Origin of the sequence: Polaribacter sp. R2A056_3_33 (genome assembly GCF_019278485.1) — a bacterium.
Classification (GTDB): Bacteria; Bacteroidota; Bacteroidia; order Flavobacteriales; family Flavobacteriaceae; genus Polaribacter.
Genome location: NZ_CP058984.1, coordinates 346,028 through 576,713 on the forward strand (window position 1 = coordinate 346,028; position 230,686 = coordinate 576,713).

A 230,686-nucleotide genomic window follows, 5' to 3' on the forward strand; every position below is an offset into this window, starting at 1 on the left:
GCTAATAATTGAACTCCTCCAAGTTCTTTTTCCTTAATCATAGTTCTCCACTTATCATAATTCTTTTTTTGATCTATGGAAATACTTAAAAATTCGATGTTTTTATTATGATATTTTTTTTCTAATTTTTTTAAATATGGTATTTGTCCTAAACACGGACCACACCAAGTTGCCCAAATATCTATATAAACATATTTCCCTTTAAAATCATCTAAAGAACTAGTTCCTCCAGCATAATTTTCATAATCAATAAATTTTGGAGAAAACTTGTATTCAGAAACCTTTTTAAGGCTATGATAGATTTCAGAAATTTTGGCATTGTTTTTTTCGTCTGTAGAAGCACTCATGTATGTTTCATAAAATACATCTAAACTTTCCGTCTGTGCAATAGACATACGTGCTTGAATATATATCAACTCATTTTTAATGGTTTGATTTGAAATTTTAGAATACGTTTTTATTGAAGCTAAGCCACGATCTATAGAATCTGTTTTAACTAATTCTTTAACTTGACCTGTGTAATAATCACCAATTAATGTATAGTAAGCCCCTGAAAACCTATAATCTTCTTCACTATTAAAATCTATTTTTTGTAACTCTTTTTTCAGTTCTTGTGAAACTTCATCATTAATTTTATTAAATTTTTTAAAATGTGATAATTGATATACATAAGAGTAATTAATATTTCTATTTTCTAAAGCCTTGAAGTTTTCTGACACCCCTTGCATGGTATCTAAAACCTGATGGAGCGTTGTTTTAATTTTCTTTGCAGTAGTTAAAAATTTCGTCTCTTTTAGTTTAAAAAAAGAAGTTTCTCCTGTTCTTAAATTTGAAGAAATATCTCCCTTAATAGCTAGATATTTTGTAGCGCCAGCACCTTTTCCTGAAACATTAAGAGATGATTTAAAATTATCTGCATCTGCTTTAATATTAAGGTCATACCCATTTTCTAAATAAAAAACTACTTTATTTTTACCAGAAATTAATCTATAAAAACCTGACTTTATTTTCATCGTATCTTTAAAAGTACCATCAGAAGTTACAACTATCTTTTTGGTGTAGGAACGATTCGTTTTTAATAGGGTTATTTCTTTATCTTTAAGATTGTCTATTTTACCCGTTAATAAAACATAATCTAATTTAGTTTTTTTTGAGCAAGACGTAAGGCCAAAAGCCATTATCAATATAAATAATACTTTATTCATGTGCGTTTTTATTATAAGTTTTTTTATTGCTATTTGTAGAAAATTATTTGAAAACATTGAAAAACAAATAGGTGTAAAAAGCTATACCTATAATATTTTTATAGATATACTTTTAATGTTATTACTTAAAAAGAATCAACAGAATTTTAGTCTTTAACAACGTACTACACTGCTGTTTTATTAATATCATTAGGTGTTATAAAAAAAGGGCTGATAGTAACACAACCCTTTTTAAAACTTATTAACGTTCTCTGTATGCAACACTTTTAATTTTGCCAAATCCAGAGTATGACGTTTTTAATTCTATTTGACCATTTACAGGTGGTACATCATATAATTCCATAGTCCCTTCTGAGCCATCATAACTACAAACAATTAATTGAAATCCTAATTCATCATAATCGCTATTAGAATAGAAAAAATCATTAAATTTTATCATTGTGATTTCATCGGAACCTTTATCTACCATTAATTTTGTAGTTTTTAAAGAATAATCATACTGATATACTTTTCCTCCTACAGCATAAAATAAATACCCATAGTTTGGACTCACAGCATAGCTTGTTGCTTGGTCAAAATCTGGCGCTACCACTTCAGCATAATAAGACTGAGAACTATTAGTTGCATTAAATAAAGCTAAATATTTTTTGCTGTCAATAGGGTCTTTTAACACTGCAAAAATTTGAGCACCAGCACTACTATTAAAATTATTACCTACCATATATTCCAAATCTTTACCGGTAGTATAATTAAAACGTGTACCCGTTGGCATGACTCTTGAGCTACCAAAGTTTGTTCTAATAAAACGCTTGTTGGTGTTATCGTATAAAATTGAATTTCCAAAATAAGTTCCTTTTCCTATAAAAGGTGAAGCTTCAAATAAAACACCATTAATAGAGTTTATAGGCGCACTATATTTATAACTAAAGACACTAAAATAGTAATATACATTACCATCCTTAACGGCATATGACATTTGACTTGCTTTAGCAACTATATTATCAACTTCTAAATCTTCTGGTTGATTTGTTACAAACTCTTCGGAGATATTAAAAGAGCTATTCCATGTAAATGTATTAGGCTCTAATTTAACAGTACCATTACCTGTAGTTGAAACATAAATACCATAAAAATTAGATTCAAACGGGTAGGTATAAACAAATTTTGGAGTACCTGTCAATGTTAATTCAGAACCAACAACATTAAGAATATCATACGCTGTTCTATACTCGTTTTCAATTAAAGACACCATATCTAATCTACCAACGCCATTTACATCACTTAAAACTAACCAGCCTTCGTAAATATTATTTACTACGTTTAGTTGAAAACTATGTTGAAATTCTACCTCTGTATTTAGATCTTTAACAGTATAATAAATAGTATAATCTCCTGGTATTAGATTAATAGTGGTTTTTAAATCTTTTTCAAAAGATAAATCTACTAGTCTATTTTCTCCTGTATCTGCAGGCTGATATGCCTGCCATTTATAACTATATGTATTCTCTTCATTTTGATCTTGAGAGCTCACTAATTCAGGAACAATATTAAATTCATCAAACCTAACTACAGAATATATTTCTTCTAAACCTGCGACTTCTATTTGATTTATTCCTGTATAATTGTAATTACCCTGATCTTCAAGACAAGAACATATCAACGTGCAAGTGAAAAGCACTAAAACAAGTTGTATTTTTATTTTTTTAAACATTTTATATGTATTTAAATTAAATAATAATTAATTAGGCATTAGGTCCTAAAACCATTTCTGTACCATCCTCTTCTAAAACAGGAGTCCCTGCATTTTTTTGAGCTTCTAAATAAGCTTTTAATACAGCTACATGACCATAAAAGTCTGGCCAAAAGCTCGACGTTAAAACATTATAATTTGGTAATGGAATTTCGTTAACTTCTGCAATCAAATAATATTTTTTCACAGAAAATGCACCTAAATATTTTTCTAATACAGACCATCTATCTGGCTCCGTTAACATATCTGAAATTGTTATTTCAAATTCTGAATAGCTTAAAATTCGATTAGGATTATTATCACTTAATTCTTCTCCCCACAAGTTCACTTTAAAACTCTCATTTTCTAACAATTGAATTTTTAAAGACACCTCTTCTACTTTCATATCTTCAGTTCTATTAAAAGAGACAGGTATGTAGCCAATATATTCATTTGCAGGTATCATAATATTATCTGAAATTGTATAATGAATATCTTTTTGAGCGGTAGACTCATCTAAAACTTTCACCGTTACAGACCTATCTTTAGAACTAACATATCCTTGAATTTTTACAGGAACTAATATTAAAGAATCGGTTACTTCTGTTGGCAACTCTAAAGCAAAACTAATAGCCGTACTATCTATTTTTTGGGATGCAAATTCTTTTCCATCTATGGCCCACTGAAAATAAATAACATCTTTACCATTAAAGGTTGCAATTTCTTCTTTTTCACAAGCTGAAAAAGCGAACGCTATAACACATAGCGTAATTATTGTTTTTATATATTTTTTCATAAAAAATAAAATTTTATTATTAACGATAATCTGTTTCTGATTCTGGTAACGGAACCACATATTTATTTGTATCCATAATTACATCTCCTGTAGTAGAAGAACCATCAGGAATACTTAAAGCATTCTTTCTTTTATAATAAAAGAATAATTGCCCCTCTCCGTAAAATTCTTTTTGATATTCTTTTAGAATTTCACTTTGGATATCTGCGCTTAAAGGTAAGTCTACTAAACCTCTATTATAGCGTACCGTATTTAAATAATCTATAGCAACTGCTGGATCTTCTTCTGTTTCGGCTGCGATATAATACATTTCACTAATTCTAATTAATGGTTGTCTATAACGAAACGCTTTACTATTGCTATCTACATCTGCATATTTAAAAAACGTTCTAAAAGAATGATCACCAACATCAGGTATCATCCATGTATAAATATAACGGTAGTCATTTTGATTCCCCTCAAAAACAGTGTTTAAACGAGAGTCTTCGCTTGCTAGAATTGCATAACCATTTAAATAACTATCAAATAAATTAGCATGTTGATTATATAGGTTATTATTGTGAATGGCAAATAGTACTTCTGATGAAAATGTACGATCTGGATTTTCACCTGCCGAAATTATTTCTGAAGGACTTGTCCACTCAAACCATGTTGAAGCCTCATCAATGACTACTTTAGACGCTATTAAGGCCGCTTCTTTATTTCCTGCATATAAATGCACCCTCGCTTGTAAAGCTTTGATAGCATAATAGTTTAATCTTAGATTTCTGAATCTATAAAAATCTTCACCATTATAACCTGTAGCATCATCGTACTCTTGATTTACTGCTACTTTTCCATAGGTTCTTACAGGATCATTTTCCAATAATTGTTCGGCCACATCCAAATCTGCTAAAATTTTAGCAATTACATCTGTTGCTGGCAATAAAGCATTTAAATTAGCTTTAGCTTCTGTATTATAAGGAATCGCTTCTGCAGATGCATTAGCACTATATACAGGACCGTACAGTCTTAATAAATCAAAATGATGCATGGCTCTTAACCCCATAGCTTCTCCTTTTAAAATATCCTCTTTTTCTTGAGAAATTATAGCGCCATATGTTTCTAAACTTCCTATAAAATTATTAATGTTTAATATATTGCTATATAAGCTGGTCCATATATTATCAAAGGTATTTTTAACACCTGCATTTTCATAGTTGTAATTTCCATAATAGTGATATCTATGGCTAACATTATTAACATTATAGCGTTGCGCTAAAAGATCTACAGTACCTAATGTTAAATTGCCACCATAAGTATTACTACTTGTCATATTAGAGTAAATACCGTTTAGAGCAGTTTGTATACCATTTTCTGAGGTAAAAACATTTTCTTCTAAGTATTCATCAACAGGTTGAACATCTAAATAATCGTTACAAGAAACCATTAAAATAAAAGCAGAGATTCCTATGATATTTTTTAAGTATTTTTTCATTATCATCATTTTTATATTAAAAAGAGGCGTTTAAACTAAACGAAATAGCACGTGCAAAAGGGTAATTAATTCCTCTTTCAGTTTTCACAGAAGAAACACGAAATATTTCATTCATATAAGCATTTAATCTTAATCTGCTTAAGCCCATTTGGCTTACCCATGGTTGGTCTTTAAATTCGTATCCAAAGTTTATAGATTCTCCTACAATTACATTTTCTTCTTGAATAAAACGTGAAGAAAGTTGTGTTGAACTAAAATCTGCAATGGATTTAAATCTAGAAACATCACCTGGATTAATCCATCTATCGGTTAAAGCCCTAACGTCTTGGTTGTATATTCTACTAGATTCTGAAATGTTTTCTACTTTATTAAATAAAGCCGTATTCATTACATCGCCTCCAAAACGGTAACGTAGATTTACACCAAAAGTGAAGTTTTTTATTCTCAGGTTGCTACTAATAACACCCTCCATAGTTGGTCTTGCATTACCCATTACTTTTTCATCATCAGAATTGTATTCATAAGTAGGCATACCATCTTTAGTTAAAAACACTTCTAAACCATTTGTAGGATCTATTCCTAAAGATTGTACAGTCCATAAATCATCAGGACTATAACCATCACGATACCTAAGTAAAGACTTACTTACTAACGCCTCATCATTTAAAGATTCTAAGGTTGAATTAAAACCATTATATTCACTTTTAACAGCACTTGCAGTAGCTCCCAGTGTCCAAATTATTTGCTCGTCAATTTTATAAATTGGAGAAAATCTTACAATAGCTTCAAGTCCCTTTGTATTCATATATCCTGTATTTATAGGATATTTAACGATACCTGTTGAAGAAGGAAGATCTATACGTACAATTAATGGATCTGTTTTCTTATTATATACATTTAAAGTAGTAAACAATCTATTATTAAAGAAAGCGCCATCTACTCCAATACTTGTTTGTAAAGTATTTTGCCATTGTAAATTAGGGTTCGCTAAAGTTGATAAATATGTTCCTTGTCCAAAAACATTTACGTCTTGTGTAAATCCGTAAATAGAAACTGAAGATAAATTTCCAAAACCTTGATTTCCTGTAGATCCAATATTTCCTCTTAACTTAAGTTGTGAAACTTTATTTGAATCCATATTAAATGCGTTATTTAAATTAACACCTGCACCAACAGCCCAGAAAGGAGAATATCTTTCATTAGAGCCAAAAATGGTTGATCCATCTAAACGATAAGTTCCATCAAAAAGTAATATTCTATCAAAGTCGTAATTAACACTCCCTAATACATTAACTCTTCTATAGTTACTATATACCGCATTGGGTTTAGAATCTGGGTAACTATAAGCAAAAGAAGGATTTCCATTGGTTCCAGAAGGATAACCAATTGCTGAGAAACTAATTCTTTTGTTATCAGTTTCCTCAATCTCCCCCCTTAAGTTAGCTGTAAAACTATGCTTATCTTTAAATAAATTAGCATAAGATATCATTGTATTCACTTTATAACTGAACATATCTGTTCGTTGATTGCTGTATGATCCTCTCTCTAAAATAGTCGTATTTCTAAAATTAGTATGTTCCGGTTGTAAAAAAGTTTCTAACGTGGTAATACCTTTATTTAACTGTAAATTTGACTGTATTCTAAATTTGCTATTTAAAGTCCAAACAGCACGTAGATTATTAGTAATCTGCAAATTACTTGTATTATCTAAAGAATTTAAAGATGCATTGTATAAAGGGTTTACATAAGCAGTTCCATAATAATCATTAATATCTAAATATTTTGTAATATTTCCATCTTCATCTGTTTTTTTAAAATAAGGATTTGCTTTTGCAAAATTTGAAAACGATCCGTAAGGAGAGTCATTAGCATCATATCCATTTATATATAAATTATTAGATATATTTATTTTACCCTTTCTATATCTTAGGTTAAAACTAGCTCCCCAGTTTTCTCTATCTGAGCCTTTCATTACACCCTCTAATTTCTTATAGTTTAAACCGACTCCAAATGTTACTGCTTCACCACCTCCACTTGCATATAAAGAATGGCCTAAAGTGGTTCCTACTCTTACTGGTTCATTTAACCAATAAGTATCTACACCTCTTTTAATTTCAGCTAAAGCTGCATTATATTGTTTGTCTAATTTAAATTGACCAGTAACATTATAAGAATCTGTATCCCAAAGTCCTGATAGTTTTTCATACTCTAACTTTTGAGTAGAATTCATTAAATTATAATCATTTAAATCTGGCATTTCTACTCTAAAATCAGCATTATAAGTTACTTGCAATTTTCCTCCAGTAGCTCTTAATGTTTCAACAACAATAACACCATTGGCTGCTTTTGCCCCATATAATGCTGTAGAAGAAGCATCTTTTAAGATTGTAATAGATGCCACTCTATTCATATCTAAATCGGTGATAACTCTTAATGTTGTTTCAAAACCATCTAAAATAAATAAAGGTTGATTTGGGTTAGCCCCAAACTCATCCCCTAAATCACTAGTAGATAAACTGGTTTTTCCACGAACCTCGATGTCTGAAAGCATATTAGGATCGGAACCTAAAAGGTTGTTTTCAACAATTATAAAAGAAGGATCTAACACTTTTAAACTTTGTAAAACGTTTGAGTTTCCAATAACTTTTAACCGCTCTCTACTTACAGTAGTTGTGGCTCCTGTAAAACTTCTTTTATCTCTTTTTACTATACCGGTGATTACCACCTCATCTAGTTCACTAATAGCTGGAGTTAATTGTACGTTTATTTCCTTATTTCCGTCAACTTTTACCTCTTTCTTTTCATAGCCTATATAATTAAAAATAAGCGTAAACCCATCCGTTGTTTTAATAGAATATTTTCCATTAAAATCTGTGGTAACTCCTTTTTTGGTTTCTTTAATTATTACTGTTACACCAGGTAAAGGCATCTTATTTTCGTCCGTTACATGCCCACTAATTATATACTCTTGTCCTTTTTTTAATATAGTATCTGCATCATTATTTTTTACTATAATAGTATTATTTTTAGCAAACTCATATATAAACTCTCCACTAGACAAGGTCAACTTTAAAAGTTCACCTACATTAATATCTCCTTTATTTAAAGATATTTTTGAGTAGTTTTCAAACAAATCTGCTCTATAAATAAAAGTATAATCTGTTTGATTTTTAATAAGTTTGAATACTTGATCAACAGAAATAACTTGATTATTTTTTATGTTGATTTTGGCGTCTTGAGAAAATCCGTTACTAGAGGAAAAACTAAAAAGTGACAACGAAAAAAGAAAAATAAATATTTTCATAATTTGTACTAAGAACCTTATTTTAAAAAATAAAGGAGGTTTGTTAATGTTTCTTTTCATAAATTTGTGTGTGTGTTGGTTAATGAATCAATATAAAGGGATATTACTGGCTTGAGACGTTATGTTTTATCCCTTGTTTTTTTTATTTAATTACGATAGTATTTTTATCGATTGTATAAGTCATATTGTTTGTGTTTTTAATAATTTCTAATATATAATCTATAGGCTGGTTCTTACTTATAACACCAGTAAATCCTATCTTTTTCATTTTTTCGTTAGAGATAAGAATATCTACATTATACCATCTTTCGAGCACTTTCATTATTTCTTCTAGTGATTTATCTGTAAAACTAAACTCTCCATTACGCCAAGAAACTTGATCTTCAATTTCTACTTGGTAAATTTCGAAATCACTATCACTCTGAGGTAATTTAGATTGCTCACCAGGCTTTAGTATACTTTTATTAATACTATTACTAACAGAAACACTACCTTCTATTAAGGTGGTTAAAATCTCTGTTTCATTTCTGTATGCCTTTACATTAAACTCAGTACCTAATACTGCAATTTGTTGTTCATTGGTTTTTAAACAAAAACCATCGCCATTATGTAGAATGCTTTTAGAAACCTCAAAATATGCTTCACCATATACCAATTCTACCGCTCTCGGTTTTCCTTTGGTAAAACTTACAGGGTATTTTAATTTAGATTCTGAATTTAGCCAGACTTTTGTACCATCTGATAATTCAACAAAAAACTGACCTCCTCTAGGAATTGTTAAATAATTATAAACAACCTTCTCATCACTTATTTTTGTTTTATTATATAATAACGATTGACCATTAGTAGAAAGCTTGTTTGAATGATAATTGGTTTTCTCGTCAAGAATAATATTTGTACCATCTTCTAGTGTCAACTTCGCTTTATTTGTACCAATCTGTATATTGTTTTGAGTAACATTAATACTATTATCTCCAAACAAAATATGTTTATACAAACTTCCCAAACTGATACATGTAATTAATGATGCTGCAACTGCATATCTAAAAATATTTTTTCTATAAAAAGGAACAACTTTTATAGGTGTTTCTATTGATTCTAAAATATTGATAAGCATTTTATTCTTTATCCTACTTTCAGAACCTAATTCTTCAACCCAATCATGTGACTTTTGAAAACTTTCATAATAGTTGACAAGTTTTTTTACTTCATCAATCGAAATTTTAGAATCAAGATATTTCTCAATAAGTTCCTTAAATTCTTCATTGTATTTTTGACTGTTTTCCATAAAATATGATTAAAAAAAATAACTATGTATATCTAGTAAGTGTGTAAAAAGACACCTACCCCCTAAAAAAAAATCAATTATTTATATATTTTTATAAAAAAATATCAAGATTTACTAAAAAAGAAGAATTATTCCCACTAAAACAAGGGAATTAATGATTAAAATGCAAAAAAATAAAATCCGGATTTAGATTTAAATTTTAACGATTTAGAAAAATAGCTATAAATAAAGTGTGCCCTAAAGAAGTACGAAGAACACGAAGTGCGTTTGTTATATGGTTTTCAACAGTTTTAATAGAAATACCTAATTCCCCTGCTATTTCTTTATGACTTAAATGCTCATTTCTACTCAGTTCGTATACTCTTTTACATTTATCTGGTAAACTTCCAACAATAAATTTAACTTGTAGCTCGAGCTCATCATGCATCATTTTAGTTTCTGGAGTTGTATATTGAAAACGCTTATCTAATTCTTCAAACAATTCAACTCTTATAATTTTATTCTTTCTAAATTCAGCAAAAACCTTATATCTTACACAAGCATAGAGATAACTTTTTAAAGAAACCTTAATCTCTATATTTTTTTGTTTATTCCATACTTCTATAAATACATCTTGAATAATTTCTTCACAAACTTCTTTATCTTTCAATAAATTATATGAAGAAATATAAAGAACCTTCCAATAAGTATTATACAATACAGTTAAAGCTCTTTTATCTCCAGCTTTAATACCTTGTATTATATCTTCGTCAGAATTATACATGAATTTATAGTTGATTTAATGCAAAAATACATCAAATAAGCAGCCCTAAGAGGCTAAAAAAGAAAAGAAGTATCAAAACATTTAATTTTTCACAAATCAACAATTAGCAGTCCTCTTTTTCATTAAAGAGCAAAAAATAAAGTTATTTTTTATCGCTTTAGTGGAATCTAAAATTTTGCAAGAGTTTATCAAAATTAATTTACAGTTAAGAAAAAAGCAAGTTTTTTACCTTATTGTAAAAATAACATACTATTAGGTTAAAAACAAACTAATAATTACACAATAATTATTGTAATATTGTCTTTAAGAAATTATGGTATGGCTTGAGACTATCTATAATCAGTTGTTTATTTCTTAAAACAACTACCTTAACTATACTTAATTATGCAAAAAAAACTATGGGTTAAACAACTCTTAATATTGCATGTCTTTGCAATAGCAACATCATCAATTTTCGCTCAAGACTTATTTTTCGAAAAATCAAATGGTACTTCTAATACATTTGGTGAAATTGATGCCTACCAACAATTAACCAATACTTTAAAAGAAAACATTACCATCAATGCTACTTTTAATAAAACAGAAGGTTGGGAACTTTTGGCTCTTGATGGCTCAAACTTTTATTATCAAATTACCGATGTAGCTTCTAGTAATTACGGACAAATAGATATTTGGAACAACACTTCTAAAACCAGAACAACTTACGGTACATTAAGTTCTATTTTTACAGACCCTAATAATTGGGTTTTAGGTGGAGCTGATAAAGGCACATTATACTTTAGTTCTTCTGCAGTTAATAGTGAAATTGTGTCTTGGGATGGTGTTACAAAAAACACCTTTGCACATTTACGAGATGTCGTGACGATCCCTAAATACTGGAAATTTGCTGGTTTTCATGATGGCGTCATGTATATTGAATGGAAATATGCCAGTAATTTTAACCCCTCAATAAAAACATGGGACGGCACAAGTTCTCGAGGTACTTATGATAATACCAATTATTACAGCAATTATGATGATGCTTTTCTAATTGGTGTCACCGATTTTATTTCTTCTGATAATCCTGAGATATTAACTCAATTTCACAAAGTTAAAACCCACATTTTAGGTACATCAACATTAGCCACTACAGGATTTCAATCCATAAGCAATACCATTAAAACGGATTACGCTTTATTTACAGATAATTTTGATGTTATAAAAACAGCATTAGAAATCATTGAATTGTATGAAACTAACAAAGGAGCGCTATTTACAACAGGTACAACAACTTTAGGAGGATTCTCTAGAACAGCATCTGGTTTTGATCTAGAAAATACAATTCTCTTAATTATGCAATCTGTTTTAGATTACTCATATACAGAAGCAAATATTACAGCTTATCCAGATCTATTTAACAACAAGCTTTTTTTAACATCTTCTTTTTTCCCTGGGGCAGCAGCACAACCAACCGATGCTTCAGTAAATTACACGGTTAAAATTAATGGAGAACATGTAAGAAAACCAGGTACACAAGCTAATTATGAAACAGAAGATGCTAGAAGACCTACAGGCTGTTATTTAGCTCCAGGAAGTATTGCTAAAATAACTGTTCCTTCATCATTAGTTGGTACAGGTGCTTCTATACTCGTAGGAGCTCAAACTTGGGATTTATCTAATAAATCAACCATTAAAAGGATGGATCGTGTAACAAAAAAATACGAAATAAACAGCACAACAACTACAATAGCAAACCCTTTGGGAGGGGGTATATATATTAACATCCCCTATCACAGTAGTTTTGGCATTGTTAATATAACACTAGAAAATGTAATTCGTTCTCCTTATTATGCAAATACAGTAGCTAACAAAACAAGTTTAAGCGAATGGCAAAATACAGAAAGATTACATGCTGCTCCTTGGACCGATTTTGAAACTGATAAAATAATGATTCAAGTGCCAACATCTTGGATATATGCCTTTGATGATCCTGAAACACCTTTAAACGATTGGGATATGTCTATGGATGCTATTTCTGAACTTTTAGGACGACCACTTATTAGATCTAAAACAGTAGTCTATGCACAAGTAGATGTTACACCAAGAGGAAGCGCAAATTACCCAGGCTACCCGCAGTCTAACGTTGCCTACAATCCATACACAAATTATGAGGGAAATCATGACAATTACTTAATAAACGGACCAAGAGACGAAAGAGGTTATCTTATTAATGTATTTTTCCACGAACAAGGTCACGCAGAAAAAATATACAAATTTAGAGGAGAAATAGAATCTTTTGTAAATTTCTTATGGGTTCCTATTTATAACAAAAAATTTGGTATTGAATTAAATCAAGCTTTCGAAGATTCTTTTGCAGCTTATGGTCTATCTCATTCTATTGAAGAAGCCGCCATTAGTTGGATGATTACAGAAAACTTTAGAGTAGGAAATCAAATGAGTTCAGTAACAACTGAAAATCAACAAGAATTCTCATACCAACCAAGAGGTCATGCAAAATACGCCGATTTAGTAAGACTTTTTGATTGGGAAACGATAGAGACATTTTATGCTAATACAAGTAAAAGTCATGAAAATGGAACGATAGACTATTCTAGCAATGTAAATAATGTACCTGCTGATGATAGATTACTAAGAATGTCTGAAGCTGCTGGTTATGACTTACGCCCTCTCATTCATTTTTGGGGAATTCAACCAGATGACTTCAATAGTCTGGCAATTGAAATTGGAAATAGGGATTTAAAAAAATCTACCGCAATTTATGATCAATTATCTTTTTATAAAACCATAGTTCCTATAGATAATGAAACTTTCAGAAGCTTTGGTTTAGAAGATTACTCTGAATCTAAAATTGAAAACAGTACTTATTATGATCATGTCTCACAATCATATTCTGCTGGATTCTTTAAAAAATGGTGGGATTATTACGGACCTACACAGGGACAATCTGCTATAGATGAAATACAGAATATTATAAATTTATACTTCCCTGGAGGTAGACCTGAAGAAGACAATAGTTCTTGTCTTGAAATCACAGCAACCTCAATAGAAGCAAGTAATTTTACAGAAAACGCACAAAACACCTTAGATAACCTTTCTGAAACAGCATGGATATCTAAAGGAGATGGAGAATATTTATTATATGATTTAGGAGCTATCTATGATATTTGTGATTTAGAAATAAAATTCCAGAATAAACTTACAAAATTCAATTATTTCGATGTGGAAGTTTCTAGAGACAATCAAACATATTTAGCAGTAAAACAAAATTTATCCAGTACTAAAACAGATGAAAATTATGATGCCTATTCTATTTCTAGAAAAGCGCGTTATATTAAAATTATTTGTAGGGGAAATGAATTTGATGACTGGAATGCAATTAGTGATGTAAAAATTTACTCTAAAGAAAACAACCTTTCTATCGATAATAATAATTTAGAGAATACAAACACAATGTCTTTATTCCCCGTTCCTACTAAAAATATTTTAAAAATTAGTGGGATACCTTTAGAAAATACTAAAGTGGAAATTTATGATATAAAAGGCGCATTAATTCAAACTGAATATATGAATCCAGATTCCTTTATCGATACATCAAAATTGATTTCAGGTATGTATTTTATTAAGGTAAAATTATCTAACACTCGTATTATAAAAAAGTTTATAATTCAATAACTATACAATCATCAAAAAAATGGGATCTGAAAAAACATCATGGGGATTGCTGTAATTGAGAGTGCTTCTCAAAACTTAAAAAAGATGATGCGTATAAATTGACTTTTCATTTTATTTTAAGGCCAAATATGTACTCACAATCCAGTCCCCACTAAACATTACAACTATTTATAAAAATATTTGTAAATAAAGAATGAAGTGACTCCCCTACTGTGAGAACTTTATCTGATTTTTTAATTTATCAAGTAGCAATAATTGCTCTTCTAACAGAAGGGCATTTACTGCTTGATAACTATTTATGAATCCATATCTAAAAACAAATATTAATTAGCTGTACTTTCCTGAAATAGTCGTATTTATTTTGTTTGCAAAGCAATTCTTACTTATTTAATTCCATCAAATAAAATTACTTTTGTTTTTTCTGTTTTAAGATAAGAGCAACACTATCTAAGGTTAATTAAAAAATGGAGTTGATTAATTGCAATAATTAATTAACTCCATTTTCTTAAAATTTTAAAGCTAGTTATATTAAATTTTCGATAAAGACACCTTTTTTAAATGAATTTATAAAAACAAACGACTTCTAAACATAGAACCTATTCATTCATAAACACCTCTAACTTGTCTACCATTTTTGGACTTCCGCAGAAAAAAGGAACTCTTTCGTGAATGTCTGTTGGTTTTAATTCTAAAATTCTTGTACCATTAAAATCTATAGCTCTACCACCTGCCTGTTCCGCAATAAAAGCAATAGGATTACACTCATACAATAATCTTAATTTTCCGTCTTCATTTATAGTACTATTTGGATACATATAAATACCTCCTTTAATCATATTTCTATGAAAATCTGAAACCATAGAACCAATATACCTAGCAGAATATACTTTTCCATTTTCATGACTCTGGCAAAATTTTATGTAGTTTTTTACCGCTTGCGGAAAATGGATATAACTACCTTCATTTACAGAATACACATTTCCGTCTTCAGGAAATTTCATGTTAGGATGCGAAAGATAAAAAGAACCAATTGCCGGGTTTAATGTAAAACCATCTACTCCATTACCTGTTGTTAAAACTAACATTGTAGAGGTACCATAAATTATATAACCTGCAGCAACCTGGTTAATTCCTGGTTGTAAAAAATCTTCTTTTTTAACAGCTGTTCCTATTGGTGTAATTCTTCTATAAATAGAGAAAATTGTACCTACAGATACATTTACGTCTATATTAGATGAACCGTCTAAAGGATCCATTAAAACCACATATTTGCTATTATTTTGTGCATCTAAACCTTCTACGGGTATAAACTCATCATCTTCTTCAGAAACAATTCCACAAACAATGTCTCTATTCTTTAAAGCTTGTATAAAAATATTATTGGCATAGACATCTAATTTTTGTTGCTGCTCACCTTGTATATTTACGTCTCCAGAATTACCAAATAAATCAACTAAACCCGCTTGGTTTACTTTATGATTAACTGTTTTTGCAGCTAACCTTATTGCATTTAGCAGACTAGATAATTCTCCGCTTGAATACGCAAAAGAGGATTGATTTTCAACAATAAACTCTCCAAACGTTCTTTTTCTACTATCCATTTTAATTTTTATTTAGTTAAGTTTGATTTCATTATGAATGAAGTACCAAAAGCACTTTCATTTTTTCATTCAGATATTTTAACAACGCTATTTTTTAAAAGCATTATTTTTTTTACTTCTGATGAAAGCTTTCCTATTATTATAATATCTAATAAAATTGACTTCACAAAGATATTTATAGCTCTAACCAAATTAAATATTCAAAATCCGTATTTTTGTATCTAATATAAACATCAACACTTAATTAAAATTACAAAAGCATCATTTTAAGAGATCCCCATCTGATTATTAAATTTTATCATGTTAAAATTAAATTATAGCACTGAAGATACTATTACTATAATTGTGGAACTTACAAAATATCATTTTACTTTTGGGATAATATTTTAACAATAAAAGTAAGAAAAGTATTAATTCATTTAAATAACACTTATAAAAACAAACTAGATACTTTATATCTAATTCTACCTTTCATTTCCATTTTAAGCTACCTAAAAGAAGTAGATACTTTAAAATATTGAAAACATTTAACAGGTTATTCTTTTTTTTTATCATTAATTCATTGGAAGTTAGATGTTCTATTTTAGCATGTAAATCCTAAAATTATAGAAATAGATCATAAAGACTATAAACATTCCTTTAATATAAATACATTAGCAATTTAAAAGAAGTATAAACCTATATGACTACAACGTTTTAAGGCTATTCTAAGTTTTCACGTAAGTAGAAAAAATAAGGTTTAGAAAATGCTATTCTAAAAATAGTTGCGTCTATTCTGATGATGATGATTGGATATTGTTCTAGCACACAAGTTAAACCTTTCTTTGCTTATTGCTACTCAACGATACTCAAAAAACTATTCTATTGTTAGTCTATAAACATTTGTTTCTCTTTTGATAAAACCTAATTTCTGATATAATTTATTGGCAGCAATTCTACCTGGACTCGATGTTAAATTGATACTCTTAATACCTTTATTGGCGGTAAATTCTATAGCAAATTGAGTCAGTTTCTCTCCAACTCCTTTACCTCTTGCGGCATTATCAACCACAACATCCTCTATCCAAACTTTATTACCAGTAGGTATTTTATTAAAAACAAGTGTTAGTGTCCCTAAAACATTATTGTTTTCTTCGGCTATAAAAAGCATCGTATTACCAGAGCTAACAATATCTTCCAAATCTTTTTGATTAGGTAAAATACAACTAGTGCTAAGTTGTGGGATTAACTTTATAAATGCTTTTAAAATATGGTCATTTACTGTTTCTAGCTTATAAATTTTCATCACAATAAAATTTTATTTTAATTCCTTATTTACAAAGCCTAAATTTAGATAAAAAAAATCGTTAATGTTAGCTACTAAGTTATCTATTTAGATTTTTACAAAAGACACTATTTCTAGTCCTCTTTACTTAGCTTATAGAAATAAATTAAAGCGACAAACAGGGTAAATTACAAAAAAAAGAGTTTCTATAATTTAGTGTGTAAGAATTCTCTTCACTTTTTTAAACAAAAAAAAGGTGATGTTTTCTAATTAGAAAACATCACCTTTATACTACGCTTTTGTTTATCTAACTCATAACTCTTGTAAGATGAAAGAATTTTTTATAATCTAAAGGAATCGTACTAATATCTAGCAAACATCCTTCTTTTAAATAAGGATAAATTTCTTCGTAAGTTTTTACATTATATAAACCTACTCTTTTACTAATGTGATCTCTTGTTAACTCACTAGGATCATTTAAACCTGCAGCTGCCACCAATTCTAAAAAACTATGAATAGTAGCGTCGTGATATCTTTTTGCTCTTGGCGCTTTATCCTCTACAACTAAACCTTTAACTAAAGATTTATTTTGAGTTGCCACACCAACAGGACAGGTATTAGAATTACACTGTAGCGCTTGGATACAACCAATTGCAAGCATCATTGCACGAGCACTATTACAGCCATCTGCACCTAAAGAAATTGCTCTAGCCATGTGAAAACCTGAAATGATTTTCCCTGCTACAATTACTTTAATATCTTTTCTTAATCCAAAACCAACAAGCGTATCGTGCACAAAAATTAAACCTTCACGCAATGGCATTCCCATTGAATTAGAGAATTCTACAGGCGCAGCACCTGTTCCTCCTTCTCCACCATCAACAGTAATAAAATCTGGTTGTATTCCTGTAAAAATCATCGCTTCACAAAAATCCATAAACTCTTGTTTTCTTCCTAAACATAATTTAAAACCAATTGGTTTTCCATCAGAAAGTTCTCTTAACCTTTTAATAAAATGCATAAACTCAATTGGGTTAGAAAAAGCAGAATGAGAAGGTGGAGAATGCACCGCAATACCTGGTTTTACGTGTCTTATTTTTGCAATTTCTTCTGTATTTTTTGAAGCTGGTAAAATTCCACCATGACCAGGTTTAGCACCTTGTGATAGTTTAATTTCTATCATTTTAACCGATGGTTTAATGGCATTTTCTTTAAAAGTTGTTTCATTAAAAGTACCGTCTTCATTTCTACAACCAAAATATCCAGTACCAACTTGCCAAATTAAATCTCCTCCATGTTCTAAGTGGTATTGACTAATAGCTCCCTCACCAGTATTGTGTGCAAAATTCCCCATTTTTGCTCCTTTATTTAATGCCAAAACAGCATTTTTACTTAAAGAACCAAAACTCATCGCAGAAATATTAAGTAAACTAGAAGAATAAGGTTGTTTACAGTCTTTACCACCAATTAATAACCTTGGAAATTCTTCAATTTCTTTTGGATTATTTTTCGCATACATAGAATGCTCTAACCATTCATAACCAGAATGGTATAAATCCATCTGAGTTCCAAAAGGTTCAGTATCATTTTCTCCCTTTGCTCTTCTATAAACTAAAGATCTTAAAATTCGGTTTAATGGTCTCCCTTCAGTATCTGTTTCTACAAAATACTGCATAATTTCTGGTCTTACAGACTCCAAAATATATCTAAACCTACCTAATAATGGAAAATTACGTCTAATAGTATGCTTTGTTTGAAAAACATCAAAAAGTCCCAAAATAATTAACGGTCCAATCAATAAGAAAGCCCAAACAATTGGAAACCAAAATTGAGCGATAACAATAACAGCTGCTGTTATAAGAATAGAAATGATTATAAAATATTCACGAACTTTCATAAGATAAATTTATTTTGTTGAAAAAGTTTACTTTGAGAAATAATTTTAATTGAATCTAATTTAACCACAAGATTAATTTGTAAATCTATGAATTATATTTCTCTAAAAAAAACAGTGTTAACCGAGTATAAATCTAGTTTTTATTAAACCTGAAAAATAAGTAACATCTAATGCCTAAACAAGTATTAGTTTCTATTGATTCCACCAATAAAAATAACCTTTCTTAGAATGACAAAATTTAAAAGTTTATAAATTTAGATGCCATTTATTCTAATTCAAAAAAAACTTTAACAATACTTTACATTAATTCGGTTCGCTATTACACGAACCAAAACTATATTTATATTCTAATAAAAAGGAAAAATTATGAAAACTAAATTAATAATAGTATTTACAATGATAGCAATGATAACTATAAGTTGTAATTCTGATAAGAAAAAAAACAAGGATTCTTTAACAAATTCTATTACAGAAAAACATTGGCAACTTAAAACTCTAGAAGGACAAGAGGTTACCAAAGCAGATAACCTAGAACGTGAAATTTTTATCACTTTAAATACAGATACAAACAGTATTACGGGTTTTACAGGTTGTAATACAATTTCTGGAGAATTTATTTTAAAAGAAGGTAATAGAATTGAATTCAAAAAAATGCTAACAACTTTAAAAATGTGTCCAGATGCAGCTGTTAATGAATCTGAATTATTAAAAATATTTGAAGTAGCAGACAACTACACAATTAAGGATAACATTCTATCATTAAACGTTGGTAGAAAGGCTCCTTTGGCTGTTTTTGAAGCTATTGAATAAAATAAATATTCATACATTACTTTATTCTAAATATTATTGATATTTCACCAACTTGTTTAAACCTTGCAGGTATTGATTATCCTGAATCATTCAATCAAAAAAACATAGCTCAATTTGAAAGAGCTAGTTTAGTAATTGTATTAGAAAATAAAGACTAAAAATAAATGTGATCATTTTTTTCAACATCAACAAAGTTGCGCCATTATATCAGACCACTGGAAACTAGTTCGTGGAAAACTTTCTGATAAAGTAATTGAATTAGAACAAAAATGGAATGATTGGGCAACCGAAAACAATGTTTTCCCACTTGAAGAAAGAGAATGGACAGATAGAATAAAATATTATAAAAATTTGAATCCTGATCAAGATGGAACTAATTAATCTCTTTATTCTACCAATTAGAAAAAATTAATCTTACACATAAAAAAGAAAGGGATTGTATTGCTACAATCCCTTTTTATATTAATAGAAATAAAGAAAACCTAATGTAAAGTAATTAATCGTATTAAGTTTTAAAGCTGAAACACCTTTCTTTAAACTAATAATTTTATAATGAAAACCATTTCTTTACCAACTCTTTTTCTATAGGCAGAACATTCTTGTGTAAAAAATCATTTTTAAGAGTATCATACTTATAATCTTTAGACCATTCTTCAATGTTTTCTGACAGTTCTTTTAAAGAGTTACAAATAAAACTTAACTCTTCTGATGTTATTGTTGGATGAATTGACAAGCGAATCCAACCCGGTTTATCCGTACTGCAGCCAAGTAAAATTTCATCTTTAATTCTATTAGATGTTGCTTGATCTACATTTAATAAAAAATGTCCGTAAGTTCCTGCACAAGAACAACCTCCTCTAGTTTGAATTCCGAATCTATCATTTAAAATTTTTACAACCATATTAAAGTGATGTTTTTCAAAATAAAAAGAAAAAATACTTAATCGGTCTTTATGGTTTGGTGCTAATATTTTTACTCCTGAAAGGCTTTCTAAAGTTTCAAATACTACGGCATTAATTTCATCTTCCCTTTTCTTAATATTTACAACTCCCATTTGGTCTTTCAGCTGAATAGAAAGTGCAATTTTTATGGCCTGCATAAAACCTGGTGTTCCACCATCTTCTCTTGTTTCTACATCTACAAAATAGTCATGTTGGCCCCATGGGTTTGTATAACTTACTGTACCTCCACCGGGGTTATCTGGCACCACGTTTTTATACAATTTTTTATTAAAAACTAAAACTCCAGAAGTTCCTGGACCTCCTAAAAACTTATGCGGAGAAAAAAAGATGGCATCTAACTGTTCGTCTTCATTTTCTGGGTGCATATTTATATCTACATAAGGAGCACAACAAGCAAAATCTACAAAACAAAGTCCGTTGTATTTATGTATTAGTTTTGCAACTTCATGATACGCCGTTTTAATTCCTGTAACATTAGAGCAGGCAGTTATAGAAGCAATCTTTATTTTTCTGTGTTCGTATTTCTTAATACATTCTTCAAATTTCTTTACACATAACAAACCTTCATCATTACAAGGTACTACCTCAACATCTGCAATTGTTTCTATCCAAGAAGTATGGTTAGAGTGATGCTCCATGTGAGATACAAAAACAATAGGTCTAATTTCATCTGTAATATGAGTATGCCCTTTTAAATTTTCTGAAACTTTTAATCCTAAAATTCTTTGAAATTTGTTAACAACACCCGTCATTCCTGTACCAGAAGTAATTAAAACATCATTATCATTTGCATTAACATGACGTTTAATAATGCTTCTAGCTTCATGATATGCTAAGGTCATAGCTGCACCAGAAGTTGATGTTTCTGTATGTGTATTTGCTATAAAAGGACCAAACTCATTTATTAACTTTTCTTCAATTGGACGGTATAATCTTCCGCTTGCGGTCCAATCTGTATAAATTAATTTTTGTTCTCCATAAGGAGATTGAAAAGTCTGATTAATACCAACAATATTTACTTTAAACTGATTGAAATAATTTTCTAAATCAGATTTTACTATGTTGTTTTTATTTACTGAAATCATAATTAAAATTATTTAAATTTTTTAATACCTTCTTTCATCCAATTATAATAATCATCACTATTAGGCGTATATCCTACTGGCGCATTTAAATCTTCTTCATCATGATTCATTAAAACATAAAAAGGTTGCGTATTGGTCTTATATTTAATGGTTTGCATTTCACTCCATTTCTGGCCAATATACTTTAGTTTTTTACCTGGTCTTAATTTACTTTCTACCACTTCATCATCCTCTAACTTTCGTTTATCATCAACATATAAAGAAATTAAAATTACGTCATTTTTAAGCATTTTTAAAATATTTGGTTGCACCCAAACATTTTGCTCCATTTTTCTACAGTTTACACAAGCATGACCTGTAAAATCCATCATTACTGGCTTCCCTACCTTTTTAGCATAAGCCAAACCTTTATCATAGTCGTTAAATGATAAAATATTATGTGGGGGCATTAAATGTGCTCCATCAGGAATTTCTATTTGAGAAGCATCTCCAGAACCTAGTTTCATATATCCTACACCGTAAGGAGATTCGCTATAATGCTGTGGAGGAGGAAAAGCACTTATTAAATTTAAAGGTGCTCCCCATAAACCTGGTAACATATACAATGTAAAAGTTAATGAAAATAATCCCAAACCTAATCTACCTACAGAAATATGTTTTATCGGAGAATCATGTGGTAATTGTATTTTTCCGAAAAGATATAAAGTTAACCCTCCAAAAACTGCAATCCAAATAGCTATAAATACTTCTCTTTCTAACCAATGTAACTGAAGAACTAAATCTGCATTCGATAAGAATTTGAAAGCCAACGCAAGTTCTAAGAACCCTAAAACTACTTTTACAGTGTTTAACCAACCTCCCGATTTTGGCAAAGAATTTAACCAACCAGGAAACGCAGCAAATAATGCAAATGGTAAAGCAATTGCTAAAGAAAAACCTAACATGCCCACTATTGGACCTATTTGACTTCCACCGGCAGCAGCCTCTACTAATAAAGTACCAACAATTGGACCTGTACAAGAAAAGGATACAATAGCCAATGCCAAAGCCATAAAAAAGATACCAATTAAACCTCCTCTATCTGCTTGAGAATCTACTTTATTTGCCCAAGAATTTGGTAACATAATTTCGAAAGCACCTAAAAAAGAGGCTGCAAAAACCAATAACAAAATAAAGAAGATAACGTTAAACCACACATTTGTAGAAAGTGCATTTAATGCATCTGCTCCGAAAAGAAGACTGACTAAAACACCTAATAAAACGTAAATTACAATAATTGAAAGTCCGTAAATAATGGCATTTTTAATTCCTGCAGCCTTTGTTTTACTTTGTTTTGTAAAAAAACTCACCGTCATTGGTATCATCGGGAACACACAAGGCGTTAACAATGCAGCAAAACCAGATATAAAGGCAATTAAAAAGATTGAAATTAAACCTCTTTGATTATTGTCTTCACTTGGTGTATTAGCTGTTGTGCTTTTTAAAACACTTTCTTTTTCTGATGTTACACTTGCAACTGAAATTTCTTTTGTAGCAGCTGTATTATTAAAATTAAATTCTAAATCTATATAGGTAGGCGGAAGACACTTACTATCATCACAAACCATAAACTCTACTTCTCCTATTATTGCAGTAAGTTCTGTACTTGTAATTTTTATTTTTTGTTTAAAAGTTGCACTGTCTTCAAAAAACTTAATGACCATATTAAAAACAGGGTCATCTATCGTATGTCCCTCTTCTTCTTCAACATTACCTATTAAAGAATAACCTTCATTTTCTTCGAAACTAAATGAAGTGGGTATTGGTCCATCTTCTGGTACATTTTGAGAGTATAAATGCCAACCTCTATCTATACTTGCCTTTGCTACAAGATTGTATTCTGTTTCTGATACTTTTTCTACAGAAGTAGTCCATTTTACAGGTTCAAAAACTTGAGCGTATGATGTAAACCCAAGTGTTAATAATAAAATTAAAATTATTTTCTTCATCTGCTTCTATTTGGTATTTAGTATCAGTTTTATTTTTAAAACTTTTAAGTTAAAGGAGAATAATAATGCCTTACTAATTACGTTTATATAAATAGTAAGCACCTTTTTTTTAAAGCACCAATATTAATATTTCTAAGGATGTCTACAAAGTATTATAGGTTAATTATATTATAATTTTCCTTATAAAACACTTCTAATAAATCCATATAAAAAGATTTAAACTCGTCTGCTGCTTATATTCTTTTTAATAATTTGACTTCCTTTTTTTTTAAACCTTTTAAAGTGAATTCACGTTGTACTATTTTTCTAATATTCTTTTAGTTAAACAGCTACTAAGATATCAACTTTATCTGAATTAGAATTAAATTGTATGCAAATCTTAGCTTAATAATACCACACATATACTTGGCAAAATTAAGAATAACACCGTGTTAAACTAAAAATATATGTATCATCGTAATCAACTTCTCTCTTCAATATTAAACTTATACTAACATAAACACCTTTAAGATACTAATCTCTTTTATGCTTAATTCATTTAAATACGTTAAAAAAGTGTTCTTTTTTCAAAATTTTATAAATGCAAAAAGCATTGATACAATTAAACTATCTTTGCATAAAAAATAATCAATGCAGTTTTCTGAATTACCTTTACATAAATCCATCTTAAAAGCAGTTGCTGAAGAGCGATTTCACAGACCAACCCAAGTACAAGAAAAAGCAATCCCTTTAGTTTTAGCTAAAAAAAACGTAATTGTTTCTGCACAAACAGGTACCGGAAAAACTGCTGCTTTTGCACTGCCTATTATTCAACTTTTATTAGATAAAAAAGTAGAAGATGAAAAAGCTAAAAAGAAGATAAAATCATTAATTATAACACCAACCCGTGAGTTAGCAATACAAATTTTAGAAAATTTTGTAAGCTACAGCAAATACACCGATTTAAAAACCACTGCTGTTTTTGGAGGTGTATCTTTAGAACCTCAAAAAGAAATATTAGGCGAAGGTGTAGATGTTTTGGTTGCAACTCCTGGTAGATTAATTGATTTACAATTACAAGGAAACATCGATTTAAGTGCTATTGAAATTTTTGTTTTAGATGAAGCAGATTTAATGTTAGACATGGGCTTTATTGCCGATGTTAAAAAAATAGAAGCATTATGTCCTAAGCAAAAACAAACATTACTTTTTTCTGCAACAATTCCAGAAAAAATAGATGAATTGGCTAAAAGGATTTTAAAAAACCCTATTAAGATTGAAATAAACCCAGAAGAAACTACCGCAAAAAACATTGGTCAGTTATTGTATTATCTTCCAAAGAAAAACAAAACCGATTTGTGCTTGCATTTGTTAAGAAACACCATAAACGGGAAAATAATTATTTTTAGACGTACCAAATTTGGTGTAGACAAATTAGAAGAATCGTTACTTAAAAACGGCTACAAAGTTACAAGTATTCATGGTGATAAAACCCAAGCAATACGTAACAAAGCAATTGAAGATTTTAAAGACAAAAAAGCAAATATTTTAATTGCGACAGATGTTGCTGCACGTGGAATTGACATTACAAATGTAGATGCCATTATTAATTTTGATATTCCTAACATACCAGAAACATATATTCATAGAATTGGTAGAACTGGTAGAGCTGGTAAATCTGGAATTGCTTTTTCTTTCTGTTCTCCAGATGAAAATGCTTATATTAAATTAATTGAAACGTTAATAGAAAAGCCAATTAAAGTAATCGCAGAACATCCTTACCCTATTGCGCCACCAAAACATAGAAAAAAACAACCTAATACGGTTAGTAAACATAATAAAGGAAGAAAGTCTGAAGCTTCTAAGAAAAATAAAAAACGCTGGTATTAAACTTAGCTAACTTTTTAAAATTACAGCATAAAAAACCCCAAGTGAAAACTTGGGGTTTTTATTAAATAGAGGAAAAAGTTCAATTAATCATCTAAATCATTTCTCTTATAATACTTTTATTGAGCAACCAATTGCTCTAGTGTTTGTTTTTATAGGCTTTTTTCCAGATAATAAAGCATCTACAACATTTTCTACATATTTTTCTGTCACTGCATCTGCATCTCTAGAATTATTATCTACTGCACCAATATATTCTACTTTCATACCTGGCTTGCTTACCACAAATACATGAGGTGTTTTAGTTGCTCCAAATTTTGGATATACTTTTTGTCCTTCATCTAATAAATAAGGAAACGAAAAACCCTTCTCTTCTGCCCTAACCTTCATATCTTCTAAACTATCTCCTTTAGATGCTTTTGGATCATTCGGATTGATAGCAATTACAGGGTAACCTAATTTCTTATATTTCAAATCTAAAGCAATTATTCTATCTTCATTAGCCACAGAATACGGACACGTATTACACGTAAAAATGAGAATAAATCCTTTTACATCAGAATAATCTGATAGAGAAACCAACTTATCATCAATATTTATTAATTTAAAATCTTCTATAGTGTCCCCTACTTGGTAACCATCTGCTGTTTTTATCGTAAACGCACTTACCACAAGAACTACAAATACTAGTAAAATTGATTTTGTAAATTTCATATCTTTACTTTGTTTGTTTATAAAATAGTTTTTAACTCTGTTTCTAGTTCTTCATAATCGAAAGATTGCTCATAAAACGTTCTTCCGTTTGCATTGTAAATTAATGTAGCTGGTATGGCTCCAGACCAAGTAGAGTCTATCGCTTTTATCCAAACATCTTCATTTATATCATTTAATAAAACAACTTTAGACTGTAAATTATGTTTATTGATAAATGGAATCAATCTTTTATCTACCTGCTTCGGAAAGTCTAAACTCACTAAAATAACTTCTACGTTTTTAGCTGCGTATTCTTTGTTTAATTTTTCAAATGCCGGTAATTCTTTTACGCAAGGAGCACACCAAGTTGCCCAAAAATTAACAACGTATGTTTTACCGTCATTTTTTTCTAACAAAGGTTTCAATTCATTGTATGTATAAGACTTTACTGAGCTTACTTTTTGTGATACTTCTTTTACTTCTCCTTTTTTACAGGAAAATAAAAGGGACAAAAATAGCAAAGAATAAAAACCGTTTTTAAACATTTTATAAAATTACAAAGAAGATATATCACTAAAAAACAATTAACTAATCCTTAACAAAAAAGCCTCATAAAACTAAGTTTATGAGGCTCTATTACTAATCTATTTTTCTGTTAGAAAATTTCGTTTAAAATTTTAGCCAAACGAATTCCTCCTTTTTGCAATTGAGTTCTTACAGTTCCTAAATGATCATAAGAATACCTGTATTTTAAATTCTCGCCAACCTTTACAGATTTATAAACCTCCTTTGTAACCTCATGAACTTCATCTACCCAATCTACAACAGTTCCTTTTTCAATAGCTTTAATTTCTGCTTTTGATAAATCTTTTGCATTTTCAGCCAATTCTATATAACTCATGTTGTATTCTTCTATTATTTTAGAATCCCAAACCGAGTGTAAATTTGTACCCTTACCAAACCATTGAAGTTGTATAGTATTCCCTCCTTTGTCTTCTCTTTGACCAACATGCATTGGTTGGTGTAAATCTCCTACTAAATGCACCAACATTTTTAAATAGAAAACTTTATCTTCCTCAGAACTATTTTCATCCTTTAAAACCTCTATACATTTATAGATACCAGTAACCATATCTCCTGCCGGATTTTTTTCTGCATCTGCATACTTTTCATCTAATCCCATATTTACATAATGCCAAGAATAAAATTCATTGTATTTTTTCTCAGATTTTATTTCATCACCAAAGGTGGATACAAAAGCTAAACTTTGTCCTTTTAAGAGTTTATCAATTTTTCTTTTGGCTTTGTTTGATAAATGTTTCTCAGCAATTTTCCCTGTAGTTCTATGTCCTGTTGGTCCCCAAAAAACGGTTTCTTCTGCTGAAAAATTTGAGAATAAAAATATCGATAGTATAAAAAGTACTTTAATCTTCATTTTGTATTTTTAAAATTATGTTTCAACAAATTTATAAAATTATTCTTCACCAAATTTGTAAATCTTAAAAATAACACTATATCTTTACGATATCATTTTAATATCATTATAAAACAATTCATATGAAAGCAGAAAAAATTATTAAACCAGCAAACGGTTATTTAATGTTATTAATCGTATTACTATTATTTATTGGCGGAATTGTATTGTGTGCAATGCAAGAAACAATTGTGTATGCTCTTGTTAGTCTAATTGGCTTTATTGGTTTCTTTGGATTTATTTTAGTAAACCCAAATACTTCTAAAGTAATTTTACTATTTGGTAAATATGTAGGAACTATTAAAGCGAATGGATTGTATTGGGCAAATCCTCTTTATAAGAAAAAAACAATTTCTTTAAGAGCTAGTAATTTCGATTCTGAACGTTTAAAAGTAAATGACAAATTAGGGAATCCAGTAATGATTTCTACCATTTTGGTTTGGAGAGTTACAGATACGTATAAAGCTGCTTTTGATGTTGATAATTACGAAAACTTTGTACGAGTGCAAACAGATGCTGCCGTTAGAAAATTAGCAAGTATGTATCCGTATGATAATTTTGCAGACGAAGGTCATGACGAAGACATTACCTTACGCTCTAGTGTTAACGAAGTTTCTGAAGCTTTAGAAAAAGAAATTGATGAACGTTTAACAATTGCAGGTATTGAAGTTTTAGAAGCAAGAATTGGGTATTTAGCCTATGCTAATGAAATTGCTTCTGCAATGTTAAAAAGACAACAAGCAACTGCTATTGTAGCTGCAAGACATAAAATTGTACAAGGTGCTGTGGAAATGGTAGAAATGGCTTTAAACGAATTAAGTAGAAAACAAATTGTGGAGCTAGATGATGAACGCAAAGCTGCAATGGTAAGTAATTTATTGGTTATTTTATGTGGAGATAAAGAAGCCTCTCCTGTTGTAAATGCAGGAACCTTGAGTCATTAACACTGAGTTAGGAGTTAGAAAGAATAAAATTTCGAAAATAAAAAACCTTAATTTTTTAAAACTTTGTAACTAAATAAAAAAACATGAAAGAATATAAAATAGTAGAGCTAAAACTAGGTCTTAGAAATCGAGTTCAAAATTTTGAAGATTTATTAAATCAATATGCTAGAGAAGGTTGGATTTATAAAGAAATACCTCAAGGCTGAAACTCTGTAATCTTTGAACGAGACAAAAACAGATAAAATGAAAATTTTTAAAGAAGAGCAAAACTTTAGACAAACTTGGTTAATTTTAGTATTAATTATAGCTTCCATTGTACCTATTACAATGATGATAAAAAAACACTTAAAAACAGATACAACGTTATCTACACAAGAGTTTTTAATTACAATTGGAGTTATTGTATTATCAATTTCATTAATTTTCTTCTTTAAATTAACAACAAGAATTGATGAAAAAGGAATCCATTACCAGTTTTTTCCTTTGCATTTTAAGGTAAAAACAATTCCTTGGAGTACAATTTCTAAAGCATATGTTAGAACGTATTACCCTATAAGTGAATTTGGTGGTTGGGGATTAAGAGGTGGCTTCTTTTTTAATAAAGGAAAAGAAAAAGCCGTAAATGTTTCTGGTGATATTGGCATTCAACTTATATTTAAGAATGGTAAAAAATTATTAATTGGTACTCAAAAAAAAGAAGAAGCTAAAAGAGTTTTAGAAACTTATAATTTAAAAATAAATTAATATGATTCGTTTTATTACTTACCTCATAATCTTAACCTTAGGAACCTTAACTTCTTCTGCGCAGTTAAAAACTGAAGAAATTTTAATAAAAAATGGAGAAATAGAGCTTCCAGGAACCTTAACTTTTACAGAAGAAAAAACACCTTTAATAATTTGGATTCATGGTTCTGGCCCCATAGATAGAAACGGAAATCAGCCTGCACAAAACGTAAAAGCAAACTATATTAAACAGTTTAGAGATTCCATCAATAAAGAAAATATTGCTTTTTTTAGTTATGATAAAAGAACAGCTAACAAGAATAATAGCAAGTTATTAGCACATACAAAAATTACAGATTTCACACTAGATGCAGAAAAAGTAATTACACATTTTAAAAATGAAAAACGTTTTTCTAAAATTATTTTAATAGGTCATAGCCAAGGTTCATTAATTGCAATGATGGCTGCTAAAGAAGTCGACCAATATATATCTATTGCTGGCTCAGGAGAGCAGATAGATGAAACAATTATAAAACAAATTACAAAAAACAATGCTCCTTTAGGTCTTGCGGCCAGGAAACAATTTGACACTTTAAGAGTAAAAGGTAAGATAGAAACTGTTCATCCGTTTTTAATGAGCATATTTGGCAAACCAAATCAGGCTTTTTTATACGATTGGATGCAGTTGAACCCTAAAATCGAGATTAAAAAATTAAAGATTCCTGTTTTAATTATTAATGGAGATAAAGATTTACAAGTAACCATAGAAGATGCTAAAATATTACATGCAGCAAATACTAACTCTAAATTAGTGATTATAGAAAACATGAATCATGTTTTAAAAGACATTCAAAAAGAGGAAGATAATATAAAATCTTACTATTCTTCTGAATACCAAATCTCAAATAAATTAATAAAAACCATTAGTTTATTTATAAAAAAATAACATGGCAAAGAAAAAAGCATTCGCGTTGCGAGTTAATGAAGACATGATAAAAGCTATTGAAAAATGGGCTGCAGATGAATTTCGTTCTACAAACGGACAGATAGAATGGATGCTTATGCAAGCACTAAAGGAAGCTAAAAGAGAACCAAAGAAAAAAGAAGAATAAATTAAGCTTATTCCAAGCAATTAGAAAACAACATAAATTTTAAAAATAGACGCTCAATTTTTATTGAGCGTTTAGTATTTTGTATATTGCCTACTTGATTAAAATCTATTTTCTTAGATCTAATTAATTTATGAAAAACAAAATACAAATTATCTGTTTAATACTTTACTGTTTTCAAGTAAATGCACAATCTTCCGCTGAAAGCAAATTAGGTACTTGGTATATGTACAATGGTTCTCATAAACTTACTAAAAATATAAAACTTACAACCAGTGCCCATTTTAGATATTATGAACTAGCAACAGAATATCAACAAGAAATTTATAGAATAGGACTCAATTATGCTTTTAATGACAAAATTAACGTTACAGGCGGTAGTGTATACTCCATAACAGACAAATCTTATAAAAAGGATGCTGCAGATTTGTATGAATACCGTTTTTATCAAGATCTAAACATAAAAGATAATTGGAATAAAATTAGAGTAAAACATCGTGTACGGTTAGCCCAAAGATTTAAAAGAAGAAACGCAACAAATGAGATAGCACATAGAATACGATATGGTTTGTTTTTAAACTATCCTATTTCTAAAAATTGGGAAACCTATACTTTTAGCGAGCTTTTTATAAAATTTGCAACTAAAGCTTACAGCCAAAATAGAACGGGTGCAGGCATTCTTAAAAAAATCGATGATAATCTAAAACTAAAATTAGGTTACTTTTACACAAAATTTTCAAATAGTGACCTTTATCGGTTACAAGTAGGAATTATCTTAAAAACAGACTTTACAAAAAAAACAATTTAAATATGACAACACCCACTTTTACAAATGATGCAATCGTTTTTGGAATCTTAATGTTATCACTCGGTTTCGTTTTCTATACGGAAAATATAAAAAGTGGTTTCTGGCATAAATTTTACAAGATTGTACCAGGTTTATTTATGGCATATTTTATTCCTGCTATTTTTACTACTGCTGGCATTATATCCCCAGAATGGGAAACCTTAAATACGGCAGGTGAAATTGTAACAGGTAAATCGCAATTGTATTATATTTCTAGTCGATTTTTATTACCTGCAGCCTTAATTTTAATGACATTAAGCATCGATTTAAAGGCTATTTTTAACCTAGGTTCTAAAGCATTAATAATGTTTTTTACAGGTACTGTAGGTATTATTATTGGAGGACCCATAGCTATTTTGTTAATTTCAATCTTCTCTCCAGAAACGGTTGGTGGATCTGATTTTGATGCTGTTTGGCGTGGTTTATCTACACTTGCAGGAAGTTGGATTGGTGGTGGAGCAAACCAAACTGCCATGTTAGAAATTTATAAATATAACCCAGCCAAATATGGAGGAATGGTGTTTGTAGATATTGTAGTAGCTAATGTTTGGATGGCTATTCTATTAATAGGAATTGGTAAAAAAGACAAAATAGACAAATGGTTAGGTGCAGATACTTCTGCCATAGAAGATTTAAAAGATAAAGTTTCTTTATTTGCTAAGAAAGTAAAAAGGAATCCTTCTGTAACAGACTTTATGATAATTCTTGCCATAGCTTTCGGTACGGTAGGTTTAGGTCATTTTACAGCAGAATATTTAAGTTCTTTTTTCGGTGAATTAGTTGCTGGTATTGAATCTGAAACTTGGAGAAACATCTTTACTTTCTTAGGTTCTAGTTTCTTTTGGTTGATTAGTATTTCTACAGTTATTGCAGTTATCTTATCTTTTACAAAAGCAAAAAATTACGAAGGCGCAGGAGCTAGTAAAATTGGAAGTGTATTTATTTACATTTTGGTTGCTACAATTGGTATGAAAATGGATTTAGCAATGATTTTTGACAATGTAGGATTAATTGCCATTGGTCTTGTTTGGATGTCTATTCATGCTGGATTATTAGTATTCGTTGCCAAATTAATAAAAGCTCCTTATTTCTTTCTAGCACTTGGTAGTCAAGCAAATGTTGGAGGTGCAGCTTCTGCCCCAATTGTAGCGCAAGCATTTCACCCTTCTTTAGCTACTGTTGGTGTTTTATTAGCTGTTTTTGGATATGCCATAGGAACAATTGGTGCTATTTTATGTACCATTTTAATGGAATTATCAGCAACACTTTAAATAAAAATGAGCATATTTGCACACGAAAAATATAGATTTATGAAGAAAATTATTACGCTTTTAGTCCTATCAATTTTAATTACAGCATGTTCTTCTAAAAAAGAAGGAAATATGACTGTGCAAGGCAAAATTAAAGGTCTTAAGAAAGGGACTCTATACCTTCAAAAAATGAAAGATACACTATTAGTATCTGTAGATTCAGTAAAATTGCTAGGTAGCGATAAATTTACTTTAACGGATAATGTGGAATCTCCTGTATTATATTATTTAACATTTGACGGAAATACAAGTGATAAAAGAATTTTATTTTTTGGTGAAAAAGGAATTATTACCATTAACGATAATGTAGAAAAGTTTGGATATACTCCAGAAATAACAGGATCTAAAAATCAAGAAATTTTAGATAAGTATAATAAAATTAAAAGTAAATTTCAAGATCAGCGATTAGAATTTATTAAAAAAGATTTTGATGCTAAAAAAGCAAACAATCAAGAATTAATTACACAATTAGAAAAAGACTATCAAAATCTTACAAAAAGAAGAGTTTTATTTACTACTAATTTTGCACTTACAAATGCAGACTATGAAGTTGCACCTTATATTGGTTTAACAGAAATGTATGATGCTAGTCTAAAAATGTTAGATACAGTAAATAATTCTTTATCAGATAAAGTAAAAAGCTCTGATTATGGAAAACGTTTTCAAGAATACTTAATTTCTATCAAGGAAAAATAGTTAAAATATTTCTTCTATTAAATAAAAAAAAACGAGCAAATTGCTCGTTTTTTTTATGTATTAAAAAAGTAATATTTAATTATTGTCGACACATTTCAAACTTATATAATTAGACTTAAAGCCACAATTAGAAACAGTTACAAAGTTTTATCTTAATCTCTTATTAAAGGCAATGTAGAACATCTAAGTAACCCTTCTTGCTTCGATATTTCAGAATAAGCAACTTCCTCTACAGTAAAACCATTTTCTCTAAGCCAAGTATTTAATCTTGTAAAGTTTTTTTCAGAAATAATAACTTCTTCAGAAATTGAAAAAATATTACTATTCATGTTATACATTTCTTCTTTTGTTATTTCAAAAACATTTTCCTTTCCAAAGAAATCTACCAACCATTCATATTCTCTTTCTATTAAAAAACCGTTTTTATGAAGAATAGCCTTGTCTTTTCCTATTGGTTGAAAACAGCAATCTAAATGCAACGCATTATCCTTTGCATTGGTATTCGATTTTCTTAACTCAAAAGACTTTACTTTTTTATGAGAAAATAATTCTTGTAGCGCAATTACCGCGTCCATATTTGTACGCGCTGTAATATAATCTGCATAATCACTTCCAGAATAGGTACCAACAAAAATATATTCATTCCATGGCATTACATCACCACCTTCAACATGACACTCTTTGGGTAAAACAACCACTTTAGAAGGATCTATTTGTGAGATTACTTTATCTATTGCCTTATATTCTTTTTCTCTGTCTGGTAGAATATTGGCTTCTATAAAAGTATCTTCAATTACAAAAGCAATATCTCTAGCAAATATTTGATTATAATTTTCAATTATATCTGGTCTAAAAACTTGTACATTATACTTTTCTAAAATTTCAGCAACTGCTTCCATTTCTAAGTTCATTGTAGATTCTTTAGGATATGTTCCGGCTAGAACATGTTCTATACTTTTAGGATCATAGCAATCTTCTACCCTTGGCACTCCTCCATTACTTTTCGCAGTTCCTAAGATAACAGCTCTTAATTTAGATGTTTCGTTTTTAATATTTAATTGTAACATATATAAAGTAGATAAAAAAAGCTTCATAAAATATGAAGCTTTGATTTTGTAAATGTAATAAAATTTATCTTTTTTCTATACCTGTAAAAGGTCTGTAGTTTTCACCTGTATATATTTGACGTGGTCTACCTATTGGCTCTTTGTTAAGGCGCATTTCTTTCCACTGAGCAATCCAACCAGGTAAGCGTCCTAAAGCAAACATTACTGTAAACATTTCTGTTGGAATCCCCATAGCTCTATATATAATACCAGAATAAAAATCTACATTCGGGTATAATTTTCTTTCAACAAAATAAGGATCATTTAAAGCTTCTTGTTCTAAACTTCTTGCGATATCTAAAATAGGATCTTCAACTCCTAAATCATTTAAAACATCATCTGCTGCAGCTTTAATAATTTTAGCTCTAGGATCGAAGTTTTTATAAACTCTATGTCCAAATCCCATTAAACGGAAAGGGTCATTTTTATCTTTTGCTTTGGCCATGTACTTTTTAGTATCACCTCCATCAGCTCTAATTCCTTCTAGCATTTCTAAAACAGCCTGATTAGCTCCACCATGTAATGGTCCCCAAAGTGCAGAAATTCCTGCAGAAAGAGAAGCAAATAAACCAGCATGAGAAGAACCTACAATCCTCACTGTAGATGTAGAACAGTTTTGCTCATGATCTGCATGTAAAATTAATAATTTATCTAATGCATCTTTAACAATAGGGTTAATTACAAAATCTTCATTTGGTTGCTTAAACATCATAAACATTAAATTCTCTACGTAACCTAAAGATTTTTGTCCATAATTTAAGTGCATTCCTTTTTGCTTACGCATAGTCCAAGCCACTAATACTGGAAATTTAGCCATAATACGTACAATAGCGTTGTACATATCTTCTCTAGACTCAATATTAACTGAAGATGGATTAAATGCAGTTAAAGCACTTGTTAAAGAAGACAATACTCCCATTGGGTGTGCTGTCTTTGGAAATGCTTCTAATATTTTTCTAACATCATCATCTACTAATGAATGATCTCTAATGTCATTATGAAATTTTTCTAATTCTGCCTTTGTAGGTAAATTACCAAATATTAATGCATAAGATACTTCTAAAAAATCTGCTTTTTCAGCTAATTCTTCAATAGAATAGCCTCTATAACGTAAAATACCTTTTTCTCCATCTAAGAAAGTAATAGCACTTTCACATGAACCTGTGTTCTTATAACCTGGATCTATAGTTATAATTCCATTGGTTGCACCTCTTAAGGTTTTAATATCTATGGCTACTTCATTTTCTGTACCCTTTACAAGTGGAAACTCATAAGTTTTATCTCCAATCTGTAATTTAGCTGTATCTGACATTTACTGATGATTTTTTAGTATTGTTAAGTTTGACGAAGATACCAAATTTAATAGTATTTTAAAAGGGTGCACTAATAGATTTTAAGAATTTTAAAATAAAGGTAGCTTATGTAAGAATAATGCAAAAAAAACCTCATAATTTCTTATGAGGTTATAATCTATTTAAAAAAGTTACTCTTAAAGGTTAAAAGCATTTTCTCCTGGAAAATAAGCAGTTGCACCTAATTCTTCTTCAATACGTAATAATTGGTTGTATTTTGCCATTCTATCTGAACGAGAAGCAGAACCTGTTTTAATTTGTCCACAGTTTAATGCTACTGCTAAATCTGCAATAGTATTATCTTCTGTTTCACCAGATCTATGAGACATTACTGAAGTATAACCTGCATTTTTTGCCATATTTACAGCTGCAATAGTTTCAGTTAAACTACCAATTTGGTTTACTTTAATTAAAATAGAATTTGCTATTCCATTTTCAATTCCTTTAGCCAAACGTTCTACATTAGTTACAAATAAATCATCACCAACTAATTGAACTTTATCTCCAATTAATTCAGTAAGATATTTTGTACCATCCCAGTCATTTTCATCCATTCCATCTTCAATAGAGATGATAGGATATTTAGCAGCTAATTCAGCTAAATAATCTGCTTGTTCTTTACTTGTTCTAATTTTTCCAGTTTCACCTTCAAATTTAGTATAATCGTATTTACCATCAACATAAAACTCTGCAGAAGCACAGTCTAATGCAATTTTAATTTCTTCTCCAAAAACATAACCTGCATTTTTAACTGCTAAAGCAATAGTTTCTAAAGCATCTTCAGTACCACCTGCTAAATTAGGAGCAAATCCTCCTTCATCACCAACAGCTGTAGATAAACCTCTATCGTGTAAAACTTTCTTTAAGTTATGGAAAATTTCAGAACCCATTTTTAAAGCTTCAGTAAAAGTTTTCGCTTTAACTGGCATAATCATAAATTCTTGAAATGCAATCGGAGCATCTGAATGAGAACCACCGTTAATGATATTCATCATTGGTAATGGTAAAGTATTAGCAGAAACACCACCTACATATCTATATAAAGGCATCCCTAACTCATTAGCAGCAGCTTTAGCGGCTGCTAAAGAAACTCCTAAAATAGCATTTGCTCCTAATTTAGATTTATTTGGTGTACCGTCTAAATCAATCATTAATTGATCTATTGCATTTTGCTCAAATACAGAAGTACCTAATAATTCTGCTGCAATAATGTTATTTACATTAGATACTGCTTTTAAAACACCTTTACCCATGTAATCTTTACCACCATCACGTAATTCTACAGCCTCATGTTCTCCTGTAGAAGCTCCAGATGGAACTGCTGCTCTACCTAAAATTCCGTTTTCTGTAGTTACATCTACTTCTACTGTTGGATTACCTCTTGAATCAAAAATTTGACGTGCGTGAACGCTAATTATTATACTCATTTTATTTATTATTTAATTAATTTATGTCTTTTATTTATACTGCTAATTTACAAAAAACCACTCATAAATGAGTGGTTTTAAATAGTTACTTACGAAAACGTTTTCAGATGAAATAAATTAACAAATGTTAACTTATCACTGCTTTAGCCTTGGTAATATTTTCTATAAATTGGTCGAATAAATACTCAGAATCATGTGGTCCTGGGCTAGCTTCTGGATGATATTGCACAGAAAAAACATTCTTTTCTTTCATACGAATTCCTGCAACAGTATGATCATTTAAATGAACATGTGTAATTTCTACATTGTCATTAGATTCCGTTTCTTCTCTATTGATAGCAAAACCATGATTTTGTGAAGTGATTTCACCCTTACCTGTCAACAAGTTTTTTACAGGATGATTAATTCCTCTATGACCATTGTGCATTTTATAAGTAGAAATTCCATTAGCCAAAGCTATTACTTGATGTCCTAAACAGATACCAAATAACGGTAAATTTCTTTCTATAATTTCTTTAGCTACTTCTTGTGCTTCAATCAATGGTTCTGGATCTCCAGGTCCATTAGAAATAAAATAACCATCAGGATTAAAATCTAATAAATCTTCAAACTTAGCATTGTAAGGAAACACTTTTATGTAAGCTCCTCTTTTTGCTAAATTTCTTAAAATATTCTTTTTAATACCAATGTCTAAGGCAGATATTTTAATCTCAGCATTTTCATCACCAACAAAATAAGGTTCTTTTGTAGACACTTTAGAAGCCAACTCTAAACCTTCCATACTAGGTACTGCCGCTAATTGCTTTTTTAAGGCATCAATATTATCTACATCAGTAGAAATAATAGCATTCATAGCTCCATTATCTCTAATATACGCCACTAAAGCTCTAGTATCAACATCTGAAATAGCTACAAGATTGTGTTTAGTAAACCAATCTTTTAAATTACAATTAGAATCTACTCTAGAATGCGTAAAACTAAAATTTCTACAAATTAAACCTGATATTTTTATTCCATCAGATTCAACTTCGTTGTCATTTACCCCATAATTACCAATATGTGCATTTGTTGCAACCATTAATTGACCAAAATAAGAGGGGTCAGTAAAAATTTCTTGATAGCCAGTCATACCTGTATTAAAACAAATTTCTCCGGTAGACGTTCCTTCTATTCCTACGGATTTACCATAAAAAATTGTTCCATCTGCTAATAAAACAAGCGCTTTTTTTCGTGTTTGATATTTCATTGATAGTTGTTGTGTTTCTTAATGCAAAAATATAAAAAAAAGGGATAAACGTAAACGCTTATCCCTTTTATATAATTTAAAAAATTTTCATTTTTTATTCTTCAGATTTTTCTTCTGTTGCTGTTCCTTCTACTTGTGGAGCATCTGCTTTTTTGCTTCTTCCTCTACGTGTAGTTTTCTTAGCTTTTTTACCATTAGGATTGTAAATTTCGTTGTAATCAACTAATTCAACCATTGCCATAGGAGCATTATCACCTTGACGATTTCCTAACTTAATAATACGAAGATAACCTCCTGGTCTATCTGCTACTTTTACAGAGATTTCTTTAAATAATTCTGTAACTGCATATTTATCACGTAAGTGAGAAAATACAACACGTCTGTTGTGAGTAGTATCACTTTTAGACTTTGTTATTAATGGTTCTGCAAAAACTCTTAATGCTTTTGCTTTAGCCACTGTAGTGTTAATACGTTTATGTTCTATTAAAGAACATGTCATATTAGCTAACATTGCCTTTCTGTGTGAAGTAGTTCTTCCTAAATGATTATGCTTTTTTCCGTGTCTCATGACCCTTGTTTTATAATTTCATCTTGCATCAACTCGTTATGAGGAGCAAATTATGAAAAATTAATCTCTATCTAATTTGTATTTTGTTAAATCCATACCGAAACTTAACCCCTTAACAATCACTAATTCTTCTAGTTCTGTTAATGATTTTTTACCAAAGTTTCTAAACTTCATTAAATCACTTTTGTTAAAAGAAACTAAATCTCCTAATGTATCTACTTCTGCAGCCTTTAAACAGTTTAAAGCTCTAACAGATAAATCCATGTCGATTAATCTAGTTTTTAATAACTGACGCATGTGTAATGACTCCTCATCATACGTTTCTGTTTGTGCAATTTCATCTGCCTCTAAAGTGATACGCTCATCAGAGAATAACATAAAGTGGTGGATTAATATTTTTGCAGCCTCAGTTAATGCATCTTTAGGATTGATTGATCCATCAGTATCGATATCGAAAACTAATTTTTCATAATCCGTTTTTTGCTCTACACGAAAATTTTCGATTGCATACTTTACATTCTTAATTGGTGTGTAGATAGAATCAGTAAAGATTGTTCCTATTGGTGCTGAAGCTTTTTTATTCTCTTCTGCTGGTACAAATCCTCTACCTTTTTCTATAGTAATTTCTGCATTTAACTTTACAGATTTATCCATGTTACAGATTACTAAATCTGGATTCAATACTTGAAAACCAGAGATAAATTTCTGTAAGTCTCCTGCAGTAAACTGCTCTTGACCAGATAATGAAATAGATACAGTTTCTCTATCTGTTTCTTCTATTTGTTTCTTAAAACGAACTTGTTTTAAGTTTAAAATAATTTCTGTAACGTCTTCTACAACCCCAGATACAGTAGAAAATTCATGCTCTACACCATCAATTCTTAATGATGTAATTGCAAATCCCTCTAAAGAAGATAAAAGAACTCTTCTTAAAGCGTTTCCTATTGTTAAACCAAAACCTGGTTCTAAAGGTCTAAACTCAAATCTACCTGTAAAATCAGTAGATTCAATCATAATAACCTTATCTGGTTTTTGAAAATTTAAAATTGCCATTTTTCTTCGTTTTAATTGTTATCCGGTTGCGCGGTTTATAAATGTGAAGAAATATTTATAAACCCTTTGGCCGAATTTCAATGTGTTTAATTTATTACTTAGAATATAATTCTACGATTAATTGTTCTTTGATGTTTTCTGGAATTTGTAATCTTTCTGGTGCTTTTACAAAAGTTCCAGATTTAGTATCTGTATTCCAAGTTAACCATTCAAAAACATTGCTGTTAGATGCTAATGCATTTTCAATAGCACTTAAAGATTTAGATTTCTCTCTTACAGCTACAACATCTCCATCTTTTAAACTATAAGAAGGAATGTTAACTATTTCTCCATTAACAGTAATATGTCTGTGAGAAACTAATTGACGAGCTCCACTTCTAGAGTTAGAAACACCCATTCTGTAAACAACGTTGTCTAAACGAGATTCACATAATTGTAATAAGATTTCACCTGTAATCCCAGAAGCAGCTTGTGCTTGTTTAAACAAGTTACTGAATTGACGCTCTAAAATACCATAAGTATATTTCGCTTTTTGCTTCTCCATTAATTGAGTTGCATATTCAGATTTCTTTCCTCTTCTTCTTGCATTTCCATGCTGTCCTGGAGGAAAATTTCTTTTTTCGAAGTTTTTATCTTCTCCAAAAATTGCTTCACCAAACTTACGAGCAATTTTAGTTTTTGGTCCTGTATATCTTGCCATTTCTTTTGTTGTTATAGATAGGGATTATGAATTAAGGCTTACTCCTTCGATAATCTTGTTCCTATCAAATTAAAAAATTAAATTATACTCTTCTTCTCTTTGGAGGGCGACATCCGTTATGAGGAATAGGTGTAACATCAATAATTTCTGTTACTTCGATACCTGCATTATGGATAGATCTAATAGCAGATTCTCTACCATTACCCGGTCCTTTTACATATACCTTTACTTTACGTAAACCTGCTTCTTTTGCAACGTTTGCACAATCTTCTGCTGCTAATTGAGCTGCATATGGAGTATTCTTTTTAGAACCTCTAAAACCCATTTTACCTGCAGATGACCAAGAAATAACGTCACCTTTTTTATTTGTTAAAGAAATAATGATGTTGTTAAAAGATGCAGTTACGTGCGCCTCTCCAATAGCATCAATGATTACCTTACGCTTTTTTGAACTTGCTTTTGCCATAATTTTTCAGTTTTAGTAATTTAGTTTTCTAACCTTATAGCCTAGACTATTATTAGATCTTTATTACTTTATCTAACTTATTTTTTCTTGTTAGCTACAGTTTTTCTCTTACCTTTTCTTGTACGAGAGTTATTCTTAGTTCTCTGCCCTCTTAAAGGAAGACCAAGTCTGTGACGAATACCTCTTTGACAACCGATATCCATCAAACGTTTGATGTTAATCTGTACCTCAGAACGTAGTTCACCTTCAATTGTGAAAGATCCTACTTGTTCTCTAATTGCTGCGATTTGATCATCAGTCCAATCTTGAACTTTAATGCTCTCATCTACTTTTGCTTCTGCTAGAACTTTTTGAGCTCTGCTGCTTCCTATACCAAAGATGTAAGTTAATGCGATAACACCTCTTTTATTCTTTGGAATATCAATACCTGCTATTCTTGCCATTACCCTTGTCTTTGTTTAAATCTAGGATTTTGTTTATTAATCACGTATAATCTACCTTTCCTGCGAACTATTTTGCAGTCGGCACTTCTTTTTTTAACTGATGCTCTAACTTTCATCTGTTTTGTTTTTTTAGTATCTGTAAGTAATTCTTGCCTTTGATAAATCGTACGGACTCATTTCTAATTTTACCTTATCTCCAGGTAGTAATTTGATATAATGCATACGCATTTTACCAGAAATGTGTGCCGTAACAATATGTCCATTTTCTAATTCTACACGAAACATTGCATTAGATAATGCCTCTGTAATTGTTCCGTCCTGTTGAATTGCTGATTGTTTAGCCATATTATTTATTCGATTTTCTGTTGCTATTCCCCGCTTTCATCAAACCATCATAATGACGATTTAATAAGTACGAATTAATTTGTTGCAACGTATCAATTGCAACTCCAACCATAATTATTAATGATGTACCACCATAAAACATGGCCCAACTTTGTTGTACTCCAAACTGAACTACAATTGCTGGTAAAATAGATAATGCTGCTAAAAATAACGATCCTGGGAACGTAATTCTAGATAATACAGAATCTAATCTATCTGCTGTGTCTTTTCCTGGTCTAATACCTGGTATAAAACCACCACTTCTTTTTAAATCATCCGCCATTTTATTCGTAGGAATAGTAATAGCAGTATAGAAATAACTAAAGATGACAATTAACAATGCAAAAATAACATTGTACCATAAACCATTCATATCTTGTAAGCTAGCAATTGCTGGAAATCTCTGAGCCAAAGCAACTGGTAAAAACATAATTGCTTGAGCAAAGATAATTGGCATAACACCTGCTGCATTTAATTTCAAAGGAATATAATCTCTTGAACCTGCAACATTTTGTACATTTCCCACAACCGTTCTTCTAGCATACTGCACTGCAATCTTTCGAACAGCAGTAACTAATAGCACAGTTAATAAAATTACTACAAACCAAACAATAATTTCTATTAAAACCATCATAATACCACCTGCTCCTGCATTTGTTGTTTTAGCAACAAACTCTTGTAAAAATGCAGCAGGAAAGTTAGCGATAATACCAACAGTAATTAATAATGAAATACCATTACCAACACCTTTGTCTGTAATACGCTCACCTAACCACATTGCAAAAATAGTACCTGCAGTTAAAATGATAATTGATGATATCCAAAAAGTAGCACCACTTACTAAAAACGCTTCTGGTCCTAAACCAAATTGTGTTTTAATAGCAGTAATATACGTAGGTGCTTGCACTAACGTAATACCAATTGTTAACCATCTTGTTATTTGTGTAATTTTTTTTCTTCCACTTTCTCCATCTTTTTGTAGTTTTTGTAAATAAGGAACCGCAATTCCCATTAACTGAACTACAATAGATGCAGAAATATAAGGCATAATACCAAGAGCCATTACTGACGCCCTAGCAAATGCTCCTCCTGTAAATGCATTCAATAAACCTAAAAGACCTCCAGAAGTACTTTCTTTTAAAGCTGAAAGTTGTAATGGATCTATTCCAGGTAAAGGAACAGAAGCCATAAAACGATACACAGCAATTAATCCGATTGTAAGAAGAATTTTATTTTTCAACTCTTCAATACTGAAAATCTCTTTTAATCTATTAATAAAATTCATCATTTACGGGATGTTATAAAGTAACAGCTTCTCCTCCAGCTGCTTCGATAGCTGCTTTTGCTGTTGCTGTAAATTTATGTACAGTTATATTTAATTTAGCCTTTAACTCTCCACTACCTAATATCTTGATTAAGTCGTTTTTTCTTGCCAATCTATTAGCAATTAAAGTATCTAAAGTAACTGTATCTGTTATCTTTCCACTATCAACTAAAGATTGTAATTTATCAATATTGATACCTTGATATTCAACACGATTAATATTTGTGAAACCAAACTTTGGTACACGTCTCTGAAGTGGCATTTGCCCTCCTTCGAAACCAATCTTTTTAGAATAACCAGAACGAGATTTCTGTCCGTTGTGACCTCTTGTAGCGGTACCACCTTTTCCAGATCCTTCACCCCTTGCAATTCTTTTTCCTTTTTTAATGGAACCTTCTGCTGGTGTTAAATTATGTAAACTCATTTTTTCTAAATATCTTATTTAATTTCTTCGAAAGAAACTAAGTGTTTAACTGTATTTACCATACCAACTATAGAAGGAGTTGCCTCATGCTCTACAGTTTGGTTCATTTTACGTAAACCTAATGCCTCTAAAGTTCTTTTTTGACTTTGAAGACGTCCGATTTGACTTTTCACTTGTGTAACTTTTATTCTTGCCATCGTTCTTAGGTTTATCCGTTAAATACTTTCTCTAAAGAAATCCCTCTTTGCTTAGCAATACCTGCTGCACTACGTAATTGTAATAAAGCATTAAAAGTTGCTTTAACTACGTTATGAGGATTTGATGATCCTTGAGATTTTGATAATACATCATGAATACCAACTGACTCTAGTACGTGCCTTACAGCACCACCAGCAATAACTCCAGTACCATGAGATGCAGGCTTAAGAAAAACTTTAGCTCCACCAAATTTACCTTTTTGCTCATGAGGTAAAGTTGCATCTAAAATAGGAATTCTAACTAAATTTTTCTTTGCGTCTTCAATTGCTTTTGCAATTGCAGATGCAACATCTTTAGATTTTCCTAATCCATGACCAACAACACCATTACCATCTCCAACAACTACGATTGCAGAGAAACCAAATGCTCTACCACCTTTTGTTACTTTAGTAACACGTTGTACTCCTACTAATCTATCTACAAGATCTAACCCACTAGGTTTTACTCTTTCTACGTTTTTATATCCTTGCATAATTTCTTAAAATTTTAAACCCGCTTCTCTTGCAGCGTCTGCTAATACTTTAACTCTACCGTGATATAAATACCCGTTTCTATCGAAAGCAATTGTTTCAACTCCAGCTTTAGTAGCTTTTTCTGCTATTAATTTACCAACTGCTGTTGCTGCTTCGATTTTAGTACTTGCGTTTATTTCTTTATTTCTAGATGAAACTGAAGCTAATGTTACTCCATTTACATCGTCTACTAATTGAGCGTAGATTTCCTTGTTACTTCTGTAAACCGATAATCTTGGTTTAGTAGCAGTACCAGAAACGATCTTTCTAATTCTACGCTTAATTCTAGCTCTTCTTTGTAGCTTTGATAATGCCATAATGCTATATATTATGCAGATTTACCTGCTTTTCTTCTTAATATTTCACCAACAAACTTCACACCTTTTCCTTTATAAGGCTCTGGAGCTCTGAAAGAACGAATCTTTGCAGCAATTTGACCAACTAATTGTTTATCAAATGAAGATAATTTAATGATCGGGTTTTTCCCTTTCTCAGATATTGTCTCAATTTTAACCTCTGGAGCTAATTCTAAAACGATATTATGAGAGAAACCTAAAGCTAAATCTAATTTTTGTCCTTGATTAGATGCTCTATAACCAACACCCACCAATTCTAAATCTTTAGTCCAACCTTTACTTACACCTTCAATCATGTTATTGATTAAAGCTCTCATTAAACCATGTTGTGCTTTATGGTTTTTACTTTCTGATGCTCTATCTAAAGTGATAATACCATCTTCGATTTCTACTGTAATACCTTCAGAAATAGTTTGAGTTAACTCACCTAATTTTCCTTTTACGGTTACTACATTGTCTTTTACATTAACATCTACACCTTGTGAAATGCTAATAGGATTTTTTCCAATTCTACTCATTTCTATAGATTAATAAACGTAACATAAAACTTCTCCTCCAACATTCTCTTGACGTGCTTTTTTGTTTGTCATTACACCCTTAGATGTAGAAACAATAGCAATTCCAAGTCCGTTTAATACTCTTGGCATCTCTGTAGAGCCAACGTATTTACGTAAACCTGGTGTACTGATTCGTTGAATCTTTCTAATTACTGATTCTTTTGTTTCTCTTTCGTACTTTAAAGCTATCTTAATTGTTCCCTGAACTTTATCGTCATTGAACTGGTAGCTTAAAATATACCCTTGATCAAACAAAATTTTAGTCATTTCCTTCTTCAAGTTTGAAGCTGGAATTTCCACTACTCTGTGTCCTGCTGCGATTGCATTTCTTACTCTTGTAAGAAAATCCGCGATTGGATCTGTATACATATTTATTTAAAATTGCGATTACGGTTTTCAAATACCTCTATTTATGCTACAGATTTCTCTGTGATAAATGAACCTATAATCAGTTAAAATTCTTATACTCAAAAAAAATAGAGCGTGCAAAGATACACATTCTATTTTTATATTTGAGCTTTATTTAAAATTTTCTACCAAGATGCTTTTTTAACACCTGGTATTAACCCTTGATTGGCCATTTCTCTAAAAGTAACACGAGATAAACCAAATTGTCTCATATATCCTTTTGGACGACCAGTTAATTTACATCTGTTATGCATTCTAACTGGTGAAGCATTCTTAGGTAATTTTTGTAATGCATCATAGTCTCCAGCTTCTTTTAAAGCTTTTCTCTTTTCAGCATATTTAGCAACAGTTGCTGCTCTCTTACGCTCACGCGCTTTCATTGATTCTTTAGCCATTTCTTAATTTTTTTTGAATGGTAAACCTAATTCTCCTAATAATGATTTAGCCTCTTTATCAGTATCTGCAGATGTTACAAAAGTAATATCCATTCCACTAATTTTTTTAACTTGATCAATATTAATCTCTGGGTAGATGATTTGTTCAGTAATACCTAAATTGTAATTACCTCTTCCATCAAAACCATTAGCTTTTATACCGTTAAAGTCTCTAACACGAGGTAAAGAAGCTGTAACTAATCTATCTAAAAACTCATACATTTTATCTCCACGTAAAGTAACTTTAACACCAATTGGCATCCCTTTACGCAATTTAAATGCAGCGATATCTTTTTTAGATAATGTAGAAACTGCTTTTTGACCTGTAATTTTAGTCAACTCTTCTACAGCATAATCTATTAATTTCTTATCTGCAATTGCAGCACCTACACCTTTAGAAACAACTATTTTTTCTAATTTAGGAACTTGCATTACATTCTTGTAACTGAATTCTTCAGTAAGAGCTTTTATTACTCTTTCTTTGTATTCTGCTTTTAATCTTGGTACGTAACTCATGATTATCCTTATTTTTTAGTTTTTTTAGAGACTCTAGTCTTAGTATCTCCATCAACCTTATAACCTACTCTCACAGCTACACCATCTTCAACTAACATTAAGTTAGAAATGTGAAGTGAAGCTTCTTTCTTTACAATACCACCTTGAGGGTTTTGAGCGCTTGGCTTAGTGTGCTTAGAAACTAAGTTAACACCTTCTACCAAAACTCTATCTTTCTCCTTAATGATCTGTAAAACCTTTCCTTCAGATCCTTTATGATCTCCTGCAATTACTTTTACAGTATCTCCTGATTTTAATTTGAACTTCTTCATCTTATATAATGATTTAAAGCACTTCAGGTGCTAATGATACTATTTTCATGAATTGTTTCTCACGAAGCTCACGTGCAACAGGTCCAAATACACGAGTTCCTCTCATTTCCTCTGTAGGATTTAAAAGTACACAAGCGTTATCATCAAATCTGATGTATGATCCGTCTTTACGTCTTACTTCTTTTTTCGTTCTTACAACAACTGCTCTAGATACTTGACCTTTTTTTACAGTTCCGTTTGGAGTTGCAGATTTAACAGCTACAACAATCTTGTCTCCAATACTTGCGTAACGTTTTCTTGTTCCTCCTAAAACTCTAATCACTAAAACTTCTTTTGCTCCAGTGTTATCTGCGACTTTTAATCTTGATTCTGTCTGTAACATATTATTTAGCTCTTTCTAGGATTTCTACTAATCTCCAACGTTTAGATTTACTCATAGGTCTTGTTTCCATGATCCTAACAGTATCTCCTTCGTTGCAATCATTCTGTTCGTCGTGTGCAACATACTTCTTCGTCTTTAATACGAATTTACCGTACATTGGGTGCTTTACTCTCTTAGTTTCTGCAACAACAATAGATTTTTCCATTTTGTTACTAGAAACAACACCAATTCTCTCTTTTCTAAGATTTCTTTTTTCCATCTTTAAAACTGACTATAGAATTATTGTAATTCTCTTTTTGTTAATTCTGTTGCAATTCTTGCTACAGTTCTTCTTAAACCTCTCAACTGCAATGGGTTCTCCAATGGAGTGATTGCGTGAGCCATTTTAAGATCAGTATAATTCTTTTGCAACGCTCCAAGCTTTTCATTAAGATCAGCTATAGATAATTCTTTTACTTCAGATTGTTTCATTTTATTTAGAATTATGCGTTAATATCAAAATCTCTTGCTACTACAAACTTCGTTTTTACTGGAAGTTTCTGAGCTGCTAAACGTAAAGCTTCTTTTGCTACTTCAATCGATACTCCACCGATTTCAAACAAAATTCTACCTGGTTTAATAACTGCAACAAAATGATCTGGTGCTCCTTTTCCCTTACCCATACGTACCTCTAAAGGTTTCTTAGTGATAGGCTTGTCTGGAAATACTTTAATCCATAACTGACCTTCTCTTTTCATATGACGAGTTGCCGCGATACGAGCTGCTTCTATTTGACGAGAAGTTAATAAATTCTGGTCTAGTGATTTGATACCAAACATCCCATTAGAAAGTTGATTTCCTCTACCAGAAATACCAGTCATATTTCCTTTCGACTTCTGTACCTTACGGTATTTTACTCTTTTTGGCTGTAACATTTTTAATTTCTAATTTTAAAAATTATTTTCTTCTACGAGGTTGCTGACGTTTAGATCTATCACCACCACCTTTATTACCACCTTGTTTTTTAGACAAGCCAACTAATGGAGATAATTCTCTTTTTCCATAAACCTCACCCTTCATAATCCATACTTTAACACCTAGTCTTCCGTATTGAGTATGAGCTTCTACAAGTGCATAGTCAATATCAGCTCTAAAAGTAGAAAGTGGAATTCTTCCTTCTTTATAATGTTCAGAACGTGCCATTTCAGCTCCATTTAAACGACCTGAAATTTGAATTTTAATTCCTTCAGCGTTCATACGCATAGTAGCTTGAATAGCCATTTTAGTAGCTCTCTTGTATGAAATTCTATTTTCAATTTGACGAGCAACACTAACTGCAACTAATTTTGCATCTAATTCTGGACGTTTAATTTCAAAAATATTAATTTGAACTTCTTTTCCTGTAATTTTTTTAAGCTCTTCTTTTAACTTGTCTACCTCTTGACCTCCTTTACCAATAATGATACCTGGACGTGCCGTAGTGATAGTAACGGTTACAAGTTTTAAAGTACGCTCTATAATTACTCTAGAAACACTTGCTTTAAATAATCTAGCATTTACATACTGTCTTATTTTAAAATCTTCAGCTAATTTATCTCCGTAGTCATTACCACCGTACCAGTTAGATTCCCAACCTCTGATGATTCCTAAACGATTTCCTATTGGATTAGTTTTTTGTCCCATTTCTACTTTAATTAATTGCTTAAATTTTTACTACCTAACTCTAAAGTAACGTGATTAGAACGCTTACGAATTCTATGTGCACGACCTTGTGGAGCTGGTCTTAATCTCTTTAACATCCCTGCGCTATCAACACAAATTGTTTTTACAAATAATTTAGCGTCTTCTATAGATGCTTCTTCATTTTTAGCTTGCCAGTTTGCAATTGCAGACAATAACAATTTCTCTAAATTAATTGAAGCTTCTTTCGGGCTAAATTTTAAGATTTGTAAAGCTTTTTCAACTTCAACGCCTCTTATCTGATCTGCGACTAAACGCATTTTTCTCGGTGATGTAGGACAGTTAGTAAGCTTCGCGAAAGCACGTTGCTTTCTATCTGCTTTTAACTGATCTGCCATGTTTTTTTTACGAACTCCCATATCCTACTATTTTTTTCCTTTATTTTTTGCACCAGCGTGTCCTCTAAAAGAACGAGTTGGTGAAAATTCGCCTAATTTATGCCCTACCATGTTTTCTGTAACAAAAACTGGTACAAACTGACGTCCATTATGAACAGCAATAGTTTGTCCTACAAAATCTGGAGTAATCATACTTGCTCTAGACCAAGTTTTAATTACAGTTTTGCTACCAGCCTCTACATTAGCTAACACTTTTTTCTCTAATTTATAGTGAACGTAAGGTCCTTTCTTTAATGATCTTGCCATAACTTATTATTTCTTTCTACGTTCTAAAATGTACTTATTACTAGCTTTAGTCTTAGATCTAGTTTTAAATCCTTTAGCAGGAATACCATTTCTAGATCTTGGATGACCTCCAGAAGCACGACCTTCACCACCACCCATTGGGTGATCGACAGGGTTCATTCTTACTGCGTTAACTCTTGGTCTTCTACCTAACCATCTTCTTCTACCTGCTTTACCAGATACTAATAATTGATGATCTGAATTAGATACAACTCCAATAGTTGCCATACATGTTAACAAGATTAATCTTGTTTCACCAGAAGGTAACTTAACTGTTGCATACTTACCATCTCTTGCCATTAATTGAGCAAAAGAACCAGCAGAACGAGCCATAACAGCACCTTGACCAGGACGTAATTCTATACAAGAAATTGCAGTTCCTAAAGGAATTTCACTTAATGCCATTGCATTTCCAATTTCTGGAGCAATAGCAGAACCTGCTACAATTGTTTGACCTACTGTTAAACCGTTTTGTGCAATCACATAACGCTTTTCTCCATCAGCATAACTAAGTAAAGCAATAAATGCAGTACGATTTGGATCGTACTCTATAGTTTTTACTGTTGCGGGAATACCTGCTTTATCTCTTTTAAAATCGATAATACGATATCTTTGTTTATGACCACCACCTATATTACGTGTTGTCATTCTACCCTGACTGTTTCGACCTCCAGATCGTTTTTTCGGAGCAAGTAAACTTTTCTCCGGCTTATCAGTTGTTATGGTGTCGAACCCATTTACAACTCTAAAACGCTGACCTGGTGTTATTGGTTTTAATTTTCTAACTGACATTTTTGTCTTTTCTTAAAGATTGTTATAAAAATCAATGCTTTCTCCTTCTGCTACTTGAACGATAGCCTTTTTGTATCCACTTTTAATACCAGTAACTAAACCTTTTTTAGTAAACTTAGTATTTCTTTGTATTGGATAGTTTAAAGTCTTAACGCTTAAAATAGAAACTCCGTAAGTTGCTTCAACAGCTCCTTTGATCTCTAATTTATTAGCTTTTTTATCTACAATAAATGTAAAGCGATTATACAATTCGCTATCATTAGTTGCTTTTTCCGTGATAATAGGTTTTATTAAAATACTCATTATGAATCCCTATTTGGTTAAATTTGTATTAATTCCTTCTAAAGAACCTTCAGTAATAATAATCTTACTTGCATTTAAAATACCATAAGTATTTAAATCTGCAGCGTTTATCACTGTAGTACCTTTTAAGTTTCTAGAAGATAAATACACATTTGTATTTAATCCGTTCAAAACAAATAAAGATCTTCTAGCATCTAAAGCTAATGCACCTAATAAGTTTGTAAAGTTTTTTGTTTTTGGACTGTCAAATTCAAAATCTTCAATAACTACTAAGTTATTATCCGTTGCCTGAATACTTAAAGCAGACTTACGTGCTAAACGCTTTAAGTTCTTATTCAATTTAAAAGAATAACTTCTTGGTCTTGGACCGAACATACGACCTCCACCTCTAAAAACACCAGACTTGATAGAACCTGCTCTTGCAGTACCAGTTCCTTTTTGTTTTTTTATCTTTCTTGTAGAACCAGTAATTTCTGCTCTCTCTTTAGATTTATGCGTTCCTTGACGTTGGTTAGCCAAATACTGCTTTACATCTAAATAAATTGCGTGATCGTTAGGTTCAATTCCAAATACATCTTTAGAAAGCTCAACCTTTCTACCTGTATCTTTTCCTGTAATATCTAAAACTGCTACTTCCATTATTTCTGAATAGTTACAAAAGCATTTTTGTGTCCAGGAATAGCTCCTTTAACAACAAGTAAGTTCTTTTCAGCAACTACTTTTAATACTCTTAAGTTTTGTACTTTCACTTTATCTCCACCCATACGGCCTCCCATTCGCATTCCTTTGAATACTCTTGCAGGATATGACGCAGCACCAATAGAACCCGGAGCTCTTAAACGGTTATGCTGACCATGAGTAGCTTGACCTACACCACCGAAACCATGACGTTTTACAACACCTTGAAAACCTTTACCTTTAGATACACCTGATACATCAACGAATTCGCCTTCTTCAAAATGACTAACTGTAATAGAGTCTCCTAACTTAAATTGCTCTTCAAATCCCTGAAACTCAACAACTTTTTTCTTTGCAGTGGTACCAGCTTTTTTAAAGTGGCCATCTAACGCTTTGTTAGAACTTTTTGCTTTTTTGTCATCGAAACCAAGTTGTAACGCACTATAGCCGTCAACCTCTTCGGTTCTGACCTGAGTGACAACGCAAGGACCTGCTTCGATTACAGTACAAGGAATATTCTTCCCGTTCTCATCGAATAAGCTGGTCATCCCAATCTTTCTTCCTATTAACCCAGACATTTAGTTAAAATTTTAGACGATAGATCTATTTATCCAGCGCGTCTATATTAATAATTAATTTTTTGAAACAATTGTTTCATTTTTACCCTTTAAATTTCGACCAAAAAAAACAGCGCAAACAAATTCAACGCTGATTTTGTTTTTTCCGTTTTTCCTTCGCGAAACGCTCTGGACATGTTACTATTTCATGATTTTACTCAAAAAATAGCGTCACCCTACTCTATTTCGGGTTGCAAAAGTATAAAAAACTTTCGGTTTAACAAAATTAAACCGAAAGTTAATATAAAATTACTTTTTTTTAGAGATTCTTACTTTCGTAAGAAATACTATTAAAGTTTAATTAAACTTTAATTTCTACTTCAACACCACTTGGTAACTCAAGTTTCATTAAAGCATCAATAGTTTTCGAAGAAGAACTATAGATGTCTAATAATCTTTTGTAAGAAGCTAATTGAAATTGCTCTCTAGATTTTTTGTTTACGTGTGGAGAACGTAATACAGTAAAAATCTTTTTATGTGTTGGTAAAGGTATTGGTCCGTTTACAACAGCTCCAGTACTTTTTACCGTCTTTACAATCTTTTCAGCAGATTTATCTACTAAATTGTAATCGTAAGACTTTAATTTAATTCTAATTTTTTGACTCATCTTATATTATTTAGAGATTAACCTTTAGATTTAGCGATAACTTCTTCAGATACATTTGAAGGAGTTTCTGCATAATGTGAAAATTCCATAGTAGAAGTTGCTCTACCAGAAGACATTGTTCTTAAAGTAGTAACGTAACCAAACATTTCAGATAACGGTACTAAAGCTTTAACAACTTTAGACCCATTACGATCGCTCATGTCGTTTACTTGACCTCTTCTTCTATTTAAATCACCAACGATATCTCCCATGTTCTCCTCTGGAGTTAACACTTCTAATTTCATTAATGGTTCCATTATTTTTGCTTTTGCAGATTTTGCAGAAGCTTTATAACCCATTCTTGCAGCTAATTCAAAAGATAAAGCATCAGAATCCACAGCGTGGAAAGATCCATCTTTTAAAGTAACTTTCATTGAATCCATTTCGTATCCAGCTAAAGGTCCGTTTTTCATAGCCTCTTTGAATCCTTTCTCTACAGAAGGAACAAATTCTCTAGGTACGTTTCCACCTTTAATCACAGACTCAAACTGTAAACCTTGAACACCTTCATCTGCAGGTCCAATAGTAAATACAATATCAGCAAATTTACCACGTCCACCAGATTGTTTCTTATAAATCTCTCTATGTTCTGCTTCTGCAGTAATAGCTTCTTTATATTCAACTTGAGGTTGACCTTGATTAACTTCTACTTTAAACTCACGTTTTAAACGGTCTACAAGTACATCTAAATGCAACTCACCCATTCCAGAAATAATAGTCTGTCCTGAAGCTTCATCTGAACGTACTGTAAACGTAGGGTCTTCCTCTGCTAATTTAGCAAGTCCAACACCTAATTTATCAACATCCGCTTTTGTTTTAGGCTCAATAGCAATACCAATTACTGGGTCTGGAAAATCCATAGACTCTAATACAAGAGGGAATTTTTCAGCAGTTAAAGTATCTCCTGTTTTAATAGATTTAAAACCTACAGCAGCACCAATATCTCCAGCTTCAATATAATCAATTGCATTTTGCTTATTCGCATGCATTTGATAAATACGAGAAATACGCTCTTTTTTACCTGAACGGTTGTTTAAAACATAAGAACCCGCATCTAAACGACCAGAGTATGCTCTAAAAAATGCTAAACGACCAACAAAAGGGTCTGTAGCAATCTTAAATGCTAAAGCAGCAAAAGGCTCCTTTACACTAGGCTTACGTAATTCTTTTTCTTCTGTATCTGGGTTTACACCTACAATACCTTCCTTATCCATTGGAGAAGGTAAGTAACGACATACAGCATCTAAAAGAAACTGAACACCTTTATTTTTAAATGAAGAACCACAAACCATTGGAATGATAGCCATATCCATTACAGCAGCTCTTAATGCATTATGCACTTCGTCTTCTGTAATAGAATCTTCATCTTCCATGAATTTTTCTAATAAGTTCTCATCATAACTAGCTACTTCTTCGATTAATAAAGCACGATACTTACGTACTTCATCTTTCATATCTTCTGGAATTGCAACAACATCGAATGTAGCTCCGAAGTTATCATCATGCCATACAATAGCTCTGTTTTTAACTAAATCTACAATACCTTTAAACTCATCCTCATCACCAATATTTAAAACAATTGGCACTGCGTTAGACTTTAACATATCTTTTACCTGTTGACAAACCTTTAAGAAGTCAGACCCTTGACGGTCCATCTTGTTAACGAATCCAATTCTAGGTACTTTATAGTTATCAGCTAATCTCCAGTTAGTTTCAGATTGAGGCTCTACACCATCAACTGCTGAAAATAAGAATACTAATCCATCTAATACACGTAAAGATCTATTTACTTCTACAGTAAAATCTACGTGACCAGGAGTATCAATAATATTAAAATGGTATGCTTGAGTTTCTGGAGTAGGTTGAGCATTTTCTTTTGGAAAATCCCATTCACAAGTAGTTGCAGCAGAAGTAATTGTGATACCTCTTTCTTGCTCTTGTTCCATCCAGTCCATCGTAGCTGCTCCATCATGTACTTCTCCAATCTTATGAGAAACACCTGTATAGAACAAGATACGTTCTGTTGTTGTGGTTTTACCAGCATCAATATGAGCTGCAATACCAATATTTCTTGTTAATCTTAAATCTCTAGCCATTTCTATTAAAATCTGAAGTGAGAGAAAGCTTTATTAGCCTCTGCCATTTTGTGAGTATCAGTACGTTTTTTTACTGCTGCACCTTCTTCTTTAGCTGCTGCTAAAATTTCTGCTGCTAAACGCTGCGCCATGGTTTTCTCATTTCTCTTACGAGTATATAAAATCATCCATTTAATAGCCATAGAAACCTTACGGTCTGGTCTAATTTGCATTGGTATTTGGAACGTTGCACCACCAACACGACGAGATCTTACTTCTACGTGAGGCATAACATTAGATAAACCATCTTTCCAAATTTCTAAAGCCGACTTTTCTTCGTCTTCTCCTTTTCTTTCTTCTACTAGCTCTAAAGCGTCATAAAACACTTTAAACGCTACAGACTTCTTACCGCTCCACATTAAGTTATTCACAAAACGCGTTACTAACTGATCGTTAAATTTAGGATCCGGTAATAAGACTCTTTTTTTTGCTGCTCTTTTTCTCATGTCTTTTACATTAAAAAAGTTAATTAATTTGTTATTAGCTCTTCGCCATAAAACATTAAAAACAATAGTTAAAACTCAAGAAAACTCTCAAACAACAACTACTCTCTAAAAATCTTACAACCCTTTACTGATAACTCCTACTTCTTTGGGCGTTTTGCACCATACTTCGAACGTCTTTGGGTTCTACCCTCAACTCCCGCTGTATCTAATGCACCACGTACTACGTGATATTTAACACCTGGTAAATCTTTTACCCTTCCACCTCTAACTAATACTATCGAGTGCTCTTGTAAGTTATGTCCTTCACCTGGGATGTATGCGTTTATCTCATTACCATTTGTCAATCTAACTCTGGCAACTTTACGCATTGCTGAATTAGGTTTCTTTGGTGTTGTAGTATAAACACGAGTACACACTCCACGTCTTTGAGGACAAGACGACAAAGCAGCCGATTTACTCTTCTTAGTTATTTTGGTTCTTCCTTTACGAACTAATTGTTGAATAGTTGGCATACTAAATTATTACTGTTTTTCGTTTATAATTAAACCTTTACTCTTTTTTAAGAGTCCGCAAATGTACAATTATTTTCTAATTATTCAAGTATCAGCAAGTTATTTTTTCTTAATGTTTATTTTTATGTTAGTTATTGGGATTTTCTTTTACTTTTGATTCTTATATTTTATCCACTTTGAATAAAAAAACTACACCTTATATATATATGATACTTGCACTGCTTTCTTATACTGAAAGCTTTGCGCAAGCATTTTCTTTAAAACTCACCTCCTTAAATAAAACAGAAGTAAAGATTTTAAATAAAATTAATTATCAAATAAAAAACAAAGACACTATTCTTCTAAACTTGGAAATTAATAGAATTTCTGAATACTTAAAAAATTTAGGTTATTTTACAAATTCTATAGATAGCGTTAAAAACAAAGACAAAGAATACGTTGCTTATTTTAACCTAGGAAATAAAATAGACAATGCAATTATTAGAACAAGCAGGGAAACTGAAATTTATTTAGAAAAATTTAACACAACGGAAAGCACATTCACTATTCCAATTGAAAAACTACAAACTACACTCTTAGGAATATCTACAAATCTAGATTCGGAAGGAAAGTCTTTTTCTAAAGTAAAATTAAAAAATATTACAATTAAAAACAAAACTCTTTTTGCTGATCTAACAATTACCCCTTCTAAAAAAAGAACAATAAATAAAGTAATTATTAAAGGATATGACAATTTTCCTAAATCATACCTAAAAAATTACTTCAACATAAAACATACAGACATATTTAATCAAGAAAAAATTTTAGAAATATCTGACGCTTCTAAAAATTTAGACTTTATCAAAGAGATTAAAACTCCAGAAGTTTTATTCACAAAAGACTCTACATTATTATATGTGTATTTAAAAAAACATCAAAATAGCAGTTTTGATGGAATTATAGGTTTTGCCTCAAAAGAAGACGGAGAACTATTGTTTAACGGAAATTTAGAAATACAACTAAACAACATTCTAAATACAGGTGAAAAATTTGGCTTATTCTGGAACAGTATAGGTGAAGAAAAACAAGAATTAAAATTAAACACAGAAATACCATACATCTTTAACTCTAGATTTAGCCCAGAATTAACTTTCTCTATTTACAAACAAGACTCCACATTTCTAAACTCGAAATTTGACTCTAGAATTGGATACCACATTAATTCTAAAATTAAACTAGCCCTCACGTATAATTCTGAAAAATCTGAAAATCTAAAAGAAAATTTAACAAACAATATTGAAACCTACAGTAATTATTTTTTAGGTGTTCAATTAAAATACAGTCTCCCTAAAAATGATTTCTTCTTAAGCAATAAATTCAAACTAGACATAAACCCTAGTTTTGGTAACAGAGGAACAACTAACGAAACAACAAACCAATTTAAACTAGAAGCATCAATTTCATATTTATGGGATTTAAATTTACGAAGCAGCATTTTTATCAGAAATAAAACAGGACACTTAAACTCTGACTCCTATATTAATAATGAACTCTTTAGAATCGGAGGAGCGAACTCGATAAGAGGATTTAACGAACAAAGCATATTTACCCACAACTACACATTTGTAAATCTAGAGTACAGGTACCTGACCTCAGAAAAATCTTATCTATATACTATAACTGATTTAGGACGCATAAACTTAAACTCTAAAAAGGAAAACCTAATCGGATTAGGCTTCGGTTATTTATTTAACACCAACAACTCACAAATAAACATGAGCCTTTCAGCAGGAAAAATAAATCAACAAGAAACCGACCTTAAGAGCGTGAAACTTACGATAAACTGGAAAAACTACTTTTAATTATCCATAACAACTTAACATTACTTAACTTTATTTTAACGATTTTTATGAAAAATGATTGCACAATTGATAATTAATATTGATATTTGAGTCAAATAATTCAAATTCAAATAATAATGAAAACAAAGTTTAAAGGATTTTTTACACTACTATTAGTGTTTCTGATGCAAATATCTTTTGCTCAAGAAAAAAAGGTTTCTGGAACCGTATCAGACTCATCTGGTACATTACCCGGAGTAAGTGTAGCAATTAAAGGAACAAACAATGGAACTCAAACTGACTTTAACGGAAAGTACTCCATTAATGTTAAGCAAGGCGATGTCTTAAGCTTTAGTTATGTTGGCTACAAAACTATTCAAAAAACGGTTGGAAATTCCTTAACTATTGACATTGCAATGATTGAAGACGCTAGCGTTTTAGATGAGATTGTTGTAACTGCCTTAGGTATTAAAAGAGAAAAAAAATCTCTAGGTTATGCCTCTCAAGAAGTTAAAGGAGATGAAGTAAGCGCAATTAAAGACGTAAACTTCGCAAACTCTTTATCTGGTAAAGTTGCAGGTATAGATGTTTCTGGAAGTGGAACAATGGGTGGATCTACCAACGTTGTAATCCGTGGTTATTCTTCTTTATACGGATCTAACCAAGCATTATTTGTAGTAGACGGCGTACCAATTAGTAACAATAACTCAAACTCCGCTGACCAACGAACAGGTGGAGCTGGCTATGATTATGGAAACGCTGCCGCAGACATTAACCCTGATAACATTGAGTCTATAAACATACTAAAAGGTGGTGCCGCAACTGCTCTTTACGGGTCTCAAGCTGCAAATGGAGTTATTGTTATAACAACTAAAAAAGGTAAAGACACTGATGGATCTATTGGAGTTACCGTGAATTCATCAATAACATTTAATAAATACAATGCAGATACTTTTGCAACTTACCAAGATGAATATGGAGCAGGATATTGGATTGGTAATTATCATGACGATTTTTACGTTAAAAATGGAGAAAACTATACATTAGCTGACTGGGATGGATCTTATGGAGCTGCATTTGACTCAAATACACTAGTAAGACAATGGGATTCTTTCTACCCTTCATTAGATGGTTACGGAATAGCAACTCCTTGGGAGGCTGGTAAAAACGATCCTTCTTCTGTATTTGAAACAGGAACAACAGTATTTAACAGTGTCTTTTTAGATGGTGGTAGTGATAAAGGTACTTTTAAGCTAGGTTATTCAAAAGCAAGCATAAAAGGAATAATGCCTAATAGTGAAATAATAAGAGATAATGTTGATTTTTCTGCATCATACAAACTTACAGAAAAACTTACGGCAGCATCTAGTGTTTCTTACAACAAAACAACCGGTAAAGGACGTTATGGAACAGGATATGATTCTCAAAACTTTATGCAAACAGCTAGACAATGGTGGCAAACAAATGTAGATTTAAAAGATCAAAAAGCAGCCTACCTTGCAACTGGAGAGAACGCAACTTGGAATACAAGTTATATTGATGAAGATTTACACGCAATTTACCACGACAACGTTTATTGGATGCGTGACAACAATTATGAAACTGATGTAAGAAATAGAGTTATAGGTAATGTTAATTTAAACTATGAAATTAACGATTATTTAAATGTTTTTGCCAGAGCTTCTATTGACACTTATTCTGGAAACCAAGAAGAGCGTATTAATAATGGTAGTACTAGCCTACCTTCCTCTTACGGTATTTTTACTGAATCATATACACAAAACACCTATGATTTACAGTTACATTTTGACAAAGATCTTACAGAAGACTTAAACTTAAAAGCTATTTTAGGAACAAATATCCAAAGAAATCATTATTCTTATGTAGATGCAGAAACTAACGGTGGAATTAATATTGATGGACTTTGGTCTTTATCAAACTCTGCTAATGCTCTAGAAGCTCCAGGACAATATGAATATAAATCTGGAGTTGATGGATATTTTGCAAATGTATCTTTAGGGTATCAAAATTTCTTATTCGTTGAAGGATCTTATAGATTAGACATAGCTTCTACCCTTCCAACAGATGATAATCAATATGATTATTATGGTTTATCAGGAAGTTTCTTATTCTCTGAACTAGTAGAGTCTAACTTTATAAACTTAGGTAAATTAAGAATTGGATATGCAAAAACAGGTAATGCTGCTTCTCCATTATCACTTTACAACACATTCGGATTAAACACACCTGTACAAGGACAAGCATCTGCTTCTTTACCATCAACAAATAACAACTCTAACCTAAAGAATGAAGAGTCTACTGAGACAGAAATAGGATTAGAAATGATGTTTGCTAAAAGAAGACTAGGTTTTGACTTCTCTCTATACAATAAAACATCTAAAGATTTACTTACACCAATATCTGTTACTCCTGCTATAGGATATACCGGACAATGGTTAAATGCTGGAGAAATAGAAAACAAAGGTGTTGAATTATCTTTATACGGTTCTCCAATAAAAACAGAAGACTTTGAATGGAGAGTTGATTTAAACTGGGGGAAAAACGTAAGTAAAGTAATAGCACTTCCTGCAGGTTTAAAAAATCTTCAATTAGCTAGCTTACAAGGTGGAGTATCTATCAACGCAACAGTAGGAGACACTTACGGTATGATTAGAGGTACTAACTTTGTATTTGATGATAACGGGAATAAAATTATTGACGCAGCATCAGGTGCTTATGCAGTAAGTCAAAGTTCAGATGAAAATCTTGGGTCTTTTCAACCAGATTGGAAAGGTGGTATAAATAACTCATTTACCTATAAAAACTTCTCTTTAAGTTTTTTAATTGATATTAAAAAAGGAGGTAATGTATTTTCTTTAGATACTTGGTATGGTATGGCTACTGGATTATATCCTGAAACAGCTGGACTTAATGAATTAGGCAACCCAAAAAGAGATGCTTTAACATCTGGTAATGATAGTGGAGGTATTGTTTTACCAGGAGTTATACAAACTGGTACAGATTCAGACGGAAATGCTATCTCTGATGGAACCGTTAATACCTTAAGAACTGACATGAGTAATTTTGATAACGCATTGGGGTATAAAAGAGCACCAAATGCACTTCACGTATACGATGCAGGTTTTGTTAAATTAAGAGAATTATCTGTATCTTACTCTCTATCTCAAGAACAATTAGGTAATTCATTTTTTAAAGGAGCTACTTTTTCTTTAATTGGTAGAAACTTATGGATTATTGACAAAAGTTTACCATACGCAGACCCAGAAGCAGGTTTAAGCTCAGGTAATGTACAAGGTTATCAATCTGGTGTTTATCCAACAACAAAAGATTATGGATTTAGTGTTAAACTTCAATTTTAAAAAAACAAACGATGAAAAAAATATTTTTAATAGCATTATTGATAGGGATCACATTTTCTTCATGTGAAGATTTTGAAGGATGGAATGTCGATGATAAAAACCCAAGTGAAGTACCAGCATCATATTTGGTAACTAGTACTCAAAAAGATTTATTCTATAGGATGTCTAGTCCTAATGTAAACTATAACATATTTAAGTTTTTCGCTCAATATTGGACAGAAACACAGTATACAGACGAAGTAAACTACGATATTAGAGGAAGAGATATAGGTGGTGGTTTTTCAACTTACTTATATAGAGACGTATTAATTGACTTACAAGCAGCAAGAGACATTCTTGATGCTGATGAATTTTTAGATGCAGGAACAAAATCTGCTCAATTAGGAGTAATTGGACTTATGGAAGTTTATACCTGGAGTGTATTAGTAGACGTATATGGAGACATTCCTTACACAGAAGCTTTAATGGGAGTAAACAATATTATACCTGTATACGACAATGATGAAGATATATACACAGATTTATTCACTCGCTTAGACGCAAGTTTAACTAACTTAAACGCAGGTACAGAAACTTTTGGTGATGCCGATATCGTTTACGGAGGATCAACTGCAAAGTGGAAAAAATTTGGTAATTCTTTAAAATTAAGAATGGCACTTAGAATTGCAGATTACGATAACGCTAAAGCAAGCACAATAGCTTCTGCTGCGGTTTCAGGTGGATTATTTGCATCTAATGATGATAATTTTGCTTTTGCTTTTGAAACAACAAGCCCAAATACAAATTCAATTTGGGTTGACTTAGTACAATCTGGTCGTGATGATTTTTTAGTAGCTGACACTTTTGTAAACCTAATAAATCCATTAAACGACCCAAGAGCTTCAACTTATTTAGCAGATAACAAAACACCATATATCGGAGCCCCTTACGGTGTAGGAAGTTCTTACACAGACTTTACACATATTGGTGATGCATGGCATCAACCAGACTTAGAAGGAGTACTTTTAAGTTATGATGAAGTTCAATTTCTATTAGCAGAAGCTGTAGAAAGAGGTCTTATAACTGGTAGTGCAGAAACTTATTACAATGCAGCTATTTCCGCTTCGATTATCTATTGGGGAGGAACTCAAGCAGAGGCTGACACATATTTAGCACAAGCAACTGTTGCGTATACAACTTCTGGCTCTTCTTGGAAAGAAGTTATTGGTAATCAAAAATACATAGCACTTTACGGAAGAGGATTTGAAGCTTGGAGTTCATGGAGAATATTAGACTACCCTAATACTTTTACTCGCCCTTCAATTTCTAACGAAGCTGTACCAAGAAGGTACTTGTACGGAAACGACGATAAAGATCTTAACCCAGATAATTATGCTGCTGCAAGCAGTGCAATGGGAGGTGATGATAAATCTTCTCGCGTATTTTGGGATATTACAGGTGTAGGAAACTAAAATCAAATACACTAAAAAAAAAAGACTATCTGAAAAGGTAGTCTTTTTTTATACCATAGAAAAATCTTTAAAAAAAACAGACTTTAGCTAAAACTAATACATATTTCGTTTATCTAAATAAAAAAAGTCACTAAACCAAATTATGTTAACATATAAGATAATTACAAAGGAATACAAATTATTCTAGAACCTTAAAAAAACATCAACAGAAATAATAACGTTAAAAATCGTTTTTACTTGAACAAACACCTCTATTTAAGAGGTCTTTTTTTTATCAAAAGAATCATAACTGATAAAAAAACAACACCCATACAATACAAAAATAGAAGAATTCATTACAGATAATTTAACCATATCTATAAATGAATAAATTTTATATTGCAAAAACACTAAAATCACTCGATTATTCCTAACACTGAAAGGTTTTAAATAAAAAAAATAAATAAAATTTAAAATTATTTTTATTACAAAATACAAGAAGAGAGAAAGAGTTTTTTAGATAAAATAAAAATAGAACCCCTTAAAAAAGAACCTATTAAAAAAATAATAAAAGAATAAAAAGATTTAAAAAGCAAAAATAACAACAAAATTTAATGCTATTTTTACCACATACTAAAAAACTATTTGTGTTAAAAAATTGTTTTATTAAGATTAATTTAAGACTTTTGGATTTAATTAATTCAAATAATTATACAATGAAGACAAAGTTTAATGGATTTTTAACGCTACTCTTAGCGTTAATCGTGCAAATTTCATTTGCACAAGACAAAACTGTTTCTGGTACAGTTACAGAAAATTCGGGACCTTTACCTGGAGTTAGTATATCAGTAAAAGGAACCAACAAAGGTACAGAGACTGATTTTGATGGAAAGTACTCTATCCTAGCAAAAAGCGGAGATGTTTTAGTTTTTAGATACTTAGGTTTTACACCAGTAGAAAAAAAAATAGGAGCATCTAACACCGTTAACGCGAGTATGGTAGTTGACGATAACAACGTTTTAGACGAGGTTGTGGTTGTTGGGTATGGTACAAGTACAAAACAAGCCTTTACAGGTACTGCAACTGTAGTTAGTGCAGAAAACTTACAAGCAAAGTCTGTTTCTAACATATCACAAGCATTAGCAGGTGAGGTAGCAGGTGTAACAGTTGTAAATGGATCTGGACAACCAGGTAGTGCTGCTGAAATTAGAATTAGAGGTTTTGGTACTATTAATGGTAACAGTGATCCTTTATATGTTGTTGATGGTGTACCATACTTAAACAGTATTAGTAACATTAACCCAGCAGATATTGAGTCTACTACTATATTAAAAGATGCAACTGCAACTTCTATTTATGGTTCTAGAGGAGCAAATGGGGTAATTGTAATTACAACTAAAAAAGGTAAAGATGGTATCTCTAACATTAATGTAGAAGTAAAGTCTGGTGTAAACATGAGACTTTTACCTACTTATGATTTAATTAGCTCTCCAGATGAGTACATGGGACTTTCATGGCAAGCTTTAAGAAACACAGGAAGTAGATTAGGTGTTGCAGATGCAAATGCATATGCAAATGATGTATTATTTGATGATACAAGAGGTGGTATTAGCCAAGATTATAATATGTACAATGCAACAAATGGTGCAGATATTATAGATCCTGCCACAGGTACAGTTATACCTGGTGTTTCTAGAAAATACACTCCTGAAGACTGGTCTGATTATGGCTTTCAATCATCTACAAGAACAGAAGCTAACGTAAGTATGAGTGGAGGTAATGATACAACAACTTATTTTTCTTCTTTTGGTTACTTAAATGACAAAGGATATGTTATAAACTCTGATTATAAACGTTATTCTACTAGATTAAATGTAACTCATAAGCCTGTAGATTGGTTAGAAGCAAATGCTAATATTGATTACTCTTATGCAGAACAAACTGCAAATGGTCAATCTGAGGATTCAGGTTCAATTTTTTGGTTTACAGATAATATCCCATCAATTTACCCATTATTTTTACGTGATGCTTCTGGAGCAATAGTTGCTGACGATTACTATGGTGGTAACCAATATGATTATGGTACTAATAGAGGTTTTGGAGGTTTAACAAATGCTATTGCAGATGCTACATATGATTTAAGTCAAAATATGCGTCATTCTATAAATGGTAACTTCTCTTTTAAAGTTAATTTTACTGATGCTTTTTCATTTACAGCTAAGTATGGTGCAAACTTCTATAGTTTAGTAGACAACAGCATCAACAACCCGTTCTATGGATCTTCTGCTGGACAAGGTGGTAGTTTATTCAAAGAACAAAGACAAGCTATAACACAGAACTTTTTACAAATGTTTAACTACAATAAAACTTTTGGAGACCATAACGTTTCTGCTTTAGTAGCACATGAAACAAATAATTGGGAAAGAGAGCGTACTTACATCAGTAAGAATACAGTAGTAAACTTAATTAATGGTTTAGACAATCCTACAAACTATGTAAACTTAGGAAGTAACCCTTCTGGTTATACAGAAGAAACTGCAATAGAAAGTTTCTTTGCTCAAGTTAACTATAACTATTTAAATAAATATTTTCTTTCTGGTACAGTAAGAAGAGATGGTAGTTCTAGATTTGCTACAGAGAAATGGGGAACTTTTTGGTCTGCTGGAGCATCTTGGATTGTTAGTAAAGAAGATTTCTTTAGTAATGTAGATTTTGTAAATAACTTAAAAGTAAAAGCAAGTTACGGTATTCAGGGAGATCAAGGTGGAGTAGATTTCTATTCTGGTCAAAATGGATATGATATTGATAATTTAGACGGAGGTATTTCTCTTATTTTAAGAGCAAGAGAAAATGCTAGTTTAACTTGGGAAACAAGTAAAATGTATCAAGTAGGTACAGAGTTTAGATTGTTTAACAATGTAATTGATGGTTCTGTAGATTATTATATAAAAGATACTGATGGACTTATTTTTAGTGTACGTACGCCAATTTCTACGGGTGATGCTCTTGACACTAAAAATGATGGTGCACTTGTAAATAGAGGTTTAGAATTTGACTTGACAGGACACATTATCAACAAAGAAAACTTTAAATTAGATTTATCTATAAATGGAGAAGTTTTAGATAATGAACTTACTAAAATGCCATATGACGTTCCAGAAGGTAGAGATAAAATTATTGACATTGATGGAAACTTTGGTAGAGCTGAAGGACACAGTAGATATGATTATTATATGCCAGTATGGGTAGGTGTAAATGCAGCAAATGGAGATCCTCTTTGGGAAACTCATTATGTAGATGCTAATTCGAATGGTGCTTTTGATTCTGGAGAAGAAATTGCAGAATTATTTGAATATTCTATAAAAAACCCAACAGCAGAAATTAAAAAATCTGTTACAAACGACTATACAGAAGCAACCAATCAATTTATTGGAAAATCTGCAATACCTAAAATTAGAGGTGCTTTTAGATTATCTGCTCAAATACATAATTTTGACGTAAGTACACAGTTTGCTTATAGTTTAGGAGGTTATGGATATGATGGTAACTATGCAAATGTATTAGGTAATGGTCAAGTTGGATCTAATAACTACCATGTAGATATTAGAGATGCATGGCAAGCTCCTGGAGATATTACAAATATCCCTAGATTATACAGTAATGAAAATGTAAATGTAAACAGACAATCTACACGTTTTTTAACAAAATCTGATTACTTAGCATTAAACAATGTAAGGATTGGTTATAGTGTACCGTCTAAATCATTAACTAACACAGGTATGTCTGCTTTAAGTTTTTGGGTAGCAGGAGACAATTTGTTCTTATTAAGTTCTAGAACAGGTTTTAATCCATCTTCATCTTTAGTAGGTGCATCAGAAAGATACCAATATAGTCCTTTATCTACATTCACATTAGGTGTTAGAGTACAATTATAATTAACTTAAAAACAAAAAATAATGAAATATAATATTTTAAAAACAGTATTTACTCTTGCGGTAATTACATCATTTTTAAGTTGTGGTGATGACTTTTTAGAAAAAAGTCCAACATCATTTATAAATGCTGAAGACGCAGGTTTAACAGGGCAATTAAACCCTGTAATCTCAGATGCCAACCTTAGTGGTTTGTATTCTATGATGGTGAACACCGGAACGGGTGGTACTACGGCTCATGAAGATTTTGGTCAAAAAGGGTATGATATCTTTACAGATTTTCTTTCTGGAGATTTAGCACTTACAGCTAATAACTATAACAGATATGCTAACTTTGTAAACTTATTATCTACAGTAGATTATTCTGATAATAATAACTACATACCTTGGAGATACTACTATAGAGTAATAAGATCTGCCAACTTGGTAATTAGTTCTTTAGGAGGAAATGAAGCAATTCCTGAATCTGATGCTGCAAAGCACGCTTTAGGACAAGCTAAGACATTAAGATCATATGCTTACTTTTATTTATCTCAATTATATCAGACAGAATATAACGGTACAGAAGCAATTTTACCATTATATTCAACTCCTTTTGATCCTGTATTTCCACAATCACCAATGAGTGAAGTATATGATTTTATGATTCAAGATTTAACATCAGCAGCTTCGCTTTTAGAAGGTTTTGAAAGATCAAACAAAGCAGGTGCAAATCAAGATGTAGCTAGAGTTTTATTAGCTTATGTATATGCAGCTAAAGGAGACAGTGCTTCTAACTTATTAGCCAAAGGATTAGCAGACCAAGTTATTGCTTCTGGATACCCTTTAATGACAAGTAGTGAAGTAGTAGGCGGTTTTACTAGCGTTGCTACACCAGCTTGGATCTGGGGATTTGATGTTACTTTAGCTAATGGATTAGATTTAATTTCTTGGTGGGGACAAATTGATGTATTTACCTATAGTTACCAATGGGCTGGAGATAGAAAAGGTATTGATGATGGTTTATTTGCACAAATTAAAGATGGAGATATCAGAAAAACTCAATTTGATGTTGATAATTCATTACAACCTCGTAATAAGTTTTATAATGCAGCAAGAGTAATTGGTGGTCAAAGAAATGTTGAAGATGACTACATTTATATGAGAGTTGCTGAAATGTACTTATTATCTGCTGAAATGGCAGCAAAAGAAGGACAAGATGGTGTTGCTAAATCAAGATTAATTGAGTTATTATCTCAAAGATTTGATGATGCTGCAGATTATGCATACGTGAACGCATTATCTGGTGATGCTTTATTAAATGAAGTTATTCTACAGACTAGAATAGAATTATGGGGTGAAGGAAAAAGTTATTTATCAATGAAGAGAAATAAACAGACTATGACAAGAGGTACAAACCATGTATTTCACTCTGGTTTATCTATTCCTCATACTGATGAAAGATTAACTTATGAAATTCCTCAAGCAGAGGTTCAAAACAACCCTTACATTAACTAGATTTTTTACAATGGGCAAGCTTAAGTTTTTATAAGCTTGTCCATTTAAAACAAAAACATAAATTATGAAAAAATATATTTATTTATTTTTAGCATCTGTAGCTATTATATCTTTCTCTTCTTGTAAAGATAGTTCTCTAACAGCTTTAGATACTTCTTATGCGTCATTTGTATCTAATTCTATGGATATCGGTGTTTTAGAAGGCGCCGAAACTTCTGAAGAAGTTAGTATTTATACTACAAACATTATAAGTTCTGATAGAACTATTACTTTAAATGTAGTAGAAAGTACTACTGCAGATGAAGGTGCTTATACTGTTCCTACTTCAGTTGTTATTCCTGGAGGAACAAACGTAGGGACAATTACAATTGGAGTAAAAGATGTAGATTTAGTAGAAGATAAAGTATTAGTTTTAAGACTAGAAGCTTCTGAAGAAACTTTTACTGGTGAAGCTTTAACAATAGGATTATCTCAACTTTGCCCTGATAACGGAATAAAAGTAAAAATAAACCTTACTTTTGATAGCTATCCAGAAGAATTCGCTTGGAGAATTTTGGATGCTGACGGAACAACAGTATTAGCAAGTGCAGATCCATTTGGATATGGAGCTTACACGGGTTTAGCTGGAACATCTTTAACAATTAGCGAATGTTTACCTTCTGGAGATTATACCGTACAGGTATACGACAGTTATGGAGACGGAGGTAATGAAGTTAGCATTACTGCTAATGGTGTATCCATTTTTAGCATATCAGGTGATTATGGAGATGGAACAGAGGAAGTAATTTCTATTTAATTTCTTTTATAAAATTTAAACCACCTCTTAATGAGGTGGTTTTTTTTTGTCTAATAATTTCAATAATTAACATACCTTTGCACTATGACAACAGAAAGTACACCAACAACCAATATTTTTGGTATTAGAGCTATAATTGAAGCCATAGAAAGTGGTTCATCAATTAATAAAATATACTTACAAAAAGGATTAAGAGGAGAATTGTTTTATGAACTGAACAAGTTAATTAAAACAAACAACCTAACTACAAGTATGGTTCCTGTAGAAAAATTAGATAGGTTATCTAAAAACAGTAATCATCAAGGTGCTGTTGCTCAAATATCTCCAGTAGAATTTTACGATTTAGAAGAATTGATAGAAAAAACAGTAGAGAGTGATAAAACACCTTTATTTTTATTGTTAGATCAAGTATCTGATGTACGTAATTTTGGTGCCATCATTAGAACAGCAGAATGTTCTGGAGTTAACGGAATTATCATTCAGAAAAACGGAAGTGCTCCTGTTAATGCTGAAACTATAAAAACATCTGCGGGTGCAGCTTTTAAAATTCCTATTTGTAAAGTAGACCATATTAAAGATGCCATGTTTTTATTACAAGCATCAGACATTAAAACGGTTGCAGCAACTGAAAAAACAGAAGATTCTGTATATGATATTGACTTTAAACAACCAATTGCCATAATTATGGGGTCTGAGCATAGAGGGGTAAATCCTTCTATATTAAAAATGGTAGACTACAAAGCAAAATTACCTTTATTAGGTGAAATAGCTTCTTTAAACGTATCTGTTGCTTGTGGTGTTTTACTATATGAAGCCGTTAGACAAAGAATTGTTGTGGGGAGTTAGAAAGAATTAAAAATACATTTAAAACAAAGCTGTATCTAAGGAATTAGGTACAGCTTTATTTATTTACCATTTATATAAGAAGTTTCCAATTTCTATTCAACTTTTTCATCACCTACCTCCTGCTTTATTTCTGGTGGAGTAAAATTACCATGTTCATCAAACAAAGCATCAAATTCTGTTTCTATAAATTGATGTTCTTCTCTTACAATTCCTCTATTTCTAAAAACAATTGCAAAAAGAAGTCCCACTATAAAACCAGATAAATGACCTTCCCAAGAAACGCCTTCTTTTATAGGCAAAACATACCATATCATACCTCCGTATAGAAAGATGATGATTAAAGACAATGCGACTAACCGAAAGTGTCTTTTTATAATTCCGCTAAAAAAAACAAAACTAAAAAGCAAATACACAATTCCGCTTGCACCTATGTGGTAAGACTCTCTAGCAATGCACCAAGTTATTAAACCTGTAAAGAAACCACCAAGAAGCAAAACTTTATATGCTACATCTCTATAAAAATAAAAAAGACTGCTTAAAAGCACAAATAAGGGAACCGAATTATTAAAAAGGTGACTAACATTACTATGTATAAAATGAGTTAAGAAAACACCTCTAAAACCAACAAAATTTCTTGGAAAAACACCATATTTATTAAAAATGAAGTCAAATTGTATTTCAATCCAATAAATAAGCCATATTGTAACAACATATACAATTGGAATTAAGAAAATTGATTTCGAACTTTTTAAATTATTTTCCTCTTTCATCATTATAAAAATAACAAAAATAGAACCAATCCCGATTTTTACAATTTCTGTCAGAAATCTTTATTATTTTTACGGAATGAATGAACCTTTGGCAGAAAGAATTAGACCTAAAACTTTAGAAGACTATATCAGTCAACAACATTTAGTGGGTAAAACGGGTGTTTTAACCAATTTAATCAAAAAAGGAATCATTCCTTCATTAATTTTATGGGGACCTCCAGGAATTGGAAAAACAACGCTTGCCAATATTATTGCAACAGAATCTAAACGTCCTTTCTATACATTGAGCGCTATTAGTTCTGGGGTAAAAGATGTAAGAGAGGTTATAGAAAAAGCTAAAAAAAGTGGAGGATTGTTTACTGTTAAAAATCCTATTTTATTTATTGATGAAATTCATCGATTTAGTAAATCTCAGCAAGATTCACTTTTAGGAGCAGTAGAAAAAGGATGGGTAACGTTAATTGGTGCAACTACAGAAAACCCAAGTTTCGAAGTTATTCCTGCCCTACTCTCACGTTGCCAAGTCTATATTTTAAATTCTTTTGATAAAACTGATCTCGTGGCACTTTTACATAGAGCCATGGAGAAAGACGAACTTTTATCAACCAAAAAAATTACTTTAACAGAAACGGATGCATTATTACAAGTATCTGGAGGGGACGCTAGAAAGCTTCTTAATATTTTTGAATTATTAGTATCTGAAGAGGATGAAATTGAAATCACCAATGATTTAGTACTCACTAAAATTCAGAAAAATACTGTTAGATATGATAAAACAGGGGAACAACATTATGACATTATATCTGCTTTTATAAAATCGATTAGAGGTAGTGATCCTAATGGCGCTGTTTATTGGTTGGCTAGAATGATTGAAGGTGGTGAAGACGTAAAATTTATAGCAAGAAGGCTACTTATTTCTGCTTCAGAAGATATTGGAAACGCAAACCCTACTGCTTTAATACTAGCAAATAACACGTTTCAAGCTGTTTCTGTTGTTGGATACCCAGAATCTAGAATTATATTAAGTCAATGTGCTATTTATTTGGCTAACTCCGCCAAAAGTAATGCTTCATATATGGCTATTAATGATGCTCAAAATTTAGTACAGAAAACGGAAGACTTATCTATCCCTATTCATTTAAGAAATGCACCAACTAAGTTAATGAAAGACTTGGACTATGGTAAAAACTATAAATACTCGCACAATTATCCGAATAACTTTGTAGAACAAGAGTTTTTACCTGATGAAATATCTGGAACAAAATTGTATGAACCTGGTAATAATGCTAGAGAAAATCAGTTTAGAGAAATCTTAAAGAATAGATGGAAAAACAACTATGAATATTAATTTATATCTAAAACTTTTATCAAAAAAATGTCACTCAGAAATTATTTCTAAGTGACATTTTTTATTCAAAATAAAACTAAGAATAGTAAGTTTTATTTTTTTTATAGAAAATTAATTAAAATTTTATTTGATATTCTTCTTTTACTAATTGGTCATTTTTATAATATTCTGCAATCCAAATTTCTCCATTTTTATAAAGCGTTCCGTCTTTTCCTTTAATTACATAAACATCTTTCTTGTTTGTATTTAAAATTATAAAAACAACTTCTGGTGTTAAATTTACCAGTTGAAATCCGTTATTTTTTTTCTGTGCATATAAAACATTAGTAGCATTAGAATTAGTATTAATTTCTTTTACACTTGTTTTAACGGTAACAACAGATTCTTTTTCCTTAACTATTTCTGGTTTTATCTTTTCTTTAGCAGCAATAGAAGTATTATAATTATACTCTAAATCTTCCATTGTTTCATAAGCTTTTCTTATAGCCTCTTGATAACCTTTCTTATATTCTTTAAGTTTACTCTTACCAACCTCTGAAGTGTATAATACATTATTATTACAGTCTTGTAATTTAATTACACTTTTAATGGTAAACATACTAGAATCATCTACAACTATTGCTGTTAACGCTTTACATCTATTTAGCATTAAATCTTCTGGTAATTTTTCATTGCTTAGAAAAACTTCAAATCCTTTTTTTTCTAAAAGAAACTTAGTTAAAGAACTCGTTTGGTATTGATCTGAACTCTTTAAAAAATCGAATCGATCTGGTACAATTACATATTTGTAGTTATTAATATCTCGTTCTTGACTAAATGCTGATATTGCTATTAAAAACAAAAAACTAAATGCTATTTTTTTAATCATTTTAATTAAATATTTAATGAATTTCTAATTTTACAGTACTATTATTTGCAGATGCAATATCGCAAAATTGTGCGATACCATCTAGAATTCTAGATAAATTAACTTTTATTTATTTAAATATAAAACGCTCAATCAGTTATAAATATTGCTTTATTTCTAGTAGAGAACTTACAGATACCAAATTACTTTTATTATGTGAAACATTGTAAAAATTACAATGAATAGCTTGCATACCAACGCTCAAAGCTCCTTCTATATCCGCCTCAATATTATCACCAATCATAATAGAATTGTCTTTGTGTGCGTTTGCAACTTCTAAAGCATAAGTAAACACTTTAGGGTTTGGCTTTTTAACACCAACAGATTCTGAGGTAATAATTTTATCAAAATAATGATAAATATTAGAACTAATCATTTTCTTATTCTGCACTTCTTCAAAACCATTGGTAATGATGTGCAATTGATACTTATCATTTAAGTAATCTAAAAGCTCAAAAGTTCCATCAAACAAATAATTAAAATCAGGTAAAAACATTAAATAATCTACAGACATTTTAACTATAACCTCATCTGAAACAGTATGATTTAAAGCGTCAAAACTATTTTTTAATCGACCGTATCTTAATGCTTCTTTAGTTACTTTTTCTTCTCTAAACAATTTCCAAAATTCAAAATTTATGGGTTTGTAAACTTCTAAAAAAGCATTTAAATCAACTTTTAAATTATTGACTCTAAAAACCTTTTCGAAGGTTAAATCAGAATTTTTATCGAAATCCCATAAAGTGTGATCTAAATCAAAAAAGACGTGTTGTATCTTTGTCATTTACATTATATTTGAATACATTATTTTAAGTAAGTAATATGCAACTATTTTCTTTTCTAAAAAAAGAGTTTGTTAAAAATGTTTTAACATTAATAACAGGATCTGCTTTAAGTCAAGTTGTTATTTATGCTTCAATTTTAATACTTACGCGCCTTTTTTCTACAGAACTTTTTGGTATTTACACCTTGTTTTCATCCGTAACTTTAATCTTAAAGCCTTTGGCAACTCTGCAATATGAATTTGCTATCGTTTTACCAAAAAAGGATAAGGATGCTATTAATTTAGTGGGTTTTTCATTTATTATTTTAACAATATATTGCTTATTATTACTTGTAATTATCTTCTTTTTTAATGAAAACATTACTACCTTTTTTAATATAACAAAACTTCTAAATTTAATTTATTTACTACCATTAAGTGTCTTCCTTTTTGGTAGTGTTTCAATTTTTGATTTTTGGAACAACAGAACTAATATGTTTAAAAATATTTCTAAAGGATTGATAACAAAATCTGCGGTAATGAGTTCATCTCAACTTGCTACCGGTTTTAGCTCTTTTAATTCTTTGGGATTAATTCCAGGAATGCTTTTAGGGCAATCTATGCAACTTCTTTTTTTAATAAAAGCGTCTACCAAATTAATGCAAAAACTTACCAAGGAACTATCCTTAAAAAGGATGTTTTTTTTGGCAAAAAAATATAAAGATATTCCCGTTTTTAATACCATTATTAACTTGACTAATAATCTTTCTAATGAATTACCCGTGCTTTTAATTACTAAATATTTTGGTTTGGCAAACTCGGGAATTTATGGTCTAGCAGTTAAATTTACAAGAGCTCCTATTGGCATTTTTCAACAATCAATAAACCAAGTCTTTTTTAATAAAGCAAGTAAAACTTACAATGAACAAGGCAATTTGCATGATTTAGTTATAAAAACAGTAAAACATTTATTATTCATAAGTTCTTTTCTTTTTATTCCTTTATTTGCAATTTCTTTTTTCTTAGATATTATTTTTGGTGAAAATTGGTCTGACGTAGGTTTGTACTCAAGAATTATAATTCCGTGGTTATTTTTTGCTTTTTTAAGCAATCCTATATCACCATTAATTTTAATTCTAAACAAACAAAAAACCATGGTTATTTATGATACTTTTTTACTACTTTTTAGATTTTTGGCATTATTCTTAGGATACTATTTTTACGATAATATTGTTATTTCTTTGATACTTTTTTCTGGAGTAGGAATGCTTTTTAATATTCTTATATTTATCTATCTTTTAAAAACATCAAAAGAAAAGAAAATTGCATACAGCTAATATGAACATTACTTTAAAACATAATAAAGGCTTTAAATGGTATAAAAATGATTCTTTTTATTTAAAAGGTTATTTTTATATTGATGCTGTTTTTTATGAAAAAGAAAATGCTTTAAATTTTCTTTTAACAATAAAAGATACAACTGATTTTAAAGAACTTTTAAAGAACATAAATGGTGTTTTTACAATCGTTTTTTCTGATAAAAAAACTGTTTGTATTGCTTCTGACATAACAAGATCTTTCCCCATTTTCTATACTTTTCATAATGAAAAATTATTTTTGAGCGATGATATTATCTATTTGAAAAACACTTTTAATATTCTTGATTTTAATGCTGTTTCAGAAATCGAATTAAAAGCTTCTTGTCATACCCATGGTAATAAAACATTATTACAAAATGTAAATCAAATACAAGCAAGTGAATATTTAATCATTCAAAATCATAAAATTATTGAGAGTAACTTTTTCTTTTCTTATGCTATAGAAAAAGCATATCTAGACTCCTATTCTATTTTAAAAAACAAGATAGTAATTGCTTTTGAAAATTCTTTTAAACGGTTTATAGACTCACTAAATAATAGGACGGCAGTAATTCCTTTAAGTGGCGGTTTTGATTCGCGTTTAATTGCCGTAATGCTTAAAAAGCATAACTATAAAAACGTAGTTTGTTATACCTATGGCAGAAAAGATAGTTTTGAAATTGAAAATTCTAAAAAAACGGCAGAAACTTTAAATTTTGACTGGTATTTTATTGAATATAAAAATGAGTTAATTTCTAATTTTTTATCAACTGAAGAATTTAAAAATTACGCACATTTTGCTGGCAAACTTTCTTCTATGCCTTATCTTCAAGAATACTTTGCTATTAAATTTTTAAAAGACAAAAAAATCATTACTCAAGATGCTATTTTTGTTCCGGGTTTTGCCGGCGATATTTTAGGAGGAAGTGAATATTCTAAAACAATTTCTAAAAACTTAAAACACTCTAATTTACCAGAAGTTATCTTAGAAAAAAAAATGATTAATTATTGTTTTTCTAATGATGAAAAGAAACAAATTGAAGCAGAAATAAAAAAGAATTTATTTCTATTTGATAAAAATTATACGAAAAAAATACCTGAAACTGTCTTAGAAGATTACAACTTAAAAGAACGAATTGCTAAATATATTTTTAATTCTGCAAGTTATTATACTTTTTTTGGTCATCAATTTAGATTTCCTTTTTGGGATACAGAATTGTTAAGTTTATTTAAAAAAATTCCAATTAAATACAAAAAAGCAAAACTTCTTTTTGATGATATATTAATTAATGATTATTTTAAACCTTTTGATGTCTACTTTGAAAAAGAAATTCAGCCTACAAAAAAACAAATTAAATTACAAAAACTAAAAGACAAAATAAAGCCACATTTACCTAATCACCTAAAAAAAAGAATATTAAAAAAACATGATTGGAATAATTACAAACCAATAACCGATCAAATGGTTAATGAATTAAATAAAAAAAATATCAAGGTAAAAAAATTATATAAAGATTATAATGAAATAATATCTCAGTGGTATATTCATTTTTCTAAAAAAAACATTTAACTCATTTTTCTTAACAACTTAATAAACCAAGGTAAATTATTATACTTTATTTGTTTATAATTATTTGATGTAGCACCAAAACTCAAAAAATATTTGGCTATAGATTCCATTGATGAACCTCCAAAATTAAAAATACTAAAATTCTTTTCAAACTTATAAATTGCACGATCAATTAAAAAAGTATTTGCGCCATTTTTTCTATGCTTAAAATCTGTGGATGACACTAAAATTGTAACAGCTTTTTTATGTTTTAAGAAAAAACCAGAAGCGACTAACCTATCTTCTTTGTTGTAAACCGAAAGTATTTCTCCTACTTTTTTCTCTATACAAATTTTTATCAATTCTTCTAAAACTAAATAATCTTTATCTGTAATATTGGGTGTTCTTTTACCTACGTTATTTTTAAATAACTGAATTAATTTTTCAGGATTATCATTCCATTTTTCTGTTAAATCGACTTTCTTCGCCTTGTTTAAGTCCTTTCTTCTATCTTTTCTGTAACCATTACAAATAGTATTATAATCATCAGAAATTAACAAAATTTGCATTTGTTTCCCTACAAAACAAGAGGTGTTTTCTTGTATATTAATAGCACTATTTAATCGGCTTTCTACAGATTTAAATTTCTGAAACAGAAGTTTAAAAAAAGGATTGTAATCTATGTTTTCACTTAAAGAAAAAACACCTAATTCTAACAACCAAAGTGGCGGGTAAACATATTTAATCCCAGCCTTTTTACGACAAGGAATTGGCATCACTGCTTTATAATCATCCAAGACAAAAACATCCCAATTATCTGCAACAATATCTAAATACCAAGAAAAAGCATAAATTCTAGATTGAATAGAATTTTCTATACAAGCATCATATTTCTCTACCTCTAAATCTTTTCTCTCAACATATTGAATCATTATGAAGTAGCAATTTTAATCATAGATTCATACAGCCTTTTCCAGCCTTTCCAACGTAAATAATCACTTAGGCTCTCATTATGAAATAAGGTAATAAAAGTTCCGTTAACCGCTTTTACTTCATTTTTTATATCTCTTATTCTTCCTAGAGATTGTTTAGGTGTAAGCTTCATATAATCATTTAAAGTAGTGTCCATTAATGCAAATGGAAACACCTTTAACGGAGTTTGAATTTCGAAATCTAAATCGTAAAAATAAAAAGGCGTACAAGTACTTGCTCTAAAACCTACATTACTTGCATAACCCATAGAGTAATCTTCTTCTACTTCTAAATCTATTAAATGTTGGTACGTTTCGGGCAAGCTAAATCGTAAATAATGTTGTCTAGACCTCTGAATTGGAGAATTAATAATATTTTCTAACCTCAGTTTTTCCTTTTTTAATAAAGAAGTATTGTGCATCGTAAAATAAGAAGGGTGCAACCCCACTTTAGCATAATCTACCATTTCTTTAATAAGTAGTTTGTACTTGCTTTTTGAAGCAGAAACATTGGTATCAAAAGTAGTATAATCGCCTATTAAAAAGAAAAAGATTGTTTTAATTTTATACTCCTTTTTAATCTCTAAAATTTTCTGAAAAGTATCAAAAGGATCTTTCTTTAAATTGAAAGTAACTGCAAATCGATTCCAAACATCTAACACTCTAAAATGAAGTAAATCATTTATAAAACCACCTACACTTCTTATCAAGCTTTTATACTTATAAGCATACGCATTATCAATATCAACCGTAGAAATAAACTCATACTTACGATTTTTGTAATCATAATCTGGAAACTTTTCTTTTAAAGCTTCTAATAATTTATAGGCCCAAATATCAACTACTGGTTTTTCTAAAAAACGTTTTTTATAAGCCAGACTCTGGTCTGCAGTATAACGACCATGAATATCTTTTACGTGCGGTAAGTATTCTTCATATCTCGTAATAAGATAAAAGCTTGCCGCAAAAACATCAAAAGGAATAGAAGATTTTGGTCCGGTTTTAAAGAAACATGGAGTTTCATCCCATTTCTGCATAGAAATCTCCATATCATTAACACCTTGCTCAAACAATAAATTGTTACTTTTCACAAAAAACTCATTCCCTAAAGGTGTTTTTGTGTAGGTCATTTTAGGACCATTAAAAGCCACAAATTCTTCTACCTTAGAAGTGAAATCTACCGGAATTAATAAAGTTCTTGTAAGAATATGTTTAAAAATATAACGAACTCTTGGTGTAATTTTATGTGTGTAAACTAGTATCATGTATTCAGTTTTCAGTCTCAATTTGCGGTCTCAGTAATCAGTTATAATTTCAAGTAACTTTTTTACTGATTACTATAACTGCAAACTAAAGCAATCCTTCATCTGCAAAGCTAAAATACGCTTTTTCGGTAATAATTAAATGATCTAGCAGCTTTATATCTAAAGTGTTTCCTGCTTCTTTAATTTTTTGAGTAAGTTGTTTATCTGCATTACTAGGTTGTAATTTACCTGAAGGATGATTATGGCAAACAATCATTGCTACAGATGCCAATTCTAACGCTCTTTTAAACAACAACCTAACATCTACAACCGTGGCCGTTAAACCGCCTTTACTAATCTGACTTTTTGCCAAAACTTTGTTAGAATTATTTAAAAATAACACCCAAAATTCTTCGTGCTCTAAATCTCCAATAACAGGTTGCATTAAGTTAAAACCATCTTTACTACTGGTAATTTTAGGTTTTTCTAAAGCTATTTCTAATTGACGTCTTTTACCAATTTCTAAAGCAGTAATAATAGCAATTGCCTTTGCTTCTCCTATTCCTTTAAAAGTGGTTAATTTTGCTACGGATAGTTTTGCTAGCTCATTTATGTTACCACCTACCTCTTGCAAAATTCGTTTAGATAACGCTACAGCACTTTCTTGTCTATTGCCAGATCCAATAAGAATTGCAATTAATTCTGCATCAGAAAGTGCCGTTTTCCCTTTTGCTAACAGCTTTTCTCTTGGCCTATCATCTAAAGCCCAAGTCTTAATCGTTAACTTTTCCATTTTCTTTTTTTATAAAAATACAAAAATGAAAATTAACTATTTTACCTTTTTTAATCTGTTAAACGAAACCTTTTATTAAAATAATCTACTACAAAGTGATTATAATTGATTTAAAAAATTTCTATATTGTTGGTTATTTGGATACAAATCAACCAATCTTTGTAAAATATTTTTTGCTTTTGGTTTTTGATCAGATTTAGAATATAAATAAGCCAACGCATACAGTAAACCTTCATTTTGTGCATCAACTTTTAGACCAGTAACCAATGCTTTTTCACTATTTTTAAAATCTTGTTTTTTATCATACAACAACCCTAAATTATAATAAACACGAATATTGTCTGGCATTTTTGTCATCGCTATTTTAAGTTGCTCAATTGCCTCATCTTCTCTATTTAATTCTGCATACATTAAAGCAAGAGAATAATAAACAGGGCCATATTCAGGCTCTTGTTTAATTACTGTTTTAAAAGCTGCTTCAGCCTTTTCATATTCTTTAATATTATAATATAACGTTGCTAAATTTATTCGTATTTGATTGTTGATAACATCAATAGATTGTGCACTTTCAAAATTTTCTATTGCTTTTTCTATGTTCCCTTGTTTTAAAAAGTAATCTCCTTTTTTCATTCTTACCCCTACAAAATCTGAATTTGTATCGATATGTAACCAAAATTCTTTCTTTACCTTTTGATAACTTTCTTTATAAACTTCAGGCACATCTGTTTCAGCCAAACCTCCTAAACCATAGAAAGCCTTTACCCTAACACTTCTTTTTGGATCTTCTAATAAAGGTAAAAAATAGGCATTATAATCCATGGTATTTATGCCACCTAAAACATCTACACTTGCTCCTCTTACCAAAGCAGAATCATCATTTAAAAGTGAAATATAATCTTCCACAAAATTCTGTGCATTATAGTTAGCCAACACTTTTGTTGCAGAAGCTCTTACTATTTCTGGTTGATGCGTATCGTGCATCAAATCAATTAAACCTATATGTCCTTCAGGTTGCATAGTTATTCCTGGTGCTAATTTTTCTGAATAATGAATAGAATCTACCTCTCCAAATAATTTTGTAAAATTTTCTGCCGCCCAAGCATCATCTTTATCTGTATGACAACCAGAACAAGCGTTTGGATTTCCATATTTTACACTTAAATCTGGTCTTGGTACTCTAAAACTATGATCTCTTCTAAAGTCATTTCCCATATAAAATCTTCCTGTCATGTGACAGTTAATACATTTTGCTCCATCGGTATTTTGTTCGTGAAAATGATGTGTAGGAGTATCATATTTTTCTGGAACATGACATTGGGCACACAGTTTATTACCATCAAACTTTAGTTTTAAAGAATGTGCATCATGGCAGTCTGTACAAGTTACATCATTTTGATACATTTTACTTTGCGTAAACGAACCATAGACATAATCTTCATCTAAAATTTGTCCGTCTGCTTGATATAAAGGAGCTTCTAATAATTGTGGATAATAATGATCTAACATTGTACCTTCAAAATTAAAGACTCCAGAGAACTGCTCTCTTCTCATGTGGCAACGTGCACATTGATCTACTAATTCTTTAGGCCCTGTTTCTATTGTCATTTGAAAAGTACCGCTATCCATATAATCTTCACCAAGTTTATCTACATCGGCAACATGTTCTTTTCCAGGGCCATGACACGCTTCACAATTCACGTTAATAATTGCAAATTCGGTATTATAACTATGTGTTTCTACATCGTAATTTTTACGAACATTTGTAGAGTGACAATCGGAACACATATTATTCCAATTTAAAGCACCTCTAGACCAATGCAACCATTCGGAATGTACAACTTTAAAATCTGGATATAAATCGAACCATTTATTCTCTACAGAATCCCAAGCAGTTCTTAAACATTGATAATGTCCGTCAGGAAACTGAACAATGTATTGCTGTAAAGGAGTAACACCAAAAGTGTATATTATTTTATAATCGTGATTTTCACCATCTGGTCCTTCTGTATTTACATAAAAATCATTGTCTTTTTTATAAAAATGAGAAGTCACACCCTGACTTGTAAATTTCTGATTGTTAAAATCACCTAAAATAGAAACACTATCGGCAATTTCCATCGCTTTATCATGATGAGAACCTTCCCAACTTTTAAATTGATCTTGATGACATTCTTTACATTTCTGATCTCCTAAAAAATGATCATCAGGAATAATTTTTCCCGAAAGAAAAACGCTACTATCAGCTACAACTGTTTTATAATCTTCTTTTTTATCACAAGAGAAAAAAGAAATTATAAACAAAGAAAAGATTAAAAATGAGTTTATTTTTAAAAAGACGGATGAGCGTAGGTTGGTTAATTTCACGAATACTATTGTTTATAAATTGTAGCAGTAAATCTAAAATTTATATTTAATAGAAAATAAGATATTTATCATTTTTCATAGAAAAAACATATTTTTATTGAAACAAAAAAATAGTAGTAATTGTTTATACTCTACGTTAAGCAGAAAAATATTTCTGATTATTTTATTTATATGCTGATAATATTCTACACTGATTACCTTGATATCGCTATTACCTTTACAAATACGCAAAATACCCGATACATACTTAAATTTGAAAAAATCTATTTATTACCCTTTTCCATGAAAACTCTTTATATCTTTGCCAACACATACTACTTTTAAATTATGAAAATTATAATAGCTGGTGCTGGAGACGTTGGTTTTCACTTGGCTAAACTTCTTTCTTACGAATCTCAAGACACCTATATCATAGACTTTGATGGTGAAAAGTTAGAGTATCTAAACAGCCATTTAGATGTAATTACTAAAAAAGGAGATGCTACATCCATAAAATTATTAAAAGAAATTGGAATTGAATCTGCAGATTTGTTAATTGCGGTTACCGATAGCCAGAATACTAACTTTACTATTTCTGTAATTGGAAAATCTTTAGGAGCAAAAAAAACAATTGCTAGAATAGACAATCCTGAGTTTCTAAATAATTGTGAAGTAGATTTTAAACAATTTGGTTTAGACTTTATGATTTCGCCTCAAGAATTAGCGGCTAATGAAATAAAAATGCTCTTAAATCAATCTTCATTTAATGATACTGTAGCATTTGAAAGCGGTATTTTTAATGTGTTGGGTACACCATTAACCTATAAATCTCCCATTGTAGATTTAACCGTTAAAGATGCAAAACAAAAGTTTGCTGATGTAGATTTTATTACAATTGCAATTAAAAGACAAGGTGAATCTCAAACAATTATTCCTAGAGGAGATGTTGTTTACGAGATAGGAGACCAAGTTTATTTTTGTGTTCCTAATTATAGTATGAATGATCTTTACCCTATTACAGGTAGAAAACGACTAAAGATTAAAAATGTAATGATTCTTGGTGGTGGTAGTATTGGAGAAAAAACGGCAAGAAAACTTTGTAAAGATAATTTTAGAGTAAAACTTATAGAAAAGAAAAAAGATAAAGCAGAGTTTCTTGCAGAAGAACTAAGTGACACTTTGGTTATTAATGGTGATGGTAGAGATTTAGAACTACTAGAAGAAGAAAATATTAGAGAAACAGACGCTTTTATTGCAGTTACAGGAAACTCTGAAACCAATATTATGTCTTGTTTAGTAGCAAAATCTAAAGGAGTTAAAAAAACGGTTGCCTTGGTTGAAAATATGGATTATATCGATATTTCTCAAACTATTGGAATTCAATCTTTAATTAATAAAAAACTACTTGCAGCAAGTAATATTTTTAGACACATAAGAAAAGGTGAAATTTTAGATCTCGCCAATTTACATAACGTAGATGCAGAAATTTTTGAATTTGAAGTTCAAGAAGGTGCTAAAGTATCAGAATATCCTATTAAAGATATACGCATTCCTAGAGAAGCTATTTTTGGTGGTATTATTAGAGATAAAAAAGCAATTATGCCTCACGGAAACGTGCAAATTATAACTGGTGATAAAGTAATTGTATTCTGTTTACCAGAAGCTATAAGTGCTGTAGAACGCCTATTTAAATAAATATGACGAGTACTTTAAACACCAAAATAATATTTCGCTTTTTAGGTATTACAGCAATCTTAAACGGATTCTTTATGTTTATTGCATATCCGTTTAGCGTATACCACGAAGAAAATGCTAAATGGGGTATTTTAAATGCAGGAATTGTAACTGTAATTACAGGATTGCTACTTTACTTTCTTAACAAGCCTAAAAGCACCAATATAAAGAAGAAAGACGGTTACTTAATTGTTACCTTAGGTTGGTTAATTCTCTCCTTAACAGGAATGCTCCCCTATTTGTTTTCTGGTGCAATACCAAGCGTTGCAGATGCTTTCTTTGAAACTATATCTGGCTATTCTACCACAGGTTCATCCATTTTAACCGACATAGAATCCATGCCAAAAGGAATTCTATTTTGGAGAAGCGCAACCCACTGGATTGGAGGAATGGGAATAATTGTTCTTACAATTGCTATTTTGCCTCTTTTAGGTATTGGAGGAATGCAACTTTTTATGGCAGAAGCTCCAGGACCATCTGCAGATAAATTACATCCTAGAATTACAGATACTGCAAAACGCTTGTATTTAATTTATATATCGCTAACGTTTGCTCAATTCTTTTTATTAAAAATTGCTGGTATGACTTGGTTTGATGCCATTAATCACGCAATGGCAACAATGAGTACAGGTGGTTTTTCTACAAAGAATAGTAGTGTCGCTTTTTATAACAACTTACCTCTTGTACAGTATATTATTATCTTTTTTATGTTTGTTGCAGGTACTAACTTTGTAATTACTTATTTTGCTTTAAAAGGGAAGATTCGTAAAATTTTTGAAAGCGAAGAGTTTAAATATTACTTTGTTGGAATTATAAGTGTTTCTGCATTAATTGCTATTTTAATCATCTTTTTTCAAGACCATAATTTACAAACAACCATTCAGCACCCTATGATTTTCGGTGAAGTAGAAAGCGCTATTAGACATTCTCTTTTTATGGTGATTTCTGTGGTAACTACAACTGGTTTTGTTAGTGCAGATTTTACCATGTGGAATTTCTTTGCAACAGGTATTTTCTTTGCATTGTTTTTTACAGGTGGTTCCGCAGGTTCTACAAGTGGTGGAATTAAAATAGTTAGGCATATTGTAATGCTTAAAAATAGCTTTCTAGAATTTAAAAAAGCCTTACATCCAAACGCAATTATTCCGGTACGATTAGACGGAAAATCGATACCTCCAACTATTGTATTTAATATACTATCGTTTTTTATTATTTACATGCTTATTTTTATATTAGCTTCTGTAATACTAACGCTTTTAGGCTTAGACTTTATGTCTGCTTTAGGTGCTGCAGCTTCTTCTTTAGGAAACATTGGACCTGCAATTGGTAGTGTAAGTCCGGTAGATAGTTATGCACATTTATCTGATGCCGCTAAATGGTTTTGTTCTTTTTTAATGCTTATTGGTCGTTTAGAACTTTTTACAGTCCTTATTTTATTTACTCCATTTTTTTGGCGAAAAAATTAAATATATCATTCATTATTAAATAGTATACCTCTTAAGTTTTAAGCGTTTTTTGTTTTTTATAAATAATAAAAAAGTTACTTTTATTCTTTATGAAAAAACAATCGAATTTCTTGTATAAAACTGTTGAAGACAAAACTATTGTTTGGTTTGAGAATAGTAATGAATATTTAGTTTTAGAAAACAACACTGCAGATATTTTAAAAAGATTAAGCAAAGGGATTTCTGTTAAAGAAATTGCTGAAGCTTTATCTAAAAAGTTAGCAGTTCCTTTAGATAGAACTATCGATTTTATAATAGATTTAGAAAAAAAGATTTACGTACCAAAAAGCAATAAAGAACCTGAAATAGTTAATGATTATAGAGATATTGAAAAGCCAAAATCTTATGAGTTTATAAAGTTCTACAAAGTAAACAATGTTGTTTTTAAAGTTTCTTATTTAAGTGAAAAAGAATTATCTCATGTGCATCCAAAATTTGCGCATTTGGTAATTGACAACACTACCAATTTTGACTATGAATTTGATGTTTTTATCAATAATAAATTTATCTTTCTTATTGTTGATAAAAAACTGATAGGTGCTTGGAGTAGTAAAAACATTCATTACTTTCAAGGAAAGTTTTCGATGCAATTTATTCAAAAAATTCATCAGAAAGAAGAAGACGAATGGATGGGAGTTTTTCATGCATCTGCAGTAAGTAATGAAAAAAAATCCATTCTTTTTTTAGGTGATTCTGGCAATGGAAAAAGTACTTCTTTAGCACTTTTACAAGCAAACGGTTTTACTTGTTTAGCGGATGATTTTGTACCTATGGATGTAGAAAAAAGAGAAGTATATAGTTTTCCTGCATCTATATCTATCAAAAAAAGTAGCTTAGAAACCTTACTTCCCATTTATCCCGAATTAGAAACCACAGCTGAATATAATTTTACCAGATTAAATAAAATTGTACGTTATTTAAAGCCAAATAACACAAATTATTTTAATCACTTACCGTGTAATGACTTGGTTTTTATTAAATATGAAAAAGACGCTGAATTAGCTTGTGAAAAAATTTCTAAAATTGAGGCGTTTCAGCAATTAATTCCAGATTCTTGGATTTCTCCAAAATTAGAAAATGCACAAGTATTTTTAGATTGGTTTAGTTCTTTAAATTGCTATCGCTTAACGTATTCTAAGAATGAAGAAATGATAGAAACTGTTACTAAGATTTTTAGTGATGAATTATAAAGAAACACTCTTTTTTGTCGCGAAATGTTTAACAATTTCTTTGAATAAAGGAAACAAAGAAGAAATTGAAAATCAATTAAAAACTACAGAAATAGATTGGGAAGCTGTTGTAAAAGTAAGTACCGGTCATTTTGTATTTCCTGCTTTGTATTGCAACCTTAAAAGAGTCAATTTCTTGCATTATTTACCAGAAGAATTGGTGAATTATATGATTCATATTACTGATTTAAATAGAGAAAGAAATAAGCAAATTATTAATCAGGCTATAGAAGTAAATACCCTTTTATTGGCAAATCATATTACTCCTATTTTCTTAAAAGGAACAGGCAACTTACTTGAAGGATTATACGAAGATATTGCAGAGAGAATGGTTGGCGATATAGATATAATTGTTTCGAACACTGATTTTAAAAAAGCCATTCAACTTTTAAAAAGCGAAAAATATTCCGCTAAAAATGAGGTTTACATGAACTTTCATTGGCACTATCCAAAAATGGTAAAAGAGAACCGTATTGCTGCCATAGAAGTGCATAATAAGGTTTTAAAGAAACCATACACCCAATATTTAGATTACCAAACTCTAAAAAAAGACTCTTTTTCTGTAAATAAAATTACAGTTGCTTCTTTTGAAAATCAATCTTTAATTACAGTTTTACAAAAACAGATTAATGATAATCTTTATTTTTCTAAAACAATTACTTTAAGAAATGCTTATGACAGCTATTTATTAGCTAACAAAACAACCTTAAAAAAGAGAGTTTTAAATAATAAAAAGTTAGAGAAATATCTTAATAATTATGCAATTGTTGCATCAGAAATATTGAATCACCCAAAAAGTTTATCTTTTATTAAAAATGAAGAAGCTTCTAAATATTTAAAATCTTACCTTTTAATTTTAGAAAACTCCCAAGCGGAAATCAAAAAAATTAATCGAATTAATTCTTATATAAAATTAAAAGATAAGCTAAAAATTCTACAATATTCTTTTACTGATAAAGAGTATCGTACATATACATTTAGGCGTTTTAAAAGTGTTCCATTTTATTTAAAACAACTTGGTTTAAAAAAAACTAAACCAAATTCTTAACCTCTTCAAAATCTAAACCTCCATAATTACCCGAACTCATTAAAACCACTGCTGATTTTTCTAAATTCTGACTGAATAAAAAAGCTTTAAATTCATCTGGATTTGTATAAATAGTTAAATCGTCTCTTTCAAAAGCGTTTGCAATTTGTTCCGCCGTAACTGCAGATAATTGTTTTATTTTTACAGCATGCGGAGAATAAAACACCACCGCTTTATCGGCCGCATCTAATGCTCCTTTATATTCTGCTAAAAATTCTGCATTTAAACTAGAATATGTATGTAACTCTAAACAAGCCAAAACAGTTCTCTCAGAATACTGTTCTTTAACCGCTTTTGTTGTTGCAGCCACTTTACTTGGCGAATGTGCAAAATCTTTAAAAATTACTGTTGATGGAGTTTCAATAATCTTTTCTAATCGTTTACTTGCACCTGCAAAACTAGCAATGGCTTCATAAAAATCATCTTCATCAACTCCCATATGTTGACAAATCCACTTTGCCCCGGCTAAATTCTGAAGATTGTGCTTTCCAAAAATCTCTAATGGTAAGTTTCCTTCTGCTGTTTCTAAATAGGTAATTCCGTTTTCAATAAAATGTTCTGGTGTTGTGTAAGGATATTTTTTAATATGATTTTCTGATGATTCCACAACGTCTTTTACAATGGCATCTTCTTCATTATACACCATACTTCCTCCATTTACCATAGAATCTGTAAAGATTTTAAACTGATCAACATAACCTTCAAATGTTGGAAAAACATTAATATGATCCCAAGCAATTCCGCTTAATAAAGCAATGTTTGGTTTGTATAAATGAAACTTTGGTCTCATATCAATTGGCGAACTCAAATATTCATCACCTTCTAAAACAATAAAATCGTTTTCTTCAGTTAAATGCACCATGGTTTCAAAACCCTCTAATTGTGCACCAACCATATAGTCTACTTCTTTTTCATGATAATTTAACACATGTAAAATCATAGAAGTGATGGTAGTTTTTCCGTGAGAACCACCAATAACAACGCGCGTTTTATCTTTAGATTGCTCATATAAAAACTCAGGGTAAGAATAAATTTTTAAACCTAATTCTTGGGCTTTTAATAATTCTGGATTATCTTTTTTAGCATGCATACCTAAAATAATCACCTCTAATTCGGTTGTTATTTTCTCTGGAAACCAGCCAAATACTTCTGGCAATAGCCCGAATTTTTCTAATCGAGATTTAGAAGGATTATGAATTGTATCATCAGATCCAGAAACTTGGTATCCTTTTTGGTATAAAGCAATTGCAAGGTTGTGCATGGCACTTCCGCCAATAGCAATAAAATGAATTTTCATCGAACAAAATTTAAAAAAGTAAAAATACAAAAGCTTACTACAATATAAAGTATCTTTAGACGTAAACTCTAATAAATTTTTGATTTACAAGCTAATTTGTAGGTGCTTTAAAAGCATAAAATAAATTGATTATGAAAAAACTGACAACAACACTAATAATGATTATAGCTTTCTCTTCTTTTTCTAACGCTCAAGACTCTTTTAAAGACCTTTGGTTACAAGTAGATAGATTTGAAAAAGACAACTTACCAAAATCGGCTTTAAAAATTGTAGAAGATATTTACGCTAAAGCGGATACACAAAACAATGCACCTCAGTTAATAAAAACGCTGTTTTATAAAAGTAAATATTCTTTAACCTTAGAAGAAGATGCGCAATTAATCATCATTGATAATTTTAAAAAACACATTGCTAAAAGCGAATTTCCAACAAGAAACGTATTAGAAAACATACTAGGAAATTTATATTGGCAATATTTTACTGAAAATAGATACAAGTTTTACAACAGGACAAAAACGGAAACTAAAGTAGATGAAAACGATTTTAGAACTTGGGATTTAGAAACTCTTTTTAAAGAAATTCACTGTCATTTAGAAGCTTCCTTAGAAAATGCAGCAGAATTACAGAAAACAGATATTTATGACTATTCAGATATCTTACAAATCACCAAAGATTCTAAAACATACAGACCTACTTTATATGATTTTTTAGCAAATAATGCTTTAGATTTCTATAAGTCATCAGAAACTAGTATCACAAGACCGTCTTATAAATTTGTGTTAGATCATTCAGATTTTTTATCTGATTACAAAACTTTTTCGGACATAAAAATAGAAACTGAAGATCACTTATCATTACAATTTAATGCGTTAAAAATATATCAGAATTTAATTCAGTTTCATACTAAAGAAAACAATTTAAATGCTTTAGTAGATATTGATATTCAACGTATAAACTTCATTTACGAACACGCTACTTTTAGCGACAAGCAGAAAATTTATCTAAGTACATTAAATAAAACGAAACAATATTTTAACAAAAATAAAGTAAGTGCTTTATATACTTTTCAAATTGCAAAACATCATAGAGAGCTAGCCAATAACACACTTGCTTTCTCAATTTGTAATGAGGTAATTAATGAGTTTCCCAAAAGTATGGGAGCACAAAAATGTACAGTTCTTAAAAATAAAATTTTAGAGAAATCACTTTCAATAACAGCAGAACAATTTGTGCCTATAAACACCAATTCTAGAGCATTGATCAATTATAAAAATATTGACAACCTCTATTTTACAGCGTACAAAATAACAAGTACAGAACTAGAAAAATTCAATAAAACGTATAATACAGCTGATAAAATAAAGTTTATAAACACTTTAGAGAAGAACAAAAACTGGAATTCAAAACTAAGAAATGAGCAGGATTACTTGCAACATACTACAGAGGTAATTCTTCCAAAATTTGACAACGGAAACTATTTAATTGTTTCTTCTGAAGATGAAATTATTGCAGAAAACTCCATTTTTGGTACAGCTACAATTCAAGCTACCGATTTAACTTTAATTGAAAACAATTTTGATGACAAATACAATTATCAAATTGTAGATAGAAATACAGGTAAACCTGTTAAAAATGCAGAGGTATCTCTATCTAACAACCAACCTAGAAGAGGTGCTACTATCAATAAAAAATTAACGACAGATAAAAACGGATTTACTTCTTTTAAAAGTGACGATTATTACCAAGATGTAATTATTACAGTAAAAACTAAAAATGATGTTGCCACTTTTGGAAATCATTATTTATATAAAACCAATAGAAGACAAACGAATAAAGCGAACGAAAGCTTGCAATCTTTTATTTTTACAGATAGAAGTATTTACAGACCAGGACAAACCGTTTATTTTAAATCAATCGTTATCAAAAAACAAGGAGAAGAATCGACTGTTTTTACGGATGATTTTATAGAAATTAATTTAAAAGATGTAAACAATCAAACGGTAAGTACACTCGAATTAAAATTGAATGAATTTGGTTCTGTTGCCGGTGAATTTATCCTACCAAACAACGGTTTAACGGGTCAGTATGCAATTGAAATAAAACAAAGTTCGAAAAGTAAAAGTAATATCAGTTTATATTCTAATCGTTCTTTTATTTCTGTTGAAGAATATAAAAGACCAAAATTTGAAACAGCATTTAAACCAATTACAGAAAGTTATAAAATTAACGATGCTATTACCATAAACGGATTTGCAAAAGCATTTTCTGGTGCAAATATTACAGATGCAAAAGTGGTGTATCGTGTACACAGAAAAGTGCAATACCCAAATTGGTATTATTGGAGAAAACCAAATCCTGCTTCTAGTTCACAAGAAATTATAAGCGGAGAAACTATTACTGATGAAAATGGCGCGTTTAAAATAGTTTTTAATGCCATTCCTGATGAAAGTGTTGATAAAGAAAGTCTGCCTATTTTTAATTATGAAATCACTGCAGATGTTACTGACATCAACGGAGAAACTCGCAGTGCAACTAGCATTGTAAATGTTGGGTATCATGCTTTAGTTGCAACTATTTTATCAGAAAACAACATCGATAAAAATAGTGATGACAATATTTTAAATATTGACACAAAAAACTTGAATGGCGAGTTTGTTCCTGCAAAAGGAAATATTAAAATATATAAATTAGAAGCACCAAAAACCCCATTAAGAAAAAAACCTTGGGCAGCGCCAGATTATCAAGATATTTCAGAAAATAAATTTAGAAAGCTATTTCCTCATGACGCGTATTCAGATAACGAAATGGACGCCAATAATTGGAAAAAAGGAACACTTGTTTTTAACGAAAATTTCAACACAGAAACTAGTAAAAAGCTCCTTCTAAAAAATACCGGAAATTGGCTTTCTGGTAAATATAAAATAGTATTAGAAAGTAAGGATAAGTACAATCAAAAAGTAAAAGACGAAAAAATAGTTACGCTTTTTGCTACCAAAGAAAAACAAGTTGCAGATAATAATTTATTTGTAATTCATGCAGATAAACCTTCTTATCAAATTGATGATATCGTTGAAATCCAATTAGGTTCTGCATCAAAAGATATTACTGCAATTGTACAGATTGAAAAAAATCATATAATTATAGAAACTCGTTTAATTAAATTAAACAACGACACAAAAACGATAAAAATACCGGTAAACAGAGAAGATCTTGATGGTTTTGCTGTAAAGTATCACTTTGTAAATTATAATTATTTTAAAAGTGGAAGCTTATTAATTAATGTAACTGAAGAAAAAGAAAGCATAGAAATTGAAACCAATATATTTAGAGATAAGTTATTACCAGGACAAGATGAAACTTGGAGTTTTACTATTAAAAATGATAAAAACGACCAGCTTGCAGCTGAAGTTTTAGCTTCTATGTATGATGCTTCTTTAGACCAGTTTACACCTCATCAATGGAGTTTTAACCCGATAGCTTCAAAGCCAAAATATTATTCTTACACACATAGTAATGCGAATAATAGTTTTAGCAACACTTATTTTAACGTTGTAAATACCCAAAGAAATCTATCAGGTTACCCAACAATTTCTTATGATACTTATAATTGGTTTGGGTTTCGTTTTGGAACGAATAGAAATCTTTATTTAAGACATTCTATGGCTAAGAGAAGTGCTCCAAGCCCAGAAATGATAATGGTTGTTGAAGATGAAGCTGAAGTCTCAGAAATCATTATTGAATCTACAGAATCCGATGAAAGTGAAATGGTTGATGATGTTTCATTCGTTAAAGAGGAAGAAGAAAAAATCGATTTAGAAGGAATACAAATCAGAAAAAACTTTAATGAAACTGCTTTCTTTTTACCTCAATTAAGAACTGATAAAAACGGACAAGTAAGTTTTTCTTTTACAATGCCAGAAGCATTAACTAAATGGAAATTGCAATTATTAGCGCATACAAAATCGTTAAAATCAGCAACAAAAACATTAGAAACGGTTACTCAAAAAGAATTGATGATTGTACCAAATGCACCAAGATTTTTACGAGAAGGAGATAAAATTACAGTTTCAGCAAAAGTAACCAACTTAACAAATAATCAATTAAGTGGTTTTGCTAAACTAATTTTAACCGATGCCATTACAGGAAAAGAAATTGATATAGCATTAGAAAACTTAAACTCCACCAAAAACTTTACCGTTGATAAAGATGGAAATACCAATGTTTCTTGGAATTTATCAATTCCGGAAACGGTACAAGCTGTTCAGTATAAAATTGTAGCTAAAGCAGGTGATTTCTCTGATGGTGAACAAAATGTTTTACCTGTTTTATCCAACAGAATGTTGGTTACAGAAACTTTACCAATGTGGGTAAAATCTAACGAAACTAAAACTTTTACCTTAGATAAGTTAAAGAATAATACTTCTTCTACTTTAAAAAACCATAAGTTGACTTTAGAAATGACATCAAACCCAGTTTGGTATGCTATACAATCTTTACCATATTTAATGGAATATCCATATGAGTGTGCAGAACAAGTTTTCTCTAGATATTATGCAAATACCTTAGCTAGTTTCGTTGCAAATTCTAACCCAAAAATTCAAGAAGTATTCAATGCTTGGAAATCTTCTGATGCGCTTTTATCAAACCTAGAAAAAAATGAGGAATTAAAATCATTAATTATTCAAGAAACTCCTTGGTTAAGAGATGCACAATCTGAAACCGAGCAAAAAAAGAGAATTGCTTTATTATTCGACTTGAATAAGATGAAAAATGAGCAAGAAAAAGCTATCCATAAATTACAAGACATTCAGATGAATTCTGGTGGTTTTCCTTGGTTTAAAGGTAGTAGAAATGAAAGCAATTTTATTACACAACATATTGCAACAAGTTTTGGTCATTTACAAAAATTGGGCGTTACAGATTTAGATGCTTCAACAAAAAAAATGATTGAGAAAGCTGTACAGTTCTTAGATGAAGAAATAGATGATCAATACAAGAAGTTATTAGACAACGCAGAGCAAATAAAACAGAAAGCAAAAACAGAAAAGAAAGGTAAAAAAGCATATGATAATTATTTAGCTAAAAATAATTTGAACTATTTTACCATTCAGTATTTGTATATGCGTAGTTTTTACAACAACATTTCTATGGATAACAACTTGCAAAAAGCGGTTGATTATTACAGAAATCAAACTGTTACCTATTGGAATGATTATAATTTATACGCAAAAGGACAAATTGCTTTATCACTTTTTAGAAGCGATAAAAAAACAACTGCTAATCAGATTTTAAAATCGTTAAAAGAAAATTCAATTACTTCAGATGAATTAGGAATGTATTGGAAAGAAAACGCTGCTGGTTACTATTATTATCAAGCTCCTATAGAAACTCAGGCATTAATGATTGAAACATTTTCTGAAATAGAAAACAATACAGAAACCATTGATAACCTAAAAATTTGGTTACTTAAAAATAAGCAAACTAATAGTTGGAAAACGACCAAAGCAACCTCCGAAGCCGTGTATGCATTATTGTTAAATGGAACTAATTGGATTTCAGTTACAGAAATGGTAGATATAAAGGTTGGTGACAAAGAAATTAACCCAACAAAGTTGGAAGAAGTAAAAGTAGAAGCCGGAACTGGTTATTTTAAAACTTCTTGGAATGGAAATGAAATCACACCAAAAATGGCAACAATTACCATCAATAAAAAAGGAGAAGGAATTGCTTGGGGAGGTTTGTATTGGCAATATTTTGAAGATCTAGACAAAATTACTTCCGCAGACACACCTTTAAAACTGGATAAGAAATTATTCTTAAAAGTAAATTCAGACACAGGAAAAGAGTTACAGGAAGTAACAAAAAATACACAGTTAAAGGTTGGCGATTTAATTACAGTTAGAATAGAACTAAGGAGCGATAGAGATATGGAATTTATTCACATGAAAGACATGAGAGCTTCTGGGGTAGAGCCTATAAATGTTTTATCTAGCTATAAATGGCAAGACAATTTAGGATATTACGAAAGCACTAAAGATGCTGCAACAAACTTCTTTTTTGATCGATTACCAAAAGGAATCTATGTTTTTGAATATGATGTGAGAGTTAATAATGCTGGAAATTTCAGCAACGGAATTACTACCGTACAAAGCATGTATGCTCCAGAGTTTAGCAGTCATTCTAAAGGTGTAAGAATTAATGTGTTATAAATTTAAGCATATTACCTAGCAAAATAATACCTCTTATATTTTGAAACAAGAGTTGAAAGGTTGTAATTTGGGGCAACCCCCAATTTGATATAAAATGCAGAAAATATTATTAGCCCTCAGTTTAATATTTGTAGTAAACTTAACAGTAAAATCCCAAAATATATCAGACCATGCAATTGGTGTACGTATAGCCGGTGGAAATGGAACCGGAGGAGAAATCTCCTACCAAAAACATTTAGACAATAACAACCGTTTAGAAGTTGATTTAGGAATAGCCAGCGAAATTAACGACTTTAAATTAACAGGTACATACCAATGGCTATGGAGCATCGAAAAACAATTTAACTGGTACGCCGGAGTTGGTGGTGGAGTTGTTTCTGCTAGTAAATTTGGTGTTTATGGAGCCGGAGTTGTAGGACTTGAGTATAACTTTGACGCTCCAATAGTAGCTTCCTTAGATTACAGGCCAGAACTTGGTTTCTCTGGTTCTTTTGGTTTTATTTCCAATATAGGTTTAGCTGTAAGGTATCAATTTTAAAAAAAAAGAACCTTTTAAAAGCCCTTCTACTTTAAAACTAGAAGTTTTTTATGTGATTATCTTTGCTTTAAAATTTAATGACAAAGTTCATTTAGATTAAATTATAAATATAACTTTGTCCTTTAATAAAAAACACACTTAATTATGAAAAAAACACTTTTAATTATCGGTCTATTAGTAGCAGGAGCATTTTCTGTAAATGCACAAAGTATTTCTGAAAATGCAATAGGTCTACGATTTAGTGGAGGAAATGGAGTTGGAGGAGAAATCTCTTACCAAAGAGGATTAGGAGATAACAACCGTTTAGAAGTAGATTTAGGTTTAGCAAACGAGTTTTCTGATTTTAAAGCAACAGGTTTATACCAATGGGTTTGGAATTTAGAAGATAGATTTAATTGGTATGCAGGTGTTGGTGGTGGTCTTGTTTCTGCTAGCGGAGCAAGTATCTTTGGAGCTGGTGTTGTAGGTATTGAATATGATTTTAATGCACCTATTTTACTTTCTTTAGATTACAGACCAGAAGTTGGTATTTCTGGCAATTTAAATGGTATAAATTCAGATATATCTTTAGCTGTAAGATATCAATTCTAAATAGAATACTTAACATAATGAAAGATCCTCTAAATTAATTTTTAGAGGATTTTATTTTTCACTCACTTTATCTAAAGTATTAAAAGCTAATTACATTCAATAATTTAAACCTAATGCTCCAAATTAGAAATTTACTTTTAAATAACTCAGGTAGTTTAGTTTATGCTATAGGTTTTAAAATTATTCTACTTTTTTAAACCTTATACTGTAGACTAAAGTTTCTATCAAAAAACCTTTTGAATCAATAATTCAATGGATAAAGGTCATTTAAACGCAGTAATACATCTAAATTTGAACTATAATAAAAAACACACTTAATTATGAAAAAAACACTTTTAATTATCGGTCTATTAGTAGCAGGAGTATTTTCTGTAAACGCACAAAGTATTTCTGAAAATGCAATAGGTTTACGTTTAGGCGATAATGATGGATTTGGAGCAGAAGTATCTTACCAAAGAGCTTTAGGAGATAATAACAGATTAGAAATTGATTTAGGCTTAAGAAACAACACAAACTACGACGGTTTTAAGGCTGCAGGTATTTACCAATGGGTCTGGAATATTGAAGGTGGTTTTAACTGGTACGCAGGTGTTGGTGGTGGTTTAGGAAACTATAGTGGAAAAGACAACAACGATGATTTTTCTGAAACATTTGCTTTTGCAGCTGGAGATATTGGAATTGAGTATAATTTTACAGACGCACCAATATTACTTTCTTTAGATTTAAGACCAGAATTTGGTTTTGGAAATACATATAATGATTTTGATAACGACATAGCATTTGGTATCAGATACCAATTCTAGATAATAAAAGATTATATAAAAAAATCCTCTAAATTAATTTTTAGAGGATTTTCTTTTTTTACTCGCTTTTGCTAGTGGATTAAAATCTAAGGCCAACTGCAACCAATAGTTTAGGTCTTCCTCTAAATCTACCGCTTCTTCAGAGAGAAATACAAAACCTTTCATCGGTTTTCCTGTAAAATTCATTTTATTACAACCATCCTTTACTAAAGATTCTTCATAAACATCAGGATTAATACGTGCCATAATTTCCTCTTTTATTACAGCAACATACATTTTATCATCTACCATAAATAATAAGCCTCCCATCATTTTTTTAGTGATAAAGAAAACACTTTTCTCTTTTAAAAATTGAGAAACTCTATCTGCTAAATATTCACTATAAGCCATTATTATTTTTATTTAAGCGGATAACTTTGTAATATTTTGTTAAAAATTTCTTTAAAATAAAGTATTCTTTTTTCTGGACTTCTTTTCTCTTTTATAGTTGATGTTAAAATTCCTTCCCAAAAAAGTTCATTGGTTTTAGCATCTACAAATTCCACCATTATTTCTTCATCGAGTTTTTTCCCTCCAATTGGTATTCCGCCAGAAACTCCAATTCCACCATTTCTTCCTCCACTTCCTAAACCAATTGCAATAGTATTAGTAACTTTAGGTGCTGATGTTTTTGCCTTAAAATTGATATAAAAATCTGGTTTTTCTACCTCATTGAATCCTAATTCTCCCATTTCTTCAAATAGAGCATCTGCTGCCCTATCTACATCAAATTCATTTAAACCTGCACCAATATCATCAAAAAAAGCATAGGTTTTATATTTCTTAAAGTTGGTATTCTCATCATAATCTGTAATTACTTTAGATGTTGAGCAACTCATTAATAAGAGTAAAATGAAGTATTGGACTTTTTTCATCAGAAATATTATTTATTTTCTTTAATCACAACTCTTGTAGGCGTATCTTTTCCACTAATAATACTCTCTGTTCCTTTAGCAACCGCCTTTATAGTTTCTGTAATAACCGTCATATTTAAAGTTTCTACTTCATCTGATACTTGGTGATAATCTTTATCAACATCAATTGGAGTTGTAGAAAAAGTATGAGAAGGCACCCCCAATCTTGCCAAAGAGGCATTGTCTGATCTAAAAAATAAATTAAACTTTTTATACGGATCTGCAAATAACTGATAACCAGTCCCTTCTAAATTATTCTGAATAATTTTACCAAAATCAGATCTTTCAAAACCTGTTAACCAAGCAGTATTTGGACCAAAACTTGGCACTTTACCAATCATTTCTAAATTAATACCTGCAACAAACTTATCTGCATCAATACCTTTTCCAAAATGCGTAGAACCAATTAATCCCATTTCTTCAGCCGTAAAGGCCACAAAAAGAATGGTTCTTTCATTGTTTGCTTTCACTTTAAAGTATTCGGCCAATGCTAAAATTCCTGTTACTCCAGAAGCATCATCATTTGCACCATTATAAATACTATCTAATTGCCCTTCTTTTTTACTAATTCCTAAATGATCATAATGGGCAGAAATAACTACAATTTCATTTTTCTTAGATTTCCCTTCTAAAATTCCGATAATATTACTGGTTGTAATTTCTTTTTTAGACCTTTTATCGCTAAACGTAAACGTTTGTCTATAATTTTTTAAAGTATCATAGGTAGTTAACCCAATTCTTTCAAATTCATTTTCTATGTATTTAGCCGCTTTTTCAATTCCTGGTGTTCCAGACTTTCTACCTTCCATATCATCCGAAGCTAGTGTATAAAGGTGTTTTTTTACAGTAATAGAATCTATCGTTGCTACCTTTTTTTTCGTTTTAACTACTTTGGAACTTTCTTTACAAGAAATAATAACTGCAAACAAAAGGACATAAACTAAATTCAATTTCTTCATTCTAATAGATTTTTAAAAGGCTAAATATAGCTAATTTTATTTCGTATTTTTGCTGAAAATATATAAAATGGATTTATCTCTTATACCAAACATAAAACACTTAAACTCAAATAACTTTTTTTTACTTGCAGGTCCTTGTGCCATAGAAAGTGAAGAAATGGCTATGAGAATTGCTGAAAAAGTAATTACAATTACAGACAAATTAGAAATTCCTTATATTTTTAAGGGGAGTTTTAAAAAAGCAAATAGAAGTAGAATTGATAGCTTTACAGGAATTGGAGATGAAAAAGCATTGAAAATTTTACGTAAAGTTTCAGAAACTTTTAATGTACCAACTGTTACCGATATTCATGAAGTCTCAGATGCTATAAAAGCCGCAGAATATGTAGATGTTTTACAGATTCCTGCTTTTTTAGTGCGCCAAACAGATTTAGTTGTAGCTGCTGCACAAACGGGTAAGGTTGTCAACCTAAAAAAAGGGCAATTTATGAGCCCTGGTGCTATGAAACACGCAGTACAAAAAGTAAAAGATGCAGGATCTGAAAAAGCTTGGATTACAGATAGAGGTACTATGTTTGGTTACCAAGACATGATTGTAGATTTTAGAGGAATCCCAGAAATGAGAAAATTTGCTCCTACAATTTTAGACGTTACGCATTCTTTACAACAACCAAATCAAGAAGCTGGTGTTACTGGTGGAAGACCAGATATGATTGAAACTATTGCCAGAGCCGGAATTGTAAATAATGTTGATGGTTTATTTATTGAAACTCATTTTGACCCTGCAAATGCAAAATCTGACGGAGCAAATATGTTACATTTAGACAATTTAGAAAGTTTATTAACCAACTTAGTTGCCATTAGAAAAACAATTAATAGTTTATAAAATATACATTTTTTGGGCGTTTTAACAGGCTTTCACTACTCGCTTTTTTTCTAAAAAAGAAAAAAGAGTTCAAACAAGCCGTTCAATCCTTAACGCGCTTACCCAGTTCACATAAAAAAAATAATTTCACAATTCCTGTAAGGTCTTTTTCTTGATATTGCAGGAATTATTTTCTTTTATAAAATCCTTTTTCTTTAAGTTGATGTGCTTCGGCTAAAACAGATAGTAAAATTTCTTCATTAATAGCATCAATAGACGTATAACGAAGTGATTTTATAACCTTTCTATTTTCTGAAATTAAATGCTCATTGTATTTTGTTAAATGAGCAGAAACCCAAAAACCAACATCTACATATCCTTTTTTCTTTGAAGGATTTAAATAACAAAATGGCTTTTCATCTAAATAATAAAAAGGCATTTTCCATTTAAATTGTAAATCAACTTCAGGGAAATTAGTTTCAATTAGAATCTGCAAATGCATTAAAATGGATTTGAAAGGTTCTGGTTGGTTTAAAATGTATTCTTCTGCAGGTTTCATTGTTGTATATTCGCGAAAGTTAAAAAATAACAGTTACATGAACGATAATTATCAAATTAATTTCTCTTTAAAAGGATTTACAAGTATTTTAATTGGTGCTTACTTTTTTATTGGAGGCTTTTTTATAGAAACCATATTAAAAGGTTCTCTAACTAAAGAAACTCCTTTAAAATTATCTTATAAAACTACAGAAATATTAATTATTACAACTGTTCTACTCGTTTTTCTTTTTTCTTCTTTGACTTTATTTTTTAATGGAAAAAGAAATGCTAAAAAATTACAATACCAACTTTGGAATGATAATAGCAAAGTAGTTTTAAAAAAATATATACTTGCATTTGTAGTCATTTTTACCTCAGTACTAATTTTAATGAATCTTGGTTTTATAACCTACCTTACTCCTACTTTCCTTATTTTATACGGACTTTTACTTTTTTCCGTTAAACATAAAGACCGAAAAAACCTATTAATTTTAGCGGGCTTAAGTATTTTTTTAGCAGTAATCTGTTTCTTAATACCTACTTACTGGTCTGCATCTCTTTCTATTTTAGGAATTGCCCATGTAGCGTATGGTGTTGCTGTAAAAGAGTAATTTTACAAGTCATCTTACAGCAGTTCATCAATAAAAACTAAAAATAATAAACTTTTGTTGCCCAATTGATATTTTTACTTTTACTTTGTAATTCAAAGTTCTTTAAGAAATGAGTCAAGAAGATTATTTAAGAGACATATCAGAAATTAAAAACTTAATGAGTAAATCATCAAAATTTATTTCATTGAGTGGTCTGTCTGGTATTTTAGCAGGAATTTATGCTTTAATAGGTTCTGGGTATGCATATTGGTTGGTAACCCAAAAAGGAGGTGGAATTCTTACTTTAGACGGCGAAGTATTCCGTTTGGCACTAATAGATTTACTTTTAGTAGGAACTCTTAGTGTGGCAACAGCTATCTTTTTAACCACCAGAAAAGCCAAGAAAAACAATGAAAAAATATGGGATCCTTTAACTAGAAGAATATTATTAAATTTTATAATACCTTTGGTCGCTGGTGGAATTTATATCATCATAATTTTAAACCAACAACGTTACGGACAAACAGGTGCATTAATGTTATTGTTTTATGGTTTGGCGCTATTTAATGCCTCTAAATATACTTTGGGTGACGTAAAATATTTAGGACTTACTCAGATAGTCTTAGGTTTATTATCTGCTATTTTACCTGGTTATGGTTTTTGGTTTTGGGTACTTGGTTTTGGAGTAATGCACATTTTATATGGAGCTGTTATGTATTTTAAATACGATAGAAAATAACCTCTTTTAATAATAAATAGACCTTAGTTGAAAAATATAATTCTAAATATAAATAAAGCTTTTGATCATCGAATACGACTTGGCATTATGTCTGTTTTGATGGTGAATGAATATGCAGATTTTAATACTTTAAAAGAATTATTAGGTGCCACAGATGGTAATTTAGCAAGTCATACAAAGGCTTTAGAAAAAGTAGATTTTATAAAAGTAGAAAAACAATTTATTGGCAGAAAACCAAACACAAAATACTTAGCAACCGAATTAGGTAAAATGGAATTTAAAAAACACATTGAAGCACTCGAAAAATTAATTAAAAACAAGTAAACTATTTTTTTACACACTTACTTTGAATTACAAAGTACTTTAAATAAAACGAATCAATTTAAAAAAATATAAATAAATTAATAACTATGGAAACAAATAATCAACAACAAGGAAAATTTGGTAGATGGGTAAAAACATCAATTACTGCAAGAATGCTAATGGTAGGCGTTTTAATTGTGGTTTTAATGATTCCGCTCTCTTATATTAAAAATTTAATCTACGAAAGAATGATACGTCAACAAGAAGTTGTTAGTGAAATCAATCAAAAATGGGGAGAAGAAGTTCTAATTTATGGTCCTATTTTAAAAGTACCTTATAAAACATATTCAGAAAAAACGATAACAAATCCAATTACTAAAGAGGTACAAAAAGAAACAATTACCAAAATAAAATATGCTTACTTTTTCCCTAAAAAGTTGGTCATAAATTCAACCATAAATCCAGAAGAAAAAACGAGAGGAATCTATAAAACCGCCGTTTATAAAAGTAGCATAGCTATTAATGGAAGTTTCTCTAAACCCGATTTTTCTGAAATAGAAATTAACGACGAAGATATTCTTTGGGATAAAACAAGAGTAATTATACAATCTTCAAATTTAAAAGGAGCTGCTAGTTTGTTTGAAATTCAGTTTCATAAAAACAAGTATCAATTAACTTCTAAGAACTTTAAAAACACAGATTCTAATATAGCGTACAACACAGATTATGTAGATTTAAACGAATTAGAAAGCAATAACTTACAACTTTTAGATGTACCAAACGGAAAGGAAACTTCGTTTGCGATAACCAAAAAAATGAAAGGTAGTAAACAGATTCGTTTTATACCAGTAGGCCAAGAAACTGATGTTAATATTAATTCTGACTGGAAAACGGCTAATTTTATTGGAGAATATTTACCTCATAATTCAGATAAAATTACAGAAGAAGGTTTTAATGCAAAATGGAAAATTTTAGATATCAACCGACCTTTTTCTCAGCAATATTTTAACGGAATTCCTAATTTAAATAACTATGCTTTTGGAGTTAATTTTTTAATCCCTGTTGATGAATATCAAAAAAATGAGCGATCTGCTAAATATGGATTTTTAGTAATTGGACTTACGTTCTTAATTTTCTTTTTAATACAATCTATGAGTAAAATAAACATCCATCCGTTTCAATATTTAATGATTGGTATTGCATTAACCATGTTTTACACCTTATTAATATCTATTTCTGAACATAGTAGTTACTTAAAAGCATATTTAATTGCAGGAGCTTCCGTTGTTACTTTAATCACTTTATATTCTAAATCGATCTTAAAAAACATCAAGTTTCCAGTTTTTATTGGAGTATCCTTAACAGCATTATACACCTTTATTTTTGTAATTATTCAGTTAGAAAATTATGCTTTATTAGTGGGAAGTATTGGTCTATTTGTAATTCTAGCAGCAGTTATGTTTGCTTCAAGAAAAATAGATTGGGAAAATAATTAGTAATCAGCTTTAATTAAGCAAAGCCTCTAGCCTACTCGAGGTTTTGCTTTTTAATAAAAACAAATGATCTTATTTACATTATTAGCACTCTTATTCTTAACATCAATATCTTTTATAAGCTACTTAACTTCAAAATTGATAATATCAACTTTTAATATAAAAAAAGGTGAGAAGAAAACGGTATTTACCATTCTAACAACCTTATTAATTATATGTGCTATAATGCAAATAATATTTAACTACAAACCATGAAAATATACTTAAACTATTTTATCCCTTTTATTTTACTTTTGATAATAGAAGTACTTATCGAAAGATTTGCTACAGGTTTTATTAGATTTACAATAGGTGATTATTTAGCTGTTATGTTGGTCTATACTTTGATAAAAAGTATCCTTAGAATATCTATAGAAAAAGCAATATTAATAACCTTTATTATCGCTTTTAGTATTGAATTTCTTCAATTATCTGATTTACAAAATAACTTTCCAGCAGCTTATTCTAAAACATTAAAAATAATATTAGGTACCTCTTTTAGTTTTGGAGATCTAGTTGCTTATTCACTAGGAATCATATCAATAATTTTAGTAGAGAAATATTTAAAAAAGCTTAAAATTGCCTTCTAATCTTTCTAATAATATCTTCTAATCCATTTAATTGCAGTTCATACACCAACTCCATTTGTTTCCCTAATTTTCCGTTAGGGAAACCTTTGTTTTTATACCAAACAATATAATGTTCTGGTAAATCTATAAGATATTTGCCTTTGTATTTACCAAACGGCATTTTCATGTTTGCTAAATCTATTAGAAATTGTCTGTCTTGTTCCAATATTTTGTATTGATTTTTTTTACTTTTTACTTAAAACGTATTATTATCCTTAAAAACTGCAACTAATCACTGAATACGGACTTACTCTTTTCCGTCTATATAATCTTGTAAATAAGAAAAACGTGGAGTTAATTTTCCGTTTTCTGTCATTTTTGCACGTTCTAAAACGCCATCTTTATCATTATTAAAAAAAGCAGGAATTACGTTTTCTAAAAACATTTCTCCAAAACCTTCGCTCGCATCTTTTGGCAATTCACAAGGTAAATTGTCCACCGCCATAACAACAATAGCATTTTTGTCTTTAAAATTAACTTCTGATGCTGTTTGTGGATTATACCCATAAATAGGATCTGCAATTGTTGATGCTTTTATTGTAGATGCCACTGGACCATCTACATCGCAAGAAATATCTGCCACAAATTTTATATTAAAATCTTGGACTTTTGCATCTTCTCTTGTAAATAAATAAGGTGCACCATTTCCATAAAAATGACCAGCAATAAAGAAGTCTGATACTTTTGCAAAACGCATAAAATCTGACTCATATTTTTCTGGATAATCATAAAAATCGAAATTATCAATAACTTGCCCGTCTTTACGCTTGTTATAATCTAACACATCTGCCAAACAATAAACAGGCTCGTTAAACGAATTATTTAAATATTCATCTACAGAAACTTCTTTAATAGACATTGCATCTAACATTTCTTTTGCTCCGTAAGCAACCTTTCCGTTTCCGGTTAAAAGAATTTTGATGTTTGGTAATTTTATTTTCTTTAATTCAGAAATTAATTCTTGTTGGCTATCTAACGTTTCTGCTTTTGGCAAATTGAATGTTTCGTTTGTTAAACCAATTGCTCTAAAACCATTATAAGCACCAACAATACCTGCATAACGACCAAAACCAATTAAACGCATTCCGTTTTCACCTACAATAGTTTCGTGATCGTATAATTCTATATTTTTTTCTAGAATAGCTAATAACAATTTTCTATTATAAGGTTGCTTTTTAATCGTGTGGCTAAAGAAAAAATATTTTTTATTGCTGATTAAAGCCTCAATTGGCACTTCTTTGACACCAAATAAAACATCACAGTCTGACACATTTTCAGTTACCTCTAATCCTGCAGCTTTATAAGCTTCGTTAGAAAACACTCTAATATCTGAAGACTCTACTTTAATAACTGCTTCCGGATAGCTTTTCTTGAATTCTTGTAGCTTTCCTGGTGAAAAAACAACTCTTCTATCTGGTGGGTTTTTACGTTCTTTGATAATGCCAAACTTCATAATTTTAGTGTTTTTAGAGACCTTGAAACAAGTTCTGTAGGATTGGTATAATATTTGCTCGAAGATATTAGAATTTATGGTGATAAGCAACTGTATTTTTTATACTTTTGCAGACCGCGTTAAGGATTGAAGTGACATCCTTTTTAATTTTTCATTAAAAAGATATAACGGAAAGCCTGACCACGATTTTTTTTCGTGGTAACGCCCAAACTATTAAAACGGGGACGACTGGTTTTGACAGCGAGGACAGTGGATTTGTAAGCATACCGAGTTATGAAATAACACTCGTTAAACCTAATTTCAACTTTTTAAACGGCGAAGATAACTACGCTTTAGCTGCTTAATCCGAATCACAGTAGGATTGGCCTCGGCACACTAGGTGTGCAAGCTTTATGTCCACGAATAGCCTTGATTTACGGCGATTCACTTTTGGGCATCGTAAAAGTAAATATAGAAAACCTGGTACTTTGACGGGTTTTTGAAACTAAAGAAGTTAAGCTAAAAGCAGATTGTTCTTAATCAGCTTTTAGTCGAAAACTAAGAAAGAACTAAGTATGTAGAAAGCTTTTTGGCTGCTCGTTTGGACCCGAGTTCGATTCTCGGCGTCTCCACAAAACACCCTTATAAACCCAGTGTTTGTGAGGGTTTTTTATTTCCGTTGATAATAACATTGAATTTTGTAGAATAATAAAATAATTAAAAAATGAAGAAGTTAAGTAAAATCTTATGTGTAATTTTTGCCATAACATGTATAGCCGGATGTAGTAGTAATGAAAATAACATTATGGAAACACCAGTAAACACAACTATTAATGCGAAATGGAAGGTTAGTAATTCTACCGAATATAAATCATTCGAATTTAATGATAGCGGTAATTATATTATAACAAAAAATGCTGCTGACGCAAAAACAAACACCGCTACTACTGAAACTAAAACCATCTTTTTTGGAACCTATATTTTTATTGATGATAATACTTTAGAGCTTTCAGATTTTGGAACACTAACCATAGATAATATGGATGAAAACGCTATATATTTTACACTAAAATTAAACAACAATACAAATACGGAAACTTTTATTGAAGCCGATAGAGAAGAAGAAATAACAAACTCTACAAATACTGAGTTACTATGTAGAACTTGGCAATTAATAAGTATTGACGGACAAAATGTACTTGGAACAGATGAAGAGCTTACTGTTTTATTTTCTAAAGCTGGTACATATTTTGTTACCAATAATAACCCTTTAGAAGAAGGTGGTTTAGCTGAATGGAATTGGACAGACAGCACACAAACATTTCTTGAATATTCTTGGAATAAAGGCCTAAGTAGTGATGGTATTGTAGAAGTTAGTAATTTAACTTCTACCTCTCTAACAATTACTGAAGATGGAGAAATATTTATTTTAGAACCTATTTCTAATAAGAAAACAAGTAAAACTGATACAAAAAAATATAGTGGAGTTGTAAAATCTGGTATCTTTAAAAGATAAAAAATATAGGAAATAATACTTTACCATAAACCTCAAAAAATTAATTTTATTTTTTGAGGTTTATTTTTAGCCAACTATTAGTCAACATCTTTTACAAAACATCAAAATTAGCCTTTTACTTTTTTAACAAAGTTCTGTTTAAAGCATTTCATTAATTCCTTCCAGAACCTCTTCTAGATCCTCCACCACCTCTTTTTTTTCCCTTAACATTCATTTTCTGACCAGCAAAACTACCAAACTTATACACGAAGTTGAGCATAAAATATTGCTCTAAAATTTTATTTTCTATATCTTGAATATAGGTTTCTGTTACAGTTCTTCTATACCCATTATTCTTACCAAGAATATCATAAGCCACCAAAGAAAGTGTTGCTTGATTATCCCAAAGCTCGACTCCTAAACCTGCATTCCAAAAAACGGCATCACCATCAAACTCATCTCCCACTCTACTATTGTAGCGATATGAAACTCTATTAGATAAAAAAGCATTTTTAAAAAAGAACACATTAGAATTGACATCAACATTCTGAACAAAATAATTATTATCATTAAATGCATCTGTAGTATAAACATTTTTATTTTTAGAATAACTGTAAGCTGTAGTTATATCAATTTTGCTATCATAAGAATAACTAACAGAAAATGAAGGTTTTAAGACAGTAGTTTTTGCAGTAAACTCTACAGCATTCTGTAAAGATAAACTGTTCTTATAACTCGCATTAAAACGGGCATTTAAATTAATATTTGTTTTTCTGTTAAAGTAAGATTTAGAAACCGCAACATTTCCGGTATATGAATAATCTCCGTCTATATTACTATACGTAGTGTACCTGTTTAAATCTGCATCTGTAATGGTAGAGTTTATAATTTTATCTTGAACAAATTGTGCTCTCACATTTCCAGAAATGTTGATATTATTATACGCTAAATTATTTTGATATTGAAAACGTGCATTATGACTTATTCCTGGTTTTAAAAGCGGATTACCAACAATTACATGCGTAATATTACTAACATCTTCTACCGGTTGTAATTGTCCTACGGATGGTAAATCTACATTCTGATCATACTCTAAAGAGATATTTTTATATCCATTTTCATCTCTATAGCGTATTCTTCCCGAATAGGTTAGATAATCAAATTCTGCCTTAAAATCTCGCTCCGCTACCAACTCATCTTTATAATCTCTATAGGTATTTGTATATGCGCCTTCTATATCAAAACGAAATTCTTTATATTGATATCTTAATTTTAATGCAGGTCTTAATGTTGTGGTAACATACTTACTCTCTGAACTTAGCAACTCATTAAAATCACTATATTCTTCTGATGTTTCATCGAAATCATAGATATATTTTTCGCTGTTTTTTGTATTAACTGTAGCGCTATATCTTGGCATCAACCTAAAATTTGTAAATAATTCCTTACTCCAAAAGGCATTAAAATTGATATCACTACTATTACTATCTGTTGTATTAATTTGATCTTGAATAACCGTTTGCCCCCTATTAACTAAAACGTTTTTAGAATATTTTTGACTATCGGAATCTGATTTGTTAAAATCTGTACCTAAGCTTACATTTAAATAATCTGCTTTATTATTTAAAACAGGTGTTACTGAAAATTCATTTTTAAATTCATTGCTAGAAGAGCTAGACTCGCTATTAGAAGTATAATCACTTACTAAATCGCCATTATCATAATAAGATTCACTTTTAACTGTTCCACCAGATTCTTGACTAGAACTTTTAAAATCTGTTTTATTAGATAAACGGACTTTCTTATTGGAAGAAGTACTTTTTGGTTTTAGAATAAATTTTAAATCTACTCCGGCTGTATGACTGTCTGAATCTGAAAAGCTATTACTTTTAGAGTCAGTAATATAATTTAAATCGGGTAAAAAAGTTTCTTTATGACTTATGTTATCAAAATCTCTATTCTGTGCACTATACCTATAATTACCATTTACACTTGTTTCATTCCATTTCCCTTTTGTATAATTTGCTCCTACAAAATCAGACTTAATATCTCCATTACTAGTATCTGTATCTGGTAAAGAATTAAACCCTTTAGATAAATTTATATTATTAGTACCACCAATAATTCCTAATTGTTTGCCATCAATTAATTTAAAAACATTGGCATTTGCCTGATATTTTTCATCTGTACCATAACCGAGTTTAACATCTCCAAAAGTAGCTCTGTTTTTCCCTTTTTTAATTTTAAAATTGATTTCCTTTGTACCTGAATCAGATTCTTCTCCTGTAAATTTTTGATTATCCGTTTTATAATCTGTAACCTGTACTTTACTTATAACGTTACTTGGCAGGTTTTTTAACGCGATATCTCCTTTTTGCTCACCAAAAAATCGCATTCCATCAACATTTATAGCCGTTACTTCTATTCCGTTTACCGTAATAACACCATCTATATCGATATCTACTCCTGGTAATTTTTTTAATAAATCTTCGGCTTTGTCATTTGGTAAGGTTTTAAAACTATCTGCATTATATTCTACAGTATCTTTTTTTATTAAAACAGGAGGAGCTCTCGCAATAATTGTAATAACATCTAACTCTTCTATTTCATTATTTAAAACTAAATACCCCATATTTAATGTCCCGTTATCTGGAACATTAACAACTTTTATATATGGTTCATACCCCAAGGACGCTATGTTAAAAATCACTTTAGAATCCTCTCCAGCATTTACTCGCAAAGAATATTCACCATTTTTATTTGTAATACCATAAGCAATCGGAACACTATCTTTTGCACTCTGCACATACACTGTTGCTCCATTTAAAAAAATAGAATCTTGATCTTTAAGCACACCTTCTAACGTGAATTTTTGTGAGAATAATGTAGAAGAAATAAGTAGCAAAAATAATAGTAGTGTTGTTTTCAATGTATGCAGCTTTAGATTTAAATCTTTGACACAGAAAAAGGTATAAGGTTTAAATGAAAAGCAACAAAAAATATCCTAACTTAAATTACCATATTAATAGAGATCAGCAGTTTTAACATTATAAATCAAAGCATCTTCTAACTTTTAAAGGATACTGTAAAAATTTTCTTTTCATTTAAACCTTTTTAACACGATGGCTTTATAAAAATAAGGAACTTTTAAAAATCTAGTTTTACAATTATGACAACTATAAAACTTTGAATTGGGAATTAATCTTAAAACGAAACTCCTAGCGAGTCTTTTTCTAAAACTAGAGTTACATGATGGACATTTAGGCATTTGGGGGGGAAGGGATTAGTAATAGTTAGCTTACTGATAATCTACACATTAGTTAAACAAAACTACAGTTAATTTTCTAAAAATAAAATTGATAAAAAAGGAATTCATATAACGATGTGCATTTTTATGATTTTGATAATTAAAACCATATTTTTGCTTGATACTGTAAAAAAATTGAAAAAAATAATTGTTTCTGTCACAAATGACTTATCAACAGACCAACGTGTTGATAAAGTTTGCTGTACGTTACATAAAAATGGTTTTGAAATTGTTTTAATAGGTCGGAAACTAAAGAATAGCCAACCTTTAAATAGAAATTATTCCACAAAAAGAATCCGATTATTTTTTAACAAGGGTTTTTTGTTTTATGCAGAATATAATTTTCGTTTATTTTTTATCTTATTTTTTTCTAAAAAAGACATCTTACTTTCTAATGATTTAGATACATTATTACCTAATTTTTTAGTGAGTTGGTTACAAGGGAAAAAAATAGTTTATGACAGTCATGAGTTATTTCCAGAAATTCCTGAATTGGTACACAAACCTTTGGTTAAAAAATGTTGGTCTAATTTAGAAGCTTGGATACTTCCAAAACTAAAAAACAGCTACACAGTTTGTAAAAGTATTGCAGCGTTTTATCATAAAGAACACCAAACGGACTTTAAAACAATTATGAACTTACCTAGAGAAAAAGAAATTCAGTTAGGTATGTTTCCTTTTAATACTAAAGACAAAAAAATTATTCTATATCAAGGTGCAGTAAATTTAGGAAGAGGCCTAGAATTAATGATTGATACCATGCCTTATTTAAAGAATACACTTTTAGTAATTATTGGTGATGGTGATATTATTGACGACCTAAAACAATGCGTACACGAAAAAAAGTTAAACAACTACATTTATTTTTTAGGTAAAATTTCTCCGATAGAACTACACAAACTAACACCTTTAGCAGATTTAGGGATAAGTGTAGAAGAAGATTTAGGCTTAAATTACAGATATGCTTTACCAAACAAAATATTCGATTACATACAAGCCGAAGTCCCTATTTTAGTTTCTAATTTACCAGAAATGAAACAAATTGTACTAAATTATAAAGTAGGTGAAATCGTTAAAAGTAGAAATCCAAAAGAACTTGCTACACAAATAAAAAGGTTACTAGAAAAAAGTTTTTCTACAGAATTAAAGAAAGCAAAAAAAGAATTGGTTTGGGAGAAGCAAGAAGAAAAACTATTGTCAATCTTCAATAATTTAAAATAGCTATTTTTTGTATTGATGTGGGTTTTCTCTAATGCCTTTTTTAAATAATTTGCGTACACTAGATCGCAGAGTATTATCTATTCTTAAGAAAATATCTTTTACTTTTTCTGAAGATCTTCCTCTAAATGTTGTTACATGAAAAGTATCTGAAACTAAAATAGGTGTGTTAGAAAAATAGTAATTAGATACACAGCATCTAACAGCATCCTTTTCTACTTTACTTACAGAATGCCATGAGTTTTGATGCGTTGTCATAACAACCAACCTGTTAAATTTACTTACTACGGTAGTTGCTGTTTTTTGTAATCCTTCTGGCCAAATCTCTAAATTACCTCCATTATCGGCAGTCCAATTAGGACTTACATAATACAAAAGATTTAAAACCCGCCATCTATTTCTATCCTTATCATGAGAATTATCTAAATGCGGATTTAAAAAATTATCTTTTTCCATTAAAGATAATCCACCAGCATACAAGTTTTCATCACTATAAACTTCTTCTAATTCACAAATTTCGGAAACCAAATCGACCACTCTTTTGTCTTGAAATGCATAAATAACTTCTTCTAAAAGAGTATTATAGTTATCCATTTGGTAGGCTGTAAATTTAAACTCTCTTAAATTCTTTTTCCGAACAGCTTCCTTTGTTGTAGGAAATTTATTATAAATCTCTGTAGCCAGTTCTTTAGGCAACAAGTCATCTATAAAAAAATAACCAATCGTATCTTTAGATTCTAAAAACTGAATTTTTAAAGCTTCTTTATTTGTAATTAATTTAGAGCAAATTAAACCGGCGATTTCAGATCTATTCATGTTTTAATTTTAAATGACACATATAGCTTACTTTCATACAATTTAAGAAAAAAACTGAAGATTTTTTGATAGCTAATTTTTCGAAGAAAAGATGAAACACACCAACTATTCTTGTCATTCTTAAGATTGATATTTTTCTTACCAACGCTAACAAAGGCATTTCTTTTGTATCAATTAAACTTTGTTTATCAATAAAAATAAGGTTTTCCATTGCTTCTTTAGTTTTAGCAACAAACAAATCATTTTTATCTAAACCTAAATGATACACCTCATTATTTATATGTTCAATTTTATATCTTTTCTTTATCAACTCTAAAGAAAACAACAAATCTTCTCGCCCATATTGCATTAATTTTTCTTCAAATTTCACACTATTAAAGACCTCTTTCTTAACTAAAAAATTTGAAGTGAAAAAATATTTATCTGGATGTTCAATACGTTTATCTACAGAAATTTCTTCGTGCCTTTTCCCATATTTATAACGTAATAATCTAAAATTCTCTTTTTTATTTTGGTATAATAATCCTCCACAAAAAACAGTTTTATCTTTTTTAAAACAATGTATATAGTTTTTTATAAAATTAGAATTTACAGGAATAACATCAGCATCTAAAAACAACAACCAATTATATATTGCTTTTTTTGCTAATAAGTTTCTAATTGCACTTCTACCAATGTTATTTTCTAGACTTTTAAAACTAGAGAAAGAAAGTTTATTTATGTCCTTATTTTTTTCATTTAAAGGTGACTTAGAGCCATCATCCAAACAAATAATTTCAAATTGTATGTCTTCTAAAATTAATTGTTGATGTATCTCTTTCACCAAAAAAAAAGTATTGTAATTATATGTCGGTATAAGAACAGATAGCATTAAGTAGTTGCTTTTTGGGCTACTTCAAATAATTCTCCCCCCTCACACTTTAATGTTTTTTGCTTAAACTTTACAATTAACTGATAATCGTGCGTTGCCATTAAAATGGTTTTTCCACTTTTATGAATTTCATTTAAAAGCTCCATCACTCCTAAAGAAGTTTTTGGATCTAAATTACCTGTTGGCTCATCTGCTAAAATTAATTCTGGATCATTTAACAACGCTCTTGCAATAGCAATTCTTTGTTGTTCTCCTCCAGAAAGCTCGTACGTTTTTTTGTAAGCTTGAGATTTCATCCCTACTTTATCTAAAACCTCGTCAATTTTTTCTTTAATCTTAACTTTATCTTTCCAACCAGTAGCTTTTAAAACAAACTCTAAATTCCCAAAAATAGTTCTATCGCTTAATAATTTAAAGTCTTGAAAAACAATTCCTATTTTTCGTCTTAAAAAAGGAATCTCTTTTTCTTTTATTTTTTTTAAATCGAAGTCTACAATACTCCCCGCTCCTTTTTGTAATTTTAAATCCCCGTATAGGGTTTTCATTAAACTACTTTTTCCACTTCCTGTTTTACCAATTAAATAATAAAACTCTCCTTTTTGTATTGATAAATTTACGTTAGACAATACCAAATTTTCTCTTTGATAAATCTCTGCGTTCTCTAAAAATAAGACTGGTTTTTCCATAAAAAACTTGTTTTTACAAACTTAAAATTTTTGAACGATTTTATACCATGAATTATAAACAATTCTTATTTTTGAATTAAAATATTTTTTCATATTTTTTTCTTCTAACATCAAACAAAATTAAAATAAGTTCGTTATTCATTCTAGGTATCAAAAATAATTATATGAAGTTTATTTTTATAAAAAAACGTTTTATTACATGTTTCTTATTATTAATTGTTTTTGCAGGTTATAGTCAGCAAACAATTGTAGAAACTAATAATTTCACAAAATATAACAATGCTATAAAATTGTTTAATAATAAAGCCTATGCTGCTGCACAAAAAAGTTTTACAGCAATAAACGAGACGGCTACTCTTGGATCTAATTTAAAAGCAGATGCTGCTTATTATGATGCCATGTGTGCTGTACGTTTAAAACAGTCAGACGCAGATAAAAAAGTGCTTACTTTTATTGAAGAAAACCCTAATAGTAGTAAAAAAAACACCGCAGTTTTTACAGTTGCAAATTATTACTTTGCGAATAAAAAAGCGGCTTATGCACTTAAATGGTACCAAAAAGTAGATGCTGCTTATCTTTCTAAAGAAGATAAAAAAGAACTCGATTTTAAAATGGGGTATTCTTATGTAATTAGCAATAATTTACCTTTAGCCAAAGAAAAATTTCTTCCTTTAATTAATGATGCTAAGTACGGAAATGATGCAAGGTATTATTATGGTTACATTGCATATAAATTAGAAGATTATGGCATTGCAGAATCTACCTTTAAAGAAATTGCAGACAACGAAACCTACCGTGTAGAAATTTCTTATTACCTGTTAGACATTAGTTTTCAAGCAGGTAAGTTTGAACGCTGTATTAAAGTTGGTAAAGAATTAATTAACACCTTTCCTCGAAAAGACAGGTCTGAAATTTCTAAAATAATTGGAGAGAGCTATTTTAATTTAGAAAAATACAGTGAAGCAATTCCGTATTTAAAAGCTTATACCGGTAAAAAAGGAAAATGGAACAACACCGATTTCTATCAATTAGGATATGCATATTACAAACAAAACGATTTTGAAAACGCGATTAGTAATTTTAATAAAATTATAGATGAGAAAAACTTTATTTCTCAAAATGCATATTATCACTTAGGTGAATGTTACCTTAATTTAGAGAAAAAGACAGAGGCTTTAAATGCGTTTAAAACTGCTTCTGAAATGGATTTTGACAGAAAAATTAAAGAAGATGCTGCTTTAAATTATGCGAAATTGAGTTATGAAGCAGGAAACCCTTTTAAAAGTGTTGCTGAAGTTTTACAAGAGTATTTAAAAGAATATCCAAAATCTACAGCTTATGAAGAAATTAACGATTTAGTAGTTTCTTCTTTCTTACACCAACAGGATTTTAAAGGTGCTTTGGTCTTTTTAAACGAAAAGAAAACTGAAAAAAATAATTCATTAATTTCTGAAGTTTCTCTATACAGAGGTATTCAATTATTTAATGATCAAAAATTACAAGAAGCATTGCCTTTGTTTGTTGCAGGTAAAAAAGCAACAGAAGTATCTATTAGAGAAAAATCTAAATATTGGGAAGCAGAAACTTTGTATCAATTAGATAACCCGAAAGAAGCACTTTCTAAATTTACTGCTTTAAAAAAGGATTTAAAATCAAAAGATGAAGATTTTAAACTAATTGATTACAATATAGGCTACAGTAATTTTACACTAAAAAATTATGCAGATGCAGCCGTATCTTTCGAGAACTTCTTAAAAGATGGTTCTCTAGAAAAAGACATTAAAGACGATGCATACATTCGTTTAGGTGATAGTTACTTTGCTATTAGAAATTACAGAAGCGCCATTAATGCTTACACTACGGTTGTTAATACCTATGGTGCAGAAGCAGATTATGCGCAGTATCAAATTGGAATGAGTTATGGCTTTATAGAAGACAATCAAGCTAAAATTACAGCGCTTACCAATGTGGTAAATAAATACCAGATTTCTAACTTAAAAGATGATGCTTTATTTCAACTAGCAAATACATACACCGTAATAAAAGAGAATAACAATGCGCATAATGCCTACAACAGATTAATAGAAAAACATCCAAATAGTATTTTTCTCCCAAAGGCATTAGTCCGTCAGGGTCTATTGTATTACAGTGAAAATGATAGTAAAAAAGCTTTAGAAAAGTTTAAACAAACTACCAATCAATTCCCAAATTCTCCAGATGCTTTTGAGGCAGTTGCAAATGCTAGAAATATTTATATTGACAATGGCAATTTAAACGAGTATGTAGATTGGATATCTGGTTTAAAATTCATCAATGTTACAGATTCAGATTTAGACAATACGACCTTTGCTGTGGCAGAGAAAAAATACTTTGAAGCAAAAGATGGTAGTGAAATTATTAGAGCACTTTCTAAATACACCATTTCTTTTCCTGAAGGAATTCACAAGCTAAAAGCTAATTATTATTTGGCAGACATCCTTTTTAAGGAAAAAGAATTTAACAAGGCTATTGCCTATTATCAAAATGTTCTAGAAGAAGGACAAAATGAATATAGTGAAGACTCTCTAGCCAAATTAGCGCAAATATTTCTTGAAAGAGATGAATTTGAAAATGCCATACAAATATTAGATCGATTAGAATTGGAAGCTTATTCTACCGAGAATGTATTATTTGCACAGAGTAATCTAATGAAAGGTTATTATGAAACAGAAGCTTACGACCAAGCTATTACATACGCTAAAAAAATTCTTGCAAAAGAGAAGTTAAATATCCAATTGGAAAATGATGCTAAAATAATTATTGCACGTGCTTCTTTTAAAACCGAAGATTTTTACACTGCAGAAGAATATTATACAGAAGTAGAACGTAAAGCTACAGGAGAATTAAAAGCAGAAACATTGTTTTATAATGCTTTCTTTAAAAATCAAAAAGAAGAATACTTAGACTCTAATAAAACGGTTCAGAATTTAATAGCAAATTACTCTTCTTACAAATATTGGGCTGTAAAAAGTTATATTATAATGGGTAAAAATTATTATGGTTTGCAAGATGTGTATCAGGCTACTTTTGTGCTAGAAAACATCATTAAAAACTTTACACAATTTGAAGACATTGTAGAAGAAGCTAAAAAAGAGCTAAAAAAAATAAAAGAAAACGAAGCCAAAACGAATAACTCTGTAACTCCTATTAAAGAGGACAACACAATTAAAAACAATAAAAAATAATGAAAAAAGGTTTCACATTATTTCTAGTCTATTTTTCATTTTTAAGTTTAAACGCTCAAAAAAAGGATCAGGCTAAAGACACCGTAAAAACAGAAGTTGTAAATATTGTAACAAAATACAATCCTAAAATTTCTGATGCCAAAAAAATTAATAAAAACCCTAAAATAGAATTGCTTAAAAACAGCGAAAAGAAAAAACTAGAATATACTATTTTTTCTGCTCCAGTTGCCTCTACTTTTATTCCTAAAAGTGGTGTTGTAAAAGGCATTGATGTTGGCGTTAAAGAAAGGGTCTACAAGAACTATTTAGCCGCAGGTATCGGAAATTATACAACTCCATATTTAGAAACGTATCTAACCCATAGTACTAATTATGAAAACGAGTTTGGTTTTAATGCTAAGTATTTAGCATCTCTAGATAATGTTAAAAACTCGGTACTTAACAGTAATTTTTCTAACTTTAATATTGGGGCATTTTACAAACAACAGGAACGTTATTTCGACTGGAAAGTAACTTTAAATTCTGAAAGAAATCTTTATAATTGGTACGGTTTACCAGATATTACTTTTACAGAACCAACTGTAGCTGCAATAAATGAAGAGCAAGTATTTAATTATTTTGACTTAATTGGGGAATTAAATTTTGAAGATTCTTATATTCAATCTGGAAAAGTAAACTTTGCAAACTATACAGATAGCCATGAAAGTAGCGAAATCTTAGCAAAATTTCAAGCAAAATTAAATTTGCCTTTAGATTATTTACTACCTAATTTAAATGATATCTCTATAGCAACAAGTATCGAATTTTTAAAGGGAGAATTTAAAAACGATTACAGCAATTCTAACCCTCTAAAATATGGTACCTCTACCATCAACATAAACCCTCAATATAAAATGGAATATCAAGGTTTTTCTATAAAACCGGGTCTTAAATTAATTGCTTCTTTTGATTCAGAAAACAGCGCTAATAACTTTTTTATACTGCCAGATATTTTTGTTGAAGGACCAATTATAGAAGAATATTTAAATGTGTATGCAGGTATTACGGGTGATTTACATACCAATACTTACAAAAACTTTACAGAAGAAAATCCTTATGTATCTCCAACACTTTTTATAACACAAACTTTAGAAAAATCGAACCTCTTTTTAGGATTTAAAGGTCTAATTATAGATGATTTAAGTTTTAACGTAAAAGCAAGTTTTAAATCTGAAGAAGACAAACCAATGTTTATAAGAAACAATTCTAAGTCCGACGGAACCAATACTACTTATAATAGCATGGATTTAAAAGGTTATGAATACGGCAACTCTTTTGATGTTCGTTATGATGATGTAAAAACCAACACCTTCTTTACAGAATTAGAGTATGAATATTCTAAAAACTTATCATTCGGTATGCAAGGAATATACAATAGTTACACATTAGAAAATGAAGTAGAGGCTTGGAACCTACCTTCTGTAGAAGGAAATATTTCTGCGAAATACAAAACAAATAAATGGTTTGCAGGTGCCAATATTTTTTATGTTAGCGAAAGGAAAGATGCACTTTATAGCAGTCAATATCCAACTGCCTCAACTGGTTCAGAAAACGTAGCTTCATTTACCGATGTAAACCTAAACGGAGGGTATCATTTTAACGATAAGTTTTCGGCTTTTCTAAAGTTAAACAATGTATTTAATACAAAATACCAACGTTTTGCAAATTTTGATATACAAGGAGCTCAAATACTTGGTGGTTTAACCTATAAGTTCGATTTTTAAAAACCTGTTTAAAAGCAACTTTTTTACCAAATTAATTTTATGTTATATTACTTAGTTATTGGACTTCAAATTTATTGTGCATACCACGCCTATAAGAATAGAAACAATATGTATTGGTATTTTATCATATTCTTTATTCCGGTAATTGGTTGCATTATTTATCTTTTAACACAGGTAATCAGCAAAGGAGACGTTACTCATATTACAGAAGAAATAACGACTATAATTAATCCTACAAAAAAGATTAAGGAGTTAGAAACAGCTTTAAAATTTTCTAACACATTTCAAAACAAGATTAATTTAGCCGATGCGTATGCACAAAACAAAGAGTACCACAACGCAATTGAACACTATGAAAATGCGCTAGAAAGCAACTTTAAAGACGACCCTCACACCATAAACAAACTTATTATTTGTTATTATAATATTCAAGAATACGACAAGGTTATTGCATATGCTCCCAAAATAGACCTTCAAAAAAACTTTAAAGAAACGCTCTTTTTTTACGGTTTAGCTTTAGAACAAAAAGGAGAACTAGAATTGGCAGAAATTCAATTGAGAAAAATTGATATCCGTTACTCTCATTACGATGAAAGACTTGAACTCTCTAAATTCTTAATTAGGAATAACAAAAAAGAGGCAGCTAAAGAGATTTTAACTGAAGTTATTACAGAAATAAACGCAATGACCAACGCAAATGCAAAAAAACATAGAAGCATACTTTCTGAGGCTCATAAAATTCTAAATGAGAAGTAACTATTTTTTTAAAGGAATTCTACATTTATTAATTTTCATATTTCTAACTGTAGCAACTCAAATTGGAGGCTTTTTATATATAATTCCATTTTTACTGATTTCTAATAAAGTATCAAAATATAAATTGAAAAGAACATTCTTTTTCATCACTTTATATTTAACAGCATCCTTTTTAATTGTTCCAAAAGTTGCACCATTATTTGGACGCATTAAAATTGAAAACAACAAAAACTTAGAAGCACATAATTTTCTAACTAAACTCTTTAATAGAAATTATGTAACGCCTAAAATGCAAAAAGTATTGACAAATATTTCTTTAAAAATAAAAAAAGAATCGCCTTCTCTAAAAGTTATTTATTTAGATGCAAATTTCCCTTTTTTTAATGGCTTTCCACTGCTCCCACATTTAAGTCATAATGATGGTAAAAAGATTGACATATCATTTATATATCAAACCGAGAAAGGTATAAATACAAATGCGAAACCGTCTAATAGTGGCTACGGAATCTTTGTAGCTCCAAAAAATAATGAAAATAATCAAACCAATATTTGTAAGAAAAAAGGGTTTTGGCAATATGACTTTACTAAGTATTTTACGTTTGGCAGCTTCCACTCAGATTTAAAAATATCAGAAAAAGCAACCAAAAACCTTATTATACAAATATTAAAAGAAGATGCGATTAGTAAAATTTTTATAGAACCTCATCTTAAAAACAGGTTAAACCTCCGTAATTCTAAAATTAGATTTCATGGTTGTGGTGCCATTAGACATGATGATCATATTCATTTTCAAATTAAATAAATAGTCATTTCATTTTTGTAGCTTTATAGAATCAAATAAACTACCCAACATGAAAAAATCACTACTACTATTTTTATCATCAATCTTACTAATTTCTTGTAATCAAAAACAAGAAAAACCAATAGACAATACCCAATTTTCTGCAGAAGAAAAAATTGATTCCACTAAAATAAAAACACTATTCAACACTGCTTTAACAGAAGGTAAATCTTATGAATGGTTACGAGATTTAACTCAGAATATTGGTGGTCGTTTGTCCGGTTCTCCAGAAGCTGAAAAGGCCGTTATTTGGGGAGAAAAATTAATGAAAGAAGTTGGTTTAGATTCTGTTTGGCTACAACCTGTTATGGTGCCTCATTGGGTTCGTGGCGAAAAGGAAGTTGCTAATTATGCAATAAACGGCGTTCAAAAAAATGTACCTATTTGTGCTTTAGGCTTTTCTATTGCAACTTCTAAAGAAGGTGTTTTAGCAGAAGTTATAGAAGTAAAAAGTTTAGAAGAAGCAACAGCTTTAGGCGATAAAATGAAAGGTAAAATCATTTTTTTTAATCGTCCGTTTGATAATACTTTAATAAAAACCTTTGAAGCATATGGAGGTTGTGTAGACCAACGTGTTAAAGGAGCTGCTGTTTGTGGAAACTTTGGTGCAAAAGGTGTAATTGTGCGTTCTATGACCAATTCTGTTGATGACTATCCGCATACAGGAACCATGAGTTATGGAGATTTACCTAAAGAAAAACACATACCTACTGCTGCAATAAGCTCTAGAGCTGCAAATATTTTAAGTGATGATTTAAAAGCAAATCCTAATTTAAAATTCTACTTTAAACAAAATTGTGAAACTTTACCAGACGCTCCTTCTTTTAATGTTGTTGGAGAAATTAAAGGTTCTGAAACTCCAGAAAATGTTTTTGTTGTTGGTGGGCATTTAGATTCTTGGGATTTAGCAGAAGGCGCACATGATGATGGTACAGGAATTGTACAATCTTTAGAAGTTGCTTACTTATTTAAAAAAAATAACATTAAGCCTAAAAACACCTTACGAGTTGTCTTTTTTATGAATGAAGAAAACGGAACAAAAGGTGCTAAAAAATATGCTGAATTAGCAAAACTAAACAAAGAAAACCATATTGGAGCCTTAGAATCTGATGGTGGCGGACATACACCTAGAGGTTTTTCTATTGATGCTAATACTGTTAACACAAAATTATTACAAAGCTGGAAAAAACTATTATCACCTTATGGTTTACACGATTTAGACAAAGGCGGTTCTGGTGCAGATATTAGTCCGCTTAAAGCAGAAAATGTAACCTTGGTTGGTTACAGACCCGATTCTCAACGTTATTTTGATTATCACCATACAAGTACAGATACTTTTGACAAAGTAAACAAACGCGAGTTAGAATTAGGTAGTGCCTCAATGGCAAGCATTATTTATCTAATGGATAAATATTTATATAACAATACTCCGGTAAAACCGTAATTCCATGGACATTTTCATTCTAATTTTAAAAATATTTTTCGGTATTTTATTCTGCTTCGCAGGAATTATGCACGTTATAAAACCGGATATTTTTAAACACTTTATCCCCGATTTTTTACCGAAACGATTGGTAAATTATATTGCAGGGATTATTGAATTCTGTTTAGGCTTAGGCTTATTTTTTCCATCAACCGTAAAATATGCTGCAATAGGTATTTTTATGCTGATGGTTCTTTTTCTTCCCATTCATATTTGGGACGTTACTAAAGAAAGACCTGCTATTGGATCTAAAAAAATAGCTATTATTAGAATTCCGTTACAATTTTTATTGATGTATTTATCATACCTTATTTATCTAAATTCATAAACCTAGAATAAACCAAAATGAAACAACTTCTTTTCTTTTTTACCATATCAATTGCACTGTTTTCTTGTAATAACAAACAGCAAGCAGATTTAATTGTTATCAATTCAAATGCTTATACTGTTAATAATAATTTTGACAAAGCAGAAGCTTTTGCTATAAAGGGTGGAAAGTTTATTGCTGTAGGAACTTCGAAAGAAATTCAAGAAAAATATCAATCCAAAAATATAGTTGATGCAAAAAATCAAACAATTGTACCTGGTTTAATAGATGCTCATTGTCATTTTTTCAGAATGGGATTACAGCAACAAAAAGTATCTCTAGAAGGCACTAAAAGTTACGATGAAGTTTTAGAGAAGATTGTCGATTTTCAAAAAGAAAAAAACGTCACTTTTATTACGGGTCGTGGATGGGATCAAAACGATTGGGAAGTAAAAGAGTTTCCTACTAAAAAAAAATTAGATCAATTATTTCCAACAACTCCTGTTGCCGTTGGTAGGGTTGATGGACATGCCTTGCTAGTAAATCAAGCTGCATTAAACTTCTCTGAGATAACAAAAGACACCAAAGTTTCTGGTGGAGAAATTATTTTGAAAGATGGCGAATTAACTGGAGTCTTAATTGATGCTGCCATGGATTTTATTAAGTTTCCAGAAACGACAAATCAAGAAGCAATTCAAGGGTTATTAGATGCTCAAAAAATTTCTTTTTCTTATGGATTAACCACAGTGGATGAGGCAGGAATCAACAAAAAAACAATTGAACTAATTGATAGTTTACAACAAGTTGGAAATTTAAAAATGCGTATTTATGCAATGGTTTCTGGCGATAATCAACAAGAAATAGACTATTATATTAACAACGGCATTGTAAAAACTGACAGATTAAACGTTCGTTCTTTTAAAGTGTATGGAGACGGCGCTTTAGGTTCTAGAGGAGCTGCAATGCGCATACAATATTCTGATAGAGAAAACCATTTTGGTGCTTTAATTTATAGCCCAGAGAGATATCAAGAAATTGCAAGACAAATTGCTGCATCCAATTTTCAAATGAATACGCACGCTATTGGAGATTCTGCAAATACTTGGCTTTTAAAAACCTATAAAGAAGTTTTAAAAGATGAAAAAGACAGACGTTGGAGAATAGAACATGCACAAATTATTGCTCCTGATGATTTTAAAAACTTTGATAATATATTACCTTCTGTACAACCAACGCATGCAACTTCAGATATGTATTGGGCAAAAGATAGAATCGGAAAAGAGCGAATAAAAGGTGCTTATGCTTTTAAAGACTTATTAAATACATATGGAAAAATTGCTTTGGGTACCGATTTTCCAGTAGAGCAAGTAAATCCATTTTTAACGTTTTACGCTGCTACTATCAGAAAAGACCTCAACAATTATCCTGAAAATGGTTTTCAGATGGAAAATGCCTTAACCAGAGAAGAAACTTTAAAAGGAATGACCATTTGGGCAGCTTATTCTAATTTTGAAGAAGACGAAAAAGGCTCTATTGAAGTTGGTAAATTTGCAGATTTTGTAATTATAAATCAAGATATTATGAAAGTTAAAGGCAATAATATACCGAATACAAAGGCCGTTTCTACTTTCTTAAATGGTGAAAAAGTTTATTAAAAACACTTTCTAAATTGAATATAAGTTTGATAAAAAACTAAACTTTCTTGATGTTTTTTATCAAACTTTCAGACAAGCTTAACAACCACCTAACCTGTTCAGAGACCATTTGTGTTTCGTGTAATTGAGATCTCATTTCTTTTGTAATAGGCAATCCCTTTGCTATTTCTTTGTCTCTTTGGTTTGATAAACTTTGAAAATAATCATCATAGTTCTTGGCAGCAAAACCTAACTCTTCTGTATCTAAACAAATGGTAGACTCCGAATTATTTAAGAGTTCCATCGCCTTTTCTAAATTGGATAAAATGTGCTTAACATAAACTTCAAATTGTTCGGGCACCTTACCTGTTTCATTCGTTCTAATATACATCCCTAAAGAAGAAAGAGAAGACAAATACGTATTAATTATGGTTATAAGCTCATAAAATACTGCAATATTTTCTTGTCTAGATTTTGGTTCTTGTGCTAATCTTTGATACGCCGCATTTAAGTTTCCTACTTGTAAAAAGGCTTCTTTTCTGGCCAAAGCATATACAGTAGGCACTTCTCCTTTCTCGTGATAAAAAACAGCTATTTGTTTTAAAAAATCTGAAAAACCTTCAATTGATTTCGATAAAACCTCCTTAATATTTTTAGCTTCCCAAGCAGGCCAAAAAAGATAATTTGCAACGTATGCTAGCATAGAACCAATAAGAGTATCAATCACCCTAAACTGAATAACCGTTAAAATATTAGGGTGAATTAAAGCATACATAAAAATGACATATAGCGTAATAAAAGCTGCTGCATTTCTATAATTTTCCTTCACTAAAGAAAAACCTATTATTAAAGAAACGGCAGCTATTACAGCATAAATTACTGGATTTTGAGTTAAAAAAATAATTCCAACTCCTACAGCTGCTCCTATTAACGTACCTACTACCCTGTTCTTTGTTCTTTCTTTAGTTAAACCATAACTAGGTCTCATTATAACGACTATCGTTAACAAAATCCAATAAGATTGCTGCATTTCTATAACAAAACCAATAGCAAAACCAATAAGCATGGTTAGCGTTAATCGTAAAGAATGTCTAAAGATAGGTGATTTAAAAGTGAAATTTGCTTTTAGTTTTTTAACATCATAATCTTGAGGCGTTAAAAACTGTTCCGCGTCTTTAATAGCTCTAATTTTATCGTTTTTAGAATAGTTATCTAAAATTCTAACGATATCCATTAAATTACTAATTTGTTTTTCTTGATACGCTTTATAATTTAATAGAAAAATTACTCCTTCTCTAGATTCTGGCAAGCCAATATCTACTTTATAAATTTGAATATGATTTTCTATTTTTTTTATTAAAACCTTAAAATTATTTTTATACGTAAGTTTTTCTTCCTTTAGAATAACTTTTGAAATGTGATTTAGTTTATCTGAAACTTCAAAAATTAAAAGTTTAAACTCATCTACTTTCTCGTGGTGCTCTTTAAATAAAGTATCGAATTTGTCATAATCAATGGCATTTGAAATAGCAAGCTCATAGATTTCAATAATTTTAGAAAAAATTAATTGCTGACGCCTTGTTCTATTACTAAACCCGGAATTGAATCTTTTTTCTAAAACAACTTCCCGAATATTCTCTTGAAGTTCATTAATAGCTGTTTGCAATTTAAAGTTTTCCTCTAAGAGACTTGTTCTATCATTTTCTTCCGCTAACAGTTTTCCTCTTATTTTTATAAATTCTGCTGTTTTCTCCAACAATTCAACAAATAAAAAGTCCGCCTGAACTCTGGGTAATAACAATTGTGTTGAAATTGCTAAAACTAAATACCAAACACCTCCTAAGACAATAAATAATGAATGTTCTAAAATACTAATTTCTGTGCTTTGATGTCCAAAAGCCAAAACCAAAGCAATTAAACCGGATAAGGAAATTAAAGAAGCCCTAAAACCAAATACAGAAATATAAGAAATTAAAAAGACTAAAATGATTAGTAAAGGAACTAAAACAGGAAGGTAATTGTTAAAATAACCAATTAAAAATGTGATAGAGAAAGCTAAAATTAGAGATGCTAACATTCCATAAAACTTATGTTTCACACTACCTGAGACATCTGATGGTGCACATAAAATAGCGCCTAAAGCAACACTAAACCCTACATCAAAACTATCGAAAAAATATACAGAGACAATTACAGCAATTACCATGGCTAAAGCAACTAAAAATGCTTTAATAAAATAAATGCCCTTAAAATATCTAATTAAATTTTTAACCATAATCAAATTAATATTCAAATTTAAGAAGTTTTCTTTCTAACACTAATAATTAAAGGGAATTAAAACAAAAAAATAAGTCAAGTAAAAATACTTGAGAACTTAACATCAATATAAAAAAGGTTTGTAAAACATAAAATAATTGTCGATCCTAATTATTTAAGAGTAACATTATTATTTATGAAAACCATCACATAAAGGTTTATTTTCAGACAAACCACAAGTACACCATGCATAGTTCCCTCCTTCTAATTCTACTGATAGAGACCTATTTCCAGCTCTTTTGGTAATTCCTTATTTATTTTAGTGAATAATATAACAAAATTTCAGGAATAGTTTATAAAGTTTTAATTTATAATGATTTTTAATTATTTTATATTAGCCCGAAATTTTAAAACTATAAAATGAAATCCTACTTAACACTTTTTTTATCAGTAATTCTTTTTACCTCTTGTATTAGCGATGATGAAACTACTTGTACACCTCAAACAGATGAAGACATTGTTGAATATATTGAGAGTAAAGACTTAATAACTACAAAGACTGAATCTGGCTTATATTATACTGTAAACAATGAAGGTACAGGAGAAACTCCAACTGAAAATTCTATTGTAGATGTTAAATATAAAACATATTTTTTAGACGGAACTGGTAATGCTGAAAGTGAATCTATCGCTCTAAATTTAAGCACATTAATCCCAGGATTAAGTGAAGGAATTCAACTATTTAAAGAAGGAGGAAGTGGAACTTTAATTATTCCTTCTGAATTAGCTTTTGGAGAATCTGGAAACTCTACTGGATCTATTCCTTGTGGAACTGTTTTAGTTTTTGAAATAGAAGTTTTAGCTGTTCATGATAGTTATGAGGCACAAAATGAGGTTGCTATTTTAAAATATATTGATGACAACGATTTAGATGCTATAAAAACAGAGTCTGGTTTATATTACGTTATAAATACAGAAGGAACAGGAGCACAACCAACAAGTACTTCTAACGTAACTGTTTCTTACAAAGGAACTTTTTTAAACGGAGAGACTTTTGATGAAAGCACTGTGTCTGGAATAGACTTTAATTTAAGTCAAGTAATTGCTGGTTGGACAGAAGGCATTACATACTTTAAAGAAGGTGGAGAAGGTATTCTTTTAGTCCCTTATACTTTAGCTTATGGACAGTACGGAAGTGGTGCTATTCCTGGTTATACTCCTTTAGCCTTTGATGTAAAATTAATTAGCGTTAATAACTAGACTAGTTTTTAAACTACAAAAAAAAGCGAAACTTATTAAGTTTCGCTTTTTTTATGCATATTATTTATTCACTAATTTAAATCTTGCAATAAAACCTCTACAGCTTTCTTTAACTGATCATCTTCTCCCCTTGCTTTCCATCCCGGTTTATTTTGTACTAAAATATCTGGTACTGCAGGTCCGTTTTCCATATTCATACCAGATTCTTTAACATACCAAGCTCTATAAGGCATTCTAATAGAACCATCTTGCAATCTTTGAGAACCTGTAGAAATTACAGCTCCAAAGGTTGGTTGCCCTACTACTTTACCTAACTTAAAACTTTTAAATGCGTGTGCAAAAATTTCTGCATTAGAATAACTGCTTTCATTTGTTAAAGCAACTAAAGGCTTTGTATTTACAGCCAATAAAGCTCTTTCATTAAAAGGATAATTACCAGAGAATTTTTTGTTATCTCTTTGTAAATTATCAGTTGCTCCTCTTGGTACAGTGTAAGAATGTTGTTGCACTGTTAAAACAGCCATTAAACGGTCTGTAGTCCAACCTCCACCATTATTTCTAACATCTATTACAATTCCTTTTTTACCATAACCACTTGCTTTTAACTCTCTTTCAAAACGCTCAAAACTTGGTAAATTCATTCCTTGTATATGAATATATCCTAATTGTCCGTTAGAATATTCATCTACTAACTTTTTTCTAGAGTTTATCCATTCTTCATAACGTAAATTACTAATCGTTCTCGTAGATTCTGTTCTTACCACAATTTCTCTTTTATCAGCTAGATTTAATAAGATTTCATTTTCGGAAGTATTTTTTAACAAACTATAAAAGTTAGTATTTTCTTTAATTTCTACTCCATTTACAGCGGTAATAACATCTCCTTTTTGCAAAGAAACATTGTTTTTTGTTGCTGTAGAGTTTGGTAAGATAAAGTTTATTTTCACTCCTTTTTTTACATTAGAAACATCCAAACCTAATAAACCAATATTATCATTAGAAACTTTTTCTGGCGTTTTACCTCTATATCCCATATGACTTGCATTTAACTGCCCTAACATATTGTTAAACATAAAAGAATAGTCATGTTTACTTTCGGCTGCTAAAACCATTGGTCGGTATCTTTCTACAATTTTATCCCAATTATATCCATGAAACTTAGGATCATAAAAACCTGCAGTAATTGCCCTAACACCTTCTTCAAAAACTTGTTCATTTAGTTTACTAAAGTTTGTTGTATAGGTAGCTGAATGAGAGAATGATAAAACTTTATCAGATTTTAAGTTTAAAGATTTTAACTTTCCTTCCGCAGCATAATACAAGTTATCCTTATGTAAACTATAACCGCGTAAACCACCAACACCTTTAACTAATTTTGGTTTGCCTCCTTTTAAGTCTAATTTATACAAACCGCTTTCACCTGTTGTTGCATCTAAAGCTGCAATATAAATACTCTTACTATCTGCACTAAAAAATCTTCCGCTTTCATTACCTGCCCAATTTGTTAACTGTACAAGTCTGTCGTAAATTTTATCTTCATCAATTTTTACATCAACAACTTTCTTTTCATCCTTGCTTTTAACATCTTCTTTAGAACTGTAATAATCTCCTTCTTCAAAATCTGTTTTGGTTTTTTCCCAATCAGATTTTTGTAACCAAATCATCCAAGTATCATAATTAATACCTCCTCTATCTCCTGCTCTATTAGAAACAAAAGAAAGTTTTTTTCCGTCTGGACTCCAAGCCGGAGAAGAATCTGACCTAGGATGCATAGAAACATTTATCTTTTTAGATGGATTTTCTATAGATTGAATATAGATTTCACTATCAAAATTTAAATCATCCTGAGAATATGCAATGTACTTGCTATCCGGACTCCAAGCTACACCCTCTGCAGCTGCCCAAGTATCAGAATAACTTTTAACGTTAACTATTTTACCCTCTTTTAAATCTGCAATTACCAATTGTCCTCTACCAATTCTATAAGAAATTTTCTTTCCGTTTGGCGAAACTAATGGTTCAAAAACATCAATTTTACTTTTTGTTAGTTTTGTAACTTTCGTTTTTAGGCTTCTACTTAAGTTTACTTTATCATCTGTAGAAACAACTTTATATAGCTCATTTTGACCGTTTCTATCTGATAAAAAACCTAATGTATTATCGTCTATCCAAAAAGGATTATCATCTTTAAAAGGATTATTACTAACATTATTTGTTTTCTTTTTATCCTTATTATTTTCTTTCACAAAAATTTCTCCGTTAATACTTAACGCTATTAATTTTCCGTTTGGCGAAACATTTAAATCTTTAATTCCGCTAGAAACCGTTTCTGTTTCTTCTAACTCAAATCTATTATCTGTTGCTAAGTTTAGGTTTATTTTTGATGTTGATCCATTTTCTATTTTAAAAACATCTAATCCGCTGTTGTAAATAATAGTACCATTGTTACTTACAGAGTAAGATAAAACACCATTAACTTTTAAATCTGTTAACTTATTTTCTGTACCATTTTTGCTACCGTTTGTATTTAATAAAGTTTTATAAATATTATATCTACCGCTTTCTGCACCTATATAAAACAAATTGCTTTGCGCATCCCAAAACGGAGAATGATCGTTTTTGTTACTTGTAGTAATTTGATGATATTTTTGGGTATTTATATTATAAATCCAAATATCTCTTTGTGCAGGACCGTTATAATCTTCTCTAGAAATTCTACAAGTTCCTTTTACAAAAGCAACTAAATTACCGTTAGGCGATATAGAAGCCTGACTACCTAAAGCAGTCATAAAACGATTAGGAGTTTCTCCGTTTTCGTTAATTTTATAAATTGATGTTTCTCTTTCTGTTCCTTTATAAATTCTATTACTTGAAAATATAATTTCTCCATCAGCATTCCACTGACTCGGTGTATCTGTTGTAGGATAGTAGGTTAACTGTTTAGGGATTCCTCCGTTTAAACCTGTTTTAAAAATGTTTGTATTTCCTCTTCTATTAGAAGTAAAAACTAACTGATTACTTTCTGAATTCCATGTAGGACTGGTCTCATAAGCTTGATGAATTGTTAGCCTTTTAGGCTGATTTGTTTTTAAATCGAGAACCCAAATATCACCATCAAAACTAAATGCCATCTTAGAAGCGTCTGGGCTTATAGATGGCATTCTTATTAAGGTGCTTTGAGCAATTAAAACAGTTGTACTAAATAGAACTGCATAAAAAAATAAAGTCTTTTTAATCATTATTACTGAGGTTTTAATGACCAAATTAAACTTTATTAAGTTTATAACGTTTTTTTAAACACTCTTTAAGAAATATTTAAGAGTTTCTTAACTTATTATAGGTTTAATAAAATCATCAATTTTATCAATACCATTTTCTCCTAAGTTCTTTATAAATGCAGAACCAATAATGGTTCCATTTGCATATTTACAAGCAGTTGTAAAAGTTTGTTTATCAGAAATACCAAAACCAACAATTAAATTACTTTGCAAGTTCATGTTTTTAATTCTTTCGAAATATTCAATTTGTTGATTAGATATATCGCCTTTTGCACCGGTAATAGAAGCAGAAGCAACTACATAAATAAACGCTTTAGAATACGCATCTATTTTTCTAATTCTTTCTTCGGATGTATGCGGAGTAATTAAAAATACACTTGTAATTCCGTATTTTTCAAACAATGCTTTATAATGATTTTCAAACTCTACCATTGGTAAATCTGGAAGAATAACCGTTTCTATACCACAATCTACTACTTTCTGACAAAACTTATCCTCACCATATTTAATCATCTGATTTAAATACCCCATTAAAACTAAAGGTGTTTTATTAGTGTCTTTAATCGTCATTAATTGATCGAATATAATGTCTAAATTAATTCCGTTTTCTAATGCTTTTTGGCTACTATCTTGTATCGTAGGACCATCTGCTAAAGGATCTGAATATGGTAAACCAACTTCTATAAAATCTACACCACTTTTTTCTAATGCAGTAATTACCTTAGTAGTATCATCTAATTTAGGATAACCACAAGTAAAATAAATCGATAATAAATTTTTCTTTTCCTGAAAGATTGTTTCTAATTTTTTCATGCTAAAATTGGTTCGTTTTTACTTTTTAATTCTTCTTCTACAGCACTCCACAAATTGATTCTTACTTGCAAAGATTCTTTAGCAACCTCTAAAACTTCTTGCCATTTCTTTTCATCATTACCACATAATTCCTCAATCATTTGTAATGATAAAGGTCCATGTTCATCTCCATCTAACTCAATATGTCTTTCTAAATAATAGATAAAATTATCAAACTTTTTATTACTTTTTAAAGTTGTTTCACCAACAATTTTTAAAAACATATCTGGTATAATATCTTCTCTACCAAATGTAAAAGCTGCTGCAATTTTATGATCTTCTTTAGTATCGATTATTTTAAAAGTATACGCAACAAAGTCTTTTATACTCTTATGAATCGATAATTTTTCAAGCGATTTTACAACGTCTTCACCTTTAGAAATTTCATCAATAAAACCTGCTATTTTAGCGCAATCTGCATTCATTTCTTGCATTGCATCTAAATACATTTCATAATGACTTTTTAAAACGCCATCTTTATTAACGTCACTTTCTTCTGCCAACGTAATTTCATTGATAAAACGAACTAAGTTGGTGTTCTTCTTCGGAATCCAAGGAATTGAAACCGTTGTTAAGTTGATTTGCAATGCTTTTAAAAGCGACATAAAATCCCAAACGGCAAAAACATGTGCTTCCATAAAAGTTTTTATATCTTCTATAGAATTTAACTTTTTATAAAGTTGATGGTCCTTTAAATCTTCTCTTAAAGACACCAACTCACTTTCAATATGTGCTATTTTAGAACTCATTATCCTTCTAAATGATTGATAAACGTTTCTAAATCTTTATCTCCTCTACCCGATAAATTAACCACCACAACTTGGTCCTTTTTAAATTTAATTTTTGATAAAACAGCCAAAGCATGCGCACTTTCTAAGGCAGGAATAATTCCCTCAATTCTAGTTAATTCATATGCTGCTGCCAATGCTTCTTTATCTGTAGCATCCATAAACTTAGCTCTTTTACTTTCGTATAAAAACGCATGTAAAGGGCCAACTCCCGGATAATCTAAACCTGCTGAAATAGAATAAGGTTCAACAATTTGTCCGTATTCATCTTGCATTAAAATGGTTTTAGAACCATGAATAATTCCTACTTGTCCTAATTGAGAAGTGGCAGCACTTTCGCCAGAATTAACTCCTAAACCAGAAGCCTCTACTGCTATTAATTCTACCTCTTCATCATCCATATAGTGATAAAAAGCACCAGCAGCATTAGATCCTCCACCAACACAAGCTATAATTGTATCCGGATTTTCTTTACCTGTTTTCTCTTTTAGCTGCCATTTCATTTCTTCTGAAATTACTGCTTGCAAACGCGCAACCATATCTGGGTAAGGATGCGGACCAACTACAGAACCAATTAAGTAAAACGTTTCTGGATGCTGAATCCAATACCTTATCGCTTCATTTGTTGCGTCTTTTAAAGTTCTACTTCCGCTTAAAGCAGGAATTACTTTTGCACCCAACATTTTCATACGTGCAACATTTGGCGCTTGACGCTCAATGTCTTTTTCGCCCATAAAAACAGTACACTCTAAGCCCATTAAAGCACAAACTGTAGCGGTAGCGACACCATGTTGCCCTGCACCTGTTTCTGCTATAATCTTAGTTTTTCCTAATTTCTTAGCAACCAAAATCTGACCAATCGTATTGTTTACTTTATGTGCTCCTGTATGGTTTAAATCTTCTCGTTTTAAATAAATAAAAGCACCGTATTTTTCTGACAAACGTTTTGCCAAATACAACGGACTTGGGCGACCAACGTAATCTTTTAATAAGGATTTATATTCTTCTTGAAACTCTTCCGATTCTAAAATTTGAAGGTAATTATCTTCTAACTCCTTTACATTCGGATATAACAATTCTGGGATAAAAGCACCTCCAAATTGTCCGTAATAACCATTTTTGTCTGGGTGAAATTTTGATTTCATATCTTAAATTGTGTAATTGTTTATTTGTTTAATCGTGTAATTGTTGATGTGCTTTTTTAGACAATTCAACTTTTACACAATTACACAGATATTTTATTTTTAAATTTTTCTAACTCTTCTATTTTCTTAACTCCTGGTTTACTTTCAAATTTACTATTTACATCTAAAGCGTAAATTGGTAAATTAGATTTTAATATTTTTTGTACTTCTTTTACATCTTCTAAACCGATTCCTCCACTTAAAAAGAAAGGTTTTTCAAAAGGATATTTTTCTAAAACAGACCAATCAAATTTTGTTCCGTTTCCGCCTCTTTCTTTACCTTTTGTATCAAACAGAAAGAAATCTACCACTTCTAAATAGGGTTTTAAAACATTAAAATCGAATTCGTCTTTAATTCCGAATACTTTAATAACCTCAACTTCATTTTTAGAAATGTAGTGTTTGTTTTTTTGCTTTTTTATCGTCTTGTTTTCTTCAATAAACAAAGCTCTATTTTCTGCTAATTGCTTTTTTAAATTGATAACATATTCAACAGATTCATCTCCGTGTAACTGAATAGCTTCTAATCTATATTCTTCAACTAAAGAAATAACAATCTCAACATATTCATTTACAAAAACACCCGTTTTTTTTATCGAATTAGAAAATTCTGGAATAATTCCTTCAAAATTTCTTTTTGATTTTTCATAGAAAATAAAGCCCAAATAATCAGGTTGCAACGCTGCAACTTGTTGGATATTTTCTGTGAATTTCATTCCGCAAACTTTCAGTTTCATATTTATCTAATTTGATTGATAAATTCTAAACAAGCTTCTCCCGGGTTGTCTGTTTTCATAAAGTTTTCTCCTATTAAAAAACCTTGAAAACCAAATTCTTTCAATCCTGTAATTATCTTTGGGTCAGAAATTCCGCTTTCTGAAACCTTTAAACAAGTATCAGGAATTTGACCAGCCAATTTAATCGAATGTTCTAAATCTACTTCAAAAGTATTTAGATTTCTATTATTAATACCGATAATCTTATTATCTAAATCGTTAATTTTATCTAAATCTTCTTGGGTATGAATTTCATACAAAACCTCTAACCCTAAATCTGCCGCTAGATTTCCGTAGTTTTTTAGTTCTGTAGCAGTCAAACAAGAAGCAATTAATAAAATAACATCGGCGCCAATGGCTTTTGCTTCTACAATTTGAAATCCATCAACAATAAAATCTTTTCTAAGAATAGGTTTTTGTTGATTAATGATTCTTGCTTCCATTAAATCTGCCATCGTTCCTCCAAAAAATGAAGTATCTGTTAAGATTGATTGTGCAGCTACATTGGCATCTAAATACCCATTGGTAACATCAGCAATAGTTGCTTGGTCGTTAATGATTCCTTTTGATGGAGATTGACGTTTAAACTCTGCAATAATTCCGGTAGAACCAACTTCTAACAAAGATTTTTTTAATGAAAAAGTTGTTCTTCCAAAACTAGGACTTTTTACTAAATTCTGAACAGGAACTTCTGCTTTTATCTTAGCAATTTCCTTCTTTTTAAATGCTATTATTTTATCTAAAATTGTCATTTCTTATATATTCTGTCATTGCGAGGTACGAAGCAATCTGTTAATTCAAATTACAAGATTCCTTCAGTCACAAACTTCGTTTGAGTATCTTCAATTAAAAAATATTTTAATTTCAATAATCTTCGGAATGACGTTTTATTTATTACTATTTATTTTACTTCTGTCATTGCGAGGTACGAAGCAATCTCTTTTTATAAACAGAGTACTTCACTCGTAACCTCATTAGTAATGACGTTCTAATTATAAACTCACTAACTTCTCTAATGTTTGTTTCGCTTTCAATCCAAATAACGAATCTTTACCTTCTGCAAAAGCAGTTTCAAAAGACTTGGTGTCATCTACAATAGTTAAAGCAAAAGCAGCATTTGTTAAAACCACATTATTTTGTGCTTCTGTTCCTTTTCCTTCTAAAATAGATTTGAAAATTTTTGCTGCATCTGCTACAGAGTTTCCTCCAAAAATTTCTGATTGCTGAATTTTTTTCTGCCCTAAATCTTCTGGATTTATAATTTGTTCTCCATTCTTCGTGAAGAACTTAAATCCGCTTGTTAACGAAATTTCATCATAACCATCTAAAGCATGAATAATTCCGTAATTGATATCTTCTTCTTGTAAAATGTAATTATACAAACGTGCAACTTCCATATTAAAAGTACCTAACATATGGTTCTTAGGCGAACTTGGATTTACCAAAGGACCTAACATATTAAAAAACGTTTTTAACGCTAATGCTTTTCTTGTTGGCCCAACCGCTTTCATTGCCGGATGAAATTTTGGAGCATGTAAAAAACAAATATTTGCTTTTTCTAGCTGCTCTTTTAAAACGTTTTGGTCATTTGTAAAATTGTACCCAAAACTCTCTAACATATCTGAAGAACCAGATTGAGAAGACACCGAATAATTACCGTGTTTTGCTACTTTTTGTCCGGTTCCGGCAACTATAAAAGAGGTTAAGGTTGATATGTTAAACGTATCTTTTCCATCGCCACCAGTTCCAACAATATCGATGGTATTATACTCTGATAAATCTACTTTTATAGACAATTCTTTTAAGGCATTTCTAAAACCAGCAAGTTCATCAGCTGTAATAGGACGCATCATAAAAACAGTCATAAAAGACGCTAAATGTGCATCATTGTATTTTTCTGCAGCAATATCTTTTAATATTTGTGTTGCTTCAGATTTAGACAATCTTTCGTAATTATATAATTTGTTTAAAATTGCTTTCATAATTCTTACTTGTCATTGCGAATCAAATGATAATTTGATGTGGCAATCTTTTAATTAAAAATGAGATTACTTCGTTTCTCTCGTAATGACATTACTTTTTTACACTATTGATAAAATTAGTAACCAACTGCTCACCAACATCTGTTAAAATAGATTCTGGGTGAAACTGTACCGCAGAAATAGGAAATATTTTATGCTCAATTGCCTGAATTAATCCATCTTCATCTCTTGCTGTTACTTGTATTTCTTCAGGAAAACCTTCGTCTGTTGCTGCCCAAGAATGATAACGTGCCGCCATAAATGTTTCTGGAACATCTTTAAAAATAGTCGCGTTTTTATCTGTTACTTGCATTTCTGTAGCAACTCCGTGAAAAACATCGTCTAAATTGATGATTTTGCCACCAAAAACTTCTGTTATTGCCTGTAAACCTAAACAAACTCCGAATATTGGTTTTACACCGGCGTATGTTTTAATTACTTCCTTTAAGATTCCTGCTTCATCTGGAATTCCTGGACCTGGAGATAACATAATGATATCATACGTGCCTACATCTGCAATACTGATTTCGTCATTTCTAAAAACCGTAGGAAATTTTCCTGTAATTTTCTCTACCATATGAACTAAGTTATAGGTAAACGAATCGTAATTATCTAAAATTAATATTTTCATGTTTTTTCTAATTGTCATTGCGAAGCAAATTTTTCATTTGCTGTGGCAATCTGTTTATTAATTAAGAGATTACTTCGTCGGAAAAACTCCTCGTAATGACTTAATACTCACTTTCGCGTTAGGGATTTACACCGTTCGAATATCTACTGATATTCTTAACCTTTTTTCTTTTTCGGAAAAAAGATATAAAGGAAAGCCTGTTAAAACGCCCTAAATATTTTCTGCTAAAATTAACGCTTTATTTAACGCTGCTAATTTATTATTTACTTCTTGTAATTCTTTTTCTTCGTCGGAATGAATAACGATTCCTGCTCCGGCTTGCGAGTACAAAACATTATTTTTACTCACAAACGAACGAATAGCAATCGCTAAATTTACAGAACCATCTAAACCGATAATTCCGACTGCTCCTCCATAAAAACCACGGGTTTGATTCTCATATTTATCGATCAACTCCATTGCTTTGTACTTTGGCGCTCCACTTAAAGTTCCGGCAGGAAAAGTGTCTCCAACAATTTCTATTGGGTTTCCTTTAATCTTTCCTCTAACCGTAGAAACCAAGTGAATTACATGGCTAAAATACTGTACTTCTTTAAACACCTCAACCGTAACTTTATCTGCATGTTTGCTTAAATCGTTACGCGCTAAATCTACCAACATTACGTGTTCTGCCGTTTCCTTTTTATCTTCGGATAATTTTTTCCCCAGCTTTATGTCTTCTGCCATATCGCCAGTTCTTCTAAACGTACCTGCAATAGGATTGATAGTAGCTTTACCTTCAGAAATTTTAATTTGTGCTTCTGGTGAAGACCCCATTAACTTGAAGGATCCGTAATCGAAATAAAATAAATATGGCGACGGATTTATAGAACGCAATGCTCTATACACATTGAATTCGTCTCCTTTAAATTTTTGTTGAAATTGGCGTGATAATACTAGTTGAAAAACATCGCCTCTTTTACAATGCGATTTTGCTTTTCTTACATAGTCTTTAAATTCTTCGCCTGTAACATTGGAAGTTTCTTCGCCTACAATTTCGAATTTCTGCGTATTAAATGCTTGTGCATCGATAATAGTTTGAACTTCTTTAATACGAGATTCTGTACCTTCTTCTATATTTTCTATCAATGTCATTTCATCATTAAAATGATTGATGGCAATAATAAAACGGTAAAAACTGTACTGCATTTCTGGAATTGCAGAAGGTGCTTTTTTGTTAGTAAATTGAATATTCTCAAAATACTGAACAGAATCAAAAGTAGTATACCCGTACAATCCGTTGAATGATTTTAATTCGTCAAGACACTCTAATTCTATAGAATTGGTGAATTTATCGAATAACTCATAAAAGTTTTTATTGATAGGTTGTTCATCTAGTTGTGTTCCTTTGTGAGAAACAGAAAACTGATAATTATCTACTTTCATAGAAACAATTGGCTCCACGGCAATAAAAGAGAAACTTTCTTCTTTACTATGATAATCTGAACTTTCTAACAACAAAGTGTTAGCGTATTTGTCTCTAAAACGCAGGTACAAACCTACCGGCGTAACGGTATCTGCAATCTTTGTTTTGTGAATTGTTTTAAACTGTAATTTTTTCATTTTACTTTTTATCTGGTCGAGCGCAGTCGAGACTTATTTTGGAACCTCTCGACTGCACTCGAGGGGACATTTGTCTATTCTTTTTAACTTTGGATGATTTAAAAAATCATCATAAAAAAAAGGCTTATCGTGAGATAAGCCTTTTTAAATTTTATGTTGTATACATATAGGTTTTTTCTCACTTATTATATAAGAGAGTTCCACCAACCTGTATTTATTGTATTATTTTTCATTGTTTAACAAAAGTAAGATAGATTTTTTAAACAAGCAACCTTTAGTTTGATTTATTTTGGATTTAACCAAAAAGAGCGGATTTCTTTTGTAAAAAATTCTTTCTAGCTTACCTTCTTTTTTCAATAGGATTTCGATAAGAATCGAATACTTCTACCAGCTTTTTGATTCTTTTTCTAAATATTCTACAGTGGTAAAGTTTCCGTTTTTTACAGATTTCAAAGTACTCTGCACCTTCTCTACATACATTTCTTTGGTTAAAGCTTCTCCTTGAACTGTATAAGCCACATTTTTTTTATTAGATAGTTGCAACTCTAAAAACTCTTCAAAACGCTGAATTAAATCGATGTCTTTTATTTGATCGAAACGTTCTTTAAATATATTTTTTCTTGCAGCTAAATCCATAACGTGAAGGTTTAAGTATTACAAATATATGGAATTTTAAAATAAATACGGAATTCAGTCTCTTACAGCTTTCTTATCGAGAGTTTAAAATAATGGTTGTGGTACTTGTTGAAAATGAGCAATAACAAATATTTTTAAACTATTCTCATAAAAAAATGGTTAACAAACACTTAATACCCCATCATTCTTAATTAAATAATAATAACAAAAAAAATCTCGCTTTCGCGAGATTTTTTTGTTTTAAAGAATTCTTAAAAATTTACTTCCTTATAATTCTAACATTCATCTCCTCTACTTTTTTATCCGATAAAATTGAAGGTGCATTAAACAATAAATCTTCTGATGAACCTGTTTTAGGAAAAGCCATTACTTCTCTAATAGAAGCTTTCTTTTCTAAAATCATCATTAATCTATCTACTCCCCAAGCAATTCCTCCGTGAGGTGGCGCTCCATACTGAAAAGCTTTATACATCGTGCCCACACTTTTCATCATTTCTTCTTTATTGTAACCCATATTTTTATAGGTTGCTTCTAAAATTTCTGATTTATGTGCACGAACAGAACCTCCACCAATCTCGTAACCGTTTAAGATTAAATCGTATTGTTGCGCTATAATGGTTCCTATTTCTTCTCCTTCTCCAGTCATGTGCTTTTCTAAGTCATAGATTGCTGGCATAGAAAAAGGATTGTGTGTAAATGTCCATCTTCCTTCATCTGTTTTTTCAAACATTGGAAAATCTACAACCCACGCTGGTCTTAATTCTTTAGGATTTATCAACTTTAAAATACGTCCCATTTCTTGACGAACAGCATCTAATGCTTTGTTAGCGGTTGCATAATCTGCTGCTGAGAAAAATACAATATCTCCAACTTGTGCATCTGTAGCTTTAATAATATTGGCTGCAATTTCTTCACCTAAAAACTTAATAATTGGCGATTGTAAATCATTTTCATTTACAATAATATATGCCAAACCACCTAAACCATTTTGTTGTGCAATGGCCGTTAAGTTTTCTATTTGTCCTTTAGACATACGTTTGTTTCCTTGCTCTGCTGCAGAAACTTTAATACATTTTACAATTCCGCCGTCTTCAATTGGTTTGCTAAAAACTTGGAATGTGGTATCTTTTACAATATCCGTAATATCTTGCATTTGTAAGCCATAACGTAAATCTGGTCTATCACAACCATATTTATCCATCGCGTTTTTATACGTAATTACTTCAAACGGACGTAAAGTCCATTTTTTACCGTAGATTTTCTTCACAATTTCATTAAACATTTTGGTGTTTAAATCGATTATTTGCTGCATACTTGCGTACGCCATTTCTATATCTAATTGTGTAAATTCTGGTTGTCTATCTCCACGAGAATCTTCATCTCTAAAACAACGTGCTATTTGAAAATATTTTTCAAAACCACCTACCATCAACATTTGCTTAAATTGTTGTGGCGCTTGTGGTAACGTATAAAAAGAACCTGCTTGTTTTCTTGTTGGTACAATAAACTCTCTTGCTCCTTCGTCTGTACCTGCAGTTAAAATAGGCGTTTCAATTTCTAAAAACTCTTCTTCGTCTAAAATATCACGCATTAGCTTGATTACTCTATGACGGTTTACAATTGCTTTACGAACCTCATCGTTTCTATGATCTAAAAACTTATATTGAAAACGAACATTCTCGTTCGATTTCATTGCTCTTTTTATTTCAAAAGGAAGCGTTTTAGATAAGTTTAAAATATCTAAAGCAGCTGTTTCTAATTCTATTTTACCAGTTCTTAAACCTGCATTATAATCATCTTCTTTACGCTGCACCACAATTCCGGTTACAGAAATAACAGATTCTGATTTTAACTTTACAAGCTCATCTAAATTAGGAAATGTCTCTTTACTTAAACGCACTTGAAAAACTTGATTGCTAGAATCGCGTAAATCAATAAAAATTAATTCACCATGATCTCTAACACTAGAAACCCAACCCGATAAAGTAACCTCATCATTAATTGAATCTTCTGATATTTGAGAAATTTTATGTGTTCTGTATTCCTCTTTTATAATAATAGGAACTTGAGGTAACGTTTCTTCTTCTATTTTTGCCTTTGGCTGGTCACTAGTTGCTTTTAACTCATCAGCTACAGCTGCACTCTTTGTCGTTTTAGCATCCGCAGAACAAGCGTTTAATATTTCTTGACGAATCACTTTTCCTGAAGCTCCTTTACCAATAATACCAATTACTTTACCAACAAGAATACCTGCTTTCCCTTGGTTTCCTGCTTTAATATCATTTGCAGTTGCTTCGTTTTCTGAAACTACTTTTGCAACGGCAGCTTTAATTTTATCTTCAGAAATGGTATTGTCTTCAAAGTACTTTTTATAATCGAAAGTTCTATCTTTTAAATAAGATGTAATTCCGTTTTGTACTAATACAGACGTTATTTTATCGTCTTTAAATAATTGAAAAATTTCAATTAATTGATCTACACTATGAATATTCTCATACTCATCAGCACCTATATTATTTACCAATGTTTTGGCAACAAAAGAAGCGTCATTTATTTTATTATTGATCGCAACAAAAACTTCTGAACGTAAAGAATCTGCTGTAAAAAACTTAGCATCTTGTGGTAAAACGCCACCTTTTATCAAAATAGATTCTACTGCAAAAGGCAAAGAACTAATATCAACATGTATACTATCTACAACTTTTTTGATGTTTACAAAAGGTAAATCTGGTTCAGAAATAAAACGATAATCTGCTTCAAATTCCTTTTTACGCATTGTTTTGGTTTGCTTTAAATCTGCATCCCATAAAACAGTTGTTTGGTCTGGTCTAAATGCTTTATTTTCTACATAATAGCTTAATTGCTTTTCAATTTCTTCCTTTAAAGCATCTACCATAAACTTAAAAGAATTTAAGTTTTTGATTTCTGTTCTCGGGTTTAAATCATACGTGTGTTTTTTACGAAGTGATACAGAAACATCCGACTTAAACTCACCTTTTTCTAAGTTAGCTTCAGATATTTTTAAATTCTGAACAATACGCTGAATGTATTGTGCATACGTAGATGCATCTTCTATGTGACGAATACAAGGATCGGTTACAATTTCTATTAACGGAACACCTGCTTTGTTAAAATCTACTAAAGAAACTTTCTTTTCGTGCATTAATTTTGCAGCATCTTCCTCTATATGAGTTTGTGTTAAACTCACTGTAAATTGCGAACCATCATTTCTATAACAAGAAACTTGTCCATCTGGAATTACAGGATTGTGAAACTGTGTAATTTGAATATTCTTTGGGTTATCTGGGTATTCATAATGTTTACGATCCCAAGAAATAACTTCATTAGAAAAAGTAGATTTTACAGCCTTACCAAAATAAATAGCTTTGGTTATTGCTTCTTTATTTATAGAAGGTAAAACTCCCATTTGCCCAGTACAAACCGAACATATATTTTGGTTTGGTTGCTCTATTTCTTGATTTGCACAAGAACAGAATAACTTTGTTTTTGTATTTAATCGAACGTGAGTTTCAATACCGATTACTAACTCTAAGTCGTGCTTTTTTATAAGCTCATTTAATTGTTCCAGTTCCATTATATCGTATCTTTTAAGAAGTTAGCAAACTTCAAAACAAGTTCGTCATTATTTTTTGCTGCCGTAATTTGCAATCCTGTTTCTGTTCCTTGTGGCACTGTTAACGTTGGCAATTGTCCTAAACTAAAACCAACCGTATACGCATCAGACAAATACATTGCTAAAGGATCTTTTAAACTATCGCCAATTTTTGGTGGCGAATTTGGTGTTACTGGTGATAAAATAATAGCAACTTCTTTAAAATCTTTTTCAAAATTTGCTATAATTTGATCTCTTACATTTAATCCTTTTAAGTAAATTTCATCAGAAAAACCTTGAGATAAAACTTGGTTTCCACCAACAATTCTACGTTTAGATTCTTCAGAGAAATTTTCTGATCGTGTAATAGAATACGTGTCTTTTAAAGTATCGCCTTCTATTCTATTTCCGTAATTGGTACCATCTAATCTAGATAGATTCGATGCCGTTTCTGCCATTGCTAAAGTATAGTAGGTAGAAACTAAAGTATCAGACTCAAAGAAATCTAATTCTTTTACTTCAATTCCTTTGGCTTTTATTTTTTCTATGGTTGCTAAAAAGTCCGCTTTTACTTTTGCATCAATCGCATCGTTTTCGATGAAATTCTTAAAGTATCCAACAGTTTTTATTTCATCAGCATTTAAAATATTCTCTTCTGATATTGTTTCTGATGGATACGTGGTTTGATCTTTAATATCCTTACCACTCATCACATTTAAAACAATTCTAATATCTTCTATCGATTTTGCAATGGGTCCAACACAATCTGTAGAAGATGCGTATGCCATTAATCCAAATCTAGAAATTCTTCCGTAGGTTGGTTTTAATCCGTAGACATTATTATAACCTGCCGGTTGACGAACAGAACCTCCCGTATCTCCACCAATTGAAAAAACTGTAAAATCTTTGGCAACATTTACTGCAGAACCTCCACTAGAACCACCAGAAACTAAATCTGTATTGATTGCGTTTTTAACGGCTCCGAAAATGGTGTTTTCAGATGATGAACCGTGCCCAAAAGAATCACAATTTTCTTTTACTAACGGAATAGCACCTACATCAAATAATTTCTGAATGGCAGTTGCCGTGTAAGGCGATTTATATTTTTTAAGTAAATCTGAACTCGCCGTTGTTAAAGTTCCTTGTACCATGTACACATCTTTAATTCCGAATGGAATTCCCTCTAACAAACCAATTTCTTGTCCGTTTGCAATTTTTGCATCTACTTTAGCAGCTAATTCTAGCGCCAAGGTATCTAAAAGTGAATTGACAGTATTGTGTGTGTTCGATTTTAATAAATCTAATCTTTCTTGTACTAGTTTTGTACATGAAATTTCTTTGTTCACCAATTGCTGATGAATTTTATGTATTTGCGATTCCATAATTATTCTTCTATCACTTTAGAAACTACTAAAAAACCATTCTTTTCTTTCGGAAAGTTTTCTATAATTATTTGTTTTTCTGCCTGCGGACTATCAATAACAACATCTTCTCTTAAATCATCTAAAGTTACAGCATTGTTATGATTGGTATTAACGTTATTATCTGATGTATTGGCTTTTTTAATTACCTCAAATAATTGATTCACCGATTCCGATGGCTCTGCTCCTTTAATACTAGACAAAATGTCTACCGTCATTATTTTGCTCATTTCTTTATTTTTTAATTAAGATTCTGAAACCAGTTCAGAACATGAAAAAAGCCTTCCGATTAGGAAGGCTTTATGTATATATCTATAAACAACAACCTCCCTACCCTAACAATTAGGATTATTGAAATTACGATTGTTATTATTATTTATCATTGTAACGTTATTGATGTCAAATATATAGAGAAAATGTCGTTTATAATCTTCTTTTTTAAGATTTTATATAGCTGTTGCAGAATTTCTAAAATATCGTTGTTTATTTATTGATATAACAAAATATCAAAGTTTATTTACAAGAAACTTACTAATTAAATAGCAGGTTCCCTATAAATTCAACGATAAAATTGGGGGATTTTACTATTTTTAATAAAAGAAACCTACTTTCTTAAAGGAATTGCAATGTTAGGATAATCGGTAATAATTCCATCTACACCCATTTTTAGTAGGTTTACCATGTCCTCTTTTTTATTGACCGTCCAAGGAATTACTTTCATATTTTTATTTTGAATCGTTTTTACCTCATCTTTATTCAATAAAGCAAAATACGGACTGTAAATTTCTGGCACAAAACTTAACATCTTCATATTCGTTTCAAAATCATTTTGATACGTTAAAAGCGCCAATATAAACTCAGGGTATTTCTTATGAATGTATTCTAAAATACGAGGATCAAAACTTTGAACCGTTATTTTATTTTTAGGAATTTTGGCTTTTATCAATTCCGCTATAACAAGGTCAGAAAATTCATCAACAGCAGGTTGAAATTCTCTTTTTTCGTCATCAGGCGTACTTTTTATTTCAATATTATAACGAATCTCCTCATTTTTAGCTTCGGCAAAATCAATTACCTCAGACAACAATGGTTTGTAAGCTTTCTCTTTTTTCTGCTCTAAAAACTTAGGATTTCCTATAGAACCAACATCATAACTTTTAATTTTCTTGTATTTATTTTTATACATATTAAAAACCAATGCGCTTTCTTTAGAAATCTTATTTCCTTTAGCATCTAAAGTAACTTCTTCATTTAACCAAGGCTCATGAGAAACAACCACTTTGTTATCTTTACTAATTACAACATCTAATTCCAACGTATTTACACCTAATTCTAATGCTTTTTCAAAAGCCTGAATTGTGTTTTCTGGTGATAAACCTCTCGCTCCACGATGACCCTGTAAATCAAACTCAAACTTTTGTTCTTTCTCTAAAATTACCTCATCAATAAAAGTTACTGTTTCGTTATAAACACCTTGCCAATCGTTAGATCTTAAATCGCATGCAATTACATGGTTTCCTGCTTCTGGAAAAGCAACTTTTGTTTTTTTATCCGCAGGAGTCCCTAAACCATCATACATTTTTAAAATTGCCCCAACAGAAACCACTTGATCTTGTTCTTCTTCATTCTTATAATAATAACCAACAAATACAGGAACTTTAACTTTAGCAAAAGTTGCTGGCTTCATATTATCTAATAACATTTTTATTAAAGCCTCGTAACCGTTAACATGATACGTAGTAGACCAATATTTAGCTTCTTCTTCAGGTCTTTTCTGCTTTGTAATTTCACTACCGTTCATTTTTATAAATCCGGCTTTTCCTTCTGGAGTTGTAATGGCTGCAAATGCAGGATTTTTAAGCCCGATAAACGGAGAATACATTACCAAACCTAAAATAGAAGTATCTTCCGAAGCTAGTTTTAAACTTAAAGTTCCACCAGTAGATGTACTTACCAAAACTACTTTCTTACCAATTATTTTACCGATGGACAAAGCTTCTTTTGCTGTTTCTATATAGTTTTCTGGAGTTAACTTCTTAAAACTATCATCTCTTTGTATACCATGTTCTTTTAAACGAGACACATAAACATTTGCGTTGTATTTTTTAGAAAGCATACTTAATATAGGCTCTCCTTCCCTACCACTTGCTCCAAAACCATGCAAATAGACAAATGCAATATCAGATTGTTTATTTTTATAATTATCAGCCCAAATAATTCTAGCATCATTATTGGGTTTGATGTTTTTATTACTATCCTCTTTCTTTTTTACAATACTTTCAATTGTCATAATCGTTTTTACTTCTTGACCTAAAACTGTAAAATTAAAGGCTATTAATAAAAGCGAAGTTAAAAATGTTTTTTGCATAATAAATTGTGTTTAAAAAAAAGCTATCTAAAATGTTTGTTAAAATACATTTAGATAGCTTTTCTAATGAATTATAAGCGTTCTTAAAAGTTCGCTTTTACTTGTACTCCAAAAAATCTTGGTGCCCCAGCAATAAAAGTTGGTATACCAAAAGCACCACCTGTATTACCTGCATCAACAATAAACTCTTTATCTAAAGCATTGTTCATAAAAAAAGTAAGCTCGTAATCTTTGTTAATTACAAGACCTGTTTTAAAATTTAAAATCCCGTACCCATCTTGAGAAATATCTGGCAAATTTGTTTCTTCAAAAAATACTTTAGACTTATATGTATAAGTAGGTCTAAAAAAGTAGCTTAAGTTTTTAGTTGCATCTATGTTGATATTAAATCCTGCAGAAAAGGAATTCTTAGGTGTTAATCTAAATGTATTTCCTGCTAAAGCTTGAGCATTTCCATTTGAGTCTTCGTCATCAAAAGAAGCATCTATATAACTATAATTTGCAAAAAAGCTTGATGTCTTTGAAAACGCATATTGCATAGCCGTTTCAAAACCAAAAGAACTTGCACTTCCACTATCTTCTGGCGTTGCTGTTAGGACTCCATCTTCAAATTTAGAAATAGTTGTTTGAAAATTTGAATACTCATACACATACGCATTTACATCAAATTGTAATTTATTATTTAAAAACAATGATTTTGCACCTACCTCATAAGACCAAACTGTCTCATCTGATAATACATTTGTTTCTGTTGCCGTTACATTAATAACATTTGGCCTTCTCCCTCGAGCTGCCGTACCAAATAATGTAATATTATCATTTACATCATAATTTAAGGCAAAACGCCCAACAGCTGACAAAAAGTTTTCACTAGCTTCTATTTTTTCTCCGTTTGTTGATGCAAACAACACATTTGGATAACTACCTAATAAGTGTCCTAAAACAGAAGGGGTTTCTGAATCTGTTACTTGATACCCTGCATTAATGTTTTCCCAAGTAGCTCTTAATCCTAAAGTAACAGATAATTTATCAGTGAAATCATAAGAAGCATCAGCAAAAACATCTCCAGAATAATTTTCTCCAAAATTAGTATTTGATTCAGTATTAAAAGAATTTAACGGAGCACCTGCAAGTGGTCCAAAAGTAGCTGGATCGTTTGGTATATTTGGTAATAATGTTGGTACACCACTAATTAATAAAGCTTCCGGATTTAAAAATAACATTGCTACACTTTGCTCATTATATTCCCAAGGCACTCTTTGTGATCCTTTTTCGTAAAAGAAATTTCCTCCAAAAAACCCTCTAAATTTATCATCAGTATCAAAGTTAAACCTAACCTCTTGACTAAATTGCTTCCCTTCTGATATCTCATGAAAAAATAAAGCAGGAGCTGCAGTTCCGTCTGCATCAAAAGCTTCATCAGAATTAAATTTTCTATACGCAGAAGTAGCAGTAACATCCCAAACATCATTTAAATCATGTTTTAAAATTGCAGTAACACCCCAAACAGTTCTATCCAAACCTAACTCTTCTCCTCTTTCTAAATCTGCAAAAGTATTTGGGTTTGTATCTCCACCTAATGGTGCATAAGTCCCACTTTTAAAAGAAGTTCCCGGAGGTGTATCTTGTTGCCAGTTTGCAATTACATCTAAAGTAGTATCATCATTTAATAAATATCTAAATGAGGTTCTAAAAGCAACAGTTTCTTTTCCGTTTAAATCTCCACCAGAAAGGTTTTCGATATAACCATCTCTTTTATTATAAATTGCAGCAGCTCTAAAAAATAATTTATCGTCTACTAAAGGAGCATTATAATGTCCTGTTGCCAAAAACTGATTAAAGTTGCCATACCCTAATTTTACAGCACCAGACGTTTCATTTTTTGCTTTATTTTGAATGATATGCATTGCACCAATTTGAGCACCTCTACCAAACAATGTTCCTTGAGGCCCTTTTAAAACTTCTACACGTTCTATATCGTATAATTCAACCACAGAACCTCTAGATTTACTAATTGAAACTCCATCTTGAAAAATAGAAACCCTTGGTTCTACTCTAGAATCTCCACTATCACTTGTAATTCCTCTAACCACAATCCCTGGATTATTAACACTCTGGATTTGCACTTGAAAACCTGGTACATATTCCGATAAAGCATCATATTCAAACGTTCCTTGATTTTCTAAAAAATCTGTTCCGTAAGAGGTAATTGCAATAGGCACATCTTTATTTTTTTGTTCTCTTTTTTGAGATGTTACCACAACACCTTCTAACTGATAAGCACTTTCTTTTAAAACAAAGTTTTGAATAGTTTCTACCTTATTAATAACTACATTTTTAATAATTGTATTGTACCCTAAATATGAAACCTCAACAACGTAAGAGGCATTTGCAATTTTTTCTAATATAAATTCTCCATTTTCATTTGAAGTTGTTCCTTTAGCTATTTTTTTAATATGCACATTTGCTCCCATTATAGGCTCTCCTTGTTCTGTAGTAATAGTTCCTTTTAGGACACCTATATCTTGGGCATTTATACTAATTAAACTAAAAAGTGTTAAAAATGTAAGTACAATTTTTGAAAACATTGTTTTATGAGTTTATAATTAATTTAAATCACAAATTTATCATCGTAAACCGAGACTCTTATTAACTTAAAATCATACAAACGTTACTTTTTTAATCATTAGAACCTATTCTATACAGATAATTTACAAAACAATAACACCAAGGTTTCAGAATATTAATATTGTTTACCTTTATCAGAAAAAAAACTTTTAGATTAATTACTGATTTATAAATTATTAATCAATTTAACAGTAGAATAAGCTACTTTAAACCAAGAATCACAAACTTAACTTACACACATCCATAACACCTTAATATCACACTAATATTCCTTCAAACGAAGAATGTCTGCTATTTTGTGTTTTTAAAACAAAAGTTTTAAGCGATTTTAAAATTTTCTAAATTTGATGTTAAAACAAAAAACATCAAATTTTAATTTAACATCATTTTTAAGCGATTTAAAGCACTTTTATGAAATTAATAAATGTTGATAATTTTAAGCTAAAATCACTAAAAAGCTTTTAAAAATACTTTATAAATTGTAAATTTGAGATTATGAATTTCACTTTTCGAAGCTGAATTTCATCAATCTAAAAAACATTAATTTACTTTTATATAATGAGCGAAGAAATTAAAAAAGAATATGATGCTTCCAGTATTCAGGCACTGGAAGGAATGGAGCATGTTAGAATGCGTCCTTCCATGTATATTGGAGACGTAGGTATACGTGGTTTACACCATTTAGTATATGAAGTTGTAGATAATTCTATTGATGAAGCAATGGGTGGTTATTGTGATACAATTGATGTTACAATAAATGAAGACAATTCTATTACTACTAAAGATAATGGACGTGGAATTCCTGTTGGAATTCACCAAAAAGAAGGCGTTTCTGCACTACAAGTAGTAATGACAAAGATTGGTGCTGGTGGTAAATTCGACAAAGATTCTTATAAAGTTTCTGGTGGTTTACACGGTGTTGGTGTTTCTTGTGTGAACGCACTTTCTGACCTTTTAGTAGCCACGGTTCATAAAGAAGGAAAAGTTTGGAGACAAGAATATTCTCAAGGTAAAGCATTATATCCAGTTAAAACGATTGGAGAAACAGATTTTACAGGTACAATTGTTACCTTTTTACCAGACAAATCTATCTTTAAACAAACTACAGAATATAATTACGATACGTTAGCAACTCGTATGCGTGAATTGGCTTTCTTGAACAAAGGAATTACAATTACCCTAACAGATAAACGTAGTACAGATGATGAAGGAAACTTTATTTCTGAAGTTTTTCATTCTGATGAAGGTTTACCAGAATTTATTAGATATTTAGATTCTACCAGAGAGCAATTAACTGCCAATGTTATTGCAATGGAAGGTGAAAAAAACGGAATCCCTGTTGAAGTTGCCATGGTTTACAACACCTCTTATGCAGAAAATTTACACTCTTATGTAAATAACATTAATACGCACGAAGGAGGAACACATTTATCTGGTTTTAGACGTGGTTTAACAAGTACGTTAAAAAAGTATGCAGATGAATCTGGACTACTTAAAAATGTAAAATTCGAAATTGCTGGAGATGATTTCCGTGAAGGACTAACAGCAATCGTTTCTGTAAAAGTTGCAGAACCACAATTTGAAGGACAAACAAAAACAAAATTAGGAAACAGAGAAGTTACTTCTGCTGTATCTCAAGCAGTTTCAGAAATGTTAACTGATTATTTAGAGGAAAATCCTAACGACGCAAAAACAATTGTTCAAAAAGTAATTTTAGCAGCAACTGCTAGACACGCAGCACGTAAAGCCAGAGAAATGGTACAACGTAAAACGGTAATGTCTATTGGTGGTTTACCTGGTAAATTATCTGACTGTTCAGAAACCGACCCAGCACAATGTGAAATTTTCTTAGTTGAGGGAGATTCGGCGGGTGGAACAGCAAAACAAGGTAGAGATAGAAACTTTCAAGCAATTTTGCCACTACGTGGAAAGATTTTGAACGTGGAAAAAGCAATGCAACATAAAGTTTTTGAAAACGAAGAAATCAAAAACATGTTTACCGCTTTAGGTGTTTCTATTGGTACAGAAGAAGACCCAAGAGCTTTAAACTTATCTAAAGTTCGTTACCATAAAGTAGTTATTATGTGTGATGCCGATGTAGATGGTTCGCATATTGCTACCTTAATATTAACGTTCTTTTTTAGATACATGAGAGCAATGGTAGAGCAAGGTTATATTTACATTGCTACTCCTCCTTTATATTTAGTTAAAAAAGGTCAGAAAAGAGAATATGCTTGGGATGACAATCAACGTGATATCATTGCACAAAACATGGGCGGTTCTGTAAGTATACAACGTTATAAAGGTCTTGGGGAGATGAACGCAGACCAACTTTGGGACACTACAATGAATCCTGAATTTAGAACGTTACGTAAAGTTGTTATAGATAACGCAACTGAGGCAGACAGAGTTTTCTCTATGTTAATGGGAGACGAAGTACCACCACGTAGAGATTTTATAGAAAGAAATGCTAAATACGCAAACATAGACGTATAAAGCTTCCATCTAAATAAATTTATAAAATACACATTTCTAACAATTAGGAATGTGTATTTTTTTTGACCGTAAAACACTCATACTTCATATGTTTTACACATACTCATCTATAAGTATTTTTCCCCTTTTTGAAGTATTAAAATATCAGTAACCTTTGTTTATTGATAATTTTATTTATTTTAGCAATGACTTTAACAGAACTTTAACCATTTACAAACAAAGCCACAACCAATGAAAAAAAGCATTTTAATTTTTACCTGCGTATTTGCATTTACATTTAACGCAAAAGCACAAGATGGTTTAGAAAACATTCTTTTTGCCGATATTTCAGACGCAAACCTACTTACAGAGGCTTATTTAAAACCAGCAGCAGAAGGCTTTATCTACGGAATGAGCAGTGGTTGGTTTCATACTGCAAAAGTTCACAAAACACTAGGTTTTGATATCACCATAGGCGCTAATCTTTCCCTTATTCCATCTGATAAAGAAATTTTTAATGTAAATTCATTAAACTTATCCGACAAAATCACAAAAAACCCAATTACTTCCCCTACCGTTTTAGGGAGTAATGATAGTGCTTTACAAAATGGTTTTGAGGTAACGATACCAGCAAACTCAGACCCCACTATAAACAATGGTATCCACCCAGAATTAGTGAGAAACTTTACAATGCCAGATGGTTTTGGAGACGATTTACCTTTAAACGCAGCACCAACTCCCTCTGTACAAATAAGTTTAGGTCTACCTTATCAATTTGAAGCAACTGTGCGTGTTGTACCAGAAGTAGGTAGCGATGATGCAAAAGGAAAATTATTTGGTTTAGGTATTAAAAAAGAAATTACAGATTGGTTTGGCCCTTTAGAGAAATTACCTCTTCATGTTTCAATAATGGGTGCTTTTACAAACATGACCGTTACAAGTGTCATAGACGACCCAAGCGAAAACGGAGTTACTATAACCGACGGTTTAGGCGAATTAAAATTAGACTCTTACACAGTGCAAGCTTTAGCTTCATTAAATTTTCCTTTTATAAATGTTTATGGTGGTATTGGATACGTTAGCGGTTCTTCTTCTTTAAACATAAACGGAACTTACGAATTAGAATATTCAGGAGGGCTTGGTCAAACATACAGAAAAACACTTATTGACCCTTTAAACTTAAACTACAAAGTTAGCGGATTAACATCTACAATTGGAGCAAGATTAAGCTTAGGATTCTTTAAGATTTTTGGAAGTTACACACTACAAGAATACAACACAGTAAATGCAGGTATTGCATTTAGTTTTAGATAAAAAGAGTCGAAATCCTTTTCGTAAAAAGACACTTTTATAGGGTGTCTTTTTACTTTTTTAGAACTAAAACCTTAAGTAATTTTCGTACTTTTGTTAGAGATCAAATACATTATAAATCTTAAAAATTATATATATGAAAGTTTCAGTAGTAGGAGCAGGTGCAGTAGGCGCAAGTTGTGCAGAATACATCGCAATTAAGGATTTTGCATCCGAAGTTGTTATTTTAGACATTAAAGAAGGTTTTGCAGAAGGTAAAGCAATGGATTTAATGCAAACGGCTTCTTTAAACAGTTTTGATACAAAAATTACAGGAAGTACAAACGACTATTCTAAAACAGCTAATTCTGATGTTTGTGTAATTACCTCAGGTATTCCACGTAAACCAGGAATGACTCGTGAAGAATTAATTGGTATCAATGCAGGAATTGTAAAAACAGTTTCAGCTAATTTAATTGAACACTCTCCAAACACAATTATTATTGTAGTTTCTAATCCTATGGATACTATGACCTATTTAGTTCACAAAACTACTGGGTTACCAAAGAATAAAATTATTGGAATGGGTGGTGCTTTAGATTCTGCTCGTTTTAAATACAGATTAGCAGAAGCTCTAGGTGCTCCTATCTCTGATGTTGACGGTATGGTAATTGGTGGTCACTCAGATACTGGTATGGTGCCATTAATAGGAAAAGCAGCAAGAAATAGTGTTGTTGTTTCAGAATTTTTATCTGAAGAACGTATGGATAAAATTGTACAAGACACTAAAGTTGGTGGCGCAACCTTAACTGGTTTATTAGGTACTTCTGCTTGGTATGCTCCTGGTGCAGCAGTTTCTGCAATGGTACAAGCAATTGCCTGTGATACTAAAAAAATATTCCCTTGTTCTGCTTTATTAGAAGGTGAATTTGGTTTAAGCGATTTATCAATTGGTGTACCTTGCGTATTAGGTGCTAACGGAATTGAAAAAATTGTTGAAATTAGCTTAACAGATGCTGAAAAAGCAAAATTAGCAGAATCTGCAAAAGGTGTTAAAGCAACTAACGGATTATTAGAATTATAAAAAGTCGTTTTGTAGACTTTTTACAAAAAACAATAGTACTTAAAGCCTCAAAGAAATTCTTTGGGGCTTTTTTTTCATCCTTCTACTTCTACCCCATCTTTACTAGGAAACCAAATAGATATTACTTTACAAATATCTAAACCCGTATATTTGAGCCCCAATTGTTGAAAAAGTGAAAAATCAAACTCATACCCTTTTAAAAAACGTATACGGTTACGACAACTTTCGTCCTTTACAGGAAGAAATTATTAACAGAACCATAAACGGAAAAGACAGTTTTGTATTAATGCCTACAGGTGGAGGAAAATCAATTTGTTTCCAAATCCCTGCATTGGTTTTCCATGGAATTACCATCGTAGTTTCACCATTGATTTCATTAATGAAAGACCAAGTACAAGCACTAAAATCTAACGGAATAAAAGCAGATTTTTTTAATAGTTCCATTTCTCCGCAAGAAGAAAACGATGTAATTGGTAGAGCAATAAATGGAGAGTTACAATTATTGTATTTATCTCCAGAAAAATTAATATCCGTAAGCAATACTTGGCTAAAAGAATTAAACATAAAATTAGTTGCTATTGATGAAGCACATTGTGTTAGTATGTGGGGACACGATTTTAGACCTGAGTATACACAACTAAAAGTCTTTAGAAGCTCTTTACCGCAAGTACCTTTTATGGCTTTAACCGCTACTGCGGATAAATCTGCAAGAAAAGACATTGAAGAACAATTGGGCTTAACAAACTCTAAATTATTTATCTCTTCTTTTGATCGAAAAAACTTAAGTATAGAAGTTAGAGGTCAGGTTCCAAAACAGAGAAAGCTACAAGAAATCGGCAGTTTTATAGAACGACGAAAAGAACAAAGTGGTATTATTTACTGTTTAAGTAGAAAAAACACCGAAGAAGTAGCGAGTCATCTTAAGCAAAGAGGTCATTCTGTAGCATTTTATCATGCGGGAATGAATAATGAAGAAAGAGAAAAAACACAAACTGATTTTATAAATGACGATACTAAAATAATTGTAGCTACGATTGCCTTTGGAATGGGGATTGACAAATCGAATGTTCGTTTTGTAATTCATTATAATTTACCAAAAAACTTAGAAGGTTATTATCAAGAAATAGGAAGAGCAGGAAGAGACGGATTGCCATCAGAAACTATCCTCTACTACAACATGAGAGATTTTGTATTATACAGCCAATTTGCAGATGGTGGTGCAAATAGCGATATGCAAAAAGAAAAATTAAACAGAATGCTTCAATTTGCAGAAGCTAAATCATGTAGAAGAAAAATATTATTATCTTATTTTGGAGAGCATCTCACAGAAAATTGTGGCAATTGTGATGTTTGCGAAAATCCTCCTAAAGATTTTGAAGGCACTGTTATAACTCAAAAAGCACTTTCTGGAATTGCAAGAATGAAAGAAAAAGACGGAATAACCATGTTAATTAATGTCTTAAGAGGAAGTAACAATGCAGATATCCATTCCAAACAGTATTATAATCTAAAAACATACGGAATAGGAAAAGATGTTAGTTTTTTTGATTGGCGAGATTATGTAATTCAAATGGCAAACCAAGGTTTGATAGAAATCATGTATAGCGAAAATTCTGCTTTAAAAATATCACCCATCGGGTGGAAAGTTTTAAAAGGAGAAAAAACAATACGACTAACAACACCTCTAACTTCAGATGATAAAAAGAAGAAAACAAAAACTGTAAAAGCAACTATTGGAAGTGAAGCAAATAAAGACTTACTTACAGAACTTAAAAAGATAAGATACACCATTGCTAAAGAAGAAAACATGCCTGCATACATCATTTTTAATGACAAAACATTAAAATTAATGGCAAGTGAACTACCAACAACCGAAAATGAATTTTTAGCTATTTCTGGAGTTGGGATGAACAAAATGGAAAAATATGGAGAAGAATTTATGAGCGTAATTCGTAAATTCAAAAGCGTGGCAAAAGCTAGAAAAGTTAGTACAATACAACACACCTTTAATTTATACCAAGAAGGTTTAAATGTTTCAGAAATTGCAGAAAAAAGAAACTTATCTATCACTACTATTTTTTCACATCTTTCTCAATTGTATATAGAGGGAAAAGAGGTGGAATTAGAAAAACTTGTTGATAGAAAAGTTGTAGATAAAGTACGAATTGCTTTTAATGAATTAGACTGTAAAGTAGCATTGAAACCCATTTTCGAAAAACTAAACGAAGAGGTTTCTTATGGGGAAATAAGGTTGAGTATTACACTCATTTTAAAAAATGAATAACAACCATAAACTATAAATAGACACCCAGTTTTTCTATTCAATAAAACAGAATAGCATTAAAGCCTTTTCATAATTTCTGCCTTCCAATTTAATTTTTCAGCAAGAATCTTTTCTTCATTTATTTTTTTAAGATTCATAATATAATCATGAAACTCAAAATTGAAAGAAAAGTATAATACAGAAAAATTAACCTTATCATCTACAAAGATAGAATTACCATGAGAATCATTAATAGCAGACTCTGAAAAACAAATATTAGAATCAATATTCAAATATTTTTCCCTTAAGATACTTTCAATTTTTCTTTTATTATTCATATTAGAAAAAGTATACCTAAAAAGAACTAACTTTTTTTTATAAAAATGAAGTTCCAAGATAACTTTGTCACTTCCAATTATAGTTTTAGAATATAAAATTACTGTACCACAAAGCGTTTTAACAGTATGAAAATCATCTTTAAGGCCACTTTTAACACTTCTAATTGTACTACCGAATTTAAACTTAGAAGTAAAAAAAATTTCATTTTCAGTAGTAACTACCTTCTTTCGTTTAAGCTCTTCAAACAACAATAAATAGTAGTTAATATTTTTAATACTAAAAAAAGACCTATAAAAATAACTTGCGTCTTTATACTTATTTTTTTTAAGAAAACGAGAAAATAAGTAAGGCTTTAAAGGGGAAAGAGCACTCAATTGATATAATATTTTTGGGGGTTACTATATAATAACAAACATACTTAAATTATACAACAATCAAATCAATAAATAAAACCTTTTAAATTATTAACACAATCAAATAATCACAATTATCTTAAAATTATTAAGAAATCCACAAACAAAACCCAGTTATCATAAATAAAACACAATTAATAAACTCAAAACATTATAAGAACAGAACAATATAATGATGCTATTCTAAGAAATAAAACAAAAGCACAGCATTAGGTCTAATACATTTTAAAAAACTAGAAAACAAAGTAATAAACAAGTAAACAAAACACATAAAAATATGACAATTACCTTGTATTGAAATTTACATTATAATCAGTTGAAGTTCCTATCAATAAAATTAAATTAGATTCTTTATTACAGAACGATAAAGCAATCTTTTTTATATATTTGACACATGAGAACAAAATGGTACATCTGTACTTTATTCTTACTATTTATTTGTTTCGGAGCATTTCATGAAGAGGTTACTTTACCCAATCAAGAAATAGTGCTTGAGTTTGTTGATGTTAAAATTGACAAAAAAGATATTGAAAGTACCATTGCTGACGTAAAAGAAAAGCTACTAAAAATTGGTGTTTCAAATATTAAAATTAATGAAACAGACAGCGGAACTTTAAAAATTTCTTATTACAGTAATTTTCATATTGATAAAATCAAGAAAAAACTTACTAAGAAACATACGTTAGTTTTAAATGGAGATCATGATCAAAAAGAAAGAGATGAAAACTCTTACAAATACAATATTGATATTCATGAAATTACAAACAAATCTGACATTTCTAATTCTGATTTTCATTTTGTTATAGAACTTAAATATAATTTAGACAAAATAACCAATTACAATTCATTTGCTTTCCTGAAAAAAGCAGACCAAAACAAAGAAAATCAACTTTTTAAAACTACTTATAAAGTTCATAAAACAAATCCTTTTATAAAGGATAAAACATCTTACAACGAACCAGAAGTTAGAGCAGGTCCCAGAAGCTTCCTTATATAAAAAATGTAATCATTTACACTTTTTTATAACCTCTTTAAAATCATGAGTACCAAACTCATAATTACAAAAAACAATCAACAAAAATAATTGTCAGATTTTACGAGAAACTATATATTTGCTCGTTTTTTAAAAACCTAGACAATAAAATAATTATAAAATGCAAAACAAAGGACTTATAAAGTTATTTGCTATCCTTTTTGGAATAGTAAGTTTATACCAATTATCATTTACATTTTTAGCCACTAAGGTTGAAGATGACGCTGTAGCTTACGCTGAGAGCAAAGGTGATAATATTGATGCAAGACAAAAAGCTACTTTTGAGAGAAAGTACTTAGACAGTGTTGCAAACCAAGAGATTATTAATTTAGGTATTGCCTCTTACAGCTACAATGATGTAAAAGACAAAGAAATGAATCTTGGTCTAGATTTAAAAGGTGGTATTAACGCTATTTTACAAGTATCTGTAAAAGAAGTTTTAAAAAGCTTAGCTAACGACTCTAAAAACGTTGCTTTTAACCAAGCATTAGACGCTGCTGATGAAGCTCAAAAAAGTAGTAATGCTACTTATTTAGACTTATTTTTTGAAGAGTTTGAAAAAGTTGCTGGAGACACTAAATTAAGTGATCCTTCTATTTTTGGAACAAAAGCTTTAAGCGAAAAAATTACTTTTAACGAAGCAAATGCTACCGTTAAAGAAACTTTACAAGAAGAAATTAACAGTTCTATTGGTACTGCTTTTGAAGTATTAAGAAGTAGAATTGACAAATTTGGTGTTACACAACCTAACATTCAAAGAATTGGAAATTCTGGTAGAATTCAAATTGAATTACCAGGAGCAAAAGATATTGAGCGTGTTACTCGTTTAATTACAAGTAAAGCAGAATTACAGTTTTGGGAAGTTTATACCAATGCAGAAGTTCAGAATTACTTTTTTACTGCAAATGCTAAAATCGCTGAAATCTTAAAAGACAACAGTGCTGCAGAAAAAGTAATCGATTCAACTAAAACAGACGATATTGATGATTTATTAGGTGAATCAATCGATTCTACAGATGTAAATCAAAAAAACCTTTTCACTTATTTATTTCCTAACGTAGCACAATCTCAACAACAAATGAGTTCTTTAGTAGGACAAGCTAGAGTGTTAGATACTGCTATGGTAAATGATTTATTAAGCAGAAAAGACGTAAAAGCTTTATTGCCTAACGAATTAAAGTATGTTAAATTCTTATGGGATTACAAATCAAACAAAGGTACAGACGGAACTGAGCTAATTGGATTATATGCTATTAAAGGAAGCCGTAGTGGTAAAGCGAATATTGAGGGTGATGTTATTTTAGATGCTTCTCAAGTATTTGACCAATTAAACAAGCCAGAAGTTTCTATGACTATGAATAGTTCTGGATCTAAACAATGGGAAAAATTAACTGGTGATAATACTGGTAAATTTGTTGCTGTTGTTTTAGATGATTATGTATATACTGCGCCATCTGTACCTGGAGCAATTGTTGGTGGTAGAACATCTATTTCTGGTGGAAGTATGACTATTACGGAAGCAGAAGATATTGCTACCGTTTTAAAAGCTGGTAAATTACCTGCAGCTGCAAGAATTATTCAAGCAGAAGTTGTTGGACCATCTTTAGGGCAAGAATCTATAGATCATAGTATTCAATCTTTTGGATTAGCTATTTTATTAGTTTTAGTTTGGATGATTTTATACTACGGTAAAGCTGGTTTATATGCAGACATCGCTTTAGCAGTAAACATCTTATTTATCTTCGGAATATTAGCTTCTTTCAACGCCGTGTTAACATTGCCTGGTATTGCAGGTATTATCTTAACCATTGGTATGTCTGTAGATGCAAACGTAATTATCTTTGAAAGGATTAAGGAAAGTTTAGGTATTAAGAAAGGATTAAAACAATCTGTAGAAGAAGGGTTCTCTATTAAAGGAGCTTTATCTGCAATTATAGATGCAAATATTACAACGCTTTTAACAGGTGTTATTTTATATGTTTTTGGTACAGGACCAATTAAAGGTTTTGCTTTAACATTAATGATTGGTATTGCAACGTCATTATTTACAGCGGTATTTATTACTCGTTTATTAATTGACAGATCTATTGATAAAGGTGGTAAATTAACATTTAACACTTCTATATCTAAAGGATGGTTCCAAAACATAAATATAGAATTCTTAAGAAAACGTAAAATTGCGTACATCGTTTCTGGTGCTATAATTATTGCAGGTATTGTTTCTATTTTCTCTATCGGATTAAAGCAAGGTGTAGATTTTAAAGGAGGACGTTCTTACGTTGTTCGTTTCGATCAAAGCATGAATGCTACAGAAGTTGCTTCAACTTTAAAAGATGCTTTTGGTACAGCTCCAGAAGTAAAAACATACGGTTCTGATCGTCAATTAAAAATAACAACTGTTTATAAAATTGATGAAGATGGACAAGATGTAGATGACCAAGTTCAAAGTGCATTATTTACAGGTTTAAAATCTTATTTAGGAACAACTACTTATGAAGACTTTAAACCAGGTTTCGAAAAAGAAGGTTCTGGTGTAATGAGTTATATGAAAGTAGAGCCAACTATTGCAGATGATATTAAAACATCAGCATTATACGCAGTATTTGGATCATTATTAGTTGTTTTCTTATACATCTTATTACGTTTTAGAAAGGTATCTTTCTCTATTGGGGCTGTAACTGCCGTTTTCCATGATGTTTTAATTGTATTAAGTGTATTCTCTATTACGTACAGCTTTATGCCTTTTGATATGGAAATAGGTCAATCATTTATTGCGGCAATTCTAACCGTAGTTGGATACTCTCTGAATGATACTGTGGTTATTTTCGATAGAATTAGAGAATTTACAGGAACACATCCTAATTGGAAATACAGCGAAGTTGTAGACAAAGCATTAAGCTCTACTTTAGGTAGAACTATAAATACATCTTTAACAACATTATTAGTAATGTTAGCAATCTTCTTATTTGGAGGAGATTCTATTAAAGGATTTATGTTCGCCTTAATTATTGGTGTAGTAGTAGGTACTTATTCATCATTATTTGTGGCAACACCAATTATGTTTGATACTTCTAAAAAAGAAGAAAAAAATAATTAAATTTATTTATAGATATATTAAAACCGTTTTTAATTTGTGAATCAGATTAAAAACGGTTTTTTCATTCAACAAATAGCTATTAAAAACAACAATCTAATGAGTATTATAAAACTTCAAGACCTATATTTTAAACCTTTTATTACTAAGGAAGAAATTGCAGTAATCGTAAAGCAATTAGCAGTACAAGTAAAAGAAGACTTACCTAAAGGAGAAGTTCCTATATTTGTAGGAATTTTAAATGGATGCTTTTTATTTGCAGCAGACTTTGTTAGAGAATTTAATGGAGATTGTGAGGTTTCTTTTGTAAAATTAGCTTCTTATAGCGGTACTACTTCTACAGAAAACGTAAAACAATTAGTAGGTATTAATGAAGATTTAACAGGAAGAACTGTAATTATATTAGAAGATATTATAGACACAGGGAACACTCTTCAAGAAATTTATAATATCTTTAGAGATAAAAATTTAAAACAATTAAAAGTTGCAACGTTATTTTTTAAACCAGACGTATTTAGAAAAGAACTACCAATCGATTATATCGGAAAAGGAATTGAAGATAAATTTATTGTTGGTTACGGATTAGATTATAATGGTTTGGGAAGAAACTACCCCGCAATTTATCAATTATCAACACAACCTAAAATGAAAAACATCGTATTATTTGGCCCTCCAGGTGCAGGGAAAGGAACACAAGCAGATTTTTTAAAGGACATGTACAACTTGGTGCATATATCTACAGGAGATGTATTCCGTTTTAACATTAAAAATAAAACTGAATTAGGTTTGTTAGCTAAAAAATATATGGATGAAGGAGATTTAGTTCCGGATGAAGTAACTATAAATATGCTAAAAGCAGAAGTTGAAAAAAAAGCTGATGCTAATGGCTTTATTTTTGATGGTTTCCCTAGAACAGAATCTCAAGCAGAAGCATTAGATGCTTTTTTAGCTGAAAAAGGTGAACAAATAAACGGAATGGTAGCTTTAGAAGTTCCTGAAGATGCTTTAGTAACTCGTTTATTAGAAAGAGGAAAAACAAGCGGAAGAACAGATGATACTGACGAAAGTAAAATTAGAAACCGTTTTAATGAATACAATACCAAAACAGCTGTTTTAAAAGATTATTTTGAGGCTCAAAATAAATACTATGGCGTTAATGGTTTGGGTTCTATTGAAGAAATTACACAAAGAATTGCAAAAGTATTTGATACTTTATAAAATGTGTAACTGTGTAATTGTTTAACTGTGTAACCTTTAAACGTATATTACATAGGGCAATTAAACATTTAAACATTTACACGATTAAACAAGAATTATGACTGAAGGAAATTTTGTCGATTACATAAAAATATACGCTTCTTCTGGTAAAGGCGGACAAGGTTCTATGCACTTACATAGAGAAAAGTATATTACCAAAGGTGGACCTGACGGTGGAGATGGTGGACGTGGAGGACACATTATTTTACGTGGTGATAAAAATATGTGGACGTTGTTTCATCTAAAATTTAAACGTCATTTTAGAGCCGAAAGTGGTGGTGGCGGAAGTGCTAGTAGAAGTTCTGGTGCAGATGCAGATGACATTTATATTGATGTGCCTTTAGGTACCATTATTAAAGATGCTGATACTGACGAAGTAATTATAGAAATTACAGAACATCAAAAAGAAGTAGTTTTATTACGTGGAGGAAAAGGAGGTCTAGGAAACTGGAACTTTAAATCTTCTACAAATCAAACACCAAGATACGCACAACCAGGAATGGATGGTTTTGATGGTTGGTTTAGAATGGAATTAAAACTATTGGCAGATGTTGGTTTGGTTGGTTTCCCTAATGCAGGAAAATCTACTTTATTATCTGTATTAACCTCTGCAAAACCAAAAATTGCAGATTATGCTTTTACTACTTTAAAACCAAATTTAGGAATTGTAGAACATAGAAATCATCAAACATTTGTAATTGCAGATATTCCTGGAATTATAGAAGGTGCTGCTGAAGGAAAAGGATTAGGACATCGTTTTTTACGTCATATAGAACGTAATTCGGCGCTATTATTCTTAGTTCCTGCTGATAGTGATGATATTAACAAAGAATATGAAATTCTTTTAAATGAGCTTAAAAAACACAATCCAGAATTGTTAGACAAAGATCGTTTATTAGCTATTTCTAAAACAGATATGTTAGATGAAGAGCTAGAAGCTGAAATAAAAGCAGATTTACCAAAAGGTGTAGAAGCAATATTTATTTCTTCCGTTGCTCAAAAAGGCTTGCAAGAATTGAAAGACAAACTTTGGAAAATGTTGAATTAGAGGTTTACTATTTTAAAAAAAGATTCTAAACTTAGAGTCTAAATGTATAATATATTAAAGGTTATTATTACTGCGAAAGCAATAATGATAACCTTTTTTTATATCATAAAACTATAAAATAGCATGGTTTAATTGTTACTTCTAAAAAACAAAATGAACCTTTTTAATCAAAAAAAGGTTCATTTCTAGATAATAATTAAAATTGGGGAACAAAATTATTAAAAGTCATACCACTGAGCAAGCATAGTAGTATCATCAACAGGAATTAAACCTAAGGTGTTTTGATTTGCATTAAAATCTACCATTTTTTGTACATAGAAACCACTATCTCTAAATAAAAACTCTAATAAAGGTAATACTCCTGCTCTTCTAGTCGTATTAACTGGTATCGTTTCTGTTAATTTATAAATTTTATTACCAGTAGCGTCTTCAGTTACCGTATATGTAAAACCAAAGTTTAAACTATATGTATTTCCACTAGACAAATAACGTACTTGAACAAAAGAATTATCACTAGTATCTAAATTATACAAGTATACTCTTGTAACCGTTCTACCACTTTGAGTAGCTGTAAAATGTGCTTCCCATTCTTTATAAAAGTTTATAAAATTTTCACTAGATAAATCTGAATTAGGTAAGTTAGTTCTATATAACCTCATGTTATTATTTCCTCTTGATTCATTTCCAAAATCATAAAATGGCAATAAAAAACTTAATTCATCAGCATAATTTAAAGTCATTTTAACTCCATCAACCTCAGCAACAAACTCGTCATTATCTACACTATAAATAAACTCATCTAAAGTTACATTATCTATTTCTATTGCTGGACTAACAACAAAGCCGGTAGGTGTAGGCGCAAGACCAAAGCTTAGGTCTGTTTGTGCAACGTCTTTACTGATTGCTGTAACCGTAGCATACCTTCTAGCCTCATTAAAAGAAAAACTATATAAAGTAGTGTTACCTCCACTTTCTAAAGTTAAATTTCTGAAAACAGATTTTAATGGGTCTATTGGAATATTTGTTTCTAACATTGACCTATTTTGAGTTGTTAAACTAGTCCAATCTTCTTTAGATGCTTTAGAGAAACTAATAATAATATCTCGATCTCTATTCGATTTAAAAAAAATCTCTTCTCCCACTGTTTTAAAGTATAAAAACTCAAAACTACCTTTATAACCCTGTCCTCTAAGATCATCATCAGGGTAATTATTGGAGTCTGATAGCTCATGAATTACATTTTTTGATGTAAACGTAAGCTTAATGGTAGAACCCAATGTAATATCATACAAACTCGTAACAGTAACGTCTGGGGTTCCAAAATCAGAATCCATAATTACTTCGGAATCACTAATAAAGTCGAAAAGAAAAGTAAAACCTCCTAGTTCTGAATCATCAGTAAAGTAAGTTGTTTTCCATCCATTTTCTGAGTCTTGTAAAGCTGTTTTTAATTCTGAAATACTCTTTTCTATTCTAACTGTTGGTACATCATCAAACAACAGTTCTGGGTCGCTATTATCTTGACAGCTGTTAAACACTACAAGACAAAAAGCTAAAATTAATTGATATCTATTTATTTTAAAAATTTTCATGTTCTTAGTATTATTTAATTGCTTCTAAAATATTATCTGTAGCTAATTGTTGTAATTCATATAAATCTATATTAAAAGATTTCTTAAAATATTCTGCTACAATTGCTTCTTTTGCTTTTATCAGTGCTACAGCATTTTCTGCTTGTGGCGTTGCTGTAATAGTAGCACCTTGAGTTGCTGCATCTATTTCTGCTTGCGTAGCTCCAGAACCTAGATTAGATAAAGCATTAGAAACAGCATTACTTATTATCTTAGCCTTAATATTATCTAAAATTTCCTGGTAATCTTCTGCATTGTTGGTAAGAATAGTTTCTACCATTTCTGCAAAATCTTCATTTTCATTAAGCCTCGCATAATCCGTTATATAACCAAGGCTATTGGCAATATCAAATCGCTCTTCTTCATCTGCAGGATTAAACCATTGTGCCGTATAACCACTAGGTGTTATTTGTTTAAAAGCTTCTTCATCATAACGAACTTGTTGATTTAAAATGTGTGTATATTCATGCTGAATTGTTTGAATAAACCTTGTTACTTGGCTTTTATTCTTTACATCTACTAAATCCGTTTCAAATAACACAATGTTCTTTCCACCTTCTGCAAAACCTAATGTTCTTGTTCCGCTTGGGTTTAAATTTGTACCACCAACCAACACCATTTCTCTTGGTGCTATTATTTTTACAAAATCTTCTCCTCCTAACTCCGAGTAAGTATCAATCCAAACTTTTTTAACAACTTGCATAATAGGCACCACTTTATCTAAAGTTGGTGGAAATAAATATCTATCTAAATCTACACTCCCTTCGTCCCATAAATAATTTACATCAATATTATATGGATAGGTAATGTTTTCTCTTAACCACAGATCTGTAGTATTTAAACTTGGCGTTTCTGTATTTAAGTTACTGTCTGTTAATTTATCATCATCTTTAGTACAGGCAGAAATAATTCCGAAAATTATAACTGCTACATATATATATATCTTTTTCATAATTATCTAGGATTAGGTGTTAGCCCAAAGTTTATTGCAGATTCTGGGACTTGTAATTGTTTTCTTAAATCTTCTTTAGTTAATTCTACATCGATATCATCTTTTCTATAATATCTTTTAATAGCAATGTTAAATCTTCTCACATCAAACCATCTTACCCCTTCGTGATAAAATTCTTTTTGTCTGAATTTTAAAATAGCATTGATAAAAGAGGTTTGTTTATCATCTTTAAAACCGTAAAAAGGCGTTAATTCATCTGGAGTTACAGGAAATAAGTTAACAACCATTTCTTCAGTTAAAATATCTGTACTGCTATTATATCCTTCTGTTTTCTTTGATAAAAAATCATTTAAATCTTTTAAACAGTTTGCATAATCTTCTTTCATAGCATATGCTTCTGCCCTATTTAAAAGCGCTTCATCATTACCAAACAACACCAAACTAGTATATCCTCTACCGGTTCCTGCAGATTGATTTGTTACCTTAAAATACTCATCAAACTTAGGGTTGTTAAAACCTTCACTAGAACCAAAAATATCATAAGCCCAACCTTTACCAAAAGGATTGTCTGCCTGAAAAATTGCATCAGAATTAATATTTGATAAACCATAGTTCGTTCTCCAAAAATTTCTTCCCCACCAAGATGATGTAGAACTAATAAGAATGTTGGAATCTTCTAAAGAGCTACTGTATTGAAGCGCTCTTTGCGCATACGATAATTCTTGATACGCTAGTAAATCTCTTATCTGTGCTTGCGGATTGGTGATAATTTTATTGGTGTAAGAAATTACCTCATCCCATTCTCCTTTATATTGATAAAACCTAGCAGCAAAAGCATTTGCTGCTGCTTTAGAAAAATGAAATTTGGCATTTTTTTCTCTGTCTTGTATTAAGTCGATACCTTCTAATAGATCTTTTTCTATAAAATCATACACTTCTGCAACCGTATTTCTAGTATAACTTTGTATTAAAGTTGTTTCTGGTGTAATTACATAAGGCACCCCTAAATCTGATGCTGAAGTAGTAGGATTATAATGTTTACCCCAAAAATTAACTAACATAAAATGAGCATACGCTCTTGCTATTAATGCTTCTCCTTTTTGCGCATCTAAATTAAATTGACCTTCTAATTCTTCTATAGAAACCAACGCTTGATTAGCTTGTGCAATTGCTCCATAAGAATTTGACCAAAAAAATGTAGGTGAATCTTGATCTTCTGCTAAACTGGTATCCCAAGTAAACATTTGCTCACCTATTAAAACATTTATGTAACTTCTAATATTAGATCTAGAGGTAGCATTGTCTGACATTATTTCTGCCATTAACTGATAGTTTCCTATTGAATACGCCCCAGTAACTAATGCACTTATTTTTTCTGGAGAATCTATTTCTGCTCTATTATCTGGTAATTCAGATAAATAATCATCACAACTAATTAGTAAGAATAAAGATATAATTGTGGTTATTTTTAAAATATTTTTCTGTATTTTTTTCATTGTAATATATTTTATAGTCCAATATTTAAAGACATTGTAAATTGTCTAGTTATAGGTAAAGCAACACCACCTGTGCCATAAAATTCTGGATCTTGTCCGTTTAATCTATCATCTGAATACAATAAAAACAAGTTGGTTCCTTGTAGTTTAAGTTTTAAATGAGAAAGACTTAATTTAGCTAATACATCTTTACTAAAACTGTATCCTAAAGAAATGCTTTTCATTCTTAAGAAATCTCCATTGGCAACTCTTGCATCAGAAAAATTATAAGCGTTATAAGCTCTAGATAAATCGCTAGTATCATAAATATTGTTATCTCTAACATCTATAACTTTAGGAATATTGGTAATATTTTCATCACCAGGTAAAACCCATCTATTAATACTACTTTTTGTAAATACATTTGTACCAGAATAAAAGTTATCTAAAGCTGGGTTTAACCTTACTACATTACCACCAGAACCTGTGATTAACATATTTAAATCCCAATTTTTATATTTAAATGAATTTGAAAAACCACCCGCTATATTTGGCAACACAGAACCGTTGTACACTAAATAATCTGTAATATTAGAACTGTCTTGAAAATCTACATCTGTAACAGGGTTATCTCCTTCTGGTAAAATAAATGTTGGTATACCTTCTGAATTTAATCCATCGAATTGAAAAGAAAACAAAGAATTATTTGGATATCCTTCTAATTTTCCTCCTTGAAGTCCAACAACATCGATTACTCTTGGTTTATTTTGAAGTTTTGTTATTTCTTGATCGAAAAAAGAGAAGTTTAAAGAAGACGTCCAACTAAAATTATCTGTTTTTACGTTGGTTGATGTTAAAGCAAACTCGATTCCTTTTTGAGTGGTATCAGAATTATTTCCTGTTTTAAAAAATTCTCCTCCAATACCCGAAGTTCTCACAAAATCGATATTATCAAAAATATCTCTTTGATATACGTCTGCTGTAAATTGAATTCTATTATTAAATACCCCTAAGTCTACACCAATATTTAATTCGTGTTGTTTTTCCCAAGTTAATTCAGAGTTTTCTAAATCTTGAATATCTAAATATGTTTCTCTTTCAGAAGGTGTTAATCTATCTGTAATTTCACTTCTAAAAATTGCCAAAGAGTTGGTAGCAGGACCTGGTGAAGCACTTAAACCATAAGAGGCTCTAAATTGTAGGTTGTTAATGGTTTTTGATTTTTGTATAAAATCTTCTTCACTTGCATTCCATTTAGCACTTACAGTACCTGTAGGTAACCATCTAGATTTAGAACTTCTACCTTGTCTATTAGAACCATCATATCTTCCTGTTAAAGAAAAAACATACTTATCATTATATGTATAAGTAGTTCTACCAAAAAAAGCAACCGTTCTTTCTCTTTCTCTACCTAACCCAAAATAGTTTCCGCCTTCTGCAATTACTTTTTCTAATAATCTAGCATCTGTAAATGGTACATAACCGTTTTCATATTGTAAGCCATAACCCGTAAAATTTTCGTTATTTCTATCTACATATCTTAATTCTTGACCTAATAAAGCATTAAAATTATGTTTTTGATTAAAATCTTTCTTTAATTGAAAACTGTTTCTTACGTAATATGAAGTTAAACTGTTATCAAATTTACGGTACAAACCACCTTCTGGAAAAACAGAAATAGGAATCGCATCTGGATTGTTTGGGTCTGTATATAAAAAGATATTTGCATTTGCTATTACAGTGGTTTCGTCTGCATTATAAGCTCTAACAACATTAGAGTTTTCTCTAATTTGGTGTTCTCTAACACTATTTACATATCTCGCAGAAGCATTTAAATCATATGTAATATTATCTGAAATTTTATAAGAAGCATCTAGTTGAAAGCGAATATCTTTTACATCTAAATCTAAGGTATTGTTTTCTAATTCTTCTAAGATATTAAAGTCAGCCCAATTATTGGTGTAGTATTCTAAATTGCCATCATTATCTCTTGGTCTTAACGCTCTAGATGTATTTAATGCGTAACTAAACGGATTGATATCAAAATCTCTACTAAACTGACCATCTACAACATTGGCTTCTCTATTAAAAGAACCTGGTGCTTTTTGTTTTCTAACAGATGCTACTGTAGCAATTGAAATATTAAACTTATCTGAAAAGTAAAATGTATTCTTTAAGTTAGTTGTAATTCTAGATACTTTATCTGCAACAGACCAACCCGGATCGTGTAAAAAACCAACAGATGCGTAGAAAGAATTATTCTCTCCACCTCCTGTAAAGTTAATCGTGTGATTTTGCATTAAAGATTGTCTAAACAATTTTTTAAACCAATTGGTATTTGCCAACTCGTAATCCTTTAAAAAAGCACTTCTACCTTCTACTGTATTTGGCACCCCAAAACCACCATTAGAATAGCTATTAATTTTCTTTTCTAAAATACCATATACTCCAGAAAATCTAGAATTACCAACATCTGGTAGTCTTAAATAACCTTGACTTCTTAAACCTTCTAAAATACCAATGGTTTCTTTAGAATCTAAAATATCATATTGAGAATAAGATGGAATATCTCTTACCGTTTGCTCTAACGTATAACTTACTTTTAAAGGGCTCTCTCTTTTACCACTTTTAGTAGTTATAACTACAACTCCGTTTCTTGCTCTTGCTCCATAAATAGAAGTTGCAGAAGCATCTTTTAAAATATCTATTTTTTCTATATCTGTAGCATTTACACCTGCAATAGAAGAACTAATTAAAGTAGAAGCATCTCCAGAAGTTAAGGCATCTAAATCTTGCTCTACAATATCTTCTTGTACCACACCGTCTATAACGTATAATGGATTATTGTTACCAAATACAGAAGAAGAACCTCTAATAGTAATTTGAGGTGCAGCACCAAAAGTTCCGGTAATGTTTTGTACAATAACTCCGGCTACTTTACCTTCTAACATTCTACTTACATCATTAATACCATCAATTTTTAAATCTGCTGCTTTAATGGTTGTTGCTGCTCCAGTAAAACTTTTCTTGTTAATTTTGTCGTAACCTGTTGTAATAACAATTCCTGCTAAGTTTTCTGATGATTCTTGCAAGACTACCTTTATAACAAACAAACTACCAACCACAACTTCTTTAGATTCGAAACCTAATGATTGAAAAACCAATACATCTCCTTTAGAAGCTGGCACTGAAAATTCTCCATTAAAATCTGTAGCAGTACCAATACCTGTAGCCTTTACACGTACAGAAGCCCCCATAATCGGCATGCCTTTATCATCAACTAAAACACCTGAAACCTTTTGTTGAACAGATTTTTTCTTTAGCAAAATTGAACCATCTTTATTAAATTGATAAATAACATTACTTGCTTGTAAGCTTTTATCTAAAAGATCTTTTACAATGATAATACCCTTATGTAGGTTAACTTTTGGAAGTTTTTTGAAAATACTATTTTCGTAAACAAATGTATAATCTGTTTGCATTTTAATTAAATCAAAAACTTGCTCTACAGATATGGTTTTATCTGTATCTATTTTAATTTTTGAGTTTTGTGACATTCCTTCGCTTGGTACAAATGCAAACGAGATGGCACAGAATAAGTATATGAACGTTTTCATAATAGTTGTTAATAGCTTTTTTCGCAACAGAAAAAAGTCTCCAGTAAATTTAATTTCCATAAATTTGTTAAGTGTTTAATTATTAATAAGCATGAACCTAAGGAATTGTGGTTTTAATATTGTGAGAGATGGACAAACCACATTCCTTTTTATTTTCTAAATTTAATTTTTCTATTTTCTATTTCATAAGTTATATCTGTTGTATTTATAATTGCATCTAAGACAAATTTTATGTCTTGTTTTTTACTCAAAACTCCATTAAATCTTAAATCTTTTATTTTTTCATCTTCAAAAGAGATGTCAACATCATAACATCTAGAAAGTGTTTTTGTAATTTCTAACAAAGAAGTGTTATCAAAACTAAAATACCCCTTTACCCAAGAAATTTTTTCTTTTGCATTTACCTCTTTCTTTTGCATTTCTAATGTTAAAACATTTAAAGTTATCTCTTCATTAGGTTCTAAATACATTTTTATTTTTTCGTTATTTTCAACCAAAACTTTACCTTCTATTAAGCTTGTTGTTATTAAATGATCTTCTGGATATGCCTTTACATTAAAATGTGTTCCTAAAACAGATACCCTTTGTAAAGAATTTAAAACATTAAAACCATCTCCTGAATTCTTTTTACTAGATGAAACTTCAAAATAAGCTTCTCCATAAATTAGTTCTACAGTTCTTGGCTGTCCTTTTATAAAGCTTACCGGATATTTAAGTTTAGATTCTGAATTTAACCACACTTTAGTTCCATCTGCTAAGGTTAAAGAGAATTCTCCCCCTTTTTTAGTTGTTAGGTAGTTATAGATAATTTCGGGTTGTGTTGCAATTTCTTCAGATTGCTTTGTATTAGCCTTTTTATACGCAATACTTTTATCTTCACTTTTAAAAAGAGCGTTTTCTATTTTATGATCTTTAGAAAGAAGAATTTCTTTACCATCATCTAAAGTTAATATTGCTTTATTATTATAACCTACATCAGTAGTTATTTCCGCAGTATTTACTTTTTCATTAATAGGATTAAATAAATAAGATATTGAAAACAATAATGCAATGGAAGCTGCTGCTGCATAATATTTCCAAGTTGTTTTCTTTTTGATGTTAGCTTTCCCTTTTATTGCTTTCCAATTCTTTTCTTTGTCAAAAAGGTATTTTTTAGAATTCTTGTTTTCTTGTACACTTTTAAAATACGCTCTATGTTTTTCTGATTCTGAATACCATTTATCAAACGCTATCTTTTCCTCTTCAGAAAGCGTATTATTTATCTTTTTTATTATTAAGAAAAATTCCATTTTAAGAATGTCTTTTTTAAGTGTAATTATATTTTGTAATTAAATACTATACACTAAAGACAAGGTGAAACAAAAAACGGGTGACAAAAAAAGTAATATTTTTTAAAAAAAACTCAAATTAAATCAACAATAAGAGAAAATCGTTAATAATTATTAAGCAAAACAACATAATCATTAAAGAATTATTAATCTTAACTCGAGCTCTTTTTAACTGTGTTTTCACTGTATTTAGAGAAATATTTAGCTCTTCGGCAATTTCATTATACTTATATTCCTCTATAAATTTTAATTTAAAAATTTTTTGCATTTTTAAAGGCATTTCATCTACAATTGCTAAAACCTTTAAATAAAGAGTATTATTTTCTTCTGTAAAATTAAGTATTTCTACACGATCAATTAAAGACCTACTATATTCTATATAATCTTGGTTATCGGTTATTTTTATAGACTTTAAATGATTCAAACACCTATTTTTAACCATCACAAATAAGTAAGCTTTTAGTGATGTTTTAATTTCTATCTTTTCTGAGTGTTCCCAGATATAAACAAATACTTCTTGAACAATATCTTCACTAACTGAAAAATCTGATACATATCTATTTGCAGAAACCACTAAATCTTGAAAAAATAAATCATAACATTTTTTAAAAGCAACGGTATCTTTCTTTTTTATTTGCGCTATTAAAAGATGGTTATTCATAAAAAATATAATAATTAGCTTTTTTCTAAAAATACTTTTGCCCTATAAAATAAGTATGTATTCTTATTATAAAGGACAAAAAAGATTAAACGTATTTTTGTTAGCGGTAAATATAAAACATTAAATATAAATTAATTTAATGTTACTATAATTCTCATTTTTCAAGGTAATTATTACGAAACCGTTACATTTTCTATATCAGAATAAGTTAAAGAATAAATTATATGCAGAAAAAAAGGCATATCGACAAAATAATATTAGCTTAAAAACATAGCGACTAGACTCTTTAACAAAAAATTAAAAAAGTTAAATAATAGGCAGTAAATTAAATGTTTTTTTATTCTTTTAATTGAATTCTAATTGGCAATCTGTATTTTGTAGTAACAGGTATTCCTCGCTTGTTTGCAGGGTATATTTTTGGAAGTTTCTCTACAATCGCTTTTAATAAACTATCTAATTCGGGCAATTCCTTTTTAAGGTTTTCAGAAGCCTGAATAGTGTCTAATCTAAAAATTCCTTCAGAATTAATAATTACATCTACATAGACAATTTCATTAATAGAATCTTTAACAGCAAATGAATGTTGTTGCAACTCCGCTCCTATTTTCTGATGGATGGTTGTTCTAAAGCAATCCATTTTTTCTTGTTTATCAATAATCGCATCACAAGTTTTAAAAGAAGGAAAAGTATCTACCGAAGAAAAATCTACAATAGTGTCTAAATCTGATGTATTTTTATCCTTTGGAGGGCAAAATAAATCACACGAAGTGATAAAAACCAACATTATTAAAAAAGATAAAACCCTTAAAAACATACTTTTATTTAGAGTGTGAATTTACTAAATTTTGTTGACTTGTACTTTAAACTTTTTAAGCCCTAAAAAAAAGCCAATTTTAGTTATAAAAACAACTTATATTTAAAAATAAAAAAGCCGAGATTTACACCTCGACTTTAACTATTTCAAATAATTATACACTTAATTTTTCCTTTTCATAGATGTATTAATTTACTATTATTGAAACCGGAATTGAATATTTTACACCTACTCTTTTACCTTCATGTTCACCAGGAATCATTTTAGGTAACGAATTCATTACCGCAATAACTTCTTCCTTAAGATCTTTATGCGGTGCTCTTGCATTTACATCTACTACATTTCCTTCTTTGTCAATTTTAAAACCTATAAAAATCCTTTTCCTGCCTGCTTCTAAACCCAATTGATTTGGTAAATCTGCATTAAAGTTTCTAGAAAAATGTTTTTGAACTTCTTTAGAAAAACAAGCTTTATCACCAGATTCACACCCAGGGAAAGTTGGTACTTTATCGATAACCATAAATGAAACATCTTCTGTTTCTACAAATTCAGCATTACTATCTTTTTTTATTTTAGAAAAATCAACAATTGTTGCTAATGTTTTCCTTCCATTTTTCTTTTTATAAATTTTAAGTTCATGCATAGAAGAATATTTTTCAAACTTTACAGAATTAAATCTGTTCATAATTTTATCGTATTCCTCTCTTTCCTCAACAGTTAGATCACTCGAACTAACTTCAATTCCTTCTGGAATTCCAGATCCAAAATAAGAATCTAAGTACGTTTCCTTTTCACCTTTGGTAGCTTTTACTCCTTCTTTAAGTTCAAAATATCTAGTTTGCAATTCCTTTTTTGCAACAACATCTTCTTTTACTTCATTTTCTACACAAGAAGTGTAAAATAACATACTCGCCAATACCGGAATTAATACCAAATACTTTAGTTGATTCATTTTTTTTGATTGTTTCTTTTTCATCATAATAATTCTTTTTTTGATTAAGGTTTTTTTATAAAATTGGTTCACAAAGGCAATGTTTTCAACTTGAAAAAAGTTGGATAATAAGTTATTAATATAAATTTCTTTTGTTTCTGACTTTGCCGCTACTTCGTCAGAAATATATTCGTGAATGAGTGTTATTCTCTTTTGATAAATAAAAATCATTGGATTAAACCACATCATTATTTTTAAAAATTCGAAGAATAATAAATCTAAAGAGTGCTTTTGATTACTATGCACTAGTTCGTGTGCTATAATTTGTGCTTGTTGAGAAATTGGAATTTCTTTTCCTAAAAAAATAAAGTTGAAAAAAGAAAATGCCTTGGTTTGATTTGGTATTATAACTAAAGTGTAATTCGCTTTTTTTACAACTTCGTATTTTCTAATTAGGTTTGTTATTTTAAACAGTTTTATTAAAAAAAGTATCAAAAAAAGACTGAATCCAAACCAAAATAAAAGGTTTACATAATTTATAGATTGATACAAACTCGTTTCTTGAATAACATCTTGAATTACTTTTTCTGGTGATAAAACGATTTCTGGTAAATAAATAATAAACTCTTCTGGAACCGCTTTTTGAAACGTCGGAATTTTAATAAACGGTAAAATGAAAGATACAATTGGTGTACTAATTAAATACCATCTGTTTTTAGTAAAAAAGGTTTCTTTACTTAGAAAGAAATCATAAATAGCCAAAAACAATACTTGAAATAATATGACTTGTAAAATATAATTGATCATAGTTTTTTTTATTTTTTTATTATCACACTGTCATTTCGAAATGAGTTTTTTTAGACGATTGAGAAATCTCATATTGAGAAAACTACTTCTATATAGGAAAGAGATTCCTCTTCTTTAGCTGCGCTAGATACTTTCAATTAAAAAAGTATTTTAATTTCAGTAGCATTCGGAATGACATCTACACTTTAATAATAATGAAAACTGAGACTGCCAACTGCAACTGAAAACTGTTTACTCCTTCCCTTTATTTACTTCCTTTAAAATAGATTCTAATTCGGCAACATCCATTTTATTTTCTTTTACAAAAAAGGAAACCATACTTTTAAAAGAACCATCAAAATAACCGTTCATTAATTTGTGTAAACTCTGGTTACTGTAGGCTTCTTTTTCAATAATAGGATGATAGATAAACCCCCTTCCTACAGGTTTATGCCCAACAAATTCTTTGGTTTCTAAAATTCTAACAATGGTAGAAACGGTATTATATGCAGGTTTAGGTTCTGGTAATTTATCTATCACTTCCTTTACAGAAGCTTCTTTTAAATCCCATAAGACTTGCATAATCTGCTCTTCTGCTTTTGTTAATTGTTTGCTCATAATTATAACTAAGTTTTTAGTTCAAAAATGCAAATATAACTAATTATATAGTTTTAACTAATTTATTAGTTAAAATATTTGTAACATAACGTAACTATAATCGTCTTATAATTAGAAAACTGTGATGTTTATTGACTTTAAACCCGTATAATTATTAAAATATTTATGGATATATTTTTATTCCTATTAGGATTCCTTTTTGTTTGCTTAGGCATTATTGGCGCTTTTTTACCCATTTTACCCGGACCTTTAACAAGTTGGGTAGGTTTACTTTTATTACATTCCACTAAAATAATTCCGGTGGATTGGACTTTTTTAGGAATTACTTTAGCCGTGGCCATTTTAATTTGGATTCTCGATTATTTTATACCAGGAATGGGTACAAAACGTTTTGGTGGCACAAAATATGGAGTTTACGGTACTACAATTGGCTTATTTATCGGCTTGTTCTCTCCTATTCCGTTTGGAATGTTAATTGGTGCTTTTTTAGGTGCTTTTATAGGGGAATTACTTTATGATAGCAAAGACACAAACCGAGCTTTAAAGGCTTCTTTTGGAGCGTTTCTTGGTTTTTTAGCTTCTGCAACTATTAAGTTTTCTATAGCCGCTATCTATTTTGTGCTATTTATAATTCAGTTTTGGGAATTTAAAGGAAGCTTTTTTTAAATACCATCTTTTATTCTCAACAAATCATGAGAAACGTCATTACGAGGATAAACGACGAAGTAATCTGTTTATTAAAATTCACGTATTCTATATTTAGAGATTGCTTCATTCTAAGCAATGACAAGAAAATTCCTTAACTATAATTACATATAATATAAAGATTGATATAAGTCTGCAAACAAATCTAACCCAGATTAACTTCAATTTAATATTTTTTTGAGTCGTTGAATGCTTCACATTTGAAGTGGCATCCTTTTTATACCTTTTTTAAAATTGTCATTGCGAGGCACGAAGCAATCTGCTAATCAAAAAGAGATTGCCATAGTTTACAAAAAAGTAAACTTCGCAATGACAGCATAAAAGATATAGCTACTAAAAAAACAGAAAATTTAAGAGATCAATTAACACATTACCTAAAAATAAGTATGTTTTCTATTGACGAAAAGACATAAAAAAAAGCGTCCCGTTTCAGGGAAGCTTTCCATTGGTTAACAAAACCACGACGCTTTTACTAAAGCGCCAAAACAACACAACTAATGCTGCCCTAACAAAAAGCAGCCGACAAATATACGATGTTTTTTAATATTCTCAAATAAAGAAGTTGTTTTTTATTTTATTCTCAATTGTCTATTAATTCATTTGATTGTATCTTTGCATTCTTAAATAAACATTAGAAAACTAAACAGCAAATGCAATTATCAGAACAAGAAGTTGTACGTAGAGAAAAGCTCGTAAAATTACGCGCTTTAGGCATCAATCCTTATCCTGCAGATTTATATCCAATAGATTCAAATTCGGCAAAGATAAAGCAAGATTATGCTGAAGGAAAAAAGGTAATTATTGCTGGTAGACTAATGTCTATTAACATACAAGGAAAAGCTTCTTTTGCACAATTACAAGACGGAGAAGGTAGAATACAAGTGTATTTTAACCGTGATGAAATTTGTACTGGTGAGGATAAAACCTTGTACAATGATGTTTTTAAAAAATTACTAGATTTAGGTGATTTTGTAGGGATTGAAGGAGAATTGTTTACCACTAAAGTGGGAGAAAAAACAGTACGTGTTAAGAACTTTACATTGTTAAGTAAGTCTTTAAAACCATTGCCTTTACCAAAAGTAAAAGATGGTGTTACTTATGATGCCTTTACAGACCCTGAATTACGTTACAGACAACGTTATGCAGATTTAGTAGTAAACCCACACGTAAAAGAGGTGTTTATAAAAAGAACAAAATTGTTTAACGCAATGCGTTCTTTCTTTAATGATGCTGGTTATTTTGAAGTTGAAACTCCGGTTTTACAACCAATTCCTGGAGGTGCAGCAGCAAGACCTTTTATAACGCATCATAACTCATTAGACATTCCGTTATATATGAGAATTGCTAATGAATTGTATTTAAAAAGATTAATTGTTGGTGGTTTTGATGGTGTGTATGAATTCTCTAAAAACTTTAGAAATGAAGGGATGGACAGAACTCATAACCCAGAATTTACAGCCATGGAAATCTATGTGTCTTACAAAGATTACAATTGGATGATGGATTTTGCAGAGCAACTTTTAGAGCATTGTGCTATTGCTGTAAACGGAACTTCTGAAGCTACTTTTGGTGAACACAAAATAGACTTTAAAGCGCCTTATGCCAGAGTTACCATGGCAGATTCTATTAAACATTTTACTGGTTTTGATATTACTGGTAAAACAGAAGATGAAATTAGAGCTGCTGCAAAAGGCATGAATATTCCTGTGGATGAAACTATGGGGAAAGGAAAGTTAATTGATGAAATTTTTGGTGAAAAATGTGAAGGAAACTACATTCAGCCAACTTTTATTACAGATTATCCTAAAGAAATGTCTCCGCTTTGTAAAGAACACAGAGACAACCCAGAATTAACAGAGCGTTTTGAGTTAATGGTTTGTGGTAAAGAAATTGCCAACGCATATTCTGAATTAAATGACCCAATTGACCAACGCGAACGTTTTGAGCACCAATTAAAATTAGCTCAAAAAGGAGATGATGAAGCAACTGAGTTTATTGATGAAGATTTCTTAAGAGCGTTAGAATACGGTATGCCTCCAACATCTGGAATGGGTATTGGAATGGATCGTTTAATTATGTTCTTAACAAACAACCAATCTATACAAGAAGTTTTATTCTTCCCTCAAATGAGACCAGAGAAAAAAGCGGTTGCAGTAGAATTGAATGCTGATGAAAAAGCTGTTTTGGCAATTGTTACCAAAGCAGAAAAAATAGATTTAAACGACTTAAAAGTAAAATCTGGTTTGTCTAACAAAAAATGGGATAAAACCATTAAAGGTTTAACAAAACATAAAGTTGCAAAGGTTACTAAAACAGACGATGGTTTGTTTGTTGAAATTGCATAGCAATTTCTAATCCTGAACTTGTTTCAGAATCTTATTTATAAAAAAATGAAAAAGGAATTACAGCAATGTAGTTCCTTTTTTTTATGATGCATTTTTTATGTTGTTTCTTAAATTATTTTAGAATAGGTTTGCCTATACTAATACTATAAGTTATCAATGGAAAATTATAAAGAAGTAATTGAATGCGTTTATGCTGATGTAAAAAATGTAGCTGACATTGGTAAAGTAGCTAGTTATATTCCTGAATTGGCATTTGTAGATCCATCTAATTTTGGCGTTGCTATTACAACTATTGATAAAGAATCTTTTGGTGTTGGCGATTTTGACAAAAAATTTTCAGTACAAAGTATTACTAAAATTCTTTCATTAACCTTAGCTTATAAATTTGAAGGCATAAAATTATGGGACCGAGTAGACGTAGAACCTTCTGGTAATCCGTTTAACTCCTTATTACAATTAGAAGCAGATTTAGGAAAACCTAGAAACCCTTTTATAAATGCTGGCGCAATTGTGGTTTGCGATGTATTGGTCAGTCACCTTAACAACCCAAAAGAAGACTTCTTAGACTTCTGTAAAGATATTTCTAACATTCCTACCTTAAAATATAACGAGAAAGTAGCACAATCGGAAAAAAGTTCTGGGTATAGAAATGTTGCGCTTTGTAATTTTATAAAATCTTTTGGAAACATTAAAAATGACGTAGATGTAGTCTTAGACTTTTACTTTCACATGTGTTCTTTAGAAATGACCTGTAAAGAACTTTCAAAAATATTTTTATATCTAACTATTGATAATTTTACAACACAAAAAGGAGAAAAAGTAATTACAGAAAGTCAAACAAAAAGAATTAACGCCATTATGCTTACTTGTGGTTTTTATGATGAATCTGGTGAGTTTGCTTTTCGTGTTGGATTACCTGGTAAAAGTGGTGTTGGAGGCGGAATTGTTGCTATTCACCCAGATAAATACTGCATTGCTGTTTGGAGTCCGAAGTTAAACATCAAAGGAAATTCTTATAAAGGAATGTTGTTTTTAGAAAAATTCACTTCAAAAACTACTTCTTCTATTTTTTAGAAAATACACAAATAACAGCGCAATAAAAACTCAAAATATATTCAATAATTACATTGGATATGTGAATAAAAAAGAGGAACTTTCTTGTACTTTCAATAAGGATGAGATGGAACAAAATAAACACAATTTTTCTTCTTTTGAAGAATACCCTACAACAGATAAAAGCCTTTGGTTAGAATATTCTAAAGAAAAAACTACTTTTAAAATTTGGTCTCCAACTGCAACTGCCGTAAAACTAAATTTGTACAAAACTGGTAATAATTCTGAAGCATTTACAATTTTAGAGTTAAAGGCTAAAGAAAATGGACTTTGGGTAAAATCGATAAAAGGAGATTTAAACGGAACTTATTATACATATCAAATATGTATTGAAGATAATTGGCTAGCAGAAACTCCAGGAATTTACGCTAAGGCAGTTGGTGTAAATGGACAAAGAGCCATGGTTTTAAACTTTGATAAAACAAATCCTAAAAATTGGGAGCAAGATACATATGTGCAATTAAACGCTCCTAATTCGGCTATTATTTACGAACTACATATTCGGAATATTACCATTCAAACAGAAGCTAATTCTTCTTATCCAGGTAAATATTTAGGTTTGATAGAACAGGGAGTAAAGAGTAATCTTGATGCTCCAACAGCCATCGATCACATTAAAAGGCTAGGAATTACACACGTTCATATATTGCCTACTTTCGATCAATATTCTATTGATGAAACTCATTTAGAGGTACCACAATTTAATTGGGGATACGACCCTCAAAATTACAATGTTCCAGAGGGCTCTTTTTCTACAAATCCGTTTAAAGCAGAAGTAAGAATTCCGGAATTTAAAAAAATGATACAAGCATTTCATAGTGCCGGAATTGGTGTTATTTTAGATGTTGTGTATAACCATACTGGAATCATTGAAAACTCAAATTTTAATTTAGAAACCCCAAAATATTACTATCGTTTTAACAACGATGGTAGTTATTCTAATGCTTCTGGTTGTGGAAATGAAACATCGTCTGAACGGACAATGACACGAAAATTCATACTTGAATCTGTTAAATATTGGACAGAAGAATATCATTTAGATGGTTTCCGTTTCGATTTAATGGCGATTCATGATGTAGAGACTATGAATCTTATTGCAGATGAAATCACTAAAATAAATCCAAGTGCACTTATTTATGGAGAAGGTTGGACAGGTGGAGATTCACCGTTACCAGAAGAAAAAAGGGCTTTAAAAAAACACATTCCACAAATGCCCAAAATAGCTGCTTTTTCTGATGAAATTAGAGATGCCATAAAAGGAAGCACTTTTGATGATAGAAGTACTGGCTTTGTTAGCGGTGCTAAATTTAAAGAAGAATCTCTAAAATGTGGAATTGTAGGTGTTATACCACATCCTCAAGTAAATTACATGTATATAAATCATACAGATTTTCCTTGGGCACTGCAACCTTGGCAAGCGATTAATTACGTTTCTTGCCACGACAATTATACTTTATTCGATAAATTAAAAATATCTAGACCAGACGCTTCTTTAGAAGATATAAAAGCAATGCATAAATTAGCAACTGCTATTGTAATGACTTCTCAAGGAACTCCTTTTTTACATGAAGGTTCAGAAATAATGAGTACCAAGAAAGGAGATCATAACTCATATAAATCTCCAGATAAAATAAATGAAATAGATTGGAATTTAAAAGTAAAAAATGGAGACGTTTTAGCGTATTATAAAAATCTAATTCAATTAAGAAAAAAACATCCTGCATTTAGAATGACGACTGCTAAAGAGGTGCAAGAAAACTTAGAGTTTAAAAAAATAGATCATGGTTTGGTTTCTTATCAACTTAAAAATAATGCCAATAAAGATTCTTGGTCAAAAATATTAGTAATTTTTAATAGAGAAAATAAAACGATAAATTATCAATTAGACCAAACTTATAAAATTGCTGTATTAAAAGATACATTTGATTTTGAAGGAAAACAAGAAGTTAAAAACGATGTATACGTACCTGCAATTTCTATGATGGTTTTGTTTAAAGAATAAATATTTGTTTCATTTTGGCTTTATTCTTTCATAAAAAAACAGAACTTTGCAAGAAGTAAAATCTGTTATTTTTAGAACCTTTAAAATAAAAATGTAAATCATAATGAGCAAAAATCAAATTTATAAAGTTGATAACTTTAATGATTTACTATCTACTAAATTTAAAGGAGATATTAACGCAATCTGTTGGAACCGTAATTTAAAAGGTGATTTCTCTGAAATTGTCAATAAAATAATGTTAGATGGAAATATGAGTGAAATTTTCCCTCAACAACTTTTAGATATTCAATTAACTGAACAAGGAGAACTTGCGCGAGAAATCCTTTTAAACGACTTTAAAGTATTAAAAGAACACGGTAAAATTCCAACTTTAAATATCATTAAGTATTACGAGAGAGATGATGCATTTCCTTTTTTCCCTACTGACGTGTATTCGTTTCATGTAGATCGCTCTCCAATACCAGCAGACACTTTTCTATGCACATATCATGGAGCATCAAGTGATATTCTACCCAACGATCAAGGAATACAAAAAATATTAGTTCCAGAAATAAGAAGTAAACTCAAAAAGTTATACGACGGACCGGAAGATGGTTTTGAATCGTTTTTAAGCGACTATTTCTTTGATTTACATTATCAACCGAAGCCAGAAGCACAACCTATTAATTTAGGTATTGGTCATTTATGGAAACTAGCAATAGATCATCCAGAAAGCGAAGTACTTCCTTGCTTACATAGAGCACCGAAGGAAAAAACAGGTGAACCTCGTTTAATGATTATTTGTTAATTTAAAATAAAATATATGAACATAAAGATTGATAAGTTTGTAGTATCTATCATCATCGTAATACTTCTAGCGTATCTATTTCCGCAATGGGGAACACAAGAAAATAAATTCCCCATCAACACTATTAGTTCTATTGGTATTTCACTTATTTTCTTTTTCTATGGACTAAAATTAAGTCCGAGTAAGTTAAAAGCAGGACTCAAAAACTGGAAATTACATGTTTTGGTACAGTTATCTACTTTTTTAATTTTTCCAATACTTGTTTTATTGTTACACCCATTTATTCAAAACCAAGAACAAGAAACCATTTGGCTAGCTTTCTTCTTCTTAGCTGCTTTACCGTCTACCGTATCCTCTTCTGTGGTTATGGTTTCTATGGCAAAAGGAAACATCCCAGGAGCCATTTTTAATGCAAGCATTTCTGGCATTATTGGTATTGCCATCACTCCTTTATGGATGGGATTATTTGTAAATGAAATTCAATCTGATTTTGATTTTACCGATATCTACCTTAAATTGATTTTGCAAATAATTGTACCTGTAGTAATAGGTCTTTTTTTACAACGGTTTTTGGGTGCTTTTGTACAAAAACATAACAGTAAACTTACTCTTTTTGATAAATCTATTATCCTTTTAATTATTTACAAAAGTTTTGCAGAGTCTTTTGAAGGAAACATATTTAGAGCTGTTTCTTTTGTAGACTTAATGCTAATTCTAGTTGGTGTTATTGTCTTATTTAGTCTTGCTTTTTTTCTCACCGGATTTTTATCAAAAAAACTACAACTAGATACAGAAGATCAAATTACAGCACAGTTTTGTGGTACAAAAAAATCTTTAGTGCATGGTACAGTTTTTTCAAAAATAATCTTTGGTAATATGGCGTCTATTGGTATTATTTTATTGCCATTGATGCTATTTCATGCAACTCAAATTTTAATAATTAGTGTTGTGGCAACAAAAAAGGCTGCTAAAAATAGCAACCTTTAAAATCTAAATTATAGTTAATTTCTTGAAGAAATTTACGCTTTATACTTCATTCCTAAATGAACTACTTTCTTGGTTTCATAGAAATCCTCATCAAAAAAGTCAGGTAAATCATAAATTGTAGCAGAAGTGTATAGTTTCAATTCTTCTGACAAATCGCCTCCTTTTAAATATAAAATCCCATTTTTTAAATCGTGATTTTGCTTTTTAGCAATTCTTCCTTTAGTCCACCCTACAAACGTTTCCATTTGCGCTACTGCTCTACTTACAATAAAATCATAAGTTTCTTTTATCTCTTCTACTCTACAGTTAGAGGTTTTTACGTTTGTTAAACCTAAACCAGCAACAACTTCATTTACTACTTTTATCTTTTTACCAATAGAATCTACCAAATGAAACTGCGTTTCTGGAAACAGGATTGCTAACGGAATTCCAGGAAAACCTCCACCAGTACCAACATCCATTACTTTAGACCCAGGTTTAAATTGCACCACTTTTGCTATTGCTAAAGAATGTAAAACATGGCGTAAATACAATTCGTCTATGTCTTTTCTAGAAACAACGTTTATTTTTAAATTCCAATCTTGGTATAATTCTTGAAGTTTAGAAAACTGTTCTATTTGAGTTGGGGTTAAGTCCTTAAAATACTTGGGTATAATTTCCATTAATAAATAAATTTGAATTGCAAAAATAGTTATTTGTATTGGAACAATTCTAAACAAAAACTGACGTTTATCATAAAATTCCATTTCAAAAAGTATATTTTTGCAGATTATAAACATATAAATGAAAACAATAAACTTTTCAAGAGTAGATAAAGCTAAATTCTTTAGAACTCTAAACAAAAGAGTAAATACATATTTTAAAGAAAACGAAATCAAAAAAACAGGAAACTGGAAATTGTACACAAAAGCAATTATCATGTTTTCGCTATTCTTGGTTCCTTTTATTTTAATTCTAACGGTTACTATGCCACAATGGGTAATGGCACTTTTAATGGTGATTACAGGAATAGGAATGGCCGGAGTTGGTATGAATGTAATGCACGATGCCAATCATGATTCTTTTTCTAAAAGAAAATGGGTTAATAAATTAATGGGAAGCAGTATTTATATTCTTGCTGGAAACGTGTATAACTGGAAAGTACAACACAACGTTTTACACCACACTTTTACAAATGTAGAAGGACATGATGAAGATATCGATGCAGGACGAATTATTCGTTTTTCTCAACACTCGTCATGGTTACCAATTCATAAAATTCAGAAATATTATTCTATCTTTTTATACGGATTATTAACAATAAACTGGGCTATTACAACAGATATTAAGCAAATGCATCGTTATTTAAAACGTAAATTATCTTATGGTAAATTTCCAAATCCTACAACAGAATGGACAAAATTAGTCATTTCTAAAATAGCTTATTATTCTCTTTGGATTGTTTTACCGCTATTAGTTTTAGACGTTGCTTGGTGGAAAATTTTAATCGGATTTTTTGTAATGCATTATACCGCGGGTATGATTTTAAGTTTGGTTTTTCAATTGGCACATATTGTACCAAATACAGAAATGCCTTTACCAGATAAAGATGGTAATTTAGAGCACACTTGGGCAGTCCACCAATTATACACAACATCTAACTTTGCCCCTAGTAACTGGTTGGTAAACTTCTATACAGGAGGATTAAATCATCAAGTTGAACATCATATTTTTCCGCATATTTCTCATGTACATTATGATAAATTAGCTAAAATTGTAAAAGAAACCGCCAAGGAATTTAATTTGCCATATAACGAATACGATACTATGCGTAAAGCAATTATAGAACATTTTAGACATTTGGGAGTTTTGGGTAAAAACCCTGAAATAGCATAAGTAAAACAACAACAACTAACAGTAAGATGAAAAATCCATTATCGGACAGAATTAACAGTTTACCTGTATCTCAAACTTTAGCAATGGCTGCTAAAGCAAGAGAACTAAGAGCAGAAGGAAAAGATATTATAGGTTTAAGTTTGGGAGAACCAGACTTTAATACACCAGATTTTATTAAAGACGCTGCAATTGAAGCTATCAATCAAAATTATAATTCGTATTCTCCAGTAGATGGATATGCAGATTTAAAAGAAGCTATTTGCACCAAGTTTAAGCGCGATAACGACTTAGTTTACAAACCAAGTCAAGTTGTTGTTTCTACAGGAGCAAAACAATCTATTGCAAACATTGCACAGGTATTATTAAACCCAGGTGATGAAGTTTTATTACCTGCACCTTATTGGGTAAGCTACTCTGCAATTGCTATTTTATGCGAAGCAACGTATGTAGAAATTCCTTCTTCTATAGAGAATGATTTTAAAATCACTCCAGAGCAGTTAGAAGCTTCTATTACGCCTAAAACAAAAATGATTTTCTTTAACTCGCCAAACAACCCTAGTGGAACTATTTATAGTGAAGCAGAATACAGAGCGTTGGCAGCAGTTTTAGAAAAACACCCACAGATTTTTATCTTATCAGATGAAATCTATGAACATATCAATTACGAAACGAAACCATTTAGTTTTGCTGCAATTGAAAGCATGTACGATAGAACCATTACTGTAAACGGTTTAGCAAAAGCATTTGCTATGACAGGTTGGAGAATTGGTTATATTGGTGCTCCTGAATGGATTGCAAAAGCATGTACAAAAATGCAAGGTCAAATTACTTCTGGTACAAACTGTATCGCTCAAAGAGCTGCAATTACAGCAGTTTTAGCGCCAGTTTCTAAAATTCAGTATATGGTAGACGAGTTTAAAACTCGTAGAGATATCATTATTGGATTATTAAGAGAAATAGACGGATTTAAAGTAAATGTTCCTGAAGGTGCTTTTTACGTTTTTCCAGATGTTTCTGCATTCTTTGGTAAAACAATCAACGGATATAAGATTGAAACTGCAAGTGATTTCTCTTTATTCATTTTAGAGAGAGCAAATGTTGCAACTGTAACTGGTGAAGCTTTTGGTACACCAAACTGTATTAGAATTTCTTATGCAGCATCAGAATTACAAATTAGAGAAGCAATCAAGAGAATTAAAGAAGCATTAAGCTAGTCTTAAACTGTCATTCTAAATTTATTTCAGAATCTGAAACAAGTTCAGACTGACAAGGCATTTATTTATCGATATAAAATCCATCTTTTTTAGATGGATTTTTTTTGTTTGGGCGTGCCCTAAAGGTCAGGCTATCCGCACTCGCTTCACGCTAAAAAGCGTGAGAGCTCAAACAATTGCTACTATCCTTCACGCAAGCTTGTTTGATCTATATTAATACCAAATAAATATAAAATGATTTAATTTATTTAGTACAGTTAATTATAGAAAAGACTTTATATAAATTAAGACAAGTTTATTTTTTTTAATAATTGAACCTTGTAAAGAATCAAAAAAAGTAAAAACCATATCTATAAATAAATATGGTTTTGGTAAATTAGGGGGACAATATTGGGGGAATAAAATTGGGGGACAATTTGAACAATATTTCTTATACTTTTTTCTTTTATTACTGCAAATATACAATCGATTAAAACCTAACACATACACTTACAGCCCATTAAACATTAACTAAAGATAAACGACATTTTTAATTCGTTAATTAAACATTTTAAAAAATAAAAATCATTTTAACCTTAGATAAAAACACTTAACCTACAACTCAACACACTTACTTACAAATATCTAACATATTATTACCCTTTTTTATTCATTAAATATCATAAACTCTATCACTTTTAAACCCTATGCAGAAACACAAAAATGAATGAAATAACAATAAAGAAACTTAAAACTTCCTTGAGTACACTTAAAAAGAAAAGCCTCATAATTAAAAATAATTATGAGGCTTAAGAGTTAAAGAATAAGAAAAATGACTTACTCTATTATCAACTTTAGGGTTTTATAATTTCTAAAATCATTTCTAATTTTTATAAAATAGACACCGGGTTTTAAACCTTCTCTTAAAATAGAAACACTGTTATTTCCTATAGTCGTATTTTCTTTTGTTTTTCTAATTAATGCACCAGTTAAGTTGTAAACTTCAAAGTTTGTGATTGCATTCGTTTCTGAATAAAAACTTAATTCTGAACGATCCTTCATTGGGTTTGGCGTTAACAAAGCCTCATTTTCTGCAATAACTTCTGTTTCTACTCCAAGTACATTAGATGTAAACTCTATATCTTTTAAACTCATTTCTTTATCTAAAACCACTACTCCATCCGAAGACATTGTAAAAACAATATTTACAGCATCAGATAAATCTATATTACCGCCTCCAGCAGAAACAAAGTGTGAAAAAGGAATTGCATAATGACTTTCTGTATCGTTTAACTTTACGGTAGTTCTAAATTGGTTTTCCCAAGCTCCTATGCTTTCTTTCACAATTGTAATTTCTACATCTCCCGTTCCTTTCGCATCTAATTCCAATGTAGAAAACATAGATAAGTCTACAGTTGTAAATCTTGGAGTAAAAGATCTAAAAGCAGAAACATACTCGCTTGTACTAGCTCTTAAAGCTATATTTCTCTCTACTCTATAACCATTTCCAGTATAAATATTATCATTCTGAGTAATCTCAAACTCATTAATTGTAGTTCCTTCAGGTGAATCATCACTTCCCCAAACACCATCAGACATAAATAAATCGTCTGGTGTTAAATTATACTCATTTTCTATTCTAAAACCAATATCGAAAATATTTCCTGTTTCAATAACTAAAGATTCTATGTAATTACCCGTTAAATCTATTGTATTATTAAAATACTCTGTATCTGACGTTTCTGTTCTTTTAAAACCGGCATCTATTACCACACTTTTGCTTCTTCTAACATTTATTAACTCTAATTCTAAAGTACCGTTAACATATTTACCTTTCTTTACAAACACAGGTGGTGGAGAAGACGTTTCATAATCTAAAATAGGTTTCTGAATTTCGAACAACGCCAAAGCCTCCTCTCCTAAGGTTAATAAATCGTCTACACTGTTAGACCAGATTTGAAAATTGTAATAAGTAGCTCCCGCCTCATATTTATCAATATTCCAATGACTGTCTATTTCAAAACTTTCTGCATCATTAATCAATCTTCCAGAAAAACTTAAAACAAATTCTTTAGTTCCATTACTGTTTTTTATGATAGACTTAATAAAATGTACACCTTCACCTTCTTGTTCCTCTTCTCCTTCTTCACTTTCTTGCTGAAAAAGTTCTATTGTAGAAACTGACAATAATTCGGCACCGAGCAATCTATCACAAATAAATTTAGTGTGTTCATAAACACCATTTTCTGTTTTAGTAGCCAACACAACTGCAATCGTTTCTCCATCTTTTACATAATCTACAGAGTAGAGTTCGGTAGCATTTGTAATTGCTATTAAATCTAAAGGTGATGATTCTACTGTTGTTGTACCAGCAATTACATCTAAAGGAATTAAACCTTTTAAATCGAAGTTTGTACTTTTAGCTGCAGATTTCTTATAATTTTTACTTTTTATAACTTTCTTAGCTTTTGATTTATCAAACTTATAATTTCCCTTTTTTCTTAAATAGTTTCTTTTATTAATTTGCTGGGAAAGACGATCATTACTTTCTAAACCTCCATCATTACCACTAGAAACTTGTGGAGCTAATACAGGACATGCGGCTACACCAGAACATGCTGGATCATCACAATCTACAAGCCCATCTCCATCATCATCCAATCCATTAGCACAATCCTCTTGAGGCACTGGAGCTGTAGGACATCTCGCTCCATCATTAGAACTACTTGAAGGTCCGTACGCAAAAAGGTTAGAGTCTAAAGAGCTTCCTTCTTGTAATGTTTGTACACTTTGAATAACATATACAGTTCCTGTTTGGTTTGCTGATACATAAAATCGTCCTGAAGCATCAAAATAAACGGCTCCATAGGTATAATTTAATCCGGCTAAAATTGGAACTTCTCCTAAATCAGTTATCTCACCTGTAGTAGCATTAATTCGATACAATATATTTGTATTTTTTTCTACCGTATATAAATGACCATCAACTGCATTAAAAGCCCAATCATGCACAGAAATATTTTTTGATAAGGTATTTGTACTTACATATTTTGTGTAATTAGCAGATTCAGGATTTAAGTCTATTTTAAAAAAACTAGTCCCACCACCTTTTAAAAAGTAAATCCCTTCCGAACTAACATCTCCAATGTACCTGCTAGAAGTTGGTAACTCATCTATATAAAAAGTTTCTACATTAAAGTTTTTTCCAATTCTTACAATTGTTTTTGCAGGTGTACTTAATGATCCCCAAATATATCCATCCGCAGGGTTGTATCCTACTGCATTAATAGATCCTGGGGTAATGTCTTCTTTTACAATATAAGAACTTCCAGAAGCTAAATCTAAAGCATAGATATCATTCCTTTGAAATAAATACGCATTGTAATCGCAATTGAATGGTTCTTCTTGTGCATTAAAAGAAAAATTAATGATAATAACCCACAAAAAGGTTATTAGCTTAAAGTGTTTAGGTAGTTTTGATTTCATCTGTAAGTTTTTTTTAACAAAGGTATTTTATTTCTACAAAAGCAATACTCTTTGGGGGTTTAATGGCGCTAAAGTATAGACCAACACTAAGATATGAAAAGATAAAGGTTTAACAAAACTTTATTATAGCATGAAGCCATATCTAAAAGATATGGCTTCATGTTATTTTTGGGGGAACTTATTAAAATTTAATCTACATTATCATGTAAAAAAGAATTATTAGATTTAAAACTAATTTCATCTGTATTCTTTTTAATTGATGTTTCTGTACTACTAATAGAACTATTTGTATCTAAGTTTATTCCTAGTCTTTTATAAGCTGGCTGACGCTCAATTTCATCAATGTTTTTACTCATTTGATCATTGAACTTATAATTAAAACCTTTCATTGTTTTACGTCTCTCTTCAGCTCTTTTTTGCAACTCGGTAATTGTCAAATCTAAAGGAGAAACCTCTTCACTTTGTGTTTCTATTTGGTTAACTTCTGCTTGAGGTGCTCTTGTTTTTAATTCGAAATTAACTTCTTCTTCAACACTTTTTTTTTCAACAATTCCAGAACTTTTACCAATTGTTGGCTGTGCATCAAAATCTTCTAAAACATAACGCTTTTCTACCACTTTTCTCTCAAAGACAACCTCTTCTACTTGTGTAGCTTCCATCTCGTTTACTTTAGGAGTTTCTACTTCTGCTTTCGGATTTAAAGGTAAATCAAACAATAAATGAGGCTGAACTGCTTTTGGCTCTTCTACAGCTTGTACTTCCTGAACTGGAGTTACATCTGTAATAACAAAATCATCCTCAGCGGCAACTTCTACTTCTACCTCATCATAATCAACCGCCATATTTACAATCTCATTGGTCGTTTTAACCAAGTTAGATTTTGGTGTTACTACTTCCTCTTCTAAAGTATGAACAACTTTTTCCTCTACAGCATTCGTTAACGGCTCGTTTAAAGAAGGCGCTTTAGTGATTGTTTTTTCGCTAAAATCATACGTCGCTTTTTGTTCATCCTCTAAGGTGTGAACAATTTTTTTTACCTCCGTATTTGTGATTGTACTTTGTTGATCTGCAGCAAAACCTGTAGCTACAATAGTTACAGCAATAGCATCACCCAACTCTTCATCTTCACCAATACCCATAATAATATTGGCATCATACCCCGCTTCATCTTGTATGTAATCGTTTATTTCACCAATTTCATCTAAGGTAACTTCATTAGTACCAGATACAATTAACAACAATACATTCTTTGCTCCTGTAATTTTATTATCGTTTAATAAAGGAGAATCTAATGCTTTAATAATAGCAGTTTTAGCTCTAGTTTGACCTTCTTCTTTTGCAGAACCCATAATTGCAGTTCCACTATTAGAAAGCACAGTTTTAGCATCATGCAAATCTATATTTTGTTTATAGTGATGCGTAATTACCTCTGCAATTCCACGAGAAGCTGTAGATAAAACCTCATCTGCTTTAGAGAAACCAGCTTTAAAACCAAGGTTTCCATAAACTTCACGAAGTTTATTATTATTTATGACAATTAGAGAATCAACATTTTGGCGCAATTGATCAATTCCTAACTGAGCTTGTTTAGCACGTCTTCTACCTTCAAAGGCAAAAGGCATCGTAACAATACCAACAGTAAGCACATCCATATCTTTTGCAATTTTTGCAATAATAGGAGCTGCTCCTGTACCAGTACCACCACCCATACCAGCAGTAATAAATACCATTTTGGTTTGGGTATTCAGCATTTGCTGAATTTCTTGCATACTTTCTTTAGCTGCTTGTGCTCCCACTTCTGGATTTGCACCTGCACCTAAACCAGAAGTTAAACTTACTCCTAATTGAATTTTATTAGGAACAGGACTGTTTTCTAAAGCCTGTGCATCTGTATTACAGATTACAAAGTCTACTCCTTTAATTTGTTGTGTAAACATGTGGTTTACTGCGTTGCTACCGCCTCCACCAACTCCAATTACCTTAATTGTGTTAGATTGTGTCTTAGGCATGTCAAATGAAATGTTATCGAATTCTGCGCTCATAATAACCGATATATTGTTTATTATTATTTTTTTGATTTTTGTTCTCTTTTCTTAATCTCAATCTTTATTCTGCGTTGTCCAAAAAATCTTTTAAACTTTCTGTAAACTTTTCAAAAAACGATTTCTTTTTAGGTTTTCGTTCTTTTTCTACTTCAACTACAGGTGGTCTTTCTTCTATAGGTTGTTCTTTATATTCATCAACAACTGGTTCTATAACCTCCTCCTCAATTACTTCTTGCTCTTCTTCTACAACAGGTTTTTGTTTTTCTAAACCTTCCATCAATAAACCAACGGTTGTAGCAAAAGCTGGACTAGATAAAAGTTCATCAGATTCTCCTGCCAAATGTTCATTAGGATATCCAATTCTTGCATCCATGCCTGTTATATACTCTACCAACTGGCGTAAGTGCTTTAATTGTGCACCACCACCTGTTAACACAATACCTCCAATTAGTTTCCCTTTTGCAGTTTCATGTCCGTAATTTTTTATCTCTAAATACACATGCTCAATAATTTCCTGAACTCTTGCATGTATAATTCTTGATAAATTCTTTAAAGTAATTTCTTTAGGTTCTCTACCTCTTAAACCAGGTATAGAAACTATTTCTGTTTCTTTATTTTCTCCAGGCCATGCAGAACCAAACTTTATTTTCAATAATTCTGCTTGCTTTTCTATAATAGAACAGCCCTCTTTAATATCTTCTGTAATTACATTTCCTCCAAAAGGGATTACTGCTGTATGTCTAATAATTCCGTCTTTAAAAATAGCTAAATCAGTTGTTCCACCACCAATATCAATCAATGCAACTCCTGCTTCTTTTTCTTCCTGACTTAATACTGCATTTGCAGATGCTAAAGGTTCTAAGGTAATTTCACTTAAACCTAAACCTGCACTTTTAACACAACGCCCAATATTTCTAATAGAAGATACTTGCCCTACAACTACATGGAAATTCGCTTCTAAACGACCACCATACATACCTATTGGTTCTTTAATATCTGCTTGAGAATCTACTTTATATTCTTGTGGTAATACATGAATAATCTCTTCTCCTGGTAACATTACTAATTTATGAACCTGATTTATTAAATCTTCAATATCGTTGTCATCTATTACCTCATCAGCATTATTTCTTGTAATATAATCACTATGGTGTAAACTACGAATATGTTGCCCAGCAATTCCCACAACAACTTCGTGAATCTTTAAACCAGAAACACTTTCGGCCTCTTCTACTGCTTGCTGAATAGACTGTATGGTTTGCGTAATATTACTTACAACACCTCGTTTTACACCTAAACTTTTGGCTTTACCAATTCCTATAACTTCAATCTTGCCATATTCATTCTTGCGACCAATCATTGCTGCGATTTTGGTTGTACCAATATCTAAACCAATTGCTATTTTATTGTTCTCCATTTTGATTTATTTTGCGCACACAACTTGGTTGTGATATTTTAAATTAATCGTTTTATACTCTTCAATCGTTTTATCTTCAAATGTCTTGTTATAAAACGCTTTTAACTTCTTAAATTTCACATCGATTTCGGATAATTTTCCAAAATCAATTTTATAATTTCCACTTCTAACAGAAAATTGATACTCACCATCGTCGAATTTCTCTATTCCCACCACTTCTTTATGCAAAAAATCATCCTCTAAAATAAAGGATATTAATGGTAATAATTCTTTAACTTCTTCATCTTTTTTAACGCCAGAAACGAGCATTACTCTTGCTGAAAAATTATGAGACAAAGGTATTTTTACACCTTGTTTATCAACATAATAAGAATCTTTTTTATTTATAATTCTAGCAACAGGTGAACGTTGTTTTATGATCGTTTTTAGGGTCCCCGATATGGTTAAAAATACTGCTGCATTTTCAACATAAGGGTTTTCTGAAACCGTTTTTTCCAAACTGTATAAATTTATCACAGATTTCGCTTGGTTTTTCACAGTTGTATCATTTTGTATTAACAATTTATCAACCATAGAATGTGTCAAAAATTGATTGTCTCCAGCCTCAAATTCTATGATAACTTCCGATACTTTTTTATTCGAATTTCTTTTTTTAGAAAAACTAGATAAAAAGGCCAAACCTCCTATTAACAAAAGGAATGCTATGTATTTAAAAAACTTCTTAAACTTCATTTCCTATTGCTTTTAAAAGTTCATTACTTACCTGATCAACCATTATACCAATATCCCCCGCACCTAACATTACAACCACTTTTGCTGATGAATTTTTAATATCTTTTTCTAAATTATTTTTTTTAGTTAATTTTTTATTCTTACAGACAACTTTATTTAATAACCATTCAGAATCTACTCCGGCAATTGGTTCTTCTCTTGCAGGATAAACATCTAGCAATAAAACCTCATCGAATTTTGATAGCGCAGCAGCAAAATCTTCAATAAAATCTTTTGTTCTAGAAAATAAATGTGGCTGAAAAACAACCAATACTTTTTCGTTAGGATACATTTCTCTAACAGAACTTTCTACTGCATTTATCGCTGTTGGATGATGTGCATAATCATCAATCAAAACAAAATCGTTTGTTTTAATTTTATACGAAAATCTTCGCTTTACTCCTTTAAAATTTGATATCCGTTCTTTTATTACTTCTAACGAAACTCCATAAACATCTGCCATAGCTATTGCCGCTAATGCATTCATAACATTATGCTGACCTGGTAAATGGAATTCAATATTTTTTATTTCTGATGATGCTGTTTTCACATCAAAAATATATGTACCGCTTTCTATTTTTAAGTTAAATGCTACATAATCCGCCTCCTCATTAATAGCATATGTTAACCCCTCTAAAGGCAAACCTTTTGCTACAATTAAAGTGTTTTCTACTTTGTTTGCAAACTCAATAAACGATTCGTTTAAAGCTTCTGAGTCTCCATAAATATCTAAATGATCTGCATCCATAGAGGTCATACATGCAATATTAGGACTCAACTTTAAGAAAGACCTATCAAACTCATCTGCTTCCACAACACTCACTTTATCATCTCCTAAAATTAGGTTAGAATTATAGTTTTCTGCAATTCCTCCTAAAAAGGAAGTTGCATTTACTTCATTCATAATATGACCTAAAATTGCAGAAGTAGTAGTTTTACCATGTGTCCCCGCAACCGCTAAACAGAAAGTTGTCTCTGTTATTTTCCCTAAAATTTCAGCTCTTTTTAAAACCGTAAAACCATTCTTTAAGAAGTAACTTAGTTCAGCATGATTTTTAGAAATTGCAGGAGTATACACTACCAACGTTTTTTCGGTATCTAAAAATGAAATAGGAATGTTTTTTACAGCATCTTTAAAGTGAATTTCAGCACCCAAATCTTCTAAACCTAAAGTAATTTGAGTTGCAATTTTATCATAACCAGCCACACTTTTCCCATTAGATGCAAAGTAACGAGCAATTGCACTCATTCCTATGCCTCCAATTCCGACAAAATATACGTTATGTATGGTGTTTAAATTCACTTTTTAAATAATTTTTCTACTTCATTAACAATATCTGTGGTTGCTCCTGGAAGTGCTAATTCCTTTATATTTTCTGACAAATTACTTTGTTTCCCTTTATCTTTTAATAACGTTTCAAAAACGATTGGAAATGTTTCCAATTCACTTTCCTTTAACAAAATTGCACCATGCTTATCTGCAATTGACTTTGCGTTTTTTGTTTGATGATCTTCCGACACATTTGGTGAAGGTATAAACAGTACTGGTTTACCTACAATACACAATTCGGAAACTGAACTTGCTCCTGCTCTAGAAATAATAATATCAGATGCTGCATAAGCAAAATCCATTCTATTTAAAAACTGATGTACCTGAACACCTTCTATTTCGTTGTATTTTTTATATTCTTCAAAATACAATTTACCACATTGCCAAATAACCTGAACACCTTGTTTTTTAAAGAATTCTAGATTAGCTTCTACCAATTGATTAATTTTTCTTGCTCCTAAACTACCTCCTAAAACTAAAATAGTTTTCTTATCTTTTTCTAATTTAAAAAACACTTTTCCTTCATCCGTTTTAGAATGAATAGATAATAAATCTTGACGAACAGGGTTTCCTGTTTTTACAATTTTATCTGCTGGAAAAAAACGTTCTAAGTTGTCATAAGCAACACAAATTTTATGCGCTTTTTTACTTAATAATTTATTGGTTATTCCAGGAAACGAATTCTGTTCTTGTATTAACGTAGGAATTCCTTTTCTATTGGCCATTATTAAAGTTGGCCCACTTGCAAAACCACCAGTACCAATTGCCACATCTGGCTTAAATTTTCTAATAATTTTAGATGCATTCCATAAACTACTGATCAACTTAAAAGGAAAAGATAAATTGTCTATAGTTAACCTTCTTTGTATTCCAGAAATCCACAATCCCTTTATTTCATATCCCGCTTGCGGAACTTTTTCCATTTCCATTTTATCCTTTGCACCTACAAATAAAAATTTTGCATTCGGATAACGCAGCTTTAACTCGTTTGCTATAGCAATTGCAGGATATATATGCCCACCTGTACCTCCTCCAGAGATTAATATATTAATCGAGTGTTTCATGAAGTATGTTTAAAGGGTTATCATCTAAAATATCTTCTTCTGTTTCATCTGTCGATGCACTTACGCTTAAAATCATTCCCAACGCAAAACAGGTCATCCAGATAGAAGTACCTCCACTACTAATTAGCGGTAAAGTTTGCCCTGTTACTGGGAATAAATTGGTTGCAACCGCCATATTAATAGACGCTTGAAAAATAATAGGTAGTCCAACTCCCACCACCAACAAAGTCCCAAAAATTGTGGTTGTTTTTCTAATGACTACAAAAATTCTAAACAAAAGAATAAAATAGATAGACACTATTAAAAAACCACCAACTAAACCATATTCTTCTACAATTATCGCAAAAATAAAATCTGATGTAGACTGAGGTAAAAAGTTTTTTTGCACACTTTTACCAGGACCAACACCAAAAGTTTCACCCATTGCAATTGCAATTTTTGCTTTCTCTACTTGATACTGCTCTTTCCCTTCATCATCAGAAAAACTAGCGATTCTGTTTTCCCAAGTTTGTACTCTATTTGGCATTAAATCTGGAAAGGCTTTAGCAGCCAAAATAAAAATTAACAACAAGCCAATTCCTGCTCCTATTATAAATCCTAAGTACTTAACTGGATATCCACCAATAAAAGTTACAATTAAAATCATAGTGAAAATAATTGCTGTTGTAGAAAAGTTTGCCGGTAAAATTAAGAGTAAAACAGCAGCAACTGGCAACCATAATTGCCATAAGCTCTCTTTAAAACCAATTATGTTATCCTTATTTCTAGACAAATACCTTGCTACATAAACCATTAGCACTAAACCTGCCAAAGTAGAGGTCTGAAAACCAATTCCTCCAATACTAATCCATCTACTTGCATTTGCCCCTCCAATTGTTGTACCCTGAGATAGCGTATAAATCAATAAAAAGACAATTACAGGAAGCATGATAACTGAGCCACCAGAGAAAAACCTATAAGGCACTTTATGAACCCCATAAATAATGGCAAATCCCATTATTAACAGTACAATATGCTTTATCAAGTACCCAAAAGAAGAACCAGAACCAACAACATACTCCAAGTTTGTGCTTGCGCTATAAACTGGCATAAATGAGAATATTGCCAAAATAGCAACAATTGCCCAAATGGTTTTATCTCCTTTTATATATTGAAAAATGGTTTTCATTAAATAGTACTTAGATTTTTATAATATTAAACTTTATTTTATAATTAAACGCATAAACAATTACACGATTAAACAATTTTTACAAACTTCTTACTGCTTTCTTAAATTGACGACCTCTATCTTCATAGTTTTCAAACAAATCGAAACTAGCACATGCTGGTGACAATAAAACAGCTTCTCCACTTTCTGCTAATTTGTGAGATACTTTTACAGCTTCTTCTGCTCCTGCAGTTTCTACTATAATATCTACTACGTTTCCAAAAGTGTTTTTAATTTTATCGTTATCAACACCTAAACAAACAATTGCTTTTACTTTTTCTCTTACCAAAGGCAACAAATCATTATAATCATTCCCCTTATCTACACCACCAACTATCCAGATAGTGCTTTTGTCCATACATTCTAACGCATAATACGTTGCGTTTACGTTAGTAGCCTTAGAATCATTTATATATTCTACACCTCTAACTTTTGCCACATTTTCTAAACGATGCTCTGCTCCTTCAAAATCTTCTAAACTCTCTATTATAACTTGCTTTCTAGCTTTTAATAATTGAGCCGCCATAGTAGCTGCCATAGCATTTTTTGTATTATGTTTTCCTTTTACTGATAAAGTTGATAACGGCATGTTAATTTTGTCTTTATTTATATTGATAATAATATTGTTGTCTTTGATATACGCTCCATACTCTAATTCTTTTTCAAGCGAAAACGGAACTAATTTTGCGCTTGTTTTATGTTCTTTTAACCAATTATTGATGGCTTCATCATCTGCATCATAAATTAAATAATCGGCTGCTGTCTGATTCTTTGTGATTCTAAACTTTGAATCTATATATTTATTAAAATCGTATTCGTACCTATCTAAATGATCTGGTGTAATGTTTGTTAAAATTGCAATATGACTATTAAAATCCTCTATTCCATCTAACTGAAAACTACTTAACTCTAACACATAATTTTCATAAGATTCTTCCGCAACTTGTTGCGCAAAACTGTCACCAATATTGCCTGCAACACCTACATTTAATCCTGCTTTTTTTAAAATATGATGCAGTAATAAAGTTGTAGTTGTTTTTCCATTAGAACCTGTAATTCCTACAATAGTTGCGGCTGTAAACTGCGCTGCAAATTCAATTTCTGAAACAACAGGAACTGAATTTTCTTTTAACTGCAGAATTAAAGCAACCGTATCCGGAATTCCAGGACTTTTCATCACTACATCAGCATTTAAAATTTTGCTTTCTGTATGTTGATTTTCCTCAAAATCGATCTCGTTATTTAAAAGAACTTCTTTATACTTTTTTGATATTCCGTTTTTATCCGAAACAAAGACTTCGTACCCTTTTTGTTTTCCTAAAAGCGCTGTACCAACACCACTTTCTCCTCCACCAAGAATTACAAGCCTTTTCATTTATCTTAATTTTAAAGTAACAATTGTAAATACTGCTAATAAGATTCCAATAATCCAAAAACGGACTACAATTTTACTTTCGTGATAGTTTGATTTTTGATAATGATGATGTAAAGGCGCCATCTTAAAAATTCTTCTACCTTCGCCAAATTTCTTTTTGGTATACTTAAACCAAGAAACCTGCATAATTACCGAAAGGTTTTCTATCACAAATATTCCTGCTAAAATTGGCAACAATAACTCTTTACGAATAGCAATTGCAATAACCGCTATAATTCCACCAATTGTTAAACTTCCCGTATCACCCATAAAAACCTGAGCAGGATAAGTATTGTACCACAGAAAACCAATTAATGCTCCTGCAAACGCCAATATAAAAACAGTCATTTCACCCGAATCTGGTATGTACATAACATCTAAGTAATCTGCAAAAATGATATTACCAGAAACCCATGCAAACACCGCTAAGGTTAACACTATTATTGCCGATGAGCCAGTTGCTAAACCATCAATTCCATCCGTTAAATTTGCTCCATTAGAAATTCCTGTTACAATAAAAACAGTTACAAAGATGAAAACAATCCATCCATACTTCTCGTATCCATCACCTAAAAAACTGAAGGCTTTAGAATACTCTAATTCATTATCTTTAAAAAATGGAACCGTAGTTTTAGTAGATTTATGCGCTTCTCCAAAAACAATTTTTCGCCCATCTTTATTTATTATTTGCTGCTCTTTTGGTAATTGTTCTTTTATAGTAACTCCATCATTAAAATACAACATAGAACCTACAATAATACCTAAACCAACCTGACCTAAAACCTTAAACTTACCACTTAAACCGCCTTTATCTTTTTTGAAAACTTTTATATAATCGTCTAAAAAACCAATTAATCCCATCCAAACGGTAGTGATAATCAATAAGATCACATAGACATTATCTAATTTAGCCAATAACAAAACAGGAATTAATGTTGCTAAAATGATAATAACACCACCCATTGTTGGCGTACCTGTTTTTTGTTTCTGCCCCTCTAAACCTAAATCCCTTACTGTTTCTCCTACTTGCTGGTTTCTTAAAAAATCTATAATTCTTCTACCATAAATGGTTGAAATTAATAATGATAAAATAAAAGCTCCCGCTGCTCTAAATGTGATAAACTGAAATAATCCAGCACCAGGGAAATCCATTATATTTTCTAAATATTCAAATAAATAATATAGCATTCTTAATTATTTTTTAATTGATTGAAACAGTTCTTTACTTCTTCTAAATCATCAAAATGAGCTCTCACTCCATTAATTTCTTGATAATTTTCATGTCCTTTTCCTGCTATTAAAATAATATCTCCTGTTTCAGAGAATTTGCAAGCAGTTTTAATTGCTTGTCTTCTGTCTAAAATTGACAATGTTTTTTTATAGTTCTCAGCTGCAACACCAACTTCCATTTCATCTAAAATAGTCTGTGCATTTTCTGTTCTAGGATTGTCTGATGTAAAAATCGCTTGACTACTTAACTGAGAAGCAATATGTGCCATTTTTGGTCTTTTCGTAACATCTCTATCACCACCACAACCAACTACTGTTATCAGTTTTTCATTACCGTTTCTAATATTATTAATCGTTTCTAACACGTTTTTTAAAGCATCTGGCGTATGTGCATAATCTACAATTGCCGTAACTCCATCACTTGAAATAACATACTCGAAACGACCACTTACATTTTCTAACTGACTGATAATTGTTAAAATTTCTAACTTTTCTAATCCCAATAATTCTGCTGTTGCAAAAATTGCCAACAAGTTAGATGCGTTAAACTGACCAATAAGCTTGGTCCAAACTTCTGTTTCGTTTATTTTTAAGAGTGTTCCAGAAAATTGCTTTTCTAAAATCTTAGCTCTATAATCTGCTAATGTTTTTAAAGCATAAGTTACTTTCTTAGCTTTTGTATTTTGCAACATAAAGTCGCCATTTTTATCATCGATATTAGTAAGCGCAAATGCTGACTTAGGCAACGAATCAAAAAATACTTTCTTTACATCTCTGTATTCTGAAAATGTTTTATGATAGTCTAAATGATCATGAGATAGGTTGGTAAAAATTCCACCAGCAAATGTTAATCCCTCTGTTCTTTTCTGATGAATTCCATGAGAACTCACCTCCATAAAACAATAATCCACACCTGCATCAATCATTTTATCTAAATAACTATTGATGGTAACAGAATCTGGAGTTGTATGTGTTGCCTTAAACTCAACATCATCAACTAAAATTTTCACTGTTGAAAGCAAACCTACTTTATAACCTGCTTTTTTAAACAATTGATACAAAAGTGATGCTATCGTAGTTTTACCATTTGTACCGGTAACACCTACTAACGGCATCTTTTTTGACGGATTTTCATAGAAATTAGACGCCATTATCGCCAAAGCAACATTAGCATCTGCAACTTCAATATAAGTAATTCCCGTTTTTTTATCCGCAGGAAAATCTTCACAAATAATTGCAACTGCACCTAAACTAATTGCTTTCTCAATATATAAATGCCCATCTACTGAGACTCCTTTTTGGGCAATAAAAACGTCATTCTTTTCAATTTTTCTAGAATCGAAAACAACAGCGTTTACCTCAATATCTGTACTTCCAAATACTTGATCAATAGCAACCTGATATAATATGTCTTTTAAATTCTTCAGTTTATGAAAGTTTTAAAATAATGGTTCGTCCTTTTATTAATTTTTCTCCTTTTTTTAGTGATTGAGACTTCACTTTACCAACACCAGTAAACTGTACTTTTAATCCGATATTCTCTAACAAAGCCAAAGCATCCATACCAGACATCCCTCTAACATCCGGAATCTCTTGATACTCTACATTTGATTTTTTATCAAAATCTAAATACTGTTTATCTATAGCTGCAAATTCTATTTTATCATCTACAGACTGATTATCTATAGGAGTTGTTGTATAAATCTTCTGCGCAATTTCCTTAAAAACAGGCCCTGCAACTGTTGCCCCATAATATCCTTTCTTTTTCTTTGGATCATGAATAACTACAATACAAGAGTATTTTGGGTTATCCGCAGGAAAAAAACCAGCAAAAGAAGCTACATAACGTTTACTTGAATAAAAACCGCCTTCCCATTCACCTTTACTGTTTTTAGTTCTAGGAATGTATTTTTTAGCAGTACCTGTTTTACCCGCCATAGAAAAATTAGGAGAATAAATACCTCTACCCGTACCTTTTTCCACTACGTTTTCCAACACTTTTTTCAACTTACTTAATGTTTCATCAGAAGCTATTTTTGGATTTAAAACCTCAGTTTCAAAAACCTTTTCAACCTTATCTTCCTTTCTTAATTCTTTTACAAATCTTGGTTTTACCATTACACCATTGTTTGCAATAGCATTATAAAACATTAACGTTTGCATTGGTGTTATAGAAATACCATATCCCCAAGACATCCATTCTAATGAAACCTTACTCCATTCTTTATCTTTTGGATTTGGTATATAAGGCTTCCCTTCTCCTTTTATCTGAAAACCAATTGGCTCTGTAAAACCATATTCAGCTATTTTATCATAAAATCTCTGAGGATTTTTATCATAATATTTCTGAATCACTTTTACCACACCAACATTAGAAGAAACCTCTAAAATTCGACCAACAGAAATCTTACCATAACCACCGTGATGAGAATCTTCTACCTTTCTTCGATTTACATAAATTCTACCTTTTTCTGTATCTACAACCGTAGACGTATCTACAACCTTATCATCTAAAGCAATCATCATACTCGCCAACTTAAAAGTAGAACCAGGCTCATGACTCTCCCAAACTGCATAATTTCTTTTCTCAAAATAAGTCCCTCTAGAAGTTCTTCCTAAGTTAGAAATTGCTTTAATCTCACCTGTAGCAGTCTCCATAACCACTGCGCAACCATGTTCGGCCTCAAAATACTCTAACTTATCCAACAAAGCATGATGGGTAATATCCTGAATATTAACATCTATTGTGGTTATAATATCATGTCCATCAACAGGCTCTTTTTCATTTACATCATTTATAGGTTTCCATTGGTTTTTAGCAATTTTCTGCTTCCACCTTAATCCATTTTGCCCCTGCATATAATCTGCAAACGCACCTTCTATTCCTGCTTCACCTCTAAAATCATCATACCCAATAGTACGTTCTGCAATTTTACCAATAGGATGCGCTCTTACCGTTTTATGCTCTGCTATAAAACCACCGCTATAAACACCTTTTTTAAAAATCGGAAACTCTTTAACCTTTAAGTAATCTGTATACCCTACATTTCTAGCGATTAACAAATACCTATTTCTTCTCTTTTTTGCAGTTCTTAATTTATTCTGATAATAGTAAGGCGTTTTGCCAAACATTCCAGAAAGCGCTTTAGACAATGCTACAAAGTTTTTCTCAAAAACTTCACTATCCACAGCCACCACATCCATTCTAATTGTAAATTTAGACATAGAAGTAGCCAACAAATTACCATCTGCCGCATAGACATTTCCTTTATTAGCGTAAATAGTATCTTGTCTAATTGTTAATTCTGTAGACAACTTTCTATACTTATCACCCTCTGAATATTGAATGGAAAAAATACGAAACACCACAAGCAACAAAAATAGCGTCATAAAAGCAGCTACTATGTAGAATTTGGTAAGTATGCTTTTTTTCTGAGTTGCCAATTTTATTAATCTTTTATGGTTACTTTTATTTTCTTTGGTGGGGATTTTAAAGGCTCTAAACCTCTAACCTTTGCTTTTTCTCTGATACTCGACTCCATTTTCATTCTCATTAAAATAGTACCAGTATCCACATACACTGCTCTTAACTCTCTTTTCTCTTTATTCAACTTTGATATCTGAATAACTTTTCGCTCCGCTTTGTGCGCACTTGTTATCATAATTAACAACAATGCAACCACAAAAATGATGATTCGCCAATTTTTAAAAGCCGCATCATCTGTAAGAAAACTTCCTCTCAGAAAATCGTAGACCCCTTTTTTAACTTTAGACATCCTATTTTCTTAAAGTTGCTATTCTTAACTTAGCACTACGAGCCCTATTATTAAGCTTCACTTCTTCCGCCGTAGGCACAATCAACTTACCAACTTTTTGCATTGGCTCGTTACTCCTACCAAACACATCTTTCTCCAATTCACCTTTAAACAAACCAGTTCTTATAAACCTTTTAACCAACCTATCTTCTAAAGAATGATATGAGATTACACTTAAACGACCATCTTCTTTTAATAAATTCGGCATTTGTTCTAAAAACTCTTTTAAAACATCTAGCTCCTCATTTACCTCTATTCGAATCGCCTGAAAAATCTGTGCAATTATCTTATGTTCTTTTGCTTTTGGCAAATACTTTTGCAACACTTGCCTTAACTGAAAACTAGTATCAATTTTTTCTTCTTGCCTTTTCTCTACAATTGTTTTTGCTATATTTCTAGAATTTCTCAACTCACCATATAAAAACAATATTTCCGCTAATTTCTCTTCAGAATACGTGTTCACAATTTCTTTAGCCGATGTTTTAGATTTTTGATTCATCCTCATATCTAAATCACCATCAAAACGCGTAGAAAAACCTCTTTCCGCCTCATCAAACTGATGAGAAGAAACACCTAAATCTGCTAAAACACCATCTACTTTTCGAACACCATGAAACCTTAAAAACCTCGAGATAAATCTAAAATTCTCAGGAATCAAAGTAAAACGCTCATCATCAATAACATTATCTAAAGCATCTGGATCTTGATCAAAACCAAACAACCTTCCGTTAGCACCCAATCTTTTCAAAATTTCTCTTGAATGACCTCCGCCACCAAACGTAACATCTACATAAACACCGTCTTCTTTAATAGCTAACGCATCTACACTCTCTTCCAATAAAACTGGATTATGATAATTCATCTAATTCTGTATTTCCCATTACCTCTTCAGCCAAATCAGCAAAATCATCTGCTGCATCATCAATGGCTTTTTCATACTTCTCTTTATCCCAAATTTCAATGATATTCACTGAAGAAGACATTACTACTTGTTTTTTAATACCCGCAAACTCAAATAAGTCTTTCGGAATTAAAATTCTACCACTAGCATCTAATTCTACCATCTTTACTCCTGCTGTAAATCTTCTAATAAAATCATTATTCTTTTTATTAAACCTGTTAAGTTTGTTGATTTTTTCCATCATCAAGTTCCACTCTTTCATTGGATACAACTCTAAACACGGTTGAAAAACAGCTCTTTTCACCACAAAACCATCTTGTAACACAGAATCCAGTTGCTTTTTAAAGGCTGATGAAAACATCAATCTCCCCTTAGCATCTGATTTACACTCATATGTACCGATTAGGTTTATCACTCTTAAAATATATTAATTGAAGTCAAAAATATGTAAATTTTACCACTTTTTACCACATTTTACCACTTTGTTAATAAATAACGCTTTTATTAACAATTCATTGCAGTTAGAATCTATTTTATTTTAAAAATAGTCGTTTACGAAAACGATATTTATTTCGCAAAAAAGAATTACATTTGCTTCTAAGCCAATTAAAAATTAATGACTGATAAGTTAACAGAGGAAGGGAAATTTACATATGCAGAAGCTGGAAAAGGACCTGCAATCATTATTTTACACGGATTAATGGGTGCTTTAAGTAATTTTGACTCCACATTTGATCATTTTTCCAATAACGGATACAAGGTTTTAATACCTGAATTACCTTTATACTCATTACCCCTTATAAAAACGAATGTTAAAAACTTAGCGAAGTTTTTAAAAGAATTTTTAGAACATAAAAATATAGATCACGCCATTCTTTTAGGAAATTCTTTAGGAGGACACATAGCGTTGTATTTTACAAAACACTATCCAGAAAAAGTAAGTGCGCTTGTACTTACAGGAAGTTCTGGAATGTATGAAAAAGCGATGGGAGATAGTTTTCCTAAAAGAGGAAACTATGAATATATAGAGCAAAAAGCTAGAGAAGTTTTTTACGACCCTGCAATTGCAACGAAAGAATTAGTAGACGATGTTTACAGTACTGTTAATGACAGAATGAAAGCTTTAAAAACGTTATCTATTGCCAAAAGTGCCATAAGACATAATATGGCGAATGATTTACCCGACATGAAACATCCAACATGTTTAATTTGGGGAAAACAAGACGGTGTTACACCACCTGAAGCAGCCGAAGACTTTCATAAACTTTTATCGAACTCAGACTTATTCTGGATTGATAAATGTGGACATGCAGCAATGATGGAAAAACCAGAAGAATTTAATACAATTCTTCATACTTGGCTTACTTCTAGAAACATATAATTCTCGCAGAGAAATATTATAAAAATTAAAGAACCTTATACTATATAATGAAAATTAGATCTGCAGATTTTGTAATGAGCAACAGTAATGTTACGAAGGCTCCACAGGAAAGAATGCCAGAATATGCTTTTATTGGACGTTCTAACGTTGGTAAATCTTCATTAATTAACATGTTGATGGAGCGTAAAGATTTAGCAAAAATCTCTGGAAAACCTGGTAAAACACAACTTATTAATCATTTTAAAATAAATGATGAGTGGTTTTTAGTAGATTTACCTGGTTACGGTTACGCTAAAGTATCTAAAAAGAAAAGAACTATTTTTCAGTTTTTTATAGAGAACTACTTCAAAGAAAGAGAGCAATTAGTATGTACTTTTGTTTTAATCGATTCTAGACATGATCCTCAAAAAATTGATTTAGAGTTCATGAAGTTTTTAGGCGAAAACCAAATTCCGTTTTGCATTGCTTTTACGAAAGCAGACAAATTAGGAAGCTCTAAACTGAACAAACAAATTACTTCTTATAAAAAGAAATTGTTAAACACTTGGGAAACGCTTCCTAAATCTTTTATTACATCTTCTTCAACCGGACTTGGTAGAGAAGAGTTTTTAGATTTTATTGATGGAGTGAATGAAGATGTTGCTAAAGATTTTAAATAATCAAAAATGCATTCTACTAAAGAAAATTTACAAATTTTATTTGAAGACAACCACATTATCATTGTAAATAAACGCGCAGGCGATATTACACAAGGTGATAAAACAGGAGACAAACCTTTAAGTGATGTTGTAAAAGAATACATTAAAGACAAGTACAACAAACCCGGAAACGTATATTTAGGTGTTGTACATAGATTAGACAGACCCACTTCTGGTATTATTATTTTTGCTAAAACGTCTAAATCTCTAGAACGTCTTAATAAGATGTTACGAGAAAAAACGATCAATAAAACGTATTGGGCAGTAGTAAAGAACCGTCCGAAAAAAGAAAAAGACACTTTAATTAATTTCTTAAAAAAGAATCCGAAGAATAATAAATCTACAGCTTACGCCAAAGAAATTGACGGAAGTAAAAAAGCAATTCTTCATTATACAGTGATTAAAAAACTAGATAACTATTCTTTAATAGAAGTTGATTTAGAAACGGGAAGACACCACCAAATTAGATCGCAATTATCTAATATTGGTAGCCCTATTAAAGGAGATTTAAAATACGGGTTTGATAGAAGTAACAAAGATGGAAGTATTCATTTACATGCTCGCAAAATTCAATTTATACACCCAGTAACCAAAGAACAAGTTACCGTTACTGCACCAACTCCAAAAGAGGTTATTTGGAACGCTTGTTTGTAATTTTTATTTCTTAAAATACCCCTAGATGTTATTTTCAACTCCAATTGTCATTTCGACGATAAGAGAAATCTCATAGCAATGATAACACCTACCTAATCTTAAGGGATTTCTCCCAAAAGTTCGAAATAACAAAACTATGTATTTTATTTTCTTCTTCGATTTTTTTTAGATAATGAAGAACAGAAAACTATTCCATCGGCTTAAAAATCAATACATTTTTACTCTGTTCAATTTCAGTTTGATTCAATTTCATTTTTACAAACTTCCCTTGTAAATACTTTTTAGTTTGATTTTTATAATACCTACTAAACACATTACCAGATTGCCCTGTAGGAATAATTGCTAAGCTATTTTCTATATCAGAAAAATCGATAACCCTTCTTGTAGATGGTCCGGCAGTTACCTTATAATATCCAGTACTATCTAGTTTAAAAATCTGATTATTTATCACTTCATTTCCACCAATAGTTTCATAAGGACCTAAGTTAAACAGTTTACGCAACAAACCACCGGCTTTACCTATAGCATGCTCATACTCTACAGAGATCACTCTGTTCCAAGTCCAATTTTCTACATTTTCACCTAACTGATTTTCTAAAAATGAAAAAGCACTTTTAAAAGACGCCTGTATGATATCACTTTTCACTTCAACTTTATCTTTCGTAGAAATATTATCCCACCAAACAGAATGCTCTCTATTTAGTTGATTTGGCAATACTTCATCCTGCAATTGCGAATTGATAAATAACTCGAAACTATCACCCAATTCATCTTTATAGGTCGCACTTAAAAACTCGTATAAAAAACGATTGTAAATTGTTGGACCGACAGCTGTTTTTAAATAGTTACCATCCCAATTTTCAAGAACAGAAAATGCTTTTCTTTCCGATGCAGACAAATCAGATTTATTTACACTTTTTAACAAATCACTAATAATATTAGGCACTGTAGACGATTTAACATCATAAGTCATATTTGCAACATCTTCTTTTGTAAAATCATTCTTTTTATCTAATAATTCTACAATTCTTTTAGCCCTATCCTGCGGCTGATAATAACCAGGATACAATTTTCCTCTTACAGAATCAACTTGATTATTGGCAGAATACACATAATTCCAACTTGGGTTTATAGCTTTCGGATTTTCTTTAAAAGGTAAAAATTCTAAAATCTCATCATTTCCTGAAGCCCCATTTAAATAAGTCTTAGAAGACAAACTATCTCTTAGCTGGTACAATCTTGCCGAAGAAAACCAAGCAATATTATCTTTTGCATCACCATACATTACATTCAATCCTGGTGCGTGAATTCTAGCAACTCCACTTTTAAAATCTGTCATAGAGTTTGCATGAGACATTTTATAAGAAACATCTAACATTTCATTAGGCAATTGCGTGTACACCCAATTCATAGCAATAGGCCTATCATCTATAATATGTGTTATTAAATTATTCATTATAGGTCCGTGCTTACTTACTTTAACTTGAAAAGTAGTATCCTCTTCATTCTTTATACGAATGGTTTTGTCTCTAAACTCATATTTTTTATAACCATCTACCGTTTTGTATTCTGCTGCATCCGCAGGATTATTTTCTTCTACATAAAAGTTTAAATCATCATTTGCCAACATAGTTAAACCATAGGCATATTTTCTATTATGCCCTAATAAAGGAAATGGCATTAAGGCAATATTGAATCCATAAATTTCGAAATCTGGTGTTTTTATATGGTTTTGATACCAAACTGAAGGTTGAGAAAATCCAATGTGTGGGTCGTTTTCAAAAATCACTTTTCCATTCTTCGTTTTTTCTGGACCTAAAATCCAAGAATTACTACCTATAAAAGGAGAAACTGGTAAATCATCCATAATAGCAGCTACTGATTTAGAAAATGTTGCTTCAACTTTAGTTGGAATACTTGTTCTGTTAATTGTTAAATACTCATTATTAATACTCAATAATTCATTTAAATAAGAATTCCCAAGTTTTTCTTTAATTTCAGTTAATAAAGGATCTGTTTTATGAGCAACAGCAAAACTAAAAGACATATAACCAAAAACATTATAAATATCTTTCATCGTATACTTCTCTTTCTCCACTCCTACCAACGTAAATTCTAAAGGTGTTTTTCCTTCTTCTATATATTGATTAATTCCATCTAAATAAGACTGGGTTAAAATATAAGATTGAGTCGTTTTATCTAAACTAGCAATAGTTACCTCTGCAGCTTCCTCAATTCCTAATCCTCCAAAAAATTGATCTACACTCACCAAGTCCTTTTCAAAAATTTCAGACAATCTTCCTGACGCAATTCTTCGCATTAATTCCATTTGCCACAATCTTTCTTGTGCATGCACATACCCTAAGGCAACATAAGCATCTTCTTGATTTTGAGCATTGATATGAGGCACACCAATATCATCAAAATAAACCGTTACTTCTTTAGAAATATTTTTCAATTCTAACTCCCCAGAATATTTTGGATGATATGTTCTAGAGTACAACCAAACAGAAACCACTAGCAAGACTACAAGAATTAACAGAATTTTAAAAAAACGCCCTAAAAACTTCATAAAATTGATTTTTTTCAAAGATAACAGAATTATTATTTACGGATAACTACAAAGAAAATGAAAGTAAGTTCGTATTTTTGATGAGCAAAATTTTTTATATGAAAAAAATTCAAATGGTTGACCTACAAGGTCAATATCAACAAATAAAAGAAGCTGTAAATTCTTCTATAGAACAAGTTTTAGATACTTCAGCATACATAAATGGACCTTTAGTTCATGAATTCCAAGCAGATTTAGAGAAATATCTAGGTGTAAAGCACGTAATTCCTTGCGCAAACGGAACAGACGCATTGCAAATAGCAATGATGGGACTAGGTTTAGAACAAGGTGATGAAGTAATAACTGCCGATTTTACTTTTGCAGCAACTGTAGAAGTAATTGCATTGTTAAAACTGACTCCTGTTTTAGTGGATGTAGATGCAGAAACGTACAACATAGATATTGAAGCTTTAAAAAGAGCGATTACTCCAAAAACAAAAGCCATAGTACCTGTTCATTTATTCGGACAAGTAGCAAATATGGATGCTGTAATGGAAATTGCAAAAGAGCACAATCTTTTTGTAATTGAAGACAATGCACAAGCAATTGGAGCAGATTATACATTTAAAGACGGAACAAAAAAGAAAGCAGGTACTATTGGAAACGTAGGTACAACTTCTTTTTTCCCATCTAAAAACTTAGGTTGTTACGGAGATGGTGGTGCAATTTTCACAAATGATGACGCATTAGCTCATACCATTAGAGGTATTGTAAATCACGGAATGTACACACGTTATTACCATGATGTAGTAGGTGTAAATTCTCGTTTAGATTCTATACAAGCTGGAGTTTTAAAAGCAAAATTACCACTTTTGGATACTTATTGTGAAGCAAGAAGAAATGCTGCTCGTTTTTACAACAAAGCATTATCAGTTTCAGAACATATTATTACACCTGTAACAAAGTCGAACGCAACACAAAGTTGTAAAGATATTTGCGACACGTGTGACTGTCACGTTTTTCATCAATATACGTTACAAATTACAAACGGAAAAAGAGATGCATTGCACAAACATTTGTTAGACAGCGGAATTCCGAATGCGATATACTATCCAGTAGCTTTACATTCTCAAAAAGCTTACGCTGATACTCGTTACAACGAAAGTGATTTTCCTGTTACTAATGAATTGATAAAAACAGTAATTTCTTTACCAATGCACACAGAGCTAGACAAAGAACAATTAGAGTTTATTACAAAGACTATTTTAGATTTTGTAAACTAAAAAGGACAGCATTGTTATTTAGAGGAAAAACAACATTGTTATCTTATAATAACCAAACATATTACTGCATTATAATTCCTCTTAATAATGCATAAATAAAACAGAATGAAAAGAATATTAGTTACAGGAGGATTAGGATTTATTGGTTCTCACACCGTTGTAGAATTACAAAACGAAGGTTTTGAAGTAGTAATTATCGATGATTTATCGAACACATCTATTGGTGTATTAGACAACATTACATCTATAACAGGTATTAAGCCAGATTTTCATCAAATCGATTTAAGAATTAAAAGTGATGTAAAAAGCTTTTTCGAAAACAACAAAGTAGACGGTATTATTCACTTTGCTGCTTTTAAAGCGGTTGGAGAAAGCATGCACAAACCTTTAGATTACTACGAAAACAACTTAGGTTCTTTAGTATATTTATTACAAGAAATGAGAGACAGAAAGTTAGATAACTTTATTTTCTCTTCTTCTTGTACAGTTTACGGACAAGCAGATGAATTGCCAATTACAGAAAATGCACCTGTAAAAGCAGCAGAATCTACTTACGGAAACACCAAGCAAATTGGCGAAGAAATTTTAAGTGATGCGAGTAGAGCACATGGTTTAAATATTATTGCTTTAAGATATTTTAATCCAATTGGAGCGCATACATCTATTAAAATTGGAGAATTACCTTTAGGTGTTCCTCAAAACTTAATACCTTATATTACACAAACCGCTGCCGGTATGCGTGATGAATTGTCGGTTTTTGGTGATGATTATGATACCGTAGACGGAACAGCTGTTCGTGATTATATTCACGTAGTAGATTTAGCAAAAGCACACATTGCTGCATTACAGCGTTTGATTAAAAAGAACAATAAAAAGGCTTTTGAGTACTTTAACGTGGGTACAGGAACAGGTAGTTCTGTTTTAGAAGTAATTAAAGCTTTTGAAAAAGCTTCTGGAAAACCTTTGAATTATAAAATTGTTCCTAGAAGAGAAGGTGATATTACTGCTGCTTTTGCAGACACCACTATTGCAAACAAAGAGTTGAACTGGAAAACAGAAAAAACTTTAGAAGAAGCATTAGCGTCTTCTTGGAAATGGCAATTAGCTCAAAAATAAAATTCTTAAAAACTCCAATCTTTACCGATTGGAGTTTTTTTTTGCTTTAGAATACTTCTGTTCTTTTTAACAGCGAATTAAAAAACCTAAACATACATAGGTTTTACCTAATGTAATTAAATTTAGAAATATCAGTTCGAGTGATTTTTATAAAAAATCGTACAGAGAACTCATATAGAAACTAAAATGTTCAATAGATTAATGCTATAATTTATCAAACTTACTTTTCATGAAAATTTCAGGGAAACGCTATTTAGATTACTCCTCCTTTATAAAACTTAACTTCGGAGAAAGGGTTCAAAAAATATCTTTAGACATTGGCTTCTCTTGTCCGAATAGAGATGGTTCTAAAGGTTATGGAGGTTGTACCTATTGCAACAACAATACCTTTAACCCAGATTATTGTAAACCTAACAAAAGTGTAAAACAACAATTGGAAGAAGGTATTTCTCGATTTTCTACCAAATACAAAACGCAAAAATATTTAGCCTATTTTCAGGCTTATACAAACACCTACTCAGATTTTGAATCTTTAAAGATAATGTATGAGGACGCGTTAAATGTTCCCAATGTAATTGGCTTAGTTATCGGAACAAGACCCGATTGTATTTCTGATGAAGTGATAGATTACTTATCCTTTTTATCAAAAAAATATTTTATTTCTCTAGAATTCGGAGTAGAAAGCACTTCGAACAAAACTTTAGAAAAAGTAAACAGATGTCATTCTTATGATGATAGTATTGCTACTTTTAATAAATGTAAAAACAAGGGTTTTCATTTGGGCGCTCATTTAATTATCGGTTTACCTGGAGAAACAGAAGAAGATTTACTCAACCATGCTATTGAAGTTTCTAAACTACCTATAGACACTTTAAAACTGCACCATTTACAGATTGTAAAGCAATCTATCATGGCCTCTCAATATAAACGAAACCCGGAAGATTTTAATCTTTTTACACCAGAAAGCTATATTGACTTTATAACCAAATTTGTTACTTTATTAAGACCAAACATAGTTATAGAGCGTTTTATCAGTCAAGCACCAATAGATTTACTAATTGCGCCAAAATGGAACGGACTTAAAAACTTTGAAATGGTTGCCCAAATTGACAAACAACTGGAGATAGAAAATATTTGGCAAGGGAAGAATTATACGGAGATTTAGAATATCAAACAAGTTGTAAACCTTAGTTTAAAAAATAGAGGAAACATACTTGGTTTGGTTAATTTTAAAATAAAAATCTCAAATAATTCTAGATCTATTTAGTTCGTTGTAATTTTGCTATTCATAAATTTAACAATAAAAAATCATGAATAAAATATTAAATCAGACTTACCCTTTTCTTATACTCTCTTTAATTTTATTCAGTTGCAGTAATCAAAAGAATAAATTTGAATTGCAACAAGGAGATCTACTATTTCAAAATACGGGAACAGGTGAAATAGACAATGCTATTAAAGACGTAACGGCAACTCCAGTTTCTAAAAATTATTCGCATGTTGGTATAGCAATGCAAAAAAATAAAGAATGGTTTGTAGTAGAAGCGATTCCAAAAAAAGGTATTCGTCAAACTCCATTGCAAAAGTTCCTGAATAGAAATAAAAATAAACTCAACAAATCTCAAACCACAGTTGCAAGGCTAGATAGCTATTACCAACCTTATATTTCTAAGGCGATAGCCTATGGTATTGAAAGAATAAATACACCTTATGATGAGATTTTTTTATGGGATGATAATTCTTATTATTGTTCCGAATTAGTTTATAAAATGTTTTCATCTCAAGACTTGCCTAAAGATTCTATTCCTTTTCTTACGCATCCAATGACATTTAACGACAGCACAGGAAACCCAATGCCTAGTTGGGTAAAGTACTACGAAACACGCAATCAGCCAATTCCTGAAGGAATTGAAGGAACAAATCCAAACTTAATGGCTAGCAGTCCTTTCATCACATTTGTACATGATTATGAGAATGAATAACGCGTAACTTATTATCTGTAAACAATTAACTACGTTAGTATTTGCTGCTTAATTTATAGGTTTAGAGTATTTAATCGGTACACCAATCCCCTCTTTTATGAAGTAGGATCATAAAAAAAACAAGAGTAGAGAAAAAACCTCTAACTAAATCCGATTGATTTTTTGACAAATAATTTATAGCTAAGTTTTAGCACACTTACAGAAACCGTTCATAATTCACCCAAACAAGAAACAAAAACCATTAATTACAAGTAATTATCAAGCTTTTCAATCAGTTTTCTGCTTTTTAATGTTTTTATATGATAATTATATCACCCTTAGAATATCATATCCATAAAACCTTCTTGTAATGTTTTACATATTCATGTTTCTTCACCCTTTTGTCGGATTTTAACAGTTATAAATAGACTGCCCTTTCAATTCCCGATAACTTTGTAGCCGATTTATTAATGATACTAGAAAACATGAAACTGATTAAAATTAAAAGAAAAACACGCTTAGAAAAACGATTTACGCCCAAAATGGGAAAATTACACACCAATGTAACTTACATTAAAAAAACACTATTTAATATTATACCTATAGAAACTGTACATAAATATAGAGAAACATATTACGGTGAAATTAAAGATTGTGAAGACTGTCTTTTATCAAAATAATAATCAAAATCCTAAACTAAAGTTTAGGATTTTTTTTTGCATTATATTTAACAACACAAAAACATACCCATCAATAAATAATAGTATTTTTAAAAGCTTAAAAATCAACCAAAATGAAAAAAATATTACTTGTATTCTTAGCAACAACTTGCTTATTAAGTTGTAAAAAATCATCCGAGGAAAAAACACCAGAACTGAGCATCAATTATGAAAAAATTGAACTAAAAAACGGCTTAGATGTTATTTTTCATGTAGATAAATCAGACCCAGTTGTGGCAGTAGAACTAATGGTGCATGTTGGTTCTGCAAGAGAAGTGGAAGGTAGAACAGGTTTTGCACATTTATTTGAACATTTACTATTCTTAGAATCAGAAAATTTAGGAAAAGGTGGATTAGACAAAATGAGTGCAAGAATTGGAGGTTCTGGTGCAAATGGATCTACATCTAGAGACCGTACAAACTACTTACAAACGGTACCAAAAGATGGTTTAGAAAAAATGATTTGGGCAGAAGCCGATAAATTAGGTTATTTTATAAACACGGTTACAGATCCTGTTTTAGCAAAAGAAAAACAAGTTGTTAAAAATGAAAAAAGACAGAGTTACGATAATAGACCATACGGACATAACCAATATGTAATAGGTAAAAACTTATACCCAAAAGACCACCCTTATAACTGGCAAGTAATTGGTTCTTTAGAAGATTTACAAAACGCAACTTTAAATGATGTAAAAACATTTTTTAAAAAATGGTACGTACCAAACAATGCAACTTTAGTATTGTCTGGTGATATTGATATTGAACAAGCTACTAAATGGGTTCATAAATATTTTGATGAAATCCCTAAAGGTGATGAAATTCCTACACTTGAAAAAAGACCAGGAAAAGTAGACCAAATAAAGTCTTTATATTACGAAGATAATTTTGCTAGAGTTCCGCAATTAACAATGGTTTGGCCAACGGTAGAACAATACCACCCAGATTCTTATGCTTTAGATGTTTTGTCTCAATATTTAACAGACGGAAAATCGGCTCCTTTTAATCAAGTTTTAATTGACGATTTAAAGTTGACTTCTAGAACAGGTATGTTTAACAGAAATGCTGAATTAGCCGGAGAAACACAAATTTCTATTAGAGCTTTTAACAACGTAAAGCTAGACGATGTAAAAGCAGGAATTGAAAAAGCATTTGCAAAATTTGAAGCAGAAGGAATTTCAGAAAAAGATTTAAACAGAATTAAAGCCGGACAAGAAACACGTTTTTACAGTAGTTTGTCTAGCGTTTTAGGTAAAGGAACTGGTCTAGCTTCTTATAACACCTATACAGGAAATCCTGGGTTTGTAACAAAAGATATTAAAAACACCTTATCAGTAACAACAGAAGATGTAATGCGTGTTTATAACAAATACATCAAAAACAAAAATTATGTTGCTACAAGTTTTGTTCCTAAAAACTCTGTAGAATTAGCGTTACAAGGCGCTATTTTAGCTGATGTTGTTGAAGAAAAAATTGTAATAGGTGCAGAAGAAAAATTCGATCCTAAAATTGCAGCAACTTACGAAAAAACACCTTCTTCTTTTGACAGAAGCGTAGAACCTCCTTATGGCGAAGCTCCGTCTTTAGCAGTTCCTGAAGTATATGAAAGTAGTTTAGAAAATGGTTTAAAAATCTTTGGAATCGAAAATGACGAAGTGCCTTTAGTACAATTCAACATTACAATTGATGGTGGCCAATTATTAGAATCTATGGATAAATTAGGGGTTGCTAACTTAACTGCAGATTTATTAAATAAAGGAACCAAAAACAAAAGTGTAAAAGAATTAGAAGAAGCTATTCAAGAATTAGGCGCTTCTATTTATGTGTATTCAGATGTTGAAAACATAACTTTAAGCGGAACAACTTTAGCAAAAAACTATGATAAAACATTAGCTTTAGCACAAGAAATTTTATTAGAACCAAGGTTCGATGAAAATGAATTCGATTTACTAAAAAAAGCAACCATTGCTAATTTACGTCAGCAAGAAGCAAGCCCTAATTCTGTAGCAAGAAATGCTTATAACGAGTTAATTTACGGAAAAGAAAACATCCGTTCTAAAAATATTTTAGGAACAACAACATCCGTAGAAACAATTTCTATAGAAGATTTAAAAGCTTATTACAATAATTACATTTCTCCTTCTGTAGCTAAAATGTTGGTTGTAGGTGATATTTCTAAAGAAAAAGTAATTGCTTCTTTAACAACTTTAAATACTAATTGGAAAGCTAAAGAAGTTACCATCCCAACTTATAAAACACCAGACACACCAACAAGTCCTGCTGTTTATTTTTATGATATTCCGAATGCAAAACAATCTGTTTTACAATTTGGTGCTCCAGCTTTGGCTGCAACGGATAAAGATTTTTACGCAGCTTCTGTGATGAATTATATTTTAGGTGGCGGTGGTTTTGCTTCTCGTTTAACACAAGAATTACGTGAAGGAAAAGGATATACGTACGGAGTTCGTTCTGGATTTTCTGGTACAAAAGCAAAAGGTGCTTTTACCATTTCTAGTAGTGTACGTTCTAATGTTACTTTAGAATCGGCTCAATTGGTAAAGCAAATTTTAGAAGAATACCCAACTACTTTTTCTGACAAAGATTTAGAAACTACAAAAAGCTTCTTAATTAAAAGTAACGCAAGAGCTTTTGAAACTTCTAGAGCAAAACTAAATATGTTGTCTAATATTAGTGACTATGGCTGGAGTGCAGATTATGTAAAAGGCCAAGAAAACACGGTTAACAACATGACCAAAGAACAAATTACAGAGTTAGCTAACAAATATGTGAGTCCTACTAAAATGATTTGGCTTGTTGTTGGTGATGCAGAAACTCAACTAGAAAGAATGAAAGAATTGGGTTATGGAGATCCAATTTTATTGAACAAAAGAGCTGAGAAAATCAAGAATTAGATTTAAATATTTTTATAGAAAAGCCCCAATTTCAAAATTGAAATTGGGGCTTTTTTTATGTTTTTTTATTACAATACTTAACTTTAAAAAAATACATTAAAAACTAATTTAGTTTGTTTCTATCCTTCTAAAAAGCTAACTTCGTTAACTTCTGATATAAAACATTGAAACGATTTCATATCATTAGAGTTGGCAAACATTTGAACGCAACCTTTCGAGAGAAATCGCATCTAACATAAAAAAACTAAATACAAATGAAAAAAATTAATTTACTACTTATTCTATTCACAATAATATTCCAAGGTTGTAAAGATGATGATGAATGTAATCAACTATGCTTTACACCACCACAAGCTTTTCAATTTGAGATTGTCGACAAAGAAAGTGGAGAAAATTTATTTACAAACGGAACGTTTGACTCTAATGAAATTACTATAACTGACAATTTGAATAATAATGAATCTATTGAATTTTCGTTTATATCTGAAAATAATATTAATTTGATTCAAATCGGTTCAATTGGTTGGGCAACTGAAATTGTAAATCTAAAAATCGACATATCTGATAATCATATTTTTAATTTTTACGTTGACGCAGAAAGAATAGAAGATTGTTGCAGTTACACAGAATATAATGAAATTAATTTAACAGATTCAGAATTTGAATTGAACAGTCAAACTGGAATTTATAAAATACTTGTGGAATAAAAACGATTTGCCAACACCGTATAAAAATAATTGCGGTTTCGTGCTTAATCAAAGGTCGTTGCGTGTTTGTAACGTCTGATTTTCCTTCGGAAAATCCTCGCATACAAACCCGCAACTATTCTTATACAACAACGTTAACGAAACCGAAAATTCGGCCACAAAAAAAACGAACTCTCATAAGTTCGTTTTTTTTATATAAAATATTTCATTAAAATCTATTCAGCCAATGCAGCGCCAGAAGCAGCAACAGATCTATCAATTTTACGCATTAAACCTTGTAACACTTTACCTGGTCCAACCTCAATAAATTCAGTTCCACCATCAGCAATCATTGCTTGCACACATTGCGTCCATTTTACAGGAGCCGTTAATTGAGCAATTAAGTTTTCTTTAATTTCATCCGGACTCGTAACTGCTTTGGCAACTACGTTTTGGTATACTGCACAAGTAGGCTCGCTAAATACAGTTGCTTCAATTGCAGCTGCTAATTCTGCTCTTGCAGGCTCCATCATTGGCGAGTGAAACGCACCACCAACAGGTAGTAACAACGCTCTTCTTGCTCCTTTTTCCGTTAAAACCTCACAAGCTTTTTCTACTGCAGCAACTTCTCCAGAAATCACTAACTGTCCTGGGCAATTGTAATTTGCAGCCACCACTACTCCATCAATTTCTGCACAAGTTTCTTCTACTACATTGTCTTCCAATCCTAAAACTGCCGCCATGGTACTTGGTGCAGCTTCACATGCTTTTTGCATTGCCAAAGCACGTTTAGAAACTAATTTTAAACCATCTTCAAAAGTTAAAACGCCGTTTGCTACTAAAGCAGATAATTCTCCCAAAGAGTGTCCCGCAACCATTTCTGGCTGAAAAGAATCACCTAAAACTTTCGCTAAAATTACCGAGTGTAAAAAGATTGCCGGCTGCGTAACTTTCGTTTCTTTCAACTGTTCCGCCGTTCCTTCAAACATAATATCTGTTATCGAGAAGCCTAAAATCTTGTTTGCTTTTTCAAAGTATTCTTGCGCTAATGCAGACTTTTCGTATAAATCCAATCCCATTCCTGTAAATTGCGCTCCTTGACCCGGAAAAATATATGCTTTCATAAAATATGTGTTTTTATAACTATTTATTCTTTTTATTATTGGCAAAAATAATCATTTTTATTGGAAGCTAATCCCGCTTTCCGCACTCGCTTTTTTTATTCCGAAAAAGAATAAAAAAGAGCTCAAACAATTGCTGCAATCGGGGCTAAACTTGTTTGCCAACTATTTGTAATCCTAAAATAGCAAATAGCTTTATCTTTAGTAAAATTTTCAAGAAACTCATTCAATGAGCAGATATCAAAAAAATTAAACCATTTTATATTGCAAAACCTCAAAAGTTTTAAAAACTTTGAGGTTTATGAATTAGGTAGTTTTGTAGTTATTAATCTATAAATATTTATATTTTTAATGTACTAAAAGAACTACTTGTAAAAATAATATCAAATAACTAAATTATCAGCTATTATTGTAATCAACTTAAAAAAATTTCGTCTATATAATTAGAAAACAAAAAACAATGAAAAAAATACTTATAGTAATCGTCACTCTTTTTGCATTATCAAATACAAATGCGCAAACAGCAATATTTCATAATTTGTTACAAAATAACGTAACCAAAGACGGAGTTGTAGATTACAAATCACTGAAACAAAATCCATCAGAATTAAATAGTTATATTTCTTATTTAGAAAAAACAACTCCAGATAATTCATGGTCAAAAAACAAACAAAAAGCATTTTGGATAAACGCCTATAACGCCTATACTCTTAAACTTATTTTAGACAATTATCCTTTAAAAAGTATTACAGACATCAAAGAAAATGGACTTATTGCTTGGAAAATACCGTTTGCTAAAGTTGGTGGAAAAACCTATACTTTAGATCATATAGAACATACCATTTTAAGAAAAAAATTCTCGGACCCCAAAATACATGTTGGTGTAAATTGTGCTTCTGGTTCTTGTCCTAAATTAGGAAACAAAGCATTTACAGAAAAAAATATAGAAGCAGAATTAACGCATTTAATGAAAGTTTTTGTAAACGATACTTCAAGAAATAAAATTACAGAAAACAACATTCAAATATCTTCTATTTTCGATTGGTTTAAAGAAGATTTTATCAAAAAAGGTACAATTATCGATTTTTTAAATAAATATTCAGAAACTAAAATTAGCCCAAAAGCAAAAATTAGTTATCTAAAATATGATTGGTCGTTAAACGGAAAGTAGTATTTTTATTTTTCAAATAAACATCAAAAAAGATTATGATGTTGCACCTTAAATAGAATTTGAAAGAATCGTAAAACACAACAAAGAACTTGGAAACAAGTTCTTTCTCTATTCTAAAAAAAATAGTTATCGAAGTTAAATTAAAATAACGTCTACCAAAGGAACAAATAAATATATAATGAAGAAATTTTTAATTCTTTTTCTACTGATAACATCAACGCTATCTGCACAAAAGAAGTTAGATAAGTTGTTGAACAAATTCAACAAGAACAATGTTCCTTATATTTCTGTAGATACATTAGCAACTACAAAATCTTTTCTTTTAGACGCTAGGGAGCCAAAGGAATACAATGTCAGTCATTTAAAAAATGCGATACTTGTTGGTTTTGATCATTTTAACATCAGCGAAACAGTAGATAAATTACCTAAAAATAGAGATGCAAAAATTGTGGTGTATTGTTCTGTTGGTGTCCGTTCAGAAATTATTTCACATCGAATTATAGAAAAAGGCTATACAAATGTTTACAATTTGTACGGAGGAATTTTTGAGTGGAAAAATAACGGTTTTCAAGTAATGGATACCTTAGGGAATACGACAGAAAAAGTCCACACCTATAATAAAGAATGGAGCAAATGGCTTACAAAAGGAGAGAAAGTTTATTAAAAAATTTTTCAGTAAACAGTTCTAGTTTTCAGAGATCACTCTTGTGCTTAAAATAAAAATATATTAAAAAAAATCTTACCGCATTAAAACATAGTCTATAATCTCTATGCTTTCCATGTGGTGAAAACTTGATACATTAATGGAAAATAAAATAAATAGTAAAAATTTATTATTAATCTTTACCAGAAACCCGGAGTTAGGCAAAGCAAAAACACGTTTAGCTAAAACAGTTGGTGATGAAAAAGCTTTAGAAATCTATAAATTTTTATTAGAAAAAACACGTAATATTTCCTCTGAAGTAACATCCGATAAAGCCGTTTATTATTCAGTAAAAATTAGAGAAAACGATATTTGGGATGCAAAAAGCTATCAAAAACACCAACAAGTTGGAGAAGACTTGGGCATTAGAATGTTAAACGCTTTTAAAAATAGTTTTGATGCGGGTTATAAAAAAGTTATGATTATTGGTAGTGATTTGTATGATTTAACATCAAAAAACATAGAAAACGCATTCAAAAAACTAGACACAAATGATGTGGTTTTAGGACCTGCAGAAGACGGCGGTTATTATCTTTTAGGTATGAATGCTTTACAAGAAAACATCTTTAAAAATAAAGACTGGGGAACGGCTTCAGTTAGAAAAGATACATTAACAGATTTACAAGATAAAGCAGTATTTTTGTTAGAGGAATTAAATGACGTTGATGTTTTTGAAGACATCGAGCATCATCCTGCATTTGTACAATTTTTACAATAACAAGTTTTCTCTCAAGTTCAGTGGAGAGAGAATGTAATTTAGGTCTCGACTGCGTTAGACCAGAAAACAAGATGAAAAAACAGCAATTACAAGAAACCATCGATTTTTTAAAATCAAACGGAATTACAAACCCAGAAATCGGCATTGTTTTAGGAACAGGATTAGGAAAGTTAGTAGACGAAATTTCAATAGAAAAAGAAATTTCATATTCAGATATTCCCAATTTTCCGGTAGCAACTGTAGAGTTTCATTCTGGTAAATTAATTTACGGAGAATTGTCTGGAAAAATGGTACTTGTAATGGCTGGACGTTTTCATTTATACGAAGGTTATAATGCTTGGGAAGTTACTTACGGAATTAGAACGATGCACGGTTTGGGTATTAAAAACTTATTAGTTTCTAATGCCGCAGGAGCCATTAATCTTACTTATAAAAAAGGAGATTTAATGCTGATAAACGATCATATTAATTTACAAGGAAGTTCTCCTTTAGCTTTTAAAGGAGCCAATACTTTTGGAAATATTTTTGCAGATATGTTAGAACCGTATTCTAAAGAAATAAATACTAAAATTATTGCAGTTGCCAAAGAGCAAGATATATTATTACACGAAGGTGTTTATACAAGTGTTTTAGGTCCTCAATTAGAAACTAGGGCAGAATATAGAATGTTGCAAATTTTAGAAACTGATGCCGTTGGTATGAGTACTGTACCAGAAGTTATTGTTGCAAAACAACTCAACTTACCTTGCGCAGCCATTTCTGTATTAACGGATGAATGTGATCCTAAAAACTTACAACCTGTAGATATTTCAGAAATTATTGCCATTGCAGGTAAAACAGAACCTAAAATGATTACGCTGTTTAAAGAAGTAATTAAAGTATTGTAAATGAACAAATACTTAGACATTATAAAAAACTCCTATTCCGATTATTGGAATTACGTAAAACAATCTGTTTTAATGGACCTCAATTGGGAAAACTATTTCTACGGATTAATTATTATTTCTTTAGTAGTTTGGGGATTAGAAGCTATTTTTCCTTGGCGCAAAAACCAATCATTATTTAGAAAAGACTTTTGGTTAGACACTTTTTACATGTTTTTCAATTTCTTTATTTTGAATTTAATTGTCCTTATTGCCTTATCTAATTCGGCAGCAGAATTGTTTAATGATATTTTAGGAATTGTGGGTTTATCAATTGCAAATTTTCAATTATTAGAAATTAATAACCTACCATTTTTTGCACGTATTTTTATCTTTTTCATTGTCGTTGATTTTGTACAATGGTGGACACATAGATTATTACACACATTCGAGTTTCTTTGGAATTTCCACAAAGTGCATCACTCAGTAAAAGAAATGGGCTTTGCCGCACATCTACGTTACCACTGGATGGAACCTGTAGTTTACAGTTCTTTAAAATACATTCCGTTAGCAATTATTGGTGGATTTTCTGCACAAGACGTAGCTATAGTTCACTTTTTTAATATTTTTATTGGGCATTTAAACCACGCAAACATTAATTGGGATTACGGTTGGTTAAAATACATTTTAAACAATCCGAAAATGCATATTTGGCATCATGTTAAAGAATTGCCTGAGGACAGAAAAAATGGTGTAAACTTCGGAATTACATTAAGTGTTTGGGATTATATTTTTAAAACAAACTACATTCCATATTCTGGTAGAGATATCGAATTAGGTTTTGAAGGTGATGAAGAATTTCCTAAAAACTTCATAGAACAAGAACTATATCCCATAGTAAAAAAGTAACTCTTTTTGTATCTTTATCACTTTTTAAAATCAACTATATGAAATATATTAAAATTCTATTTTTATTCCTTTTTGTACAGGTTTCTGCGCAACAAGGAGGTATGTGGATTCCTTCGCTTTTAGAAGGAATGAACGAACAAGAAATGACTTCTTTAGGAAGTAAATTAACAGCAAAAGACATTTACGATGTAAACAATTCTAGTTTAAAAGATGCTATTGGGCATTTTAACGGAGGCTGTACTAGTGAAATTATTTCTCCAAAAGGTTTAATTTTAACCAATCATCATTGTGGATTTGGTCAAATTCAATCTCATTCTACCTTAGAAAATGATTATTTAAAAGATGGTTTTTGGGCAATGAATTTAGAGCAAGAATTACCAAACCCAGGTTTATATATCGAGTTTATTGTGCGTATTGAAGATGTTACAGACAGCGTTCTTGCAGGTGTAAATGATTCTTTAACTGAAAGAGAAAAACAATCTATCATTACAAAAAATGGGAATGCTTTACAAAAAACAATCACTAAAGAAGCTTGGCAACAAACCAAAATAAAATCCTTTTTTCAAGGAAATCAATTCTTTTTATTTGTTACAGAACGTTTTGAGGATATTCGTTTAGTGGGTGCACCACCAACAAGTATTGGTAAATTTGGTAGCGACACAGATAACTGGGTTTTTCCTAGACATACTGGAGATTTTTCTATGTTCAGAATTTATGCAGATGCAAATAATCGCCCAGCAAAATACAGTAAAGACAACGTTCCTTATACACCAAAACACTTTTTACCAATTTCTTTAGACGGTGTAGAAGAAGGAGATTTTACCTTAGTTTTTGGTTTTCCAGGAACCACAGATGAATACTTACCTGCTGCTGCAATTAAACATATTACTGAAGAATACAACCCAACAAATATTGCCATTAGAGAAGCTGCATTAAAGGTTATTGATGCAAAAATGAAAGAAAGTGATGAAGTTCGTATTAAATATGCTTCTAAACAAGCCGGAATTGCAAATTCTTGGAAAAAATGGATTGGAGAAAATTTAGGAATCCAAAAAAGTAACGCCGTAAAAAAAAGACAAGCTTTTGAAGCTACATTTACAAAAGCCTTGGCAGAAAAAAACTTAACGGAAAAGTATGGAAATATTCTTCCTGAATTTGATCGTTTGTATAAAGAGTTTGCTCCTATCAACATCAAAAGAAGAAACTTTATTGAAGTCTTTTTGGTGACCAATGAGCTAATGAGTATGACTTTTAGAGCATATCAATTTGAGCAAGCAATTAATAAAGATCCAAAGTCTTTTGACAAAGCAAAAGCTGCTATAGAAAGCACTTTAAAAGGCATTCACAAAAATTATGATGTGAGTGTAGACAAAGGTGTGTTCGAAAATGTAATGCCTTTCTATAACGATAACGTTGATGCTAGTATTTATGAAAAAACAGCTTTTACAAATCTAGATACCGCTTTACAATTGTTTGATGGAAAAGCTAAAAAAGTGCTTAAAAACTTGAATAATGATGCTGCATATCAATATGCAAAACCAATGATTGAAGCATTTTATAAGGATTTGAATAGAGAATATCAACTAAAAAATGAACCGATTGTAGCTTTGCAAAAAACCTACATGAAAGCATTGATGGAAGCATTGCCAAATGCGCGTTATTTTCCGGATGCAAACAGTACTTTACGTGTTACTTACGGACAAGTAAGAGGTTATGCGCCTAGAGATGCCGTTTACTATAATCCTGTTAGTTATTTAGATGGAGTTATTGAAAAATATGTTCCTGGAGATTATGAATTTGATGTTCCAGAAAAATTACGTGAACTTCATAAAACAAAAGATTACGGACAATATGCTGATAAAAATGGTAAAGTTCCGGTTTGTTTTTTAGGTACAAATCACACCACAGGTGGTAATTCTGGAAGTCCTGCAATAGATGCTGAAGGAAACTTAGTCGGTCTAAATTTTGATAGAGTTTGGGAAGGAACCATGAGTGATATGAACTATGACCCTGAAATCTGTAGAAACATTATGGTTGATGTTAGATATGTATTATTTATTGTTGATAAATATGCTGGAGCGACTCATTTAATAGATGAAATGACTATAGTACACCCGAAGAAAGGCAAATAATTAAAGTATATATTAAGTATTAAAAAAGGTTTAAGAAACATTTATTTTCATGTTTCTTAAACCTTTTTTTTGTGTTGAAAATTCAGTGTATTTCTGTCACTAAATAGTAATACTACATTGTAGGTTTCGAAGTTATTCCTTTTTGAAATGACTCAATACACTAACACATTCTAAAAAAATAACTGGAACTATGAGATTCCTCTTCCTTCCTCATTCTGAATGACAATTATAACTCTTTAAGAAAATAAAGGTTTTACTTATTTCTACCTTTTTCATTAGGGTACAAACTTGGTAAACTATCACTTTGTACAAATTCTTTGGTGTCAATATTTAAGCCAGTAACCTTTCCCTTAAAAGCGGCACCTGTATCAACATTCCAAACATTTGCAATGTTTATTGGGTTTGGTTCATTGTAGTTTGTTGTTGGCGTATGACCAATGTAAATTTCTTTATAGTGTTGTATTCTTTTCGGATAGAATAAAGAATCTTTTTCGATTTTAGAATCTAAAGCTAAAAGCATCTCCCACAATGATCTATCTAAATAAAACAACTCTTTAAATTGCTCTTTTTCTACGCCATGTAAAGAAGTAAAACCAGCATGTAAAAACAATCTATTTTCTGTATCTATATGATATAATGGTAAGTTTTCAAAAAAAGTAAGGTGTTGCTGTTTCTCTTCAATAGAGAAGCCTGCATAACTTTCCATGGTTTCTTTACCTCCGTGTAAAAACCAAATAGGATTTACATCATTCGTATCTTTTAACCAATTCTGACACCAAACATCATGATTTCCTTTGATAAAAACACAGTCGAATTTTTGAGACAACTCTAGTAAAAGCGCAACAACTTGTGCAGATTCACTCCAACCATCTACATAGTCTCCCATGAAAATAATTCTATCTCCATCTTTTAATTCAAGCTTATTTAAAACCTGAATTAATGCTTTTAATCCTCCATGAATATCTCCAATTGCAAAAGTTCTCATCTAAATTTGTTTTTGACAAAACTAAGTATTTTTATAAGAGAATAAGAATTGTAAGATTAAATTTAGATTACTAATCTTACTTTTTAGAAATACTTTTAAAGATCTCTAAACCTCATTATTCTGCAGTAAAAGTTTCTTGTATCATCAGGTTTACCCAAAAATCATCACTTAAACCCATTACAGTAATTTTATAATCTTCATTTAAAATTAATGCTGCTGGTGTATCTAAATTTATTTTTGAAGTAACGTTAGAAGTGTCATAATATTGAAACAATTTATCTTCTGTAAAAGTTCCGGATAAAAAATCACTATCAGCATCCGTAATTATTTCTAAATATTCAACATTTTCTAAATAAGAACCATCCCTCCAAGTAAATATCGGCATTAATGATTCACTCGAATCTATGGTAAGATCGGTAAACCATTCTGTAGGTCTTGTTTGATTTTTAATTTTTACTGGATTAGAAATATGTAATGTTTCATTAATAACATACGTAATAATACACCAACTTTCTGAATCATCTGTTCTATTGTACCTTCTAAGTTCACCTCCATAAACAGCTTCATCTGTCAGCATTTTTCTTCTATAATTAGAAAAATCTGTTTCATCTACTAACGTATTATCTGTTTCATAATACCTCATGGCAGAAGAACCTATTAAGAAATCATAATAAATATAAGAAAGACTCTGGGAACCACTACTACTTGCTGCAAAAGCTAGCGCACTTTCAATTGTTTTTGTTGAATTTAAAGCCACATACTCTTCCAAATTTCTTGGTACAAATGATTCTAGAATTACAGTATTTACCCAATAATCATCACTAATTGCCATCATTGTAAAAAGATACTCTGTGTCTTCTACCAAATCATCAGGCGTTCCAGAAACGTTTAAAGAACTCTCTACATTAGACGTGTCATAATATTGAAATGTTTTATCTAAAGTATATGTTCCGGAAACAAAAGTTTCATCGTCTACTTCAGAAATAGCTTCAAAATAAATTACATTATCACTCACTCCAAAATCTGACCAAGTGAATTTTGGGGTTATTGTTGTTGGATATTCTATAGTAACTTCATCCGTCCAACTTGTTGGGTTTGTTGCATTTTTTAAACGAATTGGATTCGATTTATGCAAATCACCATCTAACATATAGGTAACGATACACCAATTTTCTTCGGAACCAGACCTTGAAAAACGCTTCAATTCTCCTTCATAAACATTAGTTGCAGTTAGGTTCTGTCTTCTGTAATTAGAAAAATCTAATTGATCTACATTTAGGCTATCTGCTTCATAATATCTAATATCCGTAGCTCCTTCTCCTGGTGCAGCATATATATATGTTGTACTAGTATCTCCACTTGCACTTGCTGCATATGCAAAAACGTCTCCTAAATCTGTATTTGATGAAGTATCTATATATTCCTGTAAATTTCTTGGAACAGTAATATCATTATCTTCGGTACAAGAAAATAAAAAAAAGCAAACAAAAACTGTTCTCAAAAAATTTTTAATAGTCATATCTTTTTAAATTTTAATCGTAATAATTGGCAAGGTAGAATGATTTGCAATATCCTCGGCAATACTTCCTGCAAAAATATGAGATAATCCTTTTCTACCATGCGTAATTACAGAAATTAAATCTGCTCCTAATGCATTCGAAAAATTTAGGATCCCTTTTTCTACAGTTCTATCGCAAACATAATTTACATTAATCATTCTATGAACATCTCCTTCTGCTTTCAATAAAAAATTATTTGCCATTTTTTCCATTTCAGAAGTTGTTTTAAATTCTTCATTTGGTAAATTCACATATAAAATATGTTTTTGGGCATTTAAAAAGTCTAATGTTTTTAACATTCTTTGAAATCCAGGAATACTTTCTTCGGAAAAATCTGTAGCTACCACGATGTCCGAAAAATCGGCATTTAGCATTTCATTTTTTATAACCAAAACCGGTAAATTTGCAAATCTTACTACTTTTTCTGTATTAGAACCTACAAAAAATTCTTTTAAACCACTTGCACCTTCAGATCCCATAATTATTAAATCGGCATCTAGCTCTTTTGCAATG

At 30.7% G+C, this 230,686-nt stretch carries 193 protein-coding genes and 1 other RNA gene (2 of these 194 cut by a window edge); 78 read left to right on the top strand and 116 right to left on the bottom strand.

Annotated elements, in window-relative coordinates; all coding sequences use genetic code 11:
• The 7 genes from H0I29_RS01585 to H0I29_RS01615 all read right to left on the bottom strand — a co-directional run.
• Nucleotides 1–1,205, bottom strand: the 5' portion of a protein-coding gene (locus H0I29_RS01585) for a thioredoxin-like domain-containing protein (RefSeq protein WP_218754195.1). The gene continues 157 nt to the left of window position 1, outside the view; 1,205 of the gene's 1,362 nt are visible here — the first part of the coding sequence; it begins with the start codon at nt 1,203–1,205; its stop codon lies off the left edge, out of view.
• Between the two features lie 241 nt (nt 1,206–1,446).
• Nucleotides 1,447–2,916 carry a PKD-like family lipoprotein gene (locus H0I29_RS01590; RefSeq protein ID WP_218754196.1) on the bottom strand — a complete coding sequence of 490 codons (1,470 nt, stop codon included), beginning with the start codon at nt 2,914–2,916 and terminating at the stop codon, nt 1,447–1,449.
• Between the two features lie 31 nt (nt 2,917–2,947).
• Nucleotides 2,948–3,730, bottom strand: coding sequence for a DUF4843 domain-containing protein (locus H0I29_RS01595; protein ID WP_218754197.1), 783 nt, complete (start codon nt 3,728–3,730; stop codon nt 2,948–2,950).
• Between the two features lie 19 nt (nt 3,731–3,749).
• Nucleotides 3,750–5,207, bottom strand: coding sequence for a RagB/SusD family nutrient uptake outer membrane protein (locus H0I29_RS01600; RefSeq protein WP_218754198.1), 1,458 nt, complete (start codon nt 5,205–5,207; stop codon nt 3,750–3,752).
• Nucleotides 5,208–5,223: 16 nt separating this feature from the next.
• Nucleotides 5,224–8,511 (bottom strand): SusC/RagA family TonB-linked outer membrane protein, encoded by a 3,288-nt coding sequence (locus H0I29_RS01605; RefSeq protein WP_218754199.1) that lies wholly within the window; start codon nt 8,509–8,511, stop codon nt 5,224–5,226.
• A gap of 142 nt (nt 8,512–8,653) precedes the next feature.
• The gene (locus H0I29_RS01610; protein WP_218754200.1) at nt 8,654–9,799 is read right to left on the bottom strand and encodes a FecR family protein; all 1,146 of its coding nucleotides are present in this window, start codon (nt 9,797–9,799) and stop codon (nt 8,654–8,656) included.
• 199 nt (nt 9,800–9,998) lie between these two features.
• Nucleotides 9,999–10,562: an RNA polymerase sigma-70 factor gene (locus tag H0I29_RS01615; protein ID WP_218754201.1), complete on the bottom strand. Its 564-nt coding sequence runs from the start codon at nt 10,560–10,562 to the stop codon at nt 9,999–10,001.
• A 384-nt stretch (nt 10,563–10,946) separates the two neighbouring features.
• On the opposite strand from H0I29_RS01615, the gene H0I29_RS01620 reads away from it, so the two are divergent.
• Nucleotides 10,947–14,234, top strand: coding sequence for a M60 family peptidase N-terminal accessory domain-containing protein (locus tag H0I29_RS01620; protein ID WP_218754202.1), 3,288 nt, complete (start codon nt 10,947–10,949; stop codon nt 14,232–14,234).
• A 596-nt stretch (nt 14,235–14,830) separates the two neighbouring features.
• Here the strand turns inward: H0I29_RS01620 and fbp are convergent.
• From fbp to H0I29_RS01635, 3 genes are all read right to left on the bottom strand, one after another.
• The gene (gene fbp, locus H0I29_RS01625) at nt 14,831–15,835 is read right to left on the bottom strand and encodes a class 1 fructose-bisphosphatase (RefSeq protein WP_218731126.1); all 1,005 of its coding nucleotides are present in this window, start codon (nt 15,833–15,835) and stop codon (nt 14,831–14,833) included.
• An 856-nt stretch (nt 15,836–16,691) separates the two neighbouring features.
• Nucleotides 16,692–17,120, bottom strand: a complete 429-nt coding sequence (locus tag H0I29_RS01630; RefSeq protein ID WP_218754203.1) for a GNAT family N-acetyltransferase — start codon at nt 17,118–17,120, stop codon at nt 16,692–16,694.
• Between the two features lie 286 nt (nt 17,121–17,406).
• The gene (locus H0I29_RS01635) at nt 17,407–18,996 is read right to left on the bottom strand and encodes an FMN-binding glutamate synthase family protein (protein WP_218731128.1); all 1,590 of its coding nucleotides are present in this window, start codon (nt 18,994–18,996) and stop codon (nt 17,407–17,409) included.
• A 366-nt stretch (nt 18,997–19,362) separates the two neighbouring features.
• On the opposite strand from H0I29_RS01635, the gene H0I29_RS01640 reads away from it, so the two are divergent.
• Nucleotides 19,363–19,806, top strand: a complete 444-nt coding sequence (locus H0I29_RS01640; RefSeq protein ID WP_218731129.1) for an META domain-containing protein — start codon at nt 19,363–19,365, stop codon at nt 19,804–19,806.
• Between the two features lie 547 nt (nt 19,807–20,353).
• On the opposite strand, the gene H0I29_RS01645 is transcribed toward H0I29_RS01640, so the two are convergent.
• Entirely contained in the window at nt 20,354–21,853 is a 1,500-nt protein-coding gene (locus H0I29_RS01645) for an aminotransferase class V-fold PLP-dependent enzyme (RefSeq protein WP_218754204.1), read from the bottom strand.
• Between the two features lie 8 nt (nt 21,854–21,861).
• The gene (locus H0I29_RS01650; RefSeq protein ID WP_218754205.1) at nt 21,862–23,841 is read right to left on the bottom strand and encodes a cytochrome c biogenesis protein CcdA; all 1,980 of its coding nucleotides are present in this window, start codon (nt 23,839–23,841) and stop codon (nt 21,862–21,864) included.
• Nucleotides 23,842–24,471: 630 nt separating this feature from the next.
• On the opposite strand from H0I29_RS01650, the gene H0I29_RS01655 reads away from it, so the two are divergent.
• A complete protein-coding gene (locus H0I29_RS01655) occupies nt 24,472–25,710 on the top strand; it encodes a DEAD/DEAH box helicase (RefSeq protein ID WP_218754206.1) in 1,239 nt (412 codons plus the stop codon).
• 105 nt (nt 25,711–25,815) lie between these two features.
• Here H0I29_RS01655 and H0I29_RS01660 read toward each other — a convergent pair whose 3' ends face one another.
• The 3 genes from H0I29_RS01660 to H0I29_RS01670 form a co-directional block, all read right to left on the bottom strand.
• Nucleotides 25,816–26,421: a thioredoxin family protein gene (locus H0I29_RS01660; protein WP_218754207.1), complete on the bottom strand. Its 606-nt coding sequence runs from the start codon at nt 26,419–26,421 to the stop codon at nt 25,816–25,818.
• A gap of 17 nt (nt 26,422–26,438) precedes the next feature.
• Nucleotides 26,439–26,945 (bottom strand): TlpA disulfide reductase family protein, encoded by a 507-nt coding sequence (locus H0I29_RS01665; RefSeq protein ID WP_218731134.1) that lies wholly within the window; start codon nt 26,943–26,945, stop codon nt 26,439–26,441.
• A 110-nt stretch (nt 26,946–27,055) separates the two neighbouring features.
• Nucleotides 27,056–27,835, bottom strand: a complete 780-nt coding sequence (locus H0I29_RS01670; RefSeq protein WP_218731135.1) for a S1/P1 nuclease — start codon at nt 27,833–27,835, stop codon at nt 27,056–27,058.
• Nucleotides 27,836–27,957: 122 nt separating this feature from the next.
• Between H0I29_RS01670 and H0I29_RS01675 the strand changes: the two genes are divergently transcribed.
• The 8 genes from H0I29_RS01675 (at nt 27,958) to H0I29_RS01710 (ending at nt 33,503) form a co-directional block, all read left to right on the top strand.
• Nucleotides 27,958–28,818, top strand: a complete 861-nt coding sequence (locus H0I29_RS01675; RefSeq protein WP_218731136.1) for an SPFH domain-containing protein — start codon at nt 27,958–27,960, stop codon at nt 28,816–28,818.
• Nucleotides 28,819–28,901: 83 nt separating this feature from the next.
• Nucleotides 28,902–29,024, top strand: a complete 123-nt coding sequence (locus H0I29_RS01680; protein WP_218754208.1) for a DUF4177 domain-containing protein — start codon at nt 28,902–28,904, stop codon at nt 29,022–29,024.
• Nucleotides 29,025–29,061: 37 nt separating this feature from the next.
• Nucleotides 29,062–29,562, top strand: a complete 501-nt coding sequence (locus tag H0I29_RS01685) for a hypothetical protein (protein WP_218754209.1) — start codon at nt 29,062–29,064, stop codon at nt 29,560–29,562.
• Between the two features lies 1 nt (nt 29,563).
• Nucleotides 29,564–30,487 carry a S9 family peptidase gene (locus tag H0I29_RS01690; protein ID WP_218754210.1) on the top strand — a complete coding sequence of 308 codons (924 nt, stop codon included), beginning with the start codon at nt 29,564–29,566 and terminating at the stop codon, nt 30,485–30,487.
• Between the two features lies 1 nt (nt 30,488).
• Nucleotides 30,489–30,653, top strand: coding sequence for an Arc family DNA binding domain-containing protein (locus H0I29_RS01695; RefSeq protein WP_068364181.1), 165 nt, complete (start codon nt 30,489–30,491; stop codon nt 30,651–30,653).
• 130 nt (nt 30,654–30,783) lie between these two features.
• Nucleotides 30,784–31,458 carry a DUF2490 domain-containing protein gene (locus H0I29_RS01700; protein ID WP_218754211.1) on the top strand — a complete coding sequence of 225 codons (675 nt, stop codon included), beginning with the start codon at nt 30,784–30,786 and terminating at the stop codon, nt 31,456–31,458.
• 2 nt (nt 31,459–31,460) lie between these two features.
• Complete coding sequence (locus tag H0I29_RS01705; RefSeq protein ID WP_218754212.1) at nt 31,461–32,768, top strand: DUF819 domain-containing protein; 1,308 nt, start codon at nt 31,461–31,463, stop codon at nt 32,766–32,768.
• Between the two features lie 39 nt (nt 32,769–32,807).
• Complete coding sequence (locus tag H0I29_RS01710) at nt 32,808–33,503, top strand: DUF4369 domain-containing protein (RefSeq protein WP_218754213.1); 696 nt, start codon at nt 32,808–32,810, stop codon at nt 33,501–33,503.
• Between the two features lie 152 nt (nt 33,504–33,655).
• Here H0I29_RS01710 and H0I29_RS01715 read toward each other — a convergent pair whose 3' ends face one another.
• From H0I29_RS01715 to rpsL, 36 genes are all read right to left on the bottom strand, one after another.
• Nucleotides 33,656–34,570, bottom strand: coding sequence for a dimethylarginine dimethylaminohydrolase family protein (locus H0I29_RS01715; protein WP_218755171.1), 915 nt, complete (start codon nt 34,568–34,570; stop codon nt 33,656–33,658).
• Between the two features lie 64 nt (nt 34,571–34,634).
• The gene (locus H0I29_RS01720; protein ID WP_218731143.1) at nt 34,635–35,921 is read right to left on the bottom strand and encodes a citrate synthase; all 1,287 of its coding nucleotides are present in this window, start codon (nt 35,919–35,921) and stop codon (nt 34,635–34,637) included.
• Between the two features lie 177 nt (nt 35,922–36,098).
• Nucleotides 36,099–37,388 carry a phosphopyruvate hydratase gene (gene eno, locus H0I29_RS01725; protein ID WP_218731144.1) on the bottom strand — a complete coding sequence of 430 codons (1,290 nt, stop codon included), beginning with the start codon at nt 37,386–37,388 and terminating at the stop codon, nt 36,099–36,101.
• Between the two features lie 127 nt (nt 37,389–37,515).
• Nucleotides 37,516–38,634 (bottom strand): glutamine-hydrolyzing carbamoyl-phosphate synthase small subunit, encoded by a 1,119-nt coding sequence (gene carA, locus H0I29_RS01730; RefSeq protein WP_218754214.1) that lies wholly within the window; start codon nt 38,632–38,634, stop codon nt 37,516–37,518.
• 94 nt (nt 38,635–38,728) lie between these two features.
• Nucleotides 38,729–39,202 (bottom strand): 50S ribosomal protein L17, encoded by a 474-nt coding sequence (rplQ, locus tag H0I29_RS01735; RefSeq protein WP_068451564.1) that lies wholly within the window; start codon nt 39,200–39,202, stop codon nt 38,729–38,731.
• Nucleotides 39,203–39,262: 60 nt separating this feature from the next.
• Nucleotides 39,263–40,255, bottom strand: a complete 993-nt coding sequence (locus H0I29_RS01740) for a DNA-directed RNA polymerase subunit alpha (RefSeq protein WP_165732609.1) — start codon at nt 40,253–40,255, stop codon at nt 39,263–39,265.
• Between the two features lie 94 nt (nt 40,256–40,349).
• Entirely contained in the window at nt 40,350–40,955 is a 606-nt protein-coding gene (gene rpsD, locus H0I29_RS01745; protein ID WP_208890009.1) for a 30S ribosomal protein S4, read from the bottom strand.
• Nucleotides 40,956–41,037: 82 nt separating this feature from the next.
• Nucleotides 41,038–41,421, bottom strand: a complete 384-nt coding sequence (gene rpsK, locus H0I29_RS01750; RefSeq protein ID WP_036825729.1) for a 30S ribosomal protein S11 — start codon at nt 41,419–41,421, stop codon at nt 41,038–41,040.
• Between the two features lie 77 nt (nt 41,422–41,498).
• Entirely contained in the window at nt 41,499–41,864 is a 366-nt protein-coding gene (rpsM, locus tag H0I29_RS01755) for a 30S ribosomal protein S13 (protein WP_165732607.1), read from the bottom strand.
• Nucleotides 41,864–41,980, bottom strand: coding sequence for a type B 50S ribosomal protein L36 (gene ykgO, locus H0I29_RS01760; RefSeq protein WP_004568720.1), 117 nt, complete (start codon nt 41,978–41,980; stop codon nt 41,864–41,866). Before ykgO ends, rpsM begins: the two co-directional genes overlap by 1 nt.
• 13 nt (nt 41,981–41,993) lie before the next feature.
• Nucleotides 41,994–42,209: a translation initiation factor IF-1 gene (gene infA / locus H0I29_RS01765; protein ID WP_004568721.1), complete on the bottom strand. Its 216-nt coding sequence runs from the start codon at nt 42,207–42,209 to the stop codon at nt 41,994–41,996.
• A gap of 1 nt (nt 42,210) precedes the next feature.
• On the bottom strand, nt 42,211–43,533 hold the full coding sequence (secY, locus tag H0I29_RS01770; RefSeq protein ID WP_165732728.1) for a preprotein translocase subunit SecY: 1,323 nt from the start codon (nt 43,531–43,533) through the stop codon (nt 42,211–42,213).
• A gap of 13 nt (nt 43,534–43,546) precedes the next feature.
• On the bottom strand, nt 43,547–43,996 hold the full coding sequence (rplO, locus tag H0I29_RS01775; RefSeq protein ID WP_166382668.1) for a 50S ribosomal protein L15: 450 nt from the start codon (nt 43,994–43,996) through the stop codon (nt 43,547–43,549).
• Between the two features lie 14 nt (nt 43,997–44,010).
• Nucleotides 44,011–44,193: a 50S ribosomal protein L30 gene (gene rpmD / locus H0I29_RS01780; protein WP_036783629.1), complete on the bottom strand. Its 183-nt coding sequence runs from the start codon at nt 44,191–44,193 to the stop codon at nt 44,011–44,013.
• 11 nt (nt 44,194–44,204) lie between these two features.
• On the bottom strand, nt 44,205–44,729 hold the full coding sequence (rpsE, locus tag H0I29_RS01785; protein WP_302849956.1) for a 30S ribosomal protein S5: 525 nt from the start codon (nt 44,727–44,729) through the stop codon (nt 44,205–44,207).
• A 3-nt stretch (nt 44,730–44,732) separates the two neighbouring features.
• Nucleotides 44,733–45,083 carry a 50S ribosomal protein L18 gene (gene rplR, locus H0I29_RS01790; protein WP_165732605.1) on the bottom strand — a complete coding sequence of 117 codons (351 nt, stop codon included), beginning with the start codon at nt 45,081–45,083 and terminating at the stop codon, nt 44,733–44,735.
• An 11-nt stretch (nt 45,084–45,094) separates the two neighbouring features.
• Nucleotides 45,095–45,640 carry a 50S ribosomal protein L6 gene (rplF, locus tag H0I29_RS01795; RefSeq protein ID WP_218731147.1) on the bottom strand — a complete coding sequence of 182 codons (546 nt, stop codon included), beginning with the start codon at nt 45,638–45,640 and terminating at the stop codon, nt 45,095–45,097.
• Between the two features lie 9 nt (nt 45,641–45,649).
• Nucleotides 45,650–46,048, bottom strand: a complete 399-nt coding sequence (rpsH, locus tag H0I29_RS01800; RefSeq protein WP_068451535.1) for a 30S ribosomal protein S8 — start codon at nt 46,046–46,048, stop codon at nt 45,650–45,652.
• A gap of 164 nt (nt 46,049–46,212) precedes the next feature.
• Nucleotides 46,213–46,482, bottom strand: coding sequence for a 30S ribosomal protein S14 (gene rpsN / locus H0I29_RS01805; protein ID WP_165732603.1), 270 nt, complete (start codon nt 46,480–46,482; stop codon nt 46,213–46,215).
• 3 nt (nt 46,483–46,485) lie between these two features.
• Entirely contained in the window at nt 46,486–47,037 is a 552-nt protein-coding gene (gene rplE, locus H0I29_RS01810) for a 50S ribosomal protein L5 (protein WP_165732602.1), read from the bottom strand.
• 8 nt (nt 47,038–47,045) lie between these two features.
• Complete coding sequence (rplX, locus tag H0I29_RS01815; protein ID WP_068451526.1) at nt 47,046–47,348, bottom strand: 50S ribosomal protein L24; 303 nt, start codon at nt 47,346–47,348, stop codon at nt 47,046–47,048.
• A gap of 13 nt (nt 47,349–47,361) precedes the next feature.
• On the bottom strand, nt 47,362–47,730 hold the full coding sequence (gene rplN / locus H0I29_RS01820) for a 50S ribosomal protein L14 (RefSeq protein WP_068451523.1): 369 nt from the start codon (nt 47,728–47,730) through the stop codon (nt 47,362–47,364).
• Between the two features lies 1 nt (nt 47,731).
• Nucleotides 47,732–47,989, bottom strand: coding sequence for a 30S ribosomal protein S17 (gene rpsQ, locus H0I29_RS01825; protein ID WP_065320234.1), 258 nt, complete (start codon nt 47,987–47,989; stop codon nt 47,732–47,734).
• A 20-nt stretch (nt 47,990–48,009) separates the two neighbouring features.
• Nucleotides 48,010–48,201 (bottom strand): 50S ribosomal protein L29, encoded by a 192-nt coding sequence (rpmC, locus tag H0I29_RS01830; RefSeq protein WP_100947456.1) that lies wholly within the window; start codon nt 48,199–48,201, stop codon nt 48,010–48,012.
• Nucleotides 48,202–48,212: 11 nt separating this feature from the next.
• Complete coding sequence (gene rplP / locus H0I29_RS01835) at nt 48,213–48,644, bottom strand: 50S ribosomal protein L16 (protein ID WP_165732601.1); 432 nt, start codon at nt 48,642–48,644, stop codon at nt 48,213–48,215.
• Nucleotides 48,645–48,666: 22 nt separating this feature from the next.
• A complete protein-coding gene (rpsC, locus tag H0I29_RS01840) occupies nt 48,667–49,392 on the bottom strand; it encodes a 30S ribosomal protein S3 (protein ID WP_158841427.1) in 726 nt (241 codons plus the stop codon).
• An 11-nt stretch (nt 49,393–49,403) separates the two neighbouring features.
• Nucleotides 49,404–49,808 carry a 50S ribosomal protein L22 gene (gene rplV / locus H0I29_RS01845; protein ID WP_068451511.1) on the bottom strand — a complete coding sequence of 135 codons (405 nt, stop codon included), beginning with the start codon at nt 49,806–49,808 and terminating at the stop codon, nt 49,404–49,406.
• Between the two features lie 6 nt (nt 49,809–49,814).
• The gene (gene rpsS / locus H0I29_RS01850; protein ID WP_068451508.1) at nt 49,815–50,093 is read right to left on the bottom strand and encodes a 30S ribosomal protein S19; all 279 of its coding nucleotides are present in this window, start codon (nt 50,091–50,093) and stop codon (nt 49,815–49,817) included.
• A gap of 6 nt (nt 50,094–50,099) precedes the next feature.
• The gene (gene rplB / locus H0I29_RS01855) at nt 50,100–50,924 is read right to left on the bottom strand and encodes a 50S ribosomal protein L2 (RefSeq protein ID WP_165732600.1); all 825 of its coding nucleotides are present in this window, start codon (nt 50,922–50,924) and stop codon (nt 50,100–50,102) included.
• Nucleotides 50,925–50,936: 12 nt separating this feature from the next.
• On the bottom strand, nt 50,937–51,227 hold the full coding sequence (gene rplW / locus H0I29_RS01860) for a 50S ribosomal protein L23 (RefSeq protein ID WP_218731148.1): 291 nt from the start codon (nt 51,225–51,227) through the stop codon (nt 50,937–50,939).
• A 9-nt stretch (nt 51,228–51,236) separates the two neighbouring features.
• Nucleotides 51,237–51,866 (bottom strand): 50S ribosomal protein L4, encoded by a 630-nt coding sequence (gene rplD / locus H0I29_RS01865; protein ID WP_165732598.1) that lies wholly within the window; start codon nt 51,864–51,866, stop codon nt 51,237–51,239.
• Nucleotides 51,866–52,483, bottom strand: a complete 618-nt coding sequence (gene rplC / locus H0I29_RS01870; protein WP_218731149.1) for a 50S ribosomal protein L3 — start codon at nt 52,481–52,483, stop codon at nt 51,866–51,868. Before rplC ends, rplD begins: the two co-directional genes overlap by 1 nt.
• Before the next feature lie 340 nt (nt 52,484–52,823).
• Nucleotides 52,824–53,129, bottom strand: a complete 306-nt coding sequence (gene rpsJ, locus H0I29_RS01875) for a 30S ribosomal protein S10 (protein WP_004568745.1) — start codon at nt 53,127–53,129, stop codon at nt 52,824–52,826.
• A gap of 17 nt (nt 53,130–53,146) precedes the next feature.
• Entirely contained in the window at nt 53,147–55,264 is a 2,118-nt protein-coding gene (gene fusA / locus H0I29_RS01880) for an elongation factor G (RefSeq protein WP_218754215.1), read from the bottom strand.
• A 5-nt stretch (nt 55,265–55,269) separates the two neighbouring features.
• Entirely contained in the window at nt 55,270–55,749 is a 480-nt protein-coding gene (rpsG, locus tag H0I29_RS01885) for a 30S ribosomal protein S7 (protein ID WP_087522435.1), read from the bottom strand.
• A gap of 137 nt (nt 55,750–55,886) precedes the next feature.
• Nucleotides 55,887–56,261, bottom strand: a complete 375-nt coding sequence (gene rpsL, locus H0I29_RS01890; RefSeq protein ID WP_018943587.1) for a 30S ribosomal protein S12 — start codon at nt 56,259–56,261, stop codon at nt 55,887–55,889.
• Nucleotides 56,262–56,467: 206 nt separating this feature from the next.
• On the opposite strand from rpsL, the gene H0I29_RS01895 reads away from it, so the two are divergent.
• From H0I29_RS01895 to rlmB, 7 genes are all read left to right on the top strand, one after another.
• Complete coding sequence (locus tag H0I29_RS01895; RefSeq protein WP_218754216.1) at nt 56,468–58,102, top strand: POTRA domain-containing protein; 1,635 nt, start codon at nt 56,468–56,470, stop codon at nt 58,100–58,102.
• Nucleotides 58,103–58,218: 116 nt separating this feature from the next.
• Nucleotides 58,219–61,461, top strand: coding sequence for a SusC/RagA family TonB-linked outer membrane protein (locus H0I29_RS01900; protein WP_218754217.1), 3,243 nt, complete (start codon nt 58,219–58,221; stop codon nt 61,459–61,461).
• Nucleotides 61,462–61,472: 11 nt separating this feature from the next.
• The gene (locus tag H0I29_RS01905) at nt 61,473–62,912 is read left to right on the top strand and encodes a SusD/RagB family nutrient-binding outer membrane lipoprotein (RefSeq protein ID WP_218754218.1); all 1,440 of its coding nucleotides are present in this window, start codon (nt 61,473–61,475) and stop codon (nt 62,910–62,912) included.
• Between the two features lie 695 nt (nt 62,913–63,607).
• The gene (locus H0I29_RS01910; RefSeq protein ID WP_218754219.1) at nt 63,608–66,826 is read left to right on the top strand and encodes a SusC/RagA family TonB-linked outer membrane protein; all 3,219 of its coding nucleotides are present in this window, start codon (nt 63,608–63,610) and stop codon (nt 66,824–66,826) included.
• Nucleotides 66,827–66,847: 21 nt separating this feature from the next.
• Nucleotides 66,848–68,320 carry a RagB/SusD family nutrient uptake outer membrane protein gene (locus tag H0I29_RS01915; RefSeq protein WP_218754220.1) on the top strand — a complete coding sequence of 491 codons (1,473 nt, stop codon included), beginning with the start codon at nt 66,848–66,850 and terminating at the stop codon, nt 68,318–68,320.
• 64 nt (nt 68,321–68,384) lie between these two features.
• On the top strand, nt 68,385–69,116 hold the full coding sequence (locus H0I29_RS01920) for a hypothetical protein (protein WP_218754221.1): 732 nt from the start codon (nt 68,385–68,387) through the stop codon (nt 69,114–69,116).
• 84 nt (nt 69,117–69,200) lie between these two features.
• Nucleotides 69,201–69,962, top strand: coding sequence for a 23S rRNA (guanosine(2251)-2'-O)-methyltransferase RlmB (gene rlmB / locus H0I29_RS01925; RefSeq protein ID WP_166382642.1), 762 nt, complete (start codon nt 69,201–69,203; stop codon nt 69,960–69,962).
• Between the two features lie 92 nt (nt 69,963–70,054).
• Here rlmB and H0I29_RS01930 read toward each other — a convergent pair whose 3' ends face one another.
• Nucleotides 70,055–70,735 (bottom strand): rhomboid family intramembrane serine protease, encoded by a 681-nt coding sequence (locus H0I29_RS01930; RefSeq protein WP_254712679.1) that lies wholly within the window; start codon nt 70,733–70,735, stop codon nt 70,055–70,057.
• A 73-nt stretch (nt 70,736–70,808) separates the two neighbouring features.
• Here H0I29_RS01930 and H0I29_RS01935 point away from each other — a divergent pair, with 73 nt between their 5' ends.
• Nucleotides 70,809–72,080 carry a replication-associated recombination protein A gene (locus H0I29_RS01935; protein WP_218754222.1) on the top strand — a complete coding sequence of 424 codons (1,272 nt, stop codon included), beginning with the start codon at nt 70,809–70,811 and terminating at the stop codon, nt 72,078–72,080.
• Nucleotides 72,081–72,195: 115 nt separating this feature from the next.
• On the opposite strand, the gene H0I29_RS01940 is transcribed toward H0I29_RS01935, so the two are convergent.
• Entirely contained in the window at nt 72,196–72,948 is a 753-nt protein-coding gene (locus tag H0I29_RS01940) for a hypothetical protein (protein WP_218731159.1), read from the bottom strand.
• Between the two features lie 136 nt (nt 72,949–73,084).
• Entirely contained in the window at nt 73,085–73,771 is a 687-nt protein-coding gene (locus tag H0I29_RS01945; protein ID WP_218731160.1) for a YjjG family noncanonical pyrimidine nucleotidase, read from the bottom strand.
• Between the two features lie 38 nt (nt 73,772–73,809).
• On the opposite strand from H0I29_RS01945, the gene H0I29_RS01950 reads away from it, so the two are divergent.
• Both H0I29_RS01950 and H0I29_RS01955 read left to right on the top strand, forming a co-directional pair.
• Nucleotides 73,810–75,087 (top strand): lipopolysaccharide biosynthesis protein, encoded by a 1,278-nt coding sequence (locus H0I29_RS01950; RefSeq protein ID WP_218754223.1) that lies wholly within the window; start codon nt 73,810–73,812, stop codon nt 75,085–75,087.
• A gap of 1 nt (nt 75,088) precedes the next feature.
• A complete protein-coding gene (locus H0I29_RS01955; protein ID WP_218754224.1) occupies nt 75,089–76,678 on the top strand; it encodes an asparagine synthase-related protein in 1,590 nt (529 codons plus the stop codon).
• On the opposite strand, the gene H0I29_RS01960 is transcribed toward H0I29_RS01955, so the two are convergent.
• The 4 genes from H0I29_RS01960 to H0I29_RS01975 all read right to left on the bottom strand — a co-directional run bounded on the left by H0I29_RS01960 (nt 76,675) and on the right by H0I29_RS01975 (nt 82,029).
• Nucleotides 76,675–77,589, bottom strand: a complete 915-nt coding sequence (locus tag H0I29_RS01960) for a hypothetical protein (protein WP_218754225.1) — start codon at nt 77,587–77,589, stop codon at nt 76,675–76,677. The genes H0I29_RS01955 and H0I29_RS01960 overlap by 4 nt on opposite strands.
• Nucleotides 77,589–78,893 (bottom strand): polysaccharide deacetylase family protein, encoded by a 1,305-nt coding sequence (locus H0I29_RS01965; RefSeq protein WP_218731164.1) that lies wholly within the window; start codon nt 78,891–78,893, stop codon nt 77,589–77,591. Before H0I29_RS01965 ends, H0I29_RS01960 begins: the two co-directional genes overlap by 1 nt.
• A gap of 85 nt (nt 78,894–78,978) precedes the next feature.
• A complete protein-coding gene (radC, locus tag H0I29_RS01970) occupies nt 78,979–79,665 on the bottom strand; it encodes a DNA repair protein RadC (protein WP_218754226.1) in 687 nt (228 codons plus the stop codon).
• A 99-nt stretch (nt 79,666–79,764) separates the two neighbouring features.
• Complete coding sequence (locus H0I29_RS01975; RefSeq protein WP_254712680.1) at nt 79,765–82,029, bottom strand: tetratricopeptide repeat protein; 2,265 nt, start codon at nt 82,027–82,029, stop codon at nt 79,765–79,767.
• 327 nt (nt 82,030–82,356) lie between these two features.
• Here H0I29_RS01975 and trkA point away from each other — a divergent pair, with 327 nt between their 5' ends.
• From trkA to H0I29_RS01995, 4 genes are all read left to right on the top strand, one after another.
• Nucleotides 82,357–83,703, top strand: a complete 1,347-nt coding sequence (trkA, locus tag H0I29_RS01980; protein ID WP_218731165.1) for a Trk system potassium transporter TrkA — start codon at nt 82,357–82,359, stop codon at nt 83,701–83,703.
• Nucleotides 83,704–83,705: 2 nt separating this feature from the next.
• Nucleotides 83,706–85,208 (top strand): TrkH family potassium uptake protein, encoded by a 1,503-nt coding sequence (locus H0I29_RS01985; protein WP_218754227.1) that lies wholly within the window; start codon nt 83,706–83,708, stop codon nt 85,206–85,208.
• 89 nt (nt 85,209–85,297) lie between these two features.
• Complete coding sequence (locus H0I29_RS01990; protein WP_218754228.1) at nt 85,298–86,437, top strand: hypothetical protein; 1,140 nt, start codon at nt 85,298–85,300, stop codon at nt 86,435–86,437.
• A 40-nt stretch (nt 86,438–86,477) separates the two neighbouring features.
• A complete protein-coding gene (locus tag H0I29_RS01995; RefSeq protein ID WP_218754229.1) occupies nt 86,478–87,524 on the top strand; it encodes a nucleotidyltransferase family protein in 1,047 nt (348 codons plus the stop codon).
• On the opposite strand, the gene H0I29_RS02000 is transcribed toward H0I29_RS01995, so the two are convergent.
• Nucleotides 87,508–88,860 (bottom strand): UDP-N-acetylmuramate--L-alanine ligase, encoded by a 1,353-nt coding sequence (locus H0I29_RS02000; protein ID WP_218754230.1) that lies wholly within the window; start codon nt 88,858–88,860, stop codon nt 87,508–87,510. The two genes, H0I29_RS01995 and H0I29_RS02000, sit on opposite strands and share 17 nt — an antisense overlap.
• 131 nt (nt 88,861–88,991) lie before the next feature.
• On the opposite strand from H0I29_RS02000, the gene H0I29_RS02005 reads away from it, so the two are divergent.
• The 4 genes from H0I29_RS02005 (at nt 88,992) to H0I29_RS02020 (ending at nt 97,001) form a co-directional block, all read left to right on the top strand.
• A complete protein-coding gene (locus H0I29_RS02005; RefSeq protein WP_218754231.1) occupies nt 88,992–95,069 on the top strand; it encodes an alpha-2-macroglobulin in 6,078 nt (2,025 codons plus the stop codon).
• A gap of 94 nt (nt 95,070–95,163) precedes the next feature.
• Nucleotides 95,164–95,607: a hypothetical protein gene (locus H0I29_RS02010; RefSeq protein WP_218731171.1), complete on the top strand. Its 444-nt coding sequence runs from the start codon at nt 95,164–95,166 to the stop codon at nt 95,605–95,607.
• A gap of 144 nt (nt 95,608–95,751) precedes the next feature.
• The gene (locus H0I29_RS02015) at nt 95,752–96,198 is read left to right on the top strand and encodes a porin (protein WP_218754232.1); all 447 of its coding nucleotides are present in this window, start codon (nt 95,752–95,754) and stop codon (nt 96,196–96,198) included.
• A gap of 320 nt (nt 96,199–96,518) precedes the next feature.
• A complete protein-coding gene (locus H0I29_RS02020; protein ID WP_218754233.1) occupies nt 96,519–97,001 on the top strand; it encodes an outer membrane protein in 483 nt (160 codons plus the stop codon).
• 33 nt (nt 97,002–97,034) lie between these two features.
• Here the strand turns inward: H0I29_RS02020 and H0I29_RS02025 are convergent, their stop codons facing one another.
• From H0I29_RS02025 to H0I29_RS02035, 3 genes are read right to left on the bottom strand one after another with little or no spacing between them, the layout of a single operon-like run.
• Nucleotides 97,035–97,391 carry a TfoX/Sxy family protein gene (locus H0I29_RS02025; protein WP_218754234.1) on the bottom strand — a complete coding sequence of 119 codons (357 nt, stop codon included), beginning with the start codon at nt 97,389–97,391 and terminating at the stop codon, nt 97,035–97,037.
• Between the two features lie 8 nt (nt 97,392–97,399).
• Nucleotides 97,400–97,915 (bottom strand): DUF4136 domain-containing protein, encoded by a 516-nt coding sequence (locus H0I29_RS02030; RefSeq protein WP_218754235.1) that lies wholly within the window; start codon nt 97,913–97,915, stop codon nt 97,400–97,402.
• An 8-nt stretch (nt 97,916–97,923) separates the two neighbouring features.
• Nucleotides 97,924–98,913 (bottom strand): M28 family peptidase, encoded by a 990-nt coding sequence (locus H0I29_RS02035; RefSeq protein ID WP_218754236.1) that lies wholly within the window; start codon nt 98,911–98,913, stop codon nt 97,924–97,926.
• Between the two features lie 67 nt (nt 98,914–98,980).
• Between H0I29_RS02035 and kdsA the strand changes: the two genes are divergently transcribed.
• Nucleotides 98,981–99,799 carry a 3-deoxy-8-phosphooctulonate synthase gene (kdsA, locus tag H0I29_RS02040; protein ID WP_218754237.1) on the top strand — a complete coding sequence of 273 codons (819 nt, stop codon included), beginning with the start codon at nt 98,981–98,983 and terminating at the stop codon, nt 99,797–99,799.
• 166 nt (nt 99,800–99,965) lie between these two features.
• On the opposite strand, the gene H0I29_RS02045 is transcribed toward kdsA, so the two are convergent.
• Entirely contained in the window at nt 99,966–100,337 is a 372-nt protein-coding gene (locus H0I29_RS02045; RefSeq protein ID WP_218731177.1) for a DUF1801 domain-containing protein, read from the bottom strand.
• 37 nt (nt 100,338–100,374) lie between these two features.
• Between H0I29_RS02045 and H0I29_RS02050 the strand changes: the two genes are divergently transcribed.
• The 5 genes from H0I29_RS02050 (at nt 100,375) to H0I29_RS02070 (ending at nt 104,072) form a co-directional block, all read left to right on the top strand.
• A complete protein-coding gene (locus H0I29_RS02050) occupies nt 100,375–100,929 on the top strand; it encodes a hypothetical protein (RefSeq protein WP_218754238.1) in 555 nt (184 codons plus the stop codon).
• A gap of 109 nt (nt 100,930–101,038) precedes the next feature.
• Nucleotides 101,039–101,647 carry a hypothetical protein gene (locus tag H0I29_RS02055; RefSeq protein ID WP_218754239.1) on the top strand — a complete coding sequence of 203 codons (609 nt, stop codon included), beginning with the start codon at nt 101,039–101,041 and terminating at the stop codon, nt 101,645–101,647.
• Nucleotides 101,648–101,674: 27 nt separating this feature from the next.
• The gene (locus H0I29_RS02060) at nt 101,675–101,971 is read left to right on the top strand and encodes a transcriptional regulator (RefSeq protein ID WP_082864288.1); all 297 of its coding nucleotides are present in this window, start codon (nt 101,675–101,677) and stop codon (nt 101,969–101,971) included.
• A gap of 86 nt (nt 101,972–102,057) precedes the next feature.
• A complete protein-coding gene (creD, locus tag H0I29_RS02065) occupies nt 102,058–103,446 on the top strand; it encodes a cell envelope integrity protein CreD (RefSeq protein ID WP_218754240.1) in 1,389 nt (462 codons plus the stop codon).
• A 248-nt stretch (nt 103,447–103,694) separates the two neighbouring features.
• Nucleotides 103,695–104,072: a DUF2809 domain-containing protein gene (locus H0I29_RS02070; RefSeq protein ID WP_218754241.1), complete on the top strand. Its 378-nt coding sequence runs from the start codon at nt 103,695–103,697 to the stop codon at nt 104,070–104,072.
• Here the strand turns inward: H0I29_RS02070 and H0I29_RS02075 are convergent.
• Both H0I29_RS02075 and H0I29_RS02080 read right to left on the bottom strand, forming a co-directional pair.
• Entirely contained in the window at nt 104,056–104,277 is a 222-nt protein-coding gene (locus H0I29_RS02075; protein ID WP_218731182.1) for a DUF3820 family protein, read from the bottom strand. The two genes, H0I29_RS02070 and H0I29_RS02075, sit on opposite strands and share 17 nt — an antisense overlap.
• An 81-nt stretch (nt 104,278–104,358) precedes the next feature.
• Nucleotides 104,359–105,564, bottom strand: coding sequence for an NAD(P)-dependent oxidoreductase (locus H0I29_RS02080; RefSeq protein ID WP_218754242.1), 1,206 nt, complete (start codon nt 105,562–105,564; stop codon nt 104,359–104,361).
• 220 nt (nt 105,565–105,784) lie between these two features.
• Here H0I29_RS02080 and ssrA point away from each other — a divergent pair.
• Both ssrA and H0I29_RS02090 read left to right on the top strand, forming a co-directional pair.
• Nucleotides 105,785–106,178: a transfer-messenger RNA gene (gene ssrA, locus H0I29_RS02085) on the top strand.
• Between the two features lie 89 nt (nt 106,179–106,267).
• Nucleotides 106,268–107,059 (top strand): hypothetical protein, encoded by a 792-nt coding sequence (locus tag H0I29_RS02090; RefSeq protein WP_218754243.1) that lies wholly within the window; start codon nt 106,268–106,270, stop codon nt 107,057–107,059.
• A 151-nt stretch (nt 107,060–107,210) separates the two neighbouring features.
• Here the strand turns inward: H0I29_RS02090 and H0I29_RS02095 are convergent, their stop codons facing one another.
• Complete coding sequence (locus H0I29_RS02095; protein ID WP_218754244.1) at nt 107,211–109,967, bottom strand: outer membrane beta-barrel protein; 2,757 nt, start codon at nt 109,965–109,967, stop codon at nt 107,211–107,213.
• Between the two features lie 513 nt (nt 109,968–110,480).
• Here H0I29_RS02095 and H0I29_RS02100 point away from each other — a divergent pair.
• On the top strand, nt 110,481–111,566 hold the full coding sequence (locus H0I29_RS02100; RefSeq protein WP_218754245.1) for a glycosyltransferase: 1,086 nt from the start codon (nt 110,481–110,483) through the stop codon (nt 111,564–111,566).
• Here H0I29_RS02100 and H0I29_RS02105 read toward each other — a convergent pair whose 3' ends face one another.
• The 3 genes from H0I29_RS02105 to H0I29_RS02115 are packed head-to-tail and all read right to left on the bottom strand — an operon-like array spanning nt 111,567 to nt 113,936.
• A complete protein-coding gene (locus H0I29_RS02105) occupies nt 111,567–112,379 on the bottom strand; it encodes a 2OG-Fe(II) oxygenase (protein ID WP_218754246.1) in 813 nt (270 codons plus the stop codon).
• Complete coding sequence (locus tag H0I29_RS02110; RefSeq protein ID WP_254712681.1) at nt 112,372–113,202, bottom strand: glycosyltransferase family 2 protein; 831 nt, start codon at nt 113,200–113,202, stop codon at nt 112,372–112,374. The genes H0I29_RS02105 and H0I29_RS02110 overlap by 8 nt, the downstream gene beginning before the upstream one ends.
• Nucleotides 113,203–113,249: 47 nt before the next feature.
• A complete protein-coding gene (locus tag H0I29_RS02115) occupies nt 113,250–113,936 on the bottom strand; it encodes a cell division ATP-binding protein FtsE (RefSeq protein ID WP_218754248.1) in 687 nt (228 codons plus the stop codon).
• Nucleotides 113,937–114,100: 164 nt separating this feature from the next.
• On the opposite strand from H0I29_RS02115, the gene H0I29_RS02120 reads away from it, so the two are divergent.
• From H0I29_RS02120 to H0I29_RS02150, 7 genes are read left to right on the top strand one after another with little or no spacing between them, the layout of a single operon-like run.
• Nucleotides 114,101–117,160 carry a tetratricopeptide repeat protein gene (locus tag H0I29_RS02120; RefSeq protein WP_218754249.1) on the top strand — a complete coding sequence of 1,020 codons (3,060 nt, stop codon included), beginning with the start codon at nt 114,101–114,103 and terminating at the stop codon, nt 117,158–117,160.
• Entirely contained in the window at nt 117,160–118,923 is a 1,764-nt protein-coding gene (locus H0I29_RS02125; protein ID WP_218754250.1) for a hypothetical protein, read from the top strand. Before H0I29_RS02120 ends, H0I29_RS02125 begins: the two co-directional genes overlap by 1 nt.
• Nucleotides 118,924–118,962: 39 nt before the next feature.
• On the top strand, nt 118,963–119,679 hold the full coding sequence (locus H0I29_RS02130) for a hypothetical protein (RefSeq protein WP_218754251.1): 717 nt from the start codon (nt 118,963–118,965) through the stop codon (nt 119,677–119,679).
• On the top strand, nt 119,669–120,481 hold the full coding sequence (locus tag H0I29_RS02135) for a hypothetical protein (protein WP_218754252.1): 813 nt from the start codon (nt 119,669–119,671) through the stop codon (nt 120,479–120,481). Before H0I29_RS02130 ends, H0I29_RS02135 begins: the two co-directional genes overlap by 11 nt.
• 49 nt (nt 120,482–120,530) lie before the next feature.
• The gene (locus H0I29_RS02140) at nt 120,531–121,964 is read left to right on the top strand and encodes a M20/M25/M40 family metallo-hydrolase (protein ID WP_218754253.1); all 1,434 of its coding nucleotides are present in this window, start codon (nt 120,531–120,533) and stop codon (nt 121,962–121,964) included.
• A gap of 4 nt (nt 121,965–121,968) precedes the next feature.
• Complete coding sequence (locus H0I29_RS02145; RefSeq protein ID WP_218731195.1) at nt 121,969–122,331, top strand: MauE/DoxX family redox-associated membrane protein; 363 nt, start codon at nt 121,969–121,971, stop codon at nt 122,329–122,331.
• Nucleotides 122,332–122,348: 17 nt separating this feature from the next.
• Nucleotides 122,349–123,965, top strand: a complete 1,617-nt coding sequence (locus tag H0I29_RS02150) for an amidohydrolase (RefSeq protein ID WP_218754254.1) — start codon at nt 122,349–122,351, stop codon at nt 123,963–123,965.
• Nucleotides 123,966–124,002: 37 nt separating this feature from the next.
• Here the strand turns inward: H0I29_RS02150 and H0I29_RS02155 are convergent, their stop codons facing one another.
• Nucleotides 124,003–126,219, bottom strand: coding sequence for an FUSC family membrane protein (locus H0I29_RS02155; protein WP_218754255.1), 2,217 nt, complete (start codon nt 126,217–126,219; stop codon nt 124,003–124,005).
• Between the two features lie 171 nt (nt 126,220–126,390).
• Complete coding sequence (locus tag H0I29_RS18465) at nt 126,391–126,507, bottom strand: CDGSH iron-sulfur domain-containing protein (RefSeq protein ID WP_218755174.1); 117 nt, start codon at nt 126,505–126,507, stop codon at nt 126,391–126,393.
• A gap of 113 nt (nt 126,508–126,620) precedes the next feature.
• Between H0I29_RS18465 and H0I29_RS18470 the strand changes: the two genes are divergently transcribed.
• Entirely contained in the window at nt 126,621–127,460 is an 840-nt protein-coding gene (locus H0I29_RS18470) for an FKBP-type peptidyl-prolyl cis-trans isomerase (RefSeq protein WP_368384570.1), read from the top strand.
• Between the two features lie 71 nt (nt 127,461–127,531).
• Here the strand turns inward: H0I29_RS18470 and H0I29_RS02170 are convergent, their stop codons facing one another.
• The 15 genes from H0I29_RS02170 to H0I29_RS02240 all read right to left on the bottom strand — a co-directional run bounded on the left by H0I29_RS02170 (nt 127,532) and on the right by H0I29_RS02240 (nt 149,218).
• Entirely contained in the window at nt 127,532–130,699 is a 3,168-nt protein-coding gene (locus H0I29_RS02170; RefSeq protein WP_218754256.1) for a S41 family peptidase, read from the bottom strand.
• Between the two features lie 87 nt (nt 130,700–130,786).
• On the bottom strand, nt 130,787–131,551 hold the full coding sequence (trpA, locus tag H0I29_RS02175; RefSeq protein WP_218754257.1) for a tryptophan synthase subunit alpha: 765 nt from the start codon (nt 131,549–131,551) through the stop codon (nt 130,787–130,789).
• Nucleotides 131,548–132,339, bottom strand: a complete 792-nt coding sequence (locus H0I29_RS02180) for a DUF3050 domain-containing protein (RefSeq protein WP_218754258.1) — start codon at nt 132,337–132,339, stop codon at nt 131,548–131,550. The genes trpA and H0I29_RS02180 overlap by 4 nt, the downstream gene beginning before the upstream one ends.
• Nucleotides 132,339–133,523: a tryptophan synthase subunit beta gene (gene trpB / locus H0I29_RS02185; protein WP_218754259.1), complete on the bottom strand. Its 1,185-nt coding sequence runs from the start codon at nt 133,521–133,523 to the stop codon at nt 132,339–132,341. Before trpB ends, H0I29_RS02180 begins: the two co-directional genes overlap by 1 nt.
• 80 nt (nt 133,524–133,603) lie before the next feature.
• Nucleotides 133,604–134,278, bottom strand: a complete 675-nt coding sequence (locus H0I29_RS02190) for a phosphoribosylanthranilate isomerase (RefSeq protein ID WP_254712682.1) — start codon at nt 134,276–134,278, stop codon at nt 133,604–133,606.
• Between the two features lie 23 nt (nt 134,279–134,301).
• Nucleotides 134,302–135,090, bottom strand: coding sequence for an indole-3-glycerol phosphate synthase TrpC (gene trpC / locus H0I29_RS02195; protein WP_218754261.1), 789 nt, complete (start codon nt 135,088–135,090; stop codon nt 134,302–134,304).
• 240 nt (nt 135,091–135,330) lie between these two features.
• Complete coding sequence (gene trpD / locus H0I29_RS02200; RefSeq protein ID WP_218754262.1) at nt 135,331–136,320, bottom strand: anthranilate phosphoribosyltransferase; 990 nt, start codon at nt 136,318–136,320, stop codon at nt 135,331–135,333.
• A gap of 91 nt (nt 136,321–136,411) precedes the next feature.
• The gene (locus H0I29_RS02205; protein WP_218754263.1) at nt 136,412–136,990 is read right to left on the bottom strand and encodes an aminodeoxychorismate/anthranilate synthase component II; all 579 of its coding nucleotides are present in this window, start codon (nt 136,988–136,990) and stop codon (nt 136,412–136,414) included.
• Between the two features lie 210 nt (nt 136,991–137,200).
• Nucleotides 137,201–138,592, bottom strand: coding sequence for an anthranilate synthase component I family protein (locus H0I29_RS02210; protein ID WP_218754264.1), 1,392 nt, complete (start codon nt 138,590–138,592; stop codon nt 137,201–137,203).
• 384 nt (nt 138,593–138,976) lie between these two features.
• A complete protein-coding gene (locus tag H0I29_RS02215; protein ID WP_218731207.1) occupies nt 138,977–139,228 on the bottom strand; it encodes a hypothetical protein in 252 nt (83 codons plus the stop codon).
• A gap of 259 nt (nt 139,229–139,487) precedes the next feature.
• Nucleotides 139,488–142,823 carry a bifunctional amidotransferase subunit GatB/aspartate--tRNA ligase AspS gene (gene gatB/aspS / locus H0I29_RS02220; RefSeq protein WP_218754265.1) on the bottom strand — a complete coding sequence of 1,112 codons (3,336 nt, stop codon included), beginning with the start codon at nt 142,821–142,823 and terminating at the stop codon, nt 139,488–139,490.
• Nucleotides 142,823–144,223: an amidase family protein gene (locus H0I29_RS02225; protein ID WP_218754266.1), complete on the bottom strand. Its 1,401-nt coding sequence runs from the start codon at nt 144,221–144,223 to the stop codon at nt 142,823–142,825. The genes gatB/aspS and H0I29_RS02225 overlap by 1 nt, the downstream gene beginning before the upstream one ends.
• Before the next feature lie 2 nt (nt 144,224–144,225).
• Entirely contained in the window at nt 144,226–144,492 is a 267-nt protein-coding gene (locus H0I29_RS02230) for a hypothetical protein (protein ID WP_218754267.1), read from the bottom strand.
• A 374-nt stretch (nt 144,493–144,866) separates the two neighbouring features.
• On the bottom strand, nt 144,867–146,630 hold the full coding sequence (locus tag H0I29_RS18310; protein ID WP_254712683.1) for a glycerophosphodiester phosphodiesterase family protein: 1,764 nt from the start codon (nt 146,628–146,630) through the stop codon (nt 144,867–144,869).
• 83 nt (nt 146,631–146,713) lie between these two features.
• Nucleotides 146,714–149,218 (bottom strand): TonB-dependent receptor, encoded by a 2,505-nt coding sequence (locus H0I29_RS02240; RefSeq protein ID WP_218754268.1) that lies wholly within the window; start codon nt 149,216–149,218, stop codon nt 146,714–146,716.
• Nucleotides 149,219–149,816: 598 nt separating this feature from the next.
• Here H0I29_RS02240 and gyrB point away from each other — a divergent pair.
• The 4 genes from gyrB to recQ all read left to right on the top strand — a co-directional run bounded on the left by gyrB (nt 149,817) and on the right by recQ (nt 156,391).
• On the top strand, nt 149,817–151,754 hold the full coding sequence (gene gyrB / locus H0I29_RS02245) for a DNA topoisomerase (ATP-hydrolyzing) subunit B (RefSeq protein WP_218731212.1): 1,938 nt from the start codon (nt 149,817–149,819) through the stop codon (nt 151,752–151,754).
• Nucleotides 151,755–151,985: 231 nt separating this feature from the next.
• Nucleotides 151,986–153,047, top strand: a complete 1,062-nt coding sequence (locus H0I29_RS02250; RefSeq protein WP_218754269.1) for a DUF6588 family protein — start codon at nt 151,986–151,988, stop codon at nt 153,045–153,047.
• 133 nt (nt 153,048–153,180) lie between these two features.
• A complete protein-coding gene (locus tag H0I29_RS02255) occupies nt 153,181–154,107 on the top strand; it encodes a malate dehydrogenase (protein WP_218731214.1) in 927 nt (308 codons plus the stop codon).
• 172 nt (nt 154,108–154,279) lie between these two features.
• Complete coding sequence (gene recQ, locus H0I29_RS02260) at nt 154,280–156,391, top strand: DNA helicase RecQ (RefSeq protein ID WP_218754270.1); 2,112 nt, start codon at nt 154,280–154,282, stop codon at nt 156,389–156,391.
• 56 nt (nt 156,392–156,447) lie between these two features.
• Here recQ and H0I29_RS02265 read toward each other — a convergent pair whose 3' ends face one another.
• Nucleotides 156,448–156,957 carry a hypothetical protein gene (locus H0I29_RS02265; RefSeq protein WP_218754271.1) on the bottom strand — a complete coding sequence of 170 codons (510 nt, stop codon included), beginning with the start codon at nt 156,955–156,957 and terminating at the stop codon, nt 156,448–156,450.
• A 559-nt stretch (nt 156,958–157,516) separates the two neighbouring features.
• On the opposite strand from H0I29_RS02265, the gene H0I29_RS02270 reads away from it, so the two are divergent.
• From H0I29_RS02270 to obgE, 4 genes are all read left to right on the top strand, one after another.
• The gene (locus H0I29_RS02270; RefSeq protein WP_218731217.1) at nt 157,517–158,119 is read left to right on the top strand and encodes a hypothetical protein; all 603 of its coding nucleotides are present in this window, start codon (nt 157,517–157,519) and stop codon (nt 158,117–158,119) included.
• 157 nt (nt 158,120–158,276) lie between these two features.
• Nucleotides 158,277–161,252, top strand: a complete 2,976-nt coding sequence (gene secDF / locus H0I29_RS02275) for a protein translocase subunit SecDF (RefSeq protein WP_218731218.1) — start codon at nt 158,277–158,279, stop codon at nt 161,250–161,252.
• A gap of 96 nt (nt 161,253–161,348) precedes the next feature.
• Nucleotides 161,349–162,467: an adenylate kinase gene (locus tag H0I29_RS02280; protein ID WP_218731219.1), complete on the top strand. Its 1,119-nt coding sequence runs from the start codon at nt 161,349–161,351 to the stop codon at nt 162,465–162,467.
• A gap of 97 nt (nt 162,468–162,564) precedes the next feature.
• The gene (gene obgE, locus H0I29_RS02285; RefSeq protein ID WP_165732521.1) at nt 162,565–163,554 is read left to right on the top strand and encodes a GTPase ObgE; all 990 of its coding nucleotides are present in this window, start codon (nt 162,565–162,567) and stop codon (nt 163,552–163,554) included.
• Between the two features lie 218 nt (nt 163,555–163,772).
• On the opposite strand, the gene H0I29_RS02290 is transcribed toward obgE, so the two are convergent.
• From H0I29_RS02290 to H0I29_RS02330, 9 genes are all read right to left on the bottom strand, one after another.
• A complete protein-coding gene (locus tag H0I29_RS02290) occupies nt 163,773–165,146 on the bottom strand; it encodes a DUF4302 domain-containing protein (RefSeq protein WP_218754272.1) in 1,374 nt (457 codons plus the stop codon).
• 10 nt (nt 165,147–165,156) lie between these two features.
• Complete coding sequence (locus tag H0I29_RS02295; protein WP_218731221.1) at nt 165,157–166,137, bottom strand: substrate import-associated zinc metallohydrolase lipoprotein; 981 nt, start codon at nt 166,135–166,137, stop codon at nt 165,157–165,159.
• Between the two features lie 2 nt (nt 166,138–166,139).
• Nucleotides 166,140–167,633: a RagB/SusD family nutrient uptake outer membrane protein gene (locus H0I29_RS02300; RefSeq protein ID WP_218731222.1), complete on the bottom strand. Its 1,494-nt coding sequence runs from the start codon at nt 167,631–167,633 to the stop codon at nt 166,140–166,142.
• A gap of 11 nt (nt 167,634–167,644) precedes the next feature.
• Nucleotides 167,645–171,229: a SusC/RagA family TonB-linked outer membrane protein gene (locus H0I29_RS02305; protein ID WP_254712684.1), complete on the bottom strand. Its 3,585-nt coding sequence runs from the start codon at nt 171,227–171,229 to the stop codon at nt 167,645–167,647.
• A 149-nt stretch (nt 171,230–171,378) separates the two neighbouring features.
• Nucleotides 171,379–172,518, bottom strand: a complete 1,140-nt coding sequence (locus H0I29_RS02310) for a FecR family protein (RefSeq protein WP_218754273.1) — start codon at nt 172,516–172,518, stop codon at nt 171,379–171,381.
• A gap of 118 nt (nt 172,519–172,636) precedes the next feature.
• Nucleotides 172,637–173,218 (bottom strand): RNA polymerase sigma-70 factor, encoded by a 582-nt coding sequence (locus H0I29_RS02315; protein WP_218754274.1) that lies wholly within the window; start codon nt 173,216–173,218, stop codon nt 172,637–172,639.
• Between the two features lie 337 nt (nt 173,219–173,555).
• The gene (locus H0I29_RS02320) at nt 173,556–174,032 is read right to left on the bottom strand and encodes a hypothetical protein (RefSeq protein WP_218754275.1); all 477 of its coding nucleotides are present in this window, start codon (nt 174,030–174,032) and stop codon (nt 173,556–173,558) included.
• A 187-nt stretch (nt 174,033–174,219) separates the two neighbouring features.
• Nucleotides 174,220–175,770 (bottom strand): M56 family metallopeptidase, encoded by a 1,551-nt coding sequence (locus H0I29_RS02325; RefSeq protein WP_218754276.1) that lies wholly within the window; start codon nt 175,768–175,770, stop codon nt 174,220–174,222.
• 231 nt (nt 175,771–176,001) lie between these two features.
• Nucleotides 176,002–176,367, bottom strand: coding sequence for a BlaI/MecI/CopY family transcriptional regulator (locus H0I29_RS02330; protein ID WP_218754277.1), 366 nt, complete (start codon nt 176,365–176,367; stop codon nt 176,002–176,004).
• Nucleotides 176,368–176,532: 165 nt separating this feature from the next.
• On the opposite strand from H0I29_RS02330, the gene H0I29_RS02335 reads away from it, so the two are divergent.
• The 6 genes from H0I29_RS02335 (at nt 176,533) to H0I29_RS02360 (ending at nt 184,306) form a co-directional block, all read left to right on the top strand.
• Entirely contained in the window at nt 176,533–177,033 is a 501-nt protein-coding gene (locus H0I29_RS02335) for a DUF456 domain-containing protein (protein ID WP_218754278.1), read from the top strand.
• A gap of 689 nt (nt 177,034–177,722) precedes the next feature.
• Nucleotides 177,723–179,417, top strand: a complete 1,695-nt coding sequence (lysS, locus tag H0I29_RS02340) for a lysine--tRNA ligase (RefSeq protein WP_218754279.1) — start codon at nt 177,723–177,725, stop codon at nt 179,415–179,417.
• Nucleotides 179,418–179,573: 156 nt separating this feature from the next.
• Nucleotides 179,574–180,491, top strand: coding sequence for a glutaminase (locus H0I29_RS02345; RefSeq protein ID WP_218731230.1), 918 nt, complete (start codon nt 179,574–179,576; stop codon nt 180,489–180,491).
• A gap of 106 nt (nt 180,492–180,597) precedes the next feature.
• Nucleotides 180,598–182,532 (top strand): type I pullulanase, encoded by a 1,935-nt coding sequence (gene pulA, locus H0I29_RS02350; RefSeq protein WP_218754280.1) that lies wholly within the window; start codon nt 180,598–180,600, stop codon nt 182,530–182,532.
• A 103-nt stretch (nt 182,533–182,635) separates the two neighbouring features.
• Nucleotides 182,636–183,319 carry a hypothetical protein gene (locus H0I29_RS02355; protein ID WP_218754281.1) on the top strand — a complete coding sequence of 228 codons (684 nt, stop codon included), beginning with the start codon at nt 182,636–182,638 and terminating at the stop codon, nt 183,317–183,319.
• A gap of 15 nt (nt 183,320–183,334) precedes the next feature.
• Complete coding sequence (locus tag H0I29_RS02360; RefSeq protein WP_218754282.1) at nt 183,335–184,306, top strand: bile acid:sodium symporter family protein; 972 nt, start codon at nt 183,335–183,337, stop codon at nt 184,304–184,306.
• Nucleotides 184,307–184,338: 32 nt separating this feature from the next.
• Here H0I29_RS02360 and rsmG read toward each other — a convergent pair whose 3' ends face one another.
• Entirely contained in the window at nt 184,339–184,968 is a 630-nt protein-coding gene (rsmG, locus tag H0I29_RS02365) for a 16S rRNA (guanine(527)-N(7))-methyltransferase RsmG (protein ID WP_218755177.1), read from the bottom strand.
• A gap of 121 nt (nt 184,969–185,089) precedes the next feature.
• Between rsmG and H0I29_RS02370 the strand changes: the two genes are divergently transcribed.
• Complete coding sequence (locus H0I29_RS02370) at nt 185,090–186,181, top strand: acyl-CoA desaturase (protein WP_218731235.1); 1,092 nt, start codon at nt 185,090–185,092, stop codon at nt 186,179–186,181.
• 26 nt (nt 186,182–186,207) lie between these two features.
• Nucleotides 186,208–187,395 (top strand): pyridoxal phosphate-dependent aminotransferase, encoded by a 1,188-nt coding sequence (locus H0I29_RS02375; protein ID WP_218731236.1) that lies wholly within the window; start codon nt 186,208–186,210, stop codon nt 187,393–187,395.
• A gap of 816 nt (nt 187,396–188,211) precedes the next feature.
• Here the strand turns inward: H0I29_RS02375 and H0I29_RS02380 are convergent.
• From H0I29_RS02380 to mraZ, 14 genes are all read right to left on the bottom strand, one after another.
• Nucleotides 188,212–190,860, bottom strand: coding sequence for a T9SS type A sorting domain-containing protein (locus H0I29_RS02380; RefSeq protein WP_218754283.1), 2,649 nt, complete (start codon nt 190,858–190,860; stop codon nt 188,212–188,214).
• Between the two features lie 188 nt (nt 190,861–191,048).
• Nucleotides 191,049–192,902, bottom strand: a complete 1,854-nt coding sequence (gene ftsZ, locus H0I29_RS02385) for a cell division protein FtsZ (protein WP_218754284.1) — start codon at nt 192,900–192,902, stop codon at nt 191,049–191,051.
• A 64-nt stretch (nt 192,903–192,966) separates the two neighbouring features.
• Entirely contained in the window at nt 192,967–194,322 is a 1,356-nt protein-coding gene (gene ftsA / locus H0I29_RS02390; RefSeq protein WP_218731239.1) for a cell division protein FtsA, read from the bottom strand.
• 6 nt (nt 194,323–194,328) lie between these two features.
• The gene (locus H0I29_RS02395; RefSeq protein WP_218754285.1) at nt 194,329–195,054 is read right to left on the bottom strand and encodes a cell division protein FtsQ/DivIB; all 726 of its coding nucleotides are present in this window, start codon (nt 195,052–195,054) and stop codon (nt 194,329–194,331) included.
• Nucleotides 195,044–196,396, bottom strand: coding sequence for a UDP-N-acetylmuramate--L-alanine ligase (gene murC, locus H0I29_RS02400; protein WP_218754286.1), 1,353 nt, complete (start codon nt 196,394–196,396; stop codon nt 195,044–195,046). The genes H0I29_RS02395 and murC overlap by 11 nt, the downstream gene beginning before the upstream one ends.
• Nucleotides 196,393–197,487 carry an undecaprenyldiphospho-muramoylpentapeptide beta-N-acetylglucosaminyltransferase gene (gene murG, locus H0I29_RS02405; protein ID WP_218754287.1) on the bottom strand — a complete coding sequence of 365 codons (1,095 nt, stop codon included), beginning with the start codon at nt 197,485–197,487 and terminating at the stop codon, nt 196,393–196,395. Before murG ends, murC begins: the two co-directional genes overlap by 4 nt.
• The gene (locus tag H0I29_RS02410) at nt 197,471–198,655 is read right to left on the bottom strand and encodes an FtsW/RodA/SpoVE family cell cycle protein (RefSeq protein WP_218754288.1); all 1,185 of its coding nucleotides are present in this window, start codon (nt 198,653–198,655) and stop codon (nt 197,471–197,473) included. Before H0I29_RS02410 ends, murG begins: the two co-directional genes overlap by 17 nt.
• A 79-nt stretch (nt 198,656–198,734) precedes the next feature.
• The gene (gene murD, locus H0I29_RS02415) at nt 198,735–200,069 is read right to left on the bottom strand and encodes a UDP-N-acetylmuramoyl-L-alanine--D-glutamate ligase (RefSeq protein ID WP_218754289.1); all 1,335 of its coding nucleotides are present in this window, start codon (nt 200,067–200,069) and stop codon (nt 198,735–198,737) included.
• Nucleotides 200,070–201,296 carry a phospho-N-acetylmuramoyl-pentapeptide-transferase gene (mraY, locus tag H0I29_RS02420; protein ID WP_218731245.1) on the bottom strand — a complete coding sequence of 409 codons (1,227 nt, stop codon included), beginning with the start codon at nt 201,294–201,296 and terminating at the stop codon, nt 200,070–200,072.
• Nucleotides 201,297–201,298: 2 nt separating this feature from the next.
• Entirely contained in the window at nt 201,299–202,765 is a 1,467-nt protein-coding gene (locus H0I29_RS02425; RefSeq protein WP_218755178.1) for a UDP-N-acetylmuramoyl-L-alanyl-D-glutamate--2,6-diaminopimelate ligase, read from the bottom strand.
• 1 nt (nt 202,766) lies between these two features.
• Nucleotides 202,767–204,728, bottom strand: coding sequence for a penicillin-binding protein (locus H0I29_RS02430; protein WP_218755179.1), 1,962 nt, complete (start codon nt 204,726–204,728; stop codon nt 202,767–202,769).
• 59 nt (nt 204,729–204,787) lie between these two features.
• Nucleotides 204,788–205,114, bottom strand: coding sequence for an FtsL-like putative cell division protein (locus H0I29_RS02435; RefSeq protein WP_218731246.1), 327 nt, complete (start codon nt 205,112–205,114; stop codon nt 204,788–204,790).
• Nucleotide 205,115: 1 nt separating this feature from the next.
• Nucleotides 205,116–206,015, bottom strand: a complete 900-nt coding sequence (gene rsmH / locus H0I29_RS02440) for a 16S rRNA (cytosine(1402)-N(4))-methyltransferase RsmH (RefSeq protein ID WP_218754290.1) — start codon at nt 206,013–206,015, stop codon at nt 205,116–205,118.
• Nucleotides 206,002–206,469: a division/cell wall cluster transcriptional repressor MraZ gene (gene mraZ, locus H0I29_RS02445; RefSeq protein ID WP_166386584.1), complete on the bottom strand. Its 468-nt coding sequence runs from the start codon at nt 206,467–206,469 to the stop codon at nt 206,002–206,004. The genes rsmH and mraZ overlap by 14 nt, the downstream gene beginning before the upstream one ends.
• Before the next feature lie 201 nt (nt 206,470–206,670).
• Here mraZ and H0I29_RS02450 point away from each other — a divergent pair, with 201 nt between their 5' ends.
• From H0I29_RS02450 to H0I29_RS02460, 3 genes are read left to right on the top strand one after another with little or no spacing between them, the layout of a single operon-like run.
• Nucleotides 206,671–207,435 (top strand): alpha/beta fold hydrolase, encoded by a 765-nt coding sequence (locus H0I29_RS02450; RefSeq protein WP_218754291.1) that lies wholly within the window; start codon nt 206,671–206,673, stop codon nt 207,433–207,435.
• Nucleotides 207,436–207,482: 47 nt separating this feature from the next.
• Nucleotides 207,483–208,094: a ribosome biogenesis GTP-binding protein YihA/YsxC gene (yihA, locus tag H0I29_RS02455; RefSeq protein ID WP_208890089.1), complete on the top strand. Its 612-nt coding sequence runs from the start codon at nt 207,483–207,485 to the stop codon at nt 208,092–208,094.
• A 6-nt stretch (nt 208,095–208,100) separates the two neighbouring features.
• Complete coding sequence (locus tag H0I29_RS02460; protein ID WP_218754292.1) at nt 208,101–208,787, top strand: RluA family pseudouridine synthase; 687 nt, start codon at nt 208,101–208,103, stop codon at nt 208,785–208,787.
• Between the two features lie 187 nt (nt 208,788–208,974).
• Here H0I29_RS02460 and H0I29_RS02465 read toward each other — a convergent pair whose 3' ends face one another.
• Nucleotides 208,975–211,359 carry a penicillin acylase family protein gene (locus tag H0I29_RS02465; RefSeq protein ID WP_218754293.1) on the bottom strand — a complete coding sequence of 795 codons (2,385 nt, stop codon included), beginning with the start codon at nt 211,357–211,359 and terminating at the stop codon, nt 208,975–208,977.
• Nucleotides 211,360–211,457: 98 nt separating this feature from the next.
• Here H0I29_RS02465 and H0I29_RS02470 point away from each other — a divergent pair, with 98 nt between their 5' ends.
• From H0I29_RS02470 to H0I29_RS02500, 7 genes are all read left to right on the top strand, one after another.
• On the top strand, nt 211,458–212,621 hold the full coding sequence (locus H0I29_RS02470; RefSeq protein WP_218731250.1) for a DegT/DnrJ/EryC1/StrS aminotransferase family protein: 1,164 nt from the start codon (nt 211,458–211,460) through the stop codon (nt 212,619–212,621).
• A 105-nt stretch (nt 212,622–212,726) separates the two neighbouring features.
• On the top strand, nt 212,727–213,737 hold the full coding sequence (gene galE, locus H0I29_RS02475; protein WP_218754294.1) for a UDP-glucose 4-epimerase GalE: 1,011 nt from the start codon (nt 212,727–212,729) through the stop codon (nt 213,735–213,737).
• A 229-nt stretch (nt 213,738–213,966) separates the two neighbouring features.
• Nucleotides 213,967–214,902, top strand: a complete 936-nt coding sequence (locus tag H0I29_RS02480; protein WP_218754295.1) for a TIGR01212 family radical SAM protein — start codon at nt 213,967–213,969, stop codon at nt 214,900–214,902.
• Between the two features lie 145 nt (nt 214,903–215,047).
• The gene (locus H0I29_RS02485; RefSeq protein ID WP_218754296.1) at nt 215,048–215,719 is read left to right on the top strand and encodes a YiiX/YebB-like N1pC/P60 family cysteine hydrolase; all 672 of its coding nucleotides are present in this window, start codon (nt 215,048–215,050) and stop codon (nt 215,717–215,719) included.
• A gap of 464 nt (nt 215,720–216,183) precedes the next feature.
• Nucleotides 216,184–216,378, top strand: a complete 195-nt coding sequence (locus H0I29_RS02490; protein ID WP_218731254.1) for a hypothetical protein — start codon at nt 216,184–216,186, stop codon at nt 216,376–216,378.
• A gap of 113 nt (nt 216,379–216,491) precedes the next feature.
• The gene (locus tag H0I29_RS02495) at nt 216,492–219,326 is read left to right on the top strand and encodes a pitrilysin family protein (RefSeq protein ID WP_218754297.1); all 2,835 of its coding nucleotides are present in this window, start codon (nt 216,492–216,494) and stop codon (nt 219,324–219,326) included.
• Nucleotides 219,327–219,580: 254 nt separating this feature from the next.
• Complete coding sequence (locus tag H0I29_RS02500; protein ID WP_218754298.1) at nt 219,581–220,033, top strand: hypothetical protein; 453 nt, start codon at nt 219,581–219,583, stop codon at nt 220,031–220,033.
• Nucleotides 220,034–220,248: 215 nt separating this feature from the next.
• Here the strand turns inward: H0I29_RS02500 and fabD are convergent, their stop codons facing one another.
• Nucleotides 220,249–221,136: an ACP S-malonyltransferase gene (gene fabD, locus H0I29_RS02505; RefSeq protein WP_218754299.1), complete on the bottom strand. Its 888-nt coding sequence runs from the start codon at nt 221,134–221,136 to the stop codon at nt 220,249–220,251.
• Between the two features lie 457 nt (nt 221,137–221,593).
• Here fabD and H0I29_RS02510 point away from each other — a divergent pair, with 457 nt between their 5' ends.
• The 6 genes from H0I29_RS02510 (at nt 221,594) to H0I29_RS02535 (ending at nt 227,629) form a co-directional block, all read left to right on the top strand.
• Nucleotides 221,594–222,304, top strand: coding sequence for a DUF547 domain-containing protein (locus H0I29_RS02510; RefSeq protein ID WP_218754300.1), 711 nt, complete (start codon nt 221,594–221,596; stop codon nt 222,302–222,304).
• Between the two features lie 178 nt (nt 222,305–222,482).
• Nucleotides 222,483–222,968: a rhodanese-like domain-containing protein gene (locus tag H0I29_RS02515; RefSeq protein WP_218754301.1), complete on the top strand. Its 486-nt coding sequence runs from the start codon at nt 222,483–222,485 to the stop codon at nt 222,966–222,968.
• Nucleotides 222,969–223,107: 139 nt separating this feature from the next.
• Nucleotides 223,108–223,725, top strand: a complete 618-nt coding sequence (locus H0I29_RS02520; RefSeq protein WP_218754302.1) for a TIGR04282 family arsenosugar biosynthesis glycosyltransferase — start codon at nt 223,108–223,110, stop codon at nt 223,723–223,725.
• A 71-nt stretch (nt 223,726–223,796) separates the two neighbouring features.
• Entirely contained in the window at nt 223,797–224,612 is an 816-nt protein-coding gene (locus H0I29_RS02525; protein WP_218754303.1) for a purine-nucleoside phosphorylase, read from the top strand.
• Nucleotides 224,613–225,497, top strand: a complete 885-nt coding sequence (locus H0I29_RS02530; RefSeq protein ID WP_218754304.1) for a sterol desaturase family protein — start codon at nt 224,613–224,615, stop codon at nt 225,495–225,497.
• A gap of 38 nt (nt 225,498–225,535) precedes the next feature.
• Nucleotides 225,536–227,629, top strand: coding sequence for a S46 family peptidase (locus H0I29_RS02535; protein ID WP_218754305.1), 2,094 nt, complete (start codon nt 225,536–225,538; stop codon nt 227,627–227,629).
• Nucleotides 227,630–227,882: 253 nt separating this feature from the next.
• Here H0I29_RS02535 and H0I29_RS02540 read toward each other — a convergent pair whose 3' ends face one another.
• From H0I29_RS02540 to H0I29_RS02550, 3 genes are all read right to left on the bottom strand, one after another.
• Nucleotides 227,883–228,614, bottom strand: coding sequence for a metallophosphoesterase family protein (locus H0I29_RS02540; RefSeq protein ID WP_218754306.1), 732 nt, complete (start codon nt 228,612–228,614; stop codon nt 227,883–227,885).
• A 115-nt stretch (nt 228,615–228,729) separates the two neighbouring features.
• Nucleotides 228,730–230,133: a hypothetical protein gene (locus H0I29_RS02545; protein WP_218754307.1), complete on the bottom strand. Its 1,404-nt coding sequence runs from the start codon at nt 230,131–230,133 to the stop codon at nt 228,730–228,732.
• 6 nt (nt 230,134–230,139) lie between these two features.
• On the bottom strand, nt 230,140–230,686 hold the 3' portion of the coding sequence (locus tag H0I29_RS02550) for a universal stress protein (protein WP_218754308.1). The gene runs 287 nt beyond the window's last position; only the last 547 of its 834 coding nucleotides appear in the window; its start codon lies off the right edge, out of view; the stop codon is at nt 230,140–230,142.

Coding starts and splice junctions, on each gene's coding strand:
- H0I29_RS01590 (WP_218754196.1), bottom strand. CDS start 2,916: ATGTTTAAAAAAATAAAAATACAACTTGTTTTAGTGCTTTTCACTTGC.
- H0I29_RS01595 (WP_218754197.1), bottom strand. CDS start 3,730: ATGAAAAAATATATAAAAACAATAATTACGCTATGTGTTATAGCGTTC.
- H0I29_RS01600 (WP_218754198.1), bottom strand. CDS start 5,207: ATGAAAAAATACTTAAAAAATATCATAGGAATCTCTGCTTTTATTTTA.
- H0I29_RS01605 (WP_218754199.1), bottom strand. CDS start 8,511: ATGAAAATATTTATTTTTCTTTTTTCGTTGTCACTTTTTAGTTTTTCC.
- H0I29_RS01610 (WP_218754200.1), bottom strand. CDS start 9,799: ATGGAAAACAGTCAAAAATACAATGAAGAATTTAAGGAACTTATTGAG.
- H0I29_RS01615 (WP_218754201.1), bottom strand. CDS start 10,562: ATGTATAATTCTGACGAAGATATAATACAAGGTATTAAAGCTGGAGAT.
- H0I29_RS01620 (WP_218754202.1), top strand. CDS start 10,947: ATGCAAAAAAAACTATGGGTTAAACAACTCTTAATATTGCATGTCTTT.
- fbp (WP_218731126.1), bottom strand. CDS start 15,835: ATGGATAGTAGAAAAAGAACGTTTGGAGAGTTTATTGTTGAAAATCAA.
- H0I29_RS01630 (WP_218754203.1), bottom strand. CDS start 17,120: ATGAAAATTTATAAGCTAGAAACAGTAAATGACCATATTTTAAAAGCA.
- H0I29_RS01635 (WP_218731128.1), bottom strand. CDS start 18,996: ATGAAAGTTCGTGAATATTTTATAATCATTTCTATTCTTATAACAGCA.
- H0I29_RS01640 (WP_218731129.1), top strand. CDS start 19,363: ATGAAAACTAAATTAATAATAGTATTTACAATGATAGCAATGATAACT.
- H0I29_RS01645 (WP_218754204.1), bottom strand. CDS start 21,853: ATGATTTCAGTAAATAAAAACAACATAGTAAAATCTGATTTAGAAAAT.
- H0I29_RS01650 (WP_218754205.1), bottom strand. CDS start 23,841: ATGAAGAAAATAATTTTAATTTTATTATTAACACTTGGGTTTACATCA.
- H0I29_RS01655 (WP_218754206.1), top strand. CDS start 24,472: ATGCAGTTTTCTGAATTACCTTTACATAAATCCATCTTAAAAGCAGTT.
- H0I29_RS01660 (WP_218754207.1), bottom strand. CDS start 26,421: ATGAAATTTACAAAATCAATTTTACTAGTATTTGTAGTTCTTGTGGTA.
- H0I29_RS01665 (WP_218731134.1), bottom strand. CDS start 26,945: ATGTTTAAAAACGGTTTTTATTCTTTGCTATTTTTGTCCCTTTTATTT.
- H0I29_RS01670 (WP_218731135.1), bottom strand. CDS start 27,835: ATGAAGATTAAAGTACTTTTTATACTATCGATATTTTTATTCTCAAAT.
- H0I29_RS01675 (WP_218731136.1), top strand. CDS start 27,958: ATGAAAGCAGAAAAAATTATTAAACCAGCAAACGGTTATTTAATGTTA.
- H0I29_RS01680 (WP_218754208.1), top strand. CDS start 28,902: ATGAAAGAATATAAAATAGTAGAGCTAAAACTAGGTCTTAGAAATCGA.
- H0I29_RS01685 (WP_218754209.1), top strand. CDS start 29,062: ATGAAAATTTTTAAAGAAGAGCAAAACTTTAGACAAACTTGGTTAATT.
- H0I29_RS01690 (WP_218754210.1), top strand. CDS start 29,564: ATGATTCGTTTTATTACTTACCTCATAATCTTAACCTTAGGAACCTTA.
- H0I29_RS01695 (WP_068364181.1), top strand. CDS start 30,489: ATGGCAAAGAAAAAAGCATTCGCGTTGCGAGTTAATGAAGACATGATA.
- H0I29_RS01700 (WP_218754211.1), top strand. CDS start 30,784: ATGAAAAACAAAATACAAATTATCTGTTTAATACTTTACTGTTTTCAA.
- H0I29_RS01705 (WP_218754212.1), top strand. CDS start 31,461: ATGACAACACCCACTTTTACAAATGATGCAATCGTTTTTGGAATCTTA.
- H0I29_RS01710 (WP_218754213.1), top strand. CDS start 32,808: ATGAAGAAAATTATTACGCTTTTAGTCCTATCAATTTTAATTACAGCA.
- H0I29_RS01715 (WP_218755171.1), bottom strand. CDS start 34,570: ATGTTACAATTAAATATTAAAAACGAAACATCTAAATTAAGAGCTGTT.
- H0I29_RS01720 (WP_218731143.1), bottom strand. CDS start 35,921: ATGTCAGATACAGCTAAATTACAGATTGGAGATAAAACTTATGAGTTT.
- eno (WP_218731144.1), bottom strand. CDS start 37,388: ATGAGTATAATAATTAGCGTTCACGCACGTCAAATTTTTGATTCAAGA.
- carA (WP_218754214.1), bottom strand. CDS start 38,634: ATGAAATATCAAACACGAAAAAAAGCGCTTGTTTTATTAGCAGATGGA.
- rplQ (WP_068451564.1), bottom strand. CDS start 39,202: ATGAGACACGGAAAAAAGCATAATCATTTAGGAAGAACTACTTCACAC.
- H0I29_RS01740 (WP_165732609.1), bottom strand. CDS start 40,255: ATGGCAATTTTAAATTTTCAAAAACCAGATAAGGTTATTATGATTGAA.
- rpsD (WP_208890009.1), bottom strand. CDS start 40,955: ATGGCAAGATATACAGGACCAAAAACTAAAATTGCTCGTAAGTTTGGT.
- rpsK (WP_036825729.1), bottom strand. CDS start 41,421: ATGGCAAAAGCAAGTTCAAAAAAGCGTAAGGTAATCATTGATGCTATT.
- rpsM (WP_165732607.1), bottom strand. CDS start 41,864: ATGGCAAGAATAGCAGGTATTGATATTCCAAAGAATAAAAGAGGTGTT.
- ykgO (WP_004568720.1), bottom strand. CDS start 41,980: ATGAAAGTTAGAGCATCAGTTAAAAAAAGAAGTGCCGACTGCAAAATA.
- infA (WP_004568721.1), bottom strand. CDS start 42,209: ATGGCTAAACAATCAGCAATTCAACAGGACGGAACAATTACAGAGGCA.
- secY (WP_165732728.1), bottom strand. CDS start 43,533: ATGAATTTTATTAATAGATTAAAAGAGATTTTCAGTATTGAAGAGTTG.
- rplO (WP_166382668.1), bottom strand. CDS start 43,996: ATGAGTTTACATAATTTAACACCAGCAGAAGGTTCCATTAAAAAAGGA.
- rpmD (WP_036783629.1), bottom strand. CDS start 44,193: ATGGCAAGAATAAAAGTTACACAAGTGAAAAGTCAAATCGGACGTCTT.
- rplR (WP_165732605.1), bottom strand. CDS start 45,083: ATGGCATTATCAAAGCTACAAAGAAGAGCTAGAATTAAGCGTAGAATT.
- rplF (WP_218731147.1), bottom strand. CDS start 45,640: ATGAGTAGAATTGGAAAAAATCCTATTAGCATTTCACAAGGTGTAGAT.
- rpsH (WP_068451535.1), bottom strand. CDS start 46,048: ATGTATACAGATCCAATCGCGGATTTTCTTACAAGAGTAAGAAATGCA.
- rpsN (WP_165732603.1), bottom strand. CDS start 46,482: ATGGCTAAAGAATCAATGAAAGCGCGTGAGCGTAAGAGAGCAGCAACT.
- rplE (WP_165732602.1), bottom strand. CDS start 47,037: ATGAGTTACGTACCAAGATTAAAAGCAGAATACAAAGAAAGAGTAATA.
- rplX (WP_068451526.1), bottom strand. CDS start 47,348: ATGAAGAAGTTCAAATTAAAATCAGGAGATACTGTAAAAGTAATTGCA.
- rplN (WP_068451523.1), bottom strand. CDS start 47,730: ATGTTACAGACAGAATCAAGATTAAAAGTCGCAGATAACACTGGAGCA.
- rpsQ (WP_065320234.1), bottom strand. CDS start 47,989: ATGGAAAAAAGAAATCTTAGAAAAGAGAGAATTGGTGTTGTTTCTAGT.
- rpmC (WP_100947456.1), bottom strand. CDS start 48,201: ATGAAACAATCTGAAGTAAAAGAATTATCTATAGCTGATCTTAATGAA.
- rplP (WP_165732601.1), bottom strand. CDS start 48,644: ATGTTACAGCCAAAAAGAGTAAAATACCGTAAGGTACAGAAGTCGAAA.
- rpsC (WP_158841427.1), bottom strand. CDS start 49,392: ATGGGACAAAAAACTAATCCAATAGGAAATCGTTTAGGAATCATCAGA.
- rplV (WP_068451511.1), bottom strand. CDS start 49,808: ATGGGAGTTCGTAAAAAAAACATGGCAGATCAGTTAAAAGCAGATAGA.
- rpsS (WP_068451508.1), bottom strand. CDS start 50,093: ATGGCAAGATCATTAAAGAAAGGACCTTACGTTCACTATAAATTAGAG.
- rplB (WP_165732600.1), bottom strand. CDS start 50,924: ATGTCAGTTAGAAAATTAAAACCAATAACACCAGGTCAGCGTTTTAGA.
- rplW (WP_218731148.1), bottom strand. CDS start 51,227: ATGAGTATTTTAATAAAACCTATTATCACGGAAAAAGCAACTAATGAT.
- rplD (WP_165732598.1), bottom strand. CDS start 51,866: ATGGAAGTAGCAGTTTTAGATATTACAGGAAAAGATACAGGTAGAAAG.
- rplC (WP_218731149.1), bottom strand. CDS start 52,483: ATGTCTGGGTTAATAGGAAGAAAGATTGGGATGACCAGCTTATTCGAT.
- rpsJ (WP_004568745.1), bottom strand. CDS start 53,129: ATGAGTCAAAAAATTAGAATTAAATTAAAGTCTTACGATTACAATTTA.
- fusA (WP_218754215.1), bottom strand. CDS start 55,264: ATGGCTAGAGATTTAAGATTAACAAGAAATATTGGTATTGCAGCTCAT.
- rpsG (WP_087522435.1), bottom strand. CDS start 55,749: ATGAGAAAAAGAGCAGCAAAAAAAAGAGTCTTATTACCGGATCCTAAA.
- rpsL (WP_018943587.1), bottom strand. CDS start 56,261: ATGCCAACTATTCAACAATTAGTTCGTAAAGGAAGAACCAAAATAACT.
- H0I29_RS01895 (WP_218754216.1), top strand. CDS start 56,468: ATGATACTTGCACTGCTTTCTTATACTGAAAGCTTTGCGCAAGCATTT.
- H0I29_RS01900 (WP_218754217.1), top strand. CDS start 58,219: ATGAAAACAAAGTTTAAAGGATTTTTTACACTACTATTAGTGTTTCTG.
- H0I29_RS01905 (WP_218754218.1), top strand. CDS start 61,473: ATGAAAAAAATATTTTTAATAGCATTATTGATAGGGATCACATTTTCT.
- H0I29_RS01910 (WP_218754219.1), top strand. CDS start 63,608: ATGAAGACAAAGTTTAATGGATTTTTAACGCTACTCTTAGCGTTAATC.
- H0I29_RS01915 (WP_218754220.1), top strand. CDS start 66,848: ATGAAATATAATATTTTAAAAACAGTATTTACTCTTGCGGTAATTACA.
- H0I29_RS01920 (WP_218754221.1), top strand. CDS start 68,385: ATGAAAAAATATATTTATTTATTTTTAGCATCTGTAGCTATTATATCT.
- rlmB (WP_166382642.1), top strand. CDS start 69,201: ATGACAACAGAAAGTACACCAACAACCAATATTTTTGGTATTAGAGCT.
- H0I29_RS01930 (WP_254712679.1), bottom strand. CDS start 70,735: ATGATGAAAGAGGAAAATAATTTAAAAAGTTCGAAATCAATTTTCTTA.
- H0I29_RS01935 (WP_218754222.1), top strand. CDS start 70,809: ATGAATGAACCTTTGGCAGAAAGAATTAGACCTAAAACTTTAGAAGAC.
- H0I29_RS01940 (WP_218731159.1), bottom strand. CDS start 72,948: ATGATTAAAAAAATAGCATTTAGTTTTTTGTTTTTAATAGCAATATCA.
- H0I29_RS01945 (WP_218731160.1), bottom strand. CDS start 73,771: ATGACAAAGATACAACACGTCTTTTTTGATTTAGATCACACTTTATGG.
- H0I29_RS01950 (WP_218754223.1), top strand. CDS start 73,810: ATGCAACTATTTTCTTTTCTAAAAAAAGAGTTTGTTAAAAATGTTTTA.
- H0I29_RS01955 (WP_218754224.1), top strand. CDS start 75,089: ATGAACATTACTTTAAAACATAATAAAGGCTTTAAATGGTATAAAAAT.
- H0I29_RS01960 (WP_218754225.1), bottom strand. CDS start 77,589: ATGATTCAATATGTTGAGAGAAAAGATTTAGAGGTAGAGAAATATGAT.
- H0I29_RS01965 (WP_218731164.1), bottom strand. CDS start 78,893: ATGATACTAGTTTACACACATAAAATTACACCAAGAGTTCGTTATATT.
- radC (WP_218754226.1), bottom strand. CDS start 79,665: ATGGAAAAGTTAACGATTAAGACTTGGGCTTTAGATGATAGGCCAAGA.
- trkA (WP_218731165.1), top strand. CDS start 82,357: ATGAAAATTATAATAGCTGGTGCTGGAGACGTTGGTTTTCACTTGGCT.
- H0I29_RS01985 (WP_218754227.1), top strand. CDS start 83,706: ATGACGAGTACTTTAAACACCAAAATAATATTTCGCTTTTTAGGTATT.
- H0I29_RS01990 (WP_218754228.1), top strand. CDS start 85,298: ATGAAAAAACAATCGAATTTCTTGTATAAAACTGTTGAAGACAAAACT.
- H0I29_RS02000 (WP_218754230.1), bottom strand. CDS start 88,860: ATGAAAATTCATTTTATTGCTATTGGCGGAAGTGCCATGCACAACCTT.
- H0I29_RS02005 (WP_218754231.1), top strand. CDS start 88,992: ATGAAAAAACTGACAACAACACTAATAATGATTATAGCTTTCTCTTCT.
- H0I29_RS02010 (WP_218731171.1), top strand. CDS start 95,164: ATGCAGAAAATATTATTAGCCCTCAGTTTAATATTTGTAGTAAACTTA.
- H0I29_RS02015 (WP_218754232.1), top strand. CDS start 95,752: ATGAAAAAAACACTTTTAATTATCGGTCTATTAGTAGCAGGAGCATTT.
- H0I29_RS02020 (WP_218754233.1), top strand. CDS start 96,519: ATGAAAAAAACACTTTTAATTATCGGTCTATTAGTAGCAGGAGTATTT.
- H0I29_RS02025 (WP_218754234.1), bottom strand. CDS start 97,391: ATGGCTTATAGTGAATATTTAGCAGATAGAGTTTCTCAATTTTTAAAA.
- H0I29_RS02030 (WP_218754235.1), bottom strand. CDS start 97,915: ATGAAAAAAGTCCAATACTTCATTTTACTCTTATTAATGAGTTGCTCA.
- H0I29_RS02035 (WP_218754236.1), bottom strand. CDS start 98,913: ATGAAGAAATTGAATTTAGTTTATGTCCTTTTGTTTGCAGTTATTATT.
- kdsA (WP_218754237.1), top strand. CDS start 98,981: ATGGATTTATCTCTTATACCAAACATAAAACACTTAAACTCAAATAAC.
- H0I29_RS02045 (WP_218731177.1), bottom strand. CDS start 100,337: ATGAAACCTGCAGAAGAATACATTTTAAACCAACCAGAACCTTTCAAA.
- H0I29_RS02050 (WP_218754238.1), top strand. CDS start 100,375: ATGAACGATAATTATCAAATTAATTTCTCTTTAAAAGGATTTACAAGT.
- H0I29_RS02055 (WP_218754239.1), top strand. CDS start 101,039: ATGAGTCAAGAAGATTATTTAAGAGACATATCAGAAATTAAAAACTTA.
- creD (WP_218754240.1), top strand. CDS start 102,058: ATGGAAACAAATAATCAACAACAAGGAAAATTTGGTAGATGGGTAAAA.
- H0I29_RS02070 (WP_218754241.1), top strand. CDS start 103,695: ATGAAAATATACTTAAACTATTTTATCCCTTTTATTTTACTTTTGATA.
- H0I29_RS02080 (WP_218754242.1), bottom strand. CDS start 105,564: ATGAAGTTTGGCATTATCAAAGAACGTAAAAACCCACCAGATAGAAGA.
- H0I29_RS02090 (WP_218754243.1), top strand. CDS start 106,268: ATGAAGAAGTTAAGTAAAATCTTATGTGTAATTTTTGCCATAACATGT.
- H0I29_RS02105 (WP_218754246.1), bottom strand. CDS start 112,379: ATGAATAGATCTGAAATCGCCGGTTTAATTTGCTCTAAATTAATTACA.
- H0I29_RS02115 (WP_218754248.1), bottom strand. CDS start 113,936: ATGGAAAAACCAGTCTTATTTTTAGAGAACGCAGAGATTTATCAAAGA.
- H0I29_RS02120 (WP_218754249.1), top strand. CDS start 114,101: ATGAAGTTTATTTTTATAAAAAAACGTTTTATTACATGTTTCTTATTA.
- H0I29_RS02125 (WP_218754250.1), top strand. CDS start 117,160: ATGAAAAAAGGTTTCACATTATTTCTAGTCTATTTTTCATTTTTAAGT.
- H0I29_RS02130 (WP_218754251.1), top strand. CDS start 118,963: ATGTTATATTACTTAGTTATTGGACTTCAAATTTATTGTGCATACCAC.
- H0I29_RS02135 (WP_218754252.1), top strand. CDS start 119,669: ATGAGAAGTAACTATTTTTTTAAAGGAATTCTACATTTATTAATTTTC.
- H0I29_RS02140 (WP_218754253.1), top strand. CDS start 120,531: ATGAAAAAATCACTACTACTATTTTTATCATCAATCTTACTAATTTCT.
- H0I29_RS02145 (WP_218731195.1), top strand. CDS start 121,969: ATGGACATTTTCATTCTAATTTTAAAAATATTTTTCGGTATTTTATTC.
- H0I29_RS02150 (WP_218754254.1), top strand. CDS start 122,349: ATGAAACAACTTCTTTTCTTTTTTACCATATCAATTGCACTGTTTTCT.
- H0I29_RS02155 (WP_218754255.1), bottom strand. CDS start 126,219: ATGGTTAAAAATTTAATTAGATATTTTAAGGGCATTTATTTTATTAAA.
- H0I29_RS18470 (WP_368384570.1), top strand. CDS start 126,621: ATGAAATCCTACTTAACACTTTTTTTATCAGTAATTCTTTTTACCTCT.
- H0I29_RS02170 (WP_218754256.1), bottom strand. CDS start 130,699: ATGATTAAAAAGACTTTATTTTTTTATGCAGTTCTATTTAGTACAACT.
- trpA (WP_218754257.1), bottom strand. CDS start 131,551: ATGAAAAAATTAGAAACAATCTTTCAGGAAAAGAAAAATTTATTATCG.
- H0I29_RS02180 (WP_218754258.1), bottom strand. CDS start 132,339: ATGAGTTCTAAAATAGCACATATTGAAAGTGAGTTGGTGTCTTTAAGA.
- trpB (WP_218754259.1), bottom strand. CDS start 133,523: ATGAAATCAAAATTTCACCCAGACAAAAATGGTTATTACGGACAATTT.
- H0I29_RS02190 (WP_254712682.1), bottom strand. CDS start 134,278: ATGAAATTCACAGAAAATATCCAACAAGTTGCAGCGTTGCAACCTGAT.
- trpC (WP_218754261.1), bottom strand. CDS start 135,090: ATGACAATTTTAGATAAAATAATAGCATTTAAAAAGAAGGAAATTGCT.
- trpD (WP_218754262.1), bottom strand. CDS start 136,320: ATGAAAGCAATTTTAAACAAATTATATAATTACGAAAGATTGTCTAAA.
- H0I29_RS02205 (WP_218754263.1), bottom strand. CDS start 136,990: ATGAAAATATTAATTTTAGATAATTACGATTCGTTTACCTATAACTTA.
- H0I29_RS02210 (WP_218754264.1), bottom strand. CDS start 138,592: ATGAAAAAATTACAGTTTAAAACAATTCACAAAACAAAGATTGCAGAT.
- H0I29_RS02215 (WP_218731207.1), bottom strand. CDS start 139,228: ATGGATTTAGCTGCAAGAAAAAATATATTTAAAGAACGTTTCGATCAA.
- gatB/aspS (WP_218754265.1), bottom strand. CDS start 142,823: ATGGAACTGGAACAATTAAATGAGCTTATAAAAAAGCACGACTTAGAG.
- H0I29_RS02225 (WP_218754266.1), bottom strand. CDS start 144,223: ATGGAATCGCAAATACATAAAATTCATCAGCAATTGGTGAACAAAGAA.
- H0I29_RS02230 (WP_218754267.1), bottom strand. CDS start 144,492: ATGAGCAAAATAATGACGGTAGACATTTTGTCTAGTATTAAAGGAGCA.
- H0I29_RS18310 (WP_254712683.1), bottom strand. CDS start 146,630: ATGCAAAAAACATTTTTAACTTCGCTTTTATTAATAGCCTTTAATTTT.
- H0I29_RS02240 (WP_218754268.1), bottom strand. CDS start 149,218: ATGTTTTCAAAAATTGTACTTACATTTTTAACACTTTTTAGTTTAATT.
- gyrB (WP_218731212.1), top strand. CDS start 149,817: ATGAGCGAAGAAATTAAAAAAGAATATGATGCTTCCAGTATTCAGGCA.
- H0I29_RS02250 (WP_218754269.1), top strand. CDS start 151,986: ATGAAAAAAAGCATTTTAATTTTTACCTGCGTATTTGCATTTACATTT.
- H0I29_RS02255 (WP_218731214.1), top strand. CDS start 153,181: ATGAAAGTTTCAGTAGTAGGAGCAGGTGCAGTAGGCGCAAGTTGTGCA.
- H0I29_RS02270 (WP_218731217.1), top strand. CDS start 157,517: ATGAGAACAAAATGGTACATCTGTACTTTATTCTTACTATTTATTTGT.
- secDF (WP_218731218.1), top strand. CDS start 158,277: ATGCAAAACAAAGGACTTATAAAGTTATTTGCTATCCTTTTTGGAATA.
- H0I29_RS02280 (WP_218731219.1), top strand. CDS start 161,349: ATGAGTATTATAAAACTTCAAGACCTATATTTTAAACCTTTTATTACT.
- obgE (WP_165732521.1), top strand. CDS start 162,565: ATGACTGAAGGAAATTTTGTCGATTACATAAAAATATACGCTTCTTCT.
- H0I29_RS02290 (WP_218754272.1), bottom strand. CDS start 165,146: ATGAAAATTTTTAAAATAAATAGATATCAATTAATTTTAGCTTTTTGT.
- H0I29_RS02295 (WP_218731221.1), bottom strand. CDS start 166,137: ATGAAAAAGATATATATATATGTAGCAGTTATAATTTTCGGAATTATT.
- H0I29_RS02300 (WP_218731222.1), bottom strand. CDS start 167,633: ATGAAAAAAATACAGAAAAATATTTTAAAAATAACCACAATTATATCT.
- H0I29_RS02305 (WP_254712684.1), bottom strand. CDS start 171,229: ATGAAAACGTTCATATACTTATTCTGTGCCATCTCGTTTGCATTTGTA.
- H0I29_RS02310 (WP_218754273.1), bottom strand. CDS start 172,518: ATGGAATTTTTCTTAATAATAAAAAAGATAAATAATACGCTTTCTGAA.
- H0I29_RS02315 (WP_218754274.1), bottom strand. CDS start 173,218: ATGAATAACCATCTTTTAATAGCGCAAATAAAAAAGAAAGATACCGTT.
- H0I29_RS02320 (WP_218754275.1), bottom strand. CDS start 174,032: ATGTTTTTAAGGGTTTTATCTTTTTTAATAATGTTGGTTTTTATCACT.
- H0I29_RS02325 (WP_218754276.1), bottom strand. CDS start 175,770: ATGATCAATTATATTTTACAAGTCATATTATTTCAAGTATTGTTTTTG.
- H0I29_RS02330 (WP_218754277.1), bottom strand. CDS start 176,367: ATGAGCAAACAATTAACAAAAGCAGAAGAGCAGATTATGCAAGTCTTA.
- H0I29_RS02335 (WP_218754278.1), top strand. CDS start 176,533: ATGGATATATTTTTATTCCTATTAGGATTCCTTTTTGTTTGCTTAGGC.
- lysS (WP_218754279.1), top strand. CDS start 177,723: ATGCAATTATCAGAACAAGAAGTTGTACGTAGAGAAAAGCTCGTAAAA.
- H0I29_RS02345 (WP_218731230.1), top strand. CDS start 179,574: ATGGAAAATTATAAAGAAGTAATTGAATGCGTTTATGCTGATGTAAAA.
- pulA (WP_218754280.1), top strand. CDS start 180,598: ATGGAACAAAATAAACACAATTTTTCTTCTTTTGAAGAATACCCTACA.
- H0I29_RS02355 (WP_218754281.1), top strand. CDS start 182,636: ATGAGCAAAAATCAAATTTATAAAGTTGATAACTTTAATGATTTACTA.
- H0I29_RS02360 (WP_218754282.1), top strand. CDS start 183,335: ATGAACATAAAGATTGATAAGTTTGTAGTATCTATCATCATCGTAATA.
- rsmG (WP_218755177.1), bottom strand. CDS start 184,968: ATGGAAATTATACCCAAGTATTTTAAGGACTTAACCCCAACTCAAATA.
- H0I29_RS02370 (WP_218731235.1), top strand. CDS start 185,090: ATGAAAACAATAAACTTTTCAAGAGTAGATAAAGCTAAATTCTTTAGA.
- H0I29_RS02375 (WP_218731236.1), top strand. CDS start 186,208: ATGAAAAATCCATTATCGGACAGAATTAACAGTTTACCTGTATCTCAA.
- H0I29_RS02380 (WP_218754283.1), bottom strand. CDS start 190,860: ATGAAATCAAAACTACCTAAACACTTTAAGCTAATAACCTTTTTGTGG.
- ftsZ (WP_218754284.1), bottom strand. CDS start 192,902: ATGAGCGCAGAATTCGATAACATTTCATTTGACATGCCTAAGACACAA.
- ftsA (WP_218731239.1), bottom strand. CDS start 194,322: ATGGAGAACAATAAAATAGCAATTGGTTTAGATATTGGTACAACCAAA.
- H0I29_RS02395 (WP_218754285.1), bottom strand. CDS start 195,054: ATGAAGTTTAAGAAGTTTTTTAAATACATAGCATTCCTTTTGTTAATA.
- murG (WP_218754287.1), bottom strand. CDS start 197,487: ATGAAACACTCGATTAATATATTAATCTCTGGAGGAGGTACAGGTGGG.
- H0I29_RS02410 (WP_218754288.1), bottom strand. CDS start 198,655: ATGAAAACCATTTTTCAATATATAAAAGGAGATAAAACCATTTGGGCA.
- murD (WP_218754289.1), bottom strand. CDS start 200,069: ATGAAAAGGCTTGTAATTCTTGGTGGAGGAGAAAGTGGTGTTGGTACA.
- mraY (WP_218731245.1), bottom strand. CDS start 201,296: ATGCTATATTATTTATTTGAATATTTAGAAAATATAATGGATTTCCCT.
- H0I29_RS02430 (WP_218755179.1), bottom strand. CDS start 204,728: ATGACGCTATTTTTGTTGCTTGTGGTGTTTCGTATTTTTTCCATTCAA.
- H0I29_RS02435 (WP_218731246.1), bottom strand. CDS start 205,114: ATGTCTAAAGTTAAAAAAGGGGTCTACGATTTTCTGAGAGGAAGTTTT.
- rsmH (WP_218754290.1), bottom strand. CDS start 206,015: ATGAATTATCATAATCCAGTTTTATTGGAAGAGAGTGTAGATGCGTTA.
- H0I29_RS02450 (WP_218754291.1), top strand. CDS start 206,671: ATGACTGATAAGTTAACAGAGGAAGGGAAATTTACATATGCAGAAGCT.
- yihA (WP_208890089.1), top strand. CDS start 207,483: ATGAAAATTAGATCTGCAGATTTTGTAATGAGCAACAGTAATGTTACG.
- H0I29_RS02460 (WP_218754292.1), top strand. CDS start 208,101: ATGCATTCTACTAAAGAAAATTTACAAATTTTATTTGAAGACAACCAC.
- H0I29_RS02465 (WP_218754293.1), bottom strand. CDS start 211,359: ATGAAGTTTTTAGGGCGTTTTTTTAAAATTCTGTTAATTCTTGTAGTC.
- H0I29_RS02470 (WP_218731250.1), top strand. CDS start 211,458: ATGAAAAAAATTCAAATGGTTGACCTACAAGGTCAATATCAACAAATA.
- galE (WP_218754294.1), top strand. CDS start 212,727: ATGAAAAGAATATTAGTTACAGGAGGATTAGGATTTATTGGTTCTCAC.
- H0I29_RS02480 (WP_218754295.1), top strand. CDS start 213,967: ATGAAAATTTCAGGGAAACGCTATTTAGATTACTCCTCCTTTATAAAA.
- H0I29_RS02485 (WP_218754296.1), top strand. CDS start 215,048: ATGAATAAAATATTAAATCAGACTTACCCTTTTCTTATACTCTCTTTA.
- H0I29_RS02490 (WP_218731254.1), top strand. CDS start 216,184: ATGAAACTGATTAAAATTAAAAGAAAAACACGCTTAGAAAAACGATTT.
- H0I29_RS02495 (WP_218754297.1), top strand. CDS start 216,492: ATGAAAAAAATATTACTTGTATTCTTAGCAACAACTTGCTTATTAAGT.
- H0I29_RS02500 (WP_218754298.1), top strand. CDS start 219,581: ATGAAAAAAATTAATTTACTACTTATTCTATTCACAATAATATTCCAA.
- fabD (WP_218754299.1), bottom strand. CDS start 221,136: ATGAAAGCATATATTTTTCCGGGTCAAGGAGCGCAATTTACAGGAATG.
- H0I29_RS02510 (WP_218754300.1), top strand. CDS start 221,594: ATGAAAAAAATACTTATAGTAATCGTCACTCTTTTTGCATTATCAAAT.
- H0I29_RS02515 (WP_218754301.1), top strand. CDS start 222,483: ATGAAGAAATTTTTAATTCTTTTTCTACTGATAACATCAACGCTATCT.
- H0I29_RS02520 (WP_218754302.1), top strand. CDS start 223,108: ATGGAAAATAAAATAAATAGTAAAAATTTATTATTAATCTTTACCAGA.
- H0I29_RS02525 (WP_218754303.1), top strand. CDS start 223,797: ATGAAAAAACAGCAATTACAAGAAACCATCGATTTTTTAAAATCAAAC.
- H0I29_RS02530 (WP_218754304.1), top strand. CDS start 224,613: ATGAACAAATACTTAGACATTATAAAAAACTCCTATTCCGATTATTGG.
- H0I29_RS02535 (WP_218754305.1), top strand. CDS start 225,536: ATGAAATATATTAAAATTCTATTTTTATTCCTTTTTGTACAGGTTTCT.
- H0I29_RS02540 (WP_218754306.1), bottom strand. CDS start 228,614: ATGAGAACTTTTGCAATTGGAGATATTCATGGAGGATTAAAAGCATTA.
- H0I29_RS02545 (WP_218754307.1), bottom strand. CDS start 230,133: ATGACTATTAAAAATTTTTTGAGAACAGTTTTTGTTTGCTTTTTTTTA.